This window comes from Arthrobacter sp. Soil736 (genome assembly GCF_001428005.1).
GTDB lineage: Bacteria > Actinomycetota > Actinomycetes > Actinomycetales > Micrococcaceae > Arthrobacter.
On sequence record NZ_LMSB01000001.1, the window covers coordinates 1 to 225100 of the forward strand.

Annotated in this window: 210 protein-coding genes and 7 pseudogenes; 105 read left to right on the top strand and 112 right to left on the bottom strand. The window is 67.0% G+C overall.

Annotated features, from left to right (window positions below):
- Window positions 1-44: 44 nt before the first annotated feature.
- Window positions 45-1001: pseudogene (locus tag ASG92_RS00005) on the top strand (pyruvate dehydrogenase (acetyl-transferring), homodimeric type); the annotation flags it as partial.
- A 621-nt stretch (window positions 1002-1622) separates the two neighbouring features.
- A pseudogene (locus ASG92_RS00010) lies at window positions 1623-3146 on the top strand (pyruvate dehydrogenase (acetyl-transferring), homodimeric type); the annotation flags it as partial.
- A gap of 135 nt (window positions 3147-3281) precedes the next feature.
- Here ASG92_RS00010 and ASG92_RS00015 read toward each other — a convergent pair.
- A complete protein-coding gene (locus tag ASG92_RS00015) occupies window positions 3282-3479 on the bottom strand; it encodes a YegP family protein (protein WP_056622666.1) in 198 nt (65 codons plus the stop codon).
- A gap of 179 nt (window positions 3480-3658) precedes the next feature.
- On the opposite strand from ASG92_RS00015, the gene nboR reads away from it, so the two are divergent.
- Entirely contained in the window at window positions 3659-4270 is a 612-nt protein-coding gene (nboR, locus tag ASG92_RS00020; protein WP_056622667.1) for a nicotine blue oxidoreductase, read from the top strand.
- Between the two features lie 27 nt (window positions 4271-4297).
- Here the strand turns inward: nboR and ASG92_RS00025 are convergent, their stop codons facing one another.
- The 6 genes from ASG92_RS00025 to ASG92_RS00050 form a co-directional block, all read right to left on the bottom strand.
- A complete protein-coding gene (locus ASG92_RS00025; RefSeq protein ID WP_056622668.1) occupies window positions 4298-5278 on the bottom strand; it encodes an aldo/keto reductase in 981 nt (326 codons plus the stop codon).
- A 133-nt stretch (window positions 5279-5411) separates the two neighbouring features.
- Window positions 5412-8294 (bottom strand): molybdopterin cofactor-binding domain-containing protein, encoded by a 2883-nt coding sequence (locus ASG92_RS00030; protein WP_056622670.1) that lies wholly within the window; start codon window positions 8292-8294, stop codon window positions 5412-5414.
- 2 nt (window positions 8295-8296) lie between these two features.
- Window positions 8297-9229, bottom strand: coding sequence for an FAD binding domain-containing protein (locus ASG92_RS00035; RefSeq protein WP_056622672.1), 933 nt, complete (start codon window positions 9227-9229; stop codon window positions 8297-8299).
- Window positions 9220-10548 carry an XdhC/CoxI family protein gene (locus ASG92_RS00040; protein ID WP_056622676.1) on the bottom strand — a complete coding sequence of 443 codons (1329 nt, stop codon included), beginning with the start codon at window positions 10546-10548 and terminating at the stop codon, window positions 9220-9222. Before ASG92_RS00040 ends, ASG92_RS00035 begins: the two co-directional genes overlap by 10 nt.
- A gap of 156 nt (window positions 10549-10704) precedes the next feature.
- Window positions 10705-12222: an NCS2 family permease gene (locus ASG92_RS00045; protein WP_056622679.1), complete on the bottom strand. Its 1518-nt coding sequence runs from the start codon at window positions 12220-12222 to the stop codon at window positions 10705-10707.
- A gap of 14 nt (window positions 12223-12236) precedes the next feature.
- Window positions 12237-12731 (bottom strand): nucleoside deaminase, encoded by a 495-nt coding sequence (locus ASG92_RS00050; RefSeq protein WP_056622681.1) that lies wholly within the window; start codon window positions 12729-12731, stop codon window positions 12237-12239.
- A gap of 401 nt (window positions 12732-13132) precedes the next feature.
- Between ASG92_RS00050 and ASG92_RS00055 the strand changes: the two genes are divergently transcribed.
- Entirely contained in the window at window positions 13133-14506 is a 1374-nt protein-coding gene (locus ASG92_RS00055) for an 8-oxoguanine deaminase (protein ID WP_056622683.1), read from the top strand.
- 146 nt (window positions 14507-14652) lie between these two features.
- On the top strand, window positions 14653-15897 hold the full coding sequence (gene ligD / locus ASG92_RS00060; protein ID WP_056622685.1) for a non-homologous end-joining DNA ligase: 1245 nt from the start codon (window positions 14653-14655) through the stop codon (window positions 15895-15897).
- Between the two features lie 93 nt (window positions 15898-15990).
- Here the strand turns inward: ligD and ASG92_RS29095 are convergent, their stop codons facing one another.
- Entirely contained in the window at window positions 15991-16167 is a 177-nt protein-coding gene (locus tag ASG92_RS29095; protein ID WP_200951842.1) for a hypothetical protein, read from the bottom strand.
- A gap of 359 nt (window positions 16168-16526) precedes the next feature.
- Here ASG92_RS29095 and pucL point away from each other — a divergent pair, with 359 nt between their 5' ends.
- The 4 genes from pucL (at window position 16527) to ASG92_RS00080 (ending at window position 21782) form a co-directional block, all read left to right on the top strand.
- On the top strand, window positions 16527-17435 hold the full coding sequence (gene pucL, locus ASG92_RS00065; RefSeq protein ID WP_056622686.1) for a factor-independent urate hydroxylase: 909 nt from the start codon (window positions 16527-16529) through the stop codon (window positions 17433-17435).
- A 186-nt stretch (window positions 17436-17621) separates the two neighbouring features.
- Window positions 17622-19103, top strand: coding sequence for a nucleobase:cation symporter-2 family protein (locus ASG92_RS00070; RefSeq protein ID WP_056622687.1), 1482 nt, complete (start codon window positions 17622-17624; stop codon window positions 19101-19103).
- 135 nt (window positions 19104-19238) lie between these two features.
- The gene (locus ASG92_RS00075) at window positions 19239-20063 is read left to right on the top strand and encodes a MurR/RpiR family transcriptional regulator (protein ID WP_056622688.1); all 825 of its coding nucleotides are present in this window, start codon (window positions 19239-19241) and stop codon (window positions 20061-20063) included.
- Between the two features lie 156 nt (window positions 20064-20219).
- Complete coding sequence (locus ASG92_RS00080) at window positions 20220-21782, top strand: NCS1 family nucleobase:cation symporter-1 (protein ID WP_056622691.1); 1563 nt, start codon at window positions 20220-20222, stop codon at window positions 21780-21782.
- Window positions 21783-21933: 151 nt separating this feature from the next.
- On the opposite strand, the gene ASG92_RS00085 is transcribed toward ASG92_RS00080, so the two are convergent.
- The gene (locus tag ASG92_RS00085; protein ID WP_056622701.1) at window positions 21934-22689 is read right to left on the bottom strand and encodes an IclR family transcriptional regulator; all 756 of its coding nucleotides are present in this window, start codon (window positions 22687-22689) and stop codon (window positions 21934-21936) included.
- 209 nt (window positions 22690-22898) lie between these two features.
- Between ASG92_RS00085 and ASG92_RS00090 the strand changes: the two genes are divergently transcribed.
- The 6 genes from ASG92_RS00090 (at window position 22899) to ASG92_RS00115 (ending at window position 29832) form a co-directional block, all read left to right on the top strand.
- Entirely contained in the window at window positions 22899-24374 is a 1476-nt protein-coding gene (locus tag ASG92_RS00090) for an NAD-dependent malic enzyme (protein WP_056622704.1), read from the top strand.
- A gap of 25 nt (window positions 24375-24399) precedes the next feature.
- A complete protein-coding gene (gene aceB / locus ASG92_RS00095) occupies window positions 24400-25998 on the top strand; it encodes a malate synthase A (RefSeq protein WP_056622706.1) in 1599 nt (532 codons plus the stop codon).
- Between the two features lie 3 nt (window positions 25999-26001).
- A complete protein-coding gene (locus ASG92_RS00100; RefSeq protein WP_056622708.1) occupies window positions 26002-27321 on the top strand; it encodes a hypothetical protein in 1320 nt (439 codons plus the stop codon).
- Window positions 27318-28130 carry a bifunctional allantoicase/(S)-ureidoglycine aminohydrolase gene (locus tag ASG92_RS00105; protein ID WP_056622709.1) on the top strand — a complete coding sequence of 271 codons (813 nt, stop codon included), beginning with the start codon at window positions 27318-27320 and terminating at the stop codon, window positions 28128-28130. The genes ASG92_RS00100 and ASG92_RS00105 overlap by 4 nt, the downstream gene beginning before the upstream one ends.
- A 131-nt stretch (window positions 28131-28261) precedes the next feature.
- Complete coding sequence (locus ASG92_RS00110; protein WP_056622712.1) at window positions 28262-29419, top strand: serine hydrolase domain-containing protein; 1158 nt, start codon at window positions 28262-28264, stop codon at window positions 29417-29419.
- Window positions 29420-29475: 56 nt separating this feature from the next.
- Window positions 29476-29832 carry a VOC family protein gene (locus ASG92_RS00115; RefSeq protein ID WP_056622715.1) on the top strand — a complete coding sequence of 119 codons (357 nt, stop codon included), beginning with the start codon at window positions 29476-29478 and terminating at the stop codon, window positions 29830-29832.
- On the opposite strand, the pseudogene ASG92_RS00120 reads toward ASG92_RS00115, so the two are convergent.
- The 3 genes and pseudogenes from ASG92_RS00120 to ASG92_RS00130 form a co-directional block, all read right to left on the bottom strand.
- A pseudogene (locus ASG92_RS00120) lies at window positions 29829-30513 on the bottom strand (HAD family hydrolase). The gene ASG92_RS00115 and the pseudogene ASG92_RS00120 overlap by 4 nt on opposite strands.
- A 27-nt stretch (window positions 30514-30540) precedes the next feature.
- Entirely contained in the window at window positions 30541-30837 is a 297-nt protein-coding gene (locus ASG92_RS00125) for a hypothetical protein (RefSeq protein ID WP_056622716.1), read from the bottom strand.
- A gap of 102 nt (window positions 30838-30939) precedes the next feature.
- Window positions 30940-32745: a glycoside hydrolase family 15 protein gene (locus ASG92_RS00130; RefSeq protein WP_056622718.1), complete on the bottom strand. Its 1806-nt coding sequence runs from the start codon at window positions 32743-32745 to the stop codon at window positions 30940-30942.
- A 148-nt stretch (window positions 32746-32893) separates the two neighbouring features.
- On the opposite strand from ASG92_RS00130, the gene ASG92_RS00135 reads away from it, so the two are divergent.
- From ASG92_RS00135 to ASG92_RS00145, 3 genes are all read left to right on the top strand, one after another.
- Window positions 32894-33160, top strand: coding sequence for a hypothetical protein (locus ASG92_RS00135; RefSeq protein ID WP_056622720.1), 267 nt, complete (start codon window positions 32894-32896; stop codon window positions 33158-33160).
- 15 nt (window positions 33161-33175) lie between these two features.
- Window positions 33176-33907, top strand: a complete 732-nt coding sequence (locus tag ASG92_RS00140; RefSeq protein WP_056622722.1) for a DUF72 domain-containing protein — start codon at window positions 33176-33178, stop codon at window positions 33905-33907.
- A 92-nt stretch (window positions 33908-33999) separates the two neighbouring features.
- Entirely contained in the window at window positions 34000-35058 is a 1059-nt protein-coding gene (locus ASG92_RS00145) for a phosphatase domain-containing protein (RefSeq protein WP_056622725.1), read from the top strand.
- A 55-nt stretch (window positions 35059-35113) separates the two neighbouring features.
- Here the strand turns inward: ASG92_RS00145 and ASG92_RS00150 are convergent, their stop codons facing one another.
- Window positions 35114-36688 (bottom strand): GH1 family beta-glucosidase, encoded by a 1575-nt coding sequence (locus ASG92_RS00150; RefSeq protein WP_056622727.1) that lies wholly within the window; start codon window positions 36686-36688, stop codon window positions 35114-35116.
- Window positions 36689-36942: 254 nt separating this feature from the next.
- Here ASG92_RS00150 and ASG92_RS00155 point away from each other — a divergent pair, with 254 nt between their 5' ends.
- Window positions 36943-38370, top strand: coding sequence for an ATP-binding protein (locus ASG92_RS00155; RefSeq protein WP_056622730.1), 1428 nt, complete (start codon window positions 36943-36945; stop codon window positions 38368-38370).
- Window positions 38371-38460: 90 nt separating this feature from the next.
- Here ASG92_RS00155 and ASG92_RS00160 read toward each other — a convergent pair whose 3' ends face one another.
- Both ASG92_RS00160 and ASG92_RS00165 read right to left on the bottom strand, forming a co-directional pair.
- Window positions 38461-38811 (bottom strand): J domain-containing protein, encoded by a 351-nt coding sequence (locus ASG92_RS00160; RefSeq protein WP_056622731.1) that lies wholly within the window; start codon window positions 38809-38811, stop codon window positions 38461-38463.
- A 100-nt stretch (window positions 38812-38911) separates the two neighbouring features.
- The gene (locus ASG92_RS00165) at window positions 38912-39334 is read right to left on the bottom strand and encodes an Hsp20 family protein (protein WP_056623800.1); all 423 of its coding nucleotides are present in this window, start codon (window positions 39332-39334) and stop codon (window positions 38912-38914) included.
- A 140-nt stretch (window positions 39335-39474) separates the two neighbouring features.
- Here ASG92_RS00165 and ASG92_RS00170 point away from each other — a divergent pair, with 140 nt between their 5' ends.
- On the top strand, window positions 39475-39786 hold the full coding sequence (locus ASG92_RS00170) for a MerR family transcriptional regulator (RefSeq protein WP_056622732.1): 312 nt from the start codon (window positions 39475-39477) through the stop codon (window positions 39784-39786).
- 37 nt (window positions 39787-39823) lie between these two features.
- Here the strand turns inward: ASG92_RS00170 and ASG92_RS00175 are convergent, their stop codons facing one another.
- Together ASG92_RS00175 and ASG92_RS00180 are read right to left on the bottom strand one after the other, a co-directional pair.
- On the bottom strand, window positions 39824-40129 hold the full coding sequence (locus ASG92_RS00175; protein ID WP_056622733.1) for an MmcQ/YjbR family DNA-binding protein: 306 nt from the start codon (window positions 40127-40129) through the stop codon (window positions 39824-39826).
- Between the two features lie 61 nt (window positions 40130-40190).
- Window positions 40191-40967, bottom strand: coding sequence for a phosphatase PAP2 family protein (locus tag ASG92_RS00180; RefSeq protein WP_056622736.1), 777 nt, complete (start codon window positions 40965-40967; stop codon window positions 40191-40193).
- 322 nt (window positions 40968-41289) lie between these two features.
- On the opposite strand from ASG92_RS00180, the gene ASG92_RS00185 reads away from it, so the two are divergent.
- From ASG92_RS00185 to ASG92_RS00210, 6 genes and pseudogenes are all read left to right on the top strand, one after another.
- Window positions 41290-41487 carry a hypothetical protein gene (locus ASG92_RS00185; RefSeq protein ID WP_056622739.1) on the top strand — a complete coding sequence of 66 codons (198 nt, stop codon included), beginning with the start codon at window positions 41290-41292 and terminating at the stop codon, window positions 41485-41487.
- A gap of 29 nt (window positions 41488-41516) precedes the next feature.
- Window positions 41517-42065 (top strand): annotated as a pseudogene (locus ASG92_RS00190) (alkaline phosphatase D family protein); the annotation flags it as partial.
- A 268-nt stretch (window positions 42066-42333) separates the two neighbouring features.
- On the top strand, window positions 42334-43458 hold the full coding sequence (gene chvE / locus ASG92_RS00195; RefSeq protein ID WP_056622740.1) for a multiple monosaccharide ABC transporter substrate-binding protein: 1125 nt from the start codon (window positions 42334-42336) through the stop codon (window positions 43456-43458).
- Between the two features lie 99 nt (window positions 43459-43557).
- Window positions 43558-45087, top strand: coding sequence for a multiple monosaccharide ABC transporter ATP-binding protein (mmsA, locus tag ASG92_RS00200; protein ID WP_056622742.1), 1530 nt, complete (start codon window positions 43558-43560; stop codon window positions 45085-45087).
- 5 nt (window positions 45088-45092) lie between these two features.
- Entirely contained in the window at window positions 45093-46433 is a 1341-nt protein-coding gene (gene mmsB / locus ASG92_RS00205) for a multiple monosaccharide ABC transporter permease (protein WP_056622744.1), read from the top strand.
- A gap of 110 nt (window positions 46434-46543) precedes the next feature.
- On the top strand, window positions 46544-46741 hold the full coding sequence (locus tag ASG92_RS00210; RefSeq protein ID WP_056622747.1) for a hypothetical protein: 198 nt from the start codon (window positions 46544-46546) through the stop codon (window positions 46739-46741).
- A gap of 64 nt (window positions 46742-46805) precedes the next feature.
- Here ASG92_RS00210 and manD read toward each other — a convergent pair whose 3' ends face one another.
- The 7 genes from manD to ASG92_RS00245 form a co-directional block, all read right to left on the bottom strand.
- Entirely contained in the window at window positions 46806-48035 is a 1230-nt protein-coding gene (gene manD, locus ASG92_RS00215; RefSeq protein ID WP_056622750.1) for a D-mannonate dehydratase ManD, read from the bottom strand.
- 58 nt (window positions 48036-48093) lie between these two features.
- A complete protein-coding gene (locus ASG92_RS00220) occupies window positions 48094-49122 on the bottom strand; it encodes a sugar kinase (RefSeq protein WP_240986940.1) in 1029 nt (342 codons plus the stop codon).
- Entirely contained in the window at window positions 49119-49823 is a 705-nt protein-coding gene (locus ASG92_RS00225; RefSeq protein WP_240986941.1) for a bifunctional 4-hydroxy-2-oxoglutarate aldolase/2-dehydro-3-deoxy-phosphogluconate aldolase, read from the bottom strand. Before ASG92_RS00225 ends, ASG92_RS00220 begins: the two co-directional genes overlap by 4 nt.
- An 8-nt stretch (window positions 49824-49831) precedes the next feature.
- Window positions 49832-50980, bottom strand: a complete 1149-nt coding sequence (gene dgoD, locus ASG92_RS00230; protein WP_056622752.1) for a galactonate dehydratase — start codon at window positions 50978-50980, stop codon at window positions 49832-49834.
- 9 nt (window positions 50981-50989) lie between these two features.
- Window positions 50990-51871 (bottom strand): carbohydrate ABC transporter permease, encoded by an 882-nt coding sequence (locus ASG92_RS00235; protein ID WP_056622755.1) that lies wholly within the window; start codon window positions 51869-51871, stop codon window positions 50990-50992.
- Window positions 51868-52806 carry a sugar ABC transporter permease gene (locus ASG92_RS00240; protein ID WP_056622758.1) on the bottom strand — a complete coding sequence of 313 codons (939 nt, stop codon included), beginning with the start codon at window positions 52804-52806 and terminating at the stop codon, window positions 51868-51870. Before ASG92_RS00240 ends, ASG92_RS00235 begins: the two co-directional genes overlap by 4 nt.
- Window positions 52807-52896: 90 nt before the next feature.
- Window positions 52897-54177, bottom strand: coding sequence for a sugar ABC transporter substrate-binding protein (locus tag ASG92_RS00245; RefSeq protein ID WP_056622760.1), 1281 nt, complete (start codon window positions 54175-54177; stop codon window positions 52897-52899).
- Between the two features lie 133 nt (window positions 54178-54310).
- On the opposite strand from ASG92_RS00245, the gene ASG92_RS00250 reads away from it, so the two are divergent.
- A complete protein-coding gene (locus ASG92_RS00250) occupies window positions 54311-55042 on the top strand; it encodes an FCD domain-containing protein (RefSeq protein WP_056622762.1) in 732 nt (243 codons plus the stop codon).
- A gap of 89 nt (window positions 55043-55131) precedes the next feature.
- Here ASG92_RS00250 and ASG92_RS00255 read toward each other — a convergent pair whose 3' ends face one another.
- Window positions 55132-56163, bottom strand: a complete 1032-nt coding sequence (locus ASG92_RS00255; RefSeq protein WP_056622765.1) for an aldo/keto reductase — start codon at window positions 56161-56163, stop codon at window positions 55132-55134.
- A 21-nt stretch (window positions 56164-56184) separates the two neighbouring features.
- Window positions 56185-57057, bottom strand: coding sequence for an NAD(P)-dependent oxidoreductase (locus ASG92_RS00260; RefSeq protein ID WP_056622767.1), 873 nt, complete (start codon window positions 57055-57057; stop codon window positions 56185-56187).
- A gap of 383 nt (window positions 57058-57440) precedes the next feature.
- Here ASG92_RS00260 and ASG92_RS00265 point away from each other — a divergent pair, with 383 nt between their 5' ends.
- Entirely contained in the window at window positions 57441-58184 is a 744-nt protein-coding gene (locus ASG92_RS00265; RefSeq protein ID WP_056622768.1) for a GAF and ANTAR domain-containing protein, read from the top strand.
- 20 nt (window positions 58185-58204) lie between these two features.
- Here ASG92_RS00265 and ASG92_RS00270 read toward each other — a convergent pair whose 3' ends face one another.
- Entirely contained in the window at window positions 58205-58657 is a 453-nt protein-coding gene (locus tag ASG92_RS00270; RefSeq protein ID WP_056622769.1) for an Hsp20/alpha crystallin family protein, read from the bottom strand.
- A gap of 337 nt (window positions 58658-58994) precedes the next feature.
- Between ASG92_RS00270 and ASG92_RS00275 the strand changes: the two genes are divergently transcribed.
- From ASG92_RS00275 to ASG92_RS00285, 3 genes are all read left to right on the top strand, one after another.
- Complete coding sequence (locus ASG92_RS00275) at window positions 58995-59468, top strand: hypothetical protein (protein WP_056622772.1); 474 nt, start codon at window positions 58995-58997, stop codon at window positions 59466-59468.
- The gene (locus tag ASG92_RS00280; RefSeq protein WP_157372000.1) at window positions 59458-59934 is read left to right on the top strand and encodes a hypothetical protein; all 477 of its coding nucleotides are present in this window, start codon (window positions 59458-59460) and stop codon (window positions 59932-59934) included. Before ASG92_RS00275 ends, ASG92_RS00280 begins: the two co-directional genes overlap by 11 nt.
- A 113-nt stretch (window positions 59935-60047) precedes the next feature.
- Window positions 60048-60614 (top strand): hypothetical protein, encoded by a 567-nt coding sequence (locus ASG92_RS00285; protein ID WP_082579217.1) that lies wholly within the window; start codon window positions 60048-60050, stop codon window positions 60612-60614.
- A 35-nt stretch (window positions 60615-60649) separates the two neighbouring features.
- Here ASG92_RS00285 and ASG92_RS00290 read toward each other — a convergent pair whose 3' ends face one another.
- Window positions 60650-61264, bottom strand: coding sequence for a TetR/AcrR family transcriptional regulator (locus ASG92_RS00290; protein ID WP_056622778.1), 615 nt, complete (start codon window positions 61262-61264; stop codon window positions 60650-60652).
- A gap of 143 nt (window positions 61265-61407) precedes the next feature.
- On the opposite strand from ASG92_RS00290, the gene ASG92_RS00295 reads away from it, so the two are divergent.
- Window positions 61408-61644, top strand: a complete 237-nt coding sequence (locus ASG92_RS00295) for a hypothetical protein (protein WP_056622780.1) — start codon at window positions 61408-61410, stop codon at window positions 61642-61644.
- A gap of 166 nt (window positions 61645-61810) precedes the next feature.
- Complete coding sequence (locus ASG92_RS00300; RefSeq protein ID WP_056622786.1) at window positions 61811-62305, top strand: ATP-binding protein; 495 nt, start codon at window positions 61811-61813, stop codon at window positions 62303-62305.
- 33 nt (window positions 62306-62338) lie between these two features.
- Here the strand turns inward: ASG92_RS00300 and ASG92_RS00305 are convergent, their stop codons facing one another.
- Together ASG92_RS00305 and ASG92_RS00310 are read right to left on the bottom strand one after the other, a co-directional pair.
- Window positions 62339-63046, bottom strand: a complete 708-nt coding sequence (locus tag ASG92_RS00305; RefSeq protein WP_056622787.1) for a DUF4386 family protein — start codon at window positions 63044-63046, stop codon at window positions 62339-62341.
- 87 nt (window positions 63047-63133) lie between these two features.
- Entirely contained in the window at window positions 63134-64189 is a 1056-nt protein-coding gene (locus ASG92_RS00310; RefSeq protein WP_056623812.1) for an LLM class flavin-dependent oxidoreductase, read from the bottom strand.
- Between the two features lie 139 nt (window positions 64190-64328).
- On the opposite strand from ASG92_RS00310, the gene ASG92_RS00315 reads away from it, so the two are divergent.
- Window positions 64329-65165 carry an alpha/beta hydrolase gene (locus ASG92_RS00315; protein WP_056622789.1) on the top strand — a complete coding sequence of 279 codons (837 nt, stop codon included), beginning with the start codon at window positions 64329-64331 and terminating at the stop codon, window positions 65163-65165.
- A 515-nt stretch (window positions 65166-65680) separates the two neighbouring features.
- Entirely contained in the window at window positions 65681-65992 is a 312-nt protein-coding gene (locus tag ASG92_RS00320) for a hypothetical protein (RefSeq protein ID WP_056622790.1), read from the top strand.
- A gap of 107 nt (window positions 65993-66099) precedes the next feature.
- Here ASG92_RS00320 and ASG92_RS00325 read toward each other — a convergent pair whose 3' ends face one another.
- Together ASG92_RS00325 and ASG92_RS00330 are read right to left on the bottom strand one after the other, a co-directional pair.
- A complete protein-coding gene (locus ASG92_RS00325; protein WP_157372002.1) occupies window positions 66100-68181 on the bottom strand; it encodes an Ig-like domain-containing protein in 2082 nt (693 codons plus the stop codon).
- Between the two features lie 615 nt (window positions 68182-68796).
- On the bottom strand, window positions 68797-69813 hold the full coding sequence (locus ASG92_RS00330; protein ID WP_056622791.1) for a magnesium and cobalt transport protein CorA: 1017 nt from the start codon (window positions 69811-69813) through the stop codon (window positions 68797-68799).
- Window positions 69814-70083: 270 nt separating this feature from the next.
- Here ASG92_RS00330 and ASG92_RS00335 point away from each other — a divergent pair, with 270 nt between their 5' ends.
- Both ASG92_RS00335 and ASG92_RS00340 read left to right on the top strand, forming a co-directional pair.
- Window positions 70084-70701 carry a hypothetical protein gene (locus ASG92_RS00335; protein ID WP_157372004.1) on the top strand — a complete coding sequence of 206 codons (618 nt, stop codon included), beginning with the start codon at window positions 70084-70086 and terminating at the stop codon, window positions 70699-70701.
- 134 nt (window positions 70702-70835) lie between these two features.
- The gene (locus ASG92_RS00340) at window positions 70836-72812 is read left to right on the top strand and encodes a hypothetical protein (RefSeq protein WP_056622796.1); all 1977 of its coding nucleotides are present in this window, start codon (window positions 70836-70838) and stop codon (window positions 72810-72812) included.
- 70 nt (window positions 72813-72882) lie between these two features.
- Here the strand turns inward: ASG92_RS00340 and ASG92_RS00345 are convergent, their stop codons facing one another.
- Window positions 72883-73281 carry a cupin domain-containing protein gene (locus ASG92_RS00345; protein ID WP_056622801.1) on the bottom strand — a complete coding sequence of 133 codons (399 nt, stop codon included), beginning with the start codon at window positions 73279-73281 and terminating at the stop codon, window positions 72883-72885.
- 332 nt (window positions 73282-73613) lie between these two features.
- Between ASG92_RS00345 and ASG92_RS00350 the strand changes: the two genes are divergently transcribed.
- Entirely contained in the window at window positions 73614-74618 is a 1005-nt protein-coding gene (locus ASG92_RS00350; protein WP_056622804.1) for a DUF6454 family protein, read from the top strand.
- Window positions 74619-74729: 111 nt separating this feature from the next.
- On the opposite strand, the gene ASG92_RS00355 is transcribed toward ASG92_RS00350, so the two are convergent.
- Both ASG92_RS00355 and ASG92_RS00360 read right to left on the bottom strand, forming a co-directional pair.
- Entirely contained in the window at window positions 74730-75461 is a 732-nt protein-coding gene (locus ASG92_RS00355; protein WP_056622807.1) for a glutamine amidotransferase, read from the bottom strand.
- Between the two features lie 4 nt (window positions 75462-75465).
- The gene (locus ASG92_RS00360) at window positions 75466-76167 is read right to left on the bottom strand and encodes a FadR/GntR family transcriptional regulator (protein ID WP_056622809.1); all 702 of its coding nucleotides are present in this window, start codon (window positions 76165-76167) and stop codon (window positions 75466-75468) included.
- A 134-nt stretch (window positions 76168-76301) separates the two neighbouring features.
- Between ASG92_RS00360 and ASG92_RS00365 the strand changes: the two genes are divergently transcribed.
- The 3 genes from ASG92_RS00365 (at window position 76302) to ASG92_RS00375 (ending at window position 80574) form a co-directional block, all read left to right on the top strand.
- A complete protein-coding gene (locus ASG92_RS00365; protein WP_056622816.1) occupies window positions 76302-77693 on the top strand; it encodes an SLC13 family permease in 1392 nt (463 codons plus the stop codon).
- A 77-nt stretch (window positions 77694-77770) separates the two neighbouring features.
- Window positions 77771-79027, top strand: coding sequence for a CoA transferase (locus ASG92_RS00370; protein WP_056622817.1), 1257 nt, complete (start codon window positions 77771-77773; stop codon window positions 79025-79027).
- A gap of 2 nt (window positions 79028-79029) precedes the next feature.
- Window positions 79030-80574 carry a carboxyl transferase domain-containing protein gene (locus tag ASG92_RS00375; RefSeq protein ID WP_056622818.1) on the top strand — a complete coding sequence of 515 codons (1545 nt, stop codon included), beginning with the start codon at window positions 79030-79032 and terminating at the stop codon, window positions 80572-80574.
- Between the two features lie 85 nt (window positions 80575-80659).
- Here ASG92_RS00375 and ASG92_RS00380 read toward each other — a convergent pair whose 3' ends face one another.
- A complete protein-coding gene (locus ASG92_RS00380; RefSeq protein WP_056622821.1) occupies window positions 80660-81271 on the bottom strand; it encodes an NADPH-dependent FMN reductase in 612 nt (203 codons plus the stop codon).
- A 238-nt stretch (window positions 81272-81509) separates the two neighbouring features.
- On the opposite strand from ASG92_RS00380, the gene ASG92_RS29100 reads away from it, so the two are divergent.
- The 3 genes from ASG92_RS29100 (at window position 81510) to ASG92_RS00390 (ending at window position 83979) form a co-directional block, all read left to right on the top strand.
- Window positions 81510-81653 carry a hypothetical protein gene (locus ASG92_RS29100; RefSeq protein ID WP_200951843.1) on the top strand — a complete coding sequence of 48 codons (144 nt, stop codon included), beginning with the start codon at window positions 81510-81512 and terminating at the stop codon, window positions 81651-81653.
- A 108-nt stretch (window positions 81654-81761) separates the two neighbouring features.
- Complete coding sequence (locus ASG92_RS00385) at window positions 81762-83627, top strand: Na+/H+ antiporter (protein ID WP_056622824.1); 1866 nt, start codon at window positions 81762-81764, stop codon at window positions 83625-83627.
- Between the two features lie 130 nt (window positions 83628-83757).
- Window positions 83758-83979: a hypothetical protein gene (locus tag ASG92_RS00390; protein WP_056622828.1), complete on the top strand. Its 222-nt coding sequence runs from the start codon at window positions 83758-83760 to the stop codon at window positions 83977-83979.
- Window positions 83980-83992: 13 nt separating this feature from the next.
- Here the strand turns inward: ASG92_RS00390 and ASG92_RS00395 are convergent, their stop codons facing one another.
- Window positions 83993-85030, bottom strand: a complete 1038-nt coding sequence (locus ASG92_RS00395) for an LLM class flavin-dependent oxidoreductase (protein ID WP_056622831.1) — start codon at window positions 85028-85030, stop codon at window positions 83993-83995.
- Between the two features lie 152 nt (window positions 85031-85182).
- On the opposite strand from ASG92_RS00395, the gene ASG92_RS00400 reads away from it, so the two are divergent.
- Window positions 85183-85482 (top strand): antibiotic biosynthesis monooxygenase family protein, encoded by a 300-nt coding sequence (locus ASG92_RS00400; protein WP_056622832.1) that lies wholly within the window; start codon window positions 85183-85185, stop codon window positions 85480-85482.
- Between the two features lie 79 nt (window positions 85483-85561).
- Here ASG92_RS00400 and ASG92_RS00405 read toward each other — a convergent pair whose 3' ends face one another.
- Window positions 85562-85897, bottom strand: a complete 336-nt coding sequence (locus ASG92_RS00405) for a hypothetical protein (protein WP_056622833.1) — start codon at window positions 85895-85897, stop codon at window positions 85562-85564.
- A 315-nt stretch (window positions 85898-86212) separates the two neighbouring features.
- On the opposite strand from ASG92_RS00405, the gene ASG92_RS00410 reads away from it, so the two are divergent.
- The 4 genes from ASG92_RS00410 to ASG92_RS00425 are packed head-to-tail and all read left to right on the top strand — an operon-like array spanning window position 86213 to window position 89334.
- Complete coding sequence (locus ASG92_RS00410; protein WP_082579218.1) at window positions 86213-87409, top strand: ABC transporter ATP-binding protein; 1197 nt, start codon at window positions 86213-86215, stop codon at window positions 87407-87409.
- A complete protein-coding gene (locus ASG92_RS00415; RefSeq protein WP_056622835.1) occupies window positions 87358-88038 on the top strand; it encodes an ATP-binding cassette domain-containing protein in 681 nt (226 codons plus the stop codon). Before ASG92_RS00410 ends, ASG92_RS00415 begins: the two co-directional genes overlap by 52 nt.
- Window positions 88035-88958 (top strand): NUDIX hydrolase, encoded by a 924-nt coding sequence (locus ASG92_RS00420; RefSeq protein WP_056622837.1) that lies wholly within the window; start codon window positions 88035-88037, stop codon window positions 88956-88958. Before ASG92_RS00415 ends, ASG92_RS00420 begins: the two co-directional genes overlap by 4 nt.
- A 52-nt stretch (window positions 88959-89010) precedes the next feature.
- Entirely contained in the window at window positions 89011-89334 is a 324-nt protein-coding gene (locus ASG92_RS00425) for a DUF6221 family protein (RefSeq protein ID WP_056623817.1), read from the top strand.
- A gap of 31 nt (window positions 89335-89365) precedes the next feature.
- Here the strand turns inward: ASG92_RS00425 and ASG92_RS00430 are convergent, their stop codons facing one another.
- From ASG92_RS00430 to ASG92_RS00440, 3 genes are all read right to left on the bottom strand, one after another.
- Complete coding sequence (locus tag ASG92_RS00430; protein WP_056622838.1) at window positions 89366-90226, bottom strand: HNH endonuclease; 861 nt, start codon at window positions 90224-90226, stop codon at window positions 89366-89368.
- Window positions 90227-90254: 28 nt separating this feature from the next.
- A complete protein-coding gene (locus ASG92_RS00435; protein ID WP_056623819.1) occupies window positions 90255-90857 on the bottom strand; it encodes a DUF1992 domain-containing protein in 603 nt (200 codons plus the stop codon).
- A gap of 713 nt (window positions 90858-91570) precedes the next feature.
- Window positions 91571-92107 (bottom strand): GNAT family N-acetyltransferase, encoded by a 537-nt coding sequence (locus tag ASG92_RS00440; RefSeq protein ID WP_056622839.1) that lies wholly within the window; start codon window positions 92105-92107, stop codon window positions 91571-91573.
- 132 nt (window positions 92108-92239) lie between these two features.
- Between ASG92_RS00440 and ASG92_RS00445 the strand changes: the two genes are divergently transcribed.
- A complete protein-coding gene (locus ASG92_RS00445) occupies window positions 92240-92881 on the top strand; it encodes an NAD(P)-binding domain-containing protein (protein ID WP_056622841.1) in 642 nt (213 codons plus the stop codon).
- A 463-nt stretch (window positions 92882-93344) separates the two neighbouring features.
- On the opposite strand, the gene ASG92_RS00450 is transcribed toward ASG92_RS00445, so the two are convergent.
- Complete coding sequence (locus ASG92_RS00450) at window positions 93345-93560, bottom strand: hypothetical protein (protein WP_056622844.1); 216 nt, start codon at window positions 93558-93560, stop codon at window positions 93345-93347.
- A gap of 230 nt (window positions 93561-93790) precedes the next feature.
- Here ASG92_RS00450 and ASG92_RS00455 point away from each other — a divergent pair, with 230 nt between their 5' ends.
- Together ASG92_RS00455 and ASG92_RS00460 are read left to right on the top strand one after the other, a co-directional pair.
- Window positions 93791-94780, top strand: a complete 990-nt coding sequence (locus ASG92_RS00455; protein WP_157372006.1) for a peptidase — start codon at window positions 93791-93793, stop codon at window positions 94778-94780.
- A gap of 49 nt (window positions 94781-94829) precedes the next feature.
- The gene (locus tag ASG92_RS00460; RefSeq protein ID WP_056622847.1) at window positions 94830-96101 is read left to right on the top strand and encodes a pyridoxal phosphate-dependent aminotransferase; all 1272 of its coding nucleotides are present in this window, start codon (window positions 94830-94832) and stop codon (window positions 96099-96101) included.
- Between the two features lie 120 nt (window positions 96102-96221).
- On the opposite strand, the gene ASG92_RS00465 is transcribed toward ASG92_RS00460, so the two are convergent.
- The 7 genes from ASG92_RS00465 to ASG92_RS00495 all read right to left on the bottom strand — a co-directional run bounded on the left by ASG92_RS00465 (window position 96222) and on the right by ASG92_RS00495 (window position 103690).
- Window positions 96222-97115 carry an NAD(P)-dependent oxidoreductase gene (locus ASG92_RS00465; protein ID WP_056622850.1) on the bottom strand — a complete coding sequence of 298 codons (894 nt, stop codon included), beginning with the start codon at window positions 97113-97115 and terminating at the stop codon, window positions 96222-96224.
- Between the two features lie 160 nt (window positions 97116-97275).
- Window positions 97276-97902, bottom strand: a complete 627-nt coding sequence (locus tag ASG92_RS00470) for a DAK2 domain-containing protein (RefSeq protein WP_056622852.1) — start codon at window positions 97900-97902, stop codon at window positions 97276-97278.
- Window positions 97903-97905: 3 nt separating this feature from the next.
- Window positions 97906-98907 (bottom strand): dihydroxyacetone kinase subunit DhaK, encoded by a 1002-nt coding sequence (locus ASG92_RS00475; protein WP_082579222.1) that lies wholly within the window; start codon window positions 98905-98907, stop codon window positions 97906-97908.
- A 44-nt stretch (window positions 98908-98951) separates the two neighbouring features.
- Window positions 98952-100025 (bottom strand): ABC transporter permease, encoded by a 1074-nt coding sequence (locus ASG92_RS00480; protein WP_240986942.1) that lies wholly within the window; start codon window positions 100023-100025, stop codon window positions 98952-98954.
- Window positions 100022-101077: an ABC transporter permease gene (locus ASG92_RS00485; protein ID WP_056622860.1), complete on the bottom strand. Its 1056-nt coding sequence runs from the start codon at window positions 101075-101077 to the stop codon at window positions 100022-100024. Before ASG92_RS00485 ends, ASG92_RS00480 begins: the two co-directional genes overlap by 4 nt.
- Window positions 101074-102588: a sugar ABC transporter ATP-binding protein gene (locus ASG92_RS00490; protein ID WP_056622863.1), complete on the bottom strand. Its 1515-nt coding sequence runs from the start codon at window positions 102586-102588 to the stop codon at window positions 101074-101076. Before ASG92_RS00490 ends, ASG92_RS00485 begins: the two co-directional genes overlap by 4 nt.
- 58 nt (window positions 102589-102646) lie before the next feature.
- Window positions 102647-103690, bottom strand: a complete 1044-nt coding sequence (locus tag ASG92_RS00495) for a substrate-binding domain-containing protein (RefSeq protein ID WP_056622866.1) — start codon at window positions 103688-103690, stop codon at window positions 102647-102649.
- Between the two features lie 192 nt (window positions 103691-103882).
- Between ASG92_RS00495 and ASG92_RS00500 the strand changes: the two genes are divergently transcribed.
- Both ASG92_RS00500 and ASG92_RS00505 read left to right on the top strand, forming a co-directional pair.
- The gene (locus ASG92_RS00500) at window positions 103883-104653 is read left to right on the top strand and encodes a DeoR/GlpR family DNA-binding transcription regulator (RefSeq protein WP_056622869.1); all 771 of its coding nucleotides are present in this window, start codon (window positions 103883-103885) and stop codon (window positions 104651-104653) included.
- A 177-nt stretch (window positions 104654-104830) separates the two neighbouring features.
- On the top strand, window positions 104831-105919 hold the full coding sequence (locus ASG92_RS00505; RefSeq protein WP_056622871.1) for a type I restriction endonuclease: 1089 nt from the start codon (window positions 104831-104833) through the stop codon (window positions 105917-105919).
- A 107-nt stretch (window positions 105920-106026) separates the two neighbouring features.
- Here the strand turns inward: ASG92_RS00505 and ASG92_RS00510 are convergent, their stop codons facing one another.
- Window positions 106027-106425, bottom strand: coding sequence for a RidA family protein (locus ASG92_RS00510; RefSeq protein WP_056622874.1), 399 nt, complete (start codon window positions 106423-106425; stop codon window positions 106027-106029).
- Between the two features lie 317 nt (window positions 106426-106742).
- Here ASG92_RS00510 and ASG92_RS00515 point away from each other — a divergent pair, with 317 nt between their 5' ends.
- On the top strand, window positions 106743-107570 hold the full coding sequence (locus ASG92_RS00515) for a sulfurtransferase (protein WP_056622877.1): 828 nt from the start codon (window positions 106743-106745) through the stop codon (window positions 107568-107570).
- A 100-nt stretch (window positions 107571-107670) separates the two neighbouring features.
- On the opposite strand, the gene ASG92_RS00520 is transcribed toward ASG92_RS00515, so the two are convergent.
- On the bottom strand, window positions 107671-108357 hold the full coding sequence (locus ASG92_RS00520; protein ID WP_056622879.1) for a DUF2848 domain-containing protein: 687 nt from the start codon (window positions 108355-108357) through the stop codon (window positions 107671-107673).
- Between the two features lie 141 nt (window positions 108358-108498).
- Between ASG92_RS00520 and ASG92_RS00525 the strand changes: the two genes are divergently transcribed.
- Window positions 108499-109890, top strand: coding sequence for an MFS transporter (locus ASG92_RS00525; protein WP_056623831.1), 1392 nt, complete (start codon window positions 108499-108501; stop codon window positions 109888-109890).
- A 7-nt stretch (window positions 109891-109897) separates the two neighbouring features.
- Here ASG92_RS00525 and ASG92_RS00530 read toward each other — a convergent pair whose 3' ends face one another.
- Window positions 109898-110554: a GntR family transcriptional regulator gene (locus ASG92_RS00530; protein WP_056622882.1), complete on the bottom strand. Its 657-nt coding sequence runs from the start codon at window positions 110552-110554 to the stop codon at window positions 109898-109900.
- Between the two features lie 32 nt (window positions 110555-110586).
- On the opposite strand from ASG92_RS00530, the gene ASG92_RS00535 reads away from it, so the two are divergent.
- Window positions 110587-111381, top strand: a complete 795-nt coding sequence (locus tag ASG92_RS00535; protein WP_056622883.1) for a carbon-nitrogen hydrolase family protein — start codon at window positions 110587-110589, stop codon at window positions 111379-111381.
- Between the two features lie 96 nt (window positions 111382-111477).
- Here ASG92_RS00535 and ASG92_RS00540 read toward each other — a convergent pair whose 3' ends face one another.
- Window positions 111478-111975, bottom strand: coding sequence for an SRPBCC domain-containing protein (locus ASG92_RS00540; RefSeq protein WP_056622886.1), 498 nt, complete (start codon window positions 111973-111975; stop codon window positions 111478-111480).
- Between the two features lie 13 nt (window positions 111976-111988).
- Window positions 111989-112321, bottom strand: a complete 333-nt coding sequence (locus ASG92_RS00545) for a metalloregulator ArsR/SmtB family transcription factor (RefSeq protein ID WP_056622890.1) — start codon at window positions 112319-112321, stop codon at window positions 111989-111991.
- Between the two features lie 190 nt (window positions 112322-112511).
- Between ASG92_RS00545 and ASG92_RS00550 the strand changes: the two genes are divergently transcribed.
- From ASG92_RS00550 to ASG92_RS00590, 9 genes and pseudogenes are all read left to right on the top strand, one after another.
- Window positions 112512-114110, top strand: coding sequence for a helix-turn-helix domain-containing protein (locus ASG92_RS00550; RefSeq protein ID WP_056622894.1), 1599 nt, complete (start codon window positions 112512-112514; stop codon window positions 114108-114110).
- Window positions 114107-115039 (top strand): glutaminase, encoded by a 933-nt coding sequence (locus tag ASG92_RS00555; protein ID WP_056622897.1) that lies wholly within the window; start codon window positions 114107-114109, stop codon window positions 115037-115039. Before ASG92_RS00550 ends, ASG92_RS00555 begins: the two co-directional genes overlap by 4 nt.
- A gap of 65 nt (window positions 115040-115104) precedes the next feature.
- Window positions 115105-116581, top strand: a pseudogene (locus ASG92_RS00560) (amino acid permease); the annotation flags it as partial.
- Window positions 116582-116953: 372 nt separating this feature from the next.
- On the top strand, window positions 116954-117202 hold the full coding sequence (locus ASG92_RS00565) for an SCO4226 family nickel-binding protein (protein ID WP_056622899.1): 249 nt from the start codon (window positions 116954-116956) through the stop codon (window positions 117200-117202).
- A gap of 218 nt (window positions 117203-117420) precedes the next feature.
- Window positions 117421-118791 (top strand): MBL fold metallo-hydrolase, encoded by a 1371-nt coding sequence (locus ASG92_RS00570; protein WP_056622902.1) that lies wholly within the window; start codon window positions 117421-117423, stop codon window positions 118789-118791.
- A gap of 39 nt (window positions 118792-118830) precedes the next feature.
- Entirely contained in the window at window positions 118831-119322 is a 492-nt protein-coding gene (locus ASG92_RS00575) for a universal stress protein (protein ID WP_056622906.1), read from the top strand.
- 108 nt (window positions 119323-119430) lie between these two features.
- Window positions 119431-120747, top strand: coding sequence for a GNAT family N-acetyltransferase (locus ASG92_RS00580; protein ID WP_056622909.1), 1317 nt, complete (start codon window positions 119431-119433; stop codon window positions 120745-120747).
- A 100-nt stretch (window positions 120748-120847) separates the two neighbouring features.
- Window positions 120848-121483, top strand: a complete 636-nt coding sequence (locus ASG92_RS00585) for a hypothetical protein (RefSeq protein WP_056622911.1) — start codon at window positions 120848-120850, stop codon at window positions 121481-121483.
- A gap of 51 nt (window positions 121484-121534) precedes the next feature.
- A complete protein-coding gene (locus ASG92_RS00590; RefSeq protein WP_056622914.1) occupies window positions 121535-122797 on the top strand; it encodes a low temperature requirement protein A in 1263 nt (420 codons plus the stop codon).
- Here the strand turns inward: ASG92_RS00590 and ASG92_RS00595 are convergent.
- From ASG92_RS00595 to gluQRS, 3 genes are read right to left on the bottom strand one after another with little or no spacing between them, the layout of a single operon-like run.
- A complete protein-coding gene (locus ASG92_RS00595; protein WP_056622917.1) occupies window positions 122772-123788 on the bottom strand; it encodes an NADP-dependent oxidoreductase in 1017 nt (338 codons plus the stop codon). The two genes, ASG92_RS00590 and ASG92_RS00595, sit on opposite strands and share 26 nt — an antisense overlap.
- Window positions 123789-123790: 2 nt before the next feature.
- On the bottom strand, window positions 123791-124435 hold the full coding sequence (locus tag ASG92_RS00600; protein WP_056622919.1) for an HD domain-containing protein: 645 nt from the start codon (window positions 124433-124435) through the stop codon (window positions 123791-123793).
- A 41-nt stretch (window positions 124436-124476) separates the two neighbouring features.
- Window positions 124477-125358 carry a tRNA glutamyl-Q(34) synthetase GluQRS gene (gluQRS, locus tag ASG92_RS00605; protein ID WP_056622922.1) on the bottom strand — a complete coding sequence of 294 codons (882 nt, stop codon included), beginning with the start codon at window positions 125356-125358 and terminating at the stop codon, window positions 124477-124479.
- A 335-nt stretch (window positions 125359-125693) separates the two neighbouring features.
- Here gluQRS and ASG92_RS00610 point away from each other — a divergent pair, with 335 nt between their 5' ends.
- On the top strand, window positions 125694-126203 hold the full coding sequence (locus tag ASG92_RS00610) for an Lrp/AsnC family transcriptional regulator (protein WP_200951844.1): 510 nt from the start codon (window positions 125694-125696) through the stop codon (window positions 126201-126203).
- A 185-nt stretch (window positions 126204-126388) separates the two neighbouring features.
- Window positions 126389-129109 carry an FG-GAP-like repeat-containing protein gene (locus ASG92_RS00615; protein WP_056622925.1) on the top strand — a complete coding sequence of 907 codons (2721 nt, stop codon included), beginning with the start codon at window positions 126389-126391 and terminating at the stop codon, window positions 129107-129109.
- A 122-nt stretch (window positions 129110-129231) separates the two neighbouring features.
- On the opposite strand, the gene ASG92_RS00620 is transcribed toward ASG92_RS00615, so the two are convergent.
- Window positions 129232-129687, bottom strand: coding sequence for an Lrp/AsnC family transcriptional regulator (locus ASG92_RS00620; protein WP_078028295.1), 456 nt, complete (start codon window positions 129685-129687; stop codon window positions 129232-129234).
- Between the two features lie 103 nt (window positions 129688-129790).
- On the opposite strand from ASG92_RS00620, the gene ASG92_RS00625 reads away from it, so the two are divergent.
- Window positions 129791-130438, top strand: a complete 648-nt coding sequence (locus ASG92_RS00625; RefSeq protein WP_056622928.1) for a LysE family translocator — start codon at window positions 129791-129793, stop codon at window positions 130436-130438.
- An 11-nt stretch (window positions 130439-130449) separates the two neighbouring features.
- Here ASG92_RS00625 and ASG92_RS00630 read toward each other — a convergent pair whose 3' ends face one another.
- The 6 genes from ASG92_RS00630 to ASG92_RS00655 form a co-directional block, all read right to left on the bottom strand.
- Window positions 130450-130809: a nuclear transport factor 2 family protein gene (locus ASG92_RS00630; protein ID WP_056622931.1), complete on the bottom strand. Its 360-nt coding sequence runs from the start codon at window positions 130807-130809 to the stop codon at window positions 130450-130452.
- Window positions 130810-130867: 58 nt separating this feature from the next.
- Window positions 130868-131830: a hypothetical protein gene (locus tag ASG92_RS00635; RefSeq protein WP_056622933.1), complete on the bottom strand. Its 963-nt coding sequence runs from the start codon at window positions 131828-131830 to the stop codon at window positions 130868-130870.
- Between the two features lie 26 nt (window positions 131831-131856).
- On the bottom strand, window positions 131857-132360 hold the full coding sequence (locus ASG92_RS00640) for a DUF456 domain-containing protein (RefSeq protein ID WP_056622938.1): 504 nt from the start codon (window positions 132358-132360) through the stop codon (window positions 131857-131859).
- A 180-nt stretch (window positions 132361-132540) separates the two neighbouring features.
- Entirely contained in the window at window positions 132541-133746 is a 1206-nt protein-coding gene (locus ASG92_RS00645) for a malic enzyme-like NAD(P)-binding protein (RefSeq protein ID WP_056622941.1), read from the bottom strand.
- 288 nt (window positions 133747-134034) lie between these two features.
- The gene (locus ASG92_RS00650; RefSeq protein ID WP_056623842.1) at window positions 134035-134634 is read right to left on the bottom strand and encodes a TetR/AcrR family transcriptional regulator; all 600 of its coding nucleotides are present in this window, start codon (window positions 134632-134634) and stop codon (window positions 134035-134037) included.
- 148 nt (window positions 134635-134782) lie between these two features.
- Window positions 134783-136084: an MFS transporter gene (locus tag ASG92_RS00655; protein ID WP_056622944.1), complete on the bottom strand. Its 1302-nt coding sequence runs from the start codon at window positions 136082-136084 to the stop codon at window positions 134783-134785.
- Window positions 136085-136204: 120 nt separating this feature from the next.
- On the opposite strand from ASG92_RS00655, the gene rraA reads away from it, so the two are divergent.
- From rraA to ASG92_RS00670, 3 genes are all read left to right on the top strand, one after another.
- On the top strand, window positions 136205-136744 hold the full coding sequence (gene rraA / locus ASG92_RS00660) for a ribonuclease E activity regulator RraA (RefSeq protein WP_082579224.1): 540 nt from the start codon (window positions 136205-136207) through the stop codon (window positions 136742-136744).
- A gap of 106 nt (window positions 136745-136850) precedes the next feature.
- Entirely contained in the window at window positions 136851-138503 is a 1653-nt protein-coding gene (locus ASG92_RS00665; RefSeq protein WP_056622947.1) for an MDR family MFS transporter, read from the top strand.
- A gap of 125 nt (window positions 138504-138628) precedes the next feature.
- Window positions 138629-140149 (top strand): sugar porter family MFS transporter, encoded by a 1521-nt coding sequence (locus ASG92_RS00670; protein WP_277307395.1) that lies wholly within the window; start codon window positions 138629-138631, stop codon window positions 140147-140149.
- A 201-nt stretch (window positions 140150-140350) separates the two neighbouring features.
- Here the strand turns inward: ASG92_RS00670 and ASG92_RS00675 are convergent.
- Window positions 140351-141274 (bottom strand): annotated as a pseudogene (locus tag ASG92_RS00675) (helix-turn-helix transcriptional regulator).
- A gap of 410 nt (window positions 141275-141684) precedes the next feature.
- Between ASG92_RS00675 and ASG92_RS00680 the strand changes: the two are divergent.
- A complete protein-coding gene (locus ASG92_RS00680; protein WP_056622951.1) occupies window positions 141685-142728 on the top strand; it encodes an NAD(P)-dependent alcohol dehydrogenase in 1044 nt (347 codons plus the stop codon).
- 80 nt (window positions 142729-142808) lie between these two features.
- Here ASG92_RS00680 and ASG92_RS29105 read toward each other — a convergent pair whose 3' ends face one another.
- The 4 genes from ASG92_RS29105 to ASG92_RS00695 all read right to left on the bottom strand — a co-directional run bounded on the left by ASG92_RS29105 (window position 142809) and on the right by ASG92_RS00695 (window position 147066).
- Window positions 142809-143012: a hypothetical protein gene (locus tag ASG92_RS29105; protein ID WP_200951845.1), complete on the bottom strand. Its 204-nt coding sequence runs from the start codon at window positions 143010-143012 to the stop codon at window positions 142809-142811.
- 122 nt (window positions 143013-143134) lie between these two features.
- The gene (locus ASG92_RS00685; protein ID WP_056622954.1) at window positions 143135-144298 is read right to left on the bottom strand and encodes a mannitol-1-phosphate 5-dehydrogenase; all 1164 of its coding nucleotides are present in this window, start codon (window positions 144296-144298) and stop codon (window positions 143135-143137) included.
- Window positions 144298-146277 carry a PTS mannitol transporter subunit IICBA gene (locus ASG92_RS00690; protein ID WP_056622956.1) on the bottom strand — a complete coding sequence of 660 codons (1980 nt, stop codon included), beginning with the start codon at window positions 146275-146277 and terminating at the stop codon, window positions 144298-144300. Before ASG92_RS00690 ends, ASG92_RS00685 begins: the two co-directional genes overlap by 1 nt.
- A gap of 57 nt (window positions 146278-146334) precedes the next feature.
- A complete protein-coding gene (locus ASG92_RS00695; RefSeq protein ID WP_056622961.1) occupies window positions 146335-147066 on the bottom strand; it encodes a TetR/AcrR family transcriptional regulator in 732 nt (243 codons plus the stop codon).
- Window positions 147067-147228: 162 nt separating this feature from the next.
- Between ASG92_RS00695 and ptsP the strand changes: the two genes are divergently transcribed.
- The 4 genes from ptsP to ASG92_RS00715 all read left to right on the top strand — a co-directional run bounded on the left by ptsP (window position 147229) and on the right by ASG92_RS00715 (window position 151355).
- Complete coding sequence (ptsP, locus tag ASG92_RS00700; RefSeq protein WP_056622964.1) at window positions 147229-148914, top strand: phosphoenolpyruvate--protein phosphotransferase; 1686 nt, start codon at window positions 147229-147231, stop codon at window positions 148912-148914.
- 122 nt (window positions 148915-149036) lie between these two features.
- Window positions 149037-149456 (top strand): helix-turn-helix domain-containing protein, encoded by a 420-nt coding sequence (locus ASG92_RS00705; protein ID WP_056622967.1) that lies wholly within the window; start codon window positions 149037-149039, stop codon window positions 149454-149456.
- 139 nt (window positions 149457-149595) lie between these two features.
- Complete coding sequence (locus ASG92_RS00710) at window positions 149596-149868, top strand: hypothetical protein (protein ID WP_082579225.1); 273 nt, start codon at window positions 149596-149598, stop codon at window positions 149866-149868.
- A 137-nt stretch (window positions 149869-150005) separates the two neighbouring features.
- Window positions 150006-151355 (top strand): FAD-binding protein, encoded by a 1350-nt coding sequence (locus ASG92_RS00715; protein ID WP_056622970.1) that lies wholly within the window; start codon window positions 150006-150008, stop codon window positions 151353-151355.
- On the opposite strand, the gene ASG92_RS00720 is transcribed toward ASG92_RS00715, so the two are convergent.
- Window positions 151352-152572: a PucR family transcriptional regulator gene (locus ASG92_RS00720; protein ID WP_056622973.1), complete on the bottom strand. Its 1221-nt coding sequence runs from the start codon at window positions 152570-152572 to the stop codon at window positions 151352-151354. The genes ASG92_RS00715 and ASG92_RS00720 overlap by 4 nt on opposite strands.
- A 234-nt stretch (window positions 152573-152806) precedes the next feature.
- Between ASG92_RS00720 and ald the strand changes: the two are divergent.
- Window positions 152807-153893 (top strand): annotated as a pseudogene (gene ald / locus ASG92_RS00725) (alanine dehydrogenase).
- A gap of 94 nt (window positions 153894-153987) precedes the next feature.
- On the opposite strand, the gene ASG92_RS00730 reads toward ald, so the two are convergent.
- Entirely contained in the window at window positions 153988-155046 is a 1059-nt protein-coding gene (locus ASG92_RS00730) for a Gfo/Idh/MocA family oxidoreductase (protein WP_056622976.1), read from the bottom strand.
- A gap of 9 nt (window positions 155047-155055) precedes the next feature.
- Window positions 155056-155667, bottom strand: coding sequence for a TetR/AcrR family transcriptional regulator (locus ASG92_RS00735; RefSeq protein WP_240986944.1), 612 nt, complete (start codon window positions 155665-155667; stop codon window positions 155056-155058).
- 124 nt (window positions 155668-155791) lie between these two features.
- Between ASG92_RS00735 and ASG92_RS00740 the strand changes: the two genes are divergently transcribed.
- Both ASG92_RS00740 and ASG92_RS29430 read left to right on the top strand, forming a co-directional pair.
- A complete protein-coding gene (locus ASG92_RS00740) occupies window positions 155792-156358 on the top strand; it encodes an NADPH-dependent FMN reductase (protein ID WP_056622994.1) in 567 nt (188 codons plus the stop codon).
- A gap of 183 nt (window positions 156359-156541) precedes the next feature.
- Window positions 156542-157393 carry a GerMN domain-containing protein gene (locus ASG92_RS29430; protein WP_082579226.1) on the top strand — a complete coding sequence of 284 codons (852 nt, stop codon included), beginning with the start codon at window positions 156542-156544 and terminating at the stop codon, window positions 157391-157393.
- 71 nt (window positions 157394-157464) lie between these two features.
- On the opposite strand, the gene ASG92_RS00750 is transcribed toward ASG92_RS29430, so the two are convergent.
- Entirely contained in the window at window positions 157465-158334 is an 870-nt protein-coding gene (locus tag ASG92_RS00750; RefSeq protein ID WP_056622996.1) for an isocitrate lyase/phosphoenolpyruvate mutase family protein, read from the bottom strand.
- A gap of 112 nt (window positions 158335-158446) precedes the next feature.
- Here ASG92_RS00750 and ASG92_RS00755 point away from each other — a divergent pair, with 112 nt between their 5' ends.
- Both ASG92_RS00755 and ASG92_RS00760 read left to right on the top strand, forming a co-directional pair.
- A complete protein-coding gene (locus ASG92_RS00755; RefSeq protein WP_056623000.1) occupies window positions 158447-159742 on the top strand; it encodes a PLP-dependent aminotransferase family protein in 1296 nt (431 codons plus the stop codon).
- 133 nt (window positions 159743-159875) lie between these two features.
- On the top strand, window positions 159876-160307 hold the full coding sequence (locus tag ASG92_RS00760; RefSeq protein WP_056623003.1) for a universal stress protein: 432 nt from the start codon (window positions 159876-159878) through the stop codon (window positions 160305-160307).
- Here the strand turns inward: ASG92_RS00760 and ASG92_RS00765 are convergent.
- Window positions 160304-161884, bottom strand: a complete 1581-nt coding sequence (locus ASG92_RS00765; RefSeq protein ID WP_056623006.1) for an AMP-binding protein — start codon at window positions 161882-161884, stop codon at window positions 160304-160306. The genes ASG92_RS00760 and ASG92_RS00765 overlap by 4 nt on opposite strands.
- A gap of 219 nt (window positions 161885-162103) precedes the next feature.
- Between ASG92_RS00765 and ASG92_RS00770 the strand changes: the two genes are divergently transcribed.
- Entirely contained in the window at window positions 162104-162442 is a 339-nt protein-coding gene (locus ASG92_RS00770; protein ID WP_082579227.1) for a hypothetical protein, read from the top strand.
- Between the two features lie 29 nt (window positions 162443-162471).
- On the opposite strand, the gene ASG92_RS00775 is transcribed toward ASG92_RS00770, so the two are convergent.
- The 5 genes from ASG92_RS00775 to hisC form a co-directional block, all read right to left on the bottom strand.
- Window positions 162472-163080 carry a phosphatase PAP2 family protein gene (locus ASG92_RS00775; RefSeq protein ID WP_056623012.1) on the bottom strand — a complete coding sequence of 203 codons (609 nt, stop codon included), beginning with the start codon at window positions 163078-163080 and terminating at the stop codon, window positions 162472-162474.
- Between the two features lie 81 nt (window positions 163081-163161).
- Window positions 163162-164709, bottom strand: coding sequence for a dihydrolipoamide acetyltransferase family protein (locus ASG92_RS00780; protein WP_056623015.1), 1548 nt, complete (start codon window positions 164707-164709; stop codon window positions 163162-163164).
- 83 nt (window positions 164710-164792) lie between these two features.
- A complete protein-coding gene (locus ASG92_RS00785) occupies window positions 164793-165773 on the bottom strand; it encodes an alpha-ketoacid dehydrogenase subunit beta (RefSeq protein WP_056623018.1) in 981 nt (326 codons plus the stop codon).
- Window positions 165773-167005, bottom strand: coding sequence for a pyruvate dehydrogenase (acetyl-transferring) E1 component subunit alpha (gene pdhA, locus ASG92_RS00790; protein ID WP_056623020.1), 1233 nt, complete (start codon window positions 167003-167005; stop codon window positions 165773-165775). Before pdhA ends, ASG92_RS00785 begins: the two co-directional genes overlap by 1 nt.
- Before the next feature lie 148 nt (window positions 167006-167153).
- Window positions 167154-168272 carry a histidinol-phosphate transaminase gene (gene hisC, locus ASG92_RS00795; RefSeq protein ID WP_200951846.1) on the bottom strand — a complete coding sequence of 373 codons (1119 nt, stop codon included), beginning with the start codon at window positions 168270-168272 and terminating at the stop codon, window positions 167154-167156.
- Between the two features lie 61 nt (window positions 168273-168333).
- On the opposite strand from hisC, the gene ASG92_RS00800 reads away from it, so the two are divergent.
- Entirely contained in the window at window positions 168334-168762 is a 429-nt protein-coding gene (locus ASG92_RS00800; protein WP_056623026.1) for a phage holin family protein, read from the top strand.
- Between the two features lie 17 nt (window positions 168763-168779).
- Here ASG92_RS00800 and ASG92_RS00805 read toward each other — a convergent pair whose 3' ends face one another.
- Entirely contained in the window at window positions 168780-170255 is a 1476-nt protein-coding gene (locus ASG92_RS00805; protein WP_056623028.1) for a hypothetical protein, read from the bottom strand.
- On the bottom strand, window positions 170255-170560 hold the full coding sequence (locus ASG92_RS00810; protein ID WP_056623031.1) for a hypothetical protein: 306 nt from the start codon (window positions 170558-170560) through the stop codon (window positions 170255-170257). Before ASG92_RS00810 ends, ASG92_RS00805 begins: the two co-directional genes overlap by 1 nt.
- A gap of 195 nt (window positions 170561-170755) precedes the next feature.
- Between ASG92_RS00810 and purB the strand changes: the two genes are divergently transcribed.
- The 5 genes from purB to ASG92_RS00835 all read left to right on the top strand — a co-directional run bounded on the left by purB (window position 170756) and on the right by ASG92_RS00835 (window position 179169).
- Complete coding sequence (purB, locus tag ASG92_RS00815; RefSeq protein WP_056623033.1) at window positions 170756-172198, top strand: adenylosuccinate lyase; 1443 nt, start codon at window positions 170756-170758, stop codon at window positions 172196-172198.
- Between the two features lie 108 nt (window positions 172199-172306).
- Window positions 172307-172972 carry a histidine phosphatase family protein gene (locus ASG92_RS00820; protein ID WP_056623035.1) on the top strand — a complete coding sequence of 222 codons (666 nt, stop codon included), beginning with the start codon at window positions 172307-172309 and terminating at the stop codon, window positions 172970-172972.
- Between the two features lie 112 nt (window positions 172973-173084).
- Complete coding sequence (locus ASG92_RS00825; RefSeq protein WP_056623037.1) at window positions 173085-177950, top strand: NAD-glutamate dehydrogenase; 4866 nt, start codon at window positions 173085-173087, stop codon at window positions 177948-177950.
- Between the two features lie 135 nt (window positions 177951-178085).
- The gene (locus tag ASG92_RS00830) at window positions 178086-178589 is read left to right on the top strand and encodes a GNAT family N-acetyltransferase (RefSeq protein WP_056623039.1); all 504 of its coding nucleotides are present in this window, start codon (window positions 178086-178088) and stop codon (window positions 178587-178589) included.
- 145 nt (window positions 178590-178734) lie between these two features.
- Window positions 178735-179169 (top strand): acyl-CoA thioesterase, encoded by a 435-nt coding sequence (locus ASG92_RS00835; RefSeq protein WP_082579228.1) that lies wholly within the window; start codon window positions 178735-178737, stop codon window positions 179167-179169.
- A gap of 155 nt (window positions 179170-179324) precedes the next feature.
- Here the strand turns inward: ASG92_RS00835 and ASG92_RS00840 are convergent, their stop codons facing one another.
- The 3 genes from ASG92_RS00840 to ASG92_RS00850 all read right to left on the bottom strand — a co-directional run bounded on the left by ASG92_RS00840 (window position 179325) and on the right by ASG92_RS00850 (window position 182607).
- A complete protein-coding gene (locus tag ASG92_RS00840; protein WP_056623042.1) occupies window positions 179325-180356 on the bottom strand; it encodes an FAD-dependent monooxygenase in 1032 nt (343 codons plus the stop codon).
- A 189-nt stretch (window positions 180357-180545) separates the two neighbouring features.
- Window positions 180546-181733, bottom strand: coding sequence for a 4-hydroxybenzoate 3-monooxygenase (locus tag ASG92_RS00845; RefSeq protein WP_056623045.1), 1188 nt, complete (start codon window positions 181731-181733; stop codon window positions 180546-180548).
- A gap of 94 nt (window positions 181734-181827) precedes the next feature.
- Window positions 181828-182607: an IclR family transcriptional regulator gene (locus ASG92_RS00850; protein WP_056623047.1), complete on the bottom strand. Its 780-nt coding sequence runs from the start codon at window positions 182605-182607 to the stop codon at window positions 181828-181830.
- Window positions 182608-182800: 193 nt separating this feature from the next.
- Between ASG92_RS00850 and ASG92_RS00855 the strand changes: the two genes are divergently transcribed.
- On the top strand, window positions 182801-184162 hold the full coding sequence (locus tag ASG92_RS00855) for an aromatic acid/H+ symport family MFS transporter (protein WP_056623050.1): 1362 nt from the start codon (window positions 182801-182803) through the stop codon (window positions 184160-184162).
- A 115-nt stretch (window positions 184163-184277) separates the two neighbouring features.
- Here the strand turns inward: ASG92_RS00855 and ASG92_RS00860 are convergent, their stop codons facing one another.
- Both ASG92_RS00860 and ASG92_RS00865 read right to left on the bottom strand, forming a co-directional pair.
- A complete protein-coding gene (locus ASG92_RS00860; RefSeq protein WP_056623052.1) occupies window positions 184278-185327 on the bottom strand; it encodes an FUSC family protein in 1050 nt (349 codons plus the stop codon).
- A 121-nt stretch (window positions 185328-185448) separates the two neighbouring features.
- Window positions 185449-186420: an SMP-30/gluconolactonase/LRE family protein gene (locus tag ASG92_RS00865; protein WP_056623056.1), complete on the bottom strand. Its 972-nt coding sequence runs from the start codon at window positions 186418-186420 to the stop codon at window positions 185449-185451.
- Between the two features lie 198 nt (window positions 186421-186618).
- Between ASG92_RS00865 and ASG92_RS00870 the strand changes: the two genes are divergently transcribed.
- The 6 genes from ASG92_RS00870 (at window position 186619) to ASG92_RS00895 (ending at window position 193097) form a co-directional block, all read left to right on the top strand.
- Complete coding sequence (locus tag ASG92_RS00870; protein WP_056623059.1) at window positions 186619-187497, top strand: amino acid-binding protein; 879 nt, start codon at window positions 186619-186621, stop codon at window positions 187495-187497.
- 521 nt (window positions 187498-188018) lie between these two features.
- Entirely contained in the window at window positions 188019-189356 is a 1338-nt protein-coding gene (locus tag ASG92_RS00875; RefSeq protein WP_240986945.1) for an MFS transporter, read from the top strand.
- An 82-nt stretch (window positions 189357-189438) separates the two neighbouring features.
- Complete coding sequence (locus ASG92_RS00880; protein WP_056623065.1) at window positions 189439-190122, top strand: GntR family transcriptional regulator; 684 nt, start codon at window positions 189439-189441, stop codon at window positions 190120-190122.
- On the top strand, window positions 190119-190919 hold the full coding sequence (locus ASG92_RS00885) for an aspartate/glutamate racemase family protein (protein ID WP_056623070.1): 801 nt from the start codon (window positions 190119-190121) through the stop codon (window positions 190917-190919). The genes ASG92_RS00880 and ASG92_RS00885 overlap by 4 nt, the downstream gene beginning before the upstream one ends.
- Before the next feature lie 10 nt (window positions 190920-190929).
- The gene (locus ASG92_RS00890; RefSeq protein ID WP_056623072.1) at window positions 190930-192360 is read left to right on the top strand and encodes an amidohydrolase family protein; all 1431 of its coding nucleotides are present in this window, start codon (window positions 190930-190932) and stop codon (window positions 192358-192360) included.
- A gap of 8 nt (window positions 192361-192368) precedes the next feature.
- Window positions 192369-193097 (top strand): aspartate/glutamate racemase family protein, encoded by a 729-nt coding sequence (locus ASG92_RS00895; RefSeq protein WP_082579229.1) that lies wholly within the window; start codon window positions 192369-192371, stop codon window positions 193095-193097.
- A 122-nt stretch (window positions 193098-193219) separates the two neighbouring features.
- Here the strand turns inward: ASG92_RS00895 and ASG92_RS00900 are convergent, their stop codons facing one another.
- The 16 genes from ASG92_RS00900 to ASG92_RS00975 all read right to left on the bottom strand — a co-directional run bounded on the left by ASG92_RS00900 (window position 193220) and on the right by ASG92_RS00975 (window position 209351).
- Window positions 193220-194137, bottom strand: a complete 918-nt coding sequence (locus ASG92_RS00900) for a diacylglycerol kinase family protein (protein WP_056623075.1) — start codon at window positions 194135-194137, stop codon at window positions 193220-193222.
- A 113-nt stretch (window positions 194138-194250) separates the two neighbouring features.
- Entirely contained in the window at window positions 194251-195624 is a 1374-nt protein-coding gene (locus ASG92_RS00905; RefSeq protein WP_056623077.1) for an NAD(P)(+) transhydrogenase (Re/Si-specific) subunit beta, read from the bottom strand.
- Window positions 195621-195986, bottom strand: a complete 366-nt coding sequence (locus ASG92_RS00910; protein WP_056623080.1) for an NAD(P) transhydrogenase subunit alpha — start codon at window positions 195984-195986, stop codon at window positions 195621-195623. Before ASG92_RS00910 ends, ASG92_RS00905 begins: the two co-directional genes overlap by 4 nt.
- Window positions 195986-197197, bottom strand: a complete 1212-nt coding sequence (locus ASG92_RS00915) for a Re/Si-specific NAD(P)(+) transhydrogenase subunit alpha (RefSeq protein WP_056623083.1) — start codon at window positions 197195-197197, stop codon at window positions 195986-195988. Before ASG92_RS00915 ends, ASG92_RS00910 begins: the two co-directional genes overlap by 1 nt.
- Before the next feature lie 427 nt (window positions 197198-197624).
- Window positions 197625-198461 carry an IclR family transcriptional regulator C-terminal domain-containing protein gene (locus ASG92_RS00920; RefSeq protein ID WP_056623086.1) on the bottom strand — a complete coding sequence of 279 codons (837 nt, stop codon included), beginning with the start codon at window positions 198459-198461 and terminating at the stop codon, window positions 197625-197627.
- Window positions 198462-198681: 220 nt separating this feature from the next.
- Entirely contained in the window at window positions 198682-199365 is a 684-nt protein-coding gene (locus ASG92_RS00925) for a 3-oxoacid CoA-transferase subunit B (protein ID WP_056623089.1), read from the bottom strand.
- Window position 199366: 1 nt separating this feature from the next.
- Window positions 199367-200026 (bottom strand): 3-oxoacid CoA-transferase subunit A, encoded by a 660-nt coding sequence (locus ASG92_RS00930; RefSeq protein WP_056623092.1) that lies wholly within the window; start codon window positions 200024-200026, stop codon window positions 199367-199369.
- A gap of 3 nt (window positions 200027-200029) precedes the next feature.
- A complete protein-coding gene (locus ASG92_RS00935) occupies window positions 200030-201235 on the bottom strand; it encodes a thiolase family protein (RefSeq protein ID WP_056623096.1) in 1206 nt (401 codons plus the stop codon).
- Between the two features lie 86 nt (window positions 201236-201321).
- Window positions 201322-201771: a 4-carboxymuconolactone decarboxylase gene (gene pcaC / locus ASG92_RS00940; protein WP_056623099.1), complete on the bottom strand. Its 450-nt coding sequence runs from the start codon at window positions 201769-201771 to the stop codon at window positions 201322-201324.
- Window positions 201768-202586: an alpha/beta fold hydrolase gene (locus ASG92_RS00945; protein ID WP_056623102.1), complete on the bottom strand. Its 819-nt coding sequence runs from the start codon at window positions 202584-202586 to the stop codon at window positions 201768-201770. Before ASG92_RS00945 ends, pcaC begins: the two co-directional genes overlap by 4 nt.
- Entirely contained in the window at window positions 202579-204033 is a 1455-nt protein-coding gene (locus ASG92_RS00950; protein ID WP_056623105.1) for a lyase family protein, read from the bottom strand. Before ASG92_RS00950 ends, ASG92_RS00945 begins: the two co-directional genes overlap by 8 nt.
- Window positions 204030-204611 (bottom strand): protocatechuate 3,4-dioxygenase subunit alpha, encoded by a 582-nt coding sequence (gene pcaG, locus ASG92_RS00955; RefSeq protein ID WP_056623108.1) that lies wholly within the window; start codon window positions 204609-204611, stop codon window positions 204030-204032. The genes ASG92_RS00950 and pcaG overlap by 4 nt, the downstream gene beginning before the upstream one ends.
- Entirely contained in the window at window positions 204604-205509 is a 906-nt protein-coding gene (pcaH, locus tag ASG92_RS00960; RefSeq protein WP_157372010.1) for a protocatechuate 3,4-dioxygenase subunit beta, read from the bottom strand. The genes pcaG and pcaH overlap by 8 nt, the downstream gene beginning before the upstream one ends.
- A 40-nt stretch (window positions 205510-205549) precedes the next feature.
- A complete protein-coding gene (locus ASG92_RS00965) occupies window positions 205550-207457 on the bottom strand; it encodes a sugar phosphate isomerase/epimerase and 4-hydroxyphenylpyruvate domain-containing protein (protein ID WP_056623110.1) in 1908 nt (635 codons plus the stop codon).
- Window positions 207457-208338: a shikimate dehydrogenase gene (locus ASG92_RS00970; protein ID WP_056623113.1), complete on the bottom strand. Its 882-nt coding sequence runs from the start codon at window positions 208336-208338 to the stop codon at window positions 207457-207459. Before ASG92_RS00970 ends, ASG92_RS00965 begins: the two co-directional genes overlap by 1 nt.
- 149 nt (window positions 208339-208487) lie before the next feature.
- Window positions 208488-209351: an IclR family transcriptional regulator gene (locus ASG92_RS00975; protein ID WP_082579230.1), complete on the bottom strand. Its 864-nt coding sequence runs from the start codon at window positions 209349-209351 to the stop codon at window positions 208488-208490.
- Window positions 209352-209574: 223 nt separating this feature from the next.
- Between ASG92_RS00975 and ASG92_RS00980 the strand changes: the two genes are divergently transcribed.
- Window positions 209575-210894, top strand: coding sequence for an MFS transporter (locus tag ASG92_RS00980; protein ID WP_056623116.1), 1320 nt, complete (start codon window positions 209575-209577; stop codon window positions 210892-210894).
- 68 nt (window positions 210895-210962) lie between these two features.
- Here ASG92_RS00980 and ASG92_RS00985 read toward each other — a convergent pair whose 3' ends face one another.
- Window positions 210963-212030 (bottom strand): ATP-dependent DNA ligase, encoded by a 1068-nt coding sequence (locus tag ASG92_RS00985; protein ID WP_056623119.1) that lies wholly within the window; start codon window positions 212028-212030, stop codon window positions 210963-210965.
- Window positions 212031-212129: 99 nt separating this feature from the next.
- On the opposite strand from ASG92_RS00985, the gene ASG92_RS00990 reads away from it, so the two are divergent.
- A complete protein-coding gene (locus ASG92_RS00990) occupies window positions 212130-212408 on the top strand; it encodes an alpha-glucosidase C-terminal domain-containing protein (RefSeq protein WP_082579231.1) in 279 nt (92 codons plus the stop codon).
- Window positions 212409-212427: 19 nt separating this feature from the next.
- On the opposite strand, the gene ASG92_RS00995 is transcribed toward ASG92_RS00990, so the two are convergent.
- Window positions 212428-214158, bottom strand: coding sequence for an alpha-glucosidase (locus ASG92_RS00995; RefSeq protein ID WP_056623126.1), 1731 nt, complete (start codon window positions 214156-214158; stop codon window positions 212428-212430).
- A 211-nt stretch (window positions 214159-214369) separates the two neighbouring features.
- Between ASG92_RS00995 and ASG92_RS01000 the strand changes: the two genes are divergently transcribed.
- Entirely contained in the window at window positions 214370-214606 is a 237-nt protein-coding gene (locus ASG92_RS01000) for a hypothetical protein (protein WP_056623862.1), read from the top strand.
- Between the two features lie 5 nt (window positions 214607-214611).
- Here ASG92_RS01000 and ASG92_RS01005 read toward each other — a convergent pair whose 3' ends face one another.
- From ASG92_RS01005 to ASG92_RS01025, 5 genes are all read right to left on the bottom strand, one after another.
- Entirely contained in the window at window positions 214612-214899 is a 288-nt protein-coding gene (locus ASG92_RS01005; RefSeq protein ID WP_056623129.1) for a MoaD/ThiS family protein, read from the bottom strand.
- A 9-nt stretch (window positions 214900-214908) separates the two neighbouring features.
- Window positions 214909-216039 (bottom strand): sialidase family protein, encoded by a 1131-nt coding sequence (locus tag ASG92_RS01010; RefSeq protein WP_056623132.1) that lies wholly within the window; start codon window positions 216037-216039, stop codon window positions 214909-214911.
- Window positions 216040-216099: 60 nt separating this feature from the next.
- The gene (locus tag ASG92_RS01015) at window positions 216100-216381 is read right to left on the bottom strand and encodes a hypothetical protein (protein WP_056623134.1); all 282 of its coding nucleotides are present in this window, start codon (window positions 216379-216381) and stop codon (window positions 216100-216102) included.
- A gap of 172 nt (window positions 216382-216553) precedes the next feature.
- Complete coding sequence (locus ASG92_RS01020) at window positions 216554-217621, bottom strand: cation diffusion facilitator family transporter (protein WP_082579232.1); 1068 nt, start codon at window positions 217619-217621, stop codon at window positions 216554-216556.
- 8 nt (window positions 217622-217629) lie between these two features.
- Window positions 217630-217995, bottom strand: a complete 366-nt coding sequence (locus tag ASG92_RS01025; RefSeq protein WP_056623139.1) for a metalloregulator ArsR/SmtB family transcription factor — start codon at window positions 217993-217995, stop codon at window positions 217630-217632.
- 77 nt (window positions 217996-218072) lie between these two features.
- Here ASG92_RS01025 and ASG92_RS01030 point away from each other — a divergent pair, with 77 nt between their 5' ends.
- Both ASG92_RS01030 and ASG92_RS01035 read left to right on the top strand, forming a co-directional pair.
- Window positions 218073-218615, top strand: a complete 543-nt coding sequence (locus ASG92_RS01030; RefSeq protein ID WP_157372012.1) for a Chromate resistance protein ChrB — start codon at window positions 218073-218075, stop codon at window positions 218613-218615.
- Window positions 218612-219808, top strand: a complete 1197-nt coding sequence (locus ASG92_RS01035) for an MFS transporter (RefSeq protein WP_056623145.1) — start codon at window positions 218612-218614, stop codon at window positions 219806-219808. The genes ASG92_RS01030 and ASG92_RS01035 overlap by 4 nt, the downstream gene beginning before the upstream one ends.
- 60 nt (window positions 219809-219868) lie before the next feature.
- Here ASG92_RS01035 and ASG92_RS01040 read toward each other — a convergent pair whose 3' ends face one another.
- The gene (locus ASG92_RS01040; RefSeq protein WP_082579246.1) at window positions 219869-221080 is read right to left on the bottom strand and encodes a multidrug effflux MFS transporter; all 1212 of its coding nucleotides are present in this window, start codon (window positions 221078-221080) and stop codon (window positions 219869-219871) included.
- 203 nt (window positions 221081-221283) lie between these two features.
- Here ASG92_RS01040 and ASG92_RS01045 point away from each other — a divergent pair, with 203 nt between their 5' ends.
- Window positions 221284-222183, top strand: a complete 900-nt coding sequence (locus tag ASG92_RS01045) for a helix-turn-helix transcriptional regulator (RefSeq protein WP_056623151.1) — start codon at window positions 221284-221286, stop codon at window positions 222181-222183.
- Window positions 222184-222189: 6 nt separating this feature from the next.
- On the opposite strand, the gene ASG92_RS30205 is transcribed toward ASG92_RS01045, so the two are convergent.
- Window positions 222190-222312 carry a hypothetical protein gene (locus ASG92_RS30205; RefSeq protein ID WP_277307435.1) on the bottom strand — a complete coding sequence of 41 codons (123 nt, stop codon included), beginning with the start codon at window positions 222310-222312 and terminating at the stop codon, window positions 222190-222192.
- A 45-nt stretch (window positions 222313-222357) separates the two neighbouring features.
- Here ASG92_RS30205 and ASG92_RS01050 point away from each other — a divergent pair, with 45 nt between their 5' ends.
- Genes ASG92_RS01050 through ASG92_RS01060 form a run of 3 tightly spaced genes read left to right on the top strand, consistent with a single transcriptional unit; the run spans window position 222358 to window position 223674 of the window.
- Window positions 222358-222723 (top strand): hypothetical protein, encoded by a 366-nt coding sequence (locus ASG92_RS01050; RefSeq protein ID WP_056623154.1) that lies wholly within the window; start codon window positions 222358-222360, stop codon window positions 222721-222723.
- Between the two features lie 10 nt (window positions 222724-222733).
- Complete coding sequence (locus ASG92_RS01055) at window positions 222734-223246, top strand: Chromate resistance protein ChrB (protein ID WP_200951847.1); 513 nt, start codon at window positions 222734-222736, stop codon at window positions 223244-223246.
- The gene (locus ASG92_RS01060; RefSeq protein WP_056623156.1) at window positions 223243-223674 is read left to right on the top strand and encodes a chromate resistance protein ChrB domain-containing protein; all 432 of its coding nucleotides are present in this window, start codon (window positions 223243-223245) and stop codon (window positions 223672-223674) included. Before ASG92_RS01055 ends, ASG92_RS01060 begins: the two co-directional genes overlap by 4 nt.
- A gap of 41 nt (window positions 223675-223715) precedes the next feature.
- Here ASG92_RS01060 and chrA read toward each other — a convergent pair whose 3' ends face one another.
- Window positions 223716-225098, bottom strand: coding sequence for a chromate efflux transporter (gene chrA / locus ASG92_RS01065; RefSeq protein ID WP_056623158.1), 1383 nt, complete (start codon window positions 225096-225098; stop codon window positions 223716-223718).
- Window positions 225099-225100 lie beyond the last annotated feature (2 nt).

Here is a 225100-nt window from a genome sequence, read left to right on the forward strand (position 1 = left end):
GCGAGTATGACGGCTATACTGTTATGCCGGACCTGAGGGCGCCGATGCATGCGCGCAAAGAGAGGTTGGACGTGGCTGCAGGAGAAGATACCTCCCATATCCTCAGCGGGTTGACTAACCAGCTGCCTGATCGTGATCCGGAAGAGACCGCCGAGTGGGTTGAGTCCCTGGATTCGCTGATCAGGGAACAGGGCACCGAGCGTGCCCAATACATCATGCGCAGTCTCCTGCAGCGTKCCGGYGCCCAGAGCGTCGGGGTTCCGATGGTCACCACCACGGACTATGTGAACACCATCCCGGCGGACCAGGAAGCGGAGTTCCCGGGCAACGAGGAGTTCGAGCGCCGCTACCGGGCGTACATGCGCTGGAACGCGGCCGTGATGGTSCACCGGTCCCAGCGGCCGAACATCGGCGTGGGCGGGCACATCTCCACCTACGCCGGGGCCGCGACCCTGTACGAGGTCGGCTTCAACCACTTCTTCCGCGGCAAGGACCACCCCGGCGGCGGGGACCAGGTCTTCTTCCAGGGCCACGCCTCCCCCGGCATGTACGCCCGGGCGTTCATGGAAGGCCGGCTGACCGAGCAGGACCTGGACGGGTTCCGGCAGGAGAAGTCCAAGGCSGGCCACGCGCTGTCCTCCTACCCGCACCCGCGGCTGATGCCGGAGTTCTGGGAATTCCCCACCGTGTCGATGGGCATCGGGCCGATGAACGCGATCTACCAGGCCCAGTCCAACCGGTACCTGCACAACCGCGGCCTGAAAGACACCGCCGAGCAGCAGGTCTGGGCGTTCCTGGGCGACGGCGAAATGGACGAGCCCGAGTCCCGCGGCCTGCTCCAGCTCGCCGCGAACGAGAACCTGGACAACCTGAACTTCGTGATCAACTGCAACCTCCAGCGCCTGGACGGGCCGGTGCGCGGCAACGGCAAGATCATGCAGGAACTCGAGGCGTTCTTCCGCGGCGCGGGCTGGAACGTCATCAAGGTCGTCTGGGGCCGGGACAACCTGAACTTCGTGATCAACTGCAACCTCCAGCGCCTGGACGGGCCGGTGCGCGGCAACGGCAAGATCATGCAGGAACTCGAGGCGTTCTTCCGCGGCGCGGGCTGGAACGTCATCAAGGTCGTCTGGGGCCGGGAATGGGATGACCTGCTCGCCCGCGACCACGACGGGTCGCTGGTGAAGATCATGAACGAAACCCCCGACGGGGACTACCAGACCTACAAGGCCGAGTCCGGCGGGTTCGTCCGCGAACACTTCTTCGGCAAGACCCCGCAGACCAAGGACATGGTCGCGGACCTGTCCGATGACAAGATCTGGGGCCTCAAGCGCGGCGGCCACGACTACCGCAAGGTCTACGCCGCGTACAAGGCCGCGACCGAATTCAAGGACGGGGACTACCAGACCTACAAGGCCGAGTCCGGCGGGTTCGTCCGCGAACACTTCTTCGGCAAGACCCCGCAGACCAAGGACATGGTCGCGGACCTGACCGATGACCAGATCTGGGGCCTCAAGCGCGGCGGCCACGACTACCGCAAGGTCTACGCCGCGTACAAGGCCGCGACCGAATTCAAGGGCAAGCCCACCGTGATCCTGGCCAAAACGGTCAAGGGCTACGGNCCGATGACAAGATCTGGGGCCTCAAGCGCGGCGGCCACGACTACCGCAAGGTCTACGCCGCGTACAAGGCCGCGACCGAATTCAAGGGCAAGCCCACCGTGATCCTGGCCAAAACGGTCAAGGGCTACGGCCTCGGCCCGCACTTCGAAGGCCGCAACGCCACCCACCAGATGAAGAAACTCACCCTGGATGACCTGAAGGAATTCAGGGACTATCTAAGGATTCCGATTTCCGACGCCCGGCTGGAGGAGGACCCGTACAGCCCGCCCTACTACCACCCCGGGTGGGACGCGCCGGAGATCGCCTATCTCCTCGAGCGGCGGAAGGCACTAGGGGGCTTCACGCCCGAGCGCCGTCCACACCACGCCGCCGTTGAATTGCCGGATGCCAAGACCTTCGACGTCGCCAAGCGGGGTTCGGGCAAGCAGCAGGCCGCCACCACCATGGCTTTCGTGCGCCTGCTCAAGGACCTGCTGCGCGACAAGAAGTTCGGGCACCGGATTGTTCCCATCGTTCCGGACGAATCACGGACCTTCGGCATGGATGCGTTCTTCCCCACGGCCAAGATCTACAACCCGGGCGGCCAGAATTACCTGTCCGTGGACCGGGACCTGGTCCTGGCCTACAAGGAATCCGCCCAGGGCCAGCTGATCCACCCCGGCATCAACGAAGCCGGCGCCGTCGCGGCGGCTTCCAGCGCACCGGCGACGCCTTCTGGGCCGCCGCGGACCAGATGACCCGCGGCTTCATCATCGGCGCCACCGCCGGCCGCACCACCCTCACCGGCGAAGGACTCCAGCACGCCGACGGCCACTCTCCCATCCTCGCCTCCACCAACCCCGCAGTGGTCACCTACGACCCCGCCTACGGGTACGAAATAGGCCACATCATGCGGGACGGCATCGAGCGCATGTACGGCCCGGACTCCGCAGCCGGAACAGACGGGGACCGGAACCTGATGTACTACATCACGGTCTACAACGAGCCCATCACCCAGCCGGAAGAGCCCGAGCACCTCGACATCACCGGTGTGCTGAAAGGCATCTACCGCGTATCGGCGTCAGGCGTGGAAGGTCCCAGGAGCCAGATCCTGGCCTCGGGTGTGTCCGTGCCGTGGGCGCTGGACGCCCAGCGGATCCTGGCCGAGGACTGGGGCGTCTCCGCGGACGTCTGGTCCGTCACGTCCTGGAACGAACTGCGCCGCGACGGCCTCGCCGCCGAGGAGGAAGCGTTCCTGAACCCCGGACAGCCCGCACGGGTGCCCTTCGTGGCCCAGCAGCTCGCCGGCGCGCAGGGCCCGGTGGTGGCGGTCTCCGACTACATGAAGGCCGTCCCGGACCAGATCCGCCAGTTCCTGCCGAACGAGTTCGCTTCGCTCGGCGCCGACGGCTTCGGCTTCTCACGCTGCAGCTGCTCGCGGCGAGGGGCGAGGTCGACGGCGGAGTGCCGGCGTACGCGATGGACCGCTACAAGCTCCTGGACGTCAACGCCGGCACCACAGGAGGCGCCGGCGGCGACTCCTGACCGTTGCTGGTTGGGCTTGTCGAAACCGGGTTTCGACAAGCCCAACCAGCGGAATTCCCGCTCTGCACCACAAAACGACGGCGGCCCCCACCTTCCGGTGGGGACCGCCGTCGTGCGTTCCGTAGCGCGTTCGATTTACGTTGAGGTCAGCGACGGGCGCCGGTCGACGATGAAGCCGGTCGCAGCGTTTTCCCGCACTGCAGTGATGCCTGCGACCACTGCTTTGATGTTCGGGAAGCTGGGTGAAACCGCAACTACTGTCCCATCCTCCGCCGTCAGCCGGAACCGAAATGAACCCTTGTCCCCGCTCAGTATTTCGAATGTGCCTGCCATTTACGCTCCTTCTGGGCTGCGTCATTGCAGCCGTCTGTGACCCCCAATTGCCAACACGACGTTTACGAGGTTAGCGGCCATTAACCGAAGTAGCCACCCCTACTAATCGGTAGTTTTCCAGCGGTCACAAGGGCGGGCGCTCCGTCCCTGGCTCCGCACAGTCCCCTAAGGTGGTGATCATGGCAGACTCCGGCATCCCCGCCACCACGGCCGTCCTGCTCGCCGCGGGCGCCGGCACCAGGCTGGGCCTCGGCCCGAAAGCGCTCCTGCCCTTCCGCGGCCGCACGCTCGTTGAGGTGCTGGCCGACGTACTGCTCGACGGCGGCTGCCGTGAAGTGGTGATCGTCCTCGGCGCGGCAGCGGACTCCGTCCGCGCCGGAACCGATCTCCGGCGGCATACCGTGGTGGAGAACGCCGGCTGGGGCAGCGGCATGGGCGGTTCCTTCAAGCTGGGCCTCTCCCGCGCCCGGGCCGGGGACCACGTGCTCGTGGCGCTCGTCGACCAGCCAGGGCTGACACCGGAAACCGTGACCCGGCTGCTGAGGGCGCACCGGCCCGGCCGCGTGACCGCCGCCGCCTACACGGACAATGCGGGGAGGCTCCGGCGCGGGCACCCGCTGCTGCTCGATTCCTCACTCCGCCCTGAGGCCACGGAGTCAGCAGCCGGCGACGCCGGCGCGCGGCAATTTCTCCAGGCCCGCCCGGAGCTGATCGACCTGGTGGACTGCGGTGCCGGGGAGCAGTCCGGCGCGGACATCGACACCCCGGACCAGCTCCACCTGCTCGGCTGATCCCGCCACACCAAAGGCTGGGCGGCACTACCAGCGCGGGTGGATCGCCTCGCGGAAGTAGTGGTCGTAGATCCAGCGCACGCCCTCGTTGAACTCCTCGTTCAGGGAAATTCCGGCCGCGGCCGCGTTGGCCCGGGCCTGCTCCACGTTCCGGGCACCGGGGATGACCGAGGTGACGCCGTCCTGCGCGGCGATCCAGGCGATGGCTGCCTGCGCGGTGCCGGCCCCCTCGGGCACCAGCTGCTCGAACTCGGCAACTGCCTTGAGCCCGAGTTCGTAATCGACGCCGGAGAAAGTCTCGCCGACGTCGAACGCGTCACCGCTGCGGTTGAAATTCCGGTGGTCGTCCGCGGCAAACGACGTGTCTTTGGTGTACTTGCCGGACAGCAGCCCGGAAGCCAGGGGCACGCGGGCGATGATTCCCACTCCCGCGGCCTTCGCGGCGGGCAGCACCTCGTCCAGCGGCTTGAGCCGGAAGGCGTTCAGGATAATCTGCACGGCTGCCGTGCCGGCGTGGCTTATCGCTTCCAGGGCTTCGTCCGTCCGTTCCACGCTGACGCCGTAGTTCCGGATGGCGCCCTCGGCGACGAGGGTGTCCAGGGCGTCATACACCTCGGCGTTGCTGTAGACGGGCGTGGGCGGGCAGTGCAGCTGGACCAGGTCCAGGGAGTCGGTCCGGAGGTTGCGGCGCGAGCGGTCCACCCATTCGCGGAAGTTGGCCAGGTTGTAGTTCTCCGGGCGCTGTTCCGCCCGGCGGCCCATCTTGGTGGCCACGGTGATGTCCAGCCCCGGATTGTCCGCCAGGAACGCGCCGATGGCCTGTTCGCTGCGGCCGTCCCCGTAGACGTCAGCGGTGTCGAAGAACGTCACACCCGCCTCAGCCGACGCGGCGAGGACGGCCTGTGCCTGTGCCGGATCCACGTTGCCCCAGTCGGCGCCGAGCTGCCAGGTGCCGAGTCCTACGACGGAAACGTTCCGTCCGGTCTTGCCTAAGATGCGCTGTTCCATCCTCCGACTATATGGGTCCGGCCGCCGCCCCCGCTGTAATGCCCCGCCCTGATGACGCGGCGGGCCGCTCCGGGCGGGGCTCCTTCCGTGCCCGGAGCGGCCGGGTGAGCGGAGGCGGAGGGCCGCTGCGTGCCTAGCGGGCGCGGAGGGCTTTGACTGCCGTGGCGGGGACCAGGCCGGCTTCCTTCAGCCCCAGGTAGATCTTGTCCCGGGCGATCGGCAGCTCGGCGAACCGCACGCCTGTGGCGTGGCGGATGGCGTTCGCCAGGGCCGGAGCCACCGGGTTGAACGGGCTCTCGCTCATGGACTTTGCGCCCAGCGGCCCCAGCTTGTCGTTGGTGTCGGCGAAGTACACCTCGCTGCGGGGCACATCCGCGAAGGAGGGGATGTGGTACTGCCGGAGGATGTCCGTGGTGACCCGTCCGGCGTCGTCCACCCTGACCTCTTCGTAGAGCGCTGCGCCCAGTGCCTGCGCGATCCCGCCCTCGATCTGGCCCCGGCACTGCCGCGGGTTCACCACCACGCCGGCGTCCGCCGCCTGAACGCTCTGCAGGATCTTCAGCTCGCCTGTCCCGGTGTTGACCGCGACCCGGAACCCTTGGACGTTGAAGGCCACCGAGCGCGGTGTCCCGCCCCAGCGCCCCTCGGCGGCGAGTTCGACGCCGGCCCGGCTGGCGGCGTCGTAAAGTTCCGTCAGCGGCACCCGGGTTCCCTCGCAGACCACGGCGTCGCCGTCGAGCACGCAGCCGGATGCCTGGATCTGCCGGCTTCCGGCGGCGAACGCCCGGATCCGGACGGCAAGTTCCTCGGCGGCGGCCAGCGTGGCCTTGCCCGCCACCACGGTGCCGGCGGAGCCGAAGGCGCCGGTGTCGTGCTCGATCAGGTCCGTGTCAGACTGCCGGACCGCAACCCGGGCGGCCACCGTGGACAGTGCCGTCGCCGCGAGCTGTGCATGCACCGTGGTGGTGCCGTTGCCGAATTCGGCGGTCCCGACGTCGGCGGCGTACGTGCCGTCCGCAAGGAGCCTGAGTTTCGAATGGGCAAAGTGGCCCCGCGGCGGCACGGTGTCGATCATGGACAGCGCCGTGCCCTCCCCCGTGACCCAGTCCGGCCCGAGGTCGTCCAGCCCGGCGGACCGGTAGCGTTCACGGCCGCGTTCCAGGGCGTCCTGCACCAGCCGCGTGCACTGGTCCAGCCCATAGCTGCCGTAATGGACGTCCTCCTCGGGCTCGGATTGCGTGGAGAGCATGTCATCGCCCTCGCGGACCATGTTGCGGCGGCGGAACTCCAGGGGGTCCATGCCGATGCCGAGGGCCAGTTCATCCATGGCCGACTCGATGGCGAAGATCATCTGGCTGAGGCCGTAGCCCCGGAAGGCGCCGGAGGGCACCGTGTTGGTGTACACGGCGCGGGCGTCCACCTTCTTGTTGGCGCACTTGTAGACCGCGAGTGATTCGCCGCAGCCGTGGAACATGACGCCGGGCGCGTGGTTGCCGTAGGCGCCGGTGTTAGTGAGGACATCCAGCTGCAGCGCCGCGAGGCTGCCGTCGCTGCCGGCGCCCGCCTTGAGCCTGATGGTGAACGGGTGGCGGACGGTGCTGGCGGTGAACTGTTCGGTGCGCGTGAACTCCAGCTGCACGGGGCGCCCCAGCTTCAGGGCGGCGAGCGCCGCGATGTCCTCCGTCAGCACCTCCTGCTTCCCGCCGAAACCGCCGCCCACCCGTCCGGCAACCACGTGGACCTGCTCTTCCGGCAGCCCGAACACGCGGCACAGCGTGCGCCGCACGAGGAACGGAACCTGGCTGGACGTTCGCACCTGGAGCCGGCCGGCGTCGTCGACCGAGGCGATGGACGCGTGCGTCTCCAGCGCCACGTGCTGCACGCGCTGGGTCCGGTACGTCTGTTCGTGGATGAAGTCCGCCGCCGCGAAGCCGTCCCGGACGCTGCCGAGCTCGGAGTGCAGCTCGGCCACGATGTTCCGTTCCGGCCGGGCGATGCGTGCCGTGCCGGCGTCCTTGTCCCCGTGGAGCGCGGGCGCCCCGGGGCTGGTGGCGTCCTGCGGGGTGAACACGGCGGGGAGTTGTTCGTAGTCCACCCGGACGGCCCGGACTCCCGCTTCAGCCGCGGCCACCGACTCGGCCACGACGGCGGCGACGCGCTGCCCGCGGAACCTCACCACGGTGTCCAGGACACGGGTGTCGTCGGGGTCGTCGGTGTAGAGCTCGTGCTGGGCGCTGGAAAACAGCTGGGCCGGCGCATCCTCATGGGTGAGCACCGCAACGACGCCGGGGACCGTCAGTGCCGCGGTCTTGTCGATGGACAGCACCCGGGCGTGGGCGTGCGGCGAGCGCACCAGCTTCAGATGAAGCAGCCCGGGCAACTCCTGCGCCGGGACGTCCAGCGTGTAGCGGGCCTGGCCGGTCACCACGGCCCGGCTGGCGGGGGCGGGCACATCGTCGCCCAGCTGGCCGGCCTGCGGCGCGGGCTGGCCTTGACCGGCAATGCCCGAACCCGGTCCGGCGGGATCGGGGTGGCCCTCGTGGCCGCACACGGCGTCGCCGATGGCCCGGTATCCCGTGCACCGGCACAGGTTACCCTTCAGGCTGCGGGGCAGGTTCTCCTTCTGGGCTTCATCGAAGGTTGCGGCCGTCATCACCATGCCGGCAGTGCAGAAGCCGCACTGGAAGCCCTGCCGGTCCAGGAACTGCTGCTGCATCGGGTGGAGCGCTGCACCTGTGGCTGCGCCAGCGGCTCCGGCCGCGGTTCCGGCTGTGGCTCCGGCCGCGGTTCCGGCGAGGCCCTCGATCGTGGTGACGGCGTGGCCGTCGGCGCGCACGGCCGGATAGATGCAGCTGTGCACCGGCGTGCCGTCAACGTGCACGGTGCAGGCGCCGCAGTCCCCGCCGTCGCAGCCCTTCTTGACGCCGAGGTTGCCCTGTTCGCGCAGGAACGTGCGCAGGCACTGGCCGGGGCGCGGCTGGGTTTCCACCGCTGCGCCGTTGATCTCGATGGCCATGATCAGGCCCCTTCCTGCGGCGTGGGTTCCCGCCGCGGACTCTGCGGCGGCCAGAAGTCCCCGGACACCCGGGCGGGCACCGCGCCCGCCCTCGCGTCCAGGTCGTCCCGGATCTCCTCGGCCAGACGGTACGTCATGTCGCGCCGCCAGGCCGGCAGGCCGTGAATATCGTCGTGGTACAGGCTGTCCGGGATGGCCCCGTCCAGCGCGGCTGCAAGGTCCTCCGCGTCCGGCACCGAGCCGAAGCGCAGCTGCACGGGCCGCTTCGTCGCGGCGGTGACGGTGAGCGTCAGCTGCCCGCCGCCGTCGAGCGTTCCGATCAGCAGCACCCCCGACCGGCCGAGGTTGCTCAGCGACAGCCGGCGGAACGCCACCCGCGAGGACAGGGCCGACGCCGGGAGGCTGACACCGCGGAGAAGCTCGCCGGGTGCGAGGGCGTTCTGCCCGTCCCCGGTGATGAAATCCGCCACCGGCAGCTCCCGGCTGGAGCCGTCCGGGCTGAGCACCGTGGCGGTGCCGTCCAGCCCGGCGCAGAGCGAGATCATGGGCCCGGCCGGCAGCGAGGTGCACAGGTTTCCGCCCACCGTGGACATGTTCCAGACCTTGAAGGAGGCCACGAAGGAGTCGCAGCAAGGGCGGATGAGGTCCAGCCCGGGCCAGTCGCGGGCGGCCGGCGGTGAGGCGGCCAGGGTGTCCGGCAGTGCGTAGAGTTCGGCGACCGTGCACGTGGCGGCGAGCTCGATGCCCGCGTCTGTCACCGTGATGGCGGGCCAGCCGGCCGAGCCGAGGTCCAGCAGGCGCCGGAGCGGCTCCGGGCCGAAGGCGGTGCTGCCGTAGGAAAAGAGCACGGTGCCGCCGGCGAGCCAGGCGTCGCCGGCGCGCCACTCGGCAGGGTCCGCGGTGCGGACCACGGCCTCAATGGTGTTCATGTCCATGCGGTCTCCTGGCGTGCTGGTTCGGCGCCGAGGCGCGGTTCGGAAGGGAAGCGCGGCTCGGCCGGACGGTGGTGGATGGGCCCGGTGCCGTCCTTCAGGGGCGGACAGGCAGCGGCGCCGCTCCGGGCCGCGATCAGTTCGGCGGTGATGGAGACGGCCACTTCAGCCGGTGTGACGGCCCCGAGATCCAGGCCGATCGGTGAGTGCAGCCGGGCCAGTTGCGCCGGAGTCACGCCCGCCTCGAGCAGGGCATCGACGCGCTGCCGGTGGCTGCGCCGCGAGCCCATCGCTCCGACGAACGCCACGTCCAGGCCCAGTGCGGTCCGCAGCAGCGGGATGTCGAACTTGGGGTCGTGGGTGAGCACGCAGACCACAGTCCTTGAGTCCACGCGGCCCGCGGACGCTTCGGCGGCGAGATACCTGTCCGGCCAGTCGGTGGCGACGTCGTCCGCGGCGGCGAAGCGGTCCTGTCCGGAGAATGCCGGGCGAGCGTCGCAGAGGGTGACGCGGTAGCCGAGCAGCTTCGCGGCAGGCAGCAGCGCCGCGCCGAAGTCGTTGGCCCCGAAAACCAGCATGCGGGCCGCCGGCAGCCTGCTCTCCACCAGCAGCGTGGCCGGTTCCGGGCTGGTGCCTTCGCTTTGTGGCACGGGTGTGCCGGAACCCGTGCCCGAAACCTCACCGGGGGTAGCCGCGGCGACGGTCGCGGAAAGGCAGCCCTCCGGCGGGGCGAGCCGCACCAGTCCGGTCCGACCGCCCCGCAGCAGCGGTTCGAGCTGGGCAGCGGCCGCCAGCATCAGCCGCCCGGCCGCCCGGGCGCCGACATGGGCCAGTCCCAGTAGCGCCGCGAGTTCCGCGGAAGACTCCACCCGGTAGGTTGCCGGATCCGGGATCACGACAGCGCCGCCCCCGCGGGCGTCCACCCGCCGGATCAGGGCCAGTGCGGCGGCGGGTTCGTGACCGGCGAGCGCCTGCAGGTTCTCCAGCCGGAGGCCGCCCGGGGCCGAGCCCAGCGGCTGGATGTGGACCTCCAGCTCACCGCCGCAGGTGAGCCCAACGGCGAACGCGTCCTCGCGGCTGTAGCCGAAGTGCTCGAGGCGGCTGCCGCCGTCGGCCATCACTTCGAGCGCCGACTCCACCACGGCTCCCTCAACGCAGCCGCCGGACAGGCTGCCCAGGATCCTTCCCGTTTCGGAAACCAGCATCGAAGTGCCTGGCGGGCGCGGCACGGAGCCGCTGGCCGCAACGATGGTGGCCACGGCACACCGTTCGCCGGACACAGCTGGGCGCCAGCCGCTAAGAGAAGGCATCAGATCCAGCATGGCGGCATTCCCTCTTCCCGTGCGATGGTGCCCATATTCTCATTCCTATCCTTTGTACGGGGAAGCGTTCACCATGGCGCACGCATCAGTTTGGTTGCAGTTGGTGGACCGGGACCGGCCCCATCTGCCTGCCCCGGTCCGGTCTCAGGGGGCCGGTTACGCGCCGAGCAGCGCGCTGACGGGTCCGCGGGCGAAGTAGACCAGGAAGCCGGCCGTCACCACCCACATCAGCGGGTGGATCTTCTTGGCCTTGCCGGAGGCTGCCCCGATCACGGCCCAGGACACGAAGCCCACACCGATGCCGTTGGCGATCGAGTAGCTCAGCGGCATGGTGACGATGGTCAGGAAGGCCGGGAGGGCCACCGCGAACTTGCTGAACTTGATCTCGCGGATCTGGGCCATCATCATGGCGCCCACCACCACCAGGGCGGCGGCGGCAACCTCGAGCGGCACCACGCTGGTGAGCGGGGTGAGGAACATGGAGCCCAGGAACAGCGCGCCGGTGACCACCGATGCCAGTCCGGTGCGGGCGCCTTCCCCGATGCCCGCGGCGGAGTCGATGTACACGGTGTTGGAGGACCCCGACGTCGCGCCGCCGGCCACGGCCCCGATGCCTTCCACAATGAAGGCCGACTTCAGCCGCGGGAACGTGCCGTCCTTGTGCGCCAGGCCTGCGCTCTTGGCGAGCCCGGTCATGGTGCCCATGGCGTCGAAGAAGTTGGTGAACACGAGCGTGAACACCAGCATGGTCGCGGCGAGCCCGCCGATCCGGCCGAAGGCTCCGAACATGTCGAACTGGCCCACCAGGCCTAGGTCCGGCGCCGAGACCAGCTGGCCGGACAGCACAGGCGTGTTGAGGTGCCAGCCGCCGGGGTTGGCAGCACTGCCGGGGCCGATATGGAGGATCGCCTCCACCACGGCCGCGAGGACGGTGGTGGCCACGATGCCGATCAGCAGGCCGCCCTGGACTTTCCGGGCCACCAGGATTCCCATGACCAGGAGGCCCACAATGAACACCATGGTGGGGATGGACGTGATGGAGCCGTTCTCGCCGAGCTGGACGGGCGGCCCGCCGGTGGTGGCGCGGACGAAGCCCGAGTCCACGAAGCCGATGAACGCGATGAACAGGCCGATGCCCACAGTGATGGCCGCCTTCAGCTCCTTCGGGACAGCACGGAAAATGGCGGTCCGGGCGCCGGTGACGCCGAAGAGGACGATCAGGATGCCGTTGATGACCACCAGGCCCATGGCCTCGGCCCAGGTGACTTCGTGGATCACTGCCACGGCGAGGAACGAGTTGATGCCGAGCCCCGCTGCCAGCCCGAACGGCAGGTTGGCGATCAGCCCGAAGGCGATGGTCATGACGCCGGCGGTGAGCCCGGTGACCGCACCCACCTGGGCCGCGGACAGCCAGCCCCCGGCAACGTCGGTGGGGGCGTTGTCCGCACTGAAGCCGCCCAGGATCAGCGGGTTCAGGATGACGATGTACGCCATGGTGAAGAAGGTGACCAGCCCGCCCCGCAGCTCGCGCGCCAGGGTGGAGCCGCGCTGGGTGATCTGGAAGAAGCGGTCAAGGAAGGCGTTCGACGCCGGCGGCCGGGTGTTCGGTGCCTGCTGCCGTTGGCGCTGGGGTGCCACGCGGGGCCCCTCGGGGGTCGTGTCCAGGATTGTCATCTCAGCCACCGGCCCTAGTAATCGATCCTGGAGTCGAGCGTGTTCCAGGTGGTGAACGGTTCCAGGATGGCCGGCGCCCCGGGATCGCCCAGGTCCAGCTTGGACACGGGCATCAGGGCATCCCGGTCCACGTTGTCGAAGTACTCGTAGAAGACGGCGTCGTCGAAGCCAACGGAAGCGGCATCGTGCCGGTCGGCGGCAAAGACCACGCGGTCGATGCGGGCCCAGAGCGCCGAGGCCAGGCACATGGGGCACGGCTCGCAGCTGCTGTAGAGGGTGGCCCCGCGGAGGTCGAAGGTGCCGAGTCCGCTGCACGCGCGGCGGATGGCCGTGACCTCGGCGTGGGCGGTGGGATCGTTGTCGGCGGTGACGCGGTTGACGCCGTCGAAAGCCTGACCGTCGGCGGTGACGATCACGGCTCCGAACGGGCCGCCGCTGTTCAGGACGTTGGCAGTTGCCAACCGGATGGATCTGGCCAGGAAAGCCTCGGCCGTGACGGTGGTACTCATGATGCGACTCCCTTTGCTGTGGAAGCCTGTACCCGTGCCGGGACGGAATGGACCAGTTGCGACGGTTACCAGGCTTCAGCATGTGCTTTTGAAGGTTAAGTTGCGCCTGGTAGATAGCTTCCCGGTAGCCGGGTGCCCGCCTTTGGCAAGTTCGAGATTAGCACCGGATTGTGGTGTGCGCCATAGTTTTCTGGAAACTTAATTTCGCGATGTGAAATCCATGTTTCCGGGCTGTCACTCGGGGCTGCTGCTCCGGGCAGTCACAATGCGCGGGCATTGACGCCCTTCCCGGGCCAGCCCTACGCTGGTGCCGATCCGGCCCCCTCAGGCGGCCGGCCACCTGGATCAGCAGACAGGCCCCTGAGCTGGAACGCATCGGCACGCTCAGACAGGAACCGCACATGGCCCAGACACTTTTCCGCCCCTCCGAACGCCGGCTCTGGATCCGGCATCCGCTCGCCGCCTACTCCGCGAACGGCCTTGACGCCTCCGGCGGCGTGGTGGTCCGCGGAGGCCGGATCACGGAGGTGCTTGGCGCCGGCGAACTGCCGTCCGCACCCTGCGACGAGACGTTCGACGCCGGCGGCCACGTTCTGCTGCCGGGCCTGATCAACAGCCACCACCACTTCTACCAGACGCTGACGCGCGCCTGGGGGCCGGTGGCCAACGCCGCGCTGTTTCCGTGGCTGCAGAACCTCTACCCGGTGTGGGCCCGGCTCACGCCGCGTGACCTCGAGCTCGCCGCCACGGTGGCGCTCGCCGAGCTCCTGCTGTCCGGCTGCACCACCGCGGCGGACCACCACTACGTGTTTCCGGCGGGCATGGAGGACGCCATAGACATCGAAGTGCGTGCGGTCCGCCGGCTGGGGATGCGGGCCACGCTGACCCGCGGTTCCATGGCACTGGGAGAGAACGACGGCGGGCTGCCGCCGCAGTCGACAGTGCAGGCGGCGGAGGTGATCCTTGCCGACAGCGAACGGCTGGTCGGCGAGTACCACGAGCGCGGCGACGGCGCCGTGATCCAGATCGGGCTGGCTCCGTGTTCGCCGTTTTCCGTGACCAAGGAGATCATGGCCGAGAGCGCCCTGATGGCCGGGCGGCTGGACGTCCGGCTGCACACGCACCTGGCCGAGACCCTGGACGAGGAGGAGTTCTGCCGCGCGATGTTCGGACTGCGGACCGTCGACTACCTCGACAGCGTGGGATGGCTGACGGACCGGACCTGGCTCGGCCACGGCATCCACTTCAGCACTGCCGAGATCGCCCGGCTGGGAGCCGCGGGCACCGCCGTCGCGCACTGCCCGACGTCGAATATGCGGCTGGCTTCCGGCACCGCGCGGGTGCTCGAACTGGAGGACGCCGGAGTTCCCGTGGGGCTGGGAGTGGACGGATCGGCGTCGAACGATGCCTCAAACATGATCCTCGAGGCGCGGCAGGCGCTGTACCTGCAGCGGCTGCGCTACGGGGCGCAGGTCCCCGTGGAGCGGGCACTGGGCTGGGCCACGCGCGGGTCGGCGGCGGCGCTGGGCCGTCCGGACCTCGGCCAGCTGGCCCCCGGAATGCAGGCGGACATGGCCCTGTTCAAGCTGGACGAGCTGCGGTTCTCGGGCAGCCACGATCCCCTCGCCGCGTTGCTCCTGTGCGGGGCGGACCGCGCCGACCGGGTGATGGTGGGCGGGCAGTGGCGGGTCGTGGACGGGCAGATCCCGGGGCTGGACGTGGCCGGGCTGATCGCCGAGCACTCGGCCGCGGCGCGAAGGCTGGTTAACGGCTAGGCCCCTTTCGCCATTTCGACGGTTCCCTGCGCACTAGATGTTCGCAAGCGTCTTGTGCGCAGGGAACCGTCGAAACGGGGCCTCTGCCGCTTTCGGTTGCCGCGGCTGGTCTGGCTGCGGCATCCGATCGTTGCTAGCGTGGCGGAATGAACCCGTCGAAGACCCCGGCCGAGATCCTCGACATTGCCGGCACCGAGGTTCGCATCTCGAGTCCGGACAAGGTGGTGTTCCCCGAGCCCGGGCTGACGAAGCTCGACCTGGTGCGCTACTACCTCGCCGTCGCGGATGGTGCGCTGCGCGGCGCCGGCGGCCGGCCAATGGTGCTCAAGCGCTTCCCGAAGGGCATCGACGCTGAGCCGTTCTTTCAGAAGCGCGTGCCCGAAAACCACCCCGACTTCATCGACACGACGACCCTGCACTACGCGTCGGGGACGTCGGCTGCGGAGGCCGTCATCCGGGATGCTGCGGGCCTGGCGTGGGTCGTGAATCTTGGATGCCTCGACCTCAACCCGCATCCCGTGCGCGCCGAGGACCTCGAGCACCCCGACGAGCTGCGGGTCGACCTGGATCCGATGCCGGGAGTCGACTGGTCCCAGATCGTCGATGTCGCGTATGTCGCGCGGGAGGTGCTCGACGACGCAGGACTCGTGGGGTGGCCGAAGACGAGCGGGTCGCGCGGACTCCACATCCTGGTGCGCATCTCGCCGCAGTGGTCGTACCGCGACGTGCGGCTCGCCGCCGAGACCCTCGCCCGCGAGGTCGAAAACCGCGCTCCGGGCCTCGCCACCGCGCGGTGGTGGAAGGAAGAGCGCGGCGAGAGTGTGTTCGTCGACTTCAACCAGAACGCAAAGGACCGCACCGTGGCATCGGCGTACTCGATCCGGCCCCTGCCGGACGCCCGGGTCTCGACGCCGCTCGCATGGGAGGAGGTCACCTCCATCCGGCCGGAACAATTCACGGTGCCCACGGTGCTCCAGCGCTTCGCAGTCGTGGGCGACCCTCACGCCGGCATCGATGACGCGGTCGGCACACTCGACGGGCTCCTCGCGCTGGCGGCCGAGCTCGGCCCCGCCGAGAAGCCGCCGCGCGGCGGCGACGGCTCCGGCCGCCGGCAGTCGGTGATGCCGCTCATTGAGGTGGCCCGCACCAAGACCAAGCCCGAGGCGCTCGCGGCGCTCGACGAGTGGAAGACCCGGCATGCGGACCTCGTCCCGGCCCTGCACCCCGCCGATGTGCTCGTCGACGGAATGCGCGGATCGAGTTCGCTCTGGTACAGGGTGCGGGTGAACCTGCAGCACGTCCCCGAAGCGGAGCGTCCGCCGCAGGAGGAGCTCATCGCCGACTACGACCCATGGGCCGGCAAGGAGTGGCCGGGGCGCCTGGGGTCCTGACGCCGGCGGTCCTGACACCGGCGCCGCACGCCTGTCTGAGATCGCCTTCCCGACGCAGGTGCGCAGAGTCCGGCGCCCGTTGCGGCAGGAGCTCTACGGACGTTGCCGGCCGAACACCGGGAGCGCCCGCAGCCAGCGGGAGAGGCCGCGGGCCCGGCGATCGCAGTCGGCCGGAATGTAGAAGTCAGGGTCCGTGGCGCCGAACGGCAGGTACAGTTCCTGGCCGGGCGCCGGGAATTCCGCGACGTTGTTCTTATCCTGCGAGTCCATCTGTTCCTCCTCGTTCCTGTGGTGTCTTGTGTTCGGATTTCATAATCCGGAAAACACTTTTTGTTATGTGGAAAATTCTAGGCTGGCCAACCGAGACCCGTCAAGACCCCAGGCGGCTGCCGGTCATAATCGGATTTTTCAAATTGTGATGTACACCACGGCATGGCTGCGCTACGCTGGAAGGCAATTCGTGGCGCATGTCACGTAACCTGGGAGCAGCAGGCAGGGTCGTAATGAGCTGACATCAACTGATGTCGGCTCATTTTTTGTTGGGTCGACGGGACAAGAAACGCGTGGGAAACACGCGCTTAATTTCACTGTGGAACTTTGGTTCCACTTACGGAAGTTGGGAACTGACCATGAGCAACAACATCGTCCTCGGCAACAACCAGTACGGCAAGGCCGAAGTCCGCGTCGTCAAGATCACCCGGGACACCGAGCGCCACGAGATCGAAGACCTGAACGTCACCTCGCAGCTCCGCGGGGATTTCGCCGCGGCGCACCTCGAAGGCGACAACGCCCACGTCGTGGCCACGGATACGCAGAAGAACACCATCTACGCCTTCGCCCGCGACGGGATCGGCTCACCCGAAGCCTTCCTGCTGCGCCTCGGCGAGCACTTCACGTCCAGCTTCGAGTGGGTCACCGGCGGCCGCTGGGAAGCCGAGTCCTACAGCTGGGACCGCATCCAGGCCCACGGCAACGCGCACGACCACTCCTTCGTGCGCAACGGCCAGGAGGTCCGCACCGCGGTCCTGGTCCGCGACGGCGCCGCCACCCACCTCATCTCGGGGCTCAAGGACCTGACCGTGCTGAAATCCACGCAGTCCGGTTTCGTTGGCTACCCCAAGGACAAATACACCACACTGCCCGAGACCACGGACCGGATCCTCGCCACCGACGTTTCCGCCCGCTGGCGCTTCAAGGCAGGAACCGACTTCAACTCGCTGGACTTCAACAAGAACTACCAGGACGTCAAGGCCCTCCTGCTCGAAGGCTTCACCGAGAAGTACTCGCACGCCCTGCAGCAGACGCTCTTCGACATGGGCACCAAGGTCCTCGAGGCGCACAGCGAAATCGAGGAGATCAGGTTCTCGATGCCCAACAAGCACCACTTCCTGGTTGACCTCTCGCCGTTCGGCCTGGACAACCCCAACGAGGTCTTCTTCGCCGCCGACCGCCCCTACGGCCTGATCGAGGCGACCGTCCAGCGGGACGATGCCGCCCCGGCAGAGATCGCCTGGTCCGGCATCGCCGGCTTCTGCTAGGCACCGGCACCGGCGGGAGACACCCCGCGCAGCAAACCACAACTTCATAGCCAGACCGACCCGAGGTTTGCCGTTCCGCCGGCACGGCAAACCCCGGACCCCGGCCCCGGGCCGCAAGACTCAAATTTGTTAGCCAGACATTGTTAGCCAGACGAAGGCGTCTGCCATGAACCAAGAAAGTCTGCCATGAACACCAAGAAAAAAGTCCGCCCAGCGGCAGCCCGCCCCGAAGACCAGAAACTGCCCATCGGCAGCACCTTCGCCTACGGGTTCCAGCACGTCCTCACTATGTACGGGGGCATCATCGCCCCGCCGCTGATCATTGGTGCGGCCGCCGGCATGTCCTCGCAGGACATCGGCCTGCTGATTGCCGCCTGCCTGTTCGTCGGCGGCCTGGCCACGATCCTCCAGACTGTCGGCATCCGCTTCTTCGGGTCCCAGCTGCCCCTGGTCCAGGGCGTTTCCTTTGCGGGCGTTTCCACCATGGTGGCGATCGTCCACGGCGGCGGTGGCATCCAGGCGGTCTTTGGCTCGGTGATCGCGGCCTCCCTGATCGGCCTAGCGATCACGCCGCTGTTTTCCAAGATCATCCGCTTCTTCCCGCCGGTGGTCACGGGCACGGTCATCACCACCATCGGCCTGACGCTGATGCCGGTCGCGGCCAACTGGGCCATGGGCGGCAACAGCAAGGCACCTAACTACGGCAGCGTGGCCAACATCGGCCTGGCCGCCGCCACCATGGCGATCGTCCTCCTGCTCAGCAAGGTGGGCAGCGCCGCGATCTCCCGGCTCTCCATCCTGCTGGCCATGGTGCTGGGCACGGTGATCGCCGTCGTCTTCGGCATGGCCGATTTCTCCAAGGTTGGCCAGGGCGAAATCGTCGCCTTCCCCACCCCGTTCGCGTTCGGCGCCCCCACGTTCGAGATCGCCGCGATCGTCTCCATGCTGATCGTCATCCTGGTGACCCTCACGGAGACCTCGGCGGACATCATTGCCGTGGGCGAGATCGTGGGCACCAAGGTCGACTCCAAGCGGATCGGCGACGGCCTGCGGGCGGACATGCTCTCCAGCGCCATCTCCCCGCTGTTCAACTCCTTCACCCAGAGCGCGTTCGCCCAGAACGTGGGACTCGTTGCCATCACCGGCGTCAAAAGCCGGTTCGTGGTCAGCGCCGGCGGCCTGATCCTCGTCATCCTTGGCCTGCTGCCGGTTCTTGGCCGGGTGGTCGCGGCGGTGCCGACCCCCGTCCTGGGCGGTGCCGGCGTCGTACTCTTTGGAACGGTTGCCGCGAGCGGCATCCGGACGCTCGCCAAGGTGGAGTACAAGAACAACATGAACCTGATCATCGTGGCGGCGTCCATCGGCTTCGGCATGATTCCCATCGCCGCCCCGGCGTTCTACGACCAGTTCCCGTCCTGGTTCGGCACCATCTTCCACTCCGGCATCAGCTCGGCCGCGGTGATGGCCATCCTGCTGAACCTGCTGTTCAACCACCTCAAGGCCGGCAACTCGGAAAACCAGTCGGTGTTCGTGGCGGGAACCGGCCGAGTGGTCCGCGAGGAGGACTTGAAGTGCCTGGCCGACGGCGACCGATACGAGGGCGGCAAGCTGATCGACTGCGACGGCAAGGAAGTCCCGGTCCAGTCGTCCACCACGTCGGAACACTAAGCCACTCACCCACCAAGCGCGAACGGACAGTTGAGTCCCTTTTCCCAAGGGCCGCAACTGTCCGTTCGCGCGTGCAGTTCCCGCCTAGGACGCCGCCTGATGCCGCGGACCCTGCCGGCGTGAGACGGTTGTTTCATGAGGATCGACGAACGAATCGAACGGCACTATGCGGAGCTGAGCCCCCAGGAACAGAAGGCGGCAGACACGCTGCTGGACCGCCTGGGCGACCTCGCTACCTACAACGCCGCGGAACTCGCGAGGCTCAGCGGCGTCTCCAAGGCAACCATGAGCCGGCTGTTCCGGCGGCTCGGCTTCGAGGATTTCAACGAGGTCAAGGAACACACCCGGTCCATCCGTTCCAGCGGAATGCCGCTGGGGCCGCAGTCGTCCGACGGCGGCCTGGCCGCCCACTTGGGGCAGGAACAGGACAACCTCCGCCGCCTAGCTGAATCGCTCGACGAGGAAAAGCTGTCGGCGGCAAGCAGCACCCTCGCCGTTGCCGGGACCGTGCTGCTGCTCGGCTTCCGCAACAGCTATCCGTTGGCGCTGCATTTGCGGCAGCAGCTGCTCCAGTGCCGGAAGGGCGTGTCCGTGGCCCCGCAGCCGGGGCAAAGCCTTGGCGAAGAGCTCGCCGGGCTGGGTTCCGGGGACGTGGTGGTGTTCTTCGGCTTCCGACGGCGGCCCGCCGAATTCCGCAAAGTCCTCCAGGCAGCTTCGTCCACCGGAGCCGCGACCATTCTGATCGGGGACCCGAGCGCGCGCCGGCTGGCTGCCGACGCCACGCTCTGGCTCGAATGCCCGGTGGACGGCGCCCACGCCTTTGACAGCTACGCTGCGGCGATGAGCCTGGTCAGCGTCCTGGCTAACGGCGTACTCCTGGTGCTGGGACGTGCCGGCCGCGAGCGGGTGCGGGAGGTCACGGGCCTGTTCGACTCGCTGGGCGAGATCGAGGCTCGCTGACGCAGGAACTCTCCTAAACGGACAAGCGCCGCGGCAAGGCACGGCAGAAGTAAAGAGGATTTGTTCCAGCAGAAACAGCTCTGAAACATTGGTTCCATCTAATTGAAAGCGTGAAACGGCCGGACCGGCGGCTGTCCCAATCTTTTAGAGGAATCCATGACAGAATCCGCAACCGCCGCAGCCCGGGTTGAAGCACCCGCCCGCACCGGCCAGCTCCCCGACTATGCTCCCCAACTCAGCAACGAGGACCTCGTTCCGCTGCAGAACCAGCACTGGACCAGCTACAACCTGTTCGCCTTCTGGATGTCGGACGTCCACAGCATCGGCGGCTACGTCACGGCAGGAAGCCTGTTCGCGCTGGGCCTGGCCAGCTGGCAGGTCCTCGTAGCCCTGCTGGTCGGCATCGTGATCGTCAATGTCTTCTGCAACCTCGTGGCCAAGCCCAGCCAGCTCACCGGCGTCCCGTACCCGGTCATCAACCGGGCAGTGTTCGGCGTCAAAGGCGCCAACATCCCGGCCATCATCCGCGGACTGATCGCAGTGGCCTGGTACGGCGTCCAGACCTTCCTGGCGTCCGAGGCGCTGGTGATCGTCTTCCTGAAGTTCTTCCCCGGCATCGCGCCGCTGTACGACGTCGAACAGAGCGGCTTCCTGGGGCTCTCCACCCTCGGCTGGATCTGCTACGGCATCCTCTGGCTGGCCCAGGCCGCGCTCTTCTGGAACGGCATGGAGAGCATCCGCAAGTTCATCGACTTCGCCGGCCCCGCCGTGTACGTGGTGATGCTGGTCCTGGCCATCTACCTGGTCTCCAAGGCGGGCATCGGCAACATCAGCCTGAACCTGTCCAGCGGCGAGCCCCTGGACTTCGCCGCCTCCATCCCCGTGATGATCTCCGCCATCGCCCTGGTGGTGTCCTACTTCTCCGGGCCGATGCTCAACTTCGGCGACTTCGCCCGCTACGGCAAGAGCTACAAGGCGGTCAAGAAGGGCAATCTCCTGGGCCTGCCGGTGAACTTCCTGTTCTTCTCGCTCCTGACCGTGATCACCGCCTCGGCCACCATCCCCGTGTTCGGCCACCTCATCACGGACCCGGTCAAGACCGTCCAGGAAATCGACACGGTGTTCGCCGTTCTGCTGGGCGGACTCACCTTCGTCATCGCCACCGTGGGCATCAACATCGTGGCCAACTTCATCTCGCCGGCCTTCGACTTCTCCAACGTCAGCCCGCAGAAAATCAGCTGGCGGGCAGGCGGCATGATTGCCGCCGTCGGCTCCGTCATCCTGACCCCGTGGAACTGGTACTCCAACAACGACGCCATCCACTACACTCTGGGCGTCCTGGGCGCGTTGATCGGGCCGCTGTTCGGCATCCTGATCGCCGGGTACTACGTGGTCAGCCGCCAGAAGGTCTGGGTGGATGACATGTACACACTGAAGACCACAGGCCGTTACTGGTTCCGGAACGGCTACAACCCGAACGCCGTCAAGGCCGTGGCCATCAGCGGCGCAATCTCCATCGCCTCCGTGCTGATCCCCAAGATCCTGCTCGACACCGGGGGCACATCAGTGAATGCCACCTGGATCGGAAACTACAGCTGGTTCCTCGGATGCGCACTTGGCTACGCCGTCTTCCGGGCGATGGAGCGCAAGTCCCCTATGATCTCGCTCGAACCCTCCGGAGCGGACACCGGCACCGTCAGCGACGGCACGCTCGTCTAGTACCCACCGCCGTCGAACTCGACCAAGGCAATCGGCTGGTTAAGCGCGAACGAACACTTGAGGCCCCTGTTTCCAAGGGCCTCAAGTGTTCGTTCGCGCTCCAGAGCCAGCACCGCAAGCAAGCAAGAACTGGGAAGAACGACGGCGGGGGTCAGTTTTGGTTGAGCTCGTCCGAGATCGCCTGGGCTGCTTCGCGGAGCAGCGGGACCGCGCGGTCGGCGAACGACTGGTCCACACGGGACACCGGCCCGGACACCGAGATGGCCGTGGGCGTGGGGGCGTTGGGCACGGCCATGGCGAAGCAGCGGACTCCGAGCTCCTGCTCCTCCTCGTCGATCGAGTAGCCGCGCTCGCGGATGCGGTTCAGGTCGGCAATGAGGGAGTCGAAGTCGCCGATGCTCTTGGGCGTGGGCGTGGGCATTCCGGTCCGGGTGACGATCCCGCGGACCACCTCGTCGTCCAGCTGCGCCAGGATGGCCTTGCCCACGCCGGTGTCGTGCGTGTGCGCGCGGCGGCCCACCTCGGTGAACATGCGCATGGAGTGCAGCGACGGCACCTGGGCCACGTAGATCACCATGTCCGAGTCGAGCACGGCCATGTTGGAGGTCTCGCCCAGCCTGTCCACGAGGGACTTCAGCTGCGGCCGGGCCAGGGCGCCGAGCTGCTTGTTGGCGCCCTCCCCCAGCCGGATCAGCCGCGGGCCGAGTGCGTAGCGGCGGTTGGGCAGCTGGCGGATGTAGCCCAGCGTGACCAGGGTGCGCAGGAGCCGGTGGATCGTGGGCAGGGGCAGATCCGTGGACGAGGAGAGTTCACTGAGCGTGACGTCGCCGCCGGCGTCGGTGATCAGTTCCAAAAGTTCAAAGACGCGCTCAACGGACTGCACGCCTCCGGGGGCTTTTTCAGCCATGTAGCAATCTCCTGCTTGCTCGGTTCCGACAACTCTTATCCGCATCGTGAAAAGAACTGCTTAGAAAGCCAAAGATACAGCACCGCACCGCCGGCGTCGATGCACCCTCGGGGCTTGTGTTTCCATAAAGTAGATAATAATATCCATAATACGAAAACATTCACCGGAACGACCCAGCCCAGCGATGGGCCCAAACAGGAGGACATTCAATGGCGAACCCGAGCCCCGGAAATTCGATCACCTTGCGCGTGGAAGCACCGTCCAGCTTCTCCGCCACCAGCGAACTCGCCGCCGCCGTGGGCGCAGCCGGCGCGGCCATCACCGCCTTGGACGTCACCGAGTCGCACCACGAAACGCTCGTTGTCGACGTCACCTGCAACACCACCGACGACGACCACGCCAACTGCGTGAAGGACGCCCTCAACGCGCTCGACGGCGTCACGGTCCGGAACGTCTCGGACCGCACCTTCCTCATGCACCTGGGCGGCAAGCTCGAGGTCGTCCCCAAGGTGGCCCTGCGCAACCGCGACGATCTCTCCCGCGCCTACACCCCCGGCGTCGCCCGCGTCTGCCTGGCCATCGCCGAGGACCCGGCAGCGGCCCGGAACCTGACCGTCAAGCGCAACACCATCGCCGTGGTCACCGACGGCTCGGCCGTCCTGGGCCTGGGCAACATCGGCCCGGCCGCCGCGCTTCCGGTCATGGAAGGCAAGGCCGCCCTCTTCAAGCAGTTCGCCAACGTGGACGCCTGGCCCGTCTGCCTGGACACCCAGGACACCGAAGAAATCATCAGGATCGTCAAGGCCATCGCCCCCGTGTACGGCGGCGTGAACCTCGAGGACATCGCGGCCCCGCGCTGCTTCGAGATCGAGAACCGGCTCCGCGAGGAACTGGACATCCCCGTGTTCCACGATGACCAGCACGGCACCGCCATCGTCACCCTGGCAGCCCTCGTCAACGCGCTCCGCGTCGTGGGCAAGAAGCTCGAAGAGGTCCGGATCGTGGTCTCCGGCGTCGGCGCGGCGGGTTCGGCCATCATCCAGCTGCTCAAGGCCCAGGGCGCGCGGCACATCGTGGCCGCCGGCCGCTCCGGCGCCATCCACTCCGGCGAGCAGTACAACGACGAACACCGCAGCTGGATCGCCGCCAACACCAACGAAGAAGGCTTCTCCGGAACCCTGCACGAGGCCCTCAAGGGCGCCGACGTGTTCATCGGCGTCAGCGCCCCGCACGTGATCGGCGAGGAGCAGGTTGCCTCGATGGCCAAGGACGCGATTGTTTTCGCCATGGCCAACCCGACGCCGGAGATCGATCCCGCCGTCGCGTCCAAGCATGCCGCCGTCGTGGCCACGGGCCGCAGCGACTTCCCGAACCAGATCAACAACGTGCTGGCCTTCCCGGGATTCTTCCGCGGGCTGCTGGACGCCGGCGCGTCGGACATCACGCCCGAAATGCTGGTGGCCGCGGCCGAGGCCATTGCCAACCGCGTTGCTGACGATGAGCTCAACGCCAGCTACATTATCCCCAGCGTCTTCGACCCTCACGTGGCCGCGGACGTCGCCGCAGCCGTGGCAAACGCAGCCCACGCCGCAGCCGGCGTCCGCACGTCACCGGCGGCAACGGGGGACACAATGGAAGCAGCAGCACCTGCTGCCGCAAACACAGCAGCCTTCGCCACCGCCTGATTCGCAGCCCTGGAAAGGACCCACAATGGCTATCACAGTCACAAACCCCCGGCCGATCGAGCGTGCGGAGGAGATCCTCACCCCCAAGGCGCTGGCCTTCGTGGAGGAACTCCACAAGCGCTTCGCCGGCACCCGGTCGGACCTCCTGAAGGCCCGGGCCGCCAAGCGCGAGCACGTGGCCAGGACCGGCAGCCTCGATTTCCTGCCGGACACCCAGGACGTGCGCGACGGCGACTGGAAGGTCGCGCCCGCGCCGGCGGCCCTGCAGGACCGCCGGGTTGAGATGACGGGCCCCGCCTCCCCGGCGAAGATGGCCATCAACGCGCTGAACTCCGGCGCCAAGGTGTGGCTCGCGGACCTCGAGGACGCGAGCACCCCCACGTGGGCCAACGTCATCGACGCCATCCTGAACCTCCGTGACGCCGCAACGGGAACCCTGAGCTACACCTCCCCCGAGGGCAAGGAATACCGGCTCCGCACCGACGCCCCGCTCGCCGTCGTGGTGGCCCGCCCCCGCGGCTGGCACATGGAGGAACGGCACCTGCTGATCGACGGCGCACCCGCCATCGGTGCCCTGGTGGACTTCGGCCTGCACTTCTACCACATCGCCAAGCAGCTGGTCCTCAACGGCCACGGCCCGTACTACTACCTGCCCAAGATGGAAAGCCACCTCGAGGCCCGCCTCTGGAACGAGGTGTTCGTGTTCGCGCAGGACTTCCTGGGCCTCCACCAGGGCACCATCCGCGCCACCGTGCTGATCGAGACCATCCCGGCCGCCTTCGAGATGGACGAGATCCTCTACGAACTCCGCGACCACGCCTCCGGCCTGAACGCCGGCCGCTGGGACTACCTCTTCAGCATCATCAAGTACTTCCGCGACGCCGGCGCCAGCTTCGTGCTGCCGGACCGTGCCACGGTGGCCATGACCGCGCCCTTCATGCGCGCCTACACCGAACTGCTGGTCAAGACCTGCCACCACCGCGGCGCCTTCGCGATGGGCGGGATGGCCGCCGTCATCCCGAACCGGCGCGAACCCGAAGTCACGGCCCAGGCCTTCGAAAAGGTCCGCGCGGACAAGACCCGCGAGGCGAACGACGGCTTCGACGGCTCCTGGGTGGCGCACCCGGACCTCGTCCCGGTCTGCCAGGAAGTGTTCGACTCGGTGCTCGGGGACCGTCCCAACCAGCTGGACAAGCAGCGCCCGGAAGTTTCGGTGACCGCGGGCCAGCTGCTGGACATCGCCTCGGCCGACGGCCAGGTCACGGAAGCGGGCCTGCGCCTGAACCTGTACGTCGCCGTCGCCTACACGGCCGTGTGGATCTCGGGCAACGGTGCGGTGGCCATCCACAACCTGATGGAGGACGCCGCCACGGCCGAGATCTCCCGCTCGCAGGTGTGGCAGCAGATCCGCAACCAGGTGGTCCTGGCCGACACCGGCAACACGGTGACGCGCGAACTGGTCACGAAGATCCTGGCCGAGGAAACCGGGAAGCTGCGCGGCGAGGTGGGCGAGGAAGCCTTCGAACGCTACTACCAGCCCGCCAGCAGCCTGATCGCAGACATCTGCCTTTCCGAGGACTACACGGACTTCCTCACCACCCCGGCCTACGAACTGGTGGGCTGAGGCATGGCGGTACCCGAACCATCACTCAGCGCCGCTGACCTCGCCCGGATCGACGCCCAGCTGGCGGTCACCGACCGCCTGCTGGAGCAGAACTACCCCGGCGACGACGGCTCCCGCCAGCCCGTCCACACCGTCTACGTCCCCGCGGACCGGTTCACGCCGTCGCTCGCCGCCGACTGGGGCGCCCAGGCGCTGGCGACGGCGGACGCCCACGGCGGCCTGGCCCGCCTCGGGCACCTGCTGGGCCAGGACGCCGACCTCGCCGAGGCTGTGGCGTCACGGGTCCAGGCGAAGCTGGAAAGCGAACCGATCGAGGACCTGCGCCTGGACTTCGAGGACGGGTTCGGGGACAGGGGCGACGACGCCGAGGACGCCGCCGCTGTTGCCGCGGCTTCCGCCGTGGCCGCCTCTGTTGCGGCCGGCACAGCGCCCCCGTTCATCGGCATCCGCTTCAAGTGCTTTGAGGCGGCCACCCGGGCACGCGGCCTGCGCACGCTGGACCTGTTCGTCTCCGGCCTGGCCGCAGCGGGCGAGCTTCCGGCGGGCCTGATCCTCACCCTGCCCAAGGTCACCACCGTGGCGCAGGTGCAGGCCATGGATTTTGCGGTCTCCCGGCTCGAGGAAGTCCATTCGCTCCCCGCAGGCCGGCTGCGTTTTGAGGTGCAGGTGGAAACACCGCAGCTGATCCTCGGCCCCGAGGGCAACTCCCCCGTGGCGCAGCTCCCCCATGCTGTTCCCGGCCGGATCAGCGGGCTGCACTACGGGACGTACGACTACTCGGCGTCGCTGCAGATCTCGGCCGAGTACCAGTCCATGGAGCATCCCGTGGCGGACTTCGCCAAGGAAGTCATGCAGCTTGCCGTGGCAGGCACCGGCATCCGGCTCTCTGACGGCTCCACCAACATCATCCCCGTGGGCGACAACGTGGAAAACGCGTGGCGCCTGCACGGCCGGCTGGTGCGGCGTTCCCTTGAACGCGGTTACTACCAGGGCTGGGACCTGCACCCGGCCCAGCTGCCCAGCAGGTTCGCGGCCACGTACGCGTTCTACCGCCAAGGGCTGCCCGCCGCGGCGGCACGGCTGCGCAACTACGTGGAACGCACCGAGGGCGGGGTCATGGATGAGCCCGCCACCGCACGCGCCCTGGCCGCATTCGTGCTGCGCGGCGTCCAGTGCGGCGCCGTGGGCGCCGAAGACGTCGAGGCGCTTGCCGGCGTCGGAATCCCCCAGCTCACCGGCCTTGCCCACCCGCGGCTTGCCCAGTCCTCCCTGGCCGAATCCGGCCCTTCCCGCACCTCCAACTCCCAAGGAGCCCAATCATGAGCAACTATTTCTACCCCGAAGGCGGCCTGCCGCCGCAGACGCAGCTCCTCACCGACCGCGCCGTGGTCAAGGAGGCCTACACGGTCATCCCCAAGGGCGTGCTGCGGGACATCGTCACGTCCAATCTTCCCGGCTGGACCAACACCCGCGCCTGGATCATCGCCCGACCCATCGCCGGCTTCGCCACCACCTTCTCCCAGCTCATCGTTGAGGTGGCACCCGGCGGCGGATCCCGGAAACCCGAAGCGGAGGCCGGCGTCGAAGGCGTCATCTTCCTCACCAAGGGCAAACTGGACCTGAGCCTGGACGGCGAAATCCATCACCTCGAAGAAGGCGGCTACGCCTACCTCGCCGCCGGTGCCGACTGGTCCGTCAAGAACGACTCCGATGGCATCGCCAGCTTCCAGTGGGTCCGCAAGGCCTACGAACCGCTCGAGGGGTACACCGCCAAGTCCTTCGTGACCCGGGACCAGGACGTGGAGCCGCGCCCCATGCCCGGCACCAACGGCGCCTGGGCCACCACCCGGTTCGTGGACCCGGACGACCTCGCGCACGACATGCACGTCAACATCGTGACGTTCCAGCCCGGCGCCTCGATCCCCTTCGCGGAAACCCACGTCATGGAGCACGGGTTGTTCGTCCTCGAGGGCAAGGCCGTCTACCGGCTGAACGATGACTGGGTGGAGGTGGAGGCCGGGGACTTCATGTGGCTCCGCGCGTTCTGCCCGCAGGCCTGCTACGCCGGCGGCCCGGGCAACTTCCGCTACCTGCTGTACAAAGACGTCAACCGCCAGATCCGCCTGACCTGACCTGCCTGGCTCTCAACGCCGACGCCGGGATCGCCGGAAGCCTGCCACATCGCCGCAGGCTTCCGGCGATTCGCTCGTTTCCGGCGAACTCGGTGCGGCGTTTCCGGCGGCTTGGCGCGTATCCTGATGCCATGCCAGGGCGCCGGGTTCCGGGCTCCATCCTGCGGTGCGTTGCAGCCGCGGCTGCAGCAGTGCTGGCCGTTGCCCTTGGCGGCTGCACTCCGGCACCCAAGCCGCCCGACCAGCAGACACCGCCCAGCTGGATCTTCGCCGACCTGCTCGATTTCAGTCAAACTATGCGGGAGGAGGGCGCCCCGGCCGTCCTCGTCCAGGCAAAGAACAACGGTGTGGAGTGGACTCAAGCCGAGGGTGTCCGGACCCTCGAGGGGCGGCAGCCGGTGCAGCTTGACGATCCTGTCCACATGGGCGGGCTCACGACGTCCATGATCGCCGTTTCCGTGCTGAAGCTCGCGGAGGAAGGCCGCCTCACACTCGACGGCACGTTGGACGAATACCTTCCGGAATTCAGCCGCATCCTGAAGGAGCCGGAACCGATTACTGTGCGCAGGCTGCTGAACGAGGAGTCGGGCATCCCGGACTACGGCGACGAGCTCTGGACGTCCGGCCCGCTCCGGCAGGTCTTCAACACGCCCCTGTCCCTGCGGGATCGGCTGGCGCTCGCCGCCCGCCTGCCCTGGGAGTACAAACTCGCCCAGCCCTTCGAGCCTTCCGGATCGAACTTCGTTGCCCTCGCCATGCTCATAGAACGGCTCAGGGGACATCCATTCGCCGAAGTTCTGCGGTCAGACATCATCGCACCGCTGGGACTCACAGGCACCTTCATGACCGCCGGCGGACCCCCGAAAGAGGATCTCCTCCACGGCTACATCACCGTCGAGGACAAACGGTTCGATGTCGCCTATCCCCGCGTGTACATCGATGCCCCGGGCGGCATGGTTTCCACGGTCCGGGACGCCAACACCTACTATGCTGCACTCCTGCGGGGAAAGCTCCTGAAGCAGTCCACCCTTGCACAGATGAAAGAAGCGGTGTACTCCGACTTCAAACTCGGGATGACTCGCTGGAACGACACCTGCACCAACGACTTCTACTACGGCAACATCGGCGACGTGCAGGGCTACGGGATGGTCTCGATGACCAGCGCCGACGGAAAGCGGCAGATCTCCATGGCGATGACCTTTCCGCCGTCGCCGTTCGTGGCCTTTCTCCACCCGCTGGTCCCGGAGATGGCCGATCTGGCCCAGCAATTGCTGAACGACTGGTGCTAGGGCCGGCCCAGCCGCCGACCCTTGCATCGGGACTGGACGCGCGGAAGCATGAAGGCATGCTGACGATCGGAACAACTGTCCTCGGAGTCAACGACGTCGCCCGCGCCACCGCATTCTGGTGTGATGCCCTGGGTTACGTCCCCCGGGAGGACGGCGACGAAACGTGGGTGGTGCTGGTCCCGCAACGAGGCGAGGGCGCCCGGCTCGCCCTCATGCTCAGTGAGACGCCCGTGCAGGCACACCCGCGCATCCATCTGGACCTCTATGCCGATGACCAGCCCGGCGAAGTGGAACGGCTCGTGGAGCTCGGAGCTTCCCGCGTGGACTGGGACAGCTACCCGGATGACCCCGATTTCGTTGTCCTGGAAGACCCTGACGGAAACCGCTTCTGCGTGGTGGACGCCGGGGCCTAGCGTCCCAGCAGCCTTCCGATCGCGCTGTCCCTGAGGCTGTCCAGCAGCTCGCCGGGACCCTCATAGACGTCGACGGCGCCGGCCTCGCGGAGTTCAGCCTCGCTCGTGCCGCCGCAGGTGACCCCGATGGTGGGGATGCCGAGCTTATTGGCCGCAAGCACGTCCCACACAGCATCTCCCACGTAGACAACGTCGGCAGCGGCGAGCCCCAGCGCGCGGAGCGCCGCCTCCAATATGTCCGGCTCGGGCTTGCTTTCCTTTGCATCGTTGGCGCTCGTCGCCGCATGGATGAAGGAATCGGCGGCGAGGGTGGAGCGGAGGGCCTTGAGGTCCTCATCCTTCGCGGAGGAGGCCAGAGCCACGGCCAGTCCACTCTCATAGCACTGGGCCAGCAGGTCCCGGGCTCCGCCGAACGCGCGAAGGGACGGCCAGTACGTGCCGAATATCCCGGAGTGGGCCGACAGGACAGTGTCGTCGCGGGGCCTTGTCGCGCTCGTCCGGCAGCAGGTGGTCCACCAGCCGCGGGCCGCCCATTCCCACGCAGCGGTGGATCCGCGCCATGGGCACGTCGAAGCCGGCCTGGCGGAAGGCCTGCCACCAGGCAATCGTGTGGATGTAGGAGGAATCGACGAGGGTCCCGTCCACGTCGAACAGGACGCCCTTGCTGTACCGGCCTTTCACCTTGTGGTTCGGCACCCCTCCCCGGCCTCAGTGCCCGGCCGGCGAGCGCGGATGCGTCAGCAGGGCGGGCGTGCGGGTTGCGCCCGCCGTTGCCGCCTTCCGTGCGGGTTTGGTGCTGTGGACTGCAGGCCGCTTTACCGCATCTTTGCAGTGATCGCGGACCAGTCCCATGCCGGCAATCTCACGGGCACGCGCCACGCCGGCCACAGCTGCGCTCTTGGTGGGAAAGGTGACAGAGACCGCCATCAGCGCCCCCGATCCGTCGAGCAACCGGATCCTGTAGCCTCCGTCGGGAGCGTCCACCAATTCGAAATATCCAGCCATCGCGCTTTCTCCTTCTTCGCCACTCGCCTATTCACCGTTCGGCGAGGTATTAGTAAGTATACTTACGGACGCTTCGAAATTAAGAGCCAAAATGAGGCAGCCTCAGGCCCTGCCTGCCCTGGATGCCAGGGGCCTGTCACTCCGCCCGGTCCGCTGCTGATGAAGTTCCAGGGCACTCGTCACGAGCGCGAAGTGGCTGAATGCCTGCGGCGTGTTTCCCAGGTGCCGCGCACTCTGGACACCCCATTCCTCACTCAGCAGGCCGACGTCGTTGCGGAGCGCCAGCAGCCGCTCGAAGAGCTCGGTGGCCTGCCGCCGGCGGCCGGCACCGAGCAGCGCTTCCACGAGCCAGAACGAACAGGCAAGGAAGACGCCTTCGTCACCGGGCAGGCCGTCGTCGCTTTCCTGGGGCCGGTACCGGAGCACGAACCCGTCCTCGGTGAGCTCCCGCTGGATGGTGTCGATCGTACCGATCACGCGGGGATCATCCGGCGGCAGGAAACCCACGCGCGGAATGAGCAGCAGGCTGGCATCCAGCTCGGGGCGGTCATAGGACTGGGTGAAGGTGTTCCGTTCCGCGTCGTAGCCGTGCGCCATCACGTCGTCGCGGATCGTGTCCCGCAGGGCTTCCCAGCGGTCGGCGGGTCCGGGAAGGCCTGAATCCCTGACGCCCCGGACCATCCTGTCCGCCGCAACCCAGGCCATGATCTTCGAATGGGTGAAGTGGCGCCGCGGCCCGCGCATTTCCCACAGCCCGTTGTCCGGCTGGTCCCACGCGCCTTCCAGGTACTCCATCAGCGCCACCTGGACATCCCATGCTTCGTCCGTGTGCTTCAGCAGGGAGTTGCGCGTCAGTGACAGGCAGTCCAGCACCTCCCCCCAGACATCGAGCTGCAGCTGGCCCGCGGCGCCGTTGCCGATGCGCACCGGCGCCGAGCCCTCGTACCCCGCCAGCCAGGGGATCTCCATCTCGGGAAGACGCCGTTCGCCGTGGATGCCGTACATGATCTGCAGGTCCGCCGGATCCCCCGCAACGGCGCGCAGCAGCCAGTCCCGCCAGGCGGCGGCCTCTGCCGTGTAGCCGGCGGCAAGCAATGCCTGCAGCGTCAGGGTCGCGTCGCGGAGCCAACAGAAGCGGTAATCCCAGTTCCGCGGGCCGCCCAGCTGCTCCGGGAGCGACGTGGTCACGGCCGCCACAATGCCCCCGGTGGGAGCGTAGGTGAGGGCCTTGAGCGTGATCAGTGACCGCTCCACTGCGTCCTTGTAGGGGCCGGTCACCTTGCTCTGCCCGGCCCATACCCGCCAGAATTTCTCGGTGGATTCCAGGACGCTCTCGGCGTCCACGGACCGGGGCCGGTGGACGTGGCTCGGCGCCCAGGTCAGCACGAACGGCACCCGTTCGCCGGCCTTCACGGTGAACTCGCTGACGGTCTGCATGTGCTGGCCCCGAAGCGGCGCCTCCGTCACGAGGTAGGCGGAATCCGGCCCGGCGATGGCATGAAGTCCGTGGCTGTCGCGGCGCACCCACGGCATGATGTGGCCATAGTCGAAACGAAGGGCCAGCTGGCCCTTCATCCTGACTTTGCCATGCAGGCCCACCACGATCCTCACGATGTCCGCCACTTCGTCACGCGGTGGCATGAAGTCGATGACCCGCACGGCTCCGTCTTCGGTCTCCCAGTCGGTTTCCAGGATCAGCGTGTGCCGGCGGTAACGGCGGCGGGTACATTCGCCGCCGCCCTCGGGGGCCAGGATCCACCGGCCCGACTCGGGGGTGTCAAGGAGCGCATTGAAGCACGCCGGGGAATCGAAGCGTGGCAGGCAAAGCCAGTCTATGGAGCCTTCAGTGCTGATCAGGGCCGCAGTGTGCAGGTCGCCCACCATCGCGTAATCCTCGATGCGTACCATGCCCTTACAGTGCCACAGCTGACCCCGCGGCACGAGGGGAAGCCGGGTGTAGCCTGAGGTGAGGTAAAGCAGTTGCCGTCGGAAGCTGACTTTTGTCCCCGCCAGGCCGTCCTTGGCGAATGAGCAGGGCAGAAATGTGGAGCCAACTTTGGATAGTCACCTCAACGAAACCGACGTGACGGAGTACGCCCAGGACCTCCTGCTCGAGACCCGGGACGTCGGGGATTTCCTGAATGAACTGGCACGCTACTCCGCCGATAACCTTTCCGGACCGCATGGCCAGGTGCATTGCGGCATCACACTCCTGCGGCACCGTTCCGCGGCCACCGTGGCCAGCAGCAGCGAACGTGCCCTGGTTCTTGACGAGCTCCAGTACCAGTTCGGAGACGGACCCTGGCTACCGTCCATGGACTGAGAGCGGGGGGCACGGGTGACGGTGTACATCGGCACGTCCGGCTGGAGCTATGACCACTGGGAAAGCGTGCTGTACCCGCCGGGGCTTCCCGCGCGGGACAGGCTGCAGCACTATGTGGCGCGGTTCAGGACCGTGGAGCTCAATGCGAGTTTCTACCGCTGGCCGCGGGACACCTCCTTCGCGAGCTGGCGGCGCCGGCTGCCTGACGGATTCGCGCTGTCCGTCAAGGCACCCCGCGGCCTGACCCATGGCAAGAAGCTCTACGGCCCGGAGGTGTGGATCGAGCGGATCACGCGCTGCTGGCATGAGCTTGGCGACAAGCGCGCCGTGCTGCTGGTCCAGCTGCCGCCGGATCTCGGGCGCGACGACGCCCGCCTTGACTACTTCCTGGCCGCCGTGCCGGAGTGGATCCGGGTCGCGGTGGAGTTCCGGCACCCCAGCTGGGACCACCCCGACGTGTACAGCCTGCTGGAGCGGCACCAGGCCGCGTACTGCGTCATGAGCGGCGCCAATCTGCCCTGCATCCTGCGCGCCACCGCCCCTTTCGTTTACGTCAGGCTGCACGGCCCGGACCACCAGCACCTGTACGGCGGATCGTACTCGGATGAGGAGCTCGGCTGGTGGGCTGACAGGATCCGCGAGTGGCGCGGCACCGGCAAGGATGTGTACGCCTATTTCAACAACGACGGCGGCGGTAACGCCGTGCGGAACGCGGAGACTCTGCGGTGGCTGCTGGGAGACGGCTGACGGGGCTGGCGCCCCCGCCGCCCGCCCGGGGACTGAAGGTAACAGAGCAGGACTGCGACCCGCCGGACCCTGGCCTGTGGCAGAGTGAAGGAATGGACACGGCGTCACACCAAACATCCCTGTCAGGCAAGCGCGTCTTCCGCCTGGCCCACCGGCTCTCGGACGCGGTCAATACCGCGCGCCTGAAACTTGCACGGCGCTGGAAGTTTGAACCCAAAACCATTGCGTACCAGGGCTACGGCTCTACGGAGTGGGTCCGCGTCCTCGGCAGGGTGGTGCTGGCCAGCAAACCGGTGCCGGGCAGCCGCGCCGAGCACGCCGCCAAGAACGGCAATGAAAACGTCCGCGGCTGGCGCGCGTTTACCAGCGTGCCCATCCCGCGGTCCGAGGTGGAGATTGAGATCGGCGGGACGGTCACGAAAGTCACGGCTGACCGGGGCGGGCTGATTGACATTGATGTCCGGGTGACCCTCGAGCCGGGCTGGCACACGGCCGTCCTGCGTTCGGTCGGCACCGAACCGGCCGAAGCCCGCATCTTTGTCATTGGCCCCGAAACCAACTTCGGGATCGTGTCCGACATCGACGACACTGTCATGGTCACGGCGTTGCCGCGGCCCTTCCTGGCCCTGTGGAACACGTTCGTGCTCAGCGAGCGCGCCAGGATGGCCACCCCGGGAATGGCTGTGCTGCTGGACCGGCTGACGGTGGAGCACCCTGACGCGCCGGTGATCTACCTTTCCACCGGCCCCTGGAACGCGGCGCCCACCCTCGGCCGGTTCCTCAGCCGCAACATGTACCCGTCCGGCGCCCTGCTGCTGACCGATTGGGGGCTCACGCAGGACCGCTGGTTCCGCAGCGGCCAGGACCACAAACTCGGGAACCTTCAGCGCCTCGCCGCCGAATTTCCGCACATGCGCTGGCTCCTGGTCGGCGACAACGGACAGCACGACGAGGAGATCTACTCGGAGTTCGCCCGGGAGCATGCTGACAAGGTGGCGGCCATCGCCATCCGGCAACTGTCCGTGAGTGAGTCAGTCCTCGCCGGCGGGCATTCGGAGGACGGAGACCACAGCGCTTCATCGGTGCCGTGGATCTACTCCCCCGACGGCGCCGGCATCGCCCGGCAGCTCAAGGAGCTTCAGCTGATCTGACCGGCGCTGACCCGGCCGGCGTTGATCCGGCGGACGCCTCTCTGACCCGCGCCGGTCAGCGCTCCAGCGGCTGCGCGCCGCCGTCGGACACTCCGCCATCCGCACCACCCGGATCCGCCGCGACGTAGGCAGACGGAACCGCGTCCGGCACTGCGGCCGCGGCGACGGCGGCTTCCGCCGAGGCCACAAGCTTCCGTTCTTCGAGGAGTTCCTGGAACCAGTAGTAGGACGCCTTCGGCGTCCGCTCCAGGGTCTCGAAGTCCACGTGCACCAGCCCGAACGGCTGCTTGTAGCCGCCGGACCACTCGAAGTTGTCCATCAGGGACCATACGTAATAGCCGCGAAGATCGACCCCTGCCGCCACGCCGCCCGGAGCCGTGGCCTCAAGCGCAGCGCCCAGATGGTCCGACAGGTAGCGCAGGCGCCGCTCGTCCGGGATGAACCTGCGGTTGGCCGATTTGTCCGTGACGATGATGTCCTCGAAGCTCGCGCCGCCTTCGGTAATGATGACGGGCGGAAGATTGCGATAGCGGTCCCGCATTTCCTTGAGTGCGACCGCCATGTACTTTGGCTTCACCGGCCAGCCGTAGGCCGTGGTATCCGTGTCCGGCCAGGGCTCAATGTGCAGCGGGGCGACGGGCGCGGCGGCGCTGAGAACGTCCCCAATGGCCTCCGCCATGGCCGCGGGCACCGGGCTGTCGCCGGCGCCGGCCGCCACCCGCGTGGGCATGTAATAGTTGAGCCCGTAGAAATCCAGCGGCTGGGAAATGATGGCCATGTCCTCGTCCGGATGCTCAAAAGACGAAAAGAACTTTCCGACGCGGACGAGGTCCGGGTACTTTCCCGTCAGGACCGGATCCGCGTAAAGGCGGTTTTGGGCCACATCCATAGCCCCCGCGCTCATCCAATCCAGCGGGTTGCCGGAATGCGGCACCATGGGTGAGTAGACGTTGGTCATGCCGATTTCGCCCGGCACCTTGGCCGCCCGGAGCGCCTGGAGCGCGAGCCCGTGGCCCAGCAACTGGTGATGGACGGTGGGCAGCCCGTTCGCGAACTCCGCTTTGCCCGGCGAATGCAGGCCGAGCGCATAGCCGTTGGTGGTGACCGTTGCGGGCTCGTTGATGGTCACCCAGCGGGCAACCCTGTCCCCGTAAGCGGCTGCGGCGATGGATGCGAACTCCCCCAGCCGGTAGGCCGTATCCCTGTTCAGCCATCCGCCGGCCTCGTCCAGGGGCAAGGGCGTGTCCCAGTGGTAGAGCGTCACCATCGGGGAGATCCCGTTGGCCAGGAGCTCGTCCAGCAAGCGGTCATAGAAGTCCATCCCTGCGCGGTTCACCGGTCCGCTGCCGCCGGGCTGGATCCGCGGCCAGGAGAGGGAGAACCTATAGGAATCGATGCCCAGTTCCTTCATGAGGGCAACGTCCTCGGGCATCCGGTGGTAGTGGTCGCACGACACCGCGGGGCTATGGCCGTCCACGATCGCACCGGGCCTGGCAGCAAAGACATCCCAGCCTGCCGGTCCGCGGCCGTCCTCGTCGAGCGCGCCTTCGATCTGGAAAGCGGCCGTGGCCACTCCGAGCGTGAAGGACGCTGGAATCGTGGCGGCCAACTCTTTGGCGGACGTGTGCATGGCTGGGACCTCTATGGTGTTGTCGGGACGGCTGCGTGCATGGCGGTTTGCTGAATGTGCGGCTTGCTGAATCTACGGTTTGCTGAATGTACCCTGTCCGGACGTCAGGCCTTCTCCTTCGATGGCTTCGTGGATTGCGGTACCTTCCAGAATGGCACAGGCGGTGCTGGCTGACGAGGTCTTCCTGCTCCGGCGGACGGGCGCGCGCAGGGGGATCCGCAGGCTTCGGCTGATGGCACTGGTAGGGTCTGCGCATGGATGAAAATTTGGGGAAGTTCATCGACAATTTTGCCCGGCTGGTGGAACTCGCGCAGTCCGGTCAGCACCGGGTCCGGGCCGGAACCCAGCTGCTGACGACGCTCACGGACCATCTGGGGACACCCGCCGAATCACTGTCCGTTGTGGTGGAGGAGATTCCGCCGCACCGGTTCGTGGATGCGGACATCCTGATGGCCGAACTTGCCGGCGCGGATGAGGGCTTCCAGCTCGTGGGCGTCGGCGGCGGGGACCAGCGCCACCACCAGTCATTGAGCGACATGCTGCAGCAATCCCAGTTCTTCCCCCAGTTCCCGCTGTCCCAGCCCGATTACACCAACCTCGCCGTGGGGCCGGATGAGCAGCGGCAGGCGGTGGCGCTCGGGCTGTGGCTCTTCAGGCACGGAGGCAGACCGGTCGCCGTGCTGCAGCGGGACGCCAACCCCCGGTACGGACGGCAATCCGCGTCCCTTGAAGTCCTGGCAGGCGACACCACGAACGCCGCAGGCTTCCTGTCCGAGTTCCGCAGGCAGATGCAGCACCGCAGTGTCCTGAAGGGCCAGGTCATTTCCCTCGTCATGGGCGAGTACGGTCCCAGCGCCGCCGGGGTAACGTTCCATGCCCGGCCGGCCCTGGCCGCCTCTGATGTCATCCTGCCGGACGGTCTGCTGCAAAAGGTGTCGGACCATGCCCTCGGCATCGCCGAGCACCGTGAGTCGCTCAGCGAATACGGGCAGCACCTCAAGCGGGGCATCCTGCTCTACGGCAAGCCGGGCACGGGAAAGACGCATACCGTGCGGTATTTGTTGAGCCAGAGTGAGGGCGCCACCGCCATCCTCCTGTCCGGCGGATCACTGGCCAGAATCTCGGAAGCCGCCACCATGGCCAGGGCACTGCAGCCCTCCATCGTGGTCCTTGAGGACTGCGACCTGATCGCCGAGGACCGGAGCTTCGGGCACGGACCGCAGCCGCTGCTGTTCGAGGTGCTGGACGCCATGGACGGCCTGGACAGCGACGCCGACGTTGCGTTCGTCCTCACCACGAACCGCGTGGACATGCTTGAGCGCGCCCTGGCACAGCGTCCCGGCCGAGTGGACCTTGCCGTGGAGATCCCCCTTCCGGCCCCGTCAGAGCGCACCGAGCTGGTGAAACTGTATGCCCGCGGAATCCCCTTCAGTCCTGCTGCAGTACAGGATGCCGCCGAGCGCACCGAAGGCACCACGGCATCGTTTGCCCGCGAACTTGTGCGCCGCGCCGTGGTGGCCGCGGCGTTGGAGGGCGTGCCCGTCGCCGACGGACACCTGGGCCAGGCGGTGGACGGGCTGATGGCCGACGGCGAGGCCCTCACCCGGAGCCTCCTTGGCAGTGGCCCCGGCGACGGCGACGGCTTCGGCGGGCCGGGCTTCGGCGGGCCGGGCTTCGGCTGACCTGGCTTCGGCGGGCCGGGCCCCTTCCACCCCGGGGCGCAATGACGCGGTGCACATGGCGCGGAGCACAGTGACAGGGGACGCAGGGTTTCAGGCCCAGGGACCGCTCTCCGACCGGACCGGGGTGACCCGCAGTGGCGGATCCGGGTGCCGGACGAGCCGGACGGGGACGTTCCGCGGATCGCCGGTATTCCGGCCGGCAGCATGGGCGTCGGCGGCGGAACGGGCGCTTTCCTGGTCATAGGCTCTACGGCGTTCCGGGTCCCGAAGAACGAAGAAGGCCTGCATGATGCGCTGCAGCTCGGCCGGCACGGCTTCCCCGCTGCCCAGGTCAGGGTGATGCGTGCGCATCAGGAAACGGTAGGCGCGGGCGATCTCCTGCTGCGTGGCACTGCGGGGAACGTGCAACACCGCGTAGTGATCCGGAAGGGTGCTGGACATGAGGGTCCCCTGCTGGAGAGTTTGGGTGCGGCTTCCGGTTCCGCCCGAAGCCCGGAGGCCGGAAAGCGGAGACCGGAAGCCACTCCCATAGCGACGACGGCTATTTTCCGATCTCGTGTTGCTGGCCCTTGCTCTCAATCGCGATCTTGCGGGGCTTGGCCTGTTCGGCAACCGGGATCCGGAGCGTCAGCACTCCGAAATCATAGGTGGCCTTGATGTTCTCAGTGTCGAGCGTGTCGCCCAGAATCAGCTGGCGGCTGAAGACTCCGCGCGGCCGCTCGGCAACCACCAGCTCAACGTTGGGCTGCGTGGGGTCGCGACGCTCGGCCCTGACTGTCAGGACGTTCCTTTCAACGTTGAGGTCCACGGTGTCGGGCGAGACGCCGGGCAGGTCAAAGGCGACGACAAACTCGCCGTCTTCCTGCCACGCGTCCATGGGCATGGCAGCCGGACGTGCCGCGGTTCCGAAGACCTGCTGGGTGAGCCGGTCCAGCTCACGGAACGGGTCGGTACGGATTAACATCATTTCCCACTCCTTCAGCATGTAGGTGTTCATGGCAACCCACTCCCAGATCTATGGTAGTGGATATAGATTTTTTATAGCACTGGTGACAAACTTGGTGCAAGAGACTATTTCGAAAATTTTCCAGACCGGGGGAAACGGTGGCAGATCAAGTCGGCGGCCGGGGGCTGTACGCCATTTCCGTGGTGGCGGAACTCCTCGGTACCGGCCAGCAAAACATCCGGCTGTACGAGCGCCGCGGCCTGCTCACGCCGGAGCGGACCTCAGGCGGAACCAGGCAGTACAGCGAGTCGGACCTGGCGGTCCTGCGCCGGATCGGGGAGCTCCTGGACGAAGGGCTCAACCTGGCGGGCGTGGCAAGGGTGCTCGAGCTCGAGGTGGACAACGCCAGGCTCCGCCGCGAGCTGGAACGGGCCCGCTCCCGAAGTTCGCGGCGGCCCGGCGGCGTCTGAGCTCCCCCGGCGCCGTACCGCCGCGCCGCACTGCCGCTCAGCTCCGTCCGCCAGCAAGCAGGAAGGACTCCTCCAGCAGCTCGGCGAGTTCGTCGCCGTCGAGCCTTGAAAGCCGGACGAGCACCAACTGCGGCGACCTCTCGTGGTGCGGCGTCCAGAAGTATGCCTCCGGATCCGTGCCCGCGAGCGCCTCGCGCTCCCCGGTTTTGACGGTCAGCACGCCCTCTTCCCAGATCCGGGCCATCAGTGTCTTTGCGAACCAGGCCGGTTGGCCCCAGCTGGGACGTTCCGTGACGCCCGGCAGCGAGAGGCAGATGCGGCGGACGTCGGCTTCAGTGGCCATGCCCTACTGTGGCACCGTGCGCCGGCCACGGCAATCTTCGCCGGACACCCGTGTGCCGTCCTCAGTCCGAGGGGGAATCGGCCTTGGACAGCTCGCCAGTGATGGCTTCACCCCGAACCCGGGCGGTACGCCACGTATCCACGGCGATGACGGCGCCCACCACCACAAGGGACAGCGCCACGGAGGCAACGGCGTCGCTCACCCAGTGGTAGCCCAGGTAGAGCCGGCTGACCGCTGCCAGGAACACGCCAATAATGGCGACGGCAAATGCGACGACGACCGACCTGGACTTGCGCCGGGAAAACACCAGGAACGTGGTCACCAGCAGGAAATCCGAGGCACCCAGGACATGGCCGGAAGGGAAGGAAAAGGTGTGGTCGGCCCCGAAGAGCATGAGATCCACAGGCGGGCGGTCACGCCCAACGGAATGGCCGATGAGCTGCGCCAGCCCCACGCCCGTGACCATCGCGGCGGCCAGCAAAATGGGCCGCCAGGCGTGCTTGGCCAGGATCCCCCATGCGACGGTGACAACCAGGACGATGATAGGCAGCGCAACGGGCCCGAATATGACCGCAAGGACAATCATGACGACGGTCAGTGCATCGGAGCGCAGCGTCAGCAGCCATCTTCGCGCTGACTCGTCGGCGCTCGCCAATCCATCCTGCTGAAGGACGCCGACCAGAGACACGACGAAGATGGCGGCGCCCACCAGGATCAGGACCACCGCGGTCGCGTAGAGCGCTTTTCTCGCTCCGGGGTCCATATAGCGTTCCTCGACCACGAACTTGTCGTGGAACGTCCGCCACCAGCCCGCCTTGCCCGCTGATTCTTCTGCCATTGGAAGCCTTGCCTGTGCGCCGAGGGGAAACCGTTCTCTGATGAAGAATATCCCCGTTGCGGAAACGCCGGGCGGGAAAACGGCGTATCCGGCGGCGCCTTACGGATGCACCGCAGCGCTGTTACCGTGCAGTACCCAGCCACTGCAAGGTCCCAGAAGACACCCCCGTGGACACCACCGAGCCGAGCTGACGCTGCCGGATCCGGGGCCCGGATCAGGGCGCCGCGTCCTGGATCCGGCCCCGCATCCGGGCCCTGTCCCACAGCAGGGCCCCGGTGGATAATGGACTCACACTGGTGGCGACGCAGCTACGGAGGATGCCATGAGGATCGTCGGAACGCTATTGATCATCTGGCTCCTCATCGGGGCCTTCGCTGCATTCCAGCGCGGTTACTTCGGCGGTTCGCCTGCCTCGTGCGCCGAGGCCGGCACCGTGGCGGTGACCATCGCCGCCGGGCCGCTGAACTACATGGGCGCCAACCCGAAGATCGCCTGCGAAGTCCCGCAGCCCTCGAAGTAGCCGGACCGCACGTTTGCGTTCACCCTCTGCGCACCATCACCGGCGCGGAACAGGAGCAGTGGCTGCTGGATGGGTTCCGGAAATCCCGGGCCCGCTGGGACGTCCTGGGCCAGCAGGTGTTCTTCGCCGAACGCGACCGCAACGCGGCCGCGGACATCGACGACATGTCCATGGACAGCTGGGACGGCTACGCCGCTTCCCGCCGCCGGATCACCCCGGGCTGGGTGGACGCGAAGGTTCGCAACGCCGTCGTGCTTACCGGTGACGTCCACCGCAACTGGGCCAACAACGTCAAGGTGGATTACAAGAACCCGGATGCGCCCGTGGTGGGATCGGAACTGGTGTGCACTTCCGTCACCTCAACGGGCAACGGAACAGGCTCGGTCACGGACCCGACTATGGCTTGGAACGATCACCTGAAGTTCTTCAACGACCAGCGCGGGTACGTCCGGACCACCATTACCAAGGACTCGATGCAGGCCGACTTCCGGGTCCTGGACTACGTGGTGGCCCCCGGTTCGCCGGTGAGCACCAAGGCCTCCTTCCAGATCCACGACGGCGTCCCCGGACTGCAGTAGCGCGGCTCACCGCTTCAGCCGCCGGCGGGGTGCCGGCCGGTTTCGGCCGGCAGCCCGCTTTCCAACAGGCCCCTTCCGCCGCAGCGCTGAGCGCGGTGCCGGGCGTCAGCGCATGTGAATTGACTCACAATCAGGGAGTAGGCTATTCTCGTGTTGTTAGCGCTCACAACGTGAGTCGCAACGCCAACTGCCGGTCCCGTCGGAAGGCGCAGATGCCCTTCGACCCAGCACCAATTCGCGGCACGAGTCAGCCGCGGAAGGAGAACAAGTGCGTATCAAGAAACTCCTGGGCGCCTTTGCGGTCGTCCTCGCCGTCACCGTGGGGGCAACCGGCTGCGGCAGCCGGCCCGGTGCCGCCGCCCCGTCCGGCAGCGCAGATGCTGCCGGCGCCCTGGTGGGCATCTCCATGCCCACCCAGACCTCGGAACGGTGGATCGCCGACGGCAAGAACGTCTCCGAGTCCGTCGCCAAGCTCGGCTACAAGGCGGACCTTCAGTACGCCAACGACGACATCCCCACACAGGTCTCGCAGATTGAAAACATGCTCACCAAGGGCGCGAAGGCACTGATCATCGCGGCCATCGACGGCACCACCCTGACGGACGTCCTGGCCAAGGCCAAGGAACAGAACGTCAAGGTCATCGCCTACGACCGCCTGATCAACGGCACGCCGAATGTCGACTTCTACACCACCTTCGACAACTACACGGTGGGCGTCCAGCAGGCGACCTCCCTCCTGACCGGACTGGGCCTCATGGACTCCAGCGGCAAGAAGGTGGACGGCAAGGGCCCGTTCAACGTGGAACTCTTCGCCGGCAGCCCGGACGACAACAACGCGAACTTCTTCTGGACCGGCGCCATGGACACCCTCAAGCCGTTCATGGACGCCGGCACCATCAAGGTGCCCAGCGGCCAGACCAAGTTCGAGCAGGCAGCCATCCTCCGGTGGCAGGCACCCGTCGCGCAGAAGCGCATGGAGGACATCCTCACCGCCGCCTACAGCTCAGGCAAGAAGCTCGACGGCGTGCTGTCGCCGTACGACGGGCTGTCCATCGGCATCATTTCAGCGCTGACCAGCACCGGCGGCTACTCCAAGGGCAGCCTGCCGGTCGTGACCGGCCAGGACGCGGAGAAGGGTTCGGTGAAGTCCATCATCGCCGGGGAACAGTACTCCACCATCTTCAAGGACACCCGCAAGCTGGGCGAACAGGCAGTGAAGATGGTTGACGCCGTCCTCAAGGGCCAGCAGCCCGAAACCAACGACACCGAGACCTACAACAACAAGGTCAAGGTGGTTCCCTCCTTCCTGCTGAAGTCCGTGATCATCACCAAGGACAACTACAAGCCGGAACTCGTCGACTCCGGTTACTACACGGAGGCCGACATCAAGTAGCCGCCGTGGCGGGTGCGGCCGGGCGTCGTCCTGGCCGCACCCTCCCGGGGGCCCTGCATCAGCAGGAGTCCGGCTCCAACCAATCTGCGGGAATTGAACATGAACGTACCCATTCTTCAAATGCGGGGAATCACCAAGACCTTCCCCGGTGTGAAAGCCCTCCAGGACGTCACCCTGGACGTGAACCGCGGCGAGGTCCACGCCATCTGCGGTGAAAACGGGGCAGGGAAGTCCACCCTCATGAAAGTGCTGTCGGGCGTGTACCCGCACAACACGTTTGACGGCGACATCCTCTTTGAAAACGAGCCGTGTGACTTTTCCACCATCAGCGACAGCGAAAAGCGCGGCATCGTCATCATCCATCAGGAACTGGCGCTGAGCCCGTACCTGTCCATCGCGGAGAACATCTTCCTCGGCAACGAACTGGCCTCCCGCGGCTGGGTGGACTGGCGCAAGACCAACCTTGAGGCCGCCAAGTTGCTGGCCCGGGTCGGGCTCAGCGAAAACCCGGTGACACCGATCCAGCACATCAGCGTCGGAAAGCAGCAGCTGGTCGAGATCGCGAAGGCGCTCTCCAAGGAAGTAAAGCTGCTCATCCTGGACGAGCCCACGGCCGCGCTGAATGACGAGGACTCGGGGCACCTGCTGGACCTCATCCTGCACCTGAAGGGCCAGGGCGTCACCAGCATCATCATCAGCCACAAGCTCAACGAGATCCGGAAGGTGGCGGACGCCGTCACCATCATCCGGGACGGCAGGACGATCGAGACCCTCCGGCTTGACCAGGGGCAGATCACCCAGGAGCGCATCATCCGCGGCATGGTGGGCCGCGACCTCGAAAGCCTCTACCCGGAGCGCACGCCCAGCATCGGCGAAGAGGTCCTCCGGATCGAGGACTGGACGGTGCAGCACCCCCAGGACCACACCCGCACCGTGGTTCACAACGCCAGCCTCAATGTCCGCAAGGGCGAGGTCGTCGGGCTCGCCGGCCTGATGGGAGCCGGCCGGACCGAGCTGGCCATGAGCGTCTTCGGCCGGACGTACGGCCGCGCCGTGTCCGGGAAAGTGTTCAAGCACGGGCAGGAAATCAACACCTCCACCGTGTCGGAGGCAATCCGCCACGGGCTCGCCTACGCAACGGAGGACCGCAAGCACTACGGCCTGAACCTCATCGAGGACATCAAGCGCAACGTCTCGATGGCTGCCCTCCGAAAGCTGGCCAAGCGCGGGTGGGTGGACAGGAACGAAGAGACCATCGTGGCCAACCGGTACCGGACCAGCATGAACATCAAGGCCCCCTCGGTTGCGGCCATCACGGGAAAGCTGTCCGGCGGCAACCAGCAGAAGGTGGTCCTGAGCAAGTGGATGTTTTCGGACCCGGACGTGCTGATCCTCGATGAACCGACCCGCGGCATCGATGTGGGCGCCAAGTTCGAGATCTACACGATCATCGCGGAACTGGCCGCCGAGGGTAAGGCCGTCATCGTGATCTCCTCCGAGCTCCCCGAACTCCTGGGCATCTGCGACAGGATCTACACGCTGTCCGCGGGGCACATCACCGGCGAAGTGCCTATCGCAGAAGCCACCCAGGAATCACTTATGCACTACATGACCCAAGAGAAGGAATAGCGAATATGTCCGCCCTACGAGAATCCCTGGGCTTCCTGACAAGCCGCCTCCGCCAGGTTGGCATCTTCGTCGCCCTGATCCTGATCGTCCTGCTCTTCCAGGTCCTGACAGACGGGATCCTGCTGCAGCCGCAGAACGTCACCAACCTGGTGGTCCAGAACAGCTACATCCTGATCCTGGCCATCGGCATGGTGATGGTCATCATTGCCGGCCACATCGACCTCTCCGTCGGCTCCATTGCGGGCTTCATCGGGGCCGTATCGGGCGTGATGATCGTCCACTGGGGCTGGGCCTGGTGGATCGCCATCCCGGCCTGCCTGCTGGTGGGCGCGCTCGTCGGGGCCTGGCAGGGCTACTGGATTGCCTACGTGGGCATCCCCGCGTTCATCGTGACACTGGCGGGCATGCTCATCTTCCGGGGCCTGACGCTGATCACGCTCAAGAACCAGCAGATCACCCCGTTCCCGGACGAACTCCGGGCCCTGGGCGGCGGCTTCCTCCCGGACATCTCCGGCGGCACCTCGGTGCTGGAGTGGCTGACGGTCATCCTCGGCGTCGGAGGCACCGCCGCGATCCTGTTCCAGTCCATCAAGGAACGCCGCGTGCGCCGGAAGTTCAACCTCGAAAACGAGCCCATGGCCTGGTTCGCCACCAAGACCGCCTTCATCGCCGTGCTCATGCTGACCATCACGTTCCTCCTCGCCAGCTACCGCGGCACCCCCATTGTGCTGATCGTCCTCGCCGTCCTGGTGATCGCCTACTCGGCGCTGATGAGCAACAGCATCTTCGGCCGGCACACCTACGCAATCGGCGGCAACCTCCACGCGGCCGAGCTCTCCGGCATCAAGACCAAAGCCGTGACGTTCCGGCTGTTCGTGAACATGGGCGTGCTCGCCGCGCTGGCGGGACTCGTGTTCACGGCGCGCCTGAACTCGGCCCAGCCGGCGGGCGGCACGGGCTTCGAACTGGACTCCATTGCCGCGGCCTTCATCGGCGGCGCCGCAGTCCAGGGCGGGATCGGCACGGTGGCCGGTGCCATGATCGGCGGCCTCATCATGGGCGTGCTCAACAACGGCATGTCCATCCTGGGCCTGGGCACCGACTACCAGCAGCTCATCAAGGGCCTGGTGCTCCTGCTCGCAGTGGGCTTCGACATCTTCAACAAGAACCGCAGCGGCGGCGGATCGACCATCGCCAAACGGTTCAAGTGGAAGACGGCCCCGTCGGACAGTGCCGAGGAGCCCCGGCCGGCAGCCAAGACGCCCGCGGCCGTTGCCGCCGTCGCCAGTCCTGCGGGCGCCGAGCCCGTGGGCGCACAGCCTGTGGGCGCCGTCGAAAACCACTGATCCGCCCGCCCCGGCCCAACTGGGTAGCAGCACGCGCCGTTCTCAGCCCTCAGAACAGCGTGTGCTGCTACTCAGTTGGGCAGGCATGGCACCGTACGGAAGGAATGCGCATGTCCCACGCCAGCGACGACTGGAACATGTTGGTCGGACGGACCGTTGAGCTGCGGCGCGACGGCCTGCACGTCCGCACTGCCGAGGTGGAGGACGCGTCCTGGGATTCGTCGGTCATGTGGCTCCGCTTCGACGGCAACCACGGCCGGCAGCTGATCGCGAAGACCGACGGCTTCGAGGTGCGGATTCTGCCCTGAGCCGGTTCAGGACACCGGCCGGCTCAGGGCTTAATCCGGTTCAGTGCTTACCGGCGCAGCCCCGTCACCAGTCGTGGACCGTTCCGTCGACGAGGCGGTTGTAGGGCAGGTAGGCCTGCTGGTACGGGTAGGTGGCGGCGGCCGCCTCGTTGAATTCGACGCCGATGCCCGGCTTGTCGCCCGGGTGCAGGTAGCCGTCCACGAACGTCATGGACTGTTCGAACACCGTGTTGGTGGCGTCGGAATGCTGCATGTATTCCTGGATGCCGTAGTTATGGATCGCCAGGCCCACGTGCAGCTGCGCCGCGAAGCCCACCGGGGAGATGTCGGTCGGGCCGTGGAAGCCGGACTTGATCTGGTACTGCGCGGCAAAATCCATCACCTTCTTCAGCGGGGAGATCCCGCCGAAGTGGGTGGACGCGGCCCGGACATAGTCGATCAGCTGTTCCTTGATGATGCTCTGGTAGTCGTACACGGTGTTGAAAATCTCCCCGATCGCCAGCGGGGTGGTGGTGTGCTGGCGGACCAGGCGCAGCGCCTCCTGGTTCTCCGCCGGGGTGCAGTCCTCGAGCCAGAACAGGTCATACGGCTCCAGCGCCTTGCCCAGCTTCGCGGCCTGGATCGGCGTCATCCGGTGGTGCCCGTCGTGCAGCAGCGGCAGCTCCGGGCCGAACTCGTTCCGCACCGCCTCGAACACGGTGGGCAGGTGGCGCAGGTACGCGCGGGTGTCCCAGTCCTCCTCCACCGGGAACGCGCCCCGCCCGGCCGGCTCGTAGTCGTAGCGTTCGCCCGAGGCCTGGGCCTGCGCGGCCACCCCGTAGACGGCCTTGATCCCCGGCACCGCGGTCTGGATCCGGACGGACTTGTAGCCGAGCTCCAGGTGCTCCCGGACCGAATCAAACAGCGACGGGATGTCCGCACCCGAGGCATGCCCGTAGGCCCGCAAACCGTTCCGCGACGCCCCGCCGAGCAGCTGGTACACCGGCATGTTCGCCAGCTTGCCCTTGATGTCCCACAGCGCCATGTCCACCGCCGCGATCGCGGCCATCGTCACCGGACCCCGCCGCCAGTACGAGGACCGGTACAGGAACTGCCAGGTGTCCTCGATCCGGTGCGGGTCCTTCCCGATCAGCAGCTGCGCCACGTGCTCCTTCAGGTACGCCGCCACCGCGAGCTCACGCCCGTTCAACGTCGCATCACCGATGCCGGTCACCCCGTCCTCGGTGGTAATCCGCAACGTCACGAAGTTACGGGAAGGGCTCGTCACGAACACTTCCGCGGCAATGATTTTCACAACAGGTCCAGGCTTTCTCTAAGTCGACAATGAACGTTTCGGCCGCCAGGCCGTCAGGCTAGCGCTGGGTGCTTCCGGCAACGTGGTTGCCCAGCAGCGCGAGTTCCCCGGTGCGCGGGAGGCCTTCCCAGTCACCGGCCGTGCTGACGGCGAAGGCTCCCGCCAGGGCTCCGCGCTGCAGCCGCCCGGCCACGTCTTCGCCGTCGAGCAGCGCCGAGAGGTAGCCGGCGGTGAAGGCATCCCCGGCGCCGACGGTATCGATGCTGGTCACCGGCACGGCCGGCACTTCCCACTGGCCGTCGGCGGTGTAGGCGCCGGCACCGGCGGCACCGCGCTTGACCACCACCTCCCGCACGCCCTGTTCCAGCAGCCGCTTCGCGAGGAGGGCTTCGGCGGCGTCGGAAAGGCCCGCTGCCGGATCCTCACCCGGACCCGCACCGGGATCCAAAATCAGTTCCGCGCCGGGATCCGAAGTCGGAGGCGCCACGAGGTCCAGTTCATCCTCCGAGGCGATCACGATCGTGGCGTGCCGGGCGATCGGGGCGAGGGCGGCGCGTGCCTCGTCCCGTGACCAGAGCTTGGCCCGGTAGTTGACGTCCAGCGAAACCAGGATGCCTTCCCCTGCGGCGCGTTCGGCGGCGTACTCCACTGCGCGCCGCGCCTCAGGGCCGAGGGCGGCGGTGATTCCGGTCAGGTGGAGCACCCTGGCGCCGTCCCGCAGCGCGGCATCCACGTCGGGGATGCTGAGCGTGGACCCGGCCGATCCCGAGCGGTAATAGTAAGCGCGGCTGACATCTGCGGTCCGCTGCTCCAGGAACATCACCCCGGTGCTGCGCGCAGCATCTTCGCGGTGATGCAGTCCGATGCCTTCGGAGCGCAGCTGGCGCAGGATGAACTGGCCGTGCGGGTCGCTTCCCACCACGCCTGCCCACGACACTCCGTGGCCGAGGCGTGCCACACCGACTGCAACGTTGGATTCGGCACCGGCCACGTGCATCGACAGGCTGCCGCCGGCGGACAGCGGGCCGCCCGATCTCAGCGACACCATGGATTCGCCCAGGGTCAGGAGGTCGACGGCGGCCGTCACCGGGAGCCCGCCTCAGCGGTCCGGCGGCCGAAATCGGCGGCCAGGCCAACGAAGCTCCGGGCACGCTCCCGCACCGGGGCCAGGTCCCCGCCCGAGCCGGCGTCGCCGAACAGCGGCCCGCCCAGTCCGACGGCGATTGCGCCGGCTTCCCAGTATCCCGCCGCTTCGTCGAGCCCCACCCCGCCTACCGCGATGAACGGGATGTCCGGAAACGGGTCACGGAGCGCCTTGAGGTAGCGCGGCCCGCCGATGGAAGCGGGGAAGAGCTTGACCGCCGTGGCACCGCGGCCCATTGCCTCGTAGGCCTCGGTGGGCGTCAGCGCCCCGGCCAGGACCGGAATGCCCCGCCGCGCCGACGCGTCAATGGACTCCGCCAGCGCCGGCGTCACCATGAACTGGCCGCCGGCGTCAGCGACGCGCTCCACGTCCTGCACGGTCAGGACGGTCCCCGCCCCGACGAAGCAGCCGGCGGGTGCCGCCGCCCGCACATCGCGGATTGCCTCCAGGGCGCCGGGCGTGGTCAGGGCAATTTCAACGAACCGGAAGCCCTCCTCCATCGCGGCGAGGGCCGCCTTCGCGGCAGCCGCACCCTCCGTGCCCCGCACGATCGCGACCAGCCGGGTGTCCCGGATTCCATCGAGCAACAACTCGGGGGTCATGCTGTCCTCCATCGTGGACTTCTCCATTCCGTGCTTGGCCATGCTGCCGCTCACCACTCGGCGAAAGCGCCGTCGGGGTGCCGCCACACGGGCCCGCGCCACGCGTGTCCCTGCTTGTCCGCCGCCCGGACGACCGCCTCGTCGATCTCGATGCCCAGGCCGGGCCCGGTCAGCCGCTCGATGTGCCCGTCCACGAATTTCAGCGGCGACTTGTCCACCACATAGTCGAGTACTTCCGCGCCCTGGTTGTAGTGGATGCCGATGCTCTGCTCCTGGATCAGGAAGTTAGGCGTCGCGAAGCCCACCTGCAGGCAGGCGGCCAGGGCCAGCGGGCCGAGCGGGCAGTGCGGCGCCAGCTGGACCTCGTACACCTCGGCGAGGGAAGCTATCTTGCGGACCTCGGTGATGCCGCCGGCGTGCGAGAGGTCCGGCTGCGCCACCGCGATTCCGGCCTGCAGCGCGGGCAGGAACTCCTGCCGGCTGTAAAGCCGCTCCCCGGTGGACACCGGCGTGGTCGTGGATGAGGTGAATTCGCGCAGCAGGTGGGTGTTCTCCGGAACCACCGGTTCCTCGAGGAAGAACGGCCGGTACGGCTCAAGGAGCGGCGCCACGCGGCGCGCGTTGGCGAGGCTGAAGCGGCCGTGGAAGTCTACCGCCACGTCCCGGTGGTCCCCCAGGACTTCCCGGGCGGCGGCCACCCGGCGGACCACGCCGTCGAGCTCTGCCACCGAGGCCACCGGGCTCATCCGGCCGCTGGCGTTCATCTTGACCGCGGTGAGTCCGACCTCCAGCTGGGCGCTGATCTGGTCGGCCACTTCGTTGGGCTCGTCGCCGCCCACCCAGCCGTACATTCGGATGCGGTCGCGGACCGGGCCGCCCAGCAACTGGTGGACCGGGGCATTGAAGTGCTTGCCGGCGATGTCCCACAGCGCCTGGTCCAGCCCGGACACGGCGCTGGCCAGGATGGGGCCGCCGCGGTAGAAGGAGCCCTTGGTCATGACCTGCCAGTGGTCCTCGATCCGGAGGGCGTCCTGGCCGATCAGCAGCTCGGAGAGCTGGTCGACGGCGGTCCGGACCGTTTCGCTGCGGCCCTCGCAGCTTGCCTCTCCCCAGCCGACAATCCCGCTGTCCGTCTCGATGCGGACGAACAGCCAGCGCGGCGGGACCAGGAAGGTTTCTATTCTGCTGATGCGCGTCACGGTGTACCCCTAGCCCTTGGTGGCGCCGGCGGTCATGCCGGACACGATGTATTTCTGCGTGAAGAGCGCAATGATCATGATCGGGATGGTCACGACGGTGGCGGCGGCCATCAGCCCGCCCCAGTCGATGCTGGCGTAGGAGACGAAGTCGAAGATGGCCACGGGCAGCGTCTTCGTCTTCGAACCCGACAGGACCAGGGCGAACATGAAGTTGTTCCACGAGAAGATGAAGGACAGGATTCCCGCGGTGGCCATGCCGGCCACGGACAGCGGCAGGGTGATGCGGCGGAACGCGCCGATCGGCGTGAGTCCGTCCACCTGCGCCGACTCCTCGAGTTCCAGCGGCAGGCCGTCGAAGTAGCTCATCATGATGTACACGATCAGCGGCAGGGCGACGAACATGTGGCTGAGGATCAGCACCTCGAAACCGCCCACCATCTTCAGGTTGGAGAAGACGTAGTACCAGGGCACCAGCAGCGAGACGCCCGGAATGACGCGGGCCATCAGGACCACCAGCGCCGAGCGGTGCATGGTGAACCGGCTCATGGCGTAGGCGGCCGGGACGCCCAGGACCAGCGACAGGGCCGTGGACACGAACGCCACCCAGAAGCTGTTGAAGATGAAGACGAAGTAGTTGTTGCGCTGCAGCACGTTGGCGTAGTTCTCGCCGGTGGGCGTGAACAGGAAGGACTTGCCGGCGTCGTAGATGTCCACGTTGGTCTTGAAGGAGGCCAGCAGCATCCAGAACAGCGGAGCGATGAGGAACAGCACCACCGCGATCAGGGCTACCACGCGGAAGGTCTTGTAGGCGCGGCTGCGCAACGGCTTCTTGCGACGTGCCACCTGCGGCCGTTGCCGCGCCGGTGCCTGGGGTTCTGTCAGGAGGGTCATTTGCTTACCGCTTTCTTGCGCATGGTCAGCAGCCACATGGAGCCAATGATGATCATGAAGAACAGGATCAGCACGGCGGAGGACAGCCCGTACTGGTTGTAGTCGAAGCTCAGGCCGTAGGCGTAGACGTTCAGGGTCTCCACCTCGTGGAAGGAGCCGCCGCCCTTGCCCTTGGTGGCGTAGAGGATGTCGAAGGTCTTCAGGGCGTCGATGCCGCGGAGCAGGATGGCCACGATCACCGTGGGCATCATCAGCGGCAGGGTGACGTAGAAGAAGCGCTGGACCGCGCTGGCGCCGTCCATGCGCGCGGCTTCGTCGGGCTCATCGGAGAGCGAGGTGAGGCCGGCCAGGAGGATGAGGACCACCATGGGGGTCCACTGCCAGACGTCCATGAAGATGGTGGTGGGAAGGGCGGAATCCTGCCCGGAGAGCCACGGCTGCGGCGGAATGCCCACGAGGCCCAGCAGCTGGTTGGCGAAGCCGATGTTCGGGTCGAAGATCAGGCGCCACATCATGCCCACGGCCACGGGGGTGGCCACGAGCGGCAGCAGAATGGCCACGCGGACCCATTTTTCGCCGCGGAACGGGCGCCACAGAAGCAGTGCGATGCCCATGCCGAGAATGATTTCGCAGCCGAGCGCCACGAGGGTGAAGGACAGCGTGCGGCCCACGGCCGGCCAGAAGCGCTCGGTATCGGTGAGGACCGTGAGGTAGTTCTCGAGGCCCACGAAGTCCGACGCCGCGCGCACCGACCCCTGGGAGTCGGTCAGGCTCAGGTACAGGGTCCACGCGAGCGGAAAGATGATGAGGACGCCCACGAAGATCATGGCGGGCGCTGCGAACAGCCACTTCCGGTGGCGGTTGGCCCAGGCGGAGAAATTCTCCTGGGCGCTAGCCGTTCGTCCGGAGGTCCGGGCAGGGGTCAGTACAGACATGGTTCACCTAAGAAGTTGGGGGTGAAAATCTTCAGCGGACGACGGCGGGACAACAGCCTGGCGGGTGTCCCGCCGTCGTGCTTTAGTTACTTACTTTTCGTCGTCCAGGAACTTCTGGAACGCGGTGTTGGCCGTGTCAGCTGCTGCTGATGCGTCGGCTCCGGTGATGGAGGAGACGATCGGGCCGCCGACGATTTCGCGGGCCTTGCCCACGGTGAGGACCTGCGGGCGGTCGTGGCCCACGCCGTTTTCAGCGCTCACCGCGATGGCGGCGGCGAGGTCCTTCGGGTAGGTGGAGGTTCCGGCGGGGTCGGACCAGACCGAGGCGCGTGGCCCGGGTACGCCGGCCTTCTGCGCTTCCAGGGTGCGCTCCTTGCTGGTGGCCCACTTGATGAACTTCCAGGCGTTGTCCTGGTTGGCCGAGGCCTGGTTGACCCCGAGGCCCCAGGACGGGATGTTGTACGGCTTGGAACCGGCGGGACCGGCCGGCAGCGGCGCGAAGCCCACCGTCTCGGTCACCTTGGACTTGGCCGGATCCGTGGCGTTCTTGTAGAGGGAATCCGCCTCGGTGTAGAAGGCGGCCTTGCCCTGGGTGAAGATTGCCATCGCCTCGGGCCAGCTCATGTCCGTGCTGACGTTCTTGGGGCCGTAGTTCTTGATGAGGCCGCCGTAGAAGGCGTAGGCCTTCTTGGCTTCGGCGCTGCCGACGGCGGACTTGCCGCTTTCGTCGGTGAAGTCGCCGCCGAAGCTGTACAGGAAGCTCGAGAACTGGGTGACGGCCGCAGACTTGCCGGTGCGGGCAACGAACCCCGCGGTGTCCGCAGAGGAAAGCTTCTTGGCTGCGGCCTCGAGCTCCTCCATGGTCTTGGGAACTTCGATGCCCGCGGCCTTCAGCAGGTCCTTGCGGTAGTAGAGCACTTCACGTTCGGTGATGATGGGAACGCCCGTCACCTTGTCCTCAAAGGTGGTGGCCTTGACGGGACCGTCCTGGTAATCCTTCCAGTTCCAGTCGGCGTCTTCTGCCACTTTGCTGGTGAGGTCGGCGAGGTAGCCGTTGCGGGCAAACGCCTTGCCCTCCTGCAGCGGGCGGTACATCATGACGTCGATTTCGTCGCTGCCCGCGTTGAGCTTGACGTTGTACTGGTCAGAGAGCTGGTCTTCGCCGAGCTGGGTGAGCTCCACCTTCAGTCCGGTGGACTTTTCGAACTCCGGAATCGCTGCCTTGATGCCCTCGGTCCAGACGTGGTTGGCAAGGGTGACCCGGACGGTGTCCGAACCCTTGGACTCGCTGCTTCCGCCTCCGCAGGCGGTCAGACCCAGCGAGAGGGCCGCGGCGACGGCCGCATACTTCACTACTGAACGTCGCTTCATTACGACTCCCTAAAATCATGGCCGGATCATCCCGGCCGCCCGCAAACGCATCTTTGCATCTGCTCCGGAAGCGATCATAGGTAAATAAAGCAGACTTAAACAACCCCTTGCGCCCCACCCGTATGATTTATTTATGAAATCTCCAAAGGCGGAGCACCCTGCGAACCTGCACGCATCACTTTTGCACCGGCTCGGCCTGGCAATAGCCGACGGCACGCTGGCACCGAACAGCATCCTCAGGCTCGACGAACTGGAAGCCCAGCACAGCGTTTCCCGGTCCGTGGTTCGGGAGGCCGCCCGGGTGCTCTGCTCTATGGGGATGCTCGAGTCCCGGAGGCGCCTCGGAACGGTGGTCCAGGAAGAGGACTGCTGGAATCTCTACGATCCGCAGGTGATCCGCTGGCGTCTGGCTTCGTCCGGGCGCCTTGACCAGCTGCGGGCACTGAATGAACTGCGCGGCGCGATCGAGCCGCAGGCCGCCCGGCTCGCGGCCCACCGGATTTCACTGGACGCCGGGAGCGATCTGGTGTCCCAGGCGGCGCGGCTGTGGGCAGCGGGCCAGGCAGGAAACCATGAGCAGTTCCTGCTCCTGGACATCGACTTCCACGCCGCCGTGCTCAAGGCCTCCGGCAACCCGATGTTCTCGCAACTGCACAACCTGGTCACGGAAGTCCTCACCGGCCGCACCGAACACGGCCTGATGCCGCACCTTCCGCACCACGAGGCACTCCAGCTGCATGTGGACGTGGCCAGCGCCATCCAGCGGGGCGAAGCCGAAGCGGCCCACGCCGCGATGAGCCGGATCGTGGAGCAGTCCACGGAGGAAATGGGCGACATCTGGTCCCGGAACTACGAGGACAGCTAAGCGCGAACGGACACTTAAGCCCCCGGCGGCCGCCCCTGAGGGGCGGCAAGAAGGGTCGCAAGTGTCCGTTCGCGCCGGGTGGCGGTTAGCTAGCGGCCGCCGGCGATCTTCCTGCCTCGCTGCTCCTGCGCCATCGGCCCGTACGGATAAACCCCGACGCGCGGCTGGCTGGCTTCAGTGAGCCGCTTGGTCTCGTCCGGGGTCAGTTCGAGGTCCGCCGCGGCCAGGTTATCCGCCAGCTGGTCCGTGGTCCGGGCCCCCAGGATGACCGACGTCACGGCCGGTCGGTCGGCGAGCCACGCCAGCGCAACCTGGGAGGCTGTCACGCCGTGGTCCGCGGCGATTTTCTCGACGGCGCCGATCACCTGCCAGGTGCGTTCGTCGTCGTTCCTGGCCTGCCAGGCCTCCATGCCCCGCGTGGGGTTTTCGCCCAGTCGGGTGGCGCCGGCCGGCGGCTGGTCCCGCTTGTACTTGCCGGACAGCCAGCCGCCCCCAAGCGGCGACCACGGCAGCAGTCCGATGCCCGCGTCCAGCGACGCGGGCACGATCTCCGACTCGATCTCGCGCACCAGCAGGCTGTACTGCGGCTGAAGGGTCACTGGCGGGCTCCAACCGTGCTCCTTCGCCAGGTGGACGGCCTTGGTCAGCTGCCAGCCCAGGAAGTTCGAGAAACCGTAGTACGCGATCTTTCCGCTGCTGACCGCGTCGTTTAGGAAGCGCAGTGTCTCCTCCAGTGGGGTGACAGGATCCCACGCGTGCATCTGGTAAAGGTCCACCTGCTCCACGCCGAGCCTCCACAGCGAATCGTCCAGGGACTTGGTGAGGTGGCGGCGGGAGGTGCCCAGATCGTTGGGGCCCTTCCCCATCGGGAAGCGGCCCTTGGTGGCCAGGACCACCTGCTCCTTGGCTTCCGGCCGCTTCGCGAGCCAGCTGCCGATGATTTCCTCCGAGACACCCGCGCTGTACACATCGGCCGTATCGATGAAGTTGCCGCCCGCCGCCACGTAGTCATCCAGGATGGCGTGGGAGGTTTCCTCGGTGGCCTCGGCGCCGAAAGTCATGGTGCCCAGCGCGTAGTTGGACACGACGGCGCCGCTGTTGCCCATGGTGCGGTATTGCATGGTTCTCCTCAGTCGTTGGGGTCAGTCTTCGGTGGGGGTGGTGCGGTTCGAGTGGTAGGTCCGCCAGCTGTGCTCGGGAGCGAATCCGAGGAGCCGCTTGGCCTTGTCGATGGAGAGCAGGGTCTCGTGCTCCCCCAGTTCCTTGGTCACCCTGACGTTGGGGAATACCTCCGCGGCCAGGCTGGCGCTGGAACGGCTCATCACGGTGTCCTCATTCGCGATGATGAAGGCCTCAAATCCGGGCTTGCCGTTTTCCAGGGCACGGACCACCGCCTGGGCGCCGTCGCGTCCGTCAATGTAGCCCCACAGGTTCCATTTGCGCAGGGTCGCGTCAGCATCGAAGGACGGGAAGTCCTCGTAGTCCCCGGCATCCATGACGTTGGAGAACCGCAGGCCGGTGATGCTGAGCTCGGGGTCCCACCGCGTCATCTCGATCGCCATCTGTTCCTCCAGGTGCTTCACGAGGGAGTACGTGCTTTCCGGCCGCGCCGGATATTCCTCGTCCACCGGGATGTAGGGAGGGTCGACGTCGAACGGAAGTCCCAGCACCGTCTCACTGGAGGCGTACACGACCTTCTTGATGCCGGCCCTGCGGGCCGCCTGGAACACGTTGTACGTGGAGAGCATGTTGTTCTCGAACGTGGCGGCGTCAGGTACGAGGCCCGGGGCCGGAATGGCGCCCAGGTGGACGATGGCGTCGAAGCCCTGATGCCTGTCGTCCAGGCCCAAAATGACATCCAGGACCTGGCCGTAGTTGCGCAGGTCCACGACCGCCAGCCGAGCGCTCCTCTCCCCGGCCCGGTCCAGGTTGAGGACGGCGTGGCCGTCCCCAACAAGCCTGCGGACCACATGGCGTCCAAGCTTTCCGCTCCCGCCGGTTACGGCAATCCTCATGGTGGTCTCCTCTGGTTGGTTTGGCAGCCCGCCTGGGTCCAGCGGGCCGTAGGCGCGCACCGGCCGGCTGCGCCCGTCAACGTCCTTGTCCAGCCTAGGGGCGGCGGCCCGGCTGCACAGCCCTTTTGGCAGGCCCTCTCAGTCCTAGGAAAACCGGATCCACCACCCGGGCTCTTCGGGCCGCGCCAGCCATGTTCAATGTCCGGACTTGCCGTCATAATGCCCCCCGAACTGATGTATATAATTTCCCGGTACGGTTTAGCAGAAGGCCGTTGGATAGTTGTTCGATCCGGCTTTTTGCTGCCGCTACCTGTCCCGGTTCCGGGCGATCTGCGCGGCGTCCGCCGGCTCGTCTTGACCTGAGCGAAACGGTACCGGGAATCGTGGCCAGCGAGTCGACCGCAAAATCTGAAACGTCCATTACAGAGCACCTGAACGAAACGGTGCTTGCCAGCGCTGATGTGGAGGAATTCCTCCACGAGCTTGCCCGGGTTTCTGCCCGCAGCCTGTCCGAACCAGGCGACGAAGTCCCCTGTGGAATCACGCTGCTGCGGCACCGGAAGGCCGCCACAGTTGCCAGCAGCAGCCCCGAGGCCCAGGCCATGGACGAGATCCAGTACGACTTCGGTGACGGCCCCTGCATGACGGCATCGCGGGAGCAGGTGACCGTCCACATCACGGACCTTGAAGAAAACGAACGCTGGCCCCAATATTCGGGCAAGGTCCTCGGCCACGGCGTCCGGTCAATCCTGGCCATTCCTTTCCGGCTCGAAGGCGATACGCGGGCGGCCCTGAATCTCTACTCGCACAGGCCGGGCCGGTTCGAGGGGCGGGTCCAGGAACTGGCCCAGGATTTTGTCAGCCAGACTTCGATGGCGCTGCGTCTTGCGGTCCGTTTCGCCCACTACAGTGACGCCGCGGCGAACCTGAAGGCCACCCTGGAAACACGAACGGTGATCGACGTCGCCGTGGGCGTCATCATGGCGCAGAACAGGTGCAGCCAGAAGGAAGCATTCGAGCTGCTGAAGGCAGCATCCAGCACCCGCAACACCAAGCTGCACAGCGTGGCGGCCGCAATCGTAGCCTCGCTGGGCCAGGGACCCGCTAAGACCCACTACGAGGGGTGAACACCCGCTGAGCGGGTTGCCTACTGACCGGGCGCCTGCTGACCGGCTGCTCCAGGGAACTCCGATCCGCGGGAGACGTGGATCTTCCTTGATCCGGCGGCGGATTCCTCAGGCAGGGGGACGCGGACTTCGAGGATACCGTCCGTGTACGAAGCACGGATGTCGTCCTGGTTTACGGGAGCGGGAAGGCTCACCGTCCGGGCAAAGGTGCCATAACGGAACTCGGAGCGGTAGCCCTCTTTGTCCTTGTGCTCGGATCGTTCTTCGCGCCGCACCGAGATTTGCAGCTGGTTACCCGCCAGCGTGATGTCGACGTCCCTGTCCGGATCGATGCCCGGGACCTCGGCCTTGACCACGAGGAACCCGGCCTCACGGTATTCCTCCACGCGGAGCCAGATGTCCAGATCCCCTTCCAGGAAGCGCCGGAAAGGCTCCGGAAAATCGACGCCCGCGCGGCGAAGAATGTTGGTCATCGCTGATACCTCCTGCTTGCTTCCGGCCCTTTCTGGCCGATGCGCCCGGGGCCGAGGATGGGTTCCAACACCACCAAAACTACGCTCCCGCCACCACGTTGTTAAGGTCGCGAAACAACCGTTCGCGCGTCGGTTCCTATGAATTTCCCTATGAAAACCGCGGAAGATTCTGGTGGAAACCCTGCTCACGGGGGCTGCGGCGCCCTATCCGTCACACCAGCCCCCCATTACCCACCTTCCTCACCGGATCGAGGGGATCGCCGACCAAGGTTTTCACAGGATACGTACAGGATATTGGCGGAATCCAGTCAATCGAGCCGTCTAAGAAGGAGCCCCGATGAAGAAGCTGTTACTCCTTGGCATTCCATTGGTCACACTCGCAGGGCTCAACGCCTGGAGCCAGGCGGTGGCGGAACCGGCCCATATCCGCGGCCCGGGCGTGGTGGTGCGGGACGGCACGGGCCCTGACCTGGCGGCGGACGTGCGTGAGGCGGACGCGCGGGCGGCGGAGATCCCCGCCGCCGCTCCGGCGACGAGCCTCGCGAAGACCACGGCGAAGAACCGCGCGAAGGACCCGGCGGCCACTCGTGCGCCGGCCTCCGGCGCCGTTCGAGAACCCGCGCCAGTGTCACCGGCGCCCTTGGGCGCAACCGGATCCCTGGACAGGATCACGGTGTTGGTGCCGGCCATTCCTGCAACGATCAGCACTCACGATGCCTCGGATGACGACGGCGGTTCGAGAGGCCGCGGGCGGGGCGGGAAGTCCGAAGGCAGCCGCAGCGGTCACCAGGGCGGTCGCGATGACAGCTAGATTCCAGGGCCCGCAGGAACCTGAATTGCAGGCAGGCACGCCGGCCCTTCGAACACTCGCGCTCGACGGATTCGACGTTCACGGATTCGACGCTGAGGCCTTCAAGAGCCCCGCTGCATTTTTCGCTTCGCTGGGCGTCACCGAGCGGACGGTGATGCGCCACCAGGTGGTCGAGCTCATCCTCGACATCCTCGGGGCCACCGATGCGGAGTCCGAGGTACGGCTGCGTCTGCTGCGCCATCTTGCCGCCCACCCGGGGTGCCCCGAACAGGCACTCCTGTGCCACCTGCGGGAGAACGCCCGGCTGCCGCTGCCAACGGCGCCCGGTTTCGTCCCGTCAGAGGCCCCCGACGCCCGGAGCACGGATCCGTTCGGGGGCCGGAGCCCGGGCGGCCAGGCCCAGGAATGCGCCGGTTCGCGAACGGACCTTTTCCGGCCTCCGATTGACGGCTCCCTACCCGATTGAAGACCCGATCGAAGATAAGTAGGCTTATGATCTTTGGGTTGACGTTGCATGACGGCGGTACCGGCACCTGACATCGGTGGCCGTTCGCCACCCGGTGAAGGATTGGAGGAACCTTGGAGTTACTAGCCAGCAAGGCGGGGCGGCCGCGCGGAATCGGCACCACCGTTGTGGCCGCATGCCTCGCCGCTGCGCTGGCCGGCTGCGCGCCCTCAGCCCCGGATCTGGAGTCCAGGACAGGCAAGGAGCTGCAGGCACAGGTGCTTGCTGTCAGCGCGGCGGCGGCCGCGCAGGACCCCGCCACAGGACTGCGATCCCTCGATGAGCTCGTCGGACACCTGACCGCCGCTGCGGCCAACGGCGAGGTGTCCTTCAAGCGCCACCAAAGCATCATGAAAGCGGTGGAAGCGGTACGCGCCGACCTCCTGGCCGCCCAGGCGGCAAAGGCTGCGGCAGCCAAAGCCGAGGCAGCACGGGCCGCCGCAGCGAAGGCGTCGGCGGAGGCGGCAGCGAAAGCCGCCGCTGAGACCGCGGCCGCACAATCCGCCGTCGTCAGTCAGGCGCCTGCCAGGGCGTCCGGGCCCGCGGCGAGCAGGCCGCCCGCCGGCGAAAGCCGGGACAAGGCGCCCGCCGGCGAAAGCCGGGACAAGGGTTCCAATAAGGGGAAAGGCGGCGGCGGGTAGGACGTTTAGCGGCCGCGCAGGCCCGGCCGGCGGCCCTAGTTCCGGTGGTGGTCGATCAGCCAGCCGGCCATCTGCTGGGCCCGCTTCGACGCCAGGAAGTCACCTTCCGTGGCCGAGATGATCGAGCCCTTCATCAGGATGTGCCAGGACCGGGCAAAGTCGTCGGTGCGCTGGAGGCCGGCCTCTTCGGCGAGAGCCTGGATGTGTCCGCGGATCCTGGCGAGGTAGCCGATGCTGGCTTCCCCGAGCGGATGCTCGGGCCCCATTTCAAGGAGGACGTTGATGAAGGTGCAGGCCTCGAAATCGTCGCGCTGGAACCAGTCTCCGAACACGTCGAAAACGGCCAGCAGCCGCTCGACGGGCGTGTTTCCGCGGCGCCTGGCTTCCGAAATGATGAGGTCGACCGTCCACACCTGGTCGCGGAGCGCCAGGAAGGCAAGAACCAGCGCATCCTTGGACGGAAAGTGGCGGTAGAACGTCGATTTGGCCACGCCTGAACGATCTATCAGCTCATTGATCCCGACGTCGCGGACACCGCGGCGGGAGAACAGCTCGTAGGCAGTGGAAAGTATCCGGTCCACTGGTTCGCTATGACCGGTACGCACCTCATGAGGCAGTAAGGCGTCCCCGGTCGAATCAGGTGCACTCATCAAGGAAATACTCTACCTTGGGACTGGCAGAGACAGACTTGTCTGTCCTATTCTTTCTATCAACAACATGACGCACGCATCGGGATAAGCAGCCCCCGGCGTCGCTGGCGTTACTGCAATGGAGCAGAGATGGGAGTGCACCGATGGACGATGACGACATCCGCGCGGTGGAGGAAGCCGTGGCGACCCTGGAATCCGCCAGCGCAGAGCACGAGCCTGCAGCCATAAGCCTGCAAACCGCGGTGGCGGCAGCCGTGACCCACGGCAAGCCGATCCGCGACGTGGCCGCAGCGGCGCACATGACGGCGCTCGAGGTCCTGGACGCGGCCGACGCCGTCATGTACCCGCGCCAAGCGCTTCAGCCTTCGTCTCCGGCCTAGTAATCCGCAGTTCCCGGCGGGGCTCACGCGCGGGAAACTTGATCGGATCCTGAGGGAAAGCCGCGGTAAGCCTGATCCGCCCGCGCCACTCTTAAATGCATCAGCCCGTGGAGGGGCGATCCTTCCAGGGAAAGCATGCAAGAGCAGCCAGGAAGCGGGAAGCGCCATGACCACGGCAGCAACTCTCGAAGCGGTCACCGACGTCAGTGGCGTCATCACGGATCCGCAGCCCGTGGACTTCCACCGGCTGGGGCTTGCCGGGTGCATTGACAGGCTGACCGTGCCGTTGCGCCGGCAGGGAATGTGCGTTCACTGGGAGACGCCGCACCACGGCCTGGAGATCTCGGCCAGCTGCGCCTCGCTGCTGTACCGGACCGCGCAGGAGGCCCTGACCAACACATACAAGCACGCGCATGCCACCGACGTGACGGTCCGTCTCTCCGCCGTCTTCCACGGGATCCGCCTGACCGTCGCCGACAACGGCACCGGGTTCACCGGCCAGGCGGCGGAGCGGTCCGCCCATGTGCCTGCCCGCATTGGAGGCCAGGGGGCCGGGCTCAGCACCATGTCCGCTGCGGTTCAGGAAGCCGGCGGAACAGTGGCCATCGACTCTGTTCCCGGCACGGGCACCGCCGTCATCGTCACCATTCCCCTGGACTGAACTTCCAGCAGGCCGTGGCCGGGCCCCGTCTGGCTAGAACCTGCGCCAGGAGCTTCCGAGCAGCCAGATGGTCCAGAGCAGGATGAGCACAATGCCCGCGAGAGTGGGCACCGTGTTGCTGCTCGAAAATCCCTCCGTCCCGATCACCCAGCCCTGCACGAGATACGCCACCCCGGACAGGCCCATGAGGTAGCCGACCGGACGCGGTATCCCCCGCGCGGTCCCCGCCGCGATGCCGAACAGGACCAGGGCGGCGCCCAGCACGAAACTCTGGTAGCTCCGCACGCCCCACTCAAGCCAGCGCATGTCCTCCGCCGCGGCGAAGCGAATGGCCTTCTCGGCACCCTCGGCGGCTGCCCACGCATCCACGGAATGTTTGAGGGCTACTCCGTCCACTGCCTGCAGGCAACCGTAGAGTGCAAGGGCGGCCGCCGCCGCCAACTTGCCGAGCGGGGCGGCCCACGCCGTCCGGCCGGGCACGCCGGCGAGCGCCGACCCCAGCACATACAAGCCCGCGATGAGGATGGCCATGCCTGCGAACTGGCCGAGATGCACGCCAATCCAGAGTTCACTGCCCGCGTACTGGGTGAAGGAGGCCACGTGGTCATTCGCATTGGCCCCCTCCGGATGAAGGATGCCAGCCACAAGGGAAACCACGACGCCGGCAAACAGCAGGATTGCCGGCAGCCGGTACGGCGCCCGGTCCAACGTTCGCGGATCACCCTGCTGATTCTGTTTCATGGACGTCGCCCCGCTCGCAGGAACCGTACGTTGCCAGTAGGTTACGCCCGTTGGACGCAACAAACCATTGGCCGGGCGGCGCCGGGACTACCCGCGCCGTGCTTCCGGCCTGCCCAGCGCCGGTTCCCACCCGAGGGCCGGGGCGACGTACCGGGCGATGTTCCCCAGCAGTTTGGCGTTGTACTCCACGCCCAGCTGGTTGGGGACGGTGACCAGGACGGTGTCTGCGGCCTGCACTGCGGCGTCGTTGGCGAGGTCTGCCGCGACGACGTCGGGCTCGCCGATGTAGCTCTTGCCGAAGCGGGCCAGGGCGCCGTCAAGGGCTCCCACCTGGTCCCGGCTCTCGCGCAGGGCGCTAAGCCCGAAGTACTGCCGGTCCTCGTCGTCGGCCAGGGGCAGGACGCTCCGGCTGACCGATACCCTCGGTTCGTGGCCGTGGCCGGCTGCCTTCCAGGCATCCCGGTACATCGCGATCTGCTCGGCCTGMAGYTGGTCGAACGGCACACCCGTRTCCTCGGTSAGCAGTGTTGAGCTCATCAGGTTCATGCCCTGCCCGGCCGCCCAGACGGCGGTGCCTCGGGTTCCGGCGCCCCACCAGATCCGCTGCTCCAGCCCCTCGGAGCGGGGCTGGACCGGCAGCAGGCCAGTGGCTCCGCCGGCGTACCGGGGATCCGCTTCCACGACGCCCGCCCCCGCCACAGCCCGGCGGAATTCCTCGGCGTGCCGGCGCGCCATGTCCGCATCCGTCTCGCCCTCGCGCGGCACGTGGCCGAAAGCGGCCGCGCCGTTCCTGGCGGGTTCGGGTGAGCCGCGGCTGATTCCGAGCTGTAGCCTGCCGCCGCTGATGAGGTCGGTTGCGGCGGCTTCCTCGGCCATGTACAGCGGGTTCTCGTAGCGCATGTCCACTACCGCGGTGCCTATCTCAATCCGGCTGGTGCGGGCGGCGATGGCCGCGAGCAACGGGAACGGGGAGGCCTGCTGCCGTGCGAAGTGGTGCACCCGGAAAAAGGCACCATCCAGGCCGATTTCCTCGGCGGCCACGGCCAGGTCGATGCCCTGCAGCAGTGCGTCGCGCGCCGTCCTGGTGTGCGAGCCCCGCACAGGGCCCCAGTGGCCGAAGGACAGGAAGCCAATACGTTTCATGCCGTCCACAACGCTCATTCGGCCGCCGCCATTCCGCAGGCAGATTGTCCGCCGGCCGGTCCGCCCGGCGGACAATCCCGATAGGTTGGTACCACCACCAGAGGACGACCGTTCTCACGAGACCGGAGGAACTGCTGACATGGCGTACATCACCGTAGGACAGGAAAACAGCACCGACATCGAGCTCTACTACGAAGACCACGGGACCGGCCAGGCGGCTGTCCTCATCCACGGCTATCCCCTGGACGGTTCCTCCTGGGAGAAGCAGACGGCCGCCCTGCTGGAGGCCGGCTACCGCGTCATCACGTACGACCGGCGCGGTTTCGGGAAATCCAGCAAGCCGACCACCGGATACGACTACGACACCTTCGCCGCCGACCTCAATACGCTCCTCAACACCCTTGACCTGAACGACGTCGTGCTCGTCGGGTTCTCCATGGGGACCGGAGAAGTTGCCAGGTACCTCTCCTCCTTCGGGTCGGCCCGCGTGGCCAAGGCCGCGTTCCTTGCGTCCCTGGAGCCGTACCTCCTACAGACAGGCGACAACCCCACGGGCGTGCCCCAGTCGGTGTTCGACGGCCTCAACGACGCGGTCACAGCCGACCGCTATGCCTTCTTCACCGAGTTCTTCAAGAACTTCTACAACAGCGACGCCTTCCTGGGAACGCCCCGCCTCAGCGAGGAAGCCGTGCAGGCCAGCTGGAACCTTGCGGCAGGCGCCGGAGCCTTCGCCTCGGTGGCCGCCCAGCCGACCTGGATCACCGACTTCCGCGCCGACATCCCCAAAATCGACGTCCCTTCGCTGATCGTCCACGGCACGGCGGACAACATCCTGCCGATCGACGCCACCGGCCGGGAATTCAGCAAGGCCCTTCCGGACGCGGACTACGTGGAGATCGACGGCGCCCCGCACGGCCTGCTCTGGACGCACGCCGCCGAGGTCAACGAGGCCCTGCTCGGCTTCCTCCGGAAGTAGCCCGGCAGGCCGAAGGACGGCCGACGGCGGTTCCTGCCGCCGTCGGCCGCCCTTCGCCGTGTCGAAGCGGCTTATACAACCAAAATCGGTGGAAAAAAGCGTTCACAACCGGATCCGAGGCGTAAAATAGTGAGATACCGGATCCAAGGACATGCCTCGAAAACGAATCCGGCACCAGGTCTCCCGCACATCACGGGAGCCCTTCTTTAATACGGGCGGAAGTGGCTGACTAAGCCTGCCAAACGCAACGTGATCGGCCAGGGCTGCCCCGAATATACACAATCGCGGGAGCAAAAATGACTATCAATCCGCCAACACGGCCCCGTCGTTCCCTAGCGGCCAGGGTCGCGTTGGTCTCCACAGTTTCACTGGGGCTGCTTGCCGGCCCAATCGCCATGGCTTCTCCGGCCTCGGCTGCTACCGCGAATTCCACGCGGGACAACTGTAGCGTCACGGCATTCAGGCCGCACGCTGACAGGGACAACGGTTGGAAGAGGGACGGCAAGTCCGTCCGCGTGAATTTCGCGTTCAAGATCCACTGCGACAAGGGCACTCGCGTTTGGTTCAACCAAAAGATGTTCCAGGAAAAGGGACGGTGGGACGTCAAGCGCATCGGACACGTCGAAGACTCGGTATGGGTCCGCGGCACCAAGTTCATCGTCAACGACGAGAAGGTGTCCGCCCACCGCGGTGACAATGTTGTCAAGGTGTTCCATACGGTCAGGATCCAGTTCAAGGACAATAACGGATCCAAGTGGTCATCCTGGTCGTCCGATTTTGACAAGAGCCCCGTCGCTCGCATCCGTGTCGATAACGGGCGCTGGTAAAGGCCGTTCGGCGCCCTGACTCAACAGAACGCCAAACATCCCAAACAGAGGCCGACGGCGGCGCGAAAGTGCCGCCGTCGGCCCATGTTTGCGAAGGGCTCGCTGTGTCAGAGGGAGCCGGTCGTGAAGGTCCAGCTGTAGGACGCCAGGCTGTTCCCGGCGAGGTCGCGGATGGCCGCCGTGCCGCCGGTGACGGTCACGGTGTAGCTCGTCCTTGCGGCCAGCGTCGCGGAGGGGTTGAGGATCCACTGGTTGGTGGTGCCGTAGCGTGAAACGGTGGCTGCCATCTTCGCGCCGGTGGCCGTGGCCTTTAGCGTTATGGTGCCCGTGCCCGCGCCCTGGACCGCCTCGCTGAACGTCACCGCGACGTTGTTCGCACGCCGCACCAGTGAGGCACCCGGCCGCGGCGTCATGGCCGTGATGACCGGGGCCGGGCCGGTGGTGAACGTCCAGCTCGTGGTGGCCAGCGGGGTGCCCGCGGCGTCGCGGACGGCTGCCGCTCCGCCGGTCAGGGTGGCGGTGTACTTGGTGTCGTTGGCGAGGTTGGACGCCGGATCGAGCGTGGCCGTCCGGGTGGTGGCGTTGTAGCTGACGGCAGCGGGGACCACCGCGCCGCCGGGGCCCTTCAGTACGAAAGTGCCGGTGCCCACGCCCTGGACCGCACTGCTGAACGTGGCGGTGACGTTGCTTCCGGCGGCCACGCCGGTGGCGTTGGCGCCGGGCGCCCGGGCAGTCACCGTGGGGGCCACGGCCGTGGTGAAGCTCCAGCCCGTGGTGACCAGCGGCGTACCCGCGGTGTCACGGATGGCTGCTGTCCCGCCCGTCAGCGCCGCCGTGTACTTCTGGGATGCGGCCAGGAGCGATGAAGGATTCAGCGTCGCGGTCCGCGTTGCGGCGTCGTACGTGACGGCGGCCGGTACCGTGGTTCCGGCCGGGTCCTTCAGGACGAACGTGGTGCCGCTGACGCCCTGGACGTTCCGGCTGAACGTGGCGGTCACGTTGCCTGCCACTGCCGCACCGGTGGCATTGCCGGCCGGGCTGGTTCCCGTCACCACCGGAGCGGTGAGGACGCCCGCGGACGGATCAGAAAACAGCAGCCGGTTCGGGGTCCCGGCGCCGGACGCCGTGACCGCACCGGACGTGGAAGCGGTGACCAGCTTGGACGCCACGGCAGCGGGCGTGAGCTCTGGCGACGTCGACAGCACTGCGGCAGCGGCGCCGGCCACATGCGGAGACGCCATGGACGTTCCGCTCATGGAGGCAGTCGCCGTCGGCGAAGCGGAACTTGCGGACGTGATGCCCACGCCCGGGGCGTACAGGTCAACGCAGCTTCCGAAGTTGGAAAACGACGCCTGCCTGTCCGAGGAGTCGCTCGCCGCCACGGTCAGGGCGTCCGGTACACGGGCCGGGGAACTGTTGCAGGCGTCGGCGGCGGCGTTTCCGGCGGCGACGACTACGGTGACGCCGTCGTTGATGAGGCCCTGCACGGCCGCGTCCACCGTTGCACTGGCAACGCTGCCGAGGCTCAGGTTGGCGACGGCCGGCGTCCCGGCCTGGTGCTGCGAGGCCACCCACTCCAGGCCTGCAACCACGTCCGAGTTGAATCCGGAGCCGTTGCAGTCCAGGACGCGTACAGGGACAATGGTGGCCGCTTTGGCCACCCCGTAGGTCTTGCCGGCGATGGTGCCGGCGACGTGTGTGCCGTGGCCGTTGCAGTCGCCCGTTCCCAGGCCGTCCGCCACGGCAGTCCATCCTGCGGCAACGCGGCCGCCGAATTCCGTGTGCGCAGCCAGCACGCCGGAGTCGATCACGTACGCGCTCACCCCGGCGCCCGACGAGGCCGACGTGAAGGAGCCGGACAGCGGCAGCGCGCGCTGGTCAATGCGGTCCAGTCCCCACGGTGCGGGCTGCTGGGTCTCGGAGGCAGTCACCGGCGCATCGATCTCGACGGCGGCCACCTGCGCCGAGCGCTTCAGTTCCGCTGCCTGGGCCGGCGTTGCCGTCACCACGGCCCCGCGCAGCTCCTTCGAGAAGGTGCGTCCGACGGCGATTTTCCGGGAACGCAGGTTGCGCACCTCGGACGGAACATCAGTGCCGGCGGCGTACCGCACCAGGTACCGGGCCGTTGCGCCGGCGGGCGCTTGTGCCTCGGAGTCCGTGGCCGCCGGCGAGGCGACGCCGGCCGCCACTCCCGCGGAGGTGACGGCGAGGGCGGTCAGCAGCAGCGAGGCCAGGGCGGGACGGAGAGCAGACAGAGTACGAATTTTGGGGTTCCTTCGGGCGTGAGGACCGGGACGCGGAAGCCGGAATCTGGCTAAATCCAGTGTATTTTCCGCCGTCCCGGACGGACCCCATGCTGTCCATAAGCTTCGGTGAACCTTCGGATCCTGGGGAAAAACCGGTGTAATCCTGCGCTGGGCAGGCTCATTCACGTCAGATCCCCGCCGAGGTGCTTGGCGCAGGATCGTCGCCGCTCGCCGCCACCCCCGTCATTGCTGCAGCCCCCACCAAACCAAGCCTGAGTATTTCCCTGCGAGACGCCATTGTCTTCTCCAGATTTTCGGTCATGTGGATAAAAAGGCAGGCCTGTGACCGAGGGGCCACAGGCCTGCCTTTCCCCTGAAGCGCAGACGCCGAGGGGTCACCCGGATGCCTTTGAAACGCATGCCCGGACCCGGATATCTGCACTATTGCCGCAATGAGGAAGGAGCAGACCCATCTTCAGCCGGACGGCTTCAAAAAACCTTGGAGCACGTGCCATTTCGGCCCGCTGCCCACCCAAATTGGGCGTTGACGGCGGAGTGCTAGATCCAGTTGTTGTGCTTGAAGGTGGCGTACAGGATCAGTCCCATGCCCACCATGAGCCCCAGGGCCATGGGATAGCCGAAGATCCAGTCCAGTTCGGGCATGGTGTGGAAGTTCATGCCGTAGATCGTGCCGATGAGCGTGGGGGCGAAAAGGATGGCTGCCCAAGATGAGATCCTTTTGACCTGCTCGCTCTGGGCGAAGCTGGATTCAGTGAGGCGGCGCATTTCATCGTTCTGGCGCTGGGCAACGAGCGCCGCATTAACCGCGAGCGCATTCTGGAGCAGGGCCCGGAACGACGCGATCCGGTCATTCAGCCGCAGGACGTGGTCCAGGACATCCCTGAGGTGGTCCTGCAACTCCGGGTCGGGATGGTGGTCAGCCGTTCCCGCCATGAGCGACTGCAAGATACCGGCCAAGGGCCCCGTGGCCCGCTGCACGGTGATGACCTGGCGGGACAGCTCGTAAATCCGGCGGGACACCTCCGGATCTGCGCCGAAGAGACCGTCCTCGATTTCATCAATGTCGTTCTCCAGGCCGGCTGCCACGGGTTCATATTCGTCCACCACCTGGTCGAGGATGGCGTAGAGCACGGCATCGGGACCGAGGGCGAGGAACTCCGGCTGGGACTCCATGCGCTGGCGGACCTTGGCCAGGTTCGGTGACTCTGCGTGGCGGACGGTGACCACGAAGTCGGGCCCGATGAAGATGTGGATCTCGCCGAACTCCACCTTTTCCACATCGTCGAGATACCGGGCGGGGCGCAGCACCATGAAGAGGGTGTCGCCGTAGTGCTCGAGTTTCGCCCGCTGATGTCCGGTCAGGGCGTCCTCGACTGCCAGCGGGCTCAGATCAAACTCGTCAGCGACCGAACGCAGCTCCGGCGCATCCGGCCGGTAGAGCCCGATCCATGCCATCCCGTGGCGCTGCCGCAGCAGGAAATACGTTTCCTCCAGGCCCTCCGGATCCGCCGTCCGGCGGCCCGCCACATACACTGCATTGTCGACGATGGTCATGGCAGCGACTCCTTCGTTGAATCGGGCCTCCTGGCTGTGACGTTAGCCGTTCCCTGCCACCGTGCCAACACCTGCGCCACGCGTTTCCCCGGAGGGCGCAGCACTGTCTGAGAAGAACCCTGCACGTTGACAGAACGCTAATTTCACGCCCCGCGGCATATGGAATGTGTTAAGACCGTCACGGAAACGGCCCTGCCGGTGGTGTCATGGAACGGTGGGACCCCGCGGCCACGGCGGTCGCGATCGAATCCATCGAGGGAGCACACCGAAATGAATGCCATGTCCCGGCTGCAGCCGGATCCCTCGGATGGCCCGCCCCCTGCCGGCGGGGACTACGTCACTGTCGACGACACCGGGGATTTTGGATATCACCGGTCTGAACAGGAGCTGCTCGCGGCATTTGAATATGTCGGCGAGGCCCGGAGCATCATCGACCGGAGGGGCAATGACTATCTTCTGGTGATGGATCCGAACCGCCGCCTGGTCCTCGGACCCGCACTCGGTCCGGTGGAATTCCACTGGCTTGGACAAGCGTGGCAGGCCGCCCAGAACGTGCACGTCGAGCGGCACCGGATTCGGCGCTTCCACCCCGGCACCCGCGAGCAGCTGCTGCGGGACCTTTTCGAAACCCTCGTCCTTGAACGTGTCCCGGATCCCGGGGCCGGATCATGGTCCCTGGACGTCGGGGGCGTCACAACGCGCCTGCAGAGCCTGCAGGAGGTCGACCACCGGCTCTCCCGTCAGAGCCGGCTGGAGCAGGCCCGCGTGCGGGACCCCTTCGGGCGCACCTACCGGCCGGTCCTGCACCGCAGGCACTGGTACATGCCGGCGGCGGCAGGGCTGATGGTCTATGTTGAAACCCCGCCGCACGGCGATGCACCCGGATAGCCTCAGGGCCCGGGCAAGACGCCACCGCTCCGTTAAGGATCCGTCAGGATTGGGGAGGCTCCGGGAGCACGGCGAACGGCCGCTGTTATCGTCGGCAATGGACGCGGTGCCGCGCATCGCGCGGAGAGGCAGGGATGACCACGTTGAGCAGGCCTCCGGCTGATCCCTCCGCCCCACGGCCCGGGGCCAGGGAGAGATTCCGGAGCTGGCTGTTATTCGGCCTTCAGGATGCCAAGGGCACCCATCAGGGCCCCGGCGCTGTAGGCGACGCGCACCTCAAAAAGCATTCGTGGTGGCAGGTAATGTGCCTGACAGGTGTCGACTATTTCTCGACCCTCGGCTATCAGCCTGCGATCGCCGCCCTCGCCGCCGGGGTGATCTCCCCGCTGGCTACCCTGGTGCTGGTGGCCGTCACGCTGTTCGGCGCCTTGCCCGTCTACCGCCGGGTTGCCGGCGAAAGCCACCGTGGCGAGGGATCCATTGCCATGCTTGAGCGGCTGCTGCCGCGCTGGGGCGGCAAGCTCCTTGTCCTGGTCCTTCTGGGGTTCGCCGCGACGGACTTCATGATCACCATGACATTGTCGGCCGCCGACGCCACCGCGCACGCGATCCAGAACCCCTTTGCGCCCGGCTGGCTGCAGGGGCAAAACATTGCCGTCACGCTGTTCCTGCTTGCCCTGCTCGGAGCGGTGTTCCTGCGGGGATTCAGGGAGGCCATCGGCGTCGCCGTGGCTCTCGTGGTCCTCTATCTGGGACTGAACGTGATCGTCGTCGCCGTCACGGTCTTCGAGTCAGCAGCCCACCCGACGGCTGTCGGGGACTGGTGGCAGGCCCTGACCACCTCGCACGGAAGCCCCTTCATGGTGGTAGGCATTGCGCTGCTGGTCTTTCCCAAACTCGCCCTGGGCCTGTCCGGCTTTGAAACGGGCGTCGCCGTGATGCCGCAGATCCAGGGCCGGCCCGGTGACACCGACGAGCACCCGGCAGGCAGGATCGAGGGAACGCGGAAGCTGCTGACCACGGCCGCCGTCATCATGAGTTCGTTCCTGGTGACCACCAGCCTCACCACCGTGATCCTGATCCCGGCGCACGAATTCGAGCCCGGCGGCCAGGCGAACGGCCGCGCCCTGGCGTTCCTGGCCCACGAATACCTGGGAAATGGCTTCGGCACCGTCTACGACATCAGCACCATCGCCATCCTCTGGTTCGCCGGCGCCTCCGCGATGGCGGGGCTGCTGAACCTCGTCCCGCGGTACCTGCCCCGGTACGGCATGGCCCCCGAATGGGCCAGGGCTGTCCGCCCGCTGGTCCTGGTGTTCACCGTGATCGGGTTCCTGGTCACCTATCTTTTCGACGCCGACGTCGATGCCCAGGGCGGCGCCTACGCCACCGGCGTCCTGGTGCTGATGACCTCCGCCGCGGTTGCCGTGACGCTGTCAGCCCGACGCCAGCAGCAACACCGCCGGACCCTCGGCTTCGGGGTCATCGCAGTGGTTTTCATCTACACGACAGTTGCCAATGTCTTCGAACGCCCCGAAGGCCTCCGGATCGCGTCGTTCTTCATCCTGGGCATCATCGGGATCTCCCTGCTCTCCCGCGTGCTCCGTTCCTTCGAGCTGCACGCCACCCACGTCCACCTTGACCGGCAGGCGCTGGAGTTCATGTCCTCGAACCTGGAGGGACCCATTTCCATCATTGCCCACGAACCGCTTCGCCTCAGCGCGCAGGCCTACCGGGACAAACTGACGTCGGCCATTGAGGTCAGCCATCTCCCCGTGGACTACCAGGCGCTGTTCCTGGAAGTGATCGTGGACGACTCCTCCGACTTTGAAACGGCCTTGGAGGTCAGCGGCGTGACCCGGCACGGCTACCAGATCCTGGAAGTGCACGGACCCGTGGTCCCCAACACCATCGCCTCCGTGCTGCTGCACATCCGGGACGTCACGGGGCTGATGCCGCACATCTACTTCCGCTGGACGGAGGGGAACCCCGTGAAGAACCTGCTGCGCTTCCTGTTCCTGGGCGAGGGCGAGATCGCACCGGTCACCCGGGAGGTGCTGCGCGAAGCAGAGCCCGACGTCACCAGGCGGCCCTGGGTGCACGTGGGCTGACCCGAGCACGTGCGCTGACGCGAGTCAGGTCTTGGTGTGCTCAGGTCTTGGCGTCGTCAGGTCGTCGCGGTCAGATCTTGGCGTGCTGACCGCGGCTGGCCGGCCTGCCGAACGACGCCGCCCCCAGGAATTCCACGGCCACGAACGGCTCCGAACCCACTACCCATTCGTTGTGGCCTGGCGGGATGGCGTAGGTGTCGTTGGCGTGGATCGACGAGCGGACGCCTTCCGGCGTTTCGACCTCCATCACCCCGGACACGCAGAAGCCGAGGTGGTTGTGCTGGCAGAACTGTGTTTTTTCGGTGGGTTTGGAGCACTCGGACCAGCGCCAGCCGGGGGCAAGGATGAGCCGCGCAACGGAGTAGTCGTTCACGCTGACAAGATCAAATTCGGCCTTGTCCGGGCAACGCTTCTTGTCGGGGACATCGAAGGACTTAACTGCAAGGGCGGTAACGAAGTTAGCGGTCATGGGACGGGTACCTGGGGCTAGGGTGAGACCTGGAATCAAGACATGAGGGCCTGGCGTGAACCAGCTTGAGGAGTTGCGAACTGCCGACCGCGGCCTGTGTGTGCGAACAATCTGCAATTGTGCCGCCGCCCCCTCAGCGCACGTGCGTACAACAGATCCATGTTGACGTAGTTCAACGTTAGCCCTCCCCCGGCCGAAGTCAATGGGCAAATGAGGGTCCCGACGCCTCCCGGAGCAGGCACCTGCCAAACCACGTTAAGCCGCCCGTTGCTCCCGGTTCATGACCAGCCCGTAGCGTCACACCGGTCCGCACCAACGAGAGGGCCATCCCCATGAAAACACTCCGCACCCGCAGCATGGCCAAAGCCGTCATCGCGGCGGCCATCGCAGCGACAGCCATCGGCGGCGCCGCAGTCGCGCAGGCATCCCAAGACACCGGAAACGGTGACCACCGCACGGCGGACACCGCCGTCGCAGACGCCTTCACCGCCGTCGACCGCAATACGGCCTGGCAGCTGACCGGCAGGCTGAAGCTGGACTTCCCCACCTTCCACACCGAAGGCATCGCCTTCACGGAGGACCACATCTTCCTGTCCTCAGTGGAAATCATCGAGCCCACGGTGAAGTTTCCGAGCCCACAGGGCGGCTACGACCGCACGGCCGGCAAGGGGAAGGGCCACCTGTTCGTCATGGACAAGGCGGGCAAGCTCCAGAAGGACATCGTCCTGGCCGAAGGCGACATGTACCACCCGGGTGGCATCGAGTTCGACGGCACCAACGTCTGGGTCCCCGTGGCGCAGTACCGGCCCGACAGCAGCTCCATCGTCTACCGGGTGGACGCGAAGTCCCTGGACGTGCAGAAGCAGTTCGAAGTCAAGGACCACTTCGGCGGCATCGTCATGGACAAGCAGACCGGCCACCTCATCGGCAACACCTGGGGTTCGCGGCGTTTCGCCGAATGGGGCCTGAATGGCAAGGAGCTGAGCACCTGGCAGAACCCGGACCACTTCATCGATTACCAGGACTGCCAGTACGCGGCGAATTCCAAGATGCTCTGCGCCGGCGTGGCCAGCCTTCCACAGATGCCGGCCGCGGGCGGGCCTTCCGCGAAGTACGACCTGGGCGGCATCGCCCTGATTGACAGCCGGACGCACGCCACGCTGCACAGCGTTCCGTTCCAGCAGTGGACCGCTGACGGTCGCGTGGCGACGCGCAATCCGTTCAAGATGACCGCCGACGGCAACCACCTGACCATGCGCGTCGCACCGGACAACGGCGGCGAAGGCACGGACACCGAGATCCTCACCTATGAGGCGACCGTGACGCCCGCCCGCTAACCACCGGCAGCGCGAACGAACACTTGAGCCCCCTTTTTCCCAAGGGGACCGGCCCAAACGGAAGCGGACGACGGCGGGGACGCACCCGCCGTCGTCCGTTTCCGTTCGGGACTACTTGCCGTAGACCTTCACGAAGTTCCGCAGGATTTTCATCGGTTCCGTCGCGGTGAACGTCCGGGCTGCCGCCATCAGTTCTTCTGCGGATTCGGGCGGAAAGTAGCCGGCGTGGCGGTAGATGTCGATCCTGGTCACCAGTCCTTCCGCGTCGAGTTCAGGATGGAACTGGGTGGCATACATGTTCTTCTTGATCCGGAACATGTGCACCGGACACGCCGCAGAGCTTGCGAGCAGCACGGCGTTCGGGGGCAGCACCGTGCAGCCTTCCTTGTGGCCCGTGAATGCGGTGAACTCCGCGGGCATGCCCGCCAGCAGCGGATCCTCCAGGCCTTCCGGGCTCAGGTTGATGGTCACGCCGCCCAGCTGCTCCCCGTAGGTCCGGTCGATGACCGCGCCCTGGTGCAGTCCCAGCGTGCCGACGCCGTAGCAGGCACCCAGGAACGGGAAGTCCGCCGCTACAATCCGGTCCAGCAGCTCGGACAATTCGCGCTCCACGCGGTGCTGGGTTTCGGTCTTCTTTTCGGCGGGATCGCTGGACGTGTACGGGCTGCCGCCCACGATCACCCCGGAGTAGTCGTCCAGCTCCAGATCCGGCAGCGGGGCCTTTTCCATCCGGATCCGCCTCAGCTGGCTCGGGTCCAGCCCGCCATAGCGCAGGTAGGCCTCGTACTCTTCTTCCGCGGCGGTGTCCTCGGCCCGCGACGCGAGCAACAGAAACGGCTTCACGCGCTTACTTCAGCAGGGCGACGTCGGAGACAAGGGTGATGTGGTCCAGCATGGCCGCCGCCGCGGCGACGGGATCCTGCGCCTTGATGGCGTCCGCAATCTTGCGGTGCGAGGCCAGCGACTGCTCCGGCCGGCCGGGCTGGCCGAGTGACTCGAGGCGGGTTTCCAGGATCATCCCGGCAATGAAGGACATGAGCTGGGCCAGCACTGCGGAGTGCGCCGCTGCGGTGACGGCCTGATGGAACAGTTCGTCACCGTGCGCCCCCTTGGCGCCCGACGCCACTTCCTCGGCCATCGCGTCCAGCGCCTTGTCGATGGCTTTCATGTCTGCCTCGGTCCGCCTGCCGGCCGCCAGCTCCGCAAGCTTGACCTCCAGCGTGCTTCGGGCCTCAACAATCTCAGGGAGCCGGCTGCTGTGCTCGCGCAGGCCCTTGATCACGGACGGAACATTGGGCCGGTAGACCAGCACCGCTCCGGTCCCGTGCTGGACATCAATGACGCCGAGGACCTCCAGGGCAACCAGTGCCTGGGCAAGGGTGGCCCGCGAGACGCCCAGCCGTTCGGCCAGGTCCCGCTCAGCTGGCAGGGTGTCACCCGGGCCCAGCTGCGCGGACTCGATGAAGTCCATGAGCTGCTCCACCAGCTGCTCATAGAGCCGCGGCCGCGAGACGCGGGAGATCTGTTGCGTTGCTGTCTTCTTGGGCATGCAAGTCCTTCCGGCGACGTCCTCGGCACCAGCTTAGCGGAGAACTATTGACAAAGTCACCTAGTGTCTAGGAGGCTAGGCCAGTGAGCCAGTAATCCACATCACACCCAATCTCTTGATCCGGAGGAACAAAGATGTCCGCTCCCGTCCTGTCCATCATCATCCTGGCGGTGATGTTCCTGCTGGCCACGGTGCTGCCCCTCAACATGGGCGCCCTGGCTTTCGTGGGAGCGTTCCTGCTGGGCTCCGTGGTCCTCGGAATGTCCACCAATGACATTCTGGCCAATTTCCCCGGCGGCCTGTTCCTGACGATCGTCGGTGTCACCTACCTCTTCGCCATCGCGCAGAACAACGGCACCATTGACCTGCTGGTGCGGGGCGCCGTCCGGTTGGTGGGCAGCAAGGTGGCCCTCATCCCCTGGGTCATGTTCGCCATCACGGCAGTGATCACCGCCGTCGGCGCACTGTCTCCCGCCGCCGTCGCCATCATTGCGCCGATCGCGCTGAGCTTCGCCGCCAAGCACAAGATCAATCCGCTGATGATGGGCATGATGGTCATCCACGGCGCTCAGGCCGGCGGCTTCTCCCCCATCGCCGTCTACGGCGTCACGGTCAACGGCATCATTGCCAAGACCGAGCTCGAGGCCAGCCCGATGGCCATCTTCCTGGCCAGCTTCTTCTTCAACCTCGCCATTGCCGTAGTGCTCTTCGTGGTCCTCGGCGGCAGCAAGCTGCTCAGCACCAAGACCGGCCGGCTGGTGGAACAGGCTGCGGAGTCGCGGATGGCCGTCAGCGTCGGCGCCCGGGCAGCCGGTGTCCCGCTCCAGGGCTCCGGTTCGTCCATTTCCCCGTCCGGCGCCTCCGCCAAGCGAACCTCCGGCTCCTCCGCCGCCGGCGCCTCGCAGGAAGGGTCGAACGGCGCCCGCGCCAATGTTCCCCAGCTCGTCACCATCCTGGGCCTGATCGCCCTCGCCGTCATCTCGCTGGGCTTCAAAGTGGACGTCGGATTCGTCTCCATCACCATCGCCATCATCCTGGCCCTCGTGTCCCCGGCCGCCCAGAAGGGCGCCGTGAACAAGATCAGCTGGTCCACCGTCCTGCTCATCTGCGGCATGCTCACCTTCGTGGGCGTCCTCGAGGAAGCCGGCACCATCAAATTCGTTTCCGACGGCGTGGCCCACCTCGGCATGCCGCTCGTGGCCGCCCTGCTGATCTGCTACATCGGCGCCGTCGTGTCCGCCTTCGCCTCCTCCACCGCCATCCTCGCGGCCCTCATCCCGCTGGCCGTCCCATTCCTGGCCACCGGCGAAATCGGCGCCGTCGGGGTGATCGCTGCCCTGGCCGTCGCCGCCACGATCGTCGACGTTTCGCCGTTCTCCACCAACGGCGCCCTGGTGCTGGCCAACGCCCCGGAGGACGTGGACAAGGAGAAGTTCTACAAGCAGATCCTGGCCTACAGCGGCATCGTCGTCGCCGCCGGCCCGGCCATCGCCTGGCTGGTCATGGTGCTGCCGGGCTGGATGTAGCCCGCCCTCCGCACAACCGACGCCTCAGTACCCGCCCCACGGCAGACCCCCGTACAGCAAGAAAAGGAACAGCCGCCATGAGCACTGAATCCACGCCCCAGGCCGAAGGCCCGCTCTCGGGATACCTTGTGGTGGACCTGAGCCGTGCCCTCGCCGGCCCGCACGCCGGAATGATGCTGGCGGACCTCGGGGCCCGGGTCATCAAGGTCGAGAACCCGGGCACCGGGGACGACACGCGCGGCTGGGGTCCGCCGTTCGTGGGCCCCGAGGACGATCCCCAGGCCACGTACTTCCTGTCCTGCAACCGCAACAAGGAGTCCATCGCCCTGGATTTGAAGAGCGACGACGGGCGGACGGTCCTGCGCGAACTGCTGGAACGCGCGGACGTGGTGATCGAGAACTTCCGCCCGGGCGTGCTGGACCGGCTCGGGTTCTCGGCCGCGGAGATGCATGCGCTGAACCCCGCGCTCGTGGTCCTGTCCATCACCGGCTTCGGCCACGACGGGCCGGAATCGCGGCGCAGCGGCTACGACCAGATCCTCCAGGGCGAAGCCGGGCTGATGTCCCTGACCGGATCCGGGCCGGACGACCCCCAGCGCGTGGGAGTGCCCATTGCCGACCTGCTGTCCGGCATGTACGGGGCGTTCGGCACGCTGGCGGCCCTGCTGCAGCGCGAGCGGACCGGGCAGGGGCAGATCGTCCGCACGTCCCTGCTCGCGGCGCTGATCGGCGTCCATGCCTTCCAGGGCACCCGGGCCACCGTCGCCGGCGAGACGCCGAGGGCACAAGGCAACCACCACCCGTCCATCGCGCCCTACGGGCTGTTCCACTGCCGGCAGGGCCGGGTGCAGATCAGCGTGGGCAGCGAAAAACTGTGGGCCACCTTCGCCTCGGCGTTCGGGATCGACAACACCAGACCCGAATTCGCCACCAATGCCGACCGGGTGCGGAACCGGGAAAAGGTCATCGAAGAGGTGGAACGGGTGTTCTCCGACTTCGAAGCCGGGCCGCTGCTCGCCAAGCTGAACGAGGCCGGGATCCCCGCCGGCAAGGTGCGGACGCTGGACGAAGTCTACGCATGGGAGCAGGTCCACTCCCAGGGCCTGGTGATCGACGTGGACCACAAGATCCTCGGCAACGTAAGCCTGCCCGGGCCGCCGCTACGGTTCTTCAGCGCCGCCGACACCGCCGAGACGACCCTCAAGACGCACACGGCGCCGCCGCTGCTGGACCAGGACGGAGACCAGATCCGGCAGTGGCTCGGCCTGGTCCCCGCCAACGCGTCCGGCGACGCTCCGGGCACGGTCTCGGACACCGGAGCGGAGGGCCGCTGAGCATGCTGACCCAGCAGAAGGTCCGTCACCTCGACGCCGCCGAACTCATCGCCGCCGTACTGGATCCGGGCTCCTACCGGACCTGGGACGCCCCGGTCACGGACCCTGATCCTGGTCCCGAGTACCGGCAGGAGCTGGCCGCCGCCCGGGCAAAGACCGGCGTTGACGAATCCGTCCTCACCGGCGAAGGCCTGATCCGCGGCCGCCGGGTGGCCGTCATCGTCAGCGAGTTCCGTTTCCTGGCCGGCTCCATCGGGCTGGCCGCGGCGCAACGGATCGTGAACGCCGTCGAACGCGCCACCCGGGAAGGTCTGCCGCTCCTGGCAGGCCCGGCCTCCGGCGGCACCCGCATGCAGGAAGGCACCATCGCCTTCCTCTCCATGGTCAAGATCAGTGCCGCCGTGCGGGCGCACCGGCAGGCCGGGCTGCCGTACCTGGTCTACCTGCGGCATCCCACCACCGGCGGCGTGATGGCGTCGTGGGGGTCGCTCGGGCACATCACCGTGGCCGAGCCCGGCGCCCTGCTTGGCTTCCTTGGCCCCCGGGTCTACGAGGCCCTCTACGGCACCCCCTTTCCGGAGAACGTCCAGGTCGCCGAGAACCTCTTCGACAAGGGCCTCATCGACGCTGTGGTCCCGCCCTGGCAGCTGTCCGACGTCGTCGACCGCGCCCTGAGCATCCTGGTCACCGGCCCGCACCCTCGCGTCGCCCCGCCGCGAACGCTCGCCGTGAGGCCGTCCGACGCCGGAGCCTGGGAATCAATCGAAATCTCACGGAATCCGCGCCGCCCGGACCTGCGGCAGCTGCTTGCCTACGGCGCCCGCGACGTGCTCCCGCTCAACGGCACCGGCCAGGGGGAAAAGGACCCGGGCCTGCTGCTGGCCCTGGCCCGCTTCGGCCAGAAGTCCTGCGTGGTGATCGGCCACACGCGGCCCCGTCCGTCGCAGCAGACGGCGATGGGACCGGCTTCCCTCCGCGAGGCCCGCCGCGGCATGCGGCTGGCCGAGGAGCTTGGACTGCCGCTGCTGACCGTCATCGACACCGGCGGCGCAGCCCTCTCCAAGGAAGCGGAGGAAGGTGGGCTGGCCGGCGAGATCGCCAGGTCCCTGCACGATCTGATCGGCCTCAACTCACCGACCGTCTCCGTGCTGCTGGGACAGGGAGCGGGCGGCGGGGCGCTGGCCATGCTGCCGGCCGACCGGACCATCGCGGCCCAGCACGCCTGGCTCTCCCCGCTGCCGCCCGAAGGCGCCAGCGCCATCGTCCACCGGAGCACCGACTTTGCCCCGGCCATGTCCGCAGCGCAGGGCGTCAACGTGGCGTCCCTGTACGCCAACGGAATGGTGGAGCACATCGTGGACGAACGCCCCGATGCCGCTCTGGAGGGAAGGGCGTTCTGCCAGCGCATGGGGCAGGCGATCGAGTACGAACTGGCCGCGCTGTCCTCGGCGGGGGCGGGCGAACTGCTGCCGCAGCGGATCGGGAAATACCGCAGCCTCGGCGGACTCGTTGCGGAAGCCGCCGGCAGTACAGCCGGTCCCGCCTAGACGGAAGCGGGTCGGCTGACGTTCCGAAAGGACGCAGGGGGCTTCATCGACGCCGGCAGGTGACCACCGGGCAAGGGCCGGGACCCTATCGGGACAGCTTTTCGGCGTCAGGTTTTGGGTCGCCGATGTGTCCGGGCGCGTTGGCGGCGAGCACCCGTTCCACGAACGCGCCGTATTCCTCCATGTAATGGCGCAGGAAGTCCGCGGTGCCCTTGTCGGTGACCGTTCCGTCGTCGGCGAATACGGCAGCGTTGAACTTCACGTAGGCTTCCGGGGCGTTGAGCTGGGGCGCGTCGAGGAAGCTCAGCACGGCACGCATGGAGGACTGCATCACGGCTGTGCCGATGCTGCCCGGCGAGGCGCCGATGATTCCGGTCGGCTTGCGGGCAAACGAATTCGTGCCCCAGGGGCGTGATCCCCAGTCGATGGCATTCTTCAGTGCACCCGGAATGGACCGGTTGTATTCCGGGGACACGAAGAGGATGCCGTCGGAGTCTTCAATGGCGTTCTTCAGGGCCCGTCCTTCCGGTGGGAAGTCGGCGTCGTAGTCGTAGCTGTAAAGCGGCAGATCCTTGATGGGGATCTCCGTGAACTCCAGATCGTCCGGGGCGAGCCTGATGAGGGCGTTGGCGAGAGTGCGGTTAATGGAGCCGCTGGCCAGGCTCCCGACGAAGTATCCGATCTTGTACGTTGCCATGAGGCTGATCCTTCCTATCAGCCGGTGCGAACCGGCTGGCCGACGGTGCTTGAGGCGGTGCTTGACGGGGTGCTGCGGGCAGTCAAGTGGCGGTGCAGGCGGAACCCACCTCACAGTCCAGCACACAACTGGATGTCCGGCCATAGCGGCTGGAATGTCCTTGACAGTCCACGAATGCAGGAGCTAGATGAAGATTAGGTGATGGCCAACAGCACACAACGGCAGCAGAGGAGCGGTCATGAGTGAATACCCAACGGCGCAGCGCATCCACAGCGAGGCCCCTGCCGAAGGGGACGAAACGGCCGACCCCACGGACATCCGCGTCCACTCCCAGGAGCCTGCTGAAGGCGCCGACATCATCGATGACGCAAGCGGCAAATAGCCCCCGCACGCACGGCGCCCGGGCCACGCTTGGGTGACCCGCCGCCGTCGGGCACTACCCGCAGGAACAGCTGCCCGCGCCGGCGCACTGAGCTGAAAGAATAGCGGCATGGAAGTCGCTCTGGGCTTGGTCGTGCTGGCGGCTGTGGTGTGCGCAGGCAGCGCGCTCGGCCGGAAAATCAACGTTTCCGTTCCGCTGCTCCTGGTCCTCGCCGGCGTTGCGGGTTCCTTCCTGCCGTTCATTCCGCCTATGGAACTGAACCCGGAGTTGGTGCTTGTAGGCCTGCTTCCGCCGCTCCTGTATGCCGCGGCGCTGCGGACCTCGCTGTTCGATTTCCGCTCCAATGTGCGCGCCATTGGGCTGCTCTCGGTGGGTTACGTCATCTTTGGCACCATCGCGGTAGGCGTGGTGGTCCACTGGCTTTTCCCGGAAATACCGCTCGCCGCGGCCATCGCGCTCGGTGCCGTGGTGGCCCCGCCGGATGCCGTGGCGGCCACCGCGATCGCCCGCAAGGTGGGGATGCCACGCAGGATTGTGAGCATCCTCGAGGGCGAATCGCTCGTCAACGACGCCACCGCCCTGGTGTGCCTGCGCGGTGCCATCGCGGCGATTTCAGGGGCAGTCTCCTTGGCGGAGATTGGCGGCGAGTTCCTGTTGGCGGCGGGCGGCGGCCTGGCGGTGGGCCTCGCTGCGGCCTATCTCCTCACCCAGCTCCGCCTGAGGATCCGCAATGTTGCGATCAACACGTCGACGTCGCTGATGGCGCCGTTCGTGGCCTACTTGCCCGCGGAGGGGATTCACGCCTCGGGAGTGCTGGCCGTGGTGGTCACCGGCCTGATCATGGGCACCAAAGCCCCGTCCATGCCCAACGGCGCGGCGCGGCTGAGCCAGCGGAGCAACTGGGATACCGTGCAGTTCCTGCTGGAGAACTCGGTGTTCCTCCTGATCGGCCTGCAGGTGCGGACCATCATCGAGGGCGTCCAGGACGATCCCCTGGGCCCGGGAAGGATCTGGGCCGGCTGCGCGGTAGTTCTGCTTTCGGTGCTGGTACTCCGGCCGCTCTGGGTGTTTCCCGCCACCTACCTGCCGCGGCTCATTCCCGCGGTGGCGCGCAAGGATCCCGCACCGCCGTGGCAGTATCCGGCCATCGTTTCCTGGGCCGGGATGCGCGGCGTGGTGACCCTTGCGGCGGTCCTGACCCTCCCCGCAGACCTGGAGCACAGATCCGTGCTCATCCTCGCGGCCATGGTGGTGGTGGCCGGCACGCTGGCCATCCAGGGCTTCACCCTTCCCCCGCTGGTGCGGCTGCTCCGGGTGCGGGGCCCGGACGCTCGCGAAGACGCCCTCAGCAAGGCAGCACTGATGCATCTGGCCACGGCGGCCGGCGTCGAGCGGCTGCACGAACTGCGGACGGACAACGACCTCCCGGAGGTCGTGGCCATGCTGAAGCGGCGGACGCAGGAACGCGGGCTCGCGGCGTGGGAACGGCTGGGCCGGCCGACGGCGGAGGCAGCCACCCCCAGCCAGCGCTACGCCCAGCTGCGGCTGGCCATGCTGGAGGCCGAGCGCGCCCGGGTGCTGGAGCTTCGGCGGGGCGGCGAGTACGCGCACGAGGTCCTCAGCGACGTACTGGAGAGGCTCGACATCGAAGAGTCGATGCTCGACGCCGCCCTCGACGAAGCGGACGTCGCCGGGACCGGAAGGACTCCACGGCCGGGCGGCGGCTGCGAGCACCTGGAATCGGCACCGGATCCCGCCGTCCCGAACGACGCCTACTGCCTCGCGTGTGTCCGCGATGGCACGACGACCGTCCACCTCCGGATGTGCCTGGAGTGCGGCAACGTAGCCTGCTGCGATTCCTCGCCCGGCACCCACGCGTCAAGGCATTTTGAGGCGACCGGCCATCCCGCCATGCGCAGCATCGAACCGGGTGAGGACTGGCGCTGGTGTTACGTCGACGGTTTGCTGGGCTGACAGACGAGGCGTCCGGATCTAACATGGCCGTAACCCGCCATTAGTCCCGCGGGGCGAGACTTAAGTCTCGGAGTCCATACGACTGGCCTTTTTGCTATGGGGGCAGCCACTCGACGAGGAGTCACAAGGCATGAACAGTCACGAAAAGGGCACGTCCGAAACCTTCCACCGGCAGCCGCGCAGCGGCGAACGGCTCGACCTGAGGAGCCTGCACGTCCGCGAAGACGTGGCGCGCACGGGGCGCTGCGGCAACGTTCATCTGGCCACCGGACGCACGTGCATCCTGCCCGAGCGCCACCAGGGGTCCTGCGGTTTTGTCGGCCCGGAAGACGCCAAAGGCCTGGTGAATTAGAAGGCCTGGTGAATTAGCGCGCCGGGACGCCGATTTCCTTGTTCACGGCGGGCATGATTTCGGTGGCCAGCAGCTCGATGGAGCGCGCGGTTTCGGCGAAGGGGAGGCCGCCCAAACCGACCTGGGCCAGGTAACGGCTGGTGCCGAGGTTCTCGTGGATGTCCAGGAGCTTCTCGGTGACCTGCTGGGGGCTTCCCACGAGGAGTCCGCCGCCGGGCTCGGTCCAGTCGTCGAAGGTCGACCGCGGGAAGTGGTCCACCGGGCGCGGCATGTTCTGTTCAAAATAGGCCCGGTAGTGGGGGTAGAAGGTGTCCCGCGCCTGCTGCGAGGTAGGCGCCGCATAAAAGTGCCCGCCGGCCCCCACCGGCAGGGCAGCGGAATCGTGCCCGGCGTCGGCCGCGCTCTGGCGGTAGAGTTCCACGAGGCGGCGGAACCTGGCCGGCCCCGACAGCAGGGCGATGAACAGCGGCAGCCCCAAGCGCCCCGCCCGCGCAAAGCTTGACGGGGTGCCGCCCACGCCCACCCAGACGGGGAGCTTGTCCTGGACCGACCGGGGCGCGATGTCCATTCCGGGAATGCTCTGGGTCAGGTTTCCCTGCCAGTTCACCACCGCGGCGTCCCGCAGTTCCAGCAGAAGGCGCAGCTTTTCGTCAAAGAGGGCGTCGTAGTCGTCCAGCCCGTGGCCGAACAGCGGATACGACTCCACGAAGGCGCCACGGCCGGCGATGATCTCGGCCCGGCCGTCGGAAATCAGGTCCAGGGTCGCGAACTGCTCAAAGAGACGCACGGGGTCCTGCGTGGAGAGCACGGTGACCGCGGTGCCGAGCCGGAGGTTCGTGGTTTCCCGGGCAATGGCTGCAAGCACAATCTCCGGGGCGGACAGGGCAAAGTCACGGCGGTGGTGCTCCCCCAGGCCGAGGAAACTGAGGCCGGCCTGGTCAGCCAGCTTGGCCAGCTCGATGATTTCCTTCAGGCGCTGCTGCGGAGACAGCGATGCGCCGGTGCTGATGTTTCGTGAAAGCTCGCCAAAGGTGAAGATGCCAAAGTCCATGTTTTATTGAACATTCAAGTAGTTGGTTTCATTCCGCGAACGGCGGCGGGGGACGACGACGGCGAACGGCGGTATGTGATCGGCACTCCCCTGCGCCCGGGTCCGGTCCTAAGATTGTGCTATCTGAGCACGCGGGAAAGGGTGTGAGACCGATGGCAGAGCATTACGCTTCCGGGGTCTGGCAGGTCAAACTCGGCAACGATGACGAGTTTGTGGAGCGGTGGAAGGAGTTCCTGCAGTGGTCGCGGGAAAACTACCCGGCCATGGTGGTGGCGAAACTTCTCCGCGACAGCGGTACCGCCGGGCACTATATTTCGTTCTCGGAGTGGACCGACGAGGCTTCCCGGAATGCGTGGAAGCAGCAACCCGAGTTCAAGGCCCGCATCGGTGCCTGCGTGGCACTGTGCGAGGACATGCGCGGGGCTGATTACGAGCTGGCGGCGACGGTCTAGCCGACGATCCAGCTGACGGTTTAGCACTGGCCGCCTGCCTCGGTGCCGATGCTGACGGCGTGATTGCGCACGCCGGTTCTCAGGGGGCGATCTCGCCGGCCAGTTCAGACGCCGGCCTGAGGATCCAGCGCTCCCCGTCCTTCTCGTAGCTGATCACCACGGAGGCGCTGGTGCCGCTGGCCGCATCCATCGCCAGCAGCAGCGCGTCCTCCATCCGCCGCGCGTGCTCAAGCCGTTCGATCGTGGTGCCTGCGAGGTCGCTGTTGTCGATCAGAATAGAGACTTTTCCGTCCGCGACGACTTTGAGTGAATATCCCTGATCGTCATGGACGGATCCGCGGGAGGTTGCGATTTCCGTGACCCTGTCCGCACGAACCAGGCTCTGGCTGATCGTGCGGATCCACACGTCACCCATTGGAACTCCTTTGCTCGCCATGCGCGGCAGGAACTGCCCACAAGCAAAACGGTAGCCCGTGACGGCCCGAATGTAAGCCCCCAGAAGTCACTTCCCGGCCGTTGGGGCGCTGTTCCGTGCTTTTGGGGCCGCGCACCGTGATTCCGGGTGGTGACTGGGGAACGATTCCGGCACACGACCACTGCCTAGCCCCCACATTGGTGCATATCCCGCCTGCCTCTTCATTCGCGCCAACAAGGTTTCTCCAACCTCGGGCAGAGCTTTCCCAAAGCTCAGCCAGAGATAGTGAGCGGCACCAGGAATTTAGGGGGAAAGATGTTCTTGACCTTTTGGCGGTTTCGCAGCGCGATTGCGTCCCATGCGGGGGCAATGGGCGGAGGTGCGCTGCTGGTTATCTTCGTCGCCGCGATGGAAGTGGCATTGCCCTGGCCCATGAAGATCATTGTCGACGACGTCCTCCAGCCGTTGGGCCAAACCGCTCAGCACGGGACGCCGGCCGTCCTGGGGCTAGCCGCATTCGGTCCCCTCCAGCTGCTCCTCCTCGCCGCAGGGGCACTGCTCACCATGACAGTGATGAACGCCGCCGCGGACTATCTGGGGACCCGTATGCTCAACAGCGTCGGCGAGAAGACCATGGCCACCATCCGCGCCGACGTTTTCGCCCATCTGCAGCGCCTGTCCCTGTCCTTCCACGACAAGCAACGGCTGGGCGACCTGGTCACACGGACCACCACGGACGTCGACTATGTGCGCGCGCTGATGGTGTCGATGCTTTCGGTGCTGCTTCCCAACGTGTTCATTCTGGGCTTCGTCACCACCATTTGCGTGCTCGTCGATCCCGCGTTTGCCCTGATCGGCCTTGCAGTGGCCCCGCTGCTGTTCGTGACCGTGCTGGTCTACCGGCGCCGGATAAAGATGGCCTCCCGGGAGGCCCGCAGCAAGGACAGCGACATAGCAGCAGCCATGTCCGAGACGTTCGCGTCTGTGCGGGTGATGCAGACGTATACGAGCGAAGCGCGTCATGAGGACGACTTCCGCGCCCGGAATAACGGACGGCGGGACGCCGGCCTGAGGGTCATCCGGCTTCAGTCCATGTTCTCGCCCCTGGTCGACGTCATCGCGACAATGGGCACGGTCCTGGTGCTCTGGATCGGAGCCCAACGGGTGTTGGAAGGCACCATGACGCTGGGAATGTTGCTCGTATTCCTCGCCTACCTCAAGGCGCTCTATTCGCCGATGAAGTCCCTGGCGAAACTGACAACGGTGATTAGCCGCGGGCAGGCGAGCGCCGAGCGTATCCAGGAAATTCTGGACACGGCTCCGGCCATCTCCGACAAGCCGGGGCCGTGCCTGCCCCGAAGCTGGCCGGCGCAGTGGAATTGCGCGGCGTCAGCTTCGGCTACCAGGGGGATCGAAACGTCCTGCACGGGATTGGCCTCAAGGCCGAGCCGGGCAGCGTCGTGGCCATCACCGGCCCCACGGGAGCCGGGAAATCGTCCGTCGTCAGTCTGATTCCGCGCCTGTACGACGCGACGCTGGGGGCCGTTCTGCTCGACGGCGTGGACGTGAGGGATATGCAGGTCACCACCGTGCGCAAGCAGATCTCCATGGTGCTGCAGGAGTCCATCCTCTTCCGGGGAACGATCTACGACAACATCGCCTACGGCTCCGAGGGGGCCGGCAGGGAGCAGGTGCTTGCGGCCGCCGAGGCGGCCCACGTGGACGAATTCGTCCGGAACCTGCCGCTGGGATATGACACCCCGGTAGCGGAGAGAGGCGTCACCCTCTCCGGCGGACAGCGCCAGCGCATCGCCATCGCCCGGGCACTGGTCCGGGACACACCCATCGTCATCCTCGATGAACCAACGTCCGGCCTGGATGCGATCTCGGAGCAATACGTCATGCGTGGCCTCGAACAGCTGATGGCCGGACGCACGGTCATCGTCATTGCCCACCGGCTTTCCACGCTCCAACGCGCCGACCGGATTTATGTCATGGACCACGGTCGGGTGGTCGAAAGCGGCCGGCACGGCGAGCTTGTCGAAGCGGGCGGCCTCTACAGCCGCCTGGATCAGCTCCAGCACGCCAAGGAAGCCCCGGCGCCGGCCTTGACCATGGTGCCGACGGAGCAAAGCGCATGAGCAGGAACAAGCCCGGCACTTACGGTGCGCTGCCGTGGCGCATCGGAAGCAAGGGCGCCCTCGAAGTACTCCTGATTCACCGGCCGGCGCATGGCGACTGGTCCATCCCCAAAGGCAAGGCGGAGCCTGGAGAGTCGGCCCGGGAATGTGCGGCGCGGGAAGTGCGGGAGGAGACCGGTTTCGAATGCCGCCTCGGCGCGGAACTGCCGAGCATCCGCTACGAAGACAGCAGGAACAGGATCAAGACGATCCGCTACTGGGCCGCAGCCGCGGAGTCTGGCCACTTCCGCGCCAACACCGAGGTGGACGCGGCGAGGTGGCTGTCCCTCCCCGCCGCCTTGCGCACCGTGACGGAGCCGCGGGACCGGCCTGCCATCGTCGCCCTGGGCACGCAGCTCCAACTGCAGCTCGGAGTGCGTCCCGTGCCTGAGCGGGAAAAAATGCTGTTGCTGGTCCGCGGCGCCCGGGTCACCAGGCGCAGCGAACGGGGACCTACGGATGACAGCTGGCCGCTGGGTGACGAAGTCGCACACGCCGCCCAATCACTGGCCGCGCTGGGAGCGGTGTTCAAAATAGAGCGGGTCCTGTCCGCCCCCACGGTCCGCTGCGTCGAGACCGTAGCCGAGCTGGCGCGGCGGGAGTCCCTTGAGGTGGTGCGTTCAGACCACCTCACGGGAGGCAGCATCGAAGCGGCCCTCCGCCTCGTTGCGCAGGCCCGCGGGACCGGAACGGTCCTGTGCACGCACGAGGGAGTGATGGAAGGCGTGCTGGACCATCTGGTCCGCCATGACCGCACCATCTTGAACAAACGGTTCCGCGTCCGCAAAGGATCCGCCTGGGTCCTCACCGGCGATGAGAGCCGCTACCACTCCGCCTACTATCTCCCGCTGCCGGCGGCGGACCTCGCCAGCACGCCATAGCCCTGGGGCTGGGCGCTACTCCCCGATGATTTCCCGGGCGTACGCTCAGTTTGTGGACATCGTGGAATTCCTGTCCGATCGCATCGCCGAAGACGAGGCGGTGGCGCGCAAGCTCCTCGGTGACCGGACCACCTCCGAAACGGGCAAGTGGTACGAACGCCGCCTGCTGCTGGAATGCGAGGCCAAGAGAAGGCTCATCGGCATCATCGAAGCGGCCCGGCAGACCGCCCTGGCAACGCTTGTCAGCGACCCGTACGGCGAGGACACACACTGGATTCCCGGCGCCCTGGAATGGACCGGGCTGTCCCTGAACGCCTTGGCGCTGCCCTACTCCGACCATCCGGACTTCGAACAGGACTGGCTGTGGTCGCCCTGACCGGTCAGTCACCTTCGCCCTGACCGGGCTGTCACCTGCTCTCCAGGATCCTTTGGGCGGCGGCCTGCGCCTCCAGTTCCTGCTGGGACAGGACCGAGCCGGCGATGTGTCCGGCTCCTGACATCATCGCCCGCAGCTCCGCGGGGGTGTAGGGCACGGGCCTGCGGTGAGCCATGTAGTGGCAGTTCGGGCACAGCGGGACCAGGTCGCCGATGGGGTCCAGCTCGTAGCCGGGCCCCAGCTGGGAGACGGGCGTCAGGTGATGGACGTGGATGAAGCCTTCCCCCTCGGGACCGTAGACGGCTTCGAAGGAGAATCCGCAGGCAGCGCAGGACGTGCCGTGGTGCGCCAGGCAGATCCGCCGGGCCTGGGGGCTGCGCTCATACCGGTTCATGGCGACCCGGGTCAGGGCATCCTGCGGGGCCGTCCCGGGCACCGGCAGGATCGGATCGATCCCGTCCGGCGGCAGGTGCTCCGCCCAGATGGCGCGGACCGCCCTCTCCTCTTCGTCCGGGATCCGCCGGCCAGCCGCCTTGACGGTGTTCCACCCCGACATCGGCGCCCTGGCAATGAGGACGTCCACGGGAATCTGGTCGCCCAGCGGAAGCAGTGCGTCAAAGTCCACGTCGATGACCGTGCCGGACTCACCGGCTTTCTCCGCGGGGGCGGGACGGTACGGGGTGGAAGCGGTAACACCGTGGCCAATCAGTCCGCGGCCTGCCTTACCCACCAGAAGCAACCAGGCGTCCGCGCCGGGCGCGACTTTTGTGCTGTTGAGGATTCGCCACGGGCGGCGATGGACCCCGGCCGCGGCGAGCTCGTCGACGACCCTCGAATACTCCGGCCACGTCGTACCGGCGCCCGGGTTCCAGCCCAGCAATACAGCCACCATGTCTTTATGGTGCCACCTGAGGAGCGGTTCAGGAGGATCCGCTCCAGAAGCGCCGCCACCACCGGCGCTTGGACTCCGGCTCCGGTTCCGGCGGGGCAGCGGCGGCCTTGGCTGCCCGCCGCTCGATCCAGCGCTGCACTTCGGCGTCGGCGTCGCGGGTTTTGGTGATCACGGGCGGCCCGCCCTGAAGCTGGCGCCGCGCATCAATCACCCGCGCATTGAAATCCGCCACGATGTCGCGCACCTGTTTTTCCGAGTACTGGGCATCGAGCCTAGAGTCGAGCTCGGCGTCCTCGGTGCGCAGGAGAATCGCTTTCGGGCCGAGGCCGGTGATGTGTTCACGCTGGATCAGGCCCTTGACCCACCAATCGGGATCGTAGCCCTCCCCCAGCCCCGGAATCGGCTTGCCGGCATACTTCAGGTTGTCGAACTTCCCCTGCGCCATGGCGTCCCGGATCAGGTACTCAACCCTGGCGGCGTCATCGATCTTCTTGCGCTTCTGCCGGTCTTCCTCCTCGGCCGCGGCAAGCTCCGAATCCTCCCGGGCCGACCCGCCGGAGGCCCGGACGGCGCGGAGCTCGGCGCCCCGTTCCATCCGCCGTCTGAACTCGCCGGCCGTCCCGCCGCCCATCATCCACCACGCCCTTGCCCACCTGGAATCCATAAGCCTGACTTCCAGTATTCCGGCGTGGACCGCGCTCTTCAACGGCGGCGGCTCATGGCGCACCACCGGAGCTGCCTGCCTGCGGACGGGACAGGAGAGTACGACGGCGGGCACCTCCCGCCGTCGTACTCTTGCGTTCGTTTACATGGGGTCAGGCCAGTTTCCGATGACCGCGCGGACCGGGGTGGCAGCGCCGGCGGCATGGGCGCCGGGGCGTGACGGGCCTTGAGCGTCGGGCATCGCCGGGCTGACAGGCCCGGCTGAGACAGGGCCAGGCGCGACCCCGCTGGGCGGCGTGTGCATGGGTTCAGAGGTGGCCGGAGGCTCAGACCTCGGAAAATTCATCGGTACCCTCGCAAATCGTCGGCCACTGAAGCCGGGCTATGGGACATGTGAACAATGCCCGAGCCGTCAATTGAGTGGGCCGGTGCAGCAGTGCTCCCGGCCGGCCCAATTGGCGGCGTCGGTCATCGTAGTGCCGGAGAATCCGACGCGGATCGGCCACTCCGACAGCGACCGTGGTGCGGCCGTCCCAGCCCAGCTTGTGCAGGCACATTGTCCATGTCCCGGCACTCACAACCACCCAATGCAACAACAGTATGGCTACCGCCCGGCGGAAGCATCCGTACCGATTACCCGAGTTTTTCCTACTGCGGCTACTTGTCCACTCGGGACCGGCGTCAGTCCAGAATGCGCTGGAAGAGGATGTGGTCCTGCCAGCGGCCCGCAATCTTGAGGTAGGACGCGGCGTGGCCGATCTTCTGGAATCCAGCGCGGGCCAGGACTTTCTGGGACGCCGCGTTGTGGACCAGCGTCCCGGCCTGGACCCTGTGCAGCCCGTAACTGTCCCGTGCGGATGCGAGCGCGAACGCCACGGCGGCAGAGGCGATTCCGCGGCCGTTGACCTCCCGGTCCACCCAGTAGCCCAGGTGGGCGCTGAGCAACGGTCCGCGGAAAATCCGGCTCAAAGTGATGTTTCCAACGATTTGCCCCTCGCCGTCGACAAGAACCCACGGCACCGACAAACCGGAATCATACTGGGCCAGCCGGGACTCGATTTCGCGGCGCTGGCCCGCCGCCGTGAAGAACTCCTCCGGCCTGACCGGCTCCCAGGGGGCGAGGTGCTCGCGGTTGCGCCGGTACGCCGCCGCCTGGGCCTCCGCATCCGAGGAATGCAGCAGTCTCACGCCGACGTCGCCAACCAGGGAATGAACCATTGAAGTCACCGGGCGACTCTACTTACCCGGCAAGGAGGCTTCAACCGGCGGCGGTGGCAGCGGCGGGATCCTCCCGTCGTCCTCTGGCGTAACGTACGAAATATCCATCCCTGGGACGCTGTTGGCCCGGATATGACAACAATCGGAATCATCGGTGCAGGACACATTGGCAGCCAGGTTGCGCGCAAGGCGGTGCAACTGGGCTACGACGTGGTCATCAGCAACTCCCGGGGGCCGGAAACCCTGGCGGATCTGGTGGCGGAACTGGGGCCGCGGGCACGGGCCGCGACGCCGGCCGAAGCGGCAGCGGCGGGTGATTTCGCCGTCGTCTCCGTCCCCTTCAGGAACTACCGGGACATCCCCGTGGAGCCGCTGGCCGGCAAGGTCGTGATCGACACGAACAACTACTACTGGGAGCGCGACGGCCGCTTCCCCGCCCTGGACAAAGGCGAAGCCACCACCACCGGGCTGCTGCAGGAACACCTGCCCGCATCCAAGGTGGCCAAGGGCTTCAACCACATCATGGCAAAGCACATCACCGCGGACGGCACGCCGGCGGGCACGGCCAACCGCAGGGCACTGGCCACCGCCAGCGACTACGCGGAAGCGAGCGGCCTGGTGACGAAGCTCTATGACGAGTTCGGCTTCGATACCGTCAACATCGGCCCGCTATCCGAGAGCTGGCGCGCCGAGCGGGCCCGCCCCGCCTACGTCGTGCGCCAGAACGCGGCCGAGCTTGCCGAGAACCTCGCCAAAGCGCCACGCACCATCTGACGGCCGCCCGGGCCCGGACGCAATCGCAAGGGGACGACGGCGGGCAGGCAGCGCGACTGCATGATCAGCGGACCCCGAAGGATCGAACGGTTGTAGGCGGGGGCCGCTGCCACGACGGAGTCGAAGTCTCTGGTTCCGCGCAGCTCTCATACGGAGTGTGGCGGTGGTTGTTACCCACCCGGCGCTCAAAGAGGGGCCGCCTCGGCGAGGCTGAAGCACTCGACCAGGCCGGCGGAAGCGGAAAGAGTTCCGCGGATTGCCCGGGCTGAACCCGGCAGCTCGCTATTGAGCTGGCATGACTAAAACTGTACCGGTTATTTTGACTGGCTCAAAATAACCGCTTCTCTGCGGTTCGGCGCCGCACGCGTGCAGCCGATTGCCGCGATGTTGCATCCCCAACCGGAGCTGCCAGACGGCGACGACGGCAGGAGGTGCCGCCGTCGCCTCCGGAACGGCTAGGCCCTTACATGTTTTCCGTCCGGGATTCTTCCTCCGGCGCCGTGTCAGCTTCTTCGCTGCGCTCCAGGACCTGCCACACGATCACCGATCCGGTGACAGCGGCGGCCAATATACCGAGGACCAGCCAGGCTGTCCTGGATCCCCGCCCGCCGGACCGGAGACGCTTCTCCGCGCGGCTCAGGGCCTCCCGAGCGTGAATCTTGTTCGCAGCCCTGTTCATTCCTATCTCCACCTTCCGCGATTCTGTCTTTGGGCCAGCTCTATGGGCCCCTGAAAACACCCAAATAATACCCGGAGGAGGCCAGGTTAGTTCGCACCCGACGTCAGATGTCCCCTTATGCTGGGGTGGTCCATCGCTCATGATGGCGTAGCAACCAGGGACACTGTTGGGGGACACTGTTGCGTTCGACTTCTAATTGGCGGGACGATCCGTCCTCAGACCGTTTGCACATGACAAGCGACGGCGCGCCGCCGGGCGTCCGCCGCTCTGCCAGCGGGCGCATTCCGCAGTGGGCGATCGATGAGGCGCTGGGGGCGGCGGAGGACCCGGCTCCGTGGCGTTCTGGGCCCGCATTTCCCCCGCAACCGCCAAGGCAGGACTCCCCGCCGCCCTGGATTCCGCGGCCGCGAGGAAAAAGGCACGGTGGAAAAAGGCATGGAAGGAAATGGGCCATCGCCGCGGGCATTGCCTTGCTGGCCTGCCTCTACTCCGTTCCCGCGGTGTTCGAGCGTTTTGTGCTCCCGGCGGTCCTGCCGTACCTTCCCGGAACTCCCGTACCGCCGCCCGGATTCGAGGCATCGGGCACCCCGCTGGGGCACGCGCCGGGCAGCACCGGATCCCGCGCCTACTCGCTGCAGGAATCACCCGACCCCGGTCAGCCGTTCGCCGCCTACGACCCCTGCCGGCCGGTGCACTACGTGGTCCGGCCCGATAATGCGCCGCCGGGCGCCGGCCAGCTGGTCGAGCAGGCGGTCGCCAAGGTTTCGGCCGCCACCGGACTGCGGTTCGTCTACGACGGCTTCACCTCGGAGGCTCCCAGCGACGAACGGGAGAGCTACCAGCCGGACCGCTACGGCAAGAGGTGGGCGCCGGTTCTCATCGCGTGGTCTACGCCCGCGGAGAGCCCGGACCTGGCCGGGGACGTGGACGGCCTTGGGGGCAGCGGTTATGCGTACACAACCGGGCAGCCATACGTCCTTGTGGCCGGGCAGGTGGCACTGGACGCTCCCGATTTCGCCGAGATGCTGCAATGGCCGGACGGACCCCACCATGCGCGTGCGGTGATCATGCATGAACTCGCCCATGTGGTGGGACTCGACCACGTGGAGGATCCGACCCAGCTCATGAACCCTGAGGGCACTGACGTCACGGAATTCGCCGCCGGCGACCTCGCCGGACTGGCCGTGCTGGGCGGCGGTCAGTGCGTCCCGGAGCTGTGACGGAACCGCTCACGTTGTTTCGGGCAGTGCAGCTATGAAAATATGCCTCATGCGCCCCATGCAGAATTCCAGCCGATTGCAAGATGTCCGGTACGACCTCCGGGGCCCGGTGCAGCATGCGGCGAAGAAGTTGGAAGCGGAAGGGCACAGCATCCTGCGCATGAACCTCGGGGATCCGGCGCCGTTCGGGCTGCACGCCCCCGAGTCCATCGTGGTGGACATGATCCACCATCTGCGCGAGGCGCAGGGGTACAGCGACTCCAAGGGCATTTTTTCCGCCCGGACCGCCATCTCGCAGTACTACCAGACCAAGGGCCTGATGCAGATCGGCGTCGAGGACATCTTCATCGGCAACGGGGTCAGCGAGCTGATCTCCATGACGCTTCAGGCCTTCCTGGAAAACGGCGACGAGGTCCTGATCCCCTCGCCCGACTACCCGCTCTGGACAGCAGCGACGGTGCTCAGCGGCGGCGAGGCCGTGCACTACGCCTGCGACGAGCAGAACAACTGGTGGCCGGACATGGCCGACGTCGAGGCGAAGATCACCGACCGCACGCGCGCCATCGTCATCATCAACCCCAACAATCCGACCGGGGCCGTCTATCCGCGCCATATCCTGGCCGAGTTCGTCGAGATCGCCCGCCGGCACGATCTGGTGCTGTTCTCCGACGAGATCTACGAAAAGATCACTTTCGAGGACGCCGTCCACATCCACACCGCGTCCCTGGCCGGCGACCTGCCGGTGCTGACCTTCTCCGGCCTGTCCAAGGCCTACCGGATGCCCGGCTACCGTGCCGGCTGGGTTGCCGTCACCGGACAGCGCACGGCCACGGCCGCCTACCGGGAATCCCTCGAACTGCTGGCATCGCTCCGGCTCTGCCCGAACGTTCCGGCGCAGCACGCCATCCAGACGTCCCTGGGCGGCTACCAGAGCATTGAGGACCTGCTCAAGCCCGGCGGCCGGCTGCGCGAACAGCGCGACCTCGCGTTGCGGCTGCTGAAGGAGATTCCGGGAATCACCTGCGTACCCGCGGCCGGGGCGATGTACCTGTTCCCGAAGATGGACCCGGAGATGTACCCGTTCGCGGACGATGAGCAGTTCGTCCTTGACCTGTTGCAGGAGCAGAAGATCCTGGTCTCGCACGGCTCGGCGTTCCACTGGCCCTCCCCCGATCACTTCAGGTTCGTCATCCTGCCGCCCGTGGACGAAATCCGGGAGGCCGTGCTCCGCATCGCCACCTTCCTGGCCGCGTACCGCGCCAAGGCGGACCGCATCCGCGCCGCCCAGCCCGCGGCCGTCCTGCCGGACCTGAGCGCCTGAGCCATCGCCGCTTCCGCTGGAGCCCGATGAAACGCATGGGACTCCGAACCCGACTTTCAGCCCGCAGTAAGGCTGCTTGATGTTCCGATGTCGACGCCAAGCACCACATCCCTCATCAGCTCACCGCGTCTCGCGAACGACGGCGCGGCCCTCGGTGTCCAGATGGTCCCGCCACGACCGCTTCGCTTTCCAGCCGAGCATGCGCTCGGCCTTCGCGCTCGAGATGCCCGACGAGTCGACACGGTCCAGCTCCCGCAATTCAATCTGTTCGCCGTAATACTGCCTGAGAACTTCGGCGAAGTCGCGTCCCCCGACGTTGTCAGGATTTGCGATGTAGAACACCTCGTGACCGGGGATGTTCGATTCAACGGCCAGCACAATTGCGTCCGCGAGATCTTCCGAATCGACGTAGCTCCACAGATTGGGACTCAGATTTCCCGCGTCACGGACTTGGGCGCCAAGGTTTCGTTCGTAGTTGCCCGCGTGCTGCACATGGCTGGGGCGAATGGAGATGCAGCGGAGGTCGCTCCGGCGCACCGCGGCGTCGCACAGCTCTTCGCCGAACAACTTGGACAACGCGTACGGATCCTGGGGCCGGATGGGGTGGAGCTCGTCCACCGGAGCGTAGTCGGGAAGGACAGGACGTTCGGGGAAGAAGAATCCCGGGACCGTCTCGCTGGAGATGTTGACAAAAACCCCCACCCCGGACCGCACGGATGCCTCAATCATGTTAAACGTGCCCATGATGTTGTTTTGGAAAACAACATGCGGAGGGTTGCGGGTTGGTTCCGGGATTGCCGCCGCGTGCACCACAGCATCGAATCCGCGAACTATCGCGTATACCTGACCGGCATCCGTGAGGTCCGCCTGCTTGTATTCGGGCTCCCCGGGCAGAATCCGGTCAAAATCGTGACGGCCGAGGTCCGATCCGGTGACGTCGTGTCCGGCCGCCATCAGTGCACGGACTGCAGCGGTGCCAACCTTACCGCGGGACCCTGTTACAAGAACTTTCATAAGTCATACTCCTTTTGAATTTGCGCCTCGCCTCAGTGGAAGCGAGCCGTCCATGCGCGAGCCAGGGGAACCTCCGACGAACTGGCTCCGTCCGTCCGCCCTGCGCCGAAAGCGTCGGCTACGCGCTCGCTTCCGGCGCAGGACAGCGACGACGGCGGACTCAGAACCTGGCGGGCACTCCGGCTGTGCGCCAGGATTCCAGGAACCGCCACATGGCGGTCGCCCCGGGGTCCTGAAGTCCGATGCTTCGTTCTTGGAGCCAGGCGGCTCGGCCCCGCCTTGACCGCAGCGAACGCGTGTCGACGACGGCCTTTTCGGCCGCTGCGATGGCGGCGTCCAGTCCGCTCGCTCCGTCTTCCCCGGCGTCGAGCGCTTCTGCTGCCGGCATGATCGCGTCAACGATTGTTTTGTCCCCGATCTGCGTCTTGCCGCGCTGGGCGATGTTGTCGCCGGCAGCTTTGACAAAGCGTGCAGCAGCCGCGATGTCCACGTCGTCGAGGTCTTTCCACGTCTTTGACCCTGCAAGTAGTCCGCCGGCCACGAGCGCAGCCATCGTCGACGGGTTCGCATTGGCGAAGGCCTTGGCGCACGCGCGGGCGATCTCTGCAGGGGTGGCGCCGTCAGGGAGCTCCTCGAGGGCTTCGATTACGGCGCCGGCTCCGAGCGTGATGGTGATTCCGAGATCGCCGTCTCCCAGCGCCTGATCGAGATCACGCAGCTCGTCGGCATGCTTAACCACCTCCTTCAGGCTCCGCTGGATCTGTTCAATCAGCTCTGTAGAGTGCACGGTTCAAACCTCCTGGAAGAACGGTGAGGACGCCGGCGCCTCGAGGAGCGCAAGCCGATCGTCGTTGAGTTTGAGAAGTGAGATCGATGCGCCAGCCATCTCAAGGCTGGTCGCGTATTCGCCAACGTAGTTCTTCCCGATGGACACGCCGCGGGACGTCAGGCTCTGGTGCACCCGGCGGTACATCACGTAGAGCTCTTCGAGCGGAGTGGCGCCCATGCCGTTGACCAGAACCGCGACGCTGTCGCCATCGGCAAGCTCGAGGTCGGCGACGAGGGCGTCGACCAGGCGGTCCGTAATCGCGTCCGCAGTCTCCAGCGGACCGCGGTGGATGCCCGGCTCGCCGTGGATTCCGATGCCGATCTCCATTTCGCCGTCGGGCAGGTCGAAGCTTAACGCTCCAGTGGTCGGAAGGATGGTCGGTGACAGTCCGATGCCCATGGTCGCAGTGTTCTCAACAATGTCCTCGGCGGCTGCCGCGACCTCTTCCAGCGTGTCTCCCCGCTCAGCTGCGGCGCCGGCCGCCTTGTAGGCAAACAGCGTGCCGGCGACGCCGCGGCGCTCCTGGCGGTTTTCCTTGGGCTGGCTTGCGACGTCGTCCCGGCCGAGCACTGTCATGGTCTCAATGTCCTCGAGTTCGGCCAGGTCTGCAGCCAGGTCGAAATTGAAGACGTCGCCGCCGTAGTTTCCGTACAGGTACAACACGCCGGCACCGCCGTCGACGGCTTTCGTCGCTTCAAAACACTGCTGCGAGCTTGGTGAGCTGAAGACGTTTCCAATGGCGACACCCGAGCAAAGGCCCTGGCCGACGTAGCCCTTGAAAAGGGGCAGGTGCCCTGAGCCACCGCCCGTGACGATGCCGACCTTGCCCGCTACGGGAGCATCGGCGCGGACCAATATCCGGGGATCGTCGCCGGGATTCTTCAGCTTGTCGGGGTGTGCAAGGATGATGCCTTCGATCATCTCGTTGACGAAGTCCTCGGGCTTATTAATGATCTTCTTCACGTTTTTCCTTCTGTTGACGCAAGGGTGAGGTTTGTGGGTGAGCTCTAGCCTGGCTGGACGGCAGGTTTGCGGCTGCGCCGACGGCGGCGCCACCTGACTTGTTCGAATGCCATGGCGGCGACCAGTATCAGGCCCTGGGCTATTGCGTACTGGTAGGCCGACAGACGCATCGCGGTGAATCCGCTCGAGACGATCTGCAGGGTCAGGGTTGCCAGCACGACGCCCAGAACGGTGGCAAACCCGCCATTGGGATTAGTACCTCCAAGTACAGCGATAACGATGACGAGGAGCACGTAGGACGCGCCGTAATCCGCAGAGGCCGTTGGATTTCTGGCAATGAAAAGAACTCCCGCGATGCCACTCAGCAAGCCTGTGAGAACGTACGTACTCAGCAGGATCTTGCGGCTAGCGATGCCCGAGTATCGTGCCGCCGTCGGATTCGCTCCCTGGAGCTGGATCCTCAGGCCAAGCGGTGTGCGAGTGACCACGACTCCAATGGCAACAGCGACGAGCACGAAGACATAGAAGAGGATAGGAATTCCGGCGACTGTCGACGAACCGATCGCTGTCAGCGCGGACGGTGAGCCGTATAGCGTCTTGCCGCCCGTCCAGGCAACGGCAATTCCGTTGTAGATCTGCATCGAACCGAGCGTCGCAAGAATAGGCGTGATGCCCAACCCGGAGATCAGCAGGCCGTTGATGACACCGCCCAGAACGCCGACGGCGATGCCAGCCAGGAGGATCACCGGGAACAGCTGCTCCGCCAGGGCGGGGTCGCCCGCTGCGACCGCCGTAAACATCGTCGACATCGTAATGGCCGACAGGTTGGCCATCGCCACCAGGGAGAGGTCGATTCCGCCTGTGAGCATTGCCAGCATCATGGCGATGGCGATCACGCCGATCTCCGGCGAATTCAGCGCAATGTTCCGGAGGTTGGTCCCGCTCAGGAAGATGGAGGGTTTGAGCGCGGCAAAGACGGCGAAGGCAACGACCACGAGGATAAGCATCCGGCGGACACCGCCTTCGATGCGTCCAAGGCCAAGCAGCCGGGTCCAGCCTGCGTCCACGGAGTCGTTGAGCCTGCTCAGGGGCTTCGTTTCAGGATCGGCGAGTTTCATGCTGGGACCTCCTGCTTCTGATAGGTCTCATCGATGACGCTGGCACGGGAGGATCGCCGCGAGGCTACAGCCTGGATGCCCACACCGATGATGAGAAGGACGCCGACGGCTGTCCTCTGCCACGCGCTGGGGACTCCGGCCAGGATGAGGCTGTTGTAAATGACCTGGACCAAAATGACGCCGAGTGTCGTCCCAAGGACCGAACCGCGGCCACCGAAGATCGAGGCACCGCCCAGGACGACTGCAGCGATGATGTCCAGTTCGCTGCCGACGAGGATCTGCGGGCTCGCGCTGCGGCCCATGATGACGTAGATCATCCCGCCTGCTGCCGCCATAGTGCCGGCAATGACATAGACCGCCACCTGTGTGCGCATGACGCGGATGCCGGCCCGGCGGGCAGCCTCAACATCACCGCCGATTGCGTAGATGCTGCGGCCGAACATGGTGCTCCGAAGGACCCAGGCAAGCCCTATGGCCAATAGCACCGCCGGAACCACGAGGATGTGCAGGTACGCACTGCCCGTGGGCGTACTGACTTCGAAGAGGTTCGTAGTGGACACTTGCGCCATCGAGGCTGGAAGGTCGGCGATGTAGCGTGAGCCGACATAGGTCAGCAGCGCACCCTTGAAGATGCCTTGCGTGCCGAGGGTGACGATCAGGGTTGGCAACCGGAACTTGGCAATCAGGAAGCCGTTGATGACCCCAAGCGAGGCTCCGATCAGCAGCGCCAACGCGAAGGCGCCAATAAGTCCAAGGTCCGGCGTACCGCTCTGCAGTGCCCGCACCGTGGTGTAGGCCGCGAACACGGCAATCGCGGCGAAGGACACGTCGATGCCGCCCGAAATGATCACCATGAGAACGCCCAGTGCAAATATCAGCGGAACGATCGAGCTCCGCAGGATGCTGAAAGCGGTCGGGAGTGTGAAGAAGGCGGGGTTTGCGATGGACATGGCCACGATGAGTGCGAGGAGAACTACCGCCAGGACGCCTTCGTTGTTCGCTCCCCTCAGCAGCCGAAGACGGTCCGGAATGGCCAGACTGGCGCCGCTCATGCAGCCACCTTCTCTCGGATCGTGTCGACGGCGACGTCGTCGCCCTCGAGAATTTCAACAACCCTGCCGTGCCTCACGACGAGTACGCGATGGCAGCAGGCGACGAGTTCCGGGGCGTCATCGGAGATGACGATGATGCCCATCCCGGCAGCTGCCTCAGCCCGGAGGATGCCGAGGATTTCTGCCTTGGATCCGATATCCACGCCGACGGTGGGCCCGTTGAGCATGAGGATGCGCGGCCGGCGCGCCAGCCATTTTGCGAGCACAACGCGCTGAGCGTTTCCGCCGGACAGGGACCGCACGGGCGCTTGGACATTAGGAGCCTTGACCCGCAGCCGCGCAAACAGGCCTTGGATCGTCTCACGTACAGCGCGCAGGTCTAGGGTGCCGAAACGAGTCGTATGCTCGTTCGGGGAGCCTGCGATGATGTTGTCCGCAATCGACTTGTCCATGAAGAGCCCCTGTGTCAGACGGTCTTCGGGCACATACCCGATGCCGGCCTCGATGGCGTCATTAATGGAGTGAAGCCGGACCGGCGTTCCGTTGACCTTTACAACCCCGCTGTCGTGCGGCACCACACCGAAGAGTGCTTCGGCGATCTCGGTGCGCCCCGAACCCAGCAGGCCGGTCACGCCGAGTATCTCTCCGCGGCGCAATGTGAAGGAGACGTCCTCATAGGCGCCTCGCAGGCCAAGGCCCTCGAGTTCCAATACAACCTCAGACCGGGCGTCGAGGTCGCTGACATGGCGTGTCTCGTCGAGCTCCTGGCCGGTCATGTGAAGGGCAATGGCGCGCGGGTCCAGCATCGCCGCCGGGCTGGTGACCACGTTCTTGCCGGAACGAAGAATTGCGACGCGCTGGGAGATCTTCAGGACCTCGTCCAGCTTGTGGGAGACGAAGATCAGGCCCACTCCCCGGGAACGAAGCCGCTCAACGATCACGAAGAGCCTGTCGACCTCGGTGTGCGTAAGTGCCGTCGTCGGCTCGTCCATGATCAGGACGCGGGCATCACTGACGAGCGCACGGCAGATGGCCGTCAGCTGTTTGTCAGCGACCGAGAGCCGCTCGACGTCGGCGTCAAGGTCCAGATGCAAGCCAAGTTCGTCGACAATCGCCTGCGCTGCCGGGCGGGCTGCCCTGCCGCTGTACAGCCGCCGACGGTCCGCTACGGCCGATGTCAGGACGATGTTCTCGGCCACGGTGAGGTTCGGGAACAGCGAGAAATCCTGATAGATGACCTGGATCCCGCTCTTGATGGCGTTGGTCGGGTCCATCGACGAATAGGTGTTGCCGTCGACAATAATCTCGCCCGAGTCCGGTTTCTCAGCTCCGGAGATGATCTTGATCAGAGTCGACTTGCCACAGCCGTTCTCTCCGGCCAGGCACAGTACCTCGCCGGGCAGCAGATCAAGCGAGACGTCGTTGAGCGCGGTGACGCCGCCGAACGTCTTGACAATGTTGCGCACCTCGAGAACAGGCGAAGGCGGCCCTTTCAGGGCAGTGCTTGTCATATCGAAACCCTTTCAGGAGGGCGCGGGCGCAGTGATGGGCGCCCGGCGCCCCGAACGGTCAGAAGTTGTACTGCTTGGCGGTTGCGGCGTCGGCTTCGATCGATGCGTCGCCCAGGAACACGTTGTCGTAGCCCTTCAGCTTCTTCAGGCTGTTGTAGCCCTTGATGCCCAAGTCGGTGCCTTCTTCGACCTTGCCTCCGCTGGCCAGGATGCGCGCGATCTCCAGCTGAGCCTCACCGGCGAGTGCCGGGTCCCAGAAGAAGATCTTGTCGATTCCGCCGGTTGCCAGGTACTTGCTCGCGGCAGACGGAATTGACGTGCCCATCACACAGATGTCTTTGGCGCGTCCGGCTTCTTCAACAGCGCGGGCGATGCCCGGGACGTCGTTGCCGGCAGAGCCTTCGAATCCTTTGATGTTGGGGTGCTTCGCAAGAATTTCCTTGGCCTTCTGGTACGCAGCAGCCTCGTTGTCGGTGCTTTCGATCGGATCCTCTACGCGCTTCATGCCCGGGAAATTCACCTTCTGGTAGTCGTAGGCAGCCCCGACCCATTCCATGTGCGTCTTGGCCGTGAGGCCGCCGACGAACTGGACGTATTCACCCTTGCCACCCATGCAGGTGCCGAGGCTCTTCATGATTTTCTCGCCGTAAACGGCGTTGTCGAACGCCTCGATGTCTACGTCGACGTTTTTGATTCCGGTTGCCTCATGGGCGACCGTGATGATGCCCTTCGCCTTGGCCTGGGCCAGGACGCTGGCAACGGCTTCAGGAGAGTTCGGCACGACGGTGATGGCCGTCGGGCTCTGCGCGACCAGGTCCTGGATAATCTTGATCTGTTTCTCCGGGCTGACGTCATCGCCTCCCTCGGTGCGCGTGTCGATGCCAGTGCGTTTGCCGTAGGCCTGAACGCCCTCATCCATGCGGTCGAACCAAGCGATTCCCTTGAGCTTCACCACTGTCACCATGGTCATGTCGGACGCCTTGGCGTCGCCGCTCGCTTTTCCCGCTCCCGCCGCGGCCCCGTCGTTGACCGAGCCGCAGCCCGTCATGAGAAGGGCTGAGAGGCCAGCGGCCACAACTGCTGATGTGCGCAAAAGCTTCATCAATTCACTCCTTTGTGATCATGCACGGCGGATGCCTGAATCCGCGCATCGGTTTCTCCGATCTGTGCATACGCTAGGACATATTCGCGCAACTGTCGAGAGATTCGTGCAAAATTGCCGAGATTCGTGCACATATTGCGCGAAATCATGCATCGGTCTAACCTTGAGGTCATACCTAGGGAAAGGGGCCCGATGTCGCGCCGCCAGGAGATTGTCGAGCTCATCGAAGAGCACGGTTTTCAGAGCGTCACCACGCTCGCCCGCAAATTTGGCGTGGACGCGTCTACTATCCGCCGAGACCTCGAGCGGCTGGCGGAGGATAAGAGGATCCGGCGCACACATGGCGGCGCCGCCCCCGCCGAGCCGGTGGCACCTCTCAATGCGACGGGGACCCAGCTACGGGAGAAGCAAGCCATCGGCGCAGCCACGGCGGACAGAATCCTTGAGAACCAGACGGTGCTTCTTGACAGCGGATCCACTTGCCTAGAGGTAGCACGCCATCTCGACCACTCACGCCTCACCGTCGTAACGCATGACTTGCTCGTCGGACTCGAGATATCCCGGAAGCCGCGAATCAATCTGGTGTTCATCGGGGGCGAGCTCCTGCCGGGCGCCACTTCCATGTGGGGGCCCGCGTCGCTTCAACAACTCGAGAACATGCGCATCAATGTGGCCGTTTTCGGAGCTGGCGCTGTAATGGATGACGGGATTTACGCGAGCTCGAGTTACTCGATCGAGCTCAAACGCAAAATGCGCTCCGTCGCTGCGGAGGCCTTCTTCGTCGCCGACAGCTCGAAGTTCGGGCGCGAGGCGCTCTTCAAGGTCTTTGGATTCGAGGACTTTACTGCCGGCATCACCGACGACGGGATTGATCCGATTCGGGCGGCGCGCTGGCCTATTCCTCTGATCCGGGCCAGCACCAAGAATGACGCCGAAGCCAGCGGCATAAGCCGACGCGCATAGTTTTCAGAGGGCGACGGTTTCTCAGCGGACGACGGCGGGAGCTCCCGCAGTCGTCCGATTCCGTCCGAACTCTGCAACCCTAAAGCGACGTCCGTATTTTCGTTCGTGGGGTATGTCACGCTGAGGCCAGGCTCGGCTACGGTTGGCTCCACCATCGAATTCGCTTCAGGGGGACACATGGAATTTGCAGAACGACTTGCCGCGTTGGCCGCAAAGGTGCGTCAGCAGCGCGGTGTTATTCAAACTGAAGAGGCGACGAAGAACGCCTTTGTCATGCCTTTCATCTCCACGATTCTCGGTTACGACGTCTTCAACCCGTTGGAAGTCGTCCCCGAATTCATTGCCGACGTGGGACTCAAGAAGGGCGAGAAGATCGACTACGCGATCGTCAAGGACGGCGTCGTCCAAATCCTGATTGAGTGCAAGAAGTCGTCGGAGCCCGTGAAAATCGAGCACGCTTCCCAGTTGTTCCGGTACTTCGCCGTAACAAACGCGAGAATCGCGATCCTCACAAACGGTGAGGTTTATCAGTTCTTCACGGACCTCGACGCCCCCAACCGCATGGATGCCAAGCCGTTCCTCGTCCTGGACCTGAATGACATTGATGAATCCCTCATCCCCGAACTTCGGAAGCTGTCCAAGGACGTCTTTGACCTCGACTCCATCATCAATGCCGCCGGAGAGCTGAAATACATCGGTGAGCTCAAGCGAACGCTGGCTTTGCAATTCAAGGAACCGGAGGATGAATGGGTCAAGTTCCTTACGGGCCGCGTTTACACGGGCGCGTACACGCAGAAAGTGCGTGAACAGTTCACGGCCCTGGTCTCCAAGGCATCCAAGCAATTCCTGAATGACCAAGTCAATGAACGCCTGAAAAAGGCGCTAGGCGCCCCGGGCTTTCCGCAAAATGACGAAGCAGCTGCGGCGGCAGTCACCAGCGCGCCTGTTGCCGAGGCCGACCTTGCCGAGGCGGACGGTCTCGAAACAACTTTGGAAGAAATCGAGGGTTACCAGATTGTCCGCGCCATAGTCTGCAGCGAGGTAAAGCCCGCCCGCGTGGTCCAGCGGGATGCCAAGTCCTACTTCGCGGTCCTGCTGGACGACAATAACCGCAAGCCGATCGCCCGGCTCCATTTCAACCGCACCCAGAAATACATCGGGATATTCGACGCGGACAAGGAGGAAACCCGGGTGCCTATCAGCTCGCTGGAGGAGATCTACGAGCACACCGAAGCCCTTCGGGCCAGCGTAAAGGGGTACCTGTAGCCCTTTAGTCCCAAGCAAACGAAGCGGACGACGGCGGGAACCTCCCGCCGTCGTTCGTTTCCTTACGCCAAAGTCGGGCACTGACGGCTTACGGACAAGGCGGTCCGCTACTCAGGCAGGACGACAGTCGTCTCGATTTCGATGAGCAACCCGTCCAGGGCGAGGCCGGTGACGCCAACGATTGTCTGGGCCGGATGCTCCGAGGAGCCCTGCACTTCTTCGATCGCGGCGGTGATCGTTTCATATTGCGTGGGCTGCAGCGTGTAAATGGTCCGTCGATATACGTCCTCCCAAGTGGCCCCGATGGCATCGAGGGCGATCTTGATGTTTCGCATGGCAGCCTTTGTCTGCTCTGCGAGATCGTCTCCGCCGACAATGGCGAAGTCGGAGTCCAGCGCGACCTGTCCGGACAAGAATCCGAGTCCGGCAGCGGGTGCACTGACGACGTTGGTGAATCCGGGTGCGGCGTGGAGCGCGGTTGGGTTCAGCAACTTGCGGCTTGACATTGGAATCCCTGCTTTCTGTTGAGGAGTGCGCATCCCATTGGACGGACCTTTCCCCGCCGCCGGGCTGGGCGCAGCCGCCACCAGCAAACCGAAGCAGTCCGCAATGCCCCGGTCACGCAACCGGCGTGGATCCCAATGGCGCCCGCGCGATCATGGTACGCGCCGGCTCCGTGCTGGGAGTAGACCGCAAATGTGCACGGACCACGCTGCACACGCTGCGTGCCGTCCAGGTCGGCGGTTTCTAACGAACGTCGCAACAGGTCCATATGTTGAGATCTACATCTCAACATATGGATTCTCGCTTTAGACTCCGGATCATGAGTAATAGCGACCCGAACTTGCAGCCCTTTGTTGATTGGACCTGGTGCGCGGGCAACTTAGGGCGATTCGTTCTCGTGGATGCCCGCTGGTACCTGGATGGGGCCTCGGGAAGGGACGCCTACGATGCCGGTCATATCCCGGATGCCGTCTTCGTCGACATGGATCGGTGGCTCTCGGGGGCGGCTTCGAAAAAAGCCGGGAGGAACCCGCTGCCCGATCCTGAAGTGTTTGCCCAAGGGATGCAGGAAGCCGGCATCAGTGACTCTGACATCGTGATCGCCTATGACGACGCAGGTGGAGTCATCGCGGCCCGAATTGTGTGGATGCTCCGGTCGACGGGCCGCAGTGCCGCGATCCTGAACGGGGGTATCGCCAGTTACCCGGGAGAGCTCGCTACGGAGGCCCCGCAAAGACTTGAAGGAGACTTCTCAGCCCAAGCCTGGCCTGAGACCCTGCTTGCCGATATCTCGGAGGCGTCTTCTGTTCAATACGCGGTCGTTGACGCGAGGAATCGCGACCGCTTCGAGGGGCGCCAAGACCCTATTGACCCCCGCCCAGGGCACATACCCGGCGCCGTAAATGTCCCCTGCCGCGAGAACCTCGGCTCCTCGGGAAGACTGATCCCAGAGATACAGCTACGCGAGAATTTCGAGCGTGTCGGCATCGTCTCCGCCGAGAACACCATTGCATATTGCGGATCCGGAGTGACCGCCTGCCACAACCTGCTGGTTCTGGAGCAACTCGGAATGGGCAAAGGCAGACTGTTCGTCGGCGGCTGGTCCCAGTATGGACACGCCACGGACAGGCCTGTCAAAACCGCCTAACCTGGCTTCTACCCGCCGGTGGTTGGGCACCCCAACGCAAGACGGACGACGGCGGGAACCTCCCGCCGTCGTCCGTCTCCGTTTTGTCTCAACCCATGAATCAGCCGATCGGTTCGGGCATCTGCTCCACGACATACTGGGCATCCACCGAGGCGCCGTTTACGGGATCCGTCATTTCCACTTTCCAGCTGCGGGCGAACTGGTTCACGCCGTGGGTCATGGCCACGGTGCCGGAAATGAGGACGGTTCCGGGCGCGTTCAGTCCACGTTCCGTGAGGACGTCCAGCCAGTAGTCCGGGGTCAGCAGGGCAGCCAGCGAGCTGTCCTGGATCAGGGTGTCAGGGGTGTAGCCCTCCCCCACCCAGCCCTTCAGCGTGATCTGGTCCAGATGGTCCCGCACGTCGTCCAGGCGCCAGGCCTTGCGCCCCAGCACGTCCGGGCTGGCGTTCTTGCTCCAGGCCACGCCGTGGACTTCCAGTTCGCGGTCCGTGTGGTCGCAGGCGACCGTGAGCAGCACGCCGTCGTCGGTGACCACCATCGCCCACTCGGCCTCGCCGGAGGTCCGTCCATGCTGCACGCTCACTTCCGATACCTGCTGGGCCAGATAGGCAGACACTGGATATAGGGCCGGCGTGGTGGCGGGTCCGGGAACGCCAAGTTCAGCCAGTTCGGCAATGTGGGCTTGCACTTCCTCCTGCTCCCGCCCTGCGTAGCCTGCGTTCAGGAGGTGCTTTACCTGTACATCCTTGGTGCTGCCGTCGGGAAGTTCGAAGCTCAGAGTCGTCATGGTGGATCCATCCTTTTGCTGATGAAAAATTACAAACCGGAAACCTGAAACGGTCGCCAATGTACATCCAGTATGCGTAATGTATACATTTAACGCCAGCGTGACAGGCGTCACCATAAAAAACTCGTGGAGGACAACACCATGGCAAACGTCCCAGTTCCGGCTTCCGGCACTACGCCGCATCCGGACAAGCCGATTCACCCCAAGGGCCTGTTCAAGGCCTTCGCCGCCAGCCTCACCGGCACCGCTCTCGAGTGGTACGACTTCGCCGTCTACTCGGCGGCGGCCGCCGTCGTATTTCCCCTCGTCTTCTTCCCCGCGTCCGATCCGCTGACGGGCACCATCCTGGCCTTCTCCACCTACGCGGTGGGCTACGTTTCCCGCCCGGTCGGCGGCATCATCTTCGGCCGGCTCGGGGACCGGATCGGCCGCAAGAAGGTCCTGGTGACCACCCTGATGATCATCGGCGTGGCCACCGTGCTGATCGGCGTGCTGCCCGGTTACGAGAGCATCGGCATCACCGCCCCCATCATCCTCGTCCTGCTGCGGTTCGCCCAGGGCGTGGGCGTGGGTGGCGAATGGGGCGGCGCCGTCCTCCTCTCCAGCGAATACGGTGATCCCCACCGGCGGGGCTTCTGGGCTTCCGCTGCCCAGGTGGGTCCGCCCGCAGGCAACCTGATGGCAAACGGCGCCCTGGCGGTCCTCACGCTGGCACTGACCGAGGAGCAGTTCCTCTCCTTCGGCTGGCGCATCGCCTTCCTGGTGTCGGCCCTGCTGGTCGGATTCGGCCTCTGGATCAGGCTGAAGCTCGAGGACACCCCTGTCTTCAAGGCCATCCAGGCCCACGGCGAGCAGCCCCACGCCCCGGTCCACGAGGTCTTCCGCAAGGAGCTCCGCCCGCTGATCGCGGCCATCCTGTGCCGCGTGGGACCCGATGTGCTCTACGCGCTGTTCACGGTCTTCACCCTCACCTACGGCATTCAGGCCCTGGGCTACGAACGCAACGAGGTGCTCACCGCCGTCCTGGTCGGATCCGCATTCCAGCTGTTCATGATCCCGCTGGCCGGAGCCGTGTCCGACCGCTTCAACCGCCGCCTTGTCTACGGCGTCGGCGCAGTGGCGGGTGCCGTCTGGACGTTCATCTTCTTCGGCGTCCTGGGCGGAAACAACGAGCCGATGCTCATCGTGGGCATCGTGCTCGGCCTCATGGCCCACTCCTTCATGTACGGCCCGCAGGCCGCCTTCATCGTGGAGCAGTTCTCCCCCCGGCTCCGTTCCACCGGCAGTTCGCTGGCCTACACGTTCGCCGGTGTGATCGGCGGCGCCATCGCCCCGCTGATGTTCACGCTGCTGCTGTCCCAGTTCGGCACCTGGATTCCGGTGGCCATCTATGTCGCGGTTGCCGCGGCCGTCACCGTCGTGGGACTGGCCCTCGGCCGGGACAACGACACCGTGGAGGACGCGGACTACCGCCTGCTGCTGGAAGGAACCGGAGCGGCACCCCAGACGTCCGGCGCCGCGGAAACCAAGTGAGCGGAATCTAGGTGCGGAGCAGGATGTCGCGGGTAACGGCCAGATGATGGTCGATGGCTTCCTGCGCCTTAGCGGCATCGCCGGACACCAGGGCATCGAGGATGTCCTGGTGTTCGGCGCACACCTGCCCGCGCCGGCCGCCGGTCCGGAACAGCGCGGATACGCCCACCAGGATCTGCCGCACGTGGAGCTTGCTGTAGGTGCGGGAGATGAGTTCGTTTCCCGCAGCGTCAATGAGCTGCTGGTGGAAGAGGGTATCCAGGCGGATGAACTCCCGCGCGGCCTCCGGGCTGAGGTTGTCCGGAAGCTGGGCCTGCTGGTCCAGGGTTTCCTGCATCGTCTCCGCGGGCACCCTGCGCTGCTCGATGACCAGGCGGGCGGCGTGGCTTTCGAGGACACCGCGCAGCTCCATGAGCTCGGACATTTCCCGGCCCGTCACCGGGGGGACGTAGGCGCCGCGCTGGGGAATCAGTTCCACCAGGCCGTCGGAGACCAGGAGCAGGAGAGCCTCCCGGACCGGAGTGCGCGACACCCCGATTTCGGCGGCAAGCTCCTGCTCGTTCAGGAACCGGCCCTGCATCTCCGGGTCGATCAGAATGTTTTCACGCAGGTACGCGTAGGCCTTCTCCCGGCCGGACGCGGCCGTACCCGACATTTTTCGCATACTTTATGTATACAACAGACTGGAGTAAATTCATGCGTCTAGCAGTGGCCCAAATCATCAGCAGCGCCGATCCGGCGGGCAATCTGGAGCTGATCCGAGAATACGCCACGCGTGCCAAAGCCGCCGGGGCCGAGCTGGTGGTGTTCCCGGAAGCGGCGATGCGCGCGTTCGGCAACACTCTCGCGGACATCGCCGAGCCCCTGGACGGCCCGTGGGCCACCGCCGTGCGCGGCATTGCCAAAGAGCTCGGCATCGCCGTGGTGGCGGGCATGTTCACGCCCGGGGAGGGCGGACGCGTGCGCAACACCCTGCTGGTGACCGGCCCGGGGATCGACACCTCCTACGACAAGATCCACCTGTTTGACGCTTTCGGTTTCGCCGAGTCCGACTCAGTGGACGCCGGAACGTCACCGGTGACCTTCGAAGTGAACGGCACGGTCATGGGCCTCGCCACCTGTTACGATGTGCGGTTCCCCGCACTGTTTACCGCCAATGCGAGGGCCGGCGCCCAGATCAACATCGTTTGCGCGTCCTGGGGCGCCGGCGAAGGGAAGGCCGACCAGTGGGACCTGTTGGTCCGTGCCCGCGCCGTGGACAGCACCACGTTCGTGGTGGCCTGCGGACAGGGTGACCCCGCCAGCATCGGCCTTCCGTCCGCCGGCTCCGCCCCCACCGGCATCGGCCACAGCGCGGTGGTGTCGCCGCTCGGCTCCCCTTTGGTTACCCTGGGCCGCGAGCCCGAACTGGCGCTGGTCGACATCGACCCGGGCGCCATCACGGAGATCCGCGGAAAACTGCCGGTGCTGGCGAACGCCCGGAGTTTCTAGGCTGGCGGACGACGGGCAAGAGGACGACGGCGGGCCGTTCCGCCGTCGTCCTCTTGCCTTCCGCGTTCCTGCCGTTCGCGCTGGTTCAGCGGGCGGTCAGGCGCGGGAGTGCTCGGCCAGGAGGGCGTCGATCTGGCCGGCGGCTTCCTTCATGCCGTCTTCCATGCCCATCTCCACCATCTTGCCCATCTGTTCCTCGGACTCGAACGTGGACAGGACGGTCATCCTGGTGCGGCCGCCGAGGTCCTCGAGCGTGACGGTCGCATGCGTGGTGCCCATGGCCTCGACCGGAGCGCCGTCGTCGTCGGCGAAACCGTCGTCAAATTCCAGGCGGCGGGGAGCCTCGATGGCGGTGATGCGCCACCAGCCGCCGGCCTTCTCGCCGTCGGGGCCGGTCATGTAGTAACTGGCCTCTCCGCCGGGCGTGAATTCGTGCTTCACGAACGTGGCCGGCCAGGTGGGCGGGCCCCACCAGCGCTCAAGCTGCCGCGGGTCTTCCCAGATCTGCCAGACCCGTTCGACGTCGGCGTCGAACTCGGCCACGAGGGTGAAGCTGAGCGTCTCTGCGCTCTTCGTGGAACTGATAACCGTCATTGCCGGACCCTTCCTATTCTTCAGCGAGGATGTCTGCGATCCGCCCGGCGCGCTGCCGCCAGATCGCCTCGTACTCGTCAAGCAGCCGCCGGGCTTTCTGCAGGCCTTCATGGTTGCCCCGCACGATCTGCTCCCTTCCGCGCTTTTCCTTGGTGACCAGGGAAGCGCGCTCCAACACCGCCACATGCTTCTGAACGGCGGCAAAACTCATGGCGTAGAGGGACGCCAGGCCGGACACCGAATACTCCCCCACCGCCACGCGGCGCATGATGTCCCGCCGGGTGGTGTCCGCGAAAGCCTGGAAGAGGCGGTCAAGTTCGGCATCGCTAAGCTGATCTACAACCATTTGGTTGTAGGATATTCCCGCGGCCGAAGGGTGTCAATCCCCTAGCGCCCGGACCGGCGCGCATTGGTTCCCGGACCGAAAACGCACCACCGGATTTAGGCTGGGATCCATACTGTCCGGGATTTGTTGTGGATAGCATTGGGTGACCGGACAGAGCCGTCCGGTCGGGTATCAACGCCGAAGGAAGCCCATGGCCGCAGCTACAGTGGACGACATCCTGTCGGACCTCCCCCTGGGTTTTGCCAGCCTCATTCTTCGACCGGACCGCGCCGAATCTCCTATCGAACGATTTCTGATCGTTGACGCCGACGACGAGACTTCCGACGGTGGGGCCGCGTTTGTCCTGCTCATCGGGGTCCGCGGACGCTCCGCTTTGCCGGCGCTGCGGCGCCTTCTGAAAAACCCTCCGCTGGTGCTGGCCGTCAAGGGCGGCCCCGGGGAACTGGGGGAAGCCGAAGAACTGCTCCGGGCTGCCGGAACCGGCCTCCTTCTGGTGGATCCGGCCGCGGACTGGGACCGGCTGCTGTCCATTGCCAAGGACCGGATCCAGCCACGCAGCTACCAGAGCGAGGTACTGACGCTGCTGGAAGAGGACCTGTTCGCCATTGCCCAGACGACGGCCCGCCTGACATCGAGCCATGTTGTCATCGAGGACGCCGCCAACAAGGTCCTGGCCTACTCCACGGTGACGAATGACATCGACGAACTGCGTAAGGCGTCGATTCTGGCCCGACGCGGTCCGCGCAAATACGAGCTGCTTCTCAAGGATCTTGGCGCCTACCGCGAACTGCACCGGACGCGCCAGCCGGTCAGGGTTCCGGCCAGGCCCCAGGACGGCCTGAGGGAGCGCGTCGCCATCACCCTGTTCGCTGGCGAGCGCATCATGGGGTACATCTGGCTGCAGGAAACCGGGGACGGTTTCGGCGCGGACGTCGACTACGTCCTGACCGGATCGGCCGCCCGCGTGTCAGCCGAGCTGATCCGCTACCGCAACCAGCAGTCGGTGCACATGCGCGAGGACCGCATTGCGCGGATCCTTTCGGGCCCGGCGGAAGCCGCAGCGAGTGCCCATAGCGAGAAGATCCCCGCGGACCGCCCGTCAGCACTGATCCTGCTGGGAATGTCCGCCGCCGGGGCGCAGGAAGACGACGCAGCCCTCAAGCACGGGGAACTCGCCAACCTTGCGTCCATCCATGCGGCTGCCTACAAGCCGTCTGCCATCGTGGGACAGTTCAACGGCGACACCGCCGTGATCGTCCCGGGGCTGCAGTCCGCCAATGCCGAAGCCGGGCTTCGGAGCCTCGCCGAAGCCATCGTCCGGGACGCCGGGAAGCATCTGGGCATCAGTCCGTTCGCGGCGGTGGGGCCGGTCGCCCCCGATCTGCTGTCGATTCACTCCGTGACCGCTAAGACGGAGGCCCTGCTCGGCTCCATGCGGCGGTCAGGGACCGCTTCTGTGGCCACGGTGGACGACTTCGAGGTGGACATCCTGTTCCATGAGGCGGTGGAGAACTTCACGGCCTCCGACTTCCGCCATCGCACCCTCTGGACCCTCCTCCGCGACGACCGCGAACTGGCCGAAACCCTCCGTGCGTATTTCGACGCGTCCCTGGATGTGGCCGAATGCGCCCAGCGGATGAAGCTGCACAAGAACACCGTCTACTACCGGATCAGCAAAGCCAGCAGGGTCACCGGCCTGAACTTTAGCAATCCCCGCCATTCATTGGTCGCCCTGCTCCACATCCAGGAGTGGGCCGCCACGCATAAGGAGCACCTGGGCAAGAAATGATGACAGCACTCGATTCGCCGCCCCTTAACCTGGTCCTGGATGACATCGTCCGCAGCCACCGGCCCCGGAGTGAAGCAGGATCAGTTCCCGCCGGCATCCCCCACCTGTCATCGCCGCCGTTCGACCGCTTCGGGATTGCGGTCGCCACCACATCCGGGGACGTCTTCAGTTCCGGCGACGCGCATCTTCCATTCTCGATCCAGAGCATCTCGAAGGTCTTCACCCTGGCCATGGCGCTCAGCGCCGGTGACCCCAGTGCGCTCTGGTCCCGCGTACTTCGCGAGCCGTCAGGGACATCCTTCAACTCCTTGGTGCAGCTTGAAGTGGAGCACGGGATCCCCCGGAACCCGTTCATCAACTCGGGCGCCCTGGTGGTGACCGACCACCTGATGGAGAGGTTCGCTGACGCTGCAGGTCATGTCCTGCGCTTCCTGGCCGACCAGGTGGGTGGGCCGGGTCCTTTCATCGACGAGATGGCCGCAAAAAGTGAGCTTGCCAATAGCAGCCGCAACCTGGCCCTCGCCCACTTCCTGAAGGACTTCGGCAACCTGCACCGGCCCGCCCAGGCCGTGGTGGAGAACTATGTCAGGCAGTGCTCCATCATGATGACCTGCGTGGAAACGGCGAAGGCCGGGCTTTTCCTTGCACAGGGCGGCCGCGGAGCGCAGGGAACTGTGGTCTCCCCGAGCGAGGCAAAACGCATCGGATCCATCATGCTGACCTGCGGCATGTATGACGCAGCCGGTGAGTTCGCCTACCGCGTGGGTCTTCCCGGAAAGAGCGGTGTGGGCGGCGGAATTCTGGTGATCGTCCCCGGCGAGTGCTCCGTGTGCGTCTGGAGTCCCAGGCTGGATTCCAAGGGAAATTCCCTGGCGGGGTCGGCGGCCCTCGCTGATCTGTCGGACCGCACCGGGTGGTCCGTTTTCTGATCCGGCGCCCGCACTTTCCTGCTCCACCCCTCAGTTAGATCTTCAACCGGTCGAAAGGATCACCCATGTCCAACAACCCCAATGACGAGGTTGGCCTGCACGAGGCCGACGGCGGCCACGCCCATGCTTCGGATTCCCTCCTTCAYGCGGAAGACAAGGGCTACCACAAGAGCCTGAAACCGCGGCAGATCCAAATGATCGCGATCGGCGGCGCCATCGGCACCGGCCTGTTCCTCGGCGCCGGCCCTCCCTCGTCATCGCCTACGCCGTCTGCGGCTTCTTCGCCTTCCTGATCCTCCGCGCCCTCGGCGAACTGGTCCTGCACCGCCCGTCCTCCGGCTCGTTCGTCTCCTACGCCCGCGAATTCTTCGGCGAGAAGGCCGCCTTCGTCTCCGGCTGGTTCTACTGGATCAACTGGGCCACCACCACCATCGTGGACATCACCGCCGCGGCCCTCTACATGAACTTCTTCGGCAAATACATYCCCTGGATGGCCGASGTCCCGCAATGGGCCTGGGCCCTGATCGCCCTGRTCGTCGTSCTGTCCCTGAACCTSGTCTCCGTGAAGGTCTTCGGCGAAATGGAATTCTGGTTCGCCATCATCAAGGTCGCCGCCCTCGTCGCGTTCCTGCTCATCGGCACCTACTTCGTCATCTTCGGCACCCCGGTCGACGGCCAGGAAGTCGGCCTCAGCCTCATCACCGACCACGGCGGCATCTTCCCCAACGGCATCCTGCCCATGATCATCCTGATGCAGGGCGTGCTCTTCGCCTACGCCTCGATCGAACTCGTCGGCACCGCCGCCGGCGAGACCGAAAACCCCGAAAAAATCATGCCCAAAGCCATCAACTCCGTGGTCTTCCGCATCGCCGTCTTCTACGTCGGATCCGTCATCCTGCTCGCCCTGCTGCTGCCCTACACCTCCTACCAGAAGGGCGTCAGCCCCTTCGTGACGTTCTTCGGCTCCATCGGCATCCAGGGCGTGGACGTCATCATGAACCTCGTCGTCCTCACCGCCGCCCTGTCCTCCCTCAACGCCGGCCTCTACTCCACCGGCCGCATCCTCCGCTCCATGTCCGTCGCCGGCTCCGCCCCCAAGTTCGCCCAGCGCATGAACAAGGCCGGCGTCCCCTACGGCGGCATCGCCATCACCGCCGGCGTCTCCCTCCTCGGCGTCCCGCTGAACTACCTCGTCCCCTCCCAGGCCTTCGAAATCGTCCTCAACGTCGCCTCCGTGGGCATCATCGTCACCTGGGCCACCATCGTCCTGTGCCAGATGCAGCTCAAACGCTGGGCAGACAAGGGCTGGCTCAAACGCCCGTCCTTCCGGATGTTCGGCGCCCCCTACACCGGCTACCTCTCCCTGCTGTTCCTCCTCGGCGTGCTCGTCATGGTCTTCATCGACTCCCCACTCACCCTGCTCGTCACCCTCATCGCCTGCGCCCTCATGGTCGCCGGCTGGTACGCCTGCCGCAAACGAATCCACGAAATCGCCGAAACCCGCGACGGCTACACCGGCATGTCCCCCGTAGTCGCAAACCGNCTGCGCCCTCATGGTCGCCGGCTGGTACGCCTGCCGCAAACGAATCCACGAAATCGCCGAAACCCGCGACGGCTACACCGGCATGTCCCCCGTAGTCGCAAACCGCCCGGGCCCCGGCGGCGCCGACCGCATCTAGCCCGCATCGATTGAGCGCGAACGGACACTTGCGGCCCCTGATCCAAGGGGCCCCAAGTGTCCGTTCGCGCTCAAGCCCAAGCTCCCGAACCACCTCCGCGGCACCGAGGTTCCCTGACAACACAACCCCGGGGCGTCGCCGTCGTTCCTTAAATCCTCTTGACGGACGGAGTTCACAGGTCTACGGTCAGCCCCGTCCGGATATTCAACGTCGAATCAATCCAGGGAGTGTCACAATGCCGGAATTCATGGATGTCCATCGCAATATGGCGGGAATAACCAAGGAGGACCTGCAAGCGGCCCACGATGCCGACCTTGCGATTCAGGGCGAGGAAAAGGTCGAATTCAAAAGCGCCTGGGCCGATCCCGAGGCAGGAGTCGTCTACTGCCTGTCGGAGGCCCCTTCGGCGGACGCGGTGAGGCGCATTCACGAGCGTACGGGCCACCCCGCGGACGAGGTGCACCCCGTCCCGATCAAGGTCTGACTAGCCGATTCAGGCATTTCTGCACCGCTTTAGGCCGCCCCAGGGCACACCCGTGCCGTGGTTCCGGGCCTCTAAACCCGGGCGGCGCGGCAAAGTGGTGCAGAAATGCCAGAGTTTCCTGTGTGACAGGCCGCTTCTGCCGCCAATCGGCCTACGATTGAGGAATCCGGGGGCGCGCGAAGCCGTACGAGCCCCGGAACGTCGAAGGACCGGGATCAATGGACGTCGTTGTCATCGAAACCCCGCAGCTGGGGGACCGCAGCTACCTGGTCCATGACGGCCGCGTGGGGCTGGTGATCGACGCCCAGCGGGACACGGACCGCGTCGAGGAAGCCGCGCAGCAGGCAGGCGTGGAAATCACCCACGTCGCCGAGACCCACGTCCACAACGACTACCTCACGGGCGGACTGATCCTGGCCCGCGCCCACGGCGCAAAGTACCTGGTCAACGCCGCGGATTCCGTTAGCTTCGAGCGCGAGCCCATCACCGACGGACAGTCCGTGCAGATCGGCGGGTTCTCCCTCAGGGCCGTGGCCACCCCCGGCCACACGCACACCCACCTGTCCTATGTGGTCACGGACGGGCGCACCCAGGCGGTCTTTTCCGGCGGCAGCCTGCTCTACGGCTCGGTGGGCCGCACGGACCTAGTCGGCCCCGCTGACACGGCCGGGCTGGCCCGGGACCAGTACGCCTCGGTGCGCCGGCTGGCTGACGAGGCCGGACCCGACGCGGCCCTGTTCCCGACACACGGTTTCGGCTCATTCTGCTCGATTGGCCCGGCAACGAGCGCGGCGGCGTCCACCATCCGGGAGCAACGCGCCACCAACCACGCCCTGACCGATCCGGACCCCGAGCATTTTGTGGCCGAACTAATGGCCAACCTTTCTGCCTATCCCTCCTATTACGCCCACATGGCCCCGATCAACATGACCGGCCCGGAGCCCGCGGACCTGAGCCTGCCTGAGTCCTTGGATGGAGCTGAACTCGCCAGCCGGCTGGCCAGGGGCGAATGGGTGGTGGATCTCCGCCGCCGCGTGCTCTTCGCGAGCAACCACCTGGACGGGACCGTGAGCTTCGAATACGGGTCCGGGTCCAGCTTCAGTTCGTACCTCGGTTGGGTCCTTCCGTGGGGAGAAAAGCTGACGCTGGTGGGCGACCGCAAGGACCTGCGGAGCGCCATCCGGGACCTCTCCCGCATCGGCATCGACCGCCCGGACGCCGCAGTCGGCACCGAGCCACACATACTCGCGCCCGGTGCCCCGGTCGCCTCCTATCCCCGCGCCGGGTGGGCCGCCGTCGTCGCAGAAAAACCCGCGGGCGAGCCAGTGCTGGATGTCCGGCGCACGGAGGAGTTTGAAGCATCCCACGTGGCCGATGCGCTCAACGTACCCCTGCACGAACTGCTGGGACGCCTGGACGAGCTTCCGGCCGGCAGGATCTGGGTGCACTGCAATTCCGGATACCGGGCCGCCGTGGCGGCCAGCCTGCTGCAGCGGGCGGGGCGGGACGTGGTGCACATCGACGCCCGGTTCCGGGAGGCCGCCGCGGCGGGAGTCCCGATGCACCTGCAAGCGGCGCAGCGACACTAAGCGGCTTATCGAGGATCCACATTTCAAAGGAGAACCGTGATGGATGCTGAAGGCAAAGTGGTTGTGGGCGTTGACGGCTCAGAGTCCTCCATAGAGGCGCTGCGCTTCGCGGCCCGGGTGGCGCCCGCCCTGGACGCCCGGGTTCACGCCGTGGCCTGCTGGCATTTTCCCGAGATGTACGCCGGATATGTGCCGCCGGACTTCGACGCATTCGAGGCCTCCACCGCCAAAATACTGGCGGAAACCATCGACAAGGCCTATGGTCCGGACGCTCCCGAGGGCCTGACCACGGAGCTGGTGCGCGGCCCCGCGCCGGAGAAGCTCGTGGAGGCAGGGGCCGGGGCGCGGATGCTGGTGGTTGGGCGCAGGGGCCACGGCGGATTCCTGGGCCTGCACCTGGGGTCGGTTAGCTCAGCCTGCGTTTCGCACGCCGACTGCCCGGTCCTGGTGGTGCATGTGAAAGAAAGCCACCGCGCCCACCACCTCTGGTGGGCCTCCAAGGCAAAGAACCACGACCCGGCCAAGCCCTGACCGGCCCGCGTAACGCAACGCACCCGCAACCCCCTGCCCGGCCGGTTCGCATATGCTCAGCAGACAGGCTCAACCTGGCTCAGCGACGAACCACCCGGGAGACACTTCATGACCAACTGGCGGATCAGGGATTTCCACTCAGCGGACCTGGACGGCATCCTGCACCTCTGGGAGTCGTTGAAGGCCACCAACGTTGAACCCGTCTACGCGCTCTCCGAGGTGCTCGCGTCCTGCGAAAAAGACCACGCCGTCGTGGCGGTGCTGGGCGACCAGGTGGTGGGCGCCGCCGTCGGACGCGCCGCGCACGACCAAGGCTGGATCGTCTTCCTGGCCACGCTGCCGGAGTACCGCGGCCGCGGGATCGGAACGTCGCTGCTGGCCGCCGTCGAAAACCGGATGGCGCCGCACGGGCTGAACAAGCTGTCCGCGCTTATGCCGGAGTCGGAAACCCGGGTGGAGGCCTTCCTGAGCCGGGGGTTCATGCTCAAGAAGAACCTGCGCTACTTCGAGCGCACCATCCCCGTCCAGCGCCAGGAGCTTGAGCCGCTGGGCCTGCTGGGCGGCCGCATCCTGGCCCGGGACCTGTGGGAGAACGTGGCCGGCATGCGCCGCGAGAAGGAGCTGCTGGAGCGGCGCCTCGTGCTGCCGCTGGCGGAGGCCGACCTGGCCGACGAGTACGGCGTGGTGCCGCCGCGCGCCGTGGTGCTGTTCGGCCCGCCCGGCACCGGCAAGACCACCTTCGCCAAGGCGATCGCGTCACGGCTGGAGTGGCCGTTCGTGGAGGTCTTCCCCTCCCGGCTGGCCTCCGACCCCAAGGGCCTCGCCGGCGCGCTGCGCGAGACGTTCCTGGAGATCGCCGAGCTCGAGCACGCTGTGGTGTTCATCGACGAGGTGGAGGAGATCGCCTCGCAGCGGTCGGGCGAGCCGCCGTCGCCGCTGCAGGGCGTCACGAACGAACTCCTCAAGATCATCCCGGCCTTCCGCGAACAGCCCGGCCGCCTGCTGGTCTGCGCCACCAACTTCATCCGCGCGCTGGACACCGCCTTCCTGCGCCACGGCCGGTTCGACTACGTCATCCCCATCGGCCTCCCCGACCGCCAGGCCCGCGAGGCCATGTGGCAGCGCTTCATCCCCGCCGCCGTGGTGGACGACGTCGACGTGGAGCTTTTGGTGGACCGCACCGAAGGCTTCTCCCCCGCGGACATCGAGTACGCCGCCCGGAGCGCCTCCCAGCGCGCGCTGGAAAAAGCAGTGTACGACGACGGCGGGCTGGCGTCCGGGGGCACCGTGGCCGTCCGCGAGGCCGTCCGGAAGGGCCCCGCCACGCAGGACTACCTCGACGCCATCGCTGACACCCGGACCACCGTCAGCGAAGAGGTGCACCAGATCTTCCTCGAGGACATCGAGGCACTCGGCCGGGTGTAGCCCTGCCCCGCCGCCATTTCGACGGTTCCCTGCCAGCTAGACGTGGGCTACCGTCTAGCTGGGCACGCTTCCATCGAAATGGCCACGGGAGGGAAGAGCCGTGATCCTGTTCCTGACGGTTGTGAGCGGGCTGGCCTGGACGGTGGTGTACGCAGAGGCCATCCGGCTTGGCTTCCGCGACCGCACCTACGCCATTCCGGCCGCGGCCCTGGCCCTGAACTTCGCCTGGGAGGTGGTCCACGCCTCGCATTCCGTGGCCACCGGGATTACCGCCCAGGGTGTCTTCAACATCGTGTGGGGACTGGCTGACGTCCTCATCGTGTACACGTTCCTCAGGTTCGGGAGGGCCGAGTTGCCATCGTGGGTCACGCGGCGGCTCTTCATCGGCTGGGCGGTGCTGCTGGGCGTCGTGTCCTTCGCGGTGCAGCTGCTGTTCGTGGTGGAGTTCGGCTGGGATGACGCCGCCCGCTACGCCGCGTTCCTGCAGAACCTGCTGATGTCGGGGCTGTTCATCGCGATGTTCGTGGCCCGCGGCGGCAGCAGGGGCCAATCGCTCGTCATCGCGGTGGCGAAATGGATCGGAACCTTGGCTCCCACCATCGTGTTCGGCTGGTACGGGAATTCACCCCTGGTCCTTGGCCTCGGCGCGCTCTGCAGTGTGTTGGATGTGGCCTACATCGGCCTGATGTGGCGGGGACGGGCTGCCTCGGCCGTGACGGGTCCTGCCTCCTCCTGACCTGCTCCGGGCGCTGGAGCGTTACTTCTCCCCGGCGGTATTCTTTGAGCCATGTCCAACAATCCCCTCCGGCATGCCGTGGCCCGCATGGGCGGCCGCGACCCGCATGAAAAGCACCGTGCCGCCACCCCGTTGGAGCTGTTCTTCGACCTGACGTTTGTCATTGCCTTCGGAGTGGCGGGAAGCCAGTTCGCCCACGAGATCGCCGAAGCCCATTTCGGTGCCGGGCTGCTGGGCTTCTCCTTCGCGATGTTCGCCGTGATCTGGGCCTGGATCAACTTCACCTGGTTTGCCAGCGCCTACGACACCGACGACTGGGTCTTCCGGGTGGTCACGATGATCCAGCTGCTTGGCGTGCTCATTCTCGCCATGGGGATCGAGCCGCTGTTCCACTCGTTGGTGGAGGGCGACCATGTGGACAACGCCGTGATCGTGGGCGGCTACGTGATCATGCGCCTTGCCCTGGTGTTCCAGTGGCTGCGCGCGGGGCGGCAGGACCCAGCCCGCCGCCAGACTTGCCTGCGCTACGCAACCTATCTTGGTGTGGTGCAGCTCGGCTGGATCGCGGTGCTGATCATTCAGGCCGACCTACCGACGACCATCATGATGATCGTCCCCCTCTACGTGCTGGAAATGGCTACGCCCTACGTCGCCGAGCGCTCAATGCGGACCCCGTGGCACGCGCACCACATCGCCGAGCGCTACGGGCTGCTCGCCATCATCGCCCTCGGCGAATGCCTGATCGGCGCGATCGAAACCCTCCGCGCCATCGTGGCCAACCATGGCTGGAGCGTCGATGCGGCGCTGGTGGGGTTCGGCGGGACAGCGCTGGCCTTCAGCATGTGGTGGATCTACTTCATCCTGCCCGCCGGCCAGGCCCTGCACCTTCAGCGGCACCGCTCGTTCTTCTTCGGCTACGGGCACATGCCGATCTTCGCTGCCATCGCCGCGACGGGCGCCGGACTGCATGTGGCCGCCTACTACATCGACCATGAGGCGCACATCAGCGCCGCCGTGGCGGTGGCCAGCATTGCGGTACCCGTAGCGCTGTTCAAACTCTCCCTGACTTGGCTGTTCAGCGTCATGATCTGCGCGGACCGCACCGTCATTGCCGTCGCCGCCGGAGTGCTGGTGGTGCTGGCCGGCACCGTTGCCCTCGCCGAAGCCGGGGTTTCCGTGCCCGTCTGCCTGATGGTGATTGTCGCGGCTCTTGGCGCATCGATCGTCATTGATGAGCGCCGCGGCACGGAGCGGCTGGGCGCGGCATTGGAGCACTTGGAACGCGGGGCTACCGGGGCGCGGCCGGCAGAATGACCACGATTTTGCCCTTGGCACGCCCCCGCTCCAGGGCGGCGAAGGCGTCGGCGATGCTGCCGAACGGATACTCGCTGTCAACGACAGGCTGAAGCGCCCCGTCATCGACCAGTGCGGCGAGGAAGCGCAGGTCATCCGCGCTGGGATGCATGAAGAGGTAGCGGTAGCCTGCGCGTGCCCGCCTGGCCCGCAACCGGATCGGAAGGCTGATGGCCCAGAAGAGCGCCGCGACCCAGCCGGGAGCGGCCAGGTCCTTCCGCGCGGTCAGCGGCTCGGGGACTCCGGCGATCGACACCACCATGCCTCCCGGCTTGAGGATCCGGAAAGACTGCTTCAGCGCGTCGCCGCCCACCAGGTCCAGCACGGCGTCATAGTCCTGAAGTTCGTCGTCAATGCGGTTCCGGGTGTAGTCGATCACCCGGTCCGCACCCAGTCTCCGCACCAGTTCATCCCCGCGGGCAGACGCCGTGGTGGTTACCTCAGCACCGAAGTGCTTAGCCAGCTGGATCGCCAGCGTTCCCACGCCGCCCGCGCCACCGGCAATGAAGAGCCTGGTGCCTTTCCCGACGGCGAGTTCGTCGCGCAGGGCCTGAAGTGCCGTAAGGCCGGCCAAGGGCAGTCCCGCCGCTTCGGCGAACCCCAGCGACACCGGCATGGCGGCGACGTGCCCCTGCTGAACGCACACAAGCTCTGCAAAGGCGCCGAGGGTGGCCTTGTCCACGCGCGCATAAACGCGGTCCCCAAGTTCGAACCCGCTCGTTCCGGGGCCCACGGCGTCCACCGTTCCGGCCACTTCGCAGCCGGCAATGATGGGAAGCCGGTGTCGGCTGATGGCCCGCAGCTTTCCCTGGCGCAGCTTGTAGTCGACAGGATTGAGCCCGGCGGCGGCCACCCGGATCCGCACCTCACCGGGTCCTGGATGCGGTTCGGGGACGTCCCGGAACTCCATGGCGTCTGCCGCTCCGTACCGGGTGAGGACGTAGGCGAGCACGGCTAGTCCCTGGGTGCGCCGTCCGGCTCGGGGGTCTCGACAGGCTCGTCCTGCGGGGCATCTTCGTAGGCGAGATTCTCGTAGTCGGTGTCGTCCGCCTCGTCCAGGCGGTCGTCCAGCTCCTCGAGTAGCCAAGGGTTCACCCTCGCCAGGATCTTCCGGATCTCCTCCTCGGGAACGGCGGCGTACAGCACCGGACGAGCGTCGGCATAGCGCGTCACCGGCGGCTTGTCCGGCCATTTCTCCGCCAGGGCCTTCACCCGTTCCGGCAGGGAATTGTGCGCGTTGTCGGCGATCTTCACCAGGGTGGCGTCATGGTCCTCGGCGATAAAACGGATGCCGGCCTCGTAGTCGTCCGGGTTGTCATGCAGCCGCTTGGTGACCCGCTCGATGATGCCCACCGCCCGCTCCGAAACGCCCATGTCCAGCAGCGCCTGCCGTGTCATGGGCGTGTCCTCGGCGATGTCGTGGAGGTAGCCGGCGATCCGGATGTCGTCGTCGAAATCGGCCAGCGCATCACCGACCGCGATAACGTGCTCACGGTACGGGCGCTTGAGCTTGTCCTTCTGGCGGTTGTGCGCCACTTCGGCAAGGACCTTGGCGGTCTCTACAGTGAAGCGTGCTTCCGGCGATCCTTGTTCTGGCATGCATTCAGCGTACCCACCGCCACCAAGTACACCGCCACCAACTACACGCCCGGCCACACCCACGGCTCCCGCGGCAGGGCCGCGGGATCGAATGCTTCGAGCGCCGACTCCAGGGACTCGCCGGGCAGCCCCAGCGATTCCAGGATCATGCGGCGGACGGCGCCAGCGGGAATCCCGACAGCGGCCAGGTCCCCCAGCGTCACCGCGCCGTCGCGCTTCGCCAGCCGCGCGCCGTCGGAGTTCACCACCAGCGGAACATGGGCATATTCCGGAACCGGCATATGCAGGAGGGAGGCAAGATATGCCTGCCTCGGCGTGGACGGCAGGAGGTCGTCGCCGCGGACCACCTGGTCTATGCCTTGATCGGCATCGTCCACCACCACGGCCAGGTTGTACGCCGTCACGCCGTCGTTGCGGCGCAGCACGAAGTCGTCAACCACCCCCGTGTAGGCCCCGTGCAGAGTGTCCTGAACCGGCCATTCCGCCACCGTGGAACGCAGCCGGATGGCAGCGGGACGGGCGGACCGCTTGAACTCGAGTTCCGCCGTCGACAGCTCCCGGCAGGTCCCCGGGTAGGCGCCCTGCGGCGCATGCGGCGCGGACGGCGCCTCCTGGATCTCCCGGCGGGTGCAGAAGCACTCGTACGTGAGCCCGGCCGCCGCGAGCTCGGTGATCGCTGCCGTGTAGAGCGGTTCACGGTCGGTCTGGCGTACGACGGCGCCGTCCCAGGTCACGCCGAGGGCCGCCAGATCGCGGAGCTGCTCAGCCTCCGCGCCGGCGCGGGCGCGGTCGAGGTCCTCTACGCGCAGCAGGAACCGCCGGCCGGTGGAACGGGCGAAGAGCCACGCAAGGAGGGCCGTCCGGAGGTTTCCGACGTGCAGCTCACCGGACGGGCTGGGGGCGAAACGGCCAGCGCTGGTCATGCCCTCCAGCCTATGCCGAACAACACAAGAGCCCCTCAGCTACCGCGCACTCCGGCGGATAACCGGGGGTCGGTGGCTCAGGGGCTCTTGCCGTGCCGGCTCCGGGCTTCGGGGCTCCGTCCCCGGAGCTCCATCCTTCGAAACATGGCACTGCTTGCGGAAAGACGATGCGTGAACAAGTGTCAATCAGCGGCGGCCTCCTTGCGGGAAGCGTGGTCCAGGGGCCGGGTGGTGTGCCGGGGTCCTGTAGCCTGCGGGCGTTGGCGGTGGCCGCTTCCCTTGTTGCCACAATTTGACCAGAAGTCCTACAGTTGGCGCAACGGACCTTGCCTTGGATGGTCAATCTGACCAACTCCAGATCCCTCGATACCCAGGAAGTGATCAGATTGCAGCAGCTCGACGCCACCGACCGGCGGATCCTCGCCGCCCTCGACGACGATCCGCGGCTCCCCATCATGGTGCTCGCCCAGCGCCTAGGCCTGGCCCGCGGAACGGTTCAGTCGCGCCTGGAGCGGATGACGGCGTCTGGCGCGCTCCGTCCCAACAGCAGCCGTGTGCTTCCCGCCGCCCTTGGGCGCGGCGTGGCGGCAGCGGTGAGCGCTGAGCTGGACCAGAGCCACCTCAACGAGGCCATTGCGGCCCTCCGCGAGATCCCGGAGGTGCTGGAGTGCCATGCCCCGGCCGGCGACACTGACCTCCTGATCCGCGTGGTGGCCACCAGCCCGGATGACCTGTACCGGGTTTCCGAGGAGATCCGGCTGTGCCCGGGGATTGTGCGGACGTCCACGAGCATGTTCCTGCGCGAAGTGATTCCGTACCGGACTACGGGGCTTCTAGGCGACTAACGGGCGACAATCCGGGCGCCACGCCGATCTTGCGCAAATCATTGGAGAAAACTGCGGATATTCTGCCGGCCGTCCTGCGGTGCCGACTGTAGCCTGATCCTGCATCGGCTAGCGCTCCTCGCAGTCAGCCGTTGTGCACTCCACCCCAAGGTCTCCGCCAGGGTTCGGTCTCAATAAGGAACTCCATGCGCCTAATTTCCCGTTCAATCGCCTCTGCGACCGGCCTGCTGGTTCTCGCCGCCGGACTCGTCGCCCTCCCGGCCAGCCCGTCGCTGGCGGCGGCGGACCCGGCAGTGGACGGTCCTGCTGCGCAGTTCGTCGAGGGGACGCCGCACGGGGATCACATGTTCGAGTCCGCCCCCGGGGTGCCCATGGACGGGCTTCCCACGGGACTCGCCCTCCAGACGGAGGCCGGGGCGGCGGCCTCGGCGCCCATCAAGGTCAAGCTGGTGATTGCCAAGCTGGCTGACAACAGGAACACCGTTCCCCTGGCCTCGGCCGAGCAGGCCGTCGCAGCCTCCAGCAACTACTGGAAGGCGATGTCCAACGGCCGCATCTCCATGACCGTTACCAGCCGCACCACGGGCTTCCTGTCCGCCGCCAAATCAACGCAGTCCTACTACGACGTCATCAACACGATTACCAGGGAACTGAAGTGGAGCTACAGCGCGAACACCGCCCTTGTCGTCTTCGTCCCGACCCCCACACTCTCCTCCGGTGCCCTGGGCGCCGGCTACAGCAGCAACGGCAACAGCGGGCGCGTGCTGATGCCCCAGATCAGCAGCTATACCAACAGCGTGATCGCCCACGAGTTCGGTCACGTTCTGGGGTCCATGCATGCCGACGCGCTGCAGTGCAACAGCGGCGCCTCCGACGTCGGCACCACCAGCAGCGGACAGTTCACTGATTCCTCCTGCTACATCCGTGAATACGGCGACACCACCGACCTCATGGGCGCATCGCACCCGAGCATGCCGGTGATCAGCTCGCCCTTCTGGGACTGGAGGGGCCTCGGCCTTGGCAACGAAATCCGCGATCTCGGAGTGGCTGCCGGCGTGAAAAGCTACACGCTCAGGCCGTGGGGAGGCACCCTCGCCGGCCGCGCGGTCAAGTTCACGGACCCCGTCAGCAGGGAGGTTTACTACCTTGAACTGAGGCAGCCTGCCGGGTACGACAATTACCTCGCCTCGGGATCAGCCGGCAACCGGGGCGTCAAGATCATCCAGCGCGGCGGGGCAACTCCTGCCTCCTCCCTAACGCTGATGCCTTCCACCATTCCGTTCAGCGGCTACTACAGCCCCAACCACGCCTGGCAGGCCGGCCGCACCTTCACCACCCACGCCGGGACGCGCGTGACCATCAACACCGTCACGGCCACTTCAGCCACCGTAACGATCGACGCGGACCTCGCGCTGCACACCAAGATCCAGTTCTCGGCAGGCGACTTCAACGGTGACGGCCGCGCGGATGCCATCTCACGGGAAGCCGACGGTTCACTGCTTCTGCTCGCCGGCCAGGCCGGAAACAAGCTGGGTGCACCGGTCAGGATCGGCATCGGGTGGAGTGCCTTCAACACGGTCCTGGGCGACGGCGACTTCAACGGTGACGGCCGGGTTGACCTCATTGCACGGTCATCCGGCGGCGCCCTGTGGCTGTATCCCGGCACCGGCACCGGCGGCTTCCAGGCACGGAAGCAGATCGGGTCCGGCTGGGACATCTTCAAGCGCATCATTGCGGCCGGCGATTTCGACGGCGACGGGCGCCGCGACCTGATCGGCATGCGCACCGACGGATCATTGTGGCTCTACCCGGGCAACGGGACCGGCGGCTTCCTGCCGGCGAAGCAGGTGGGGTCCGGCTGGCAGGGATTCACTGCCCTGGCAGCGGCCGGCGGACTCACCGACGGAGCCCCCGGCCTGCTGGCACGGAGCAGCGACGGCACCGTCTACCTCTACCCGGGCACCGGAACGGGCGGGTTCCTGGCCCGCACCACCCTGGCGACCGGCTGGAACGCCGCAGCCGACCTGATGGGCGGCCACGACTTCACCGCCGACGGCCTCACCGACGTCCTGGTTGCCAGCAAGACCGGCGCCCTGACGGCGTACCCCGGAAACGGGGGCGGCGGCTTCGCGGTCAAGCTGAAGATCGGCTTCGGCTGGAACGCGTTCAGCCAGGTCTGGGAGGCCGGCGACTTCGATGGCGACGGCAAGCCGGATGTCCTGGCCCGTTCCGCCGACGGCGCGTTGAGGCTCTACTCCGGAAACGGTTCCGGCGGGTTCCGTGCCGCCCGCCAGATCGGCAGCGGCTGGCAGGGCTTCGACCAGGTGCTCTCGGCGGGCAACTTCAACGGCGCCGGCGGCCCGGACCTCGTAGCCCGGCAGGCGGACGGCTCGTTCTGGCTCTACCCGACCGACGGGAAGGGAACCTTCCTGGCCCCGAAGAAGATCGGCAGCGGTTGGAGTATTTTCACGCGGATGCTGGCACCAGGCGACTTCTCCGGCGACGGGCGCAACGACGTCATCGGCCAGTCCGAGGACGGCAAGCTCTGGCTGTATCCGGGCAACGGAACCGGCGGCTTCCTGGCACGCAAGGAGATCGGCTCCGGCTGGGGCATCTTCGACCAGGTGATTGCGGCGAATGACTTCAACGGTGACGGGAAGGCCGACATCATGGCCCGTACCGCGGACGGCAACCTCTGGCTCTACCCCGGCAACGGAGCCTCCGGCTTCCTCGCCCGCAAGCAGCTCGGCACCGGCTGGGACGTCTTCCAGTCCCTGGCCAGCGTGGGCCGGTTCGCCGGAACAGCCAACCCGAACGTCCTCTCCACGTCGGCCGACGGGACGCTCTGGCTCCACACGGGCACGGGGACGGGCGCCCTCCAGAACGTTGTCCTGAATCCCCGCTGAGCCCGGGGCTGACAACAACGGGCCGGCCGCGGAAGTCACCTTCCCGCGGCCGGCCGCACTCCATTACCCAGCTCCTTGCCCAGAAGGGCCGCGTCCAGAGAGGGCGGTTCAGACGAGGCCGCTCAGACGGGCGGGCCGGCGTTCGACTTCAGGTTCTTCATCACCAGCGTCGAGGTCAGCCGTTCCACGCCCGGGAGGGACGTCAGTTCGCTGTCGTAGAAGCGCTGGTACGACGGAAGGTCCGCGGCAATCACCTTCAGCAGGTAGTCCGGGGAGCCGAACAGCCGCTGGGCCTCCACGATGTTGGGGTTCCCGGCCACGCGGTTCTCGAAGATCTCCATGGTGGGCCGGTCCACCTGCCGCAGCGTCACGAAGACTATCGCCTCAAAACCGAGCCCGACGGCGGCCGGGTCGATGTCCGCTTTATAGCCGCGGATCACGCCGGACGACTCGAGGTCCCGGAGCCGGCGGTGGCACGGCGCCACGGTCAGGCCCACCTTCGCGGCGAGGGCCGTGGCAGTCATCCGCCCGTCCTCTTTGAGGTAGCGCAAAATATTTCTGTCGATATGGTCGATCACGCAAATATCTTACTCCCGCAGCGGCGATCTGCGCGAAAACAGTGAACACTTATGGCGGCAATTTGCCTAGGCTTTTCCTGTAACCGTCAGTCAGGAGCCCGCCGTGAATCTTCAGCTTTTCCTAGCGTTCGTGGTGGTCGCCGCCGTCCTCGCCTGCACGCCCGGAGTGGACTGGGCCTACTCCATCACGGCGGGCCTGGGGCGCCGCAGCTTTGTGCCCGCGGTGGCCGGCCTGTGCAGCGGCTACGTCCTTCACACCGCCCTCATGGTGGCGGGCCTGGCCGCCCTCCTGGCCGGCATGCCGGGGGTCCTGGGCTGGATCACCGTTGCCGGAGCCGCCTACCTGCTCTGGCTCGGAACCGCCACCATCAGGTCCTGGCGGGGTGCGAGCTTCACCGCAGCGGCTGCCGTCGACAACCCCGGGCAGAACCAGCTCCGGACCTTCCTCCAGGGAATGGGGACCAGCGGAATCAACCCCAAGGGCCTGCTCTTCTACGTGGCGCTCGTGCCGCAGTTCGTCAGCGCCGAGGCGCCGCTGCCCGTGCCGGTGCAGTCGGGACTGCTCGGGCTGACGTTCGTGCTGCTGGCAGCCGTCGTCTACACGTGCGTGGCCTTGCTGTCGCGGAAGCTTCTGCAGTCCCGGCCCGGCGCCGCGCGCAAGGTGACGCTGGCCAGCGGGATCATCATGGTGGGCCTCGGCGCGGTGCTGCTCTCCGAACAGCTTCTCCCCCTCATCGCGGGCCTGGCCTAGCCCGGGCCAGCTCAGGTCTTGCGCTCCATGAACCACTCGGTGAAGGCGCTTGCCCGTCCGCCCGGGCCAAGCCTGATCACCCAAAGGTTCTCGTAGCTCGGCCTGTCATCGAGGTAGGTGGTGCGCCCCTGCACGAAAGCGAGATCGCCGTCGGTTCCCAGGACGGACCACTCGAATCTCCAGTCCCCGGGCTTGTCCGCGGAGGCGATCCACTTTTCCACGATCTGTTCGCGTCCGCGCCAGGCGTCCGGGTCATACGGGTGGGTGGCGTAGACGGCATCCTCGGTGAACAGTGCCCGGATGTCGTCGGCCGCGTTGGAGGTCCAGGCCCGGATGTAGCCCTCCACCCAGCTGCTGATTGCGTCGGTCATTTGTCCGTTCTACTCCGGCGGACCGCCGCTCACAAGGGCCACGGGACCGGCACCAGCGTCAGTCCCCGTCCAGTTCCTTCCACTCCTGCTCCCACAGCCGGCGCTCCTCGACATCCTTGCGGATGACCTCGAACGTCTCGAGCTCGGCACGCCGGCGCCGCCAGTCCCGCGGGTTCAGGGACTTGCGGCCGTTATCCAGCACGAGCAGGGCCCTGTCGGTCAGGGCGTCGTTGCGCAGCGCCATGCTGGTTTTGCGCCGCCGCAGGACCTCCTTCAGCGCCCGCTGCGCGTGCTCGTGGGCGCCGAGCCGGCGCAGCGAACGCGCCCGGACCAGCAGCAGGGCGGCGGAGAGGTCATCTGCGTTGAGCAGCCCTTCCGTCCAGACCACAACCTCCTGGTCCCGCCCGAGGGTGTAGGCCAGCGCGCACTTCGCGAGTGCGGTGGGCAACGACGGCGGCAGCATGGAGAGCGCTTCCAGCGCAGCGACCGTCTGGCCCGTCTCGCGCAGGGAATGCGACAGGGCCAGGAACACCGACTCCTCGCTGAACAGCACCGGGACTTCGACGCGCTCGGCGACTTCCACCCGGGTGACCACGCGGGTCAGGTAGCTGGCCGCGAACTGGTTCGCGTCGTCGTCGTTCCTGATGCTGAGGCCGCGCTGCAGCAGCTCCACGGCTCGCAGGTAGCCGCCCTGTTTGTGGGCGAGCAGCCCGGCCATCACGTAGCACAGGCCCGCCCAGCCGGGGTATTCGCGGGCGGCGGCGATCAGCCGGTTGGGGTCGGTGCTGGCGAAGATGGCGTCGTAGACGGCCCTGGCGGCCTTGCCTGGGAGGATCCTGAGCCTGGGGACGCTGCCGTCCACACTGATCCGGGCGGAGTCCCTGCCGCCAAGCACGCCGTGGAGCAGCCCGCCGACGCCGTCGGCAATTTCCTTCACCGGGGTGCGGACCTGACCGCCGCCGAACGGCGTGAGGTCGCGGGTGTCGCGGTAGATCGGTCCTGGAATCTGCCCCGCGGTCATTCCTCCATGCTAATAGCCAGGAGAAACTAGCCCGAAGCCGCGGCCACCCACACGCCGATGACCCAGGTGCTGGCGGCAAGGCAGGCCAGCCCGAACTCCGCGAGGATGCCCAGGCCGGTGGCTTTGAGCGCCGCCCAGCTGGTGGTCAGGGCGGTGCGGAAGTCGCGGGTGCGGTGGAGTTCGCTGAGCAGGAGCCCGGCGGCGAAGCCAACGAACAGGCCCACCACGGGAATGACGAACATTCCCGCGATGCCCAGCACGATGCCGGCCGCGACGCTCCGGTTGGGGATCCTGTGCCGCCTGAGTTTCCGGCCGGCGAGCACCGCGCTGGCAGCCATGCCGGCCAGCACGAAAATCATGCCGATGGTGAAAACCACCCAGCCGGTGGTGCCTTCGCCGCCCCAGATGGCCCAGGCCAGCAGGCCCAGACCGATCAGGAAGCTGCCGGGCAGCACCGGGATGACGGTGCCGGCCACGCCCACGAGGATGGCCAGGCCGCACAGGACGGTCACTACGGTCTGGGCGTTCATTCCCCCAGTCTAGGGTTCCAGCCCGGGGTTCCGCGGGCCGGCGGTGAGGCAGCGCGGCGCCGGCCGTCCGTTCCGGGAACGACGACGGCGGTGCCTCCCCAGCACGGGAGGCACTGCCGTCGGGCTTCAGTCAGCCGTCTCAGCTGCCGTAAGGGTCAGCGGCTCTCAGGCTGCCGCCCCTCAGGCTCCGTCTTCCGCTGCCGCGGCGGCAACGGCGGCCGTGACGGCCGGCGCCACCCGCGGATCCAGCGGGCTGGGCACGATGTAGTCCGCTGACAGTCCGTCCTCGGCCAGGGCGGCGATGGCGCGTGCTGCGGCGAGCTTCATGGCCGGCGTGATCCGGCGTGCTCCGGCGTCGAGTGCGCCGCGGAAGATGCCCGGGAAGGCAAGGACGTTGTTGATCTGGTTCGGGAAGTCGCTGCGGCCCGTGGCAACCACGGCAGCGTACTTGGCGGCCACCTCGGGCAGCACTTCGGGGTCCGGGTTGGACAGCGCGAACACGATGGAGCTGTGGTTCATCAGCTTCAGGTGTTCCTCGGCCAGCTTGGAGGACGAGACGCCGACGAAAACGTCTGCGCCGAGCAGGGCCTCGGCAGGGCCGCCCGCGATGCTGCGGGGGTTGCTGCGCTGCGCCATCTGGGCCTTCTTGCTGGCGGGATCGGCGGCGATGTCCGGGCGTTCGGCGTTGATCACGCCGCGGGAGTCCAGCAGCACGACGTCGCTGATGCCTGCGGTGAGCAGGATCTCGGCGACGGCGATGCCGGCGGCCCCGGCGCCCGAGACCACGACGCGCAGGCCTTCGAGCTCGCGCCCGGTGACCTTGGCGGCTCCGGTCAAGGCGGCAAGAACCACGACGGCGGTGCCGTGCTGGTCATCGTGCATGACGGGGCAGTCCAGGGCCTCGATGAGCTTTTCCTCCAGCTCGAAGCAGCGCGGGGCCGAGATGTCCTCGAGGTTGACGGCGCCGAAGCTGGGACGCAGCCTGACGAGGGTCTCCACGATCTCGTCCACATCCGTGGTGTTGAGGACCAGGGGGATGGAGTCCAGCTCGCCGAACGCCTTGAACAGGGCGGACTTGCCCTCCATGACCGGGAGGGAGGCGCTGGCGCCGATGTTCCCGAGGCCCAGGACGGCGGTGCCGTCGCTGACAACAGCCACCAGGCGCTGGGCCCAGGTGTGGGTTTTGGCAAGCTTCGGGTCGGCGTGGATCGCGCGGCTGACCTGGGCGACGCCCGGGGTGTACGCGATGGAGAGATCGCGCTTGTTGGCGAGCGGGACGGTGCTGGCGATGGAGAGCTTGCCGCCCTCGTGGGCCGCGAAGATTTCCTGGTCCGTCAGCGCTTCGGCCGCGGAGTTGTCGGTGGGGGCAATCGTTTCAGTGGACACGTCGTTGTCTCCTGGGCTAGCCGTGGGCGCACGGCACAGTGGGCTCAAGCATTGGAGGCTCAAGATGGTCAGGTGCGCGCTTCCCTGACGGCCCAAAGGGTGGCGGGGTCCGTCCGGAAGCCCGCTGGTACGGGTTGCTAGCCACTCCGGTCCTGCAATGGTAAACACTGCGGAACGGCCTGTTTGGCCACTTGCACGCCATTTGACGTGCTGCAGCGGATTTTTGGGTGTTTCTGTGGCCTATTTCACCGAATTTGGCGTTCCGGAAGGGGTAGTGGTCTAGACCGGTTACGCTGTGTGGCGCATCGAACGGGGACGCGGCACCAGCAGGGAGCAGGCCTTCTTCAGGTCCTCTTCCGCCTCGAACAGCGATAAGCGGCGGCAGCGGACTGACTGGACTAGACCGGTGACCGTCAGCAGCAGGACGCGGGAGATGGCGGCGTCGCCACTCGCGGAGGTGACGGCACGCTCGGCCAGGGTGTCGATCTCCCGCAGCAGCGTCGTGGTGTCCCTGTCCTTGAGGTACACGCCCTGGTTGAGGCACTGCTCGACGGCGGGCTGCATGACCCGCATGTGGAAGATTTCCATCACCACGCCGGACAGCGCATGGATCCGGACGGTGCCCGCACCCGGCCAGCTGCCCACCTTGAGCTCACTCAGCTGGTGCCGGTAGAGGGCCAGCATCAGATGCGTGGCTGAGGGGAAGTAGCGGTACAGGGTGCCGAGCGGGACGTCGGCCTTCGCGGCCACTTCGGACAGGGTTACGGACTTGAGGCCCTTGCGCGCAAAGCCGGCGGCGACGTCCAGGATGCGGGCGTAGCGAAGCTGTTGTCGGGGTAGGGACGGCGGGGCGGCCATGGGCGGAAGATCTGGATTAAGTTCAAGCATCATCAGTCCGGAGGTTGAGATTCCTGCGGCAGCCAGGAGAGTCCCCATCCCGATCCCGCCCGCAATTCGGAGTCAACTATACGGCACCGGCCCCAGGCGGCATCGGTCAGCTGCGGGCCGGAGGCCAGCGAACTGCCGAGCGGAGGACCTAGTCCACGCCCTTGATCTTCACGACGAACACGGCGCCCAGCAGGCCGATCACTGCCGCGGCGACGTAGAGCGAAACGTAGCCGCCCCAGAGCGTCACGAAGGGCCAGGCCAGCGCCGGAGCGATGACCTGCGGCAGTGAGTTGGCGATGTTGATGACGCCAAGGTCCTTGCCGCGGTCAACGGCGTGCGGCAGCACCTGGGTGATGAGCGCAAAGTCCACCGCGAGGTAGGCGCCGAAGCCGATCCCCAGGACGCTGGCGCCCACGATGCCGCCGATCCACGTCGGCGCGAACGCCAGGATCAATGAGGCCAGGGCAATAATCACGGACGACGCTATGACCAGGGGCTTGCGCTTGCCCATGCGGTCGCTGAGCCGGCCGCCGATCACGCTGGTGATGATCACAAACACGGCGTAGAGCCCGGTCAGCACCAGCACTCCGAAGGCCGGCTCCATCCCCGCGGTCTCCTTCAGGTGGACAGCGTCCGCGAGGAAGAACAGCAGGTACAGGGTGACCATGTGGTTGCCGATATTGACGAGCAGCCGGGTGATCCATGCCCAGGCGAAGTCCGGGTGCCGCAACGGCCGGATGAAGCCACGCAGGAAATCGGTCCAGTTCAGCGGGGGCCTGTCGCCGGCGGGGAGCGGCACGTCGTCGCTCTTGAACAGGTACATCACCACGCCGGCCAGAAGGGCGACGGCGCAAACGATGTACCCCAGGGCGAAGTTTCCGCTGACGACGGCGGCAATCACCGCGCCCATGAGGATGCCCACTGTTTGGCCCATCGCCGCGAGGCCGCCTACCGTGGCCCGCTGCGGCACCGGAACGCGGTCGGGAATGGCAGCCGTGATGGCAGCGTAGGCGCCGTTGCAGCCGGCCTGCACGAGGCACCAGAGCAGCGTCATGACCGCGACATTCGGCGCACCGGCGAGGCCTATCAGCGCGGCCGCCCCCAGGACGGCCCCCACCACGACCCACGGCACCCGCCGGCCGAAGCGGGACGTCGTGCGGTCGCTGAAGGCGCCGAACAGGGGGTTGGCCACGAGGGAGACGGCCGCCCCTGCGCCGGTCACGAGCGCCAGGATGGCTTCCTTCTGGCCGGCATCGAAATGTTCGGCCTGCTGGCCGAGCAGCACCTGGATGGGACCGAAAAACGCCGCGTTAATCCCCAGGTTGACCAGTACCACGCCTGTGGTCCACAGTGGCCTCACCCGGGACGTGGGTTCGGCGAGCGCCGCGGGCGATCGTGCCCCTACCAGCCCGGGATCGGGAACTGCACCGGGAATGTCGGACAGACTCATGGCAGGCTCCCCCTGAAACGTTTTGATCGTGTGAAATCAGACTATCGTGGGCATCACGGACCCGCCTGACACAGCTGCGTGGCGCTCACGCAGCCGCGCCAAATCGCTCGAGGAGAACCTATGACCGCCACGCCCGCCAGCAAGTCCCAGACCGAAGAGGCCGCACAGACTCCCCCGACCGCACCGGCCCAGGACGCTGTCAACACGGCCGACCTCTACGACGAGCGCGGCGAGGAACTCAACTCCATCGCCCTGCAGTTCCAGTCACTGGGCGGACGCTCGCACTTCAGCGGCCCGGTACGGACCATCCGCTGCTTCGAGGACAACGCGCTGGTCAAGTCCACCCTGGCCACGCCCGGCAACGGCGCCGTGCTGGTGGTGGACGGCAGCGGCTCGCTGCGCACCGCCCTGATGGGGGACATGATCGCGGCAAGCGCCGTGGAAAACGGCTGGGCCGGCGTCGTCATCAACGGTGCCATCCGCGACCGCGAGGCCGTCGCGGAACTGCCGCTCGGGGTCAAGGCGCTCGGCAGCAATCCGCGCAAAAGCGCGAAGGCCGGCGCCGGAGAGACGGACGTTGACCTGCTGATCGACGGCGTGACCATCCGCTCAGGTGCCACGATCTGGTGCGATCCGGACGGGATTTTGGTGGAGCGCTGAAAGTAAATTCCACATTTCGGCGAGCCGAGGGAACAAATCACAAAGTAAGATAGTTACTGAAAGCAACTATCAAGCTTGATCCCCTTTTCTTTGTAATGGAGCAGTCATGTCCAAAACCGCCGCCGGGCCCGCAGCCGGGGACGTCCTGACGAAGCGTCAGACCATCACCGTGATGGTGGGCCTTATGCTCGGCATGTTCCTGTCCTCGCTGGACCAGACCATCGTGTCCACGTCCATCTACACCATCGCCAACGACCTCGACGGGCTTTCCCTCCAGGCGTGGGCCACCACCGCGTACCTCATCACGTCCACGGTGAGCACCCCGCTCTACGGCAAGCTCAGCGACATCTTCGGCCGGCGCCCTCTGTACCTGGCCGCGATCGTGATCTTCCTGGCGGGCTCCCTGTACGCCGGTTCGGTGCACTCGATGACCGAACTGGCCATCGCCCGCGGCATCCAGGGCATGGGCGCCGGCGGCCTGCTGGCCCTTGCGCTGACCATCATCGGCGACATTGTCGCCCTGAAGGACCGGGCCAAGTTCCAGGGCTACTTCATGTCCGTCTTCGGCATCTCCTCGGTGCTGGGCCCCGTGGTGGGCGGCGCCTTCGCCGGCTCCGCGAACATCCTGGGCTTCGACGGCTGGCGCTGGGTGTTCTTCATCAACCTGCCCATCGGCCTGGCCGCGCTCGTTGTGGTCTTCCTGTACCTGCACCTGCCCGCCAAGCACGTGAAGCAGAAGATCGACTACTGGGGCGCCGCGGCCATCACGCTGGCCATCGTTCCGCTGCTCCTGGTGGCCGAACAGGGCCGCAGCTGGGGCTGGACCTCGGCAGGCTCCCTGCTGTGCATCGGACTGGGCATCGTTGGCATCGCGGCGTTCCTGCTGGCGGAGAAGCGCGCCGGCGACTACGCCCTCATTCCGCTCCGGCTTTTCGGGAACCTCACCTTCGGCCTGTCCTCGCTGCTGAACTTCATCATCGGCATCGGCATGTTCGGCGCCATCGCCATGCTGCCCATGTACCTGCAGCTCGTGAAGGGCCTCACCCCCACCGAGGCCGGCCTGATGATGATCACCTTCACCGTGGGCATCCTCACCGGCTCCATCACCGCGGGCCGGACCATCTCCTCGTCCGGCACCTACCGGATCTTCCCCATCGCAGGAACGGCGGTCCTGACCGCCGCCGCCGTCGTAATGGGCTTCTCGCTCGGCGTGGACACCGGGCTCTGGGTTCCCGGCCTGATCGCCGTGTTCTTCGGCCTGGGCCTGGGCTTCTGCATGCAGCCGCTGACCCTGGCCATGCAGGTCTCCGTCCCGCCGAAGGACATGGGCGTGGGCACCTCTTCGGCCGCCTTCTTCCGCTCCATGGGCGGCGCCGCGGGAACCGCCGTCTTCATTTCCATGCTGTTCAGCCTGGCGGCGGACAAGATCGCCACCGGGATGAAGGACGCCATGCAGAACGCCGACTACCTCAAGGTCCTCAAGGATCCCGCCGTGGCCGCCGATCCCGCAAACGCCAAGCTGTACGAGTTCTTCCAGAACGGCGCCAGCAATGATTCCCTCAACGACACCAGCTGGCTGCACTCGGCCAACCCCGTGCTCACCCGGCCCATCACCGAGGGATTCGCCCAGTCGATCGATGCAGTCATGCTCACCGCGGCCGTGCTGACCGGCATCGCCTTCCTGATCAGCTTCGCCCTGCCGAACAAGAAGCTGACGGACCCCAAGGCCGTCGCCAAGGAGTCCGTGGCCGCCCACTAGGGACTTCACGCCGGGCACGGCCCGGCGTCAGGCCGGGAGACGACGACGGCGGGACGTCCCGCCGTCGTCGTCTTCTGTCCCCAAGTGGAACCTCGATCGGTGACGTGGCACACTGTTAGGCGCGTGTGCGCCGGCCGTCTGGGCCGGTATCCGCAGCCGACGACGTCCGCACCGCATCCACCCAACCCCAAACACCAGGGAGCACCATGTCTACCGTCAAGGCGCAAACTACCGCCAAGATCCCGCAACGGGTCATATGGCTGGCGCTTGCCGGCGCCGTGGGCGGCTTCCTGTTCGGCTTCGACTCGTCCGTGGTCAACGGCGCGGTCGACGCCATGAAGGACGAATTCGCGCTCAGCGAGGGCGTCACCGGGTTCGCCGTGGCCGTCGCACTGCTCGGCTGCGCCGCCGGCGCGTTCCTGGCGGGCAAGGTGGCCGACCGCTACGGCCGCATTCCCGCCATGAAGCTGGGGTCGCTGCTGTTCCTGGTCAGCGCCATCGGCACGGGCTTCGCGTTCAGCGTCTGGGACCTGATCTTCTGGCGGCTCGTGGGCGGCCTTGGCATCGGGCTGGCGTCAGTGATCGCACCTGCTTATATCTCCGAGATCTCCCCGCGCCACGTACGCGGCCGGCTCGCCTCGCTGCAACAGCTGGCCATCACCACCGGTATTTTCGCCGCGCTGCTGTCCGATGCGCTGTTCGCCACCTCTGCCGGCGGCGCCGGCCAGCCGCTTTGGCTGGGCATCGAGGCCTGGCGCTGGATGTTCCTGGCGGCCGCTGTCCCGGCCGTCGTCTACGGCCTGATCGCCTACACGCTCCCCGAGTCCCCGCGATTCCTGGTGTTCCAGGGTAAGGAAGACGAGGCCCGCACGGTCTTCGATTCCATCGCGCCGGACGGGGACACGGACCGCCACCTCCGCGAGATCCGCGAGGCCATCGAAGAGGACCAGCTGGCCGGCAAGAAGGGCTCGCTCCGCGGCAAGACGTTCGGGCTGCAGGCCGTGGTGTGGATCGGCATCACGCTGTCCGTGCTGCAGCAGTTCGTCGGCATCAACGTGATCTTCTACTACTCCACCACGCTGTGGAAGGCCGTGGGCTTCCAGGAGAAGGACTCGCTCACCATCTCCGTGGCAACGTCCGTCACCAACATCCTGGTGACCCTCGTGGCCATCGCCCTCGTGGACCGGATCGGCCGGCGTCCCATCCTGCTGGCCGGCTCGGTCGGAATGGCCGTTTCCCTCGGCGTCATGGCCCTGGCCTTCGCTTCCGCCACCGGCACCGGCTCCGAGATCTCCCTCCCGGGTGCCTGGGGCCCCGTTGCCCTCGTGGCCGCCAACATCTTCGTGATCAGCTTCGGCGCGTCCTGGGGACCGCTCGTGTGGGTGCTCCTCGGCGAGATCTTCCCGTCCCGGATCCGCGCACGTGCCCTGGGCCTGGCCGCGGCCGCCCAGTGGATCGCCAATTTTGCCATCACCCTGAGCTTCCCGGTGATGGCCGCAGGCTCGCTGCCGCTGACGTACGCCATGTACGCACTCTTTGCGGCGGCATCGTTCTTCTTCGTCATGTACAAGGTGCCGGAGACGAACGGCATGTCGCTGGAACAGGCCGAAACCCTGTTTGTTCCCAAGGGGTCCGTCAAGGCCTGACCGGCTCTTGGCTCCCCCGGCATGAAAAGGAAGACGCCCAGGTTCCCGAGGAACCTGGGCGTCTTCTGTGTTGCGGGAGTCGTTCCGGGGCGGTTCAGCACAATCGCCGGCCGGACGGGATCAACGTAAGTTGCTGCCGTATTCCTCATCGGCGAGACGACGGCCCCACGTGGTTTCCGGTTTGGCGGCCCCACTGGCCGCCTAGGCGGGCGGCGCCACACCGGCCGCAGCCTGCCCGGCCGGTCCGGCCGGTCCGGCCTGTTCAGCCTGTTCAGCCTGTTCAAGGGTCGCCGCCCAGCTGGCCAGAAGCCGCAGCGCGTCCTCGGAGGCAGAGCCGGGCTCGGCGGTGTAGATCAGCAGTGACAGTCCGGGATCGGCGGAAAGGCCCATCCCGTCGTACATCAGGTGGAGGTCCCCGACGACGGGGTGGTGGAAGTGCTTGAGCCCCGTGTAGTGCTGGCGCACGTTGTGCGCCGCCCACCGGGTCCGGAACTCCTCGCTGCGCATGGAGAGTTCGCCCACCAGCTCGGACAGGGCCCGGTCGTACGGGTCGCGGCCCGATTCCGTGCGCAGGATCGCGACGGTGTCGTTCGCGGCGCGCTTCCAATCCGGGTAGAAGCCGTGCGAGCGCGGGTTAAGGAAAATGAACCGGGCGTGGTTCACCGGCCTCGCCGGATCGGTGTACATCTCCGAGTACAGCGCGCGGCCGAGCCTGTTCGTCCCCAGGACGTCCAGGCGCCCGTTGCGCACGAAGGCCGGCGCGCCGGTGATCGCGTCGAGGGCGAACTAGATGCTGGGCCTGATCTGCTGCTTCCTCGGCGTGCGGCGCGGCCGCGGTGACGCCGCTGCAGCCCTTGCCAGGTCGAACAGGTGGGCATGCTCGGCGTCGTCCAAATGCAGGGCGCGGGCCAGGGAATCCAACACGCTTTCGGACACGCCGCTCAGGTTTCCCCGCTCCAGGCGGATGTAGTAGTCGATGCTCACCCCTGCGAGCATGGCCACTTCCTCACGGCGAAGGCCGGGCACGCGCCGGCTGCCGCCGTAATTGGGCAGCCCGGCCTGGCCAGGGGTGATCCTGGCACGCCTGGAGGCAAGGAACTGGCGAATCTGATTCCGGTTGTCCACGCCTTCAACCATAGGAGCCTTCCGTGGCAGCAGGGAGGGCCTGTCAATACCTGTATCAACAGGACCTTCCCCGCAAGTACAGGACGGGGTTTGCTGGATAGGCACGGAGAAACACCCTAAGGAGCGCCGGAACTGCTCGTGCCCACAGCGGCCAGCCTGACGCTTAGGACCGCGCGGCAGGCATAACCGCCCGCCGCGCCATGGGGGTTCTGCCAGTCCTAGGATCATCAGGGACTCCCGCAGCGGATTTGCCTCCTGTTTCCTTGATAAGAGACATGACGAAAGGACAGCTCGCTCGAGCAACAGTGATGTACGGGCCGGCAACGTGCCCGTGAAGAACGCGCCCGACGCGGCGATCAAGGAACCCTTCACCCAACCAAACAAAATCTCTCACCGAACACAGGAGAAACATGCTTACCGTTAACGCTTACGCCGCACCTTCCGCCACAGGCGACCTCGTCCCCACCACCATCGAGCGCCGCGACGTCGGCCCTCAGGACGTGCTGATCGAAATCAAGTACGCCGGAATCTGCCACTCGGACATCCACACCGTCCGCGGCGACTGGGGTCCCCAGCAGTACCCGCTGGCCCCCGGACATGAAATCGCCGGTATCGTCACCGAAGTCGGCGCCGAAGTCACCAGGCACAAAGTTGGGGACCGCGTCGGCGTCGGCTGCATGGTCAACTCCTGCCGCGAATGCGCCAACTGCCGGAAGGGCGAGGAGCAGTACTGCCTCGCGGGAATGACCGGCACCTACGGCGCCGTCGACCGCGACGGGACCATCACCCAGGGCGGCTACACCACCCACGTAGTGGTGACCGAGGACTTCGTCGTACGGATCCCGGACAGCCTGGACCTCGACGTCGCCGCGCCGCTGCTCTGCGCGGGCATCACCACCTACTCGCCGCTGCGCCACTGGGGCGCCGCTCCCGGAAAGAAGGTGGCGGTCGTCGGCCTCGGCGGGCTCGGACACATGGCCGTCAAGCAGGCCCACGCCATGGGCGCCGACGTCACGGTCCTGTCCCAGTCACTGAAGAAGATGGAAGACGGCCTGCGCCTCGGCGCGGACGCCTACTACGCCACGAGCGACCCCGCCACGTTCGAGGCCCTCGCCGGAACCTTCGACCTGATCATCAACACCGTCAGCGCCCCGATCGACATCAGCTCCTACCTGCAGCTGCTAGCCCTCGACGGCGCCCTGGTGAACGTGGGCGCCCCCGCCGAACCGCTCCCGGTAAGCGCGTTCGCACTCATCATGGGGCGCCGGTCCTTCGCCGGTTCGGCGATCGGCGGCATCCGCGAAACCCAGGAAATGCTCGATTTCTGCGCCGAGCACCGGCTGGGCGCCGAGATCGAGGTCATCCCGGCTGACAAGATCAACGAAGCCTACGAACGCGTCCTCGCCTCGGACGTGCGCTACCGCTTCGTCATCGACACCGCAACCATGAGCTAAACGACCTGCCCGGCAGTCGTCGTCGAAGCGGCCGGTCAGCACCAGCTGGCGGGCCGCGTCCGGCGTTCCCCGGCTAACGGTCATATGTTGCCTTCGCGGGCCATCTGCAGGGCCAGGGCGTTACGGGGCGAGAAAACGCGAAGACTCGGGATGAGCAGATACCGGCATAGTCTGCCATCGACAGCTGGCGGTCCGGTTTCGGCGGTGCCTGCCGGGCGGCGCGAGGCATAAATCCGCCCACTCAGGCCCTCGAAGTGAACCTCGGAAATGTCAGGATCAGCCATCTGTCGAGGATAGTCCCCTGCCGGGGTCCGGCGGGTAGGCGGAGCCCGTAAACGCACGACGCCGGAACTCAAGAAGCTTCTTCTTATTGAGTTCCGGCGTCGTGCGTTGCGTTGCGGAAGGGTCAGGCCGGAGCGGTGACGCCCTCTGCCTTGCGTTCCTCGACCAGGCCGCAGACGGCCGCGAACAGCGGGTGGTCCGCCGTCAGTCCCGTGATCCGCTCTGTTGCTTCGACGGGCTCGGAAGCGGACAGGATCTGCCCGAGCTCCACGGCCTCGGCGTCGGCGGGATCGTTGAAGCGCAGGGCTGCGGCGATCGCCCCGAGAAGGGCCTCCGGCACGATCCCCCGCTCCGCCAGCTCAGCCGCCGGCCCGATGAACCGTTCATGCCGGCTGAGCTTGCGCAGCGGCGCCCGCCCCACGCGGTTCACGGTGTCCGGCAGGTGCGGGTTGGAGAAGCGGCCCAGGATCTTCTGGACGTAGGCTTCCTGTTCGTCGTGGTTGAAGCCGTGCTTGGACACGAGAAGCTGCTTGGTTTCGTCGAGCACGGCACGCACGTCCGCCGCCACATCCTGGTCCGCCATGGCCTCGGAGATTTTTTCGACTCCGGCCTCGTACCCGAAGTACGCGGCGGACGCGTGGCCTGTGTTGACCGTGAACAGCTTCCGCTCGATGTACGGCCCCAATTGGTCCACGAACGTGGCACCGGGAATGACGGGCGCGGCCCCGCCAAAAGGCGTGCGGTCGATGACCCACTCGTAGAACGTCTCCACCGTGACGTCCAGCCCCTGGCCGGGTTCCTGGTTGGGCACGATCCGGTCCACGGCCGTGTTGGCAAACACCGCCGCCTCATCCAGGCGCCCGGCGGCGTCATCCCAGGACTGCACGATGGCATCGCGCAGGATGTCCGTGGCGTTGATGGCGTTCTCGCAGGCCATCACCTGCAGCGGCGCCTTTCCTGCGGCCCGGGCGGCAATTCCCTTCGCAATCGCGGGAGCCACGAACTTGAGGATGTGCGGCCCCACCGCGGTGGTGACAATATCCGCCGTCGCGATTTCCTCGATCAGCTGCGCCTCATGGGTGCCGGAGTTGACCGCCCGGAAGTTGTTCACGGTGCGCACGGCGGGGTTCTCCCCCACCTCGTGGACGGCATAACTGTCCGCGGCTGCGAGCTGGGAGATCAGGGCGTCCGCAACATCCGCGAACACCACCTCATACCCGGCCTCGTGCAGCAGCAGCCCGACGAATCCGCGGCCGATGTTTCCGGCTCCAAAATGTACAGCCTTCACTATGCGTTGACCTTTCCGAACAGCTCCAGCACTTCCTCGACGGAGGTTGCGGCCTCAAGCTGCGCCACCTGCGCCTTGTTCGTGAAGACCTTCGCGATCGAGGAAAGGATGTGGAGGTGTTCGTTGTTGATGCCGGCCACGCCCACCACGAACTTGACCTCCTTGCCGTTCCAGTCGATGCCGTTCGGGTAGCGGATCACGGACACGGCGGACTTCATGATGTGGTCCTTGGCGGCGTTGGTGCCGTGCGGGATAGCCAGGAAGCTGCCCATGTAGGTGGACACGGATTCCTCGCGCTCGTGCATTGCGAGGATGTAGTCGTTATCCACGGCTCCGCGGGCCAGCAGCAACTGGCCGGCCTCATCGATCGCGGCGTCCCGGGTTGTGGCGGAGCCGTTGAGGACCACGCTGTCAGCCACTAGGATGTCCGACGGCGGGGCGGCGGCTTCCGCGGGCGCCGCGGCGGTTGCGGGAGCAACGGCGTCGGCCGTTCCTTCGGTGTTGGTGCTCTTGACCAGTTCCACGATCTCGTCATAGCGCGGGCTGTTCATGAAGTTGTCCACGGAGTAGTGGACGGCGCTGGACGTGACGGGCTTGGCGCGTTCGGTGAGGTCCTGGTGCGTGATCACGACGTCGTAGGTGTCCGTGAGGTTCGCGATGGACGCGTTGGTGACCTTGACGTCCGGGAAACCCGCCGCCTTGATCTTGTTCCGCAGCACGGAGGCGCCCATCGCGCTGGAGCCCATGCCGGCGTCGCACGCGAACACGATGTTCTCGATGGGACGCGTCAGGACGGCGGTGCCACCGGCGCCCGCACCCGTGAGAGCCGAGGAAACGGAGCTCTTCTTGCCCTTCATTTCTTCCATGCGGCTGGTGGCGGCGGTGAGGTCGTCCTCGTCACTGTGGCGGGTGGTCCGCAGGATCAGTGAGGCAACGAGGAAGGAGACCGTCGTGGCGAGCAGCACGGAGAGGATCACTCCGACGTAGCTGTCGCGGGAGGTCTGGGCGATCACCGCGAAGATGGATCCCGGAGCCGCCGGAGCCACGAGGCCGGAATTGGTGACGGCGAGTGTGGCGATGCCCGTCATGCCGCCGGCGATCGCTGCAAGGATCAGCAGCGGGCGCATCAGGACATACGGGAAGTAGATCTCGTGGATACCGCCGAGGAATTGGATGATCGCGGCGCCGGGAGCCGAGGCCTTTGCCGCGCCACGGCCGAAGAACATGTAGGCGAGCAGAATACCGAAGCCCGGGCCGGGATTGGCCTCAAGCAGGAACAGGATGGACTTGCCCTGCGCAAGCGACTGCTGGATGCCCAGCGGCGTGAGCACGCCGTGGTTGATGGCGTTGTTGAGGAAGAGGACCTTGGCAGGCTCGATGAGGATGGAGGTCAGCGGCAGCAGGCCGTTGTTCACCAGGAACTGGACAAAGTTGCCGGCAGCAGTGCTGAAGGCCTGGACCAGCGGGGAGATGCCATAGAAGCCAAGCAATGCAAGGAGGGCGCCCCAGATGCCGGCGGAGAAGTTGTTCACCAGCATCTCGAAGCCTGGGCGGATCTTGCCGTGCCAGATTGCGTCGAGCTTCTTCATGGTCCAGCCGCCGAGGGGACCCATGATCATGGCGCCAATGAACATCGGGATGCCGGCGCCGACGATGACGCCCATGGTGCCGATGGCGCCAACGACGCCGCCGCGGACGTCATAGACCATCCTGCCGCCGGTGTAGGCAATCAGTAGAGGCAAAAGATATTTGATCATGGGGCCGACGAGGCCCACATACGGCGCACCTGCGGCGTCCGTCCCGAAGCCGCCGAGTGCAGGGACGGGGATCCATCCCTTCTCGATGAAGAGAGCCGTGATGAGACCCCAGGCGATGAACGCCCCGATGTTGGGCATGATCATGCCGGACAGGAACGTCCCGAACTTCTGGACGTGAACCCGCACGCTAGTACGGGGTTTTGCAACTGTCTCTGTTGCCATGTGATTTCCTAACCGTGATTCCTGCTGCACCGCAGGATGGTCCGATATTTTGGACGACTAGTTGGTGGAACTGTTGGAGATCCTGTGGAGCCATTCGAGAAAGAGCTTGAGTTCCGAGCTGGACAGTTGGTCCGAGTGGGATGCCTGCAGCGCGGCGTTCAGCGCGATGGCAGCCACGACCACGGATGATTTCCCGGAATCCTCTTCCGGTCCGGCATCCCTGCCCTGATCACTGGACACCGCGAAGATCATGGCGTCCCGCGTCATGGTTGACAGTTCGAGGTTCCGCTCCCCCGCCGGTTCCGCGATCAGCATGAGCGTGACACCGACGTTGGCCGCCAGGATGCTTCGTGCAGCCTCCCTCGGCTGGACGTTCAGCTGCCCGGCCGCGGCGGCCTTGTTCAGCATCTCCTCCATGAGGGCCTCGGCATCGGCAACGATGGACGGGCGGCTCTCGGGGCGGATGTTACCGAACATGACCAGATAAAGTTCCGGCTGGTTGAGCCCGAACTGCACGTGGTTGTCCCACATCCGCCGGATGTCTTCCAGCGGCTGCCCGGACGGGGCGAAGTCGCGTTCGCCCGCCACGTATTCTTCGAATCCCGCGGCCACAACCGCGTCAAACAGGCCCTCCTTGTCACCGAAGTGGTGATAGAGGGTGGGCGCCGTGACGCCTGCCAACTGCGTGATCTGACGGGTTGATACAGGTGCTCCTGCGGAGTTGGCCAGCAACTCGGCTGCCGCACGCAGCAGCCTCACTTTGGGCGGAAGCTGGCCATCGAAACTCATAACCGCTACCCTATCACCTATAGCAACGCTATATGAACTGCATCACATACAATTTTTTCAGGCACCGCACAGCAACATCGGACGTAGCCGTTCGGACCGCCCGGACCACTGTCCGGGCAGAGACCGGCGGGCCTGGCTACCGGCAGAGAATGAGGACCTTCAGTGCAGAACTTCACAGGAGTTGGCGTCAGCCCCGGCCGCATCATCGGCACCGTCCGGCAGATGCCCAAGCCCATCAGCGAACCTCCCGCCGGCGAGCAGCTGGCGGCCGGCACCTCCCCCGAGGACGCGACCGCGGCGCTGAAGGCGGCGGCGAGCGCCGTCCACGATGACCTCAAGGCGCGTGCCAGCCACGCCACCGGCGACGGCAAGGCCGTCCTGGAAGCCACGGCCCTGATGGCCAAGGACACAATGCTGATCAAGGGCGCGGCCAAGCTCATCGCCCGCGGCATGTCCGGCCAGCGCGCCATCTGGGAGTCCGGTTCCTCGGTATCGGAAATGCTGCACAACCTGGGCGGTTACATGGCGGAGCGCGCCACCGACATCCTGGACGTCCGCGCCCGCATTGTGGCCGAACTCCGCGGCGTGCCCGCCCCCGGCATTCCCACCTCCGAGAACCCCTTCATCCTCGTGGCCGAAGACCTTGCACCCGCCGACACCGCGACCCTGGACCCGAACAAGGTCCTCGCGCTGGTGACGGCCGGCGGCGGACCGCAGTCGCACACCGCCATCATTGCCCGCTCGCTCGGCCTGCCGGCCGTGGTGGCCGCCGTGGGTGTCGACGATCTGCCGGACGGCATCGAGGTCTACGTTGACGGCGCCGCTGGCACCATTACCGCCGAACCGGACGAGTCGCTGCATGCCGCTGCGGAGGCCTGGGCGGCCACGGCCTCCCTCCTGGCCGAGTTCAGCGGCACGGGCACGACGGCGGACGGCCACCTGGTCCCGCTCCTTGCCAATGTGGGCGGCGCCAAGGATGCCGAAGCCGCAGCCAAGCTCGGAGCGCAGGGCGTGGGGCTCTTCCGCACCGAGTTCTGCTTCCTGGAGCGCGACACCGAACCCAGCGTCGACGAGCAGGCCGCTGCCTACAAGGGCGTGTTCGATGCCTTCCCCGGCAAGAAGGTGGTGCTCCGGACCCTGGACGCCGGCGCCGACAAGCCGCTTCCCTTCCTCACCGACTCCACCGAGCCCAACCCGGCCCTGGGCGTCCGCGGCTACCGCACGGACTTCACCACCCCAGGCGTCCTGGAGCGCCAGCTGGAGGCAATCGCCCGCGCCGAGAAGGAATCCGAAGCGGACGTGTGGGTGATGGCGCCCATGATTTCGACGGCGGAGGAGGCCGCGCGGTTCGCCACCATGTGTGCCGAGGCAGGAATCAAGACGCCGGGCGTCATGGTGGAGGTCCCGTCCGCGGCGCTGACGGCCGACACCATCCTTCGTGAGGTCGCCTTCGCAAGCCTGGGCACCAATGACCTCACCCAGTACGCCATGGCCGCCGACCGCCAGCTCGGCCCGCTGGCGGGCCTGAACACGCCGTGGCAGCCCGCCGTGCTGCGCCTCGTCGGCCTGACAGTGGAAGGCTCGGCGACCGAAGGGCACAACAAGCCCGTGGGCGTCTGCGGTGAGGCGGCAGCGGACCCGGCCCTCGCCGTCGTGCTGACCGGGCTCGGCGTCACCACCCTGTCCATGACCGCCCGTTCGCTGGCCGCCGTGGCCGCAGTGCTCAAGACCGTCACGCTGGCCGAGGCGCAGGAGCTCGCCAAGCTGGCCCTCTCCGCACCGAGCGCCACCGAGGCCCGCGCCTGGGTCCGGGAAAAGCTGCCTGTCCTGGAGGAGCTGGGGCTGTAGCGCTTCTGAGGAGAAGTCCGAGCGGGAGCGGGCGCTGCGTTGCAGGGTGCCCGCTTCCCGGCGGTTAAGGGGCAGTCAGCCCGGGTCCCGGACTGTCAGAGCGCAGCCGCTAGGCTTCTGCCATGGCACTGATAGCTCCCAGGGTGACCCCCGCCCTTCCCGCCGACGACGCACTGGACCTCCGGCGCGCGCTGGACGGCGGCAACGACATCACTGTGTTCGTGGACGGCACCGTCCACCGGCTGCCGCCCCAGGCGAGGGACGCCGTCGTCGACCTCCTGGCAAGGTTCAGCCGCGGCGAAGCCGTGACGGTGAGCAGCGTGGAGGAAATGCTCACCACGTCCCAGGCGGCGGAACTCGCCGGAATCTCCCATACCTACCTGCGGAACATGACGGACCGGGGCGAGATCCCGGTGGAATACCGCGGCACGCACCGCCGGATCCGGCTGGCCGCCATCATGGCGTGGCTGGAGGGGCAGAAGAAGAAGCAGGCCGCCGCGGAACCGGCCGGTGACGCCGCCGGCGAGGACCGCGGCCGGTAGGTCCGCCGGCGGCACGGCCCGTCCATACCTGCAGGCAAAAATGACAGGCCACCGGCACTGGATGACGGCGTGATAAGGATCAAGCAACGATCTCGCCCAGGCAGGGATTCCGGCCTGCGTGCGGGGTTACTCTTTATTCGTGGTGAGATTCAGGGGATTGCACATCGTGGCGGGCATCGTCGCCATGGGTGTGGCTGCCGTCCTCGGAAGCATCATGGGCCTGAACAACACCGCCGTCTTCACCTCCAGCTGCGCGGCCTATGTGGCCGTTTCCATGTGGGCGGAAAGCCGGCTCTCCCGGCGCCGCGGCACTGCGCCCGGCCCGATCCAAATGCCGCCGCAGATGACGGACCCCATGACGCTGGACGGCACCCCGGACCAGGCTCCCCGGCGGGAGGGGAACGCCGCCTGACCCGCCCGCGCGGCATGCCGCCGGCCCGGCCGGCGCTGACCAGGCGGGAGCACCGCGGATTGACAGGACCCGGCGGTCGCCTGAAGTATTGTTAGCGGTAACATTTTGCCGGAGCGCCTCCGGCCCGAAGGGGGATTATGCGTACTGCAACGACAGGGCTGGGCGGCACAGAACTCAACTGGGCCGGCAACTACCGGTACGGCGCCACAGCCATCCACCGCCCCCGCACCCTCGATGAAGTCTGCGCCCTGGTGACCGCTGCACCCAAGGTGCGGGCCGTGGGGTCCCGGCACTCGTTCAACTCCATTGCCGATTCGTCCGGCATCCTGATCTCCCTCGAGGACATGGAACCGGACATCAGCATCGACCCCGCCGCCCTCACCGTGTCCGTTTCCGGCGGGACCCGCTACGGAACGCTCGCCGCCGAACTGGACCGGCGGGGGTTCGCCCTCGCCAACCTCGCCTCCCTGCCGCACATCTCCGTGGCCGGTGCCATCGCCACCGCCACCCACGGCTCGGGCGATGCCAACGGGAACCTGGCCACTTCGGCGGCCTCCCTGGAGCTCGTCTGCGCGGACGGTTCCGTGCGCACCCTGAGCCGCGGGGGTTCCCCCGGATTCGACGGCGCGGTGGTGGGCCTGGGCGCCCTGGGCGTCGCCACCCGGGTGACCCTGGACATCGAACCGCGCTTTGAGGTGCGCCAGGACGTCTTCGAACAGCTGCCGTGGGGCACGGTCCTGGACGACTTCGACGCCGTCACCTCCAGCGCCTACAGCGTCAGCCTGTTCACGGACTGGAGCGGCGGCACCGTGGCGCAGGCCTGGCTCAAAAGCAGGATTCCCGACGGCGGTCCCTCCACCGGCGCCCATGCCGCCGTGACGACCGGCTTCTTTGACAGCCCGGACGGGGCAGGCAGCCCGGACTCGGCGTCCCGCACGTTCTTCGGCGGCACCCCCGCTCCGGAGGTGCGCCACCCCCTCCCGGGCGTTTCCGCGGAAAACTGCACCGAACAGCTCGGCGTCGCCGGCACCTGGGCGGAGCGGCTGGCGCACTTCCGCATGGCATTCACCCCCAGCAGCGGCGAAGAACTGCAGAGCGAATTCTTCGTGCCGCGGGAGCACGCCGTGGCGGCCATCGGCGTCATGCGCGGGCTGTCGGACGCCGTGACTCCGCTGCTGCAGGTGGCCGAAATCCGGACCGTGGCCCACGACCGTCTCTGGCTCAGCCCGGCGTACGGCCAGGCTTCCGTGGGGCTGCACTTCACCTGGAAGCCGGACCAGGAGGCGGTGGAGAGGGTGCTGCCGCTCATTGAAGAGGGACTCGCCCCGCTGGGCGCACGCCCGCACTGGGCCAAGCTGTTCACGGCCGACGCCGCGGCCCTGGCGCCGCTGTATCCGCGCTTTGCCGACTTCCGCAAGCTGGCGGAGGGAATGGATCCGGAAGGCAAGTTCCGGAACGAGTTCCTGGAGCGCAAGGTTTTCGGCTAGATGCGCGGCCGTCCGGCCCAGCGCCGCGCCTTGAGCGCGCCGTGCAGCTCCAGCCGGACCATGCCCTTCAGCGGGTCCACGCCCAGCAGCTGCCGGATGCGGCCCAGCCGGTTGTAAATGCTGCTGCGGTGCAGGTGGAGTTTCTCGGCCACGTCCTGGACCGAGCCGTCGTTGTCGTAGAGCAGCTCCAGCACCGGCAGCAGTTCCCCGTTCCGGTCATGGTCCTCGAGGGTCCGGAAATTCACCGACCCGGCGTCGCCCCAGACGCCGGCCCCGCCGCCGGCGGACGCCAGCAGCTGGTACACCCCGGCGGCCCGGCAATCCACGAGCTCCCCCAGCTGCGGGTCAACCGCCGCGGCCTGGGCGGCCACCTTGGACTGGCGGTAGGCCTCAGCCAGCTCCTTGGTGCGGGTGAATCCCTCGCTGATGCCCAGGATGATGCGCTTCACGGGACGCCCCGAGCGCTTGGCGAGTTCCAGCTGGTAGTGCACCAGGACCTGCGCGTGGCTGGCGCGCCCGATGGACTCCCGGAACAGGACCACGGCGTGCGTTTCGGCCCCCGCGCTGAAAAGGGCGGCGTCCACGCCGATCGTTGCCTGGAGCGCGGCGGCCCGGTGGATGAGCGTCGAGGCGATCGGGTCGGGTCCGGCGGACCAGCCGTCGGCGTCGAGGACGGTGACCAGCTGCCAGGGACCGCGGTCCTGCACTTCCTTCCAGCCGGCCACGGCCGCCACGGCATTGGCTTCCCCGGCGCAGGCCGCCAGGAATTCCCGTTCGCGGCTGCGCCGGAACTCGGATTCCGCTGTATTGGAGTCCAGCAGGAGACCGGACAGCAGCTCAAGCTCGTCCCTGACGTCCGGCAGCTGGGCGAGGATCGTCGTCGCGCTTTGCTCCTCCGCGTCCTGCTGCACCCAGAGGTAACCCACGCGGAACCCGCGGACCATCAGCGGGACGCAGACGCGCCCCAGCATTCCCAGGTCCTCGTTGGCAGGAACGACGACGGGACGCACCGCCGTGGCGATCCCGTGCGAGAGCTGCCACGCCTTGACGTCAAGGGGCACGCGCTTGCTGAGCAGGAAGTTCACCCGGACCCTGTCGGCGTGCGACTGGTTTGAACTGTAGGCGAGAAGCAGGCCGTCGAGGTCTTCCAGCGATAACCCGTGGCCCAGCTTCAACGCCACCCGCTCCACGAGCTGTTCCACATCCTGCTGCTGCATGCTGCAAGACTACTTCCCGAAGGGCCTGCCGGGCGAACGGACAGCAGGCGACACCTGACGCTCCGAGCCTCGACAAACGTCGAATCAGGATTGTGAAAATCCGCGGAATCACGCGGGAACTGACATGGACCTGCGCACCGTTCCTGTCGCCTGCCTCACAAGCGGATCTATTCTGGAATCACACCTCCCCCGCAACCTTCGGCCTCACAAGCCATCGAATATGGAGCCCCAAAAATGATCATCGGTGTCCCCAAAGAGATCAAGAACAACGAATTCCGCGTTGCCATCACGGCCGACGGTCCTGGTCGAGCGCGGCGCAGGCCTGGGCTCCGGCATCACCGACGAGGAATACGCCATCGCCGGCGCCGAGATCGTCGCCGATCCGGACGAGGTCTGGTCCCGCGCCAACATGGTGATGAAGGTCAAGGAACCCATCAAGGCCGAATACCACCGCTTCCGCAAGGGCCTGATCCTCTTCACCTACCTCCACCTCGCCGCCGAGCCCGAGCTCACCCGCGAACTCATCAACTCCGGCGTCACGGCCATCGCCTACGAAACCGTCCAGGAAGGCCGCACCCTGCCCCTGCTCGCGCCGATGTCCGAGGTTGCCGGCCGCCTGTCCGTCCAGGTCGGCGCCACGTCCCTGATGGCCCCCGCCGGCGGCAAGGGCGTGCTCCTCGGCGGCGTCCCCGGTGTCCGCCCGGCCAAGGTCGTGGTCCTCGGCGCCGGCGTCGCAGGCACCAACGCCGCAGCGATGGCCATCGGCCTCGGTGCCGACGTCACCATCCTGGACATCAACATCAACCGCCTGCGCGAACTCGACGCCCAGTACCAGGGCCGCCTGAAGACCGTCGCGTCCAACAAGTACGAGATCGAGAAGTGCGTGGTGGACGCCGACCTCGTCATCGGCTCCGTGCTGATCCCCGGCGCCAAGGCCCCCAAGCTGGTCACCAACGAACTCGTGGCCCGCATGAAGCCGGGCTCCGTGCTGGTGGACATCGCCGTGGACCAGGGCGGCTGCTTCGAGGACACGCGCCCCACCACGCACCAGGAACCCACGTACAAGGTGCACAACACCATCTTCTACTGCGTGGCCAACATGCCCGGCGCCGTCCCGAACACGTCCACCTACGCGCTGACCAACGTCACCCTGCGCTATGGAGTGGCCCTGGCCAACCTGGGCGTGAAGGCTGCGTTTGAGAAGGATCCCGCCCTCGCCGCCGGCCTGAACATCGCCGCCGGCCACGTGGCACACCGCTCCGTCTCCGAGGCGCACAACCTGCCCCTGGTATCCGACTGGCACGAGCTGGTCTCGGCGTAACACCTGCCGGAGTTAGCATCGGCTGCTCCGTAACCGCCCTTTTGGACCCCCAGAACGGCAGTTACGGAGCAGTCGATTGCTGTTTAAGCCCGCCTTACGCCAGGGTCCGGGCCTGCTCGATCAGTTTCAGGACCTCGACGGGGCCGGCCGGATCAACGGGGACGGGCAGCGCGGAGGCCGTGCCGCCGTCGGAGATCTTGGCCGCGAGGATCCGGTAGAACTCCGGGTAGGCGCCGCGCTCGGTGGACAGCCGGTCGAGGTGTCCGTCGCGGCCCAGCTTTCCCGCCCATTCGGGGTCCTCCACACCGTACACTTCGTCCAGCGGGCCTCCGCCGGCCACAATGTAGGGCTCCTGCGGGTCCACGCCGTGCTTGGTGTAGCCGGCCTCGGATCCGAGCACGCGGTAGCGCGGCCCCTGCTGGGCGCACAGCATGTTCATCCACAGGTGGCTCTGCACCCCGGATTCGTGCCGCACCACCAGGAAGCAGTCGTCGTCCACCTTTTCGTCCGGCCGCCGCGCCAGGAGCTCCGCGTGGACCACAGCGCCGGGCCCGAAGAGCAGCAGTGCCTGGTCCAGCAGGTGGGTGCCGAGGTCGAAGAGGACCCCGCCGCCGTCGGCCGCCGTGGCCTCCGCCTTCCAGGCCTTGGACACCTCGGGCGACCATCGCTCAAACCGCGATTCGAACCGCATCACCTGGCCCAGCGAGCCGCCCTCCAACAGTTCCTTGACGGTCAGGAAGTCCCCGTCCCAGCGGCGGTTCTGGAACACGGTGAGGACCCTGCCCAGCCGCTCGGCAAGCGTGATCAGCTCCTGCCCCTGCGCGCTGGTCACGGCGAACGGCTTGTCCACCACGACGTCGAGCCCTGCCTCGAGCGCGGCCTTCGCCAGGGGGTAGTGCGTGGCGGGAGGTGTCCCCAGGACCACAAGGTCAAGATCGGCCGCCAGCGCAAGGACGGCGTCGCCGTCGGGCACTGTCTTCACGCCGGGGTACCGGCCGGCGGCGGCCGTCTGGCGTCCGGCGTCGGACGTCGCGATGACGTCCAGCGAATAGCTCTGGTCAGCGGCAATCAGCGGCGCGTGGAAAACGCTGCCGGAGAGGCCGTAGCCCACGACGGCGGTGCGGATACGGGAGGAAGCGGCATCGGTGCTCATGGTGCAACGCTACTCCGCAGGCCGGACCACCCGCGTAACAAGCTGGCGCCATGATTCCTCCAGCCGCTCCGGGGATACGCCCTGCACTCGGACGGCATACAGGAGCCGCTCCGGATCCAGGGTCGCGCTGAGCGACATGGCCATGAGCCAAGGGTCCGCGTCCAGGCCGGCTTCGCGCAGCAGGTACTCAATGTGCCGGTGCCACAGCACGGCGGCGGGAACCTCGAAGCGGTTGTACACCGAGTGGTCGGCGGCCCTGGCGAGGTCCCCGTATTCCAGGACGTAGCCGATGCGCCCGGCACCGAAGGCGATAAGCCGCTCCAGCGGCGGCGCCCCGGGGCCCAGCGGGGGCGGCCCGAACATGAAACGCCCCTGGAACTCGGCCTCGGAGTCACTGAGCAGCGTCATCATGAGCCCGGCACGGCTGCCGAAGCGGCGGAAGACGGTCCCCTTGCCCACGCCCGCGCGCTCGGCCAGCTTGTCCATGGTGAGGCCGTCGGCGCCGCACTCCTCGATCAGCTGCCGGGCCGCACACAGCAGCAGTTCCCGGTTCCGGGCGGCATCGCTGCGTTCCGGGCCGGAACCGGACGGTGTTCCGGAGCGGATTGGGATGAGGCTCACAAGAAACATTCTAGACCGGGGAATATTATCCGGACCGTAGTCCGTTTAGTATCGGTGAAGGCATTAAGCGCCTCGACATCCAGCCAGCCGGCGGACCCCCCGCGGCCTGAAACAAGGAGTTCAAATGTCCAAGAACACCGTTCTCACCCTCGTCGGCAGCCTCCGCGCCGATTCCACCAACCGCAAGCTCGCCGAGGCCATCCAGCTGAACGCTCCGGAGGACCTTGAAATCGTGATCCACGAGAGCCTGGGCAACATCCCCTTCTACAACGAGGACATCGACGTCGAGGGCCAGGTCCCCGAAGCCGCCGCCGCCCTCCGCGCCGCAGCCAACGCGGCAGACGCCCTGCTCCTGGTCACCCCGGAGCACAACGGCACCATGCCCGCCTCGCTGAAGAACGCCATCGACTGGCTGTCCCGGCCGTTCGGCGCCGGCGCCCTTGCAGGCAAGCCCACCGCCGTCGTCGGCACCGCCTTCGGCCAGTTCGGTGGCCTCTGGGCCCAGGACGAGGCCCGCAAGGCCGCCGGAATCGCCGGCGCCCGCATCCTTGAGGACGTCAAGCTCGCGGTCCCCGGCTCCATGGTCCGCTTCGCCGAAACCCACCCGAAGGACGACGCCGAGGTTGTTGAGCAGATCAAGGGCATCTTCGACTCCCTGGCATCCGCCGACCTCGCCCGCGCAGCAGCCTGATCCAGCTTTCCGCACGCCCCCGGCAACCTGACCGTTGCCGGGGGCGTGCGCCGTTAAAGCGACGGCCTGCCGAGGGCGCAACCAATCCGTGACTGAGCTGCAGCCGAACTGAAACCCGCGGCGACTTCCTCCGCCGTAACGTTTACATACGGGACGTACCGGGGCAGGAAGTGCGGTGCAGTCATGAAGACCAGCCGGGGCGGCAGGACACGAAGGGCGGCGGCTTTTGCCTGCTGCCTTCTGCTTCCGTTGTGGCTCGGCTCCTGCACACCGCTTGCTGCGCCCGCTACCGGAGGGTCCGCGGACGCCGGCGCCGCGGCTCCCCAGCCCCGCCCGGCCCCGCCGGCCAGTCCGCCGGAGGAGGTCGCTGGCCCGGCTGAGGCCGCCGCCGGTCCCGCCGAAGGGTCCGGGTCTGCTGCCGCGTCCGGCCCGGGGACAGGCTTCGGTTCGGGCACGGCCGCTGACGTGCCGGCGCAGGCCCCCGGGTCACCGGCCACGGACGGCCCGCCCGCGGCTGCCGGCCCGGCCATCCAGGAACTGCCGTCCGCCGGCACACCGGATACCCCCGGGTCCGCCGCGGGGCCCAATCCCACGGACCCTAAGAACACAGCGCCCTGGGCAGGCGGCCAGGCCGGCGCCGGAACCGCGGTCTACTACGTTGCCCTCGACGACGGCGGCACGTCGGGCGTGCGCTTCGGCTGCAACGACAGCCTGGTTGCAGTGCACGACGCCGATCCCTCCATCCGGGAGCCGCTGCACGCCGCGATGAGCCGGCTGTTGTCCGGCCCGGGGGCGCCGCTGGCGTCCGGCCTCTATAACGCCCTGTCTTCGTCCACGCTGCAGTATGTTTCCGGGTACCTTGACGGCACCACAGTGGTGGTCAACCTGACCGGTTCGGTGCAGCCGGGCGGCGTCTGCGACGTTCCGCGGATTGAAGCGCAGCTTACCCAGACCGCCGTCACGGCAGTGGGCGCCACCCGTGCGGAGATCTACGTCAACGGCGTCCGCCTGGCCGAGGTCCTCAGCCTGCGCTAGGCGCCGGGCCTTTGGGCACGCCTCCCGCCGGCCGCCCCTGCCTCATTCTCCGGTGTTACATTCCCGCCGCCTCATGCCCCGGCGTCACGCGGGGCAAACAGGGCGTCCATCTCGGCGTGGCTGCGGGCTCCGGCCAGTTCCGACCAGTTGCCGTCGCCGAGTACGTCGGCAGCCACCCGGAACACCGTCGCATACGCCGCCTTCGCCGTGTTGCCGCCGATGCTGATCCGCCGCACGCCGGCGTCGTGCAGTTCCCCTACCGAGGCGGATCCGACGCCGGCGAGCGCGTTCAGCGGCGCCGCGATTCTCCGCGCGAGCTCGTGCAGAACGTGCAGGTCCGTCACGCCGGGAACGAATATCCCGTCGGCTCCGGCGGCCACGTAGGCGGCGGCACGCTGCAGGGTCTCCTCGAAGGCCGATTCCGGAAAGCGGCCGGACAGGTATGTGTCCGTCCGGGCGTTGATGAAAAGTGCCACGCCGAAGTCTTCCGCCGCATCCCGGACGACGCCGATCCGGCGGGCCTGTTCGGCCACGGCGGTGAGCGGATCCCCGCCGGAGTCCTCGAGGTTCACACCCACGGCGCCGGCCTCCAGCACCGCCGTGATGGTCTGCCGGAGCAGGCCATCATCAAAGGCATCGTCGGAGCCCGCGTACCCGGTCTCGATGTCCGCCGTTACAGGGAGCGCCGTGGCCGAGGCGATCCGCCGGACCGCCTCCACGGCAAGGTCCACGGGCAGGTGGTTGCCGTCCGGAAACCCCAGGCTCCAGGAAACGGCGGAGCTGGACGTTGCAAGCGCTGTCGCCCCGGCCTCCTCCACGAGCTTGGCCGACGCCGCGTCCCACACGTTCACGAGCACCAGCGGCGCTGCCCCGGCCGAGTGGAGCTGATGGAAGGCGGCTGCCTTGGCTGACTGGGCGCTGGCGGAACGGTGCGGTGTCATGGCTCCATTCCATGCCTTCGGCGGACGGAGGTAAAGCCTGCCCCGGGATTTGGGAGTTTCTTGGTCAACAACTGTTGCCTTACTGGCAACAGTTGGTTGTATCCTAGGAAATGTGACCCACGAAACACTTGATGCCGCGGCAGCCGTGCTGCCAGCCGAAGCCATTGACGCAATCGAACGCGCGGCCACGTCCGCCCACCGCCACGAGGAACTCTTCTCGGAGCGCGCAGCAAACATCAAGCAGTCGGCAGTCCGGGACGTCTTCGACATCTCCATGCGCCCGGGGCTCGTCTCCCTCGCGGGAGGCAGTCCCTACCTGCAGTCCCTGCCGCTGGAAAGACTCGCCCAGACTGCCGCGAGGATCATCGCCGAAGATGGCCTGACAGCCCTCCAATACGGCGGAGGCCAGGGCACGGAGGAACTCCGCACCCGGATCTGCGAGGTGATGGCCGCCGAGGGTATCCTCGACGCCAAGCCGGAAAACGTGGTGATCACCGCGGGCTCGCAGTCGGCCCAGGACGTGGCCACCAAGGTGTTCTGCAACCCCGGCGACGTCGTCCTCGTGGAGGAGCCCACCTATGTGGGCGCCCTCAACACCTTCGAGGCGTACCAGGTGCAGGTTGAGGCGGTGGTGATGGACGACGACGGGCTGGTGCCCGAGCTCCTTGCGGCCAGGATCGCTGCACTCCAGACCGCCGGAAAGAACATCAAGTTCCTCTACACCATCCCCAACTTCAACAACCCCTCCGGGATCACCCTGGCGAAGGAACGCCGGCAGCAGGTCGTGGACATCTGCCGCCAGGCCAACATCATTGTCCTGGAAGACAACCCCTACGGCCTGCTGAGGTATGACGGGGAGCCGCTGGAACCGCTCCGGGCGGCCAACCCGGACGATGTCATCTACTTGGGGTCCTGCTCCAAGATCTTCGCGCCCGGCCTGCGCATCGGCTGGGCACTCGTTCCGGCCCACCTGCAGCGCCGGTACTACCTGGCCTCCGAAGCCGTCACGCTGTGCCCGCCGACCCTGAACCAGATGCTGGTCTCGGCCTACCTCCGGGATTACGACTGGAAGGGCCAGATCCAGACGTACCGCGGCCTGTACGCCGAGCGCTGCCACGCCATGCTGGCCGCGCTGGAGGAGTACATGCCGGAGGGGCTCACCTGGACCCGGCCCGAGGGCGGATTCTTCGTGTGGGTGACGCTTCCCGCGGGCGTTGACACCTATCCGCTGCTGCGCAAAGCGATCGATGCAGGCGTCGTCTTCATCCCGGGCGCCGCTTTCACTCACTCGGACGAGCCGTCCAACAAGCTCCGCCTGGCGTTCAGCGCGGTGCCGCCGGAGGCCATTGCCGAAGGCGTGCGGCGCCTGGCGCCGGTGCTGCAGGAGGCCATCGACGCGCTGGCATGAGCCGCGCTATGGGCAAAGACTGGGCCGCACCCCAGTGGGGCGGTAGCCTGAGAACGGCGGCCGGACAGGCGCTGACGCAGAAGGCAATGAGGCACTGCGCAGGCAGAGCCGGCGAACGAAGAGGAGCAGGGGCATGGGCGGAATCATTGTTGTAGGCGTGGACAAGAGCGGAACCGCCCGGAAGGCCGCGGAAGCAGCCAGGGACCTCGCCCTGGCGCTCGGTGCGAGGCTGCATGTGGTGTCGGCCTTCGACACCGACCGGACCGAGGTCTACGGCAGCGGCAGTGACAGGTGGATCGTCTCGGATGCCGGGGAAGCCGAAAAGGTGGCCAAGAACGTCGCCACAGAGCTGGCCGGCGGCGACCTCACCATCACCTATTCCTCTGCCCGCGGCAAGCCGGCCGAGGCACTCATCAGAGAGTCCGAACGCCTCGATGCCCGAATGATCGTGGTGGGAAACCGCCGCATGCACGGCCTGGGGCGCGTTCTGGGCAGCGTGGCCAACAGCGTGGCGCACAACGCCTCCTGCGACGTCTACATCGCCAACACGTACGGCGCCGACTAGGACTTCAGCATCCGCCGGAGGATCTTGCCGCTGGGCGACTTGGGCACGGCGTCGATGAACTCCACGCGGCGGACCTTCTTGAAAGGTGCCACGGCGGCTGCCACAAAGTCCATGACCGCCGCCTCATCCAGCGATTCGCCGGCTTCCCCCGGCTGCCGCACAACGAAGGCCTTGGGCACCTCCTGGCCGTCGGCGTCGCTTGTTCCGATCACGGCGGCGTCTGCGATGCCGGGGTGGGTGAGCAGCAGGGCCTCAAGTTCGGCCGGGGCGATCTGGTAGCCCTTGTATTTGATGAGTTCCTTCAACCTGTCCACGATGGTCACCACTCCGTCAGCGCGCACCGTGGCGACGTCGCCGGTGTGGAGGAAGCCGTCCGCGTCCAGGGTGGCCCGGGTTTCCTCCGGGCGGTTGAGGTACCCGAGCATCACGTTGGGACCGCGGCACAGCAGGTGCCCCGGGGCGCTGGTTCCCTCGGCCGGGATTTCGATGTCCTCCGCTGTGGCGGGGTCCACCAGCCGGCAGTCCATGTTGGGCACGGTGAAGCCCACCGAACTGACCGGAACGTCCGTGGCGTCCCGCGGGATAAGGTGCGATACGGGGCTCAGCTCAGTCATGCCGTAGCCCTGCAGGACACGGCAGTTCAGTCGTTCGGCGAGCCTGGCTCCGAGTTCGCCGTCGAGCGGCGCCGCACCGGACAGCGTGGTGTGGACGGAGCCCAGGTCGTAGTCCGCCACCAGGGGATGCTTGGCCAATGCCACGGCCACCGGGGGCGCGATAAACAGGTAGCTGCACCGGTGGTCCTGGATCATCCGCAGGAACTCGGCAAAGTCGAACCGGGGGATGGTGACCAGGCTGGCGCGTTCCCGCAGGGCGATGTTCAGCAGGACGGTCAGGCCGTAGATGTGGAAGAACGGCAAAAGCGCCAGCAGCCTGTCCTCGGGAGCCACGTGGAGCAGGCCGCGGGCCTGTTGCACGTTGGCCACCAGATTCCGGTGGCTGAGCATCACGCCCTTCGGCCGCCCAGTGGTTCCGGATGAATACGGAAGCACTGCCACATGCGTGGCCGGGTCGAACGTAATGTGCGGAACCGGAGCACCGGCGGTGAGCAGGTCCCGGAGCGATGGGTGGCCCTCGGCGCCGTCGAGCACCACCAACCGCTCCGCCGGGATTCCCGTGCGCTCAGCGGCTTCCCGCGCGCCCGGAAGGAGGGCGGAGACGGTGAAAAGCCAGGTGGCGCCCGCGTCCTCGAGCTGATCCGCCAGCTCATCGGCGGTGTAGAGCGAATTGACGGTGGTGATGGTGGCACCGGCGCGGAGGAGTCCATGGAAAACCGCGGCAAAGGCCGGAACGTTGGGGCAGAGCATCGCCGCAACACCGTGCGGGCCCAGTCCCTGCGCCGCCACCGCGCCGGCCACGGCATTGATCTGCTCCAGCAGCTGCCGGTAGCTGGTCTCCGCACCGCTGGTGCCGTCCACCATGGCGATCCGGTCCAGGTCCGCCTCGCCAAGGCCGCCAAAGAGGTAGTCGTAAATGCTTTGGTCCGGGACATCCACGTCAGGGAAGGGGCTTGAGAACACGCCGTATCTCCTTTGATCCGCGCCCGCCACACCGGCGGCAGCTGCTGTAACTGTAGTACGCCGAGTCCGCGGGAAGCCGCACCCGACTTGACGCGGGTCACCCCTTGTGGTGGGCAGTCTCACCCCGTTTTCCGGCGGGCCGCGACGAACCCGACGGTAAAATTTGAAGTGCCCCCGATGGAGCGGACAACCGAGAATCTACCACTTCAGGGGAACATTTTGCTTACACTCCAGCGGCGCCAGCTCGTGGGTCATGACATCCTTCTTGCCCGCCACGGCAACCACATCAGCGCCATGCGCGTAGACCGCGCCGCTGGCCGTGTCATCGCCTTGCTGGATGACGGCTCCGTGGACAGCGCGCCGAACCTCATCTCCCCGGACCTGCGGCTGCCCGATACCATGCAGAGCGTCCTGCGCGATGACTGGAAGTTCCTGGCCGCCGTGTCGGGCGCCGTCGCCGCCGTATCCGGCGCGATGATTGCCGCCGCCTTTGGCCTGGCGGGCATGAGTTCCGATCCCGCCCTGGCCCAGCTGCTGACCAGCTACGCCGCCTACTGAGGTTCAGCTCCGGCGGCCGCCCCCGTGCCTCACGCGGGGCGGACCATCAGTTCCAGCAGTGACCACCACAGCAGCGTGGTGACGCCGCCGCCAACCACCGCGCCGGCCACAACCTGGGCCACCGTGTGAGCGCGGAGCACCACGCGGGACCAGCAGACAGCGGGGATCAGCAGCAGCAACGGAATCCACTGGACGCCCAGCAGCAGGACGGCTACGGCCGTTGAGAAGGCGATGGACCCCGCATGACCGCTGATTTTCCAGAAGAGGCTGATCACGGCAAGCACCACTACTCCGCCGACGATCGCCAGCACCATTGCGATCACGCTGCGGGGAGCGTGGATGGCCAGCAGCAGGCATAATCCGGCCAGCAGTGACACGACTGCCATGGCCAGCACCGGGGCGCGCTGCCTGCGGTCGCTGACGTGGTGGTCCGTCACCTTCCCCTGCCGGACCAGCAGCTCGACGACGGCCAGCGGCAGCAGGCACACAAACAGCACCGCCACGGCACCGAACCAGGCCGTGCCCGGGAACCCCTGCTCTACGGCCGGGCTGAACAGCAGCAGCAGGGCTACCGTGACGGTCGGCTGAAAGACCTCCGTGATGGCCGTGGCCACGAGGTTCCTGGCACGAATGCTCATAAATGTGCAGCCCTGCCCACAGTCCCCCCTTCCGCCTTGGCTACGGCCTTGACACCTACATTGGCCCTTGCCCGGGCCGAATCAGTCAAGCAGCAGGGCCGGCTCCTCAAGGATGGACGCGACGTCGGCCATGAAGCGGGCGGAGAGGTCACCGTCCACCACACGGTGGTCGAAGGAGCCGCCGAGCGTGGTGATCCAGCGCGGAATGACTTCGCCGTCCAGGACCCACGGCTTCTGTTTGATGGTACCGAAGGCCACGATGGCCACTTCGCCGGGATTGATGATGGGGGTGCCGGTATCGATGCCGAGGGCCCCGATGTTGGTGACGGTCAGAGTGCCGCCCTGCATCTGGGACGGCTGGGTCTTGCCGGCACGGGCCGTGGTGGCGAGGTCGTTCAGCGCCAGTGCCAGCTCCTTGAGCGAGAGGTCCTGGGCGTTCTTGATGTTCGGGACCATCAGGCCCCGCGGCGTGGCCGCGGCAATGCCCAGGTTCATGAAGTGCTTGATGTGGATTTCCGCGGCATCGCTGCCGTCCGGGTTGTCCACCCATGTGGCGTTCACGCTGGGATTGCGCGCCGCGGCCCAGATGACGGCCTTGGCGAGGATCAACAGCGGGGAGACCTTGATGCCCTCGAAGTCGCGCGATGCCTTGAGCCGCTTGACGAACTCCATGGTGCGGCTGGCGTCCACGTCCACGAAGATGCTGACGTGCGGCGCGGAAAACGCCGATTCCACCATGGCCTTCGCGGTGGCCTTCCGGACGCCCTTGACCGGGATCCGTTCGATCCGCTGGTCCTGCGGGCGGCCCGACGTGCCCCAGAACGTCTCCGCCTTGTCCAGCTCTGCGTCGCGCTGCGCCTGGTAGCTGACCAGGTCCTCCCGGGTCACCTCGCCCCGGGCGCCGGTGGCGACCACGTCCGCCAGGTCAATTCCCAGGTCCCGGGCGATCTTGCGCACCGGCGGTTTGGCCAGGACCTTGTTCACCAGTCCTGTGATGGCGCCGCCGAGCGTGGGTTTGTCCGCCGGCCCGCCGATTGGGCCTGCCGGGGAACCGCTGATTGAGCTTGTCGAAATCCCGGTCTCGACAGGCGCGACCGGCGGAACTGTCGAAATCCCGGTCTCGACAGGCGCGACCGGCGGAACTGCCGAAATCGCGGTCTCGACAGGCTCGACCACCGGGGGAACTGTCGAAATCCCGGTGGCAGCCTTGCGCGGGCGGCGCTTGACGGCGTCGGCTTTGGGGCCGGACCCCACGAGCGGACCGCCGGCCAGGCCGCCGGCGGAAGCCGGCTCGTCGTCTGTCGCAAGGTTCCCGTACATCAGTGCCGCAGGCGCCGCTGTCTGCAGGGCCGGGGCCGGCACGTCGGCGGGCGTGGGGTCGCCCGGGACGGCGTCGGACACGCTGATGATGGCCGTCCCGACGTCGACGGTCACGCCTTCGGGGACCAGCAGCTCCGTGACGGTGCCGGCGAACGGCGACGGCAGCTCCACGAGGGACTTCGCGGTCTCGATTTCGCAGAGGACATCGTTGATGGCCACGGTGTCGCCCGGCTTGACCTTCCAGGAGACGATCTCGGCCTCGGTCAGGCCCTCGCCAACATCGGGGAGGTTGAACTTGTTAAGCGTCATGGGGTCCTCGGGTTCGAAAGCTCAGGAGCTCCGGCCGGTGCACGGAGCCGCCGGTAGGCGAAGGCGACGGTAAGGATGAGGCGTCAGTACGCGAACGTACGGTCCAGCGCCTCAAGGATGCGGTCGATGTCCGGCAGGTAGTCCTCTTCGACCTTGGCCACGGGGTACGGCATATGGAAACCGCCCACGCGGATGACCGGGGCCTCCAGGGAATGGAAGGCCCGTTCGCTGATCCGCGCTGCGATTTCGCCGCCGATGCCGCCGAAGGTGGGGGCCTCGTGGGCCACGATCAGGCGGCCGGTTTTCTTGACCGAAGCTTCGATCGCGTCGAAGTCGATCGGCGAGATGGAACGGAGGTCGATGACTTCGACGCTGCGTCCGTCCTCCGCGGCCGCGTTGGCGGCCGCGAGGGCCACGGGAACCAGCGGGCCGTAGACCACCACGGTGGCGTCGGTGCCTTCGCGGACGATGTGGGCCTTGAAGGGGTCTTCGGCCAGGCCGGCGGCCTCAGTGTCCACTTCGCCCTTGAGCCAGTAGCGGCGCTTGGGTTCGAAGACGATCACCGGGTCCTGGCAGTCGACAGCTTGCTGGATCATCCAGTAGGCGTCGTGCGGGTTGGACGGGGTGATGATGCGGAGACCGGCGGTGTGGGCGAACAAGGCCTCCGGCGATTCGGAGTGGTGCTCGATCGAGCCGATGCCTCCGCCGTAGGGGATGCGGATGACCACGGGAACGGTCAGGTTGCCGCTGCTGCGGGAATGCATCTTGGCCAGCTGCGTGGTGATCTGGTTGAAGCCCGGGAAGACGAAGCCGTCGAACTGGATTTCGCAGACGGGCAGGTAGCCGCGCAGGGCGAGGCCGATTGCCGTGCCGACGATCCCGGACTCAGCGAGCGGCGTGTCCACCACGCGGTCCGCGCCGAATTCGGCGATCAGGCCGTCGGTGACGCGGTAGACGCCGCCGAGAGGTCCGATGTCCTCACCCATCAGGAGGGACTTGGGGTTGTTGCTGAGGGTGGCGCGCAGGCCCTCGTTGATGGCCTTGGCGATGGTCATGGTGGTCATCAGTTGCCTGCCCCTTCTGCGGTGTCCTCGCCGGCGAATCCCGCGCTGTATTCCTCGAACCAGGCCAGCTCCTCGGCCACGAGCGGATGCGCCTCAACGTACGTGTTGGCGAACGCCGTCCGGATGTCCGGGGTGTCCGATTCGTAGGTGGATTTGCGGATGTAGGCGGCAAGTTCATTGCCGTCCGCGGCCACCTGCTCGAAGAAGGCGTCGTCGGCCATGCCCTCGGAGCGGAGGTACTTCTCTAGCCGCTCCAGCGGATCCTTGGCCCGCCAGAGCGCCTCTTCCGAGGACTCGCGGTACTTCGTGGGATCGTCCGCCGTCGTGTGCGCTCCGACGCGGTAGGTGAAGGCCTCGATCAGGACCGGGCCGTTGCCCTGGCGCGCGTGCTCGAGAGCCCACTCGGTGACGGCGTGCACGGCGATGACGTCGTTGCCGTCCACCCGGATGCCAGGGAAGCCGTAGCCTTTGGCGCGGTTGGACAGCGGAATGCGGGTCTGCACGGCGGTGGGTACGGAGATGGCCCAGTGGTTGTTCTGGCAGAAGAAGACCACCGGTGCGTTGTAGGAGGACGCGAACACCATGGACTCATGGACGTCGCCCTCGGAGCTGGCGCCGTCGCCGAAATAGACCATGACGGCGGCCTTCGGTTCAGCCGTTCCGGACTCCGCCAGGCCGTTGGCCTCCGCGAGCCGCTGGTCGCGCTGGATCCCCATGGCGTAGCCGACGGCATGGGGCGTCTGGGCAGCAAGCACCAGCGTGTACAGGTGGAAGTTGGTGTCCTTGGGGTTCCAGCCGCCGTTGGAGATGCCGCGGAACTGGCGGAGGAGTTCGGCCAGGTCCACGTTCCGGGTCAGGGCCACGCCGTGCTCCCGGTATGTCGGGAAGATGTAATCCTGCGGCTGGCTGGCCCGGCCGGAGCCGATCTGCGCGGCTTCCTGGCCGGTCAGCGGAACCCAGAGCGCCAGCTGGCCCTGGCGCTGGAGCGCCGTGGCCTCCTGGTCGAAGCGCCGGATCGCGGCCATGTCGGCGTAAAAGCCGCGAAGCTTCTCCGCATCCAGCCGTTCGGCGTACTCGGAAAACACGGGGTCCGTGCCGAGCGTGCCGTCGGGTCCCAGTAACTGGACCATCTCGGCCGCCGGCTCGCCAAGGGCAGCCTCGGCCTCCGCCTCGAGCTGGTCGTCCAGCCCTGTTCCGTCGAACTCGGTGGAGGGCAGATGTGTGGCGCCCATACCGTCTCCTTGCTTGCCGCATCCGGATGCGTTGCAATGTCGCTGGGATATATGCCTCATTCGGAATGCATTCCGCGCGGGGCATATATTTCTGGCTTACTGTTCCTTACTTTATCCGGCGTAACTACCGGCGGGCGTTTGTTAACCGCTAGGAACGCCGCGGGGGTTTTGTATAGATCGCACAGAGCTCGAGGAAGCGGGTGTTGGCTTCCACCTCGCCGATGCTGACCCGGACACCCTCGTTGCCGAAGGCACGCACGGATAGGGCGCGTTCGCCTGCCAGCTGGGCGAACTCGGTGCTGTTCTCGCCCAGATTCAGCCACACGAAGTTCCCTTGGGCCTCCGGAACGAACCAGCCCAGTTCCCTGAGACCGGCCGTCACGCGGTCCCGCTCATCCACCAGGCTTTGTACCCTTTCTACAACCTGGCCATAGTTCTGCAGGGACACCACGGCTGCCTGCTCCGCGATCTGCGACACCGCGAACGGCGTGGCGGCCACGCGCAGATACTGCGTGAGTTCCGGCTGGGAGATGCTGTAGCCCACCCGGAGGCCGGCGAGGCCGTGTGCCTTGGAGAAGGTCCGGAGCACCACCACGTTCGGGTATTTCCGGTACATCCGGATGCCGTCCACGGCGTCTTCCGCCCGAACGAACTCCTGGTAGGCCTCATCGATGACCACCACCACATCCGACGGCACCGCGTTGATGAACCGCTCCGTTTCCGCAGCAGTGAGGATCGGGCCGGTGGGGTTGTTCGGCGTGCACAGCATGATCACCTTGGTGCGCACGGTCACCGCGGCCGCCATGGCGTCGAGATCGTGGCGGCCGTCCGGGGTCAGCGGAATACGGATACTCTCGGCTCCGGCCAGGCCAACACAGATGGGATAGGCCTCGAAGGAGCGCCACGCGTAGATCACTTCGTCGGCCTTGCCGTCGTCGTTCTGTCCGGCGAAGGTGGTCAACAGCTGGTTGAGGGCCCCAAGGCTGCCTGCACCGGTGACGACGTCGTCGGCGGGCACATCCAGGAATGCCGCGATCGCCGTCCGCAGCTTGGTGCTGAGCGGGTCCGGGTAGCGGTTGAAGTCAGTCTGGGCCGCGATGGCCTCGGCGACGGCGGGAATCGGCGGCAGCGGGTTCTCGTTGGAGGACAGTTTGTAGCTGGCCAGACCGTCGACGGCGACGGGCGGCTTGCCTGCGGCGTAGCGGGGCAGCCGGTCAACGACCGGTCTGGGCCTGACGCTGCCCGCCGTGGTCTCTGATGAAGTCATGCCAACTAGCCTACTTCGCGGCCTCCGGCCATGCCGCCCCGCGATGTGACAGCATGGACGGATGCGGTCTTTCATCGTGCGCGTCATCATCAACGGCCTGGCCCTGTGGGTTGCCAGCTGGATTCTGCCGGGGCTGGACATCTCGACGTCGGCCACCACCGAGGCGGTGGCGAGGTCAGGTGTCAACCAGGGAACCGATGCCGTCGGCGTCATCCTGGCCTATCTGTTCATCGGCCTTATTTTCGGGGTGGTGAACGCCTTCGTGCGGCCGGTGGTCAGTTTCCTCTCCCTTCCCATCACCATCCTCACGCTGGGGCTGTTCACGATCGTGATCAACGCGGCCATGCTCTACCTGACGTCCTGGATCAGCAGCTACACGCCGGTGCATTTCACCATCGACTCCTTCTTCTGGACCGCCGTACTGGCTGCCATCATCATCACCATCATTTCCCTCGTGGCCGACCGGATTCCGGGCGCCCGCCGCCGCTAGGCCCGCAGCGGCGGCGTTCATCGGCCGCCGGCCGGGCGAACGTCCGATTGTTCGGCACGGCGCGCAGCCACGTCCGGACGCCCGGGTTCCGGCGGCTTCGGAGTGCGGACCAGCTGGAAGCGCGTGGCGGTTGCCGCTCCCCCGGCGCCCACGACGCCCGCAAGCGCGGCGGTGGAGGCCACCAGGGACGGATCACCGCTCGCCGAGACCGCCCGGGCCCCGGCTTCATAGTTGGCCAGCCTGTGGCCGGGTCCCAGACCGGCCCCCTCACCCATGGGCGTGAGCACCCGGTTGTGGAGCGTGACCGTGACGCGGTCCCGGGTGTCCGGGCTGGGCACGCCGTCCGCTCCCGGAACCCAGTCCTGACGGTGTTCCAGGTGCAGGCTGCTGATGCCGGGTTCCGGGTTGATGCCGCCCACCGGCGACCCTGCCGTCAGCACGTACTTGAGGTCGTATTCCGCGAGGAAAGCCTTGTCCCGGCTCAGGTTCATGGCGTGGATTCCGCCCTGGCTGTAGCCCACGGCCACCACCTGGGCACCGGCCTCGGCGCCTGCCTGCCGCAGCGCCTCCCGGATCGCGGCACTCGTGTGTTCAGAGCCGTATCCCAGGCCTTCGGCGATGCCGTGCTCGTCGAAGGGGTTGGAACCACCTGCGTCACCCGGCTGCGTGCCGGGAACGATGACGACAAAAGCCGCCCGACCCCCGTGTTCGGTCCGGATGACCTCGATCTTGCCGCGGCCGTCCTCATCCACGGCCTCGGCCCTGGCCAGGAGGCCGGCAGGAGAGGCATCGAGGGTGATCTCCGCAGTGGAAGTTGCCGTTGCGGTGACAGGGCGGGGCCTGAGCTGCGGCATCACACCGCCAGCAAGCATGCGGATGACATCGGGGACGCCGGCGCCCTTCATCCCGGTGGCCGCCGCCACGGTGGCGGCCCCGGCGGCGGTCCGGGAATTCAGCGCCAATAGGCCAAGGATGACGGGGTAGTTGCCCGTCACCTCCTCCATGGTGTCCCTGTTCAGCAGCCTGCTAAAGTCCGCGCGGAGGGGCTCGCCAAGTCCGCCGAGATGCAGATCCATCAGTTGCGCCGGCAGGAGCCTGAGCGCATCGGCGCCGGAGCGGAGCCCGGCCAGGCTTCGCTGTTCGGCAGCTTCATAGTCCCGCTGGCATGCCTGAACCTGGCTTACGATGTCCTGCAGTTCCTCGCGCACGGCCGCGACCGCGCGCCGTGCTTCCCAGACGGCCGTGACTGCTTCCGTCCCGCTGGACGGCGGATCGTTCTGGTACGGGCCCAGTTCCGTCCAGACCCTGTGGGCATCAAGTTCCACGGAAGCCAGGTCCCGGGCGAGGCCGTCCAGTTCGATCGCTCCCGCTGCGAGCTCCTGCAGCTGGAAGGCGATTCCGCCGACGCCGCCGCGCACCGAGAGGAACGGGCCCGGTGCCGGCTCGACCGGCCGCAGCGGGCCCCCGCTTCCGGACGGCGTCGATTCGGCCATCAGAACCCGCCTACCGCAGTCCACGGGGAGGACAAGGAGACATTGTTGGCGTGTCTTCGTACGGACACAGCGGCCGAGTCCATCTGCTCTCCGGCCCGGCGCAGGGCTGCGGCCTGTCGCCCTGCGCTTTCCCGGTATGCCCGGCCTGCCGGCGACTGCCAGTCCGACAGCTGCAACCGCGACAGCCGGAAAAGCACCTCCCCAAGCCGTGCCGCGCACGCCTCCACGCGCCCCGCCAGCAAGTGGACTTCAAAGCTGCGTGACGAACACGCCGCGGCGTCAGCCGCGGTGACGCTGGCACTCATCCTGTTACTCCTTCTTCTGCCGCACCCGGCATCCGCCCCTTTTCCCTCCCGCCCACGACGCTACGTAGTCCGGCAGCGCTCCGGAACGGCCGCCGTCGGCTATGTGGAAAGGCGCTTCCGGCACAGGCTGTTGGGGAGAAGTCACAACCCACCGCGCGCTTCAGCGGTCGCTGGAGTTCATGAAAGAATCAGGGCATGCCTGAAACTGCCGCCACAGCTGACACCCGTACGCCCTCCGGACGCCTGGCCCTCGCCGCGTCGCCGGAAAAGATTGCGCTCGGCCCGCTGGACGGCCGCTACCAGCCCGCCGTCGCGCCCCTCGTGGACTACCTGTCCGAGGCCGCCCTCAACCGCGACCGCGTCGCCGTCGAGGTGGAGTGGCTCATCCACCTGACCAGCAACAACGTCCTCCCCGGCGCTGGCCCCCTCACCCCGGAGCAGCAGGAGCAGCTCCGCCAGATCGTCACCGAATTCGACGCCGCATCCGTCTCGGAGCTCGCCGAAATCGAAGCCGTCACGGTCCACGACGTGAAGGCCGTGGAGTACTACATCGGCCGCCGGCTGCCGGCGATTGGAATTGAACGGCTGACCGCCATGGTGCACTTCGGCTGCACCTCGGAAGACATCAACAACCTCTCGTACGCCCTGGGTGTCAAGGGTGCTGTGGAGGACGTGTGGCTGCCCGCCGCCAAGGCGCTCGTGGCCCAGATCAGCAAGATGGCCGAGGATAACCGCTCCGTGCCCATGCTGTCCCGCACGCACGGGCAGCCTGCCACGCCCACCACACTGGGCAAGGAACTCGCCGTCATCGCCCACCGCCTCACGCGCCAGCTGGACCGCATTGCCAAGACCGAATACCTCGGCAAGATCAACGGCGCCACCGGCACCTACGCGGCCCATGTGGCCTCCGTCCCGGGCGCCGACTGGCAGCAGGTTTCCAAGTCGTTCGTCGAGGGCCTGGGCCTGACCTGGAACCCGCTGACCACGCAGATCGAAAGCCACGACTGGCAGGCAGAGCTGTACGCCGATGTGGCACGCTTCAACCGGATCCTGCACAACGTCTGCACGGACATCTGGAGCTACATCTCGATCGGCTACTTCGCGCAGATCCCCGTGGCAGGGGCCACCGGTTCCTCCACGATGCCGCACAAGGTCAACCCGATCCGCTTCGAAAACGCCGAGGCCAACCTGGAAATCTCCTCCGGGCTCCTGGACGTGCTGGGCTCCACGCTGGTCACGTCCCGGTGGCAGCGCGACCTTACGGACTCCTCCAGCCAGCGCAACATAGGCGTGGCGTTCGGCCACTCGCTGCTGGCGATCTCCAACGTGGCGAAGGGCCTGGACCGCCTTGACGTGGCAGAGGACGTGCTCGCCGGGGACCTCGACACCAACTGGGAAGTCCTGGGCGAAGCGATCCAGATGGTCATGCGCGCCGAGGCGATTGCCGGCGTCGAAGGCATGGAAAACCCCTACGAGCGGCTCAAGGACCTCACCCGCGGCCAGCGCGTGGACGCCGCCCGCATGCAGGAGTTCGTCCAGGGCCTGGGGCTCTCGCCGGAGGCAGAAGCCAGGCTGCTGGCCCTGACGCCCGGCAAGTACACGGGCATCGCCGAGCAGCTGGTGGACCATCTGAAATAAGCACGACGGCGGTGCCGGGCTTCGCTGCCCGGCGCCGCTTCTTTTACCCGGCACCTTTCCGGGAAAGCGCCCCGCTCACCTTCCCGACGACGAAAAGGAATGCGAACCATGAGGCTCCTGCTCATCCGCCACGGAGAGACCCCCGGAAACGTGCTGGGGCAGCTGGACACGGCACACCCCGGCCCAGGCCTGACCGAGCTGGGCGAACGCCAGGCCGAGGCGCTGCCGCGGGCGCTCGTGAATGAGCCGATCAGCGCACTGTATGCCTCCACCCTGCTCCGGACCCAGGACACAGCCAGGCCCTTGGGCCGCGAGCTCGGGCTGGACGTCAGGGTGCTGGACGGGATCCACGAAATCGAGGCAGGTTCCCTCGAAAAGCTCACCGACCACGAGTCGCACCGCCGGTACATGGGGACGGTCTTCGCCTGGGCCGCCGGGGACTTCGACCGGCGGATGCCCGCCGGCCCCAACGGGCACGAGTTCTTTGAACGCTTCGACGCCGCCATCGCCAAGGTCGCTGCCGAGGCCCCGGACTCGGGCGCAGTTGCGCTCGTGAGCCACGGCGCCGCCATCCGCGTCTGGGCCGGCCTCCGGGCAGGCAACATCGACATGGAGTTTGCTGCCAGGCACGTCCTGGCCAACACCGGCATCGTGGCCCTGGAAGGCGACCCCGACGCCGGCTGGCAACTCATCCACTGGGACGCCAGCCCGGTAGGCGGCCTGGCCCTGGCCGACCCCACCGCAGAGGATCCCATGGGCCGGTCCGCCGGGTAGCTGCACGGCACTGGACGTCCCCCGAGGGGGCGGCCATGATGAAAGCAGGAGTGGGGACCGGACCGGCAACCGCGACCCGCGGTGGCATCCCCCGCTGTGGAGGCGCACAGGCATGTCACGCGAAACCGTGCCGAGGGGTCAGGCCGCTGCTGCCGGTTCCTTCACGCCCGGAGACGCGTTCCTGGCGGACTACTACGAGCACGTAGCGCCAGAGGACCTTCAGAGCTACAGTCCCGAGGACCTGGAGCAGAGGGCCATGTTCCATGCGGAACTGGCGGACACCCGTCCGGCAGGCACGTCGGCCGTCGACGTCTTGAACGAAAGCGATGCCAGCGTCCTGCTGGTGGTTGCAGACGCCATGCCGCACCTGCTCCATTCCCTCACGGCCGAGCTGACCCGCGAAAACGAATCCATCCGGTTGCTGGTCCATCCGACTTTCCTGGTGCGGCGGGATCCAGGGACGCACGTGTTGCTGGAGGTACGGCATGCGTCGTCGCAGTCCGGACCTACGGCGGGAATGGCGGGTACGGCAGGCAACACTGCGTCCGGCCAGGACCCACCGGGGTGGTTGTCGGAAACCTGGGTGGCGGCAGAGATCGGCCGTTTGCCCGGGTCGCGGGCCATCGCGGAGCTCATGAACAATGTGAGGCGGGTCCTGGCTGACGTTCAGGTGGTCGCCGATGACACTCCCGCCATCCACTCCCGCCTCGGGCGTGCGATCGGCTCGCTGGACCGGTTGCCTGCCGGCTCGGCTCCGACTCCGGAGCAGCTCGGTGAGCTCCTGGGCTGGCTGGACCGCGGAAACTTCATGTTTTTGGGATACAGCGATTATGAATACCCGACGGCGGGCGGCCCGGAGAGCGTAAAGCTGCGGCCCGGCACGGGGCTTGGCCTGCTCAGGGACGACCGGCCGGAAGCCCGCCAGCCGGTCACCGGGCTTCCGCATTCGCAGGTTCTCACGCTCGCCACGTCGGACCTGAGATCGTCCGTCCCCCGCCCGGCATACCTGGATGAAATCCTCGTTCGGACCTTCGACAGCGTAGGGCAGCCGACAGGTGAGATTCGGTTCGTGGGACTGTTCGCCCCGGGGGCCACCGGCCGGTCCGTGCGGCGCATCCCTGTCATCCGGGACAAGGTGCGCGCAGTCCAGGAACGCTTCGGCTTCACCGAGGTCTCCCATCCCGGCAAGCAGCTGCTGGCCGTCCTCGAGTCCTTCCCCTTGGACGAGCTGTTCCATCTGAGCCTGGACGAACTGGCCCGGCTCTCCCGTGAGATCCTGCTCCTGCAGGCCCATCACCAGACGCGCGTGTTCCTGCGCTCTGACAGCTACGGCCGCTTTATGACGGCCCTGGTGTTCCTCCCCCGGCACAGGTACAGCACTGCGGTCCGGCTCCGGATCGAGCAGGAGCTCAAGCAGGCCTTCAGGTCCTCCTCGCTCGAATTCGAAGTCCGGCTGAGTGGATCGCCCATGGCCCGCGTCTTCTTCCGGATACTGCTGCCTGGCGGCGGAGTGCCCGACGTCGACTCCGCCGCACTGGAGCGGAACCTGATCAGCGCGACCCGGACCTGGGCTGAAGGCCTGGACGAAGCGCTCCGGGACAAACTGCCGCCCGCGGAGGCCAGCCGGCTGTCGGCACTTTGGTCCGCCTCGTTCCCGGCCAGTTACCGCGCCGACTTCGAGGTCGAGGATGCCGTGGAGGACATCAGGCGGTTTGAGCAATTCGACCTTGACGGCGCGGGTGGACGGCCGCTCAACGATCCGCAGCTGGCCGTTTACTTCCGTACCGATGCGTCCCCCACGCTGGCCGAAGACGCTCGGATCCGGCTTTACCTCACCCGCGCCGAGAGCCTGACGCAGATCCTGCCGTTCTTCCACAACCTCGGCCTGGAGGTGCTGAACCAACGGCCCTTCGATGTTGTGCGCGGGAACGACCGGCAGCTGTTCCTGTACGACCTCGGCGTCAGGTATCCCTCCGGCGTTGACCCGGCCGGGACCAGCGCGCTGCTGGGGGACGCCTTCAGCGCCGCCGTCCGGGGGGACGAAGAGTCTGACCGCTTCGACGCCCTTGTGCTCCAGGACGAGCTCACGTGGCGGAAGGTGGTCATCCTGCGCAGCTACGCCAAGTACTTGAGGCAGTTGGGAACCATCTACACCTACGGCTTCATCGCCGACACCCTGCTGGCCAACGTGCCCGCCGCCCACGCACTACTCAGCCTGTTCCGTGCCCGGTTCGATCCCGAACTCAGCCACTCCCGGCGGCTCCAGGATACGGCTGCCGCCCGCGCCGCAGTGGCCGACGCGATCGACGCCGTCCCGTCCTTGGAAGCGGACCGGTTGTTGCGGACCTTCCTGAACCTGATAGAGGCGACAACCCGCACCAACTTCTTCCGCTACCGGCCCTACCTGAGCTTCAAGCTCCGGCCGTCCGACATTCCCGGAGCACCCTACCCCCGGCCGAAATTTGAGATCTGGGTCTATTCACCCCGCGTGGAAGGCGTGCACCTGCGGTTCGGACCCGTGGCGCGCGGCGGGCTGAGATGGTCGGACAGGCGTGAGGATTTCCGCACCGAGATCCTTGGCCTCGTCAAAGCCCAGACGGTCAAAAATTCGGTGATTGTCCCCACCGGCGCCAAGGGCGGTTTCTATCCCAAAAGGCTGCCCAGTCCGGTGTCTGACCGTACCGCCTGGCTCACTGAAGGGGAGGAAAGCTATAAGGACTTTGTCCGCGGGCTGCTGGACGTCACGGACAACCTGGACACGTCCGACGTCGGAACGGTGCCATCGCGCGGGACCCCCGGGCGGGTCATTTCACCGGAGAAAGTGGTGAAGCACGACGACGACGATTACTACCTCGTGGTGGCGGCCGACAAAGGAACCGCCGCGTTCTCCGATACGGCCAACGCCGTGGCATTCGAGTACGGCTTCTGGCTGGGCGATGCCTTCGCCTCAGGCGGTTCCGCGGGCTACGACCACAAGCAGATGGGCATCACGGCCCGCGGCGCCTGGGAGTCCGTCAAGCACCACTTCAGCGAACTCGGCATCGACTCGCAGCGGGAAGACTTCACGGTCGCCGGCATCGGCGACATGAGCGGCGACGTGTTCGGCAACGGGATGCTCCTGTCAAACCACATCCGGCTCGTGGCAGCCTTCGACCACCGGCATATCTTCCTGGACCCGACTCCGGACGCGACCGGCTCGCTGGCGGAACGCCGCCGCCTGTTCATGCTGCCACGATCGTCCTGGGCGGACTACGACGCCTCGCTGATCAGCCCGGGCGGAGGCGTGTATTCGCGCCACGCAAAGTCCATCCCCATCACCGCCCCGGTAATTTCGGCGCTCGGGCTCCCGGGCACGACGTCGATGATGACTCCGCCCGAGCTGCTGCAGGCCATCCTGCGCGCGCCGGTGGACCTTATCTACAACGGCGGTATCGGGACGTACATCAAGGCGTCCTCCGAAACGCACGGCGAGGTGGGCGACAAGGCAAACGACCATATCAGGATTAACGGCAATGAGGTCCGGGCCAAGATCATTGCCGAGGGCGGCAATCTCGGCGTAACCCAGCTCGGCCGGATTGAAGCCGCCTTGGGCGGCGTCCTGCTCAACACCGATGCGATCGACAATTCGGCCGGCGTGGACTGCTCGGACCATGAGGTTAACATCAAGATCTTCATCGACCGCATGATCGCCACAGGCAGGATGGGAGCGTCCGAACGCACCGCGTTCCTGCACTCGCTCACGGACGAAGTGGCACGGCTTGTGCTGAAAAACAACCACGACCAGAACACCCTGCTGCTCAACGACGGGGCCCTGGTCCTGAATTGGAGCCCCGGTTTCGAGCGAACCATGGACTGGCTGGAGAACGCCTCCGAGCTTGACCGGCGTCTGGAAGGACTGCCCGGCACAGAACAGCTCCATGCGCGGCTGCTGACCGGCAAAGGCCTCACGGCACCCGAACTGTCCGTCCTGGCGGCCTACGCGAAGATCGAGCTTGCCAAGGAACTGAACGAAAGCGACGTCGCCGAGGATGCCTGGTTCGAACGGGTGCTCCGCAGCTACTTCCCGCATCAGCTCGCGGACCGCTTTGGCCCGGAACTCAATGCGCACCCGCTGCGCCGGCAGATCATATGCACCGTCCTGGCCAACGACATGATCAACCTCGGCGGAATCACCTTCGCCTTCCGGACCATCGAGGAAACCACCGCCACCGCCGCAGCTGTTGCCAGGGCATTCGTTGCAACCCGTGAAGCCTACGACCTGCAGCGGTTCGTGGACCGGGTGGCCGAGCTGCCCCCCGCGTTACCCAGCGAACACGCCGCAGAGCTGACCCTGCACATGCGCCGGATCCTCGACCGGTCCATCCGCTGGTATGTCACCCACGACCATCGCGACCAGCCCGTTGCCGAGGCCCTCGCCCGGATTATGCCCACGCTGGAGCTGCTGCGGAACAGGACCCGGGACTTCCTGCGCGGTGACAGCATCGACCTCGTCGAGGAACGGCAGGCACATTGGGACGGCGTCGGGCTGCCCCCTGACCTGGTACGCCGCGCCGCCGACCTCCTCGAGAGCTTCGGGCTGCTGGACATCTCCCTGATATCGGAACAGATCGATGAACCCATCGAACGGATCATGGACCTGTACTGGACAGTGTTTGCGCGGATCGGCGCACTCAAGTTGCTGCTGCGCATCACGGCTCTTCCCCGGGAGAACCGGTGGGAGGCACTCGCCCGGGCAGCACTGCGGGACGATGTCTATTCAGCCGTTGCCGACATGACGATTTCGGTGATGGAGATGACGAAGGGCGCTGACTCCGAAAGTGCTGATTCAATCGAGCGGATCGTGGCCTGGGAACGCGGCCACCAGGAGCAGCTGGTGCGGATCAAGGACACGTTCGCGGAAGCCACCAGGCCGGGACAGACTGACATCCACTCGATCTCTGTAGCGCTCAAACTGCTGCGGACGCTGGTGCGGCGCTAGGCGACGGCCGTCGCCAGATTCACCAAAATCGCCGCGACATCGACAGTTCTCCGGACGCTTACCCGCAGGAAACACCGCGGAAATGGCCCCCTCTTAGGCTTATTTTGCATAACCCTTCGGCGAATCGAGGCAGCGATGCAGACCAACCCCAGACTCAACATCAGGCAGGTCACCTGGGCCAACCCCGTGGGCGCCGACCTGCGTGCAGCACAGCAGGCGGAACTGGATGCCCGCTTCGGCACGAAGGACCACGAGCCGGGGCCAAAGCCGTCGGAAGTGGACACCGCAGTGTTCCTGGTGGCGTACGACAAGGGTTCCGGACAGCCGGTGGGCTGCGGCGGGCTGCGGCTGCTCGATTCGCAGACTGCCGAGATCAAGCGCCTGTACGTTCTGCCGTACACCCGCGGCTCGGGCGTGGCCAGCTCGATTCTGGCGGCCCTCGAGGCGGAGGCGTTCGCGCAGGGGATCACCCGCGTCACGGCCGAGGCCGGCTCAGCCCAGCCTGACGGGCGGAACTTCTATCAGAACTCCGGCTTCGAGCAGGTGCCCAACTTCGGCCCTTATATCGGCGTTGAGCACTCGTACTGCTACGCCAAGAGCATCGATTCCCACAGCGCGGCGCACACGGCCATGGCCTGAGTCCTCTCTTCCGCCCACAACCGGCCCTGGCCCGCTTAACCGGCCCGGGGCAGGGCCGCTTGTGCGGGGCAGGGCCGTTTGTGCGGGAAGGGCACTCCGCCGTCACACTCGGGGCCGGGCCGCCGCCGTCGGCTAATCTCGCGGTATGGAAACTGCAGACATCACCTTCCGCACCCGCAAGTGGGTCCGCCCTGAGGACCTCAACGCCAACGGCACGCTGTTCGGCGGAAGCCTGCTGAAGTGGATCGACGAGGAAGCCGCGATCTACGCCATCCTCCAGCTCGGCAACGGCCGCGCCGTCACCAAGTACATCTCCGAGATCAACTTCGTCAGCTCGGCCGTGCAGGGCGACCTGATCGAGATGGGCCTGACCGCCACCCGTTTCGGCCGCACCTCGCTGACCATGCGCGCCGAGGTGCGCAACATGATCACCCGCCGGAGCATCCTCACCATCGAGGAGATCGTGTTCGTGAACCTCAGCCCCCACGGGAAGCCGGAGCCGCACGGCTATACGGAGATCACGTACGACCGCGACCGCATCCCCACGCACCACCTCACGGAGACGCTCGAGCAGGACTGACGGGCCGACGTCGTCCGCCTCCGGCCCCGCTTAACCGGCCCCGCCCCGATTAACCGGCCCCGCCCAGGGCCGGTTGTGCGGCCCAGGGCCGGTTGAGCGGCCGAGGGTTGCTCGTGTGTCCGACGGACTGACGGGCCGACGTCGTCCGCCGGACTCTAGCGGGCGGCCAGCCCGAGCAGGCGGTCGCGGAGCGGCTGGGCGCGTTCGGCGAGCGCCAGGCCGGCCATGGCCGAGGAGGCAACCCGCAGCAGCTGTGTCCGGACGGCCCTCTGCCGGTTGTAGGCCCGGAGTGCCTCGGCCACTGGCTGCGCGTTCAGGAGTTCGGCCAGCGTGACGGCGTCCACGAGTGCCTCGCAGGCCCCCCGGCCCAGGTTGGGAGTCATCCCGTGCGCGGCGTCGCCGGTCAGCACAGCTCCCGGCCGGACAAAGCTGCCGAGCGTCGGAACGGTCCAGATCCGCTGGGCGAGGGTTGTTTCCGGCCCGGCGGCCTCCAGAACCCGCCTGATGGCGGGCGCGCTTCCGGCGAAACGCTCCCGGGTCCGGATCAGCGCCTCGGCGGCATCGACTCCGGCCGGCCCCAGATCCGAACGGAACGACGCGTACCAGTACGTCCTCCCGCCCGACGCCGGCGTGATGCCGAACAGCTTGCCGCGGCCCCAGTATTCGCCGCCCGCCTCCTCTGCGCCGGGCTCGTCGAGGACACCCCTCAAGGCTAAGTAGGGCGTCAGCCTCGCCGCAGCCCGGCTGCCCCAGAACGCGTTGCGGACCACGCTGTGGACACCGTCGGCGCCCACCAGCAGCCCTGCCGCCAGCGGGCCCGACGCCGGCACGTCATCCACCCGGCCTGCCACGCGGCGCACAGCAGGGGGCACGGCCGCCTCGAGGATCCTGAGCAGATCCGCCCGGGACACTCCGAGGACGCCGCGCACCTCCGGCGAAACCCACGAATTTCCGGCGTTGTCCCGCAGGGCCATGCCGCCGAGCCCGGTGCCTGCCGCGCGGATGTCCGGCAGGATGCCGAGAACGGCCAGGGCAGCCTGCGCTTCAGACCACATGGCCAGTGAGGTCTCCACCGGCGGCACGCCAGGACGCTGTTCATGGAGCGCTATGTCGAAGCGCTGCGGATCAAGGCCGGCGGCGAGTGCCAGGCCGCCAATGCCGCCGCCGATGATGGTTATGGCTTCCATGGACCGATGTTAAGCCCGACGGCGGCCGGCGGCCTGAGCGGCTTCGTGCGGCTTCCCCGTGACCGGCCCTCGCCCGCTTAACCGGCCCGGGCCGGGGCCGGTCACGGGGGGCGGGGCCGGTCGTGCGGGGCGGGGCCGGTCGTGCGGGGCGGGGCCGGTCGTGTGGGCAGGGCCGGTCGTGTGGGCAGCCTAGGCCGACGGCCAGCCGGTGTAGGCCTCGGCCAGATAGGCCCGGCCGTGCCGTGAAGAGACTACGGAGTTGAGCTCGCCGAGCTGCCGCGCACGGGAGAAATCATCGGCATCCGCCGGGGTGTGCAACATGGACGTCATCCAGTAGGAGAACTGCTGCGCCTTCCAGACCCGGTCCAGGGCGCGGTCGCTGTACGAATCGAGGAGCGCGGTGGAGCCCGTCCTGTAGAAGCTGTCCAGGCCCTCGAACAGCACCTTGACGTCGTGGATGGCGAGGTTCAGGCCCTTGGCGCCGGTGGGCGGGACGGTGTGGGCGGCGTCCCCGGCCAGGAACAGTTTGCCGTGGCGCATGGGCGTGTGCACGAAGCTGCGGAACTTCAGCACCATCTTGTCGATGACCGGGCCCTCTTTCAGTTCGAAGCCGTTGCCGTTGACGCGGCTGCGGAAGGCGTCCCAGATCCGTTCCTCGCTCCAGTTGTTCACGTCCTCGTTCGGGTCGCACTGGAAGTACATCCGCTGCACGGTCTCGGTGCGCTGGCTGATCAGGGCGAAGCCGTTCGCCGAGTTGGCGTAGATGAGCTCGTCGGAGCTGCGGGGAGCCTCGGCGAGGATCCCGAACCAGGCGAACGGGTACTCGTGGAAGTACCACTTGCGGTGCGCTTCGGGGATCTGGAAGCGGCAATGGCTGCGGGAGCCGTCGGCGCCAGCGATGAAGTCGGCCTGCAGCTCGTACTCCGTGCCGTCGGCGTCCGTGAACCAGACTTTAGGCTTGCCCTCGATGTCGTGGACCGTGGTGTCCGTGACGCTGTAGCGGACGTCGCCGCCGTCGGCCTCCCGGCGTGCGGCGAGGTCCATGAAGACGTCAGTCTGCGGATACAGCCAGACCGACTCCCCCACGAGGTCCTTGAAGTCGATGCGGTGGCTTTCGCCGTTGAACCGCAGTTCGATGCCGTCGTGCCGGTCGCCCTCGCGCAGAACGCGGTCGGAGACGCCGCTGTCCACCAGCATGTTGACGGTTCCGTGCTCCAGGATGCCCGCCCGGACTGTCTCGGAGATCTCCTGGCGGCTGCGGATTTCGATCACGGTGGACTCGACGCCGGCTTTGGCCAGCAGATGGGACAGCATGAGCCCGGCGGGGCCGGCGCCCATAATGGCTACCTGGGTGGTGATGATCTTGCGTGCTGCCATGATGTTCCTCGCTTCATCGCGGGGCCCTCGGCTTGGAGGCTGGGGCCGGAAGTTCGTTCTGGCTAACAGTGTGCGCCGGGGTATGTGTCCGGCGTTACAAGGATTCCATTGAACGGAAATTGGGGCCACTAGCCGACTCGCCGAGCCTTCTCCCGATCCCCCGGGCCGCAGTCTGCAGCGCCGGCACCAGCGCCTGCATCCGCATTTCCCGCAGGGGAACCACGACGCCGAGGGCAGCAACCGCCCGCTTCTGGCCATCCAGCACGGGGACGGCAATCCCCCACGTGTCCGGATCGATCACGCCTGCCAGCTGCGCATAGCCCTGGCGGGCTGCTTCGCCCAGCAGGGCCCGCAGCTCCTCCGGCGTGACTTTTCCGGCGGGATCGGCGAACTGGTCCAGGTATTCGGCCTGGACGGACCGCGGCTGGTGCGACATCAGGGCCAGTCCGGCCGACGACACGTGCACGGCCATTCGGCCGGCGATCTGCGCCCGGTTCACGACCGATCCGCGGCGGGAGAGCCGTTCCACGAAGAGAGCTTCCCAACCGTCCAGCACCGCCAGGTTGACGTTCTGGTTGAGCACGTGCTGAATGTCCTCCATGAACGGCATCGCCGCCTGGCGCAGGGCGAGGGTCGGCGAATTCCTGTTGACCAGCTCCCACAGGCGCAGCCCCAGCCGCACGGAACCTCCGGCTCCGGCTTCGAGGAGGCCGTGGTGTGCCAGCTGCCGGACCAGCCGGTGGGCTGTGGTCAGGGGCAGCCCTGCACGGTCCGCCAACTCCGAAAGCTGCAGGACGGTGACGCCCTCCGGGAAGGCCGCGATAAGGCGCACAACCCTGTCCACGACGGAGTCGCCGGAGGCTGAGTTGGCCATGATGTCCCGCTTCCGTTCAATGGTTTGAGTTGTCCCAGATTACACCCGTGAGTGATACAACTCTCATGTCGCACAGTCCCGGCGGTCCTGTCGGCCGCCAATCGGCCTTGCTGGTTCCGCCGCCGGAGAGAGACTCCGAACAGCTGGCCGCAAACGGCCTCCATTCATTCCAAACCCGAACAATGAGGTTCCCATGTCAACGCTCTCAGTTGCCCGCCGTTCCCAGTGGCCCGTATGGCTGTGCTGGCTGGCCATGGTGCTGGACGGATTCGATTTGGTGGTGCTGGGCACCGTCATTCCCACCCTGATCAAGACCCACGAGCTTGGCTTCGACGCTGTGGGCGCGACGTATGCGGCCACCATCTCCCTGGTGGGCGTGGGCGTCGGAGCGCTCTTCATCGCGCCGCTCTCGGACCGCTTCGGACGCCGCCGTCTGCTTGTTGCCTGCGTGGCCTGGTTCTCCCTCTTCACCATCGCCGTGGCGTTTGCGCCCAACGTTGCCATGTTCGGCATCTTCCGGCTCCTCGCGGGCGTGGGACTCGGCGCCTGCCTGCCTGCAGCCCTTGCCTACATGAACGATTACGCCCCCGCCGGCACGGCAGGGAAGTCCACCACCCGGACCATGACCGGCTATCACGTGGGCGCAGTGGCCACCGCCTTCCTGGCCATCCTGGTGGTGCCGGACTGGCGCATCATGTTTGTGGTGGGAGGAATCGCCGGGTTGATGCTGGTGCCGTTCCTGTGGTTCCGGCTGCCGGAGACCCTGCCGCCCGTCCATGCCGAGCACGGTGCCGAAATCGAGGGCGCCGAAGTTGCTGCCGCAGAGGCCCACCGCGCCGGGGCCGCCCGGGCCCACCGCCCCATCGCCGTGCCGGCGGCGGAGCCCGAGGCTGCTCCGGCGTCGTCGCTGGCGGCCGACGAGGCCGGCGAACGGGCCAGCTTCCGCGACCTCACGCGCAAGCCGTATCCGCTGGTCGCCCTGGGAATTGCGGTGGCATCATTCATGGGGCTTCTGCTGGTCTACGGCCTGAACACCTGGCTGCCGCAGCTCATGTCCTCCGCCGGATACACCGTCAGCACGGGCCTGGTCCTGCTGCTGGTGCTCAACGTGGGTGCCGTGGTGGGTCTGATCGTGGCCGGCATCCTGGCCGACAGGCACGGCACCAAGAAAATCGTGCTCCTCTGGTTCGGCCTGTCCGCGCTCTTCCTGGCGGTCCTCAGCATCAAGATCCAGAGCGAGTTCCTGCTCAACGCCGCCGTGTTCGTGACCGGCGTCTTCGTGTTCAGCTCGCAGGTGCTCGTCTACGCCTGGGTCAGCCAGCTCTTCCCGGCCCGGCTCCGCGGCACAGCCCTCGGCTTCGCGGCAGGCGTGGGGCGGCTCGGCGCCATCATGGGACCCGCCGTTACCGGGACGCTCGTGGCCGCCGGCATCGCCTACCCGTGGGGCTTCTACGTCTTCGCGGCCGCGGCCCTTCTGGCGGTGCTGGCTTTGGTGACCGTCCCCCACGCGATCGCCCCGGCACCCGACCAGGCATCCGACGTCGGGCGTTCCTAAACCGCTTAACCGGCCCGCCACCGCACAACCGGCCCCGGGCAAGGCCGGTTAAGCGGGACCGGGCCGGTCATGCGGGCCAAGGCCGGTTAAGGCGCGGGGAAACCCTGACGATGGGCTAGCGCCGGAGCCGCGCCCAGGCCGACGGCGCCAGCACCACGGCAATGCCCACCGCGGCGCCGATCACGGTCTCCACGATCCGGTCCCGCAGCAGGATGCCGGGCGCGGCGGGAGCGACCAGCAGGGTGGAAACAAGTGCCAGCGGCGTCACGAAGATCTGCGCCAGGACGTACTGCCGGGCTATGAAAAGCTCGGCACCGAACTGGCAGATGGCCACCACCAGCACCATCTGCCAGGGCGCCGGGTTGAGCGCGATGATCCCGGCGAGCAGCACGAGGCCCAGCACCGTGCCGATGATTCTTTGGACGCCGCGGCTGATCCGGTGCCGGGTGGTGCGGCCCACGAGCGGCACCACGGCAGCCACCATCGCCCAGTAGTTGTGGCCGAAGCCGAGCCATTGGCCGGCAAGGGTTGCCAGCGTCCCGGCCAGGCCTGCCGCCACGAGGTAGCCCACGGCTTCCAGCCAGGCAGCCTGCTGCTCCTTCGCGGTGAGCCTCGCCGGCTCCGGCATCTCCCACGGTGTCCGGCGGCTCCGGAGCACGCGCGAGGACAGCCCCACCAGGAGGCAGAATGCTGTGGTCAGGACGGCGGCCAGCATGCACTGCCAGAGTGGCGGCTGGTTGGGGATCGAGGCAATCGCCGCAAAGGCGAAGATGTGGAACAGCGAGCCGGCCGGCCGGTGGCGCCACCGGGCAATCACCAAGGAACACGCGCCGGCAACGACCGTGGTGGCCATCACCTGGAGCCAGGTGCCCGCCGCGCCGGAAAGCCCGCCGGCCTGGACCGCCCGGGCGAACAGGCTTGCCAGCAGGATCACCACCAGCATGAGCGAACCGGCGCGCACCTGGATGAAAAGCCGCTTCCGGTGCATTTCACCGCGGCCGTAAATGCCCGTGAACGCGCCGAACGACGCGAAAATTGCCAGATCCAGGCGGTCCAGCAGCACCAGGGTGATCAGCGGGACGAAGACTCCGATTGCGCAGCGGATGGCGACGCGATGATCCTTGTTTGCCGGGGCAATGGTGAACATCTCGGCCAGCAGCTTCACGGTGGATTCGCGCCTTTCGTTGGCAGTAGGGAACTGACGACGGCGGCGCTGGCGTGCGTTTAACAGCTTACGTTGGCGGGTTCTCCCCTCTGGCTGAATGGGCTGTTATCTGGGTCTCCGGCTAGTGGTGCGGATGGGCATCCACCACAACCGCCTCGAAGGTGGTGGCATTCGCGACGCCAAACTTCGCGTTCACCGCGGCAAGGGAGTCATCGAAGAGGGCGGCCGTCGTCGGAATGTTGAAGTGCGGGCTGGTGATGACCTCCCTCACCGTCCCGGTCGACTCGTGGAAGTTGACGCGGATGCGGCTCACCTGGTTGCTGAAGTTCTGCACCACCCACACGATGTCGTCCTTCACGACGAGACCGTCGGCGTTGGGCACGGTGATGCCGTCGATCTTCGTGCTTGCCCCGGTCCGCGGGCTGACCGTGTACAGGGCCTCGTTGGCGGTGTGGGCCACCACGAGCCTGCGCGCGTCACGGGAATAGGCGATGCCGTTGAGGTTGAAGTCGCCTGAGAGTTCGGCAGCCGGGCCCTTGAGCGCCAGCGTCCGGGCGTCGCCGAGGTCGCCGTCGTCGTCCACCGGGACAAAGTACAGCTCGGCCTGCCGGGAGTTGGTGAACCAGGCGCCGTCGTCGGTCAGTGCGACGTCGTTGATGAACGCGGCCTTGTGCGTCAACTGGTAGGTCTTGACCGTCTTCCTGGTGTCCGTGTCATAGACGTAGGCCTGGCCTGTGGGGCCGCCGGCCACGAACAGCAGGTCGTTGCGGGTATCGGCCTTGAGGCCCACCGCCACCCGGCCGTCGGGCGCATCGATGAACTTCTTCGCCGTGTCTTTGTGGATATCGCCACGGTAAATGTCCCCCGTGGCCAGGTCGCCCGCGAAGAAGGTGCTGCCTTCGCCCGCCGCGATGCCTTCGGCGCCCTTTGCCCCGTCCAGCAGGATGACCGAAGATTCGTCCGCGGACTGTGCCTGCCCGGCCGTTGCCTGCCCGGCCGATGCCACGGGTGCCGGGACCAGGAGGGCGGCGAGGGCGGCTAACCCTGCTGCCGCACGGCGGCGTGTTTTTCCTGAAACTGTGCTGAGTAGCATGATGCTCTCCGGAATCGACTCTTCCGTGCGAGCTGGCCGTTGTACGGAGCTCCGCACGCTGGTCTTTTCAGTGTAGGTACGGCGGTGAGGGGCTGGCCATAGCGCCGCGGAACAGGCCACAGGCCCCGGCCGGAAATCTTCCCGAGATCGGAACGCGGGGGCAATGCGCCCGTAACAGCCGCCCGGAAGGCTGGCATCATGAAGCCTCAAGCACCCACCCCTGCCGCGGCTGAACTAAGCTGCGAGGTCTGCGGCCAGATGCCCGAGCCTCCCAAAACCCGCCTCACGGTGGCGAATGTCGCCGTCATGCTCCCCATCGAACTGCTGGTGCACGCCCTCGTGGTCCAGACCCACCTGCCGTACCTGGCCAAGGTCCTGGTGCTCACGCTCACCGCCACCGTCCTGGTGATCTGGGTGGCTGAGCCGTCCGCGGCGCGGATCCTGCGGCGCTGGCTCCACGCGCCCGCGCTGCGGCACCGGCGGCGGCTCGGTGCGGCCCCCGCCCTGTGGCGGGCCAGGACCGTGCTGCGCGACCAGCCGGGTTCCCTGAAGAAAATCACCCGGTCGCTGGCGCTGCTGGACACCAACATCCTCAGCATCCATGTCCATCCGGTCCGGGGCGGCGTCATGGATGAATTCGTGCTGTCGGCGCCCGGTGAACTGACCGAGCGCCAGCTCCTTGAGGCGCTCAAGGACGGCGGCGGCAGACACCCCAACGTCTGGCCCACCACGGCGCTGGCCATGGCCGACGGGCAGACGAAGGCCCTGAGCCTGGCGGCACGGATCGCCGCGAGCCCCCAGGAACTTCCGCTCGCCGTCGCGGAACTGCTGTCCGCGCGGATCCTGCCGGAGGACACTGAAACCGCCCGCCAGACGGCCGAAACGAACGACGCCGGCACCCTCCTCAAGATTCCAACCGCATGGCACGGACCCATCACCTTCTACCGTCCCGGCGAACCGTTCACACCCGCCGAATCCGCCCGCGCACACAGGCTCGCGGAGCTCGCCGAAATCCTCGCCCACGGACCTGCAGGCCCCGTCGGCACCAAGGAAGCGGCCGCCGCGGCGGACAGTTAACCGCCCGGAAGCCGGAATCCGGAATCCGGAATCCGCCAAAAGGTAACCGCCGCCCGATTCTCCGGACAGACGCTTCAAACGAACCGCCCGCCCCGCCTCCGGCACCGCCGGAAGACGGGGCGGGCGGCCGTCTGTCCGCAGCAAACCGCCTGTCCCCAGCAATTCAGGCCGGCGCCGGGAGGATTCCCCGGGCCCAGGGTTACGGACCGTCACCTGCTGCCGGAGCAGTCACAATCGGTTGTTTCGCCGGCGGACGGCGTCTTTCCCGAAAAGCCTTGACAGTGGCGCCGGTCACTCCTACCTTTGATTTTGGGATCCCAAAACGGGATCCCAAAAGGGTCCACGGGAATAGCCGGACCCGTAAAGAGTGGCCAGGCGCTTCCGGAACGCCGCTTCAGGCCATCAATCCAAGATTTCCGCCGCCAACCCGCGGCCGCACACTCCGCACTACCCAAGCTCGTTTCCCCGTCCGCAAACTTCCCCGTGAAGGAGAAGCTGTGTCCCTCCCCAATACTGAAACCGTGACAACCGAAGCCCAGACCACAGATGCCGCCGCCGGCGGCACACCCGGCAAGGACGGCGTGCAACGGCGCACCAACGTCCGCTGGAAGCTCTTCCTGCTGCTGCTGGTCCTCGTCGCCGTCAATTACATCGACCGCGGCTCCATCTCCGTGGCACTGCCCATCATCCAAAAGGAATTCAACCTGGCCCCGGAGCTCGTGGGCCTCCTGCTGTCGGCCTTCTTCTGGACCTACGCCCTGATGCAGATCCCGGTCGGCCTGCTCATCGACAAATTCGGTCCGCGCAAGGTCATGACGGCATCCTGCGTGGGCTGGGGCGCGGCCACGGCCGCCTCAGGCATGGCCGGCGGCTTCCTGAGCATGTTCATCGCCCGGCTCGGCATCGGCGTCACCGAAGCCGGCGTCATGCCGGCCGGCGGCAAGCTCAATGCCATCTGGATGCACAAGTCGGAGCGCGGCCGCGGTGCCACCATCCTGGACGCCGGCGCTCCCCTCGGCGCCGGGCTCGGCGGCATCCTCATCGCCGGATTGATCGCCGCCACCGGCAGCTGGCGCAGTTCCTTCGTCATCGCCGGTGCCGCCACGGTGCTCATGGGCCTCGCAGTCTGGTGGTACGTCCGCGACAATCCGCGCCAGCACCGCGGGGTCAACGCTGCCGAGGCCGAGTACATCGAGGCCTCCCACGCCGCCGAGGACGCCGAGGCCGAACTCGACGGCAGCAAGGGCAAGCGCGCCCTGCTTCCCTACCTGAGGTTCCGTTCCTTCTGGGCCATGTGCTTTGGCTGGCTGGGCTTCAACGGCGTGTTCTACGGCCTGCTCACCTGGGGGCCTCTCTACCTCGCCCAGGCCAAGGGCTTTGACCTGAAGACCATCGGCTGGTCCACCTTCGTGATCTTCGGAGCCGGCTTCGTCGGTGAAATCCTCGGCGGCAACATCGCCGACAAGTGGCGGGCGTCCGGCGCCTCGGCCAACCGCGTCATGCGCACCCTCCTGGGCATCTCCAGCGTCGTGGTGATCGGCGGACTGGTGGGCGTCACGGTGGTGGCCGACCCCACCACCGCGGTTGTCCTGCTCTCCGTGGTCATGTTCTTCCTCCGCTGGGTGGGCCTCTTCTGGAGCATCCCCTCCATCCTCGGAGGCCGGACCAACGCCGGCGTCCTCGGCGGGGCCATGAACTTCAGCGGCAACATCTCCGGCTTCGTCACACCGATCGCCGTCGGCCTGATCGTCGGGGCAACGGGCTCCTATACCTGGGCGCTGCTGTACTTCGTGGGATCCGCCATCATCATGGGCGTGTCCGTCCTGACCCTGGACTACAGCAAGCGGCTTCCCGTCTAGGCCAACCGCCCTAAGCTGGGCCACAGCACCATCTCCCGGCCGCCGGGAGCGCAATGTCACCGAAGAATCCGAATGGAGCACCATGCTTACCGCCGAAGAGACCCAGGACAAGGAACGCCCCCTCCGCGAGGCCGTCCGGGACACACTCCGCACCCGGATTTTTGAAGGACATTACGCTCCCGGCACCCGGCTGGTGGAACGTGATCTCGCCGCAGAATTCAACGTGTCACGCCTCCCCGTCCGGGAAGCCCTGCGCATGCTGCGCATGGAAGGCCTCATCAGCGACCGCGGCGCACGCGGCGCCGAGGTCAGCACCCTCAGCCCCAAGGACGTGGAGGACCTCTTCGACGTCCGGCAGTCACTCGAGGTGCTGGCCTGCCGGCTCGCCGCCGCCCGCGCCACGCCGGATGACCTGGCCCGTCTGGAGGGCCTGCTCGACGAGGCGGACCGCTGCCTCGCCAAGGGCGCCGTGATGGAGGCCCACCGTGCCAACAGCGAATTCCACGACGCCATCACCGCCATCGCCGACAACAACTTTCTCAAATCCGCGCTGGAACCCCTCCAGGGCCGCATGCACTGGCTGTTCCGCCATGTCAGCGACCTGCCGGAACTGATCCAGGAGCACCGCGAGCTGTATGCCGCCATCGCCAGCGGCGATCCGGACCGCGCCGCCGCCCAGTCGGCGTCGCACATCGGTAAGTACCGCGAGCAGTTCCCCGAGGACTTCCGGAAAACGGAACCCGCCCTTCACCGGAAGAAATCATGAAACTGCTCGTCATCAACCCCAACATCAGCGACGACGTCACCGCCCTCATCGAGTCGGAGGCCCTGCGTTCCGCGTCCCCGGGCACGGAGCTGGTGGTCCGAACCGCAGGCCACGGGGTGGAATACATCGAAACCCGGTTCGAGTCACTCATCGCGGCCGGCGCCGTCGCCGAGATCATTGCCGAATACACCGCGGACCCTGCCGGCAGCCTCCCGGCCTCCGCAAAGATCGACGGCGTCGTGGTGGCAGCCTTCGGCGACCCCGGCATGCCGGCCCTGAAAGAGCTCGCCGACGTTCCCGTCATCGGCATCACCGAGGCGGCCCTGTGCGCCGCGGCCCTGCAGGGGCACCGGTTCTCCATCATCGCCATCTCGGACCGCATCCGGCCGTGGTACCTGGACTGCGTCGAGCGCTTCGGCCTCGGCGGCCGGCTCGCTTCCATCCGGTCCATCAACCAGAGCCTCAACTCGATCGGCACCGTGCAGGCGGACTTCAAGGAAACCCTCCTGACGCTCAGCCGTCAAGCCGTCGCCGAGGACGGCGCCGACGTCGTCATCCTTGCCGGCGCCCCGCTGGCGGGGCTGGCCCGCGAACTGCGCGGGCACATTCCGGTCCCGGTGGTGGACGGCATCTCCGCCGGCATCCGCATGGCGGAGGCCGTGGTGGGCCTCCAGTCCGGCCCCCACCGGCAGGGTGCCTTCGCGCCGCCGCCGGTCAAACTGCGCCGCGGCCTGTCCGAAAACCTCGACGCCGCACTCACCGCCGCCCAGTCTGTACCCACCGCTTCAAAGAATTAGGAGGACACCGATGTCCAACACCCCAGACCTTGTCATTGCCAACGGCACCGTGGTCAACAGCTTCGGCCGCCAGAACGCCCACATCGTGGTGCGCGAGGGCAGGATCGCCGAGCTGGTCGACGCCTCGGCGCCGGTCCCCGACGCGGGCCGCATCATCGACGCCGCCGGGAAGCTGGTGATTCCCGGCGGCGTGGACGGCCACTGCCACGTCGCCCAGGTAACCGGACGCTTCCGCACCCTGGACGACTACCGGACCACCTCCACGGCGGCGTTGTGGGGCGGCACAACCACCATCATCGACTTCGGCATTCCCCGGGACGCCCAGGAGACACCGCTTGCGGCCGTCCTGCACAAGAAGGAGCTGGCGCAGGAGTCCCGCTGCGACGTTGCCCTGCACGGCGCGGTGGTCAGCTGGGACGAGACCGTGCCCTGGCAGCTGGAGCAGCTGGCCGCGGAAGGCGTGCGGTCGGTCAAGATGTACACCACCAACCGGGGCACCACCATGGCGGACGGGGACACCATCCTGAAGGTCATGCGGGAGATGGTCCGGCTGGACGGCCTCACGTACATCCACGCCGAACACGACCCCATCGTCAGCGACTGCACGCAGCAGCACGCCGACGACGGCAGGATCGGCATCGAACACCTGCACCGGACGCGCCCGGAACTCGCCGAGGAGGTCTCCGTCAAGGAAACCCTGGCCATGGCCGAGTACACCAAGGCACCCGTGTACTTCGTCCACCAGTCCACTCCGGGGGCCGTTGACCTGGTCACCGACGCCCGGGCCCGCGGCCAGGAGGCCTACTCCGAGACCTGCCCGCACTACCTGACCCTGGATGACACGGTGTACGGCTCGGCATTTCCCGAGTGGTACGCCTGCTGCCCGCCCATGCGCAGCCCCGAGACCGTGGCCGCCCTGAAGGAACGGCTGGCAGACGGGGCAATCCACACCGTTTCCTCGGACCACTCCTGCTACGACCTGTCGCAGAAACGGGAGCGCTCCGATGACATCCGGGCCATGCCGCACGGCCTGCCCGGCGTCGAAACGCGGATGCCCGTCACGTTCACGGCCTTGACCTCCGCGGGCGGCTCCGTGGAGGACTTCGTGGAGGTCTTCTCCGCCGGGCCGGCCCGCATCAACGCCCTTCCCGGCAAGGGAACCATCGCCGCCGGCTTCGACGCCGACCTCGTGATCTTCGATCCCGCCGAACAGCGCACGGTCGACGGCGGCGCGCTGCACATGGGCGCTGACTTCTCGCCGTTCGACGGCCGGACGCTCACCGGCTGGGCCGCCGTCGTGGTCTCCGCCGGACGGGTGGTCCTGGACGCCGACGGCTTCCACGATCCCGGCCCCGCGGGCCGCTTCGTGGCCCGGAACGGATTCCGGGAGCACCTCGCGGCCTCCCCGCTGCTGTCCCCCGCCACCGCCGCCACCGCTTAGGAGAACCAGTGCCTGCCGCAACACGCAAGACCCGCATCGGCATGATCGTGCCGTCGTCCAACACCTGCCTGGAACCGCAGAGCTACCGCATCCTGGGCGACCGGGACGATGTCACCATCCATTTCACCCGGATTCCGGTGACCCGGATCGCCCTGGACGACTCGTCGGACAAACAGTTCGACCCCGCCGTCATGCACACAGCGGCCCAGCTGCTCGCGACGGCGGACGTGGACGTCATCGCCTGGAACGGCACCTCGGGATCATGGCTCGGGGCGGACCACGACCGCGAACTGGTCCGGGAAATCCGCGACGCCACCGGCATCCCGGCCACTACGTCCACGCTCGCGTACATGGAGGCGTTCAAGGCCTTCGGCACCGAGCGCATCGGGCTGTTCACGCCGTATACGGAGGACGTCAACCAGGCCATCATGGCGTCCTACGAGCGGGACGGCATCAAGACCGTTGGCCAGCGCTGCCTGGGCCTGAGCGACAACGAGTCCTTCGGCCGGGTCACCGACGACGAGATGCGCCCCGGCTCGCTGGAACTGGCGGCCGCCGCACCGGACGCCTTGATTTACCTCTGCACAAACCTGTACGGCGCCAACATCGCGGCGGAGATCGAGGCCGGCACCGGCGTTCCGGTGCTGGACTCGGTGGCCGTGACCCTGTGGCACTGCCTGAAACTTGCCGGGTCCCCCTTGCTCGCACCGAGGTGGGGCCGGCTGCTCGCGGACTGATTCAGCCCGCCGACCCTGCCACCCCCCAGGCGAGGTCGCAGCCCAGGCAAGGCAGACGGCGGCGGCCCGCCCACTGGGAGCGGGCCGCCGCCGTCGAAACACGGGCTTTCCGCCCGCCGGGCCTACATGCGGAGCTTGAGCGCCCCGGGATCCACACGAACGCTCAGGTGCTTTCCGGTCCCCACGTGGTCGCCGTCCAGCTGGAACTCCTGCTCGTGGTGCAGGGTCACCTCGGCCGAGCTGCCCTGGAAGTACTCGGCGGATTCGTCCCGGTTCTTCCCGCGGCCGAAGATTCCCGCCACCACCCCGAGCCAGCCGAGCCGGCCGCGGGGCGCCAGGATGAGGAGGTCCAGGACGCCGTCGTCCACCTTGGCCTCCGGAAATATTTCGATACCGCCCATGATCCGCCCGCAGTTGCCGATCATCACGCTGCGGATCCTGCGCTTCACCGGGTCCCGGCCGTCAACCGTGATGGTGGCCCTCACCGGCTTGCCCGGCAGCTTGCGGATGCCGGCCTCCACGTACGCGAGCCAGCCCATGCGGTCCTTGAGGCTGTCCACGGTGTCCGCCATGATCGCGGCGTCATAGCCCACGCCGGCCATGACCAGGAAGACGTTCTCGTCCTCGGACTCGTCAAACCTGCTCCTGACCACATCCACGGTGCGTTCCGTGCCGTTCAGGACGTCATACGCGGCGGAGACGGGGTCGGCGATCTCCACGCCCATGTTGCGGGCCAGCAGGTTGCCGGTCCCCAGCGGCACCAGGCCCAGCGGCGTGTCCGTTCCGGCCAGGACCTCCGCCACGCACCGCACGGTTCCGTCGCCGCCGGCGGCAATGACGACGTCGACCCCCGCCTCAAGCGCCTGGCGCGCCTGGCCGGTGCCCGGGTCCTCTTCCGTCGTTTCCAGCCACAGCGGCTCGGCCCAGCCCTGGGTATCGCAGAGCCTGACCAGCGAACCCCGGAGGTCGGAACCCGCGGCCTTGGCGGGGTTGATGACCACGGCGGCCCGTTTCGGCGAGGAGGCGTTCTTGGCTGGCATGGTGTCCTTCGACTGCAGTGGGGGCGGTTAACCAGGGAATTCACATCGTAGCGGGGTTCGCCGGCTGCCCGTAGGGGTCCGGCAAAGGCCCGGCCGGCCGGGCAGTTGGGGCCTCAGAGCGCCTTCACGGCCCCGAGGACCTTCGTGAGTGACTCCTTCGCGTCGCCAAAGAGCAGCGTGGTCTGCGGCTCGTACATGAGTTCGTTCTCGATCCCGGCGAACCCGGGCCGGAGGGAGCGCTTGAGGAAGACCACCTGCCGCGCGTCGGCCACCTCGAGGATCGGCATGCCGTAGATCGGCGACCCCGCAGACGTCTTGGCCGCGGGGTTGACCACGTCGTTGGCGCCCACCACGAGGGCGACGTCGGCGGTCCGGAATTCGGAGTTGATCTCGCTCATCTCCTTGAGCGATTCGTAGGGCACGTTCGCCTCGGCGAGCAGCACGTTCATGTGGCCCGGCATGCGCCCGGCCACGGGGTGGATGGCGAAGTCCACCCGGATGCCGCGGGCCTCAAGCGCCAGTGCCAGCTCGGCCGCGGTGTGCTGCCCCTGCGCCACGGCAAGGCCGTAGCCGGGCACGATGATCACCCGCTGCGCGTAGCCCAGCAGCACCGCCACGTCCTCCGCGCTGGAAGAGCGCACGGGACGGTCGCTCACGGCCGTGGATCCCGCCGTCGAATTTCCCCGGAACGCTCCGAACAGGATGCCCGCGACACTGCGGCCCATGGCCGCGGCCATGGCGCGGGTGAGGATGGTGCCCGACGCGCCCACCAGCGTGCCCGCCACCACCAGGAGCACGTTGCCCAGCACCAGGCCGGAGGCCGCGACGGCCAGGCCGGTGAACGCATTCAGCAGGGAGATGACGATGGGCACGTCCGCGCCGCCGACGGGCAAAACCAGCAGCACGCCGGCCAGCAGTCCCAGCACCAGGAGCAGCAGGGCCAGCGCGAGCGAACCCCCAAGAACGACGGCGGCGCCGGAACCCACCGCCGCGAGCAGCACGGCACCCATGAGCACGGGCAGCCCGGGGAACACCACGGGCCGGGTGGTCATCAGCTCCTGCAGCTTGGCGAAGGTGATGGCGGAGCCGGCGAAGGACACCGCGCCCACCAGCAGCGTGAAGACGACGGCGAGACGCATCCAGCCGTCGTCGGCATGCGGAAGCTCAAGCAGCGCCACGAGCGCCGCCGCGCCGCCGCCCACACCGTTGAAGAGGGCCACGAGCTGCGGCATCTGGGTCATCCTCACCCGCCGGGCCACAGGTGCGGCCACGCCGGACCCCACCGCGATGGCCCCGAGGATCCACGGGACGTTGTCCAGCCTGACGGAAAAGAACACCGTCACAACGGCCAGGAGCGCCCCGAAGGCACCGACCAGGTTGCCGCGGCGGGCGGTTCGGGGCGAGTTGAGGCCCTTGAGGGCCAGGATGAAGAAGACGGCGGCGGCGAGGTACAGCAGCGACGTCAGGGTGGGATCGAGAAGGGTCACCGGACGCTCCCCTTGCGCTCAGGCGACTCACCCTCGTGCGCCCCGCCCTGGGCGGACGGCTTCTCCGGCGGTCTTTCCGCCGCGCCCCGGCGGCCCCGGAACATCTCCAGCATGCGGTCCGTCACCACGAAGCCGCCCACCAGGTTGGCGGTGGCGAGGACCACGGCGAGGAGCGCCACGGCGAGCACCCACGGGTGCGTGGCCTGGCCGGCAACGATGATGGCGCCCACCAGGATGATGCCGTGGATGGCGTTTGCGCCGGACATCAGCGGTGTGTGCAGGGTGCTGGAGACCTTGGAAACCACTTCGAAGCCGACAAAGACCGCCAGCACGGTGATGGTCAGGAGACTGATGCCGTCCATCACGCCACCCCCTCGTTCTCGGACGCCTTCTCCCCGGAAAGCTCGCTCTCCGGGGGCTCCGCCTGTTCGGCGAGCGCGGCGAGAGCCTCCGCCGTCGGCGCGTGCCGCACCACGCCGTCGTGCGTCAGGCACGCCCCCGCCACCACGTCGTCGTCGAAGTCGGGAGCAACCGTGCCGTCGCGGGTCATCAGGGCGAGCAGGTTGGCCACGTTCTTGGCGTACAGGCGCGAGGCATCGGCGGGCATGGCGGACGGGGCGTCCTTCAGCCCCACGAGCGTGACCGTGCCGCGGCCGTCGGCGGTGGGGACGTGAATGTCCCGGCCCGGCATGGAACCCTCCACGTTGCCGCCGGATTCAGCGGCGAGGTCGACGACGACCGATCCGGGGCGCATGCCCTGCACCATGGCGCGGGTCACCAGGAGCGGGGCGCGCCTGCCGGGGACGGCCGCCGTCGTGATCAGCACGTCCGCGTCGGCGACGTGCGGCGCCAGGAGCTCCCGCTGCAGGGCGCCGCGGTCCGCGCTGAGTTCACGGGCGTAGCCGCCGGACGCCTCCGCCGTCTCAAGATCCAGCTTGATGAAGGTTCCGCCCATCGAGGTGACCTCCTCGGCCGAGGAAGGCCGGATGTCGTTGGCCGAGACCCGCGCGCCCAGCCTCTTGGCGGTGCCGATGGCCTGCAGCCCGGCCACGCCGACGCCGAGCACCAGCACCCGCGCGGGCGGGACCGTTCCGGCGGCCGTCATGTACAGGGGAAAGAAGCGCGGCAGCCTGATGGCGGCCTCGAGCACGCAGCGGTAGCCTGCCACCAGCGCCTGCGAGGAGAGCGCGTCCATGGATTGGGCGCGGGAGATGCGCGGCACCAGCTCGAGGGCGAAGGACGTCACGCCGCCCTCGGCGAGCGCCTGGACGACGGCCAGTTCGGTCGACGGCGAGGCCAGGCCGACGGTGACGGCGCCCCACTTGAGGGACCGGGCCGTTGACGGTTCGAGCGGGCGGACGTGGGCCAGGACGTCCAGTTCCGCCGGGTCAAGGTCCGGGACGATCCGGGCGCCGGCCTGGCGGTAGTCCTCGTCGCCGTGCCCGGCGGCGGACCCTGCCCTCGATTCGACCAGCACGTCAAGGCCCAGCCCGGCCAGCTGCTTCACGGTTTCCGGCGTCGCAGCCACCCGCCGCTCACCTTCCCGGCGCTCCCTCGGTATTCCTAGCCTCACCCGCCACTCCCCTTCCGGACGAATGCAGCGGCGCCTGCCTGGTTGCCGCCTGCCTGGTTGCCGCTCTGGCGGTGGCCCGGCGAGCGGCGCTGCTGCACATGGTTGGCTTGAGTCTATGACCCAGCGGGGCCGCTTGGCAGTAGGGCGGGTGCAACAGACCGGGCTATGTTCCGCTGCGGTACCTGACGGTGCTGTTGCGGCCGTACCGTTTGGCCCGGTAGAGGGCCCGGTCGGCGCTGTCCATCAGGTGCGCCTGTCCGACGTCGGCCTTCGCGGACCCCGGCAGAGATGGTGAGCGCGCCTACGCCCGGGAACGGGGCGGCGGCAATCGACTGCCGGGCCCGTTTCCGCCGCCTGGACCATGACGCTCTTGAAGCGGGGCCCCGTTGGTGACGGCGGCCTCAAGCTCCCGATCTGCGGTTCCCGCCTAGCGTCCCGTGGAAAAGTCCGAAGAAATCCGCTCCGCAGTGGCCACGATTTCCTTGCGCACCGAGTCCAGGTAGGCCTCGGGGTCCGGCTTGGCCGCAACGCTCTGGGCCTGCAGGGAAACGTTGACGGCGGCCACCACCTTCGTGCCGTGGTAGACGGGTGCCGCGACAGACATGAGCCCAAGCTCGAGCTCCTGGTCCAGCAGGCACCAGCCCTGGGCGCGGACGGTGTCCAGGACGGCCAGGAGCTCCTGAACGGTGCCGACGGCGCGCGGTGTGAGCGGCCTGATCTCTGCCGCGGCCAGGTATTCCTTGAGCTTGGCGGGCGGAAGGGCGGCGAGCAGCACCCTGCCCATCGACGTCGCGTAGGCCGGGAACCGGGTGCCCACCGTGATGCCGATGTTCATGATCCGGCGCGTGGTAACGCGGGCAATGTAGGCGATGTCCGTGCCGTCCAGCACCGCGGCCGACGTCGACTCCCCGAGCTTGAGGGACAGCTCCTCGAGGTGCGGCTGGGCAAGCTGGGGCAGGGACAGGCCGGACAGGTAGGCGTACCCGAGCTGCAGCACCTGGGCGGTGAGCGCGAACGTCTTGCCGTCCGTCCGCACGTAGCCGAGCTCGACGAGCGTGTGCAGGAAGCGGCGGGCCGTGGCACGGGTCAGGTCGGTGCGTGCGGCCACCTCGGTCAGGGTCATGACGGAGTGGTCGGTGTCGAAGGCTCGGATCACGGCCAGCCCCCGCGCCAGGGACTGCACATACTGGTCACTCGCCGCCGGCGCGTCGGTTTTCGACGGGCGGCCGGCCCTCGATGCGGTCCCTGCTGCTGCGTCGGTCATGGTTACCAATCCTATTCGCGCGAACGAACACTTCCGCCCCCGCCCCGAAGCGCCAACGAACACTTCCGGCCCCTCCCCGAAGCGCGAACGAACACTTCCGCCCCCGCCCCGAAGCGCCAACGAACACTTGCGGCCCCTCCCCGAAGCGCGAACGGACACTTCCGGCCCTGCAGACGCGGCCAGCAGGGGGCTTAAGTGTCCGCTCGCGCGGTGGTGGGGGTTAGCGTTCGACGGCGGGGGCTGCCGTGAGGGGGACGGGCACCAGGGCCTGGAGCTCCTCGAGGGTGCAGCCGAACGTTTCGCGGACCTGGACGCCGTCCGGGCCCGTGAGGAACACCGCCTTGTCCGTGTACACGCGGGTCACGCAGCCCACTCCGGTGAGCGGGTAGGTGCAGGCGTCCACGATCTTGGAGGCGCCGTCCCGGGTCAGGAGCGTCATCATCACGAAGACGTCCTTGGCGCCCGTGGCCAGGTCCATCGCCCCACCCACAGCAGGAATGGCGTCCGGCGCGCCGGTGTGCCAGTTCGCGAGGTCGCCGGTCGCGGAGACCTGGAACGCGCCGAGCACGCAGATGTCCAGGTGGCCTCCGCGCATGATCGCGAACGAATCGGCGTGGTGGAAGTAGGACGCCCCGGGCAGTTCGGTGACGGGGATCTTGCCGGCGTTGATGAGGTCGCCGTCGATCTGGTCCCCCTCGGCGACGGGGCCCATGCCCAGCATCCCGTTCTCGGTGTGGAGCGTGATGTTCTGCTCGGGCTCGAGGTAGTTGGACACCAGCGTGGGCTGGCCGATCCCGAGGTTCACGAACGAGCCGGGCTTGATGTCCCGTGCCACGAGGCGGGCGAGGTCGTCGCGGCCCAGGGGCTTGTCGCTGGTCTGAAGCGATGCTGTCTGGATGCTCATGTCAGGCCACCTTCACAATGCTGTTGACGTAAATGCCGGGGGTCACGACGTTCTCCGGGTCCAGCCCGCCGGTCGGCACGATCTCCGATACCTGGACAATCGTGTGTTTCGCGGCGGCGGCCATGATGGGGCCGAAGTTCCGGGCGGTCTTGCGGTACACGAGGTTGCCTTTGCCGTCCGCCTTGAGCGCCTTGATGAGGGCGACGTCGGCGTGGATGGGGGTCTCGAAGACCTGTCCGCGGCCGTCGATGATCCGGGTTTCCTTGCCCTCGGCCAGCATGGTGCCGTAGCCGGTGGGGGTGAAGAAGCCGCCGATGCCTGCGCCCGCGGCCCGGATGCGCTCGGCCAGGTTGCCCTGCGGCACGAGCTCCAGTTCGATTTCGCCCGCCTTGTATTTGGCGTCGAAATGCCAGGAATCGGACTGCCGCGGGAAGGAGCAGATCATCTTGCGGACCCGCCCTTCCTTGATCAGCAGGGCGAGGCCCTGGTCGCCCTGGCCGGCGTTGTTGTTCACCACGGTCAGGTCCGTGGCACCGCCGTCGAGCAAGGCGTCGATCAGTTCGAACGGCTGCCCGGCGTTGCCGAACCCGCCGATCATCACGGTGGAGCCGTCCTTGATGCCGGCGACGGCCTCGCCCACGGTGTCAATGAAAGTCAGCATGGCTTACGCCTTTCCGCTCTTGGAAGCAGTTACGTTTTCGAGCACGACGGCAAGGCCCTGGCCGACGCCGATGCAGATCGCCGCGACACCCCAGCGCTCACCGGAGGCCTGCAGGCTGCGGGCCAGCGTGCCGAGGATCCGGGTGCCGGAGGCGCCCAGCGGGTGGCCCATGGCGATCGCGCCGCCGTGCCGGTTCACGATCGAGGCATCGATGCCCCAGGCGTTGATGCACGCAAGGGACTGCGCGGCGAACGCTTCGTTAAGTTCGACGGCGCCCACCTGCTCCCAGCCGATGCCCGCCTTCGCGAGGGCCTTGTTCGCGGCCTCCACCGGGGCGTAGCCGAAGAACTGCGGATCGTTGGCGTGCGCGCCGCGGCCCGCGATCCGGGCCAAAGGCTCCAGCCCGAGCAGGCCGGCGGCGTTCTCGGAACCGATCCAGGCCGCGGACGCGCCGTCGGACAGCGGGGACGCGTTCCCGGCGGTGACCGTGCCGTTTTCCGTACGGAACACCGTCTTGAGGCCTGCGAGCTTCTCGGCCGAGGACCCGGCGCGGATGCCCTCGTCCCGGACCAGGTCCGTGCCCGGCACCGGGGCCACGAGGTTGTCGTAGAACCCCTCGTCCCACGCCGCGGCCGAAAGGTTGTGCGAGTTCGCGGCGAATTCGTCCTGCGCCTGCCGGGTCACGCCGTACTTCTCGCGCAGCCGCTCGGTGGCCTCGCCCAGCGAGATGGTCCACTCCTTCGGCATCGCCTTGTTCACCAGGCGCCAGCCCAGCGTGGTGGAGGCCAGCGTCATGTCCCCGGCCGGGTAGGGCTTCTCCGTCTTGGGCAGCACCCACGGGGCGCGGGACATCGACTCGGCGCCGCCCACGAGCATCAGCTCCGCGTCACCGGCGTTGATCTGGCGGGACGCGATGATCGCGGCATCCAGGGACGAACCGCACAGCCGGTTGACCGTCGTGCCCGGGATCGAGACCGGCAAACCCGCCAGCAGGGTGCCCATCCGGGCGATGTTGCGGTTCTCCTCGCCGGCGCCGTTCGCGTTGCCGAACACCACCTCATCGATCCGCTCGACGTCGAGCTTCGGGGCACGCTTCACGGACTCACCGATCACGTGCGCGGCAAGATCGTCCGGGCGGACACCGGCGAGGCCGGAGCCGAACTTCCCGAAAGGCGTGCGAACGGCGTCGTACACAAAAGCCTGGTTCATAACTGTTCCTCTAATTCCGTCTGTGAGTCCCCAACTAGGTAGCAGTTAATGTCGTTATGACGGCTCAAAACGACACTTGCTGCGACCTAGTTGGGTGGGGTGGCTGCGTCAAGCTCGGCAAAGACCTGCTGGGCGGTCTTGAAGGCGGTGTTGGCGGAGGGAACTCCGCAGTAAATGGCGGTCTGCAGCAGGATTTCCTTGATCTCGTCCCTGCTGAGGCCGTTGGTGATGGCGGCGCGGATATGCATCGCCAGCTCTTCCCAGTGCCCGTGCGCCACCATGGCGGTGATGGTGACGGCGGAGCGCATCTGCCGCGGGAGGCCGGGACGGGTCCAGATGCCGCCCCACGCGATGCGCGTGATCATGTCCTGGAAGTCCTCGGTGAAGGCGTCCTTGTTGGCGTTGGCGCGGTCCACGTGCGCGTCGCCGAGCACCTCGCGCCTGACCGCCATGCCGCCGTCGTAAATTTCCTGGCTGGTGGCGTCCGGCTGGACCACCCCGTGCCGTTCCGCGCCGGATGTTTCGGGGGCGGTCACTTGGCTGCCCCGCGGGTTTCGCTCCAGGTGATGAGGGTCCGCAGCAGTTCTGCAACGTGGGCGGGCGCCTCGGCGGGTGCCAGGTGCGCCACGCCTTCAAGCGTCACGGCACTTGCCGTGCCGCCGCCGGCGGTAATTCCGGCCGCCACTTCCTGGGCGAACGACGGCGGCGCAACAGAGTCCTCCGCGCCGGCCACCGCCTGGGTGGGGACGGTGATGCTGCCGAGCTCGGCCCGGACGTCGAAGCCGGCCAGGGCCCCGCAGCAGAAGGCGTAGCTGAAACGGTCGGTGTCGCGGAGGGAGTGCAGCAGGCGGCTGCTCAGCTCCGGTTCGCGGTCCATGAAGCCGGGTGCGAACCAGCGCCCGGCCGAGCCCTGGATCATCACGGGCGTGCCCTGGGTGCGGACGGTTTCCGCGCGTTCCTGCCAGGCTTCGGGCGTGCCGAGCTTGGCCCCGGAGCACTGCACGGAGAGGCTCTTCAGCCGGTCGCCGTGCTTGATGCCGAGCTGCAGGCCGGTGGCGCCGCCCAGCGAAACACCGGCGTAGTGGAACCGCTCGCCGGGGGCGATCGAGTCGACAAGTTCGACGACGGCGTCCGCCAGTTCCGCGACGCTGAACGGTTCCGTGGCGGCCGGCGAGACGCCGTGCCCGGGCAGGTCCCAGGCGACGACGTCGACATCGTTGGCCAGGAGCGAACCGGCCTGCGCCCACACTACCGAGGAGGTGCCGAGCGACGGCCCCACGATGAGGAGGGGTTTGTCCCCCAGGGTGCGCTGGGGAGAAAGCAGCACTGCCTTCAGTGTTGGTCTAGCCACGGGAGTCTCCGTTTCCGTCTTTTTCGGTTGGGGTAGGCGCAAAGTCCGGGAAGGCGGCCAGGATCCGCCGCGAGATCCCGGCGGCCTGGCCGAGGTAGCTGGCGGGGTCCAGCAGCTCTTCGAGTTTGTCGTCGGAGAGCCGGTCTGCCGGGACGGCCGCGCGGAGCAGCCGCCGGTAGGTTTCCGCCTGCTCGGCAGCAGGTGCCTGCAGGGTCCGGTCCACCACGGCCTGCAGCTGCTGCTTGCCGTCATCCCCCAAAAGCGGAGCCACGGCGGCGGACACACCCTCGCTCAGGAGCAGCGGCCCGGACAGGTCCAGGTTGCGGCGCATGCCCTCCGGGAAAACCTGCAGCCCTTCGGCCAGTTCGCGGAGATGTCCCGCCGCTCCGAGGGCCAGGCCGAGCAGCTCGCGCAGGGCCGGCCATTCGGTGTGCCAGGCGCCGTCGGGGCGTTCGTCGTTGAAGTTGGCGGCGGCAAGGTGCAGCTGGGCTGCCAGGGCCGGGGCCCGGAGTGCAGCGCTGCGGACCAGCACCGACAGCACCGGGTTCTGCTTCTGCGGCATGGCCGAGGAAACACCGCGGCCCGGCGCCCGGGGTTCGGCCAGTTCGGCCACCTCGGGCCGGCTCATGAACAGGACGTCGGAGGCGATCTTGCCCAGTGCATCCGTCACCCCGGCCAAGGCGTCGCCCAGGGAGGTGACGGCGAGCCGGTTGGTGTGCCACGGGGCCGGTGTGGACGCGAGTCCCAGCTGCGCGGCGAGGGCATCGGACAGCCCAAAGGGATCCGACGCGGACCCGGCGGTGAGGACAGTGCCGGCGGCCAGGGTGCCTGCCGCGCCGCCGGTCTGCACGGGCAGTTCCAATGCCTCAAGCCTGCGCGCGGCGGCGGCCAGGCCGTGGAACCACTGCGCCGCCTTGAGCCCGAACGTGAACGGCAGCGAATGCTGCGTCAGGCTCCGGCCCACGCACAGCGTGTCCGCATGCTGTTCCGCCAGGCGGGCGAGCGCCGTCGTCGTGCCCCTGACATCGGCCAGCAGCGCAGAGACGGTGTTCCGGGCCAGCAGCATGAGGGCCGTGTCCAGCACGTCCTGGCTGGTCAGCGAGGTGTGGACGGCGCGGCTGGCGCCGATCTTGCCGGTGTCCAGGGCCTTGACCTGGGCCCGGAGGTCAGCCAGCAGCGGGATGACCGGGTTGCCGCCGCCCGGGGCCCGCAGCGCGATGTCGGCAACGTCGTAGCGCGACGCGTCGGCCGCGTGGGCCACCACTGCCGCGGAACCGGCCGGCGCCAGGCCGGCCCGGTCCAGCACGGCCGCCCAGCCGGCTTCGACGGCGAGGATCGCCGCCAGCACCGCCCGGTCCCCGGTCAGCGCCGTCACCAGGGGCGACGCCGACACGGGACTGAGCAGCCCGACGTCGCCGTCGCGGCCCGCTGCCTGGGAGTCGGTCACTGTGAGGCACCCTCGGTTCCGGTTCCCTCGAAATCGAGGAAGACGGTTTCGTCCCCGCCCTGGAGACGGATGTCCCAGGTGAGGCCGCCGTCGGCGTCGCGGCGGGCGATCAGCGTCTTGCGGCGCTCCGGGTCCAGCGAGGACAGCAGCGGATCCTTGGCCAGCGCTTCCTCGTTCTCGGGCAGGTAGACCCGCGTGAAGAGGCGGTTCATCAGGCCGCGCGCAAAGACGGCCACGGAAATGAACGCCGCGGCGCCCGGCTCGGTGGGTCCGGGGTTCACCGTGGTGAAGGTGTACACGCCGGTGTTGCCTACGGCGCTGCGGCCGAAGCCGGTGAAGGTGTAGCCGTCGCGGACCAGCGAGCCGGTCCGGCGGACGATGTTGCCGTCGGCGTCCGGCTGCCAGATTTCCAGGATGGCGTCGGGGATCGGGTGCCCGGCGCCGTCGTACACGGTGCCCTGGAGGCGGATGGAGCCAGGGGAGCCGGGAGCCAGCAGTTCCCGGTCCTTCGCGTAGGGCAGCGCGTAGCCGTAGAAGGGGCCCACGGTCTGGCCGGGTGTTGCGGTGAGTTTACTCATGGTCATCGCCTTCTGCGCCCAGCGCCTCGTTTTCGGTCCAGGTCCGCTTGGAGCCTGTCAGGACGATGTCCCAGTTGTAGCCCAGGGCCCATTCGGGCTCGGTGAGGTCGTGGTCGTAGGTGGCCACGAGGCGGTCGCGGGCGTCCTGGTCCACGATCGACTGGTAGATCGGGTCGAGCGGGAAGAGCTGGTCCCCCGGGAAGTACATCTGGGTGACGATCCGCTGGGTGAACTCCGTGCCGAATAGGGAGAAGTGGATGTGCGCCGGGCGCCAGGCGTTGAGGTGGTTCTTCCACGGGTACGCGCCGGGCTTGATGGTGGTGAAGCGGTAGGAGCCGTCCGGGCCGGTGATGCAGCGGCCCACGCCGGTGAAGTTGGGGTCCAGCGGGGCGGGGTGCTGGTCGCGCTTGTGGATGTAGCGGCCGGAGGAGTTGGCCTGCCAGATTTCGACGAGCTGGCCCGCCACGGGGCGGCCGTCGCCGTCGAGGACGCGGCCGGCCACGATGATGCGTTCGCCCTGCGGTTCGCCGTTGTGCTGGATGGTGAGATCCGCCTCCAGGGCGTGGACGTCCTGGTGTCCGAACGCCGGGGAGTGCAGCTCGATGGTTTCCGGGTCCGCGTGGTGCAGGCTCTTGGTGGGGTGGCGCAGGATGCTGCTGCGGTACGGGGCGAAGTCCAGGCGCGGCTGGGTCTCCTTCGGCGCGCCGTCCTTCAGGGCCCGGGCGTAGGCCTCTCCGAGGGCCTTGATCTCCGCGCTGAGATCCTGCTGTGTTTCCACGCGGGGCGCTTCTGCCGGGACGGCCTGCGGTGCAGTCCCGGATGCGGCAGGTACTGCGTCGGACAGGTCCTCGGTGAGCGCGTCGGCGTTGTACGTCGCTAGATTCACGTCGTCAGGCACAGCAGCCTCCTTTCAATCGGTGGTGGTGTTGGTTGGTCGGTTACTTGGTCAGTTGGTGCAGGTGGTCGTACTGGACGGCGTGTCGGACCGGGGCGTTGGGCGCACCGTAGCCGTCGTAGCTGCCGCGGCGCTCCACCATTTCGAAGAAGACGCTGCCCACGGTGGCGGTGTAGAAGTGCAGGAACTCGCCGTCGGCGTCGCGGTCATAGAGCAGGTTGAGGTCCTGGAGCGTGGCCAGGAAATCCGGATCGAGCCCGAACCGGGCGTCCAGGTCTTCGTAGTAGTTCGCCGGGATCTGCAGGAAGTCCAGTCCCCTGTCCCGGGAAGCCCTGGCGGTGGCCACCAGGTCATCCACCGCAAATGCGATGTGCTCCTGGTAGGTCTTGTGCCGGGTTCCGTCCTGCTGCAGGAGTGGCGCCAGGTTCAGCACCAGGCGCACGGCCCGGTCGGAGGTCTGCATGACCTGGGAGCGGACCAGTCCGCTGGGGCTGGCCACCTCCGCGTAGGGCTGCGGCTCCAGGGCCAGGGCGCTCGTATAGAAGAGGACGGCCTCGTCGAAGTGCTGCCACGGCTGGGCCAGGTTGACGTGGTCGATCACCGCGTTGCGGGAACCGGACGGAACTTCCAGCCCCGCGCCGAACTCGCGAGTCTCGCCAAATTCATTGATCCAGGCGGCGGTGCCGTCGGGGCTGCCCTGGCACACGAAGATCTCGGTGGAGTCCGGGGCGGCGAAGCCCTGGAACACTTCCTCGTTGGCCTGGCTCTTGCGCGGGACCACCGGGGCCTTGAGCTGCTGGGCGCGGGCCGAGGCAATCACGGGGGAATCGACGTCGAACCCCAGGGCGGCGATCGCCGGGGCGGGCGAGCCGGCGGAGTCCCCGGCGGCGGGGGCCTGTTCGTTGATGATGACCCGGGCATGGCCCATGGTCCACAGCTGCACGTCCTTGGTCCGGTGCCGGCCATTGAATTCGAAGCCGAGCTGACCCAGAACGGTTTCCAGCGCGGCGGTGTCCGCAGCCTTGACCTCGGCGAAGTTGAATCCGGCCGGTTCGGCGACCTGCGGGAGCGTGGCCAGTTCCATGGGATAACGACGGCGGCCGGCGGCTTTGGCACCCGCCCCGCCGTTGCCGGCGCGCCCGTTTGAAACGGATGCCGCGTTCGCGTCGAGCCACTTGGCGCTCTGCTCCTCCAGCCAGATCAGCGAGCGCATGGCGTCAACGGCGGTGCGTTCGACGTCCGACTGGCGGAAGACGTCATTGAAGACCTCCAGGGACACCGGCCCGGTATAGCCGGCGCGGACCACGTGGCCCATGAACTTGGCCAGCTCGAACTGCCCCTCGCCCGGGAAGACGCGGTAGTGCCGGCTCCAGGAGAGCACGTCCATGGAGAGCTTGGGGGCGTCGGCCACCTGGACGAAGAAGATCTTGTCCGGGTTGAAGTCCTCGATGGGCGCGGTGTCCCAGTCGCGGGACAGGATGTGGAAGGAGTCCAGGCACGTGCCGAGGTTGGGGTGGTCCACCATTTCCACGAGCCGGTGGGCATGCTCGTAGTCGTTGACGTACTTGCCCCAGGCCAGCGCCTCGTAGGCCACCTTCACGCCGTGGTCCCCGGCCAGTTCCGCCAGGGCGGCGAGCTGCCTGGCCCGGAGGCCGTCGTCGTCGATCGTGGCGGTGGCGACGTTGGAGCAGACAAGGATGGTGTCCATGCCCAGSCGGAGGTTCGCGGCGAGCAGGTCCTCGGTGACGCCGTCGAAATCGCGGAACGGCTGGTAGAGGTCCAGGGTGAGGCCCAGGTCGGCGGCCATTTTCCGGACGTCTTCCGGGCTCAGCGGCGAGGTGACCAGGTCCTGCTCGAAGATTTCGATGCCGTCGAAGCCCGCTATGGCGCAGGCCTGCATCTTTTCCTTCAGCGTGCCGGAGAGGCACACGGTGGCGATCCCGGTGCGCATCAGACGGACACCTCTTCGGCGGCGATGAGCTCCAGGAAGTGCGCGCGCATCCGCTCGGCGTCGGCTTCGAGGCCGGTGAAGATCCGGAAGGCGTCGGCGGCCTGGCCCACGGCCATGCGGCCGCCGTCGAGAACGTCGCAGCCCTTCGCCCGGGCCTCGCGGACGAGTTCGGTCTCGATGGGGCGGTAGACGATGTCCGCCACCCAGTGGCGCGGCTCCACCAGCGCCATGTCCAGCGGAACGCCGGGGTGTGCCGCCATGCCCACCGGCGTGCAGTGCACCAGGCCGTCGGCCAGCGGCATGAGCTGCGGCAGCTCCGCCGTCGTGCGGGCCGTGACGGTGCGGTCCGGGAAGAAGCCGGCCAGCTCGGCGGCGCGTTCGGCGCCGCGCTGCGGGTCCATGTCCACGAGATCCAGCACCCGGACGCCGGCGGTGAGGAGTGCGTACGCGACGGCGGAACCGGCACCTCCCGCTCCCAGCTGCACCACGCGGTCCAGCTTCGCGTCCGGAAGGCCCGAGGCCAGGGCCGCGGCAAAGCCGGAGAAGTCGGTGTTGTGTCCGATGAAGCGGCCGTCCTGGATGACCACGGTGTTCACGGCGCCCAGCTTCGCGGCGTCGGGGGCGATCTCGTCCAGGTGGTCCAGGACCAGCTGCTTGCAGGGGTGGGTGACGTTCAGCCCGTTGAAGCCCATCCGGCAGGCGCTCTGCAGCAGGTCCCCGATGGTCGAGCCGGGAAGGCCCAGCTCGAGGAGGTCGATGGGGCGGTACAGGTACCGGAGGCCCTGGACGTCGCCTTCGCGTTCATGCATGTGGGGAGTGAGTGACGGCATCACGCCATCGCCGACCAGTCCCACGAGGTAGGACTCAGTTCGATTGCTCATGCGTGCGGGCTCCTTTGACAACGGCACTCGGCCGGCTGGGCGCCCGTGGCGCCGGCCTCTGGCCGGGTGATAGGGATTACAGTACAGCAAAAGTTCATATGTTGCACTCTTGTTCTAGATACGAACAAATCTGGAAAATGCGCAGCAGGTCAGCGCTGGGGCAGCCGGGCGGCCAGCTCCGCGGCGGCCGCCTGGAGCAGTGGCACAAGGGCAACGAGCGCCTCCATGCTGAGCCGGAAGACGGGGACCGCCGTGGCCAGCGAGGCGAAGGCCACGCCCTGGGAGTTCAGGACCGGCACGGCCACGGCGCGCATGCCGAGCTCGTTTTCCTCGTCCATGACCGCATACCCCTGCCGCCGGACCTGGTCGATTTCCGCCCTGAAGGCGTCGCGGTCCGTGATGGAGAGGCTGGTGAGGGGTTCCAGCGGCAACTCATCCAGCAACCGCTCGCGTTCGCCCTCCTCCGCGAAGGCCACCAGAGCTTTGCCCACCGAGGTGGTGTGGAGCGCGCCGAGGTGGCCGGGGTCGCTGGTGACCCGGAAGGTCTGCGGCCCGTCCACCTTGTTCACGGTGAGGTGGTGGTGGCCGTCGCGGACGGACAGGATGGTGGCTTCCCCCGTCTGCTCCGTGACGCGCCGCAGGATGGGCAGCGCGGTGCCGGCGAAGCCGTGGTGGTTGGAAACGCGCTGGCCCAGCTGGAAGATGCGCAGGCCCAGGTGGTAGCGGCGGCCCTCGGGTTCATAGTCCACAAAGCCGTCCCGGGTCAGCGAACCCAGGAGCCTATACGTGGTGCTGAAGGGCAGTTCGGCGCGGCGGGAGAGCTCCGACGCGCTCGCGCCGCGGGGCTCATCGCCCAGCAGCACGAGGAGGCCCAGGGCCTTGCCCACCATGTCCGTCCGGGAATCGTCCTTGCCGGCCTTGGCCGGCTTGGCAGCCTGGTCCAAACCGTCCGCGGAAGCTTCGTCCGGGGACTGGGTGCCGGCGTCGTTGCCTGTGGCTTCTTTCACACTCATAAGTCGATGTTGCCACAATGTGAGAGCTATTTCTAGATGGTGAATAAATTTCTTGACAGGTGACTGCCCTCACAGTCATCATTGCTGTATCGCACAAGTAGCTCTCACCATGTGGCTACTTCGTCCGGGTCCGAGGACCTCCAGCCGCCCCTTCCCCAACACGGACGGCGGCTGCAACACTCCTGATACATCCGCGACAACGTCGTCACACCGAAGGAACACCATGAGCCAGACACTCCCGTCCGCAGAGCCGGGCACCGTTGCCCCGGCCGGGACCCCGAAGAAGGCAGCCCTTGCCAGCTTCCTCGGCAGCGCCGTCGAGTATTACGACTTTTTCATTTTCGGTTCCGCCGCCGCCCTCATCTTCCCCAAGGTCTTCTTCCCGGATGCCGACGCCAATGCGGCCATCATGTCCTTCGCGACCTTCGGCTTCGCCTACGTTGCCCGGCCCGTCGGCGCCGTCATTCTGGGCCACTTCGGTGACCGGGTGGGACGCCGCAAGGTCCTGATGTTCACGCTGCTGCTCATGGGCGCCTCCACGTTCCTGATCGGCTGCCTGCCCGACTTCCACACCGTCGGCTGGTGGGCTCCGGCCCTGCTGGTGCTGGCACGCCTCTGCCAGGGCCTCTCCGCGGCCGGCGAGCAGGCGGGCGCCTCCTCCATGACCCTGGAACACGCACCGGACAACCGCCGCTCCTTCTTCACCTCCTGGACCCTCACCGGCACCCAGGGCGGCCAGATCCTCGCAGCACTCGTCTTCATCCCGGTCCTCGCCCTGCCTGACGAGATCAAATACGGCATCGGCTGGCGCATTCCGTTCTGGCTCAGCGCCGTTGTGGTGATCGTCGCGTTCTTCATCCGCCGCACCCTGCACGAGCCGCCCGCCTTCGAGGAAGCCCAGAAGTCCGCCCAGATCGCCAAGCTGCCCGTCGCCGACCTGCTGACGTCCCACTGGCGCGACGTCCTCCGGGTCATCTGCTGCGCCTTCATCGCCGCCGTCTCCACCGTGTTCGGCACCCTCGCCATCAGCTACGCCAAGACCGTTGCCGGCGTGGACGGCACCACCACCCTGTGGCTCGTGGTCGGCGCAAACCTGGTGGCCCTGGGCACCCAGCCGCTGTTCGGAAAGCTGGCCGACAGGATCGGCCGCAAGCCCGTGTTCATCTACGGCGCGCTGGCCAGCGCTGTCCTGACCCCCGTGTTCCTGCTGAGCCTCGAATCCGGCAGCGTCCCGCTGATGTTCCTGGCCGCCATCGGCTTCTTCTCCTGCGGCTACGCAGCCTCGAACGCCGTCTGGCCGTCCTTCTACGCCGAGATGTTCAGCACCAAGGTCCGCTTCTCCGGCCTGGCCATCGGCACCCAGCTCGGCTTCCTGATGGCAGGGTTTGCGCCCGCCATCGTGGCTGCCATGGGCGGCATCAAGCCCGGCGGCTGGGTCCAGATCAGCATCTTCACCGCGGTCATCTGCACCATCGCCGCGGTCTCGGCCCTCACGGCCAAGGAAACCTTCAGAACCCCCACCAAGCAGCTCGGCCTGAAGTAACCCGGCCGGTTTAGCTTCAAAGAAGGTCACGACGGCGGCCCGTCCCTCACGAGGGGCGGGTCACCTGTTTATGTGGCCAGCACCTCGGCGAGGTCGAACTTGACGGGCTCCTCAAGCTGCTCGTAAGTGCACGACGCCGGATCGCGGTCCGGGCGCCAGCGCACGAACTGCGCGGTGTGGCGGAACCGCTCGCCCTCCATGTGGTCGTACTTCACTTCCAGCACGCGCTCGGGACGCAAGGGCGTGAAGGACAGGTCCTTGCCGGCGCTCCAGCGGCTGCCCTCCGCGTTGCGCGGCGTGCGGGTGCCTTCCTCCTGTTTGGCCCAGGCCCACGGGTGCTCGTCAAAGCCGGTCACCAGCGGCTGGAGTTCCTCGAAGAGTTCCCGCCGCCGCTGCATTGGAAAGGCGCCCACCACGCCCACGCTCGCGAGTTCGCCGTCGGGCTTGTAGAGGCCCAGCAGCAGCGATCCGATGGTGTCCGGTCCGCTCTTGTGGACCCGGTAGCCGGCCAGGACGCAGTCGGCGGTGCGTTCGTGCTTGACCTTGAACATCACTCGTTTGTCCGGCTGGTACTCGCCGCTGAGGGGCTTGGCGATGATGCCGTCCAGGCCGGCGCCCTCAAACTGGTTGAACCACTTTCCGGCGAGTTCCCGGTCCTGCGTCGCGGCGGTCACGTGGATCGGCGAACGCGCGGTGGCCAGCGCCGACTCGAGGGCGGCGCGCCGCTCGGCGAAGGGCCTGCCGCTGAAGTCGTCGTCGCCCAGGGCCAGCAGGTCGAAGGCCACGAACTTCGCCGGCGTCTGTTCGGCCAGCAGCCTGACCCTGCTCGCGGCCGGATGGATCCGCTGCTGCAGGGCCTCAAAGTCGAGCCGGTCGCCCGACGCGCCCACCAGGACGATCTCGCCGTCGAGCACGCACCGCGGCGGCAGATTGGCCTTCAGTGCCTCCACGAGCTCGGGAAAGTAGCGGGTCATGGGCTTTTCGTTGCGGCTGCCGATCTCCACGTCGTCGCCGTCACGGAAAATGATGGACCGGAAACCGTCCCACTTCGGCTCGTAGCTCATGGCACCGTCCGGGATGGCGGCCACCGATTTGGCAAGCATGGGAGCAATGGGGGGCATGACCGGAAGCTGCATACGCCCCATTCTTGCCCGGGCCCCGCCCGGGCGCCACCCCTACCCCCGACACGGCGACCGGCCCCCGGTACACGTTAACGATGGCAGCCATCGGTTTTCATCGACCAGCCCGAGCCGGCGGTCTTCGCGCACACCTGCAGCTCGGCGGGGGCAACCCTGGTGCTGCTGCACAACTTCGGCGAGGACACCGTGAAGGTCAGTGGCAGGGCCGGTCCGGAGGACGGCCCGTCCCGGGCGTTCAGGGGCGCCTCGCTGCTGGACCTGCTGGGCGGCGATAACGTTCCGCTGGAGCCCGACGGCGGATTCACAGTTGAGCTGGGCCCCTACGGCTACCGCTGGTTCCGGGTACACAAGCCTGGCGACAGGCTCGCCCCCTGAGGTCCGCCCGCTGGGCCGGTTACAGGCTCCTTCGGAAGACCTTCACTTCCCACGGACGCAGCTTTAGGCCGACCTCCGGCGGGTAGTTCCCCAGCACCTGCTCGGCGCCGCCCCAGGAGCCCTCAACGCTGGCAGGCTGTTCGGCGCCGGAAAAGTTTCCCAGGACCAGCATCTCCGCGTCCGGCAGCGAGCGCCGGAACGCGTAGACGTGTTCGTCGTCGGGCAGCAGCATGGTGAAGTCGCCGTAGGCCACCACGGGGTCCGCGTGGCGCAGGGCGATGACCTGCCGGTAGAAGCTGAAGACCGACTGGGGGTCGTCCACCTGGGCGGCGGCGTTGATGGCGTTCGCGTTCGGATTGACCGCGATCCACGGGGCCCCGGTGGTGAAGCCCGCATTGCGGCTGGCGTTCCACTGGACCGGCGTGCGCGCGTTGTCGCGGTTCAGCGGCGCCAGGGCGGCGAGGACCTCGGCGTCCGTGTGGCCCATGTGCGTCGTTGCCTCGCGGTGGTGGTTGAGGACTTCGATGTCGCGGTAGTCGCTGATGGCGCCGAACGCCATGTTGGTCATGCCCAGTTCCTCGCCCTGGTACACGTACGGCGTGCCGCGGTGCAGGTGCAGGATGGCGGCCAGCATTTTCGCTGACAGCTCGCGGTAGTGGCCGTCGTCGCCGAAGCGGGACACGGCGCGGGCCTGGTCGTGGTTGCCCCAGTACAGGCTGTTCCAGCCGTGCTCCGCCAGCGCCTCCTGCCAGCGGCCCAGGGATTTCTTCAGATCCGTCAGCAGCAGCTTCTTGGGCCGCCACTTGTTGCCGTCCTCCTGGTCCAGGGCCACGTGCTCGAACTGGAACACCATGTCTACTTCCCGGCGTCCGGGGTCGGTGAACAGCGCGGCGTCCTCCACCGTCACCCCGGGCATCTCGCCCACGGTGAGCAGGTCCTTGTCCCGGCCGGCGAAGACCTCCTGGTGCATCTCCTGCAGGAACTCGTGGATGCGCGGCCCGCAGATGTAGTGGGGGCCGCCGTCGCCGTACAACATGCCGTCAGCGCGGTGGCCGTCCGGCAGTGACTCCTCCTTGGAAATGAAGTTGATGACGTCCATCCGGAAGCCGTCCACTCCCCTGTCGAGCCACCAGTTCATCATGTCGTAGATGGCGGCACGCACGTCCGGGTTCTCCCAGTTGAGGTCCGGCTGCTTCCGCGAGAAGAGGTGGAGGTAGTACTCACCCGAGGCGTCGTCGTATTCCCAGGCCGGCCCGGAGAACGCGGAGCCCCAGTTGTTCGGCTCGGCGCCCGGGGTGCCGGTCTCGGCACCGTCCCGCGGCGGCCGCCACCAGTACCAGTCCCGTTTAGGGTTGTCTTTGCCCGAGCGGGATTCCACGAACCACGGGTGCTCGTCCGAGGTGTGGTTGACCACGAGGTCCATCACGAGCTTCATGCCGTGCGCGTGCAGTCCGTCCAGGAGTTCGTCCAGGGTTTCCAGGTCCCCGAAGACCGGATCGATGTCCCGGTAGTCGCTGATGTCGTAGCCGTTGTCATCCTGCGGCGAGCGGTACACCGGGGACAGCCAGACGACGTCGACGCCCAGCTTCTGCAGGTAGTCGAGCCGGCCGATGATCCCGCGGAGATCGCCGATGCCGTCACCGTCTGAATCGGCGAAACTGCGGGGGTAGATCTGGTAGACCACCGCACTCTTGAACCATTCCCTGCCTGCCCTGAAGGCGACTTCTGCCTCGGATTCCTGGATGGTCATTGCTGGTTCCTCCTGGTCGGCGCCGTTGCGGGATGCAAACCCATTGAAAGTCTCGTGGCAGATGATTCGGCGGTCAATGGCGCATCGAAACCGGACTGGCGCGTGAAACTAACCGGGTGCTAACGGGCAGGAAACCCCGGCGCAACATTCCGCCGCCACACTGGAAGTGCCGGCAATTGCAGGCACCAGCTCCAGCTCAGGAGGCCACACCATGTTGAAGGAAGCCAAAGCCCACATAACCCGCGTCCGCGCACTCGACCAGCTCCACCGCGGGGACGAGATAGAAGCCCGCCTCTCGGTGGGGCCCAGCTACGACGACGTCATCATCCGCCGCGGCAGCGTCCAGGAGACAGCGCCGGGCATCGGCGTCGTCTGGATCATGGATCATCACACGGGCATGCGCAAGGCCATCAATACGGACGAGTGCAGCGTTTGGCGCGTCGCCTGAGCCAGCTAGCCCCCGGCCACGGACTGAATGATCAGCACTTCCTGGCCGGCAGCGACCTCCGTATCCAGGCCCTGGAGACGCCGGACCTCGTCACCGTTCACGTAAATATTCACGTAGCGGCGGAGGGCACCTGTTTCGTCCCGCAGCCTCCTGGCGAGCACCGGGTAATCCTCGGTCACGGAATCCAGCAACCAGCCCACAGTCACCGTCCCGTCGGCGGGCGCAGTCAGGTAGGACTGCCCGCCGGCGAGCGGCTGGAGGACGCTGGGAAGCACCACGCTGATCTCAGCCACCGCAAATCCTCACGCAGAAACCGTTGCCGCGACCTTGGCATCCGCAACCGCGGCGGCGCGCACGCACAGGACGTCCGGCAGGTGGGACGCCACCTCGGCAAACGATTCACCCTCGTCAGCGCTGGCGTAGACCGAGCCGCCGCGTGTTCCGAAGTACACCCCGGCGGGTTCGGCAGAATCCACCGCGGCCGCGTCACGGAGCACCGCGTTGTATTCGACCTGCGGCAGGCCGGCGTCCAGACGCTTCCAGGTGCCGCCGGCGTCATCGGTCCGGTGCACGGCGAGCCTGCCCTCGGGAGGAATCCGCTCGCCGTCGGCCTTGAGGGGAATCACCCAGGCCGTGCCCGCCCGCCGCGGGTGCGTCAGCATCACGAAACCGAAATCGGCGGGCAGCCCCTCCGCGATTGACTCCCAGCTTTCGGCATTGTCATCACTGCGGTAGACGCCGTGATGATTTTGCGCGTACAGGCGGCCTTCGACGGCGGCGTCCGCCGCAATCTTGTGCACGCACTGGCCGAATTCCGGGTTGGGATCGGGCATGAAGTAAGCGGAGATGCCCTTGTTCCGGGGCTCCCAGGACGATCCGCCGTCGAGCGAGCGGTATACGCCCCCGGTGCTCATGGCGACGTGCACGTTGTCTCCGGACGGGTTGACCACGATCGAGTGCGCGGCGGCGCCGCCGTATCCGGCGCCCCATTCACTGCGGTGCGGGTGGTCCCACAGTCCGCGGTTCAGCTCGAAGTGCTCGCCGCCGTCGGTGGACTTCCAGACCGAAATCGGCTCGGCGCCTGCCCACACCACTCCGGGGCGGGACTCGGCGTCGGGGTAGATCTGCCAGATGCGTTCCACGGCGGCGTCGGTGCCGTCGGGGAACTTGATCGCCCCCTGCTCGGGCTCGGTCCACGTGGCGCCGAGATCATCCGAATGGGCAACGGTCGGGCCCCAGTGCTCGGACCTGACGCCCACCATGATCCGGGTGCGGCCGTCGCGCGTGTCGATTCCGATGCTCGGAATCTCACTCATCAGAAAATGCGGGCCGGTGAAGGACCATTGCTTCCGGTCCTGGCTAGTCGCCAGCCAGAGGCCTTTCTTGGTCCCGATCGCTAAGACGTAACTCTCAGGGGTAGCCATGCACCCCATGCAACCACTCCGGCGGGGAGGCTGCAATGGTTTAGGCGCCGGAGCCTGGACAAGGGCCAGTCACTCGTCGTGGCGTGCCGCGCCCGCCCCGGCCCCCGCCGCGCGGCGGTTACGCCACCATCTGCGGACGAGGTCAACTGCTGCGAGCAGCCCTGCCAGCGGCGACAGGACGGCGACCGCATAGACGAACAACAGCCAGAACAGCGTGGCGATGGGCGGCTGGCTTGTGCTGAGCAATGACAGCCCGCCGAGCAGTCCCGCCGTCCAAAACAGCACGACGAACGCCAGCACTGCGGCCGCGGGAAAGTACTCGTTCCGCACCACTGCCATCAGGGTTTTCATGCCTGCTCCTCCTGCCTGCCCGTGCGCACGCCGCCTCCGGTCAGTCCAGTATGCGACTGCCGGACCGAACAGCCGCGGCGGCACAGCGGCGTGTGATGAACGCAACCGCGTTGCTGCCGGAATATCGCGCTTCGCAGGTCAGGGGCAGGGGCTGGCGTTTCAACAAACCGGCCTAATCGAACCTGGGAACGACTTCCACCGATCCGATATTCGGCAAGGCGTGCGCCGCGGCGTGTTTAAGGTCCGCTGCCAGCGCTGCGAGTTCGGCCAGATCGCTGCAGCTGCCGGCAGGAATGCTGATTTCTGCGTGCAGCTTGTGGCCGGACCATCGCAGCCTGGACGTTGAGTCGGCAGGGGCGTGCCGCCGCACGACGCCGGCGAGCTTGTCTGTGAGCGCCGGGTTGACGCCGTCCATGAGTCTGCGCCCGATGTCCCGGACGGTTCCCCAGAGCAGGATTGCGATGGCGACGGAGATGAGCAGGCCCACGATCGGATCGGCCAGCGGGAAGCCGAGCCAGGTGCCGATGACGCCTGCGACCACGGCCAGGGAGGTAAAGCCGTCCGTGCGGGCGTGGATCCCGTCGGCGATCAGCGCGGCGGAGCCGATTTTCCGGCCGACGCGGATCCGATAGATCGCAACGAGCTCGTTGCCGGCGAAACCGACGAGTCCTGCGGCCAGCACCCAGCCCAGGTTCTGGACTGGCTGCGGGGCAAAGAAACGGTGGATGGACTCGGCGGCGGCGACCACCGCGGACAGGGAGATCATGGCCACGATGAATAATCCAGCCAGGTCTTCGGCCCGGCCGAAGCCATAGGTGTAAGTCCGCGTGGCGGTGCGGCGGCCGAGCAGGAAGGCGATCCAGAGGGGGACGGCGGTCAGGGCGTCGGAAAAGTTGTGCACGGTGTCGGCGAGCAGCGCGACGGACCCGCTGATCAGGACGATGCCCAGCTGGAAAAGCGACGTGGTGCCGAGTCCGAGCAACGAGAGTTTGACCGCGCGGATACCTTCCGCGCTGGACTCCATGGCTTCGTCGACGGAGTCTGCTGAATCGTGGGAGTGCGGGATGAAGAGTTCCTGCAGCCACCCTTTGAGCCCTGTGGCGTGGACATGGCCGTGGTCGTGATCGTGATCGTGGGGATGGTCATGATCATGGTCGTGATGGTGTCCGCCGCCCGCGGCGGGACTGTCATGCGGGTGGGGATGCACGTGCGGTTCGTGGTGCGGTGCAGGCTTGCTCATGCCCTGGCCTAGTGGGCAGCATGGTGGGGTGCGGCACCATGATGGGGTGCCGTTCCCAGGGCATGTTCGGCCTGGTGGATGGCGTCGGCAACAAGCTGCCAGGCGTGACCATCGGCCAGCCGGTAGTAAACCTTTGTGCCTTCCTGCCGGGTGGAAACCATGCGGGCCAGGCGCATCTTGGCCAGATGCTGGGACACAGCAGCTGCGGACTTCCCGGCTTTCTCGGCCAACGCGTTGACCGGCAACTCGCCATCACGAAGGGCCAGAATCAGCCGTACCCGCGTGGCGTCCGCCAGCATGGCGAAGACCTCGACTGCCAGCTCCACATACTGGCTGTCAGGCCCCAGGGTGAAAGATTGCGTATCTGCATTCATACGCAAATACTTGCATAAGCGACTCGCGTTTGACAAAGCGGGCGGACCTTCATGTAGCAGGCGTTACAATTGACGGTGTGTCAATAGTTGAAGATGCCTCCTGGCTCGTCATGATCGTCCAGGTTCCCGCTGTCCCGTCCCGCCACCGCGTTGCCGTCTGGCGCGAATTGCGGCGGTTTGGCGCCGTTCCGCTCGGGCAAGGCGCCTGGGCTGCACCGGATGTGCCGGCCTGCCGGGAAGGGGCAACGAAAGCACGTGATCTCGCCCGGGCCGGGAAGGGCGAGCTGATGCTGCTGACCACCGGTTCCGGTGACGACGATGCCCCCAAGCTGCGGGCGCTCTTTGATGCGGCCCGCGAGGATGAATGGGCCGAATTCCTGGCTGACTGCGTGAAATTCACGGACGAGATCGGCCGGGAAATCGCCAAGAAGAAGTTCACCCTCGCCGAACTGGAAGAGGAAGAACAAAGCCTGGAACGGCTCCGCCGGTGGTCCCGGTCAATCCGGTCCAGGGATGTCTTCGGCAGCGCCGGCGCAACCCGCGCCGAGGAGGGGCTGGCCCGCTGCACCGCCGCCCTGGATGATTTCGCCGGCCACGTCTACCGGGAGGTCCACTCATGAGCCCCGCCGCGCCGGCCGCGCGGACGTCCTCCGCGCCGTTGTACGCCGCCGGGTTCGTGACGGCCTTCGGTGCCCACAGCGTTGCCGCGGGCATGGGCGCCCAGAGCGGGAACATCGGCCTGACGCTCCTCACTCTGGGCGTTCTGCTGGCTGCCTATGACATCTCAGAGGTGTTCCTCAAGCCCGTCTTCGGCGCACTGAGCGACAGAATCGGCACCAAGCCCGTCATCGTCGGCGGCCTCCTGGCCTTCGCCGCGCTCTCGATCCCGGGGCTGTGGGGAAGCGATCCCCTGATGCTGGGCATGGCCCGGCTTGGGCAGGGGGCCGCGGCCGCGGCCTTCTCCCCGGCAGCGTCCGCCATGGTCGCACGGATGGCCGGGGGAAAGAATGCCGGCACCTACTTCAGCCGGTACGGATCCTGGAAGAGCCTCGGCTACGTGATCGGGCCGCTGCTGGGGGCGGGGCTGATCCTTGCCGGGGGTTTCGCCCTGCTCTTTGCCGCGCTCTCTGTTCTGGCGGCAGCCGCGGCTCTCTGGGTCCTCCTCTGCGTCCCCCACGTGGAACCGCTCCCGCGCCAGCGCTACACGATCCTTGACCTGGCGCGCCAGGTCACCGAACGGCGCTTCCTCGTCCCGACGCTCGTGCTCGCGGCCTCGACGGGCGCCATGGGCGCCGCGATCGGCTTCCTTCCCGCCCTGGCCACCCGACACGGTCTGGGCCCCGTCGCGGGAACCGCGACAGTGAGCGTCCTGGCGATCGCCGCACTCCTGGTGCAGCCCAGGATCGGCAAGATGCGCGACCAGCAACGCATCAGCGACAGCCACGGCATGACCGCAGGTCTCCTGCTTACTGCCGGCGGCGTGGCCCTCATCGCCCTGGCACCGGGGCCGGTCACCTTGTTCATCTCGGCCGCCGCAATCGGCGCCGGCGTGGGCGCCGCGACACCCCTGGGTTTTGCCCACCTGGCCGACACCACCCCGCCGGAACGCATGGGCCGGACCATGGGCTCGGCCGAACTTGGCAGGGAACTTGGCGACGCCGGAGGCCCGCTTCTCGTCGGAGGCATCGCCACCGCCAGCGCCCTGCCTTTTGGCCTCGGAGCCCTGGCCCTCCTCATAGCAGCCGCCAGCCTGCCCCGGCTCACCAAGACCCCCATCGACGCCGGAACGCCGGGCAGCCGGAAGGACGGCTAACGCATTCGAGCCTTACCTCAGCAGGCCCGCTGCGATGTGGTGGCCAGACCGCCGTAGGGGTTAATCTGGTGCGCCGTAACGGTCCTCGCGCCGCCCGTTGACCGGTCCGAGGCTCAGAGCGGCCGCCGCTGCGCAAACAGATGCAACGATGCCGAACGGAACCGCATCGTTGGCGCCGCCGATGCCGACCAGGGGTGCGGCGATGCCGCCGAAAGCAAAACGGGCCAACCCGAGGAGTGAGGAGGCTGTTCCGGCAATGTCGGGATAGTCCTTGAGCGCCAGCGAGGTGGCCGGCGGGCTGGTCACGGCCACGCCGCTGACCATCGTGAACAGGGACAGGACGATGGCGATCAGAGGCAAGTGCAGGAGTGCCGTCGCAAGCAGCCCCAGGGCGCCGGCGGCTGTCATGATCAGGCCCGCGGTGAGCGTTCCACGCTCGGACCACCGTTCGGACAGGCGGCCGGCGATGAACCCGAAGACCATGAAGCCCAGGGAATTCAGGCCGAATGCCAGCGAGTAGCCCTGCGGAGAGAGGCCATACATGCCTTGGAGAATGTAGGTTGCCCCGCTCAGGTAGGCGAATATCGCGGAGTAGGTGAAGCCGGTGATCAGTACAGCTCCGACGAACACCCGGTCAGCGAGGAGTCGGCGGAAATCGTTGAGGGTATGGGAGAAACCCCCAGTGACGCGCTTGTTTGCCGGCAGGGTCTCGTGGAAGATCACCAACGATGCCACCAGGATGGCGATGCCAACGGCTGCCAGGAAGAGGAAGACTCCGCGCCAGTCCGTGACCGTTGCGAGCTGCCCGCCGACGACCGGGCCGATGATTGCGGCCAGTCCTCCGAGCACAGTGAGGCGGCCATAGTAGCGAAGCAGCTTGCCGCCCGAGTAGACGTCCCGACCAGCCGCTTGCGCGATCACTATGCCTACGGCGCCGGCCAGGCCCTGGACGAACCTCGCGATGATGAGTGTTTCGATGCTTGGGCTCACCGCACACAGGGCCGATGTGAGGGCGTATGCGCTGACCCCGATCAGCAGCGGCGTTCGGCGGCCGAAGCGGTCCGAGAGGGGCCCGGCGATTACCTGGCCTATGGCCAGGCCCAGCAGGCAGGCGGTGACTGTCAGCTGGGCAACCGACGTCGTGCTTTGAAGCTCCGCTGTGAGGGCCGGAAGGACAGGCAGGTAGAGGTCCATGGAGATCGGACCGAAGATTGTCAGCAGGCCGAGCACGACCGCCAGGGAGCGGCCGACGGCCTGCTCACGTGCGGGCATCGGGGTCTCGATGACTGTCACGCTGGCTCCGTTCTGGGGGTCGTGGTTCTAGGGGTCATGGGGCGGCCCGCGGTTGGGGGCCGAGGATGCCTGGGGGTTCATGTTCAATGCAACAGGGTCTCGCCGGTCCTAGCGAGGGCTCTGCTTATCCGGGTTCTGGCAGTACCTCCCTACGGTCCGGGGCTCCGGGGTAGCGTGGATGAGTGGACAACAGGATGGCAGTGCGCGAGTTTCTCGCCTCAAGACGCGCCAGGATCACTCCCGAAATGGCGGGGCTGACGCTCTTCGGCGGCCGCCGCCGAGTCCCCGGTCTGCGCCGTGAAGAGGTTGCGATGCTCGCCGGGGTCAGCGTGGACTACTACACAAAGCTTGAGCGCGGGAACCTGGCCGGCACCTCCGAAAGCGTCCTCGACGCCGTCGCAAGGGCGCTGAATCTCGACGAGGCCGAACGGGACCACCTCTACAACCTTGCCCGTGCATCCGGTCCTTCCGGGAAAGCCCAGCGGCGCCCCCTCCAAAGCGGGGCGGTCCGCCCGACCCTCCAGTTCATGCTTGACTCCATCACGGGTTCGCCGGCCTTCATCGGCAACCACCACATGGACATCGTGGCCGCCAACCAGCTTGGCTATGCCCTGTACTCGGAGATGTACCGCGGTTCAACACGGCCCGCCAACCACTCCCGGTTCATTTTCCTGGACCCCAGGGCCCGGGACTTTTACCCCAATTGGGAGCTGGCGGCCAATACCAACGTCGCAATCCTGCGGACGCAGAGCGGGCGCAACCCCTTTGACAAACGCCTGGCCGATCTCGTCGGCGAACTGTCCATGCGCAGCGAAGAATTCCGGACGCGCTGGGCCGCCCACAACGTCCGGCGCCACTACGCCGGGACAAAGATTTTTCACCACCCGGTCGTAGGAGAACTCGAACTCGCCTACGAAGCCATGGAGCTTGCCGAAGACCCTGGCTTCACCCTCACCGTCTACCCTGCCGTACCCGGATCCCCATCAGATGAACGCCTCCGCATGCTCGCCAGTTGGGCCGCCACTGAACGAATCCAAGACCTCGCCGATACGCCTCAACCACAAGGCGTCGATCGCCCCTGAACGCCGCTACCGGTAACTCGCGGAGGAGCTTTCTTCCGAATAGCCCGTTGCCTGGGCCATGAGGCCAAGTGCGAGAACCCGGCCCAGGTCCGGGACGAGCTCATCGGATCCGCGTACTATTGCAACCATGGTTACAACGACCCTCATTTGCACCGCCGCCCTCAGGATTCGGCCATGACCCTTGCCCAGATGTTGCTCGGGGCGGTGCTGTCGGCCCTGGCCGCGGGGGTGGTGGCCGGGTTCCTGAGGGTGCGGCGAATCGGTGTACTGCTGTCCGTGGCCGGTGCCGCGCTGGTCATGCCGCTGTGCTGGAATTCGATCCTCAACTGGACCGGGGCCACCGGCCTGTTTTCCCATGATCTGCCGTTCGCGCTGTTTCCTGTCAGCTGGCAGGACACCGGATCCGGGGTGTTCACCCTGGCGGGTGCCGGGATGGTCCTGATGCTGGGTTCCGGGCGGAACGATTCGCCCCGCCGGCTTGCCGCGCTGGCCGGTGCCGCTGCGGCCGCCGCGCTTGTCGTCGACGTCTACTTCTACTGAGGCGCAGGGCGTGCAGGCGAAGCCAAGCGCCCACCAAGGCTCTGACCGATCGCCGGACCGGGCAGAGTGGGTGTTGCTGGCGTACCGCATCCCGCGCGAGCCATCTACTCCCCGGATTTCCGTCTGGCGCAGGTTGCGCCGGATCGGCGCCGGTCAGATACTGGACGGGCTTGTGGCCCTGCCGGCGGGGGTGCAGACGCGTGAGCAGCTGGAATGGGTGGCCGAGGAAGTCCTTCAGGCCGGAGGAGACGCGCAGCTATGGATCGGCAACCCGGCCTCGGCAGCACAGGAAGAAGCCCTGAAGGAACGCATGGCAGAGACCATCGCCGCGGAGTACCGTGAGCTCGTTGGCGATGCGGCTCGGGCCGGCGCCGAAGACGAGGCGGGCCGGGTCAGGGCGTTGCGGCGGCTGCGCCGGGAACTGCACAGGATCCGGCAACGCGACTATTTCCCGCCGCCGGAGAAGGATGAAGCGGTCCGGGCCGTGACGGGCCTGGCCGAGTCCCTGGAGACGGCGTTATGAATTGGGCCACGAGAGCGGGGGTCCACGTGGACCGGGCCGCGTGTGCGTGGCTGATCCGGCGCTGCATCGATCCGCAGGCGACGTTCGCCTTTGTGGAGGACCCGGCCGAGGTTCCTCCTGATGCCACCGCGTTCGACATACGCGGTGCGGAGCTGTCACATCAGGGCGATGACTGCAGCTTTGAAACCATCCTGCGCCGCTACGAGCTCACCGACCCGGTGCTGTGGCAGATCGCCCGCATGGTCCACGAGGCCGACCTGGCCGATGACAAGTTCGATGCCCCCGAGGCACCCGGCCTTGATGTCATCTGCCGCGGACTGTCCCTGGTGGCCGACGACGATCAGGTCCTCGCCCTTACCCAGACCCTGTTCGACGGCCTGTACGAACACCAGCGCCACGCCCTCCTGCACGGGGACAACCGCCTCTGACCGCCAGCGGCGCGGCCCGGCAAGCCGCGCACGGCGCCGGGTCAGCCCAGCGGCAGCCCGGCCAAGCCGGCTGCCAGGCCCAGCACGGCACAGCACCCGATGACGCGCAGCGTCGACCAGCGAAGCGCGAAGACCATGACCCCGCCCGCGACGGCGATCAGCACGGCAACAGGGTTCGCAGTGACGGGCTCGGGCAGCCGCAGATGCACCGGACCCCAGTCCACTGCCACGGTTGCCGAGAAAAAGACATGGATCGCAAAGTACAGGGCCAGGTTGGCGATCACCCCGACGACGACGGCCGTGATGCCCGACATGACCCCGGTGAGCGTCCTGTTGCCCCGCAGCCGTTCGACATACGGTGCGCCCAGAAAGATGAAGAGGAAACAGGGAACGAACGTCACCCACGTGGTCAGCATGGCCCCTAGGAAAGCCGCCGCCCAGGGGTCCAGCCCGCCCGGGTTCCGGTACGCCCCGACGAAACCGATGAACTGCACGACCATGATCAGCGGGCCGGGCGTGGTCTCGGCCAGGGCCAGCCCCCGGACCATCTCGCGGGGGGCCAGCCAGTGGAAGACGTCCACGGCCTGCTGGGCCACATAGGACAGGACGGCATAGGCGCCGCCGAAGGTCACCAAGGCTGCACCGGAGAAGAACAGCCCCTGCTGGGCCAGGACCGATCCCGGCCCAGCCCACAGAACCGCGGTTAGGATCGGAAGAATCCACAGGAACAGCCCGACGACCAGGATCAGCCCCGCCCGCCCGGCCGACAGCCTCTCGGCATGAAGCGCATCATCAGCAATGACCGGAGGCACCGCGTCCGGCTCTTCCCTGTCGGCCAGGCCGGCCAAGACCCGCGGGACTGCCCTGCTGAGCACCCAGCCGGTAACGCCGGCGGCGGCTATGACAACCGGGAACGGAACGGCAAAAACCGCCAACGCCACAAACGCCGCAACAGCCAAGGCCAGAAGCAGCGGGTGCACTAGTGCCCGCTTAGCCACGCGGACGACGGCCTGGGCAACGATCGGCAGGATGGCCGCGGCCACCCCGGCAAAAACCGCCGTGATCACCGGAACGGTCCCGAAGGCCACATAGATGACAGAGAGAACCAGCAGTGCAACCACCCCCGGCAGCACGAACAGTGTTCCCGCGACGAGCCCGCCAAGCCGGCCGTTGAGCAGCCAGCCAATGTAGATCGCCAGCTGCTGCGCCTCGGGTCCCGGCAGGAGCACACAGAAATTCAGTGCATGCTGAAACCGCCGATGCCCGATCCAACGCTTCTCATCAACCAAAACACGCTGCATGACAGCAATCTGGCCCGCCGGACCGCCGAACGTCTCCAAAGAGATCAGGAACCAGGTCCGAACGGCCGTCCGAAACGGGACGAGATCACGAACGGACCGGTCAGGGCCAGCGACGTCTCTCATTC

What these genes read in the sequence shown, in the direction of transcription:
- ASG92_RS00015 (WP_056622666.1), bottom strand. Translation starts at nt 3,479, where the DNA reads ATGGCAGGCACATTCGAAATACTGAGCGGGGACAAGGGTTCATTTCGG.
- nboR (WP_056622667.1), top strand. Translation starts at nt 3,659, where the DNA reads ATGGCAGACTCCGGCATCCCCGCCACCACGGCCGTCCTGCTCGCCGCG.
- ASG92_RS00025 (WP_056622668.1), bottom strand. Translation starts at nt 5,278, where the DNA reads ATGGAACAGCGCATCTTAGGCAAGACCGGACGGAACGTTTCCGTCGTA.
- ASG92_RS00030 (WP_056622670.1), bottom strand. Translation starts at nt 8,294, where the DNA reads ATGGCCATCGAGATCAACGGCGCAGCGGTGGAAACCCAGCCGCGCCCC.
- ASG92_RS00035 (WP_056622672.1), bottom strand. Translation starts at nt 9,229, where the DNA reads ATGGACATGAACACCATTGAGGCCGTGGTCCGCACCGCGGACCCTGCC.
- ASG92_RS00040 (WP_056622676.1), bottom strand. Translation starts at nt 10,548, where the DNA reads ATGCTGGATCTGATGCCTTCTCTTAGCGGCTGGCGCCCAGCTGTGTCC.
- ASG92_RS00045 (WP_056622679.1), bottom strand. Translation starts at nt 12,222, where the DNA reads ATGACAATCCTGGACACGACCCCCGAGGGGCCCCGCGTGGCACCCCAG.
- ASG92_RS00050 (WP_056622681.1), bottom strand. Translation starts at nt 12,731, where the DNA reads ATGAGTACCACCGTCACGGCCGAGGCTTTCCTGGCCAGATCCATCCGG.
- ASG92_RS00055 (WP_056622683.1), top strand. Translation starts at nt 13,133, where the DNA reads ATGGCCCAGACACTTTTCCGCCCCTCCGAACGCCGGCTCTGGATCCGG.
- ligD (WP_056622685.1), top strand. Translation starts at nt 14,653, where the DNA reads ATGAACCCGTCGAAGACCCCGGCCGAGATCCTCGACATTGCCGGCACC.
- ASG92_RS29095 (WP_200951842.1), bottom strand. Translation starts at nt 16,167, where the DNA reads ATGGACTCGCAGGATAAGAACAACGTCGCGGAATTCCCGGCGCCCGGC.
- pucL (WP_056622686.1), top strand. Translation starts at nt 16,527, where the DNA reads ATGAGCAACAACATCGTCCTCGGCAACAACCAGTACGGCAAGGCCGAA.
- ASG92_RS00070 (WP_056622687.1), top strand. Translation starts at nt 17,622, where the DNA reads ATGAACACCAAGAAAAAAGTCCGCCCAGCGGCAGCCCGCCCCGAAGAC.
- ASG92_RS00075 (WP_056622688.1), top strand. Translation starts at nt 19,239, where the DNA reads ATGAGGATCGACGAACGAATCGAACGGCACTATGCGGAGCTGAGCCCC.
- ASG92_RS00080 (WP_056622691.1), top strand. Translation starts at nt 20,220, where the DNA reads ATGACAGAATCCGCAACCGCCGCAGCCCGGGTTGAAGCACCCGCCCGC.
- ASG92_RS00085 (WP_056622701.1), bottom strand. Translation starts at nt 22,689, where the DNA reads ATGGCTGAAAAAGCCCCCGGAGGCGTGCAGTCCGTTGAGCGCGTCTTT.
- ASG92_RS00090 (WP_056622704.1), top strand. Translation starts at nt 22,899, where the DNA reads ATGGCGAACCCGAGCCCCGGAAATTCGATCACCTTGCGCGTGGAAGCA.
- aceB (WP_056622706.1), top strand. Translation starts at nt 24,400, where the DNA reads ATGGCTATCACAGTCACAAACCCCCGGCCGATCGAGCGTGCGGAGGAG.
- ASG92_RS00100 (WP_056622708.1), top strand. Translation starts at nt 26,002, where the DNA reads ATGGCGGTACCCGAACCATCACTCAGCGCCGCTGACCTCGCCCGGATC.
- ASG92_RS00105 (WP_056622709.1), top strand. Translation starts at nt 27,318, where the DNA reads ATGAGCAACTATTTCTACCCCGAAGGCGGCCTGCCGCCGCAGACGCAG.
- ASG92_RS00110 (WP_056622712.1), top strand. Translation starts at nt 28,262, where the DNA reads ATGCCAGGGCGCCGGGTTCCGGGCTCCATCCTGCGGTGCGTTGCAGCC.
- ASG92_RS00115 (WP_056622715.1), top strand. Translation starts at nt 29,476, where the DNA reads ATGCTGACGATCGGAACAACTGTCCTCGGAGTCAACGACGTCGCCCGC.
- ASG92_RS00125 (WP_056622716.1), bottom strand. Translation starts at nt 30,837, where the DNA reads ATGGCTGGATATTTCGAATTGGTGGACGCTCCCGACGGAGGCTACAGG.
- ASG92_RS00130 (WP_056622718.1), bottom strand. Translation starts at nt 32,745, where the DNA reads ATGGTACGCATCGAGGATTACGCGATGGTGGGCGACCTGCACACTGCG.
- ASG92_RS00145 (WP_056622725.1), top strand. Translation starts at nt 34,000, where the DNA reads ATGGACACGGCGTCACACCAAACATCCCTGTCAGGCAAGCGCGTCTTC.
- ASG92_RS00150 (WP_056622727.1), bottom strand. Translation starts at nt 36,688, where the DNA reads ATGCACACGTCCGCCAAAGAGTTGGCCGCCACGATTCCAGCGTCCTTC.
- ASG92_RS00155 (WP_056622730.1), top strand. Translation starts at nt 36,943, where the DNA reads ATGGATGAAAATTTGGGGAAGTTCATCGACAATTTTGCCCGGCTGGTG.
- ASG92_RS00160 (WP_056622731.1), bottom strand. Translation starts at nt 38,811, where the DNA reads ATGTCCAGCACCCTTCCGGATCACTACGCGGTGTTGCACGTTCCCCGC.
- ASG92_RS00165 (WP_056623800.1), bottom strand. Translation starts at nt 39,334, where the DNA reads ATGTTAATCCGTACCGACCCGTTCCGTGAGCTGGACCGGCTCACCCAG.
- ASG92_RS00175 (WP_056622733.1), bottom strand. Translation starts at nt 40,129, where the DNA reads ATGGCCACTGAAGCCGACGTCCGCCGCATCTGCCTCTCGCTGCCGGGC.
- ASG92_RS00180 (WP_056622736.1), bottom strand. Translation starts at nt 40,967, where the DNA reads ATGGCAGAAGAATCAGCGGGCAAGGCGGGCTGGTGGCGGACGTTCCAC.
- ASG92_RS00185 (WP_056622739.1), top strand. Translation starts at nt 41,290, where the DNA reads ATGAGGATCGTCGGAACGCTATTGATCATCTGGCTCCTCATCGGGGCC.
- mmsA (WP_056622742.1), top strand. Translation starts at nt 43,558, where the DNA reads ATGAACGTACCCATTCTTCAAATGCGGGGAATCACCAAGACCTTCCCC.
- mmsB (WP_056622744.1), top strand. Translation starts at nt 45,093, where the DNA reads ATGTCCGCCCTACGAGAATCCCTGGGCTTCCTGACAAGCCGCCTCCGC.
- ASG92_RS00210 (WP_056622747.1), top strand. Translation starts at nt 46,544, where the DNA reads ATGTCCCACGCCAGCGACGACTGGAACATGTTGGTCGGACGGACCGTT.
- ASG92_RS00225 (WP_240986941.1), bottom strand. Translation starts at nt 49,823, where the DNA reads ATGGCCAAGCACGGAATGGAGAAGTCCACGATGGAGGACAGCATGACC.
- ASG92_RS00235 (WP_056622755.1), bottom strand. Translation starts at nt 51,871, where the DNA reads ATGACCCTCCTGACAGAACCCCAGGCACCGGCGCGGCAACGGCCGCAG.
- ASG92_RS00240 (WP_056622758.1), bottom strand. Translation starts at nt 52,806, where the DNA reads ATGTCTGTACTGACCCCTGCCCGGACCTCCGGACGAACGGCTAGCGCC.
- ASG92_RS00245 (WP_056622760.1), bottom strand. Translation starts at nt 54,177, where the DNA reads ATGAAGCGACGTTCAGTAGTGAAGTATGCGGCCGTCGCCGCGGCCCTC.
- ASG92_RS00250 (WP_056622762.1), top strand. Translation starts at nt 54,311, where the DNA reads ATGAAATCTCCAAAGGCGGAGCACCCTGCGAACCTGCACGCATCACTT.
- ASG92_RS00255 (WP_056622765.1), bottom strand. Translation starts at nt 56,163, where the DNA reads ATGCAATACCGCACCATGGGCAACAGCGGCGCCGTCGTGTCCAACTAC.
- ASG92_RS00260 (WP_056622767.1), bottom strand. Translation starts at nt 57,057, where the DNA reads ATGAGGATTGCCGTAACCGGCGGGAGCGGAAAGCTTGGACGCCATGTG.
- ASG92_RS00270 (WP_056622769.1), bottom strand. Translation starts at nt 58,657, where the DNA reads ATGACCAACATTCTTCGCCGCGCGGGCGTCGATTTTCCGGAGCCTTTC.
- ASG92_RS00275 (WP_056622772.1), top strand. Translation starts at nt 58,995, where the DNA reads ATGAAGAAGCTGTTACTCCTTGGCATTCCATTGGTCACACTCGCAGGG.
- ASG92_RS00280 (WP_157372000.1), top strand. Translation starts at nt 59,458, where the DNA reads ATGACAGCTAGATTCCAGGGCCCGCAGGAACCTGAATTGCAGGCAGGC.
- ASG92_RS00290 (WP_056622778.1), bottom strand. Translation starts at nt 61,264, where the DNA reads ATGAGTGCACCTGATTCGACCGGGGACGCCTTACTGCCTCATGAGGTG.
- ASG92_RS00295 (WP_056622780.1), top strand. Translation starts at nt 61,408, where the DNA reads ATGGACGATGACGACATCCGCGCGGTGGAGGAAGCCGTGGCGACCCTG.
- ASG92_RS00300 (WP_056622786.1), top strand. Translation starts at nt 61,811, where the DNA reads ATGACCACGGCAGCAACTCTCGAAGCGGTCACCGACGTCAGTGGCGTC.
- ASG92_RS00305 (WP_056622787.1), bottom strand. Translation starts at nt 63,046, where the DNA reads ATGAAACAGAATCAGCAGGGTGATCCGCGAACGTTGGACCGGGCGCCG.
- ASG92_RS00315 (WP_056622789.1), top strand. Translation starts at nt 64,329, where the DNA reads ATGGCGTACATCACCGTAGGACAGGAAAACAGCACCGACATCGAGCTC.
- ASG92_RS00330 (WP_056622791.1), bottom strand. Translation starts at nt 69,813, where the DNA reads ATGACCATCGTCGACAATGCAGTGTATGTGGCGGGCCGCCGGACGGCG.
- ASG92_RS00335 (WP_157372004.1), top strand. Translation starts at nt 70,084, where the DNA reads ATGAATGCCATGTCCCGGCTGCAGCCGGATCCCTCGGATGGCCCGCCC.
- ASG92_RS00340 (WP_056622796.1), top strand. Translation starts at nt 70,836, where the DNA reads ATGACCACGTTGAGCAGGCCTCCGGCTGATCCCTCCGCCCCACGGCCC.
- ASG92_RS00345 (WP_056622801.1), bottom strand. Translation starts at nt 73,281, where the DNA reads ATGACCGCTAACTTCGTTACCGCCCTTGCAGTTAAGTCCTTCGATGTC.
- ASG92_RS00350 (WP_056622804.1), top strand. Translation starts at nt 73,614, where the DNA reads ATGAAAACACTCCGCACCCGCAGCATGGCCAAAGCCGTCATCGCGGCG.
- ASG92_RS00360 (WP_056622809.1), bottom strand. Translation starts at nt 76,167, where the DNA reads ATGCCCAAGAAGACAGCAACGCAACAGATCTCCCGCGTCTCGCGGCCG.
- ASG92_RS00365 (WP_056622816.1), top strand. Translation starts at nt 76,302, where the DNA reads ATGTCCGCTCCCGTCCTGTCCATCATCATCCTGGCGGTGATGTTCCTG.
- ASG92_RS00370 (WP_056622817.1), top strand. Translation starts at nt 77,771, where the DNA reads ATGAGCACTGAATCCACGCCCCAGGCCGAAGGCCCGCTCTCGGGATAC.
- ASG92_RS00375 (WP_056622818.1), top strand. Translation starts at nt 79,030, where the DNA reads ATGCTGACCCAGCAGAAGGTCCGTCACCTCGACGCCGCCGAACTCATC.
- ASG92_RS00380 (WP_056622821.1), bottom strand. Translation starts at nt 81,271, where the DNA reads ATGGCAACGTACAAGATCGGATACTTCGTCGGGAGCCTGGCCAGCGGC.
- ASG92_RS29100 (WP_200951843.1), top strand. Translation starts at nt 81,510, where the DNA reads ATGAGTGAATACCCAACGGCGCAGCGCATCCACAGCGAGGCCCCTGCC.
- ASG92_RS00385 (WP_056622824.1), top strand. Translation starts at nt 81,762, where the DNA reads ATGGAAGTCGCTCTGGGCTTGGTCGTGCTGGCGGCTGTGGTGTGCGCA.
- ASG92_RS00390 (WP_056622828.1), top strand. Translation starts at nt 83,758, where the DNA reads ATGAACAGTCACGAAAAGGGCACGTCCGAAACCTTCCACCGGCAGCCG.
- ASG92_RS00395 (WP_056622831.1), bottom strand. Translation starts at nt 85,030, where the DNA reads ATGGACTTTGGCATCTTCACCTTTGGCGAGCTTTCACGAAACATCAGC.
- ASG92_RS00400 (WP_056622832.1), top strand. Translation starts at nt 85,183, where the DNA reads ATGGCAGAGCATTACGCTTCCGGGGTCTGGCAGGTCAAACTCGGCAAC.
- ASG92_RS00405 (WP_056622833.1), bottom strand. Translation starts at nt 85,897, where the DNA reads ATGGGTGACGTGTGGATCCGCACGATCAGCCAGAGCCTGGTTCGTGCG.
- ASG92_RS00410 (WP_082579218.1), top strand. Translation starts at nt 86,213, where the DNA reads ATGTTCTTGACCTTTTGGCGGTTTCGCAGCGCGATTGCGTCCCATGCG.
- ASG92_RS00420 (WP_056622837.1), top strand. Translation starts at nt 88,035, where the DNA reads ATGAGCAGGAACAAGCCCGGCACTTACGGTGCGCTGCCGTGGCGCATC.
- ASG92_RS00430 (WP_056622838.1), bottom strand. Translation starts at nt 90,226, where the DNA reads ATGGTGGCTGTATTGCTGGGCTGGAACCCGGGCGCCGGTACGACGTGG.
- ASG92_RS00435 (WP_056623819.1), bottom strand. Translation starts at nt 90,857, where the DNA reads ATGGGCGGCGGGACGGCCGGCGAGTTCAGACGGCGGATGGAACGGGGC.
- ASG92_RS00440 (WP_056622839.1), bottom strand. Translation starts at nt 92,107, where the DNA reads ATGGTTCATTCCCTGGTTGGCGACGTCGGCGTGAGACTGCTGCATTCC.
- ASG92_RS00445 (WP_056622841.1), top strand. Translation starts at nt 92,240, where the DNA reads ATGACAACAATCGGAATCATCGGTGCAGGACACATTGGCAGCCAGGTT.
- ASG92_RS00450 (WP_056622844.1), bottom strand. Translation starts at nt 93,560, where the DNA reads ATGAACAGGGCTGCGAACAAGATTCACGCTCGGGAGGCCCTGAGCCGC.
- ASG92_RS00455 (WP_157372006.1), top strand. Translation starts at nt 93,791, where the DNA reads ATGACAAGCGACGGCGCGCCGCCGGGCGTCCGCCGCTCTGCCAGCGGG.
- ASG92_RS00460 (WP_056622847.1), top strand. Translation starts at nt 94,830, where the DNA reads ATGCGCCCCATGCAGAATTCCAGCCGATTGCAAGATGTCCGGTACGAC.
- ASG92_RS00465 (WP_056622850.1), bottom strand. Translation starts at nt 97,115, where the DNA reads ATGAAAGTTCTTGTAACAGGGTCCCGCGGTAAGGTTGGCACCGCTGCA.
- ASG92_RS00480 (WP_240986942.1), bottom strand. Translation starts at nt 100,025, where the DNA reads ATGAAACTCGCCGATCCTGAAACGAAGCCCCTGAGCAGGCTCAACGAC.
- ASG92_RS00485 (WP_056622860.1), bottom strand. Translation starts at nt 101,077, where the DNA reads ATGAGCGGCGCCAGTCTGGCCATTCCGGACCGTCTTCGGCTGCTGAGG.
- ASG92_RS00490 (WP_056622863.1), bottom strand. Translation starts at nt 102,588, where the DNA reads ATGACAAGCACTGCCCTGAAAGGGCCGCCTTCGCCTGTTCTCGAGGTG.
- ASG92_RS00495 (WP_056622866.1), bottom strand. Translation starts at nt 103,690, where the DNA reads ATGAAGCTTTTGCGCACATCAGCAGTTGTGGCCGCTGGCCTCTCAGCC.
- ASG92_RS00500 (WP_056622869.1), top strand. Translation starts at nt 103,883, where the DNA reads ATGTCGCGCCGCCAGGAGATTGTCGAGCTCATCGAAGAGCACGGTTTT.
- ASG92_RS00505 (WP_056622871.1), top strand. Translation starts at nt 104,831, where the DNA reads ATGGAATTTGCAGAACGACTTGCCGCGTTGGCCGCAAAGGTGCGTCAG.
- ASG92_RS00510 (WP_056622874.1), bottom strand. Translation starts at nt 106,425, where the DNA reads ATGTCAAGCCGCAAGTTGCTGAACCCAACCGCGCTCCACGCCGCACCC.
- ASG92_RS00515 (WP_056622877.1), top strand. Translation starts at nt 106,743, where the DNA reads ATGAGTAATAGCGACCCGAACTTGCAGCCCTTTGTTGATTGGACCTGG.
- ASG92_RS00520 (WP_056622879.1), bottom strand. Translation starts at nt 108,357, where the DNA reads ATGACGACTCTGAGCTTCGAACTTCCCGACGGCAGCACCAAGGATGTA.
- ASG92_RS00525 (WP_056623831.1), top strand. Translation starts at nt 108,499, where the DNA reads ATGGCAAACGTCCCAGTTCCGGCTTCCGGCACTACGCCGCATCCGGAC.
- ASG92_RS00530 (WP_056622882.1), bottom strand. Translation starts at nt 110,554, where the DNA reads ATGCGAAAAATGTCGGGTACGGCCGCGTCCGGCCGGGAGAAGGCCTAC.
- ASG92_RS00535 (WP_056622883.1), top strand. Translation starts at nt 110,587, where the DNA reads ATGCGTCTAGCAGTGGCCCAAATCATCAGCAGCGCCGATCCGGCGGGC.
- ASG92_RS00540 (WP_056622886.1), bottom strand. Translation starts at nt 111,975, where the DNA reads ATGACGGTTATCAGTTCCACGAAGAGCGCAGAGACGCTCAGCTTCACC.
- ASG92_RS00545 (WP_056622890.1), bottom strand. Translation starts at nt 112,321, where the DNA reads ATGGTTGTAGATCAGCTTAGCGATGCCGAACTTGACCGCCTCTTCCAG.
- ASG92_RS00550 (WP_056622894.1), top strand. Translation starts at nt 112,512, where the DNA reads ATGGCCGCAGCTACAGTGGACGACATCCTGTCGGACCTCCCCCTGGGT.
- ASG92_RS00555 (WP_056622897.1), top strand. Translation starts at nt 114,107, where the DNA reads ATGATGACAGCACTCGATTCGCCGCCCCTTAACCTGGTCCTGGATGAC.
- ASG92_RS00565 (WP_056622899.1), top strand. Translation starts at nt 116,954, where the DNA reads ATGCCGGAATTCATGGATGTCCATCGCAATATGGCGGGAATAACCAAG.
- ASG92_RS00570 (WP_056622902.1), top strand. Translation starts at nt 117,421, where the DNA reads ATGGACGTCGTTGTCATCGAAACCCCGCAGCTGGGGGACCGCAGCTAC.
- ASG92_RS00575 (WP_056622906.1), top strand. Translation starts at nt 118,831, where the DNA reads ATGGATGCTGAAGGCAAAGTGGTTGTGGGCGTTGACGGCTCAGAGTCC.
- ASG92_RS00580 (WP_056622909.1), top strand. Translation starts at nt 119,431, where the DNA reads ATGACCAACTGGCGGATCAGGGATTTCCACTCAGCGGACCTGGACGGC.
- ASG92_RS00590 (WP_056622914.1), top strand. Translation starts at nt 121,535, where the DNA reads ATGTCCAACAATCCCCTCCGGCATGCCGTGGCCCGCATGGGCGGCCGC.
- ASG92_RS00600 (WP_056622919.1), bottom strand. Translation starts at nt 124,435, where the DNA reads ATGCCAGAACAAGGATCGCCGGAAGCACGCTTCACTGTAGAGACCGCC.
- gluQRS (WP_056622922.1), bottom strand. Translation starts at nt 125,358, where the DNA reads ATGACCAGCGCTGGCCGTTTCGCCCCCAGCCCGTCCGGTGAGCTGCAC.
- ASG92_RS00610 (WP_200951844.1), top strand. Translation starts at nt 125,694, where the DNA reads ATGGTCAATCTGACCAACTCCAGATCCCTCGATACCCAGGAAGTGATC.
- ASG92_RS00615 (WP_056622925.1), top strand. Translation starts at nt 126,389, where the DNA reads ATGCGCCTAATTTCCCGTTCAATCGCCTCTGCGACCGGCCTGCTGGTT.
- ASG92_RS00630 (WP_056622931.1), bottom strand. Translation starts at nt 130,809, where the DNA reads ATGACCGACGCAATCAGCAGCTGGGTGGAGGGCTACATCCGGGCCTGG.
- ASG92_RS00635 (WP_056622933.1), bottom strand. Translation starts at nt 131,830, where the DNA reads ATGACCGCGGGGCAGATTCCAGGACCGATCTACCGCGACACCCGCGAC.
- ASG92_RS00640 (WP_056622938.1), bottom strand. Translation starts at nt 132,360, where the DNA reads ATGAACGCCCAGACCGTAGTGACCGTCCTGTGCGGCCTGGCCATCCTC.
- ASG92_RS00650 (WP_056623842.1), bottom strand. Translation starts at nt 134,634, where the DNA reads ATGCTTGAACTTAATCCAGATCTTCCGCCCATGGCCGCCCCGCCGTCC.
- ASG92_RS00655 (WP_056622944.1), bottom strand. Translation starts at nt 136,084, where the DNA reads ATGAGTCTGTCCGACATTCCCGGTGCAGTTCCCGATCCCGGGCTGGTA.
- rraA (WP_082579224.1), top strand. Translation starts at nt 136,205, where the DNA reads ATGACCGCCACGCCCGCCAGCAAGTCCCAGACCGAAGAGGCCGCACAG.
- ASG92_RS00665 (WP_056622947.1), top strand. Translation starts at nt 136,851, where the DNA reads ATGTCCAAAACCGCCGCCGGGCCCGCAGCCGGGGACGTCCTGACGAAG.
- ASG92_RS00680 (WP_056622951.1), top strand. Translation starts at nt 141,685, where the DNA reads ATGCTTACCGTTAACGCTTACGCCGCACCTTCCGCCACAGGCGACCTC.
- ASG92_RS29105 (WP_200951845.1), bottom strand. Translation starts at nt 143,012, where the DNA reads ATGGCTGATCCTGACATTTCCGAGGTTCACTTCGAGGGCCTGAGTGGG.
- ASG92_RS00690 (WP_056622956.1), bottom strand. Translation starts at nt 146,277, where the DNA reads ATGGCAACAGAGACAGTTGCAAAACCCCGTACTAGCGTGCGGGTTCAC.
- ASG92_RS00695 (WP_056622961.1), bottom strand. Translation starts at nt 147,066, where the DNA reads ATGAGTTTCGATGGCCAGCTTCCGCCCAAAGTGAGGCTGCTGCGTGCG.
- ASG92_RS00705 (WP_056622967.1), top strand. Translation starts at nt 149,037, where the DNA reads ATGGCACTGATAGCTCCCAGGGTGACCCCCGCCCTTCCCGCCGACGAC.
- ASG92_RS00715 (WP_056622970.1), top strand. Translation starts at nt 150,006, where the DNA reads ATGCGTACTGCAACGACAGGGCTGGGCGGCACAGAACTCAACTGGGCC.
- ASG92_RS00720 (WP_056622973.1), bottom strand. Translation starts at nt 152,572, where the DNA reads ATGCAGCAGCAGGATGTGGAACAGCTCGTGGAGCGGGTGGCGTTGAAG.
- ASG92_RS00730 (WP_056622976.1), bottom strand. Translation starts at nt 155,046, where the DNA reads ATGAGCACCGATGCCGCTTCCTCCCGTATCCGCACCGCCGTCGTGGGC.
- ASG92_RS00740 (WP_056622994.1), top strand. Translation starts at nt 155,792, where the DNA reads ATGTCCAAGAACACCGTTCTCACCCTCGTCGGCAGCCTCCGCGCCGAT.
- ASG92_RS29430 (WP_082579226.1), top strand. Translation starts at nt 156,542, where the DNA reads ATGAAGACCAGCCGGGGCGGCAGGACACGAAGGGCGGCGGCTTTTGCC.
- ASG92_RS00750 (WP_056622996.1), bottom strand. Translation starts at nt 158,334, where the DNA reads ATGACACCGCACCGTTCCGCCAGCGCCCAGTCAGCCAAGGCAGCCGCC.
- ASG92_RS00760 (WP_056623003.1), top strand. Translation starts at nt 159,876, where the DNA reads ATGGGCGGAATCATTGTTGTAGGCGTGGACAAGAGCGGAACCGCCCGG.
- ASG92_RS00775 (WP_056623012.1), bottom strand. Translation starts at nt 163,080, where the DNA reads ATGAGCATTCGTGCCAGGAACCTCGTGGCCACGGCCATCACGGAGGTC.
- ASG92_RS00780 (WP_056623015.1), bottom strand. Translation starts at nt 164,709, where the DNA reads ATGACGCTTAACAAGTTCAACCTCCCCGATGTTGGCGAGGGCCTGACC.
- ASG92_RS00785 (WP_056623018.1), bottom strand. Translation starts at nt 165,773, where the DNA reads ATGACCACCATGACCATCGCCAAGGCCATCAACGAGGGCCTGCGCGCC.
- pdhA (WP_056623020.1), bottom strand. Translation starts at nt 167,005, where the DNA reads ATGGGCGCCACACATCTGCCCTCCACCGAGTTCGACGGAACAGGGCTG.
- hisC (WP_200951846.1), bottom strand. Translation starts at nt 168,272, where the DNA reads ATGACTTCATCAGAGACCACGGCGGGCAGCGTCAGGCCCAGACCGGTC.
- ASG92_RS00800 (WP_056623026.1), top strand. Translation starts at nt 168,334, where the DNA reads ATGCGGTCTTTCATCGTGCGCGTCATCATCAACGGCCTGGCCCTGTGG.
- ASG92_RS00805 (WP_056623028.1), bottom strand. Translation starts at nt 170,255, where the DNA reads ATGGCCGAATCGACGCCGTCCGGAAGCGGGGGCCCGCTGCGGCCGGTC.
- ASG92_RS00810 (WP_056623031.1), bottom strand. Translation starts at nt 170,560, where the DNA reads ATGAGTGCCAGCGTCACCGCGGCTGACGCCGCGGCGTGTTCGTCACGC.
- purB (WP_056623033.1), top strand. Translation starts at nt 170,756, where the DNA reads ATGCCTGAAACTGCCGCCACAGCTGACACCCGTACGCCCTCCGGACGC.
- ASG92_RS00820 (WP_056623035.1), top strand. Translation starts at nt 172,307, where the DNA reads ATGAGGCTCCTGCTCATCCGCCACGGAGAGACCCCCGGAAACGTGCTG.
- ASG92_RS00825 (WP_056623037.1), top strand. Translation starts at nt 173,085, where the DNA reads ATGTCACGCGAAACCGTGCCGAGGGGTCAGGCCGCTGCTGCCGGTTCC.
- ASG92_RS00830 (WP_056623039.1), top strand. Translation starts at nt 178,086, where the DNA reads ATGCAGACCAACCCCAGACTCAACATCAGGCAGGTCACCTGGGCCAAC.
- ASG92_RS00835 (WP_082579228.1), top strand. Translation starts at nt 178,735, where the DNA reads ATGGAAACTGCAGACATCACCTTCCGCACCCGCAAGTGGGTCCGCCCT.
- ASG92_RS00840 (WP_056623042.1), bottom strand. Translation starts at nt 180,356, where the DNA reads ATGGAAGCCATAACCATCATCGGCGGCGGCATTGGCGGCCTGGCACTC.
- ASG92_RS00845 (WP_056623045.1), bottom strand. Translation starts at nt 181,733, where the DNA reads ATGGCAGCACGCAAGATCATCACCACCCAGGTAGCCATTATGGGCGCC.
- ASG92_RS00850 (WP_056623047.1), bottom strand. Translation starts at nt 182,607, where the DNA reads ATGGCCAACTCAGCCTCCGGCGACTCCGTCGTGGACAGGGTTGTGCGC.
- ASG92_RS00855 (WP_056623050.1), top strand. Translation starts at nt 182,801, where the DNA reads ATGTCAACGCTCTCAGTTGCCCGCCGTTCCCAGTGGCCCGTATGGCTG.
- ASG92_RS00865 (WP_056623056.1), bottom strand. Translation starts at nt 186,420, where the DNA reads ATGCTACTCAGCACAGTTTCAGGAAAAACACGCCGCCGTGCGGCAGCA.
- ASG92_RS00870 (WP_056623059.1), top strand. Translation starts at nt 186,619, where the DNA reads ATGAAGCCTCAAGCACCCACCCCTGCCGCGGCTGAACTAAGCTGCGAG.
- ASG92_RS00880 (WP_056623065.1), top strand. Translation starts at nt 189,439, where the DNA reads ATGCTTACCGCCGAAGAGACCCAGGACAAGGAACGCCCCCTCCGCGAG.
- ASG92_RS00885 (WP_056623070.1), top strand. Translation starts at nt 190,119, where the DNA reads ATGAAACTGCTCGTCATCAACCCCAACATCAGCGACGACGTCACCGCC.
- ASG92_RS00890 (WP_056623072.1), top strand. Translation starts at nt 190,930, where the DNA reads ATGTCCAACACCCCAGACCTTGTCATTGCCAACGGCACCGTGGTCAAC.
- ASG92_RS00900 (WP_056623075.1), bottom strand. Translation starts at nt 194,137, where the DNA reads ATGCCAGCCAAGAACGCCTCCTCGCCGAAACGGGCCGCCGTGGTCATC.
- ASG92_RS00910 (WP_056623080.1), bottom strand. Translation starts at nt 195,986, where the DNA reads ATGGACGGCATCAGTCTCCTGACCATCACCGTGCTGGCGGTCTTTGTC.
- ASG92_RS00920 (WP_056623086.1), bottom strand. Translation starts at nt 198,461, where the DNA reads ATGACCGACGCAGCAGCAGGGACCGCATCGAGGGCCGGCCGCCCGTCG.
- ASG92_RS00925 (WP_056623089.1), bottom strand. Translation starts at nt 199,365, where the DNA reads ATGAGCATCCAGACAGCATCGCTTCAGACCAGCGACAAGCCCCTGGGC.
- ASG92_RS00930 (WP_056623092.1), bottom strand. Translation starts at nt 200,026, where the DNA reads ATGCTGACTTTCATTGACACCGTGGGCGAGGCCGTCGCCGGCATCAAG.
- ASG92_RS00935 (WP_056623096.1), bottom strand. Translation starts at nt 201,235, where the DNA reads ATGAACCAGGCTTTTGTGTACGACGCCGTTCGCACGCCTTTCGGGAAG.
- pcaG (WP_056623108.1), bottom strand. Translation starts at nt 204,611, where the DNA reads ATGAGTAAACTCACCGCAACACCCGGCCAGACCGTGGGCCCCTTCTAC.
- ASG92_RS00970 (WP_056623113.1), bottom strand. Translation starts at nt 208,338, where the DNA reads ATGAGCAATCGAACTGAGTCCTACCTCGTGGGACTGGTCGGCGATGGC.
- ASG92_RS00975 (WP_082579230.1), bottom strand. Translation starts at nt 209,351, where the DNA reads ATGAGTGTGAAAGAAGCCACAGGCAACGACGCCGGCACCCAGTCCCCG.
- ASG92_RS00980 (WP_056623116.1), top strand. Translation starts at nt 209,575, where the DNA reads ATGAGCCAGACACTCCCGTCCGCAGAGCCGGGCACCGTTGCCCCGGCC.
- ASG92_RS00985 (WP_056623119.1), bottom strand. Translation starts at nt 212,030, where the DNA reads ATGCAGCTTCCGGTCATGCCCCCCATTGCTCCCATGCTTGCCAAATCG.
- ASG92_RS00995 (WP_056623126.1), bottom strand. Translation starts at nt 214,158, where the DNA reads ATGACCATCCAGGAATCCGAGGCAGAAGTCGCCTTCAGGGCAGGCAGG.
- ASG92_RS01000 (WP_056623862.1), top strand. Translation starts at nt 214,370, where the DNA reads ATGTTGAAGGAAGCCAAAGCCCACATAACCCGCGTCCGCGCACTCGAC.
- ASG92_RS01010 (WP_056623132.1), bottom strand. Translation starts at nt 216,039, where the DNA reads ATGGGGTGCATGGCTACCCCTGAGAGTTACGTCTTAGCGATCGGGACC.
- ASG92_RS01015 (WP_056623134.1), bottom strand. Translation starts at nt 216,381, where the DNA reads ATGAAAACCCTGATGGCAGTGGTGCGGAACGAGTACTTTCCCGCGGCC.
- ASG92_RS01020 (WP_082579232.1), bottom strand. Translation starts at nt 217,621, where the DNA reads ATGAGCAAGCCTGCACCGCACCACGAACCGCACGTGCATCCCCACCCG.
- ASG92_RS01025 (WP_056623139.1), bottom strand. Translation starts at nt 217,995, where the DNA reads ATGAATGCAGATACGCAATCTTTCACCCTGGGGCCTGACAGCCAGTAT.
- ASG92_RS01035 (WP_056623145.1), top strand. Translation starts at nt 218,612, where the DNA reads ATGAGCCCCGCCGCGCCGGCCGCGCGGACGTCCTCCGCGCCGTTGTAC.
- ASG92_RS01040 (WP_082579246.1), bottom strand. Translation starts at nt 221,080, where the DNA reads ATGCCCGCACGTGAGCAGGCCGTCGGCCGCTCCCTGGCGGTCGTGCTC.
- ASG92_RS30205 (WP_277307435.1), bottom strand. Translation starts at nt 222,312, where the DNA reads ATGGTTGCAATAGTACGCGGATCCGATGAGCTCGTCCCGGACCTGGGC.
- ASG92_RS01050 (WP_056623154.1), top strand. Translation starts at nt 222,358, where the DNA reads ATGACCCTTGCCCAGATGTTGCTCGGGGCGGTGCTGTCGGCCCTGGCC.
- ASG92_RS01060 (WP_056623156.1), top strand. Translation starts at nt 223,243, where the DNA reads ATGAATTGGGCCACGAGAGCGGGGGTCCACGTGGACCGGGCCGCGTGT.
- chrA (WP_056623158.1), bottom strand. Translation starts at nt 225,098, where the DNA reads ATGAGAGACGTCGCTGGCCCTGACCGGTCCGTTCGTGATCTCGTCCCG.